Raw genomic sequence first — 229,078 nt, forward strand, 5'->3', positions numbered from 1 at the left:
CCCTGCGGGAGGTCCGCAGCCGCCTGGACACCCTGTGCACGCTCTGGTCCCGTAGGTCCACGCCGGACCGGTGCGCCCGCTGCCGCCGCCACCGCTGAGCGGCGGCGGACCCGAGGGAACGCCGCGGGGGCTGTGGACGAGTCGTCCACAGCCCCCGCGTCAGACGCGCGCAGGTCCGGATCAGCCGCCGCCGCCGGTGTTGCCCCCGAGGATCCCGCCGATGCCGCCGGGGTTGCCGCCGCCACCGCCGTTGTTGCCGCCCTGGTTGCTCGGCTGGACCGTCAGCACGATCTCCTGGTTCTTGGGGATCTGGGTGCCGACGGGGACGCTCTGGTTCGTCACGATGCCGTTGCGATCACCGGGACCGTCGACGTGGTAGTTCGTCAGCCCGGCCGCCTCCAGGGCCTGGATCGCCTGGCCCAGGGTGCCGTTGGTGACCGGGGGCATCGCCACCGTGGCCGGGGCCTTCGCCACGTCCAGGGTGACCACGGAGTTCTTGGGGACCGAGCCGGCGCCGGGGTTCTGGTTCAGCACCGTGCCCGCGGGCTTGTCCGCCGACTCGACGTCGTTGCGCTTGACCTGGACGCCCATCCCCTGCAGCGCCGCTGCGGCCTGGTCGAAGGGCTGGCCGATGACCGAGGGGATGGTCACCTGCTCCGGCGCCTTGCCGACGACGATGTCGACCTTGGAGTTCTTCTGAGCCTTCCTGCCCGGGCCCGGCTGCTGCTTGAGGACGGTGCCCTGCTCGCTCTGCTTGTCGGTCTCCTGCTGGTCCACGTTGCCGATCTGGAAGCCCTCGTCCTGGAGCTTCTGCTGCGCCTGCTCCTGGGTGAGGCCGCCGAGGTCCGGGACCTCGCCCTGCTCGGGCCCGGTGGAGACGTGGACGGTGATGCTGCCGTTCTTGGCGAGCGCGGTGCCGACCGCCTGGTCCTGCGTGCAGATCTTGCCCTTGGGGGCGATGTCCTCGGCGCAGGGCACCTTCTCGCCCTGGGTGATCGTGAACCCGTTGCCGTCGTTCCGCAGCGTGTTCTCGGCCTCGGCGACCGACTGGCCGATCAGGCTGGGCACCTTGGGGTCCGCCTTCTTCCCGCCGCTGTCGCCGAAGAGCGCCTGGGCGATGAAGAACGAGCCCACCAGGACGAGCACCGCCGCGATGGCGAGCACGATCCACGAGGTGTTGTTCTTCTGCTGCTGCCCGCGGCGGGCACCGGCCCGGCCGCCGTAGCCGCCGTCGTCCCCGGGGCCGCCCGGGCCGCCGACCGGCGGGAGCACCGTGGTGCCGGCCATGCTGCCGTTCTGCTGGGGGAGGGCCGCGGTGGCCTGGCCGCCGTACTGGTCGCCGCCGTAGCCGCCGTCGTACCCGCCCATGCCGAACGCGGCGACCTGCTGGGCCGCCGCGACGGGCAGGCCGTCGAGGAAGCGCTCGATGTCGTCGCGCATCTCGTCGGCGCTCTGGTAGCGGTAGTCGCGGTCCTTGGCGAGGGCCTTCAGCACGATGGCGTCGACCTCGGGCCGCACCTCCGGGTCGAAGGCCGAGGGGGGCTGCGGCTCCTCCCGCACGTGCTGGTACGCCACGGCGACCGGCGAGTCGCCCACGAAGGGCGGCCGCAGCGCCAGCAGCTCGTAGATCAGGCAGCCCGTGGAGTACAGGTCGGAGCGTGCGTCGACCTGCTCGCCCTTGGCCTGCTCGGGCGAGAGGTACTGGGCCGTGCCGATGACCGCCGCGGTCTGGGTCATGGTCATGCCCTGGTCGCCCATGGCGCGGGCGATGCCGAAGTCCATGACCTTGACGGTGCCGTTGCGCGTCAGCATGACGTTCGCCGGCTTGATGTCGCGGTGGACGATCCCGTTGCGGTGCGAGTACTCCAGCGCCTGGAGGATGCCGATGGTCATCTCCAGGGCGCGCTCCGGCAGCAGCCGGCGCCCGGAGTGCAGCAGCTCGCGCAGGGTCGAGCCGTCGACGTACTCCATGACGATGTACGGGATGGAGATCCCGTCGAGGTAGTCCTCGCCGGTGTCGTACACGGCGACGATCGACGGGTGGTTCAGGGACGCTGCCGACTGGGCCTCGCGGCGGAACCGGGCCTGGAACGACGGGTCACGGGCCATGTCGGCCCGCAGCGTCTTCACGGCGACGGTGCGGCCGAGCCGGATGTCGTGGCCGAGGTAGACCTCGGCCATGCCGCCGCGACCCAGCACGGCGCCCAGCTCGTACCGGCCGCCGAGGCGACGCGGCTCTTCCATAGCTCCCAGCCCTCTCCCTCACCGGTGCATGAGGATGTGACGTTGGGCCCCGCGGCCCGGCTCCCCGCGCCCGTAGGGCACGGAACCGGCCCGCAGACAGACCGCTGCTTGCGGATACGCTACCGGTCCCGGCAGCGCAAGCCCGCCTCCAGCACCACCCGATACCAGACCGGTATCAGCCGTCCACCGGGTGTCCCCATCCCCCGGGAACGGCGATCCCCGCAGGTCGGCCCGGGGACACTGCGGTCCGGCGGGGCGGCCTGCGGGGGCCGGGTGAGGAATGGGTCACTTGCCGAGGACGGCCTCCATGACGGCCTTCGCCACCGGCGCCGCGAGCTTGCCGCCGGCGATGCCGGCGCGGTTGTCGCCCTCGCTGCTCTCCACGACCACGGCGACGGCGACCTTGGGGGTGTCGCCGCTCTTGGCGTAGGAGATGAACCAGGCGTAGGGGAGGTCCTTGTTGTTCTCTCCGTGCTGGGCCGTACCGGTCTTGCCGCCGACCGTGACGCCGGGGATCTGCGCGGCCCTGCCGGTGCCGCCCGGGCTCTCCACCACGCCCTGCATCAGCGTCTGGAGCTTCTGGGCCGTCTCCGGGCTGAAGGCGCGGCTCATCTCCTTCGGCTTGGTCTGGGAGATGGTGGTCAGGTCGGGGGCCTGCTCCTTGTCGACCATGTACGGCTGCATGAGCGAGCCGTTGTTGGCGACGGCGGAGGCGACCATGGCCATCTGGAGCGGGGTGACGCGGGTGTTGTGCTGGCCGATGGCGTCCAGCGCGGTGCCGGGGCGGTCGGAGTCGCGGGGGAAGACGCTCTCGGCGGCGCGGACGGGGGTGTCGACCTTGGGGTTGTTGAAGCCCAGCTTCTCGGCCTGCGCGGCGAGCTTGTCCTTGCCCACCTCGTCGCCGATCTTGGCGAAGACGGTGTTGCAGGAGTACTCCATCGCGACCAGCACGGTCGCGTTGGTGCACGGCTCGAACTTGGACTCGTTCGGGAGCACCTGCTGCGTGTTGGGCAGGAGGTAGCGGGCCGGGGTGTTCGTCCGGTCGTCCGGGTTGTTGTAGACGTGGTTCTCGAACATCGCCGCGGCGGTCACGATCTTGAAGGTCGAGCCGGGCGGGTAGGTCTCCCGGAGCGCCCGGTTGAGCATGGGCTTGTCCGGGTCGTCCAGGTACTTGGTGTACGCCGAGGTGTCCTGGCCCGAGAACTTGCCCGGGTCGTAGGACGGCGTGCTCACCAGGGCCAGGACGGCGCCGGTGGTCGGGTCCAGGGCGACCGCGGCGCCCTTCTTCCCCTTGAGCGCCTCGTACGCCGCCTTCTGCGCCTTCTGGTCGATCGTGGTGACGACGCTGCCGCCCTGCTTGGGCTTGCCCGTCAGCATGTCCAGCGTGTTGCGGAAGAAGAGCCGGTCGTCGTTGCCGGAGAGGAAGTCGTCCTCCAGTGACTCGATCTGGCTGTTGCCGACCGTCTGCGAGGAGTAGCCGGTGACCGGCGCGTACATCTCGCCGTCCGTCCAGTCCTGCTTGTACTTGAAGCGCAGGCCGTTGACGAAGGTCGACTTGGTCATCGGCCGGCCGTTGGCCAGGAAGATGTTCCCCCGAGGGTGCGCGTATCGGTCGAACACCACGCGCTTGTTGTTCTTGTCGTTGGCGAGCGCCGTCGCCTTGACGCCCTGCAGCCAGTTGGCGCGGGCCATCAGGGCCAGGACGAGCAGCATGCAGAAGACGGACACCCGCCGGATGGGCTTGTTCATGCGATGGGTCCCCTCCTCGCAACGTGGGTCATGGTCTCAGGTCCGCACTATCTGGGTGGCTTCGGCGTCCGGGTTCGGTGCCGGCTCGGGGGCGGGCCGCCGGGCAGTGTCGCTGATCTTGAGCAGTACCGCCACCAGCGCCCAGTTCGCGACCACCGACGAGCCGCCCTGCGCCATGAACGGCATGGTCATGCCGGTGAGCGGGATCAGGCCGGTGACGCCGCCGGCGACCACGAAGACCTGGATCGCGAAGGCGGACGAGAGGCCCACCGCCAGCAGCTTGCCGAACGGGTCGCGGGCGGCGACCGCGGTGCGCAGACCGCGCTGCACCAGCAGCCCGTACAGCAGGAAGATCGCCATGATGCCCGCCAGGCCGAGCTCCTCACCGAACGAGCCGAGGATGAAGTCGCTCTTCGCGGCGAACTTGATCAGCCAGGAGCGGCCCTCCCCCAGGCCGGTGCCCATGACGCCGCCGGAGCCGAAGGCGAAGAGCGACTGGCCGATCTGCTCGGTGGCGCCGTCGGGAGGGTGGGGCGAGAAGGCCGCCATCGGGTCCAGCCACGCGTTGACGCGGGTCTGGACGTGGCTCTCGAAGCTCGCGACGAAGACCGCGCCGGCCGCCGACATCAGCAGGCCGAAGACGATCCAGCTGGTGCGCTCGGTGGCGACGTAGAGCATCACCACGAAGAGGCCGAAGAAGAGCAGCGAGCTGCCGAGGTCGGTCTCGAAGACGAGGATCAGGATGGAGATGACCCAGACCACGATGATCGGGCCGAGGTCGCGCCCGCGCGGCAGGTACAGGCCCATGAAGCGGCGGCTGGCCAGGGCCAGCGCGTCCCGCTTCACCATCAGGTAGCCGGCGAAGAAGACGGTCAGGATGATCTTCGCGAACTCGCCGGGCTGGAGGGAGAAGCTGCCGACGTGGATCCAGATCTTGGCGCCGAAGTCCTCCTTCCGCTCCGGGAAGAAGGCCGGGGCCGCGAGCAGGACCAGCGCCACCATCATCGAGATGTAGGTATAGCGCTGGAGGATGCGGTGGTCCTTGAGCAGCACCAGCACGCCGAGGAAGAGCCCGATGCCCAGGCCCGACCACATGAGCTGGTTGGCTGCGGCGGGGTAGTTGCTGTCCAGCAGCGGGCCGGCCTTGTCCAGCCGCCAGATCATCACCAGGCCCATGCCGTTGAGCAGGGTGGCGATGGGCAGCATCAGCGGGTCCGCGTACGGGGCGAAGCGCCGCATCGTGAGGTGCGCCACCAGGGCCAGGCCGCCCATGCCCAGGCCGTAGCCGAGCATGCCGCCCGGCAGGGAGCCGTCCATGGCGAGCCCGACGTTCGCGTACGCGAACATCGGGATCACCACCGCGAAGGCGAGCATGACCAGCTCGGTGTTGCGGCGGTTGGGGGCACCCTGCGGGGTGATCGTCGTCGTGTTGGTGGTCCTGTTGGTCAATCCGAAACTGCTCACGGCGCGGGCCGCTCCCCTACGACTACTGCGTGCACGACTTCGCCAGTTCCTGCTCCGACGCGGTCAGGACGGGCCTGCCGTTTCCGGCACCGCCTCCCGCCGACTGCCCCGGGACGGGCTGCGGACTCCTGCCCGCGGAGGGCGCACCGCTCGCGGTGCCCGGCTTCGGCGTCGCACTGGCGGCCGCCTTCTCCACATACGCGGCGCGGGCCGCGACGGTTCCGCTCGGCCCGGGGCTCGGGCGGTTGGCGGTGCGGTGGGACGGCGCGGGGGTCGGCGTCGGGGTGGCCGCGGCGGGCGGCACCGCGCCCTGGGCGACCTTCCGGCAGACGCTCGCCTGGTCGCCGAGCTTCTGCACCCGGCTCATGGCGGCGGAGACGTCGTCCACCGCGATCGTGTTCTGCACCTGGTCCTGCTGGAGCTGGGACAGGTACTTGAGTTCGATCGACGGGTAGTCCTTGTAGACCGAGGAGAGGCCGATGCCCGCGAGGTTCTGGTTGAGGCCGCGGAAGACCGCCACGTGGTCGCCCTCGGCGCCCACGTAGTACTGCTTCTGCGTCCAGCGCCACCCGTAGTAGGCGCCGCCGCCCACCAGGCCGAGCGCGACGGCCAGCACCAGGGAGCGCCGGAACCAGCGGGCGCCCCTGCCGCGCCGGCGGCGGTCCGGCTTCTCCAGGTCGTAGCCGCCGTCGTAGTCCTCGTAGCCCTCCGCCGGGCCGAACTCGCCGAAGTCCTGCCCGTCCCCGCCGCCCGGCTGCGGCGCGGGGCGGCCGAGGCCGGCCGCCCGGCTCGCCGGGGTGTTCAGGTGCGCGGTCATGGTCGGCGGCCCGTCGGCGACCGCGCCGACGACCACCGGGGTGTCGCTGACCTGCCCGGCCATGGTGTCGGTGTCGCCCACGTCCAGGACGTCGGCCACGATGCAGGTGATGTTGTCGGGGCCGCCGCCGCGCAGCGCGAGCTGGATCAGCTCCTGCACGGTCTGCTGCGGCGAGTAGAAGCTCCCGAGGGTCTCCTCCAGCGTCTGGTGGCTGACCACGCCGGAGAGGCCGTCGGAGCAGATCAGGTACCGGTCGCCCGCCCGCACCTCGCGGATCGACAGGTCGGGCTCGGCCTGGCCGCGGCCGTCGAGGGCGCGCATCAGCAGGGAGCGCTGCGGATGGGTGCCCGCCTCCTCCTCGGTGATCCGGCCCTCGTCGATGAGCCGCTGCACCCAGGTGTGGTCCTGGGTGATCTGGCTGAGGGAGCCGTCCCGCAGCAGGTAGGCGCGGGAGTCGCCGATGTGGACCATGCCCATCCGCTGGCCGGTCCAGAGCATGGCGGTGAGGGTGCAGCCCATCCCCTCCAGCTGGGGGTCCTCCTCGACCATCGTCCGCAGCCGGTCGTTGGCCTGCTGGACGGAGTCGCCGAGGAGGGAGAGCAGGTCGGCGCCGGGGATGTCGTCGTCGAGCGGGACGAGGGTGGCGAGAACCTCGGCGGAGGCGACCTCGCCGGCGGCCTGGCCGCCCATGCCGTCGGCCACGGCCAGCAGCCGGGGACCGGCGTACCCGGAGTCCTCGTTGTGCTCCCGGATCATCCCGGTGTGCGATCCGGCGGCGAAGCGCAGCACGAGGGTCATGCGGCGTGCGCCTCCCCTCGAGCTGCCTCGTCACTCGCGGTGGACGTGGTCCGATGCCTCATGCGCTACTACTTCCGCAGCTCGATGACGGTCCTGCCGATACGGATGGGCGTCCCCGGCTGCAGCGGCGTGGGTGCGGTGAGCCGCTGCCGGTCCAGGTAGGTGCCGTTGGTGGAGCCCAGGTCCTCGACGACCCACTGACCGCCCTGGTCGGGGTAGATCCTGGCATGCCGCGAGGACGCGTAGTCGTCGTCGAGCACGATGGTGGAGTCGTGGGCGCGGCCGAGGGTGATGGTCTGGCCCTGGAGGGCGACCGTCGTCCCGGCCAGCGAGCCCTGCACCACGACCAGCTGGGTGGGCGCGCCGCGCCGCTGGCGGTTCTCCCGGCGCGGCTGCTGCTGTTGCTGCGGCGGACGGGCGCCCTGCTGCTGCCGGGCTCCCTGGGCGGAGCCCGGGGCGGCGGCGGGACGGCGCGCGGCGCGCTGGGTCACCCTGGTGCCGAAGAGGTCGCTGCGGATCACCTGGACCGCGACGATCACGAACAGCCACAGTACGGCGAGGAAGCCCAGCCGCATGACCGTGAGGGTCAGCTCTGACATGTGTGCCCCGCTCTACCCTTCGGCTTGCCGGTAGACGATGGTGGTGCTGCCCACGACGATCCGCGAGCCGTCGCGGAGCGTAGCGCGCTGGGTGTGCTGTCCGTCCACCACGATGCCGTTGGTCGAGCCCAGGTCGAGGACCATCGAGGGCGAACCGGGACGGATCTCCGCGTGCTTGCGGGAGACCCCGGGATCGTCGATGCGGACGTCGGCCTCGGTCGAGCGGCCGAGGACCGTGGCGGCGCCGACGAGCTGGTGCCGCACGCCGTTCACCTCGATCCAGCGCCGGACGCCGGGCGCGCCGCCGGTGCCGGGCATCCGGCGGACGTTCCCGCCGCCGGCGCCGGGCGCCTGCGGCGGGGCGGCGGGCGGCGGGGGAGCGGCGGGGTAGCCGGACTGCGGCTGCTGCCATCCGGCGCCGGGCTGCGCCGCGGGGGCCTGCCCGTAGGCGCCCGCCCCGTAGCCGCCGGCCCCGGCCCCGTACCCGTCGGGCTGCTGCTGCTGCGACTCGCTGCCGGCCAGGGTGCGGCTGCGCACCCGGTACAGGCCGGTGTCGAGGTCGTCCGCCTTCTCCAGGTGGACCTGGAGCGGCCCCATGAAGCTGTAGCGCTGGGCCTCGGCGTACTCGCGGACCATGCCCGCGAGCTCGTGGCCGAGCTGCCCCGCGTACGGGCTGAGCCGCTCGTGGTCGTGCGGGCTCAGCTCCACGATGAAGTCGTTGGGCACCACGGTCCGGTCGCGGTTCCAGATGGTGGCGTTGTTGTCGCACTCCCGCTGGAGGGCGCCGGCGATCTCCACCGGCTGGACCTCGGACTTGAACACCTTGGCGAAGGTGCCGTTCACGAGACCCTCGAGTCGCTGCTCGAACTTCTTCAGGACTCCCACGGGGCACCCCCTTTCCTCAGGGTTCACTTCGTCCGTCTGTGCTGCCGTCCGTACTGCGTACTTGCCTACTGATCGTATCCACGTCGCGGGCATCCCCACGGTTCCCCGGCAGGGCTGCACCGGCAGGTGTGCTTGCGCACACCCCACCGGAAGGATGCCACCGCCGACGGGCCCGCCGGGGAAGCGGAGGACCGCGGCCCCGTCCGGCGCCCCGACGCCGCGCCGTCGGGCCGCGCGGGCGCCCCGTGCCCCGGACCCGGTGCGGATGCGGTCCGGCGCGCGGTGCCCGTGCAGCGATGGTAGAGCCGGTGAGGGGTGCTGTCTCCGCTCGCCCCGGCCCCCTACCCGCTCGGCGGATGCGGCACTCGGGGCTCCCCGGACCGGTGCGCGGGGGCCCCGGGACAACGGATTCGAAGGCCGGGCCCCTGACGTGCTAATGTCTTCCACGTCGGAAGGAGCGACCGAGAGGGAGCCCGGAACGGCGCCGAAGCGGAGAGATCCGGTTTGGAGCCCGGAAGGACCGTTCGGTAGCATCGAGGACAACACCCATGCGCGGGTGGCGGAATAGGCAGACGCGCTGGATTCAGGTTCCAGTGCCCGAAAGGGCGTGGGGGTTCAACTCCCCCCTCGCGCACAGCGGAAGGCCCCGCAGGTCGGAAGACCTGCGGGGCCTTCGGTGTTCTCCGCCCTCCCCGCGCCGCACCCTTCAGGCCCGCGCAGCCCCCGGCCCCGCCCCCGCGCCGCGCCGCGGCCGTCGCACGTGCCCGGACCGCGGGCCGGCCCCCGCGCGGCCCGCCCCCGGCCCCCGCACGGCCCGCCCGCCGGTGCCACCGGCTCACCGGCCCCGGTCGCGCGCCTCGGCCGACGGCCGGGCCGTCTCGGCCAGGACCGGCAGCGCCGCGCGGACCGCGAAGCCGCCGTCCGGCAGGGGCCCGGCCGACAGCACGCCCCCCAGCAGCTGCGCCCGCTCCCGGAGCCCCACCAGCCCGTGCCCGCCGCCGGGCAGCCGCAGCGGGTCGGCGGAGCCGTCCGGCGGCCCGTTGCGCACCTCCACCCGCAGCAGGTCCCCGTCGGCGCGCACCGCCACCGACACCTCCGCGCCCGGCGCGTGCTTGCGGATGTTGGTCAGGGCCTCCTGGACCGTCCGGTACGCGGCCCGCTCGACCGCCTCCGGCCAGGAGCGGCCGCCCCACTCCAGCTCGGCGGTGGTGTCGAGCCCGCTGTCGCCGATCAGCCGGGGCAGGTCGGAGAGGACGGGCTGAGGGGTGAGGTCCCGGGTGGTCCCGCCCGCCGCCCGCAGCACGCCCACCATGTGCCGCAGCTCGTCCAGGGTGCGGACCGACAGCTCCCGGATGGTGCGCGCGGAGTCCCGGGCCGCCGGCTCCGCCGAGCTGACCTGCAGCGCCCCGGCCTGGATGCTGATCAGGCTCACCTGGTGGGAGACCACGTCGTGCATCTCGCGGGCCAGCCGGGCCCGCTCGGTGGCCAGGACCCGGTCCGCCAGCAGCCGCTCCTCGCGCCGCCGGCCGAGGGTCAGCTCCTCCAGCCGCAGCGCCAGCTCCTCGCGGGTCCGCACCAGCAGGCCCAGGGCGGCCGGTCCGCCGGCCACCATCAGGCACTGGATCGCATACAGGACCGTGTCCCGGGTCAGGGTGAGCGGCCACCAGTCGGCGAAGGGCCAGTGGAAGAACTCCACCAGGGCGAAGAGGGCGGCGCCCAGCACGGTGGAGGCCGTGGAGCGGCGCCGGGCGGCGACCGTGTACACGGCGGCCATCGGCGCGATCCACACGAAGCTGATGAACGCCGCGGGCAGGGTGAGCAGCATCACGGTCAGCGGCAGCCGGTTGCGCACCGACAGCGCCAGGGCGGCCAGGACGCAGGCGGCGGTCTGCAGGGACCGCGAGAGGTCGTCGACCAGGGCCGCGTCCAGCAGCGACAGCAGGACCAGGGAGACGGTCGGCAGCCGGCGCACCCAGGGGCGGCGGGTCCAGGTGCGTCCGGACCACAGGCTGCCCGCCCGCGTCCGCCCGCCGCGCGTGCCGGGGAGCGTGCGGGTCCGCCCGGTCCGGGCGGCCGCCCGGCCCTGGTCCACCGTCACGACGACGCGCTCCCCTGGCCGCGCGCGAGGCCCGCCCGGTGCGCGACGACCGCGGCCTGCACCCGGTTGGTGGCCCCGAGCTTGCCGAGGATGGCGCTGATGTGGTCCTTGACCGTGCCGGTGCCCAGGAAGAGGCGGTCGGCTATCTCCGCGTTGGAGAGGCCCTCGCCCAGCAGGGCCAGCACGTCCAGCTCGCGTGAGGTCATGCAGCGCACCCGGGCGGCGGCCTCCGCGTCGGGCTCGCCGCCGCCGACGTAGCCGCCGATCACGGTGGCGGTGACCGCCGGGGAGAGGATGTTGCCGCCGCCGGCCAGCACCCGCACCGCGTGCACCAGCTGGTCGGGGGCGGTGTCCTTCAGCAGGAAGCCCGCGGCGCCGGCCCGCAGCGCGGTGCCGATGTACTCGTCGGTGTCGAAGGTGGTGAGCATCGACACGGCGGGCGGCTCGGGGAGCGCCCGCAGCCGCCGCAGCACCGTGATGCCGTCCACGTCGGGCATCCGGATGTCCAGCAGCACCACCCGGGGCCGGTGGATGCGCACCGACTCCTCCGCGGCCGCACCCGAGCAGGTGGCGACCACCTCGATGTCCGGCGCGGAGCCGACGATCAGTCCCAGGCCCGAGCGGACCAGGACCTCGTCGTCCACGATGACGACGGGGATCGGCACGGGTGCCTCCTTCGGTGAGCGGTCGCGCCGGGCGGCGCGCGCCGGGCGGGCGGCGCCCGGCGGCGGGTCCGGCCGGCCTGCGGGTCTGAGGGTCTGCGGCCTGCGGGTCTGAGGGTCTGCGGTCTGCGGTCCGTGGCTTCTGCGGGTCCTGCGGGTCCTGCGGGTCCGGGGGGCGGTACGCGCGGCGGGCGGCCGTCGGCCCGGTCCGCCCGGCACGGGGACGCGGGGCCCCCAAGAGCCTAGGAGGGCACGGGATCCCCCGTCCCTCCAGCCCCCGGTGGAGCCGCCCCCGCCGAACGGCGGGGGCGTGAATCGCCGCGGGGGGTCACATCCGCGGCGCCGCGCGACGGCAGCATGGAGGCGGCGCGTGTCGTACCCCTGACCCCGCAGCCCGGTTCGTACCGGGGCCTCTCCGCCGCGACCCGACGGAAGGGGACCCCGGCGGCCACGGGCCCGCACGGGAGGGGGCCCCGGGCGGCCGCGGGAGCGTGCCGGAGGGGGACACCGCAGGGCGCGGACGGCCCGACGCCGCGTCGCACCGGCCGACCCGCGCGAGGCACCGGGGCATCCGGGTGCCGCACCGACGTGTGGCGGCTCCTCCGCCGGGGGGCGGAGGGACCGTCACCCTTCAGGGTCGTGAAGGGGTTCTCCACCCTCAGGACGATCCGGGCCTGGGTACTCAGGACGGAGGCGGTCCGCCGCGGCGCGGTCCAGCATGGAAGCCCAGCAGCCTCGGACCTTTCGGGAAGGTGTCCGTGAACCTGAGAACCCGCACGGGGGGCGTGCGGTGCACCGGTCCGGAGGCGCTGGTGCGCCGGGCCGCCGCCGCCGAGTGGGGGAGGCTGGCGTCCCTGGTGCGCGGCCACCTCGCGCGCAGGAGGGCCGCGGCGCTGCCGCTGGCCGCCACGGCTGCGGGCCTCGTCCTCCTCTTCGACCTGCTCCAGCACCTGCCCGGCGGCGCCGCGCTGGTCGAGCGCGTCGGGGTCGTCCGCGGGGTGCAGCCGCTGGAGGTCTCCCTGCTGCGCACCCCGCTCTCCCTCTTCGTCCCCGCCCTCGACCTGCCCGTCTGGGGGGCGTTCGCCCAGGTCCTGGTCGTCTTCGGCCTCGCCGAGACCGTCCTCGGCCGGCGCGTCACCCTGCTGGTCGCGTACGCCGGGACGCTCGCCGGCACCCTCTACGCCCGCCTCGCCATGGACCTCGGCCCGGACACCCCGCTCGGACTGGCGCCCTCCGACGCCCTCGTCCGCGACTGCGGGCCCTCGGCCGCCGTCGTCGCCCTCGCGATCTGCACGGCGTGGCGGGCGCGCGCCTGGTGCACCGCTGGGGCGGTGGTGGTCCTGATGACGTCCGAGGCCGTGCTGCTGCCCAACCTGGCCGGGGCGGAGCACCTGGCGGCGGTCGCGGCGGCCCTGCTGGCCGCCGCGCTGGGCGAGGTGGTCGGCGGCTACGGGCCGCGGGTGCCGGCCCTGGCGGGCGCCGCCGGCGCCGCGGGCGGGCCGCGGGCCCGCGCGGTGATCCCCTGAACACCCCCTCCGGCGGACGCACCCCGGGTGCCGCCCGGCCGGGCGGGCGGTCCCGGGCCGGACGGTGCGGGGAGCGGGCGGTGCGGGGAGCGGCCGGTGCGGGGCGGGCGGCCGCCTAGGCCTGCGGGGCCGGCAGGTCCAGCTCGGCCCAGACCTGCTTGCCGCCGCCGGACAGCGGATCGCACCCCCACCGGTCGGCGAGGGCCGCCACCAGCAGCAGGCCCCGGCCGCTCTCCTCGTCGGACCCGGCGCGGCGCACCCGCGGACGGTCGGCCCCCGGGTCGTGCACCGACAGCCGCAGGACCGACAGGGCGTCCGGACCGTGCACGGGGCCCAGGGAGACCGACAGCGTGACCGAGGCGGCGTCCGCGCCCCCGGCGCCTCCCGTGCCCCCGCCCCCCTCGGTGCCGTGCAGGACGGCGTTGGTGACCAGCTCGCTCAGCACCACGGCGGCGCCGGCCGCGGCGTCGCACCCCGGGTCGGCGCGCCAGGCGGTGAGCAGCCGGACCAGGGCCGACCGGGCGAGCGGCACCGACCCCGGGCGGGCGGCGAGCGCCATCACCATGCGGCGCTGCCGCCCCGCCGACCGGGGCGCGGGAATGCCGTGGACGGGGCGGGGCGGTCCGGCGGACGTCGAGAGGGCTCGCCGGGCGGATGCCCGGGAGCCCGCCACGGGGGGATGCACGGCGAGTCCTCCTCCTGCTCCGGCCGCCGCCCGCCGGCGGGGGCGCGGGGGCGGGACCGGGCAGGCAGCTGCGGCGGGGCGGGGTGCCGCGCACGGCGCGGCAGTCCCGATCGTGACGGGTCCACGGGGTGCGGGGGAAGACGGCGGTCGGGGATTTCTGCGGCGGGCACCCCTCTCGGGCACCGGGCCGGCTCGGGCCGGGGCGGGCCGCAGGGCGCGGCCGGCCTGCGCCGCCGCCCCCGCCGGCCGCTCCCGTGCCGCCCCGGCCTGCGGCCGGTCCCGGGTGCGGGTGCTGCGGCGGCGCGGGCCCGCCGCCGGGCCGCCCGGCGGCTGGTCCGCCGGGGCGTCAGCCTGCGGCGTTGTAACGCCGGAGGTACTCCGCCAGCCGCTCCAGGTCGTCGTCGTCCCAGCCGGCGAGCCGCTCGGCGAACGAGGCGCGCCGCTGCTCGTGGGCGTCGGCGAGCACGCGCAGGCCGCGCTCGGACGGCCGCAGGAGCTGCCCCCGCTGGTCGTCCGGATCGGGCTCGCGGACGACCAGGCCGAGCCGCTCCAGCGCGGCGGTCTGGCGGCTGACCGTCGACTTGTCCAGCAGGAAGTGGGCGGCGAGGTCGGTGGCCCGGCAGCCTCCGCTCTCCTTCAGGTGGTCGAGCATGCTGTAGGTCACCAGGGACAGGTCGGGGTGCAGCCGGGCCGTCCTGGCCCGCGCGCGGCGGGCGAAGGCGGTGAGCTCGCGGTGGATGGCGTCGACCGCCTCGTCGCGTGCCGGTCCGGCGGCCGCCCGCCGGCCGCTGTCGCTGTCGCCTGTCACACCGCCCAGTATAAGTTGCACAGTGCAACCGAAGGGGCGGTGGGGCGGTCGCGGCGTGACGGCCCGGGACCCGGCCCGCCGCGGCGGGGATGCGGCCGGACCCCGCCGGTGAGGGGGCGTCAGGGGCGGTGCGGCAGCGGCAGTTCGAACCAGACGACCTTGCCCACCGCCTTGCGGGCCGTGCCCCAGCGGGACGACAGCTGGCTGACCAGGCTCAGGCCGCGCCCGTCCTCGTCCAGGTGGCCCGACGGCTCCAGCGACGGCAGGTTGTGGTCGTCGTCGCTGACCTCCACCAGCAGCTTGTCCACCTGGATCAGCTGCAGCTGGACGCTGTCCCGGGCCACCCGCAGCGCGTTGGTGACCAGTTCGCTGACCAGCAGCTGCGCGGTGTCGGCCAGGCCGTCGAGCCGCCACGCCGCCAGCTGGTCGCGGACCAGCGTGCGGGCCCGCGCCACCTCGGCGAGGTCCACCCGCAGCCGCCAGGTGACCACGTCCTGCGGCGCCACCCCGTCGAAGCGGGCCACCAGCAGCGCCACGTCGTCCTTGCGGTCGTCCGAGTGGAGCCGCGCCAGCACGGTGTCGCAGGCCTCCTCGGGGGTGCGCCGCGGGTCGATGAGGTTCCCGCAGAGCGCGGCCAGGCCGTCCCCTATGTCGCCGCCGCGCACCTCCACCAGGCCGTCGGTGCACAGGACGAGCATCGAGCCGTCCTCGACCTTGATCTCCTTGGCGACGAAGGGCACTCCGCCCACCCCGATCGGCGCGCCCTCCGGCAGCTCCAGCAGCTCGCTGCGGCCGTCCGGGTGCACCAGCACCGGCGGCACGTGCCCGGCGTTGGCCAGCGTGCAGGTGCGGTTGATGGGGTCGTACACCGCGTACAGGCAGGTCGCCAGGTGGTCGTCGCCCAGCCGGTGGGCCAGGTTGTCCAGGTGGCGCAGGAGCTGGCCGGGCGGCAGGTCCAGGGCGGCCAGGGTCTGCACGGCGGTGCGGAAGCGGCCCATCGCGGCCGCGGAGTGCAGGCCGTGGCCCATCACGTCGCCCACCACCAGCGCGACCCGGCTGCCCGGCAGCTGCACCGCGTCGAACCAGTCGCCGCCCACCTGCGCCCTGCGGTTGCCCGGCATGTACCGGTGGGCGACCAGCACGCCGGGGATGCGCGGCGGCCGGGTGGGGATCATGCTGCGCTGCAGGGTCGTGGCGACCTTGGACTCGGCGCGGTGCAGCCGGGCGTTGTCCAGCGACAGGGCGGCCCGGGCGGCCAGCTCCCGCAGGGTCGCGGCGTCGTTCTCGTCGAAGGCGGCCCGGTCGGGCAGCCGCAGCAGCTTGAGGATGCCGAGCACCGTGCCGCGCGCCGCCAGCGGCAGCACGAGCATGGACCGCCCGGAGACCAGCGGCACCAGGCCGGGGCTGCCCAGCGCCGCCGCGTACTCGGCGGCCAGGTCGGCGTCGAACACCGGCACCAGCACCGGCTGGTTCGACTGCAGGGCCAGGCCGGGCGGGATGCTGCGGGGCATCGCCAGCAGGCTGCCCTCCACCAGCACGTGGTCCCAGCGGCCGGCCTCCTCGTTGTGCACGACCGCGACCCGGCGCAGGGTCGTCCGGTCGTCGGGGAGCTCCTCGGGCAGCTCGCCGTCGGAGATCAGGCCGTCGAGCAGGTCCACACAGGCGAAGTCGGCGGTGCGGGGCACCAGCGCCTCGCACAGCTCGCGGGCCGTGGTGTCCAGGTCGAGGGTGGTCCCCACCTCGGCGCCGGCCTCGTTGAGCAGGGCGAACTGCTCGCCGCCCGGGCCGGTGTGCAGGAGCGGCAGCAGGTGCGCCGCCCCGCGGGCGGGCCCCGCGGCGCCCGGCGCCGCGCCGCCCGCCCCGGACGGCGGCGCGGTGTCCCGCGGCCCGGGCAACGCCGTGTGGCCCGTCGGCACCACCATCCGCACCCCGATGGGACCGCCCGCAGACGGCCTCGGGCCGGACGCGCCCGGGACGGGCACCCCCGGGGCGGCCGGCCCGCCGGACACGGCCGCCTGTTCCGGGAGGGCGCGGCCCGCGAGCGCCTGCCCCGCGCGCGCCTGGCTCCCGGCCGTCCGGACCGGGGAGCCCGCCACCGCCTGGCCGGGTGCGGCGGCCTGCCCGGCCGCCGCCTGCCCGGGCAGCGCCCGTTCGGAGGCCTGCTGGCCCGGCGTCACCACGGGTGAGGGCCTGCGGTCCTGCGGCAGCGCCCGCACGGCGCGGGCGGCGCGCTGCTGCGCCGTGGGGTAGCGCCGGCCCACCCCGGCGGCGATCCGCTGGCCGGCCGCCTCCGGAGGCTCGTACGGCAGGACCGGCAGCGGTGCGGAGCCGTCCACCCGCAGCGCGGGCGCACCGGCCGTGCCGATCTGCCGCAGCAGCCGCTCCCGGCGCTCCTCGCCGGTGCGCGGCAGCACGGACGCCAGCCTCGACCGCATCCCCGGGGCGCGGTGCACCTCCGGCGCGCACAGGTCGGCGGCGATCCGCAGCGGGCCGCCCTGGGGGGGCACGGCCGCGTACGGCAGCAGCCGCGAGCCCAGGGCGAGCCGCGGACCGCCGCGCAGCGGGCGGGCGTCGGCGGCGAACACCAGCAGGCCGGGGCCGGACGGCTCCGCGACCCGGTACGCCCACCAGAGCACGTCGCGCACCCGGTCCTCGCGGTCCGCGACCGGGAGGCCGCCCGCCCAGCAGCCGTCGGCGGAGACCCGCTCCTCCAGCAGGGCGAGCGCGTCGATGTCGCGGCCGGGGGAGAGGGCGCCGGGGCGGGTCTCGTGGACGGGCAGCAGGCCGGACGCGGAGCGGCCGAAGACGGTGTCCGAGCGGTGCCCGAAGAGCTCCTCGGCGGGCCGGTTCCAGTGCGCGATGACGCCGTCGGGGTCGACCACCAGGGCTGCCAGCCGTACCAGCGCGACGACCCCGGCAGGGGCAGGCGCGACCGGGGGCCCGGGCTCCGCGGTCGGTGCGGTCGGCCGTGGGTCCGGCACCGTGCCCTCTTCCACCATGGGGTCAGTCTGCTCCCGCCTGGCCGTCCGGCCCTCCCCGGGTCACCTCGGCCCGGCCGTGTCGCCTGGGGGACCCGTGCGGATTCCAGGCAAGCACGAACCAGGCCGGTGCTGCCCGCGATTCGGCACAATTGTCGCCGCACTGTTGCGTGTCGTCCGCCGCGCGCCGCGGTTCGCGCCCCGCGGGCCCCGGCGCGGGCCCTTCCCTGCGCCGTCCCGCGGCCGCTCCGCGGCTGCTCAGCCGCCCTTCCGCCGTCCTCCCGCCGCCCTTCCGCCGTTCTTCCGCCGCCCTCCCGCGGCCTTCCCGGGCGGGTGCCGGCCGGCCGCCGGGCGGGCCTCCACCCCCGGCACCGGCCCCGCCGCGGGCGGTCCCGGCCGCCCGGATACCCTGCACGCCGACAGACGGCACGGCCAGGGGAGCGGACGTGGGGGCACTGCAGCCCGGACGGCACGGGGCGGGGCGCGGGTTCGCGGTGGACGGCTTCGCACCGCGGCCCCCGGACGGGTCCGCCCGGGCCGAGGGCCGGGCGCTCCGCAAGCGGGTGCCCCGGCGCCGCCACGCCGACTTCGCCCCCGCCGCCGACCGGCCCGACGCCGTCCGCGCCGTCGAGGAGTCCAACGCCGGCCGGCTGGAGCACCTCGTCCCCATCCGCACCGGCCGGATGGCCGCCTCGCCCTTCGCCTTCCTGCGCGGCTCGGCGGGCCTCATGGCGGCGGACCTCGCCGCCACGCCCGTCACCGGGATCACCGCCCAGCTCTGCGGGGACGCCCACGCCGGCAACTTCGGCCTCTACGGCGACGCCCGCGGCGCGCTGGTCATCGACATCAACGACTTCGACGAGACCGTGCCCGGCCCCTGGGAGTGGGACCTCAAGCGCCTCGCCGCCAGCCTCGTCCTGGCCGGCCGCGAGTGCGGCGCCTCCGAGGACGCCTGCCGGACGGCCGCCCGCGACGCCGCCGGCGCCTACCGCCGCACCATGCGCCTGCTCGCGGGCCTGTCCGCCATGGACGCCTGGAACGCCATCGCCGACGAGAGCCTCGTCTCCCACGCCGACGCCCACGACCTCGCCGGCACCCTGGAGCGGGTGGCCGTCAAGGCGCAGCGCAACACCAGCGCCCGCTTCGCCGCCCGCTCCGCCCGGCGGACCGCCGACGGCCGGTGGCGCCTCACCGCCGCCCCGCCGGTGCTCAGCGAGGTCCCGGACGCGGAGGCCGCCGCCGTCGCCGGCTCCCTCGCCGCGTACGCGGCCGCCCTCGCCCCCGACCGGCACCCGCTGCTCGCCCGCCACACCGTGCAGGACGTCGCCTTCCGCGTGGTCGGCACCGGCAGCGTCGGCACCCGCTCCTACGTGGTGCTCCTCACCGACCACCGGGACGAGCCGCTGGTGCTCCAGGTCAAGGAGGCCCGGCCGTCCGTGCTGCTGCCCCACCTGGAGCGGGCCGGCCTGCCCGTCCCCGGGCCCGGGGAGCACGAGGGGCGGCGGGTGGTCCTCGGCCAGAAGCGGATGCAGGTCGTCAGCGACGTCCTGCTGGGCTGGACCACCGTGGAGGGGCGGCCCTACCAGGTGCGGCAGTTCCGCAACCGCAAGGGCAGCGTCGACCCCGGCGCACTGCCCGCCGACCAGCTCGACGACTACGGCCGGATGACCGGCGCCCTGCTGGCCCGCGCCCACGCCCACACCGCCGACCCGGGCGCGATCGCGGGCTACTGCGGCCGCGGCGAGGTGCTGGACGAGGCGGTCGCGGCCTTCGCCGTCGCCTACGCGGACCGCACGGAGGCCGACCACGCCGACCTGGTGGCGGCCGTCCGCACCGGCCGCCTCCCCGCGGAGACCGGTGTGTGACGACGGCCCCGGGGTCCCGCCGGTCCCCGGCCGCGGGCGGTCCGCCGCCGGTCCGCCGCCGGTCCGCTGGGTCCCGCCCGCCGTGACGGCGGCGGGCGGGCCGCGCCCCGCTGTGTAGGGTGAGGAGCCGCCCCGGCCGGACGAGTGGAGCAGCGAGGCGATCACGTGACCGCGGAGAGCCCGGTCCGCTGGACGGACCCCGACGAGCAGGCCCTCGAACTGAAGGTGGCCGCGGTGGAGGCGGCCCTCGTCGACCTGGAGATCGAGGTCGAGACCCTCCGGGTCGAGATCGACAACTTCGCCCTCCTGCACCACCAGCGCCTGGGGCCGATGTACGTCCACCTCGACGAGCTGGAGGCGCTGATCGCCGAGGCCGTCGCCGCCCGCACCGGGGACGCCGAGGACATCCGCCGCGCCTACGAGGCGCGCAGCGCCGTCACCCCGATGCCCGACCTCGGCGGGGCCGGCGGCCTCGGCGGGTTCGGCGGCCCGGCCGGGGCGGACGCCGCCGCCCTGCCGGAGGCCCCGCGCCGGGTGCGCCCGTCGCGGGAGGTCCAGCGGCTCTACCGCGACCTGGCCCGCCGCGCCCACCCCGACCTCAGCACGGACCCGGCGGAGCAGCAGCGGCGCAGCGCCTTCGTCGCCCGTGTCAACGAGGCCTACGCGCGCGGCGACGAGGCCGCGCTGCACGCCCTCGCCGCGGAGTGGGCGGCCGCCCCCGGGGCGGCGCCCGAGCCGGAGGCCCCCGACCGTACCGCCTGGCTGAACCAGCGCCTGGCGTGGCTGGTCCGCCGGATCGAGCAGCTGGCGGAGGAGCAGGTGAGGCTGGAGTCCGGCCCCATGGGCCGCCTGCTGAAGCTCGCCCCCGACGACCCGGACCGCCTGCTGGAGGAGATCGCGGAGGAGCTGCTGGCCCGCTCCGCCCGCCGGCAGGCCGAACTGGAGCGGCTGCTCGGCCCCGCGGGGTGAGCGGGCGGGCCGTGCGGCCCGTACGGCTGCTGCGGCCCGTGCCACTGTTCCGGTCCGCCCTGTCCGCCTGTCCCGTCCGGTGCGGGCGGGGCCGGGTGGCCCGCGTGGTCCGTCCGGTCGGGCGACAATGGGCGGACGCGACCCGTCGAACCCCAGGAGAACCGCCCATGTTCCGCTCCCAGGTCCCCTCCGTGGACGCCGCCGCCGTACCGGCCGGCGCCGCACTGCTCGACGTCCGCGAGCAGGACGAGTGGGACGCCGGCCACGTCGAGGGGGCCCTGCACGTCCCCATGGGCCACGTCCCCGCCCGGCTCGGCGAGCTGCCCGACGGCCGGCTGTACGTGCTGTGCCGGGTCGGCGGCCGCTCCGCCCAGGTCGTGCAGTACCTGGTCGCCCAGGGCCGCGACGCGGTCAACGTCGACGGCGGCATGCACGCCTGGGCGTCCGCCGGGCGCCCGATGGCCGCCACCGGCGGGGCCGAGCCCTACGTGCTCTGACCGGCGCACCGCGGACGGCCGCGGCCCCGCACGTCCCCGCCGTCCGCGGATCCGCCCCCGGGCCTCCCTGTCCGGGGGCATACTTGTCGATCATCCGGCGGCCGGGCCGTGCCCGGCCGCGGCGGATTTCGCACGCGTCACGGGGAGCGGACATGGCCGGCACGACGGAGACGGCGGACACGGCGGGCACGGCCGGGGCGGCGGTGGAGCTGCGGGCGATCGGCCCGGAGGAGGCCGCGGACCTGCACGCCGGAGGCACCGGAGGCATCCCCTGGGTGGCCGACGGCCCGTACGACGGCACCCGCGACGCCGCCGGCATGCTGGCGAAGGCCGCCGCGGCCGGGCTGTACCGGCCCGAGTGGGGGATGTGGGCGGTGGTCCGCCGCAGCGACGGCGCCGCCGTGGGCGGCATCGGCTTCCACGGCGTGCCGCAGGACGGCCGCGTCGAGATCGGCTACGACCTGGCCCCCTCCGCCCGCGGCAACGGGCACGCCACCGAGGCGGTCCGGCTGGTGACGGCCCTGGCGCTGGCCTCCGCCGAGGCGGTCGCCGTGGTCGAGGCGGCCGTCGAGTCCGGCAACACGCCCTCGCAGCGCGTGCTGGAGCGGGCCGGCTACCGGTACGTGGGCAGGGACGGCGAGGGGCTGCTCCGCTACGAGCACCGGGCCTGACAAAGCCGGACGGAACGGGCGGGGACTTCCCCGGCGCTGTCGCCCGGGCCGCCTCCTCGGTACCGTGCGGGGACGCAAGGCGAGCGGGTGAGGTGTCCGGGAGCGTGATGGAGCAGCCCAGCCGCGCGGTGCCCGGGCAGCCGGACGCCGCGCCCGACGGGCCGGTGGAGCACCCGGCCGCCCGACCCTCCGGGCCCGGCACCCCGGATCCGCCCGGCACGACCGGTGCGGCTGGTGCGCCTGACGCGCCCGACGCGTCGGAGGGCCCGGGGACACCGGTCGCGGGCCCGGTCGCGGGCCCGGCCGCCGAGGTCCCGGCGGCCCCCGCCGGCCGTACCTGGTCAGCCCCCGCCCTCGCCGTCCTCTGCCTCGTCGCCGTGCTGCTCCCGACCGCCGCCGCGTGGCACCTGGCCGCGGTCTTCCTGCACGTCGCCCCGTCCAACTCGGTCTCCCAGCGCTACCAGAAGGACGTCGACGCCTGGGTCTACCCCGAGTTCGAGCAGAACTGGAAGCTCTTCGCCCCCAACCCGCTCCAGCAGAACATCGCCGTCGAGGCCCGGGTGAAGACCCTCGGCCCCGACGGCAGCCACCACACCGGCGACTGGATCGGCCTCACCGCACAGGACGCCGCCGCGATCCGCCACAACCCGGCCCCCGGCCACGTCGAGCAGAACCTCCTGCGCCGCGCCTGGGACGTGTACAGCGACTCCCACGACGACAAGGGAGCGAGCACCCAGGGCCCGCGCGGGGACCTGCTGCAGGAGTACCTCAAGCGGGTCGTGCTGCAGCGCGTCGGCCGCGAGCGGCACGGCGAGCAGGTCATCGAGGTGCAGGTGCGCTCCGCCACCTCCAACGTCGCCCCGCCGCCGTGGTCCGCCGAGAAGTGGTCCACCGCGCCCTCCTACCGGGAGGCGCCGTGGTGGCCGGTGACCGACGAGGACTACACGGGACTCTGAGATGGACACGGAAACCGGATCCGCCGCGACGCCCCCCGCGACGCCCCCCGCGACGCCCTCCGCGACGCCCTCCGCAGGCCCGGCACCGGCCGCCGCCCCCGCCGTGCCGGCGGCCCGCCGGCCCGCCGCCGTGCCGCCGGCCGCCGCCGCACCGGAAGGCGCCGCCCCCGCGTCGGCCGTGCTGCCCGCGCCCCGGGCCGCCGGGGACGGCGGCACCGCCCGTCCCCCGGCGCGGCGCCCCCTCTCCCGGGCCGGCCGCAGCCTCGCCGCCGCCTTCGACGCCTTCACCGGGCGCGTCCTCGGCCCCTACCAGGCGGCCGTGGTCCGCATCGGCTTCGGCCTCACCTTCACCGCCTTCCTGCTGCGCGAGTGGCCCGACCGGCGCGTCCTCTACGGCGACCGCTCGCCGCTCGGCGCGGACATGCTCCGGCGGCTGCTCGCCGACAACCACGCCCTCACCCTCCTCTCCTGGTCCGCCGGGCGCTGGTGGTTCGAGCTCGTCTACCACGCGGCCCTGGCCGCCGCCGTCGCCGTGGTCCTCGGCTGGCGGACCCGGGCGATGACCGTGCTCTTCATGCTCGGCGTGCTCTCCGTCCAGAACCGCGACGTCTTCGTCGGCGACGGCGGCGACAACGTCATCCACCTCATGGCGGTCTACCTGGTCTTCACCCGCTGCGGCCGCGTCTGGTCGCTGGACTCCCGGCGCGAGCGGCTGCACGGCCCCGGCGCGGGGCGCGCCGGGGTGGTGCTCTGGTCGGTCCTGGGCGTGCTGCTCGCGGCGGCGCAGCTCTCCGGCTTCGACCGCGGCTCCCTGGCCATGACCTCCGGGACCTGGCCCCACCTGGGCTGGGGCTCGGTCCTGTGGGCGATGTGGGCCTGCCACGGCGCCTGGTACGCGGTCGGGCGCCGCCTGCCCGGGCACGAGCTGCGCGCCCTGCTCGACGCGGGCGCCACCGTGCTGCACAACTGCGCGATGCTGGTCATCGCCGCCCAGGTGTGCCTCATCTACTCCACGGCCGGCTGGTACAAGGTCCAGGGCTCCCGCTGGCAGGACGGCACCGCCCTGTACTACCCGCTCCACCTGGACTACTTCACGCCGTGGCCCTGGCTGGCCGGACTGCTGGCCGGGAACATGGTCGCGGTCTTCCTGATCTCGTACGGCACGGTGGCCGTCCAGGTCGCCTTCCCGTTCACACTGGCCAACCGGCGGGTGAAGAACGTCCTGCTGGCGCTGATGATGACCGAGCACGCCGCCATCGCGGTCACCCTCGGCCTGCCGGTCTTCTCCCTGGCGATGATCTCGGCGGACGCGGTCTTCCTCCCGACCGGCTTCCTGCTCTGGGCCGGGGGGCGGGCCGCCGGGCTCGTGCGCCGGGCATATGCAACCGGGCGCCCCGCCGAAAGCGCCACGCCATCCCCATGACCTCGTTGACCAGGGCGGACGTACGCTCCTGAGAAAGCGGGTGCCCTGATGGCCGACGACGACCGCCCTGTCCTGCTGCGCTCCACCTTCCCCGTCACCGGGCAGCCGGTCCGGGTGGTCATGATCGCGGGTGAGCCGTGGTTCGCCACGGCGGACGTCTGCAAGGTGCTGGACCGGGGCAGCCCCAGCCACATCCGCAAGCTGGTGCGGGAGGACGAGACCCGGGTGGTCGACCTGCGCTCGGCAACCCTGACCTCAAGTCAGGGTTGCGGAATCGATGCAGGTCACCATGCCTACGAGGGCGGGAATCCACTGATCAACGTGATCAGCGAGTCCGGCCTCTACACGGTGGTCATGCGCTCCCGGAAGCCCAACGCCGAGCCCTTCCGGGCCTGGGTCACCCGGGAGCTGCTGCCGTCCGTCCGCCGCGGCGACACCGGCACCGCCGCGCAGCAGGCGCGGATGGCCGAGACCCTGGCCGAGGCGATCGGCCCCCGGGTGGAGGTGGTGGCCCGGCTCGACGGGACCGTGGAGGACGGCATCCACCTCATGGCCGACGGCACCGTCCACTGCCGCCACGGCGCGATGGAGATCTGCCCGCCGCACGCCGAGGGGCCGGGCGGGCCGCCCTTCGGCCCGTACTACCGCTGCCCGGAGGCCCGGCGGGTCGGCATCTGCGGCAGCCGGGAGGTCCGCGGCTGCGCGCCGGTGAAGCTGGTGGACGTCGCCCGGCGGGTCAACGAGGGCGCCGCGGCCGGGCACCGCACCGCCGGTGACGCCTCCGGGACCGGCCCCGTCGACACCGGCCGGCTCTTCTACTCCGTCCCCGAGCAGCGCGTCTACGGCACCCCGCGCCAGCTCGCGGAGGTCCTGCGGGCCATGCGGTCCTGAGGGCGCCCGAGCGGCCCCGGCTACCCTCGTGGCGTGAGCAGCAGCACCCCCACCGGACAGGACGACGGAGCCCCGCACGAGGGCCGCCCCCACGACGGCGACCGGCACGACGCCGACCGGCACGACGCCGACCGGCACGAGGGCGACTGGCACGACGGCGAGCAGTACGACGACGGCTTCGGCCGGGAGGTCGGCGTCGGCCCGCACCCGCTGCCGTGGCCGGAGGGGGACCGGTACGACCCGGAGCTGCTGGCGAACGGCGACCGCCGCAACGTGGTCGACCGCTACCGGTACTGGACCCGGGAGGCGGTGGTCGCCGACCTCGACACCCGCCGCCACTCCTTCCACGTCGCCGTGGAGAACTGGTCGCACGACTTCAACATCGGCTCGGTGGTGCGGACGGCCAACGCGTTCCTCGCCGAGCAGGTCCACATCGTGGGCCGCCGCCGCTGGAACCGGCGCGGCGCCATGGTGACCGACCGGTACCAGCACGTCCGCCACCACCCGGACGTCGCCTCGCTGGCCGCCTTCGCCGCCGCCCGCGACCTGCCGATCGTCGGCATCGACAACCTGCCGGGGGCGGTCCCGCTGGAGTCGACCGAGCTGCCGCGCCGCTGCGTGCTGCTCTTCGGCCAGGAGGGGCCGGGCCTCACCGAGGAGGCGTGGGAGCACGCGTCGCTGGTGTGCTCCATCGCCCAGTTCGGCTCGACCCGGTCCATCAACGCGGGTGCGGCCGCCGCCGTCGCCATGCACGCCTGGGTCCGCGCCCACGCGGAGGTCCCGGGGGCCTGACCGCCGGTCAGTGCTCCACCGGCGGGTTGGCGGGGGAGTACTCCGGGTCGGACCAGCGCAGCGGGCTCGCCCCGGGGAGGTCCACCACGTCGGTGACCGCGAACTCGACGGCCGTGCCGCCGGAGGGCCCGCCGCGCACCGTGCGGGCGGTGCCGGAGAGCAGCAGGGCGGCGCCGCCCGCCCAGTCCGGGAGGAGCAGGCCGGCGGCCGGGTTGACCTCCAGGTTGCCCAGGGTCATGAACATGGTGTTGCCCGGGTACTCGGGCCAGCGCAGCCGGTCCGGGCCCAGGACCTCCAGGAAGCCGGGGTTGCCGCCGCGGTGGGAGGCGTCGGCGTCGCCCCGGTCGTCGGCCGTCGCCACGAAGAAGGTGTCGGCTGAGCCGAGCCGGGACTGCTGGTCGGCGGTGAGCGAGGTGCCGCGTACCGCCGGGCCGCGCGCGGGCACGGGTCCGGGGGCGGGCCCGGCGGGCTCGAGGGTGCGGCGCCGCTGGATGTACCTGGGGCAGTTGGCGTAGACCTGGTCGGCGTCGACCAGCAGCCCGCCGCCGTGCGGGCGGGAGCGGCCGTTGACCCGCATCCGGCGGCGCCCCGCGGGGTCCAGGGCGAGGGTGCCGACCTTCGCCGGTCCGGCGAGCGCCTCGGCGAGCGGGTCGCCCGGCCCGGGCGGGGCGGCCACCGCCAGGGTGTGCTCGTCCGGGGCGGTGACGAAGCCGGCGGGCCCGGTCAGCAGGGTGGCCCAGAGCCGGCCCGCGCCGTCGGCGGCGCCCAGGACCAGCATCCGGCGCTCGGCCAGGAAGGCGGCGGCGACCGGCGGGACGGTGGAGCGGATGGAGCGGCCGACGTGGTCGGCGCTGTCCAGGACGCCCGCCCGTGCCTGTACGGCGCGCTCGCCGAGGTGGAAAGGGGCGACGGTCACGGCAGATGCCCTCGGCCTAGAAGAAGCCGCAGGTGGGGGCGTCGGCGACCGGTGCCTCGGCGCCGGTGCCGTCGACCCCCGCGGCGGTGTACACCTCCAGCCGGACGCCGTCCGGATCGGTGAAGAAGACGCCGCCGGAGGCGCTGCCCTCGCGGTGCGGGACGACGCCCTCGTACCGGAGGCCGGCGCCCAGGTCGCGCAGGCGCCGCTCGGCGGCGCGGACCTCCTCCAGGGTGTCGACCTCGAAGGAGAGGTGGTGCAGGCCGGGGGAGCGGGTGGGGAAGACGCCCTCGCTCTGCTCCCACAGGGTGAGCACCAGCCGCCCCTCGCGGGAGAGGAAGGCGTGGCGGCGGCCGGGCTCCGTGCTCCCGCCGGCGTGCTCCAGGCCCAGGAGGTCCCGGTAGAAGGCGGTGGACCGGTCGAGGTCCGTGACGTTGAGGCCGACGTGGCCGGTCCGCAGGGACTTCATGGCTGCTCTCCTCGCGTCCAGGTGTAACCCTCGCCGTGGACTGTAAGGGTTAGTCGGATCGCCGGTCAACCGCTTCGGATCATATGAAGGGTTAGAACTACACTCTCCCCATGAGCAGCCCCGCCCCCGACCCGCGCGACCCCCGCCCGCTGACCGGCGGCCCGCTCTCCCTCGACCTGCTGAACACCCGCTGGGGCGTCGCCGAACCCCACGACCTGCTCAGGGACCGGGCCGGGTACGAGGTCTGGCTCTCCTCCGCCGGACTGGCCGGCCGCTGCCCCGCCGACGCGGTCTCCCTCGCCGCCACCCGCATCGCCCGCGAGGCGATCGCCGCGGCCGCCGCCGGGCCGGCGTCCCCCGCGCCCGAGGCGGTGGCGGCGCTCAACGAGGTGCTGGACCACGGCCGGATCCGCCGCGAGCTCACCGCCGCCGGCCCGGCCGAGGCCGTCGAGGTCGGGAACCCCGCCTGGCTGGCCGCCTGGCTGGCCGCCGACGACTACCTCGGGCTGCTGCGCCGCAACCCCGACCGGATCCGCAGCTGCGCGCACCCGGACTGCGTCCTCTTCTTCTACGACGACTCGCAGAACGGCCGCCGCCGCTGGCACTCCATGGCCACCTGCGGCAACCGTGCCAAGGCGTCCCGCCACTACGCCCGCACCCGGGGCGGCTCGTAGCGGCGGCTCGCCCGCACCCGGGCGGGCCGCCTGCCCGTCGTCCCCTGCCGGTGGTCCCCTCGCGGGCCGCCCCTGCGTCCCCTGTCCGCGGCCTCCGGCCGTCAGTCCTTCGCCGGTGCGCCGAGCCACGCGGTGAGGGCGGCCCGGACGTCCGCCGCGGACGGCCGCTCGGCGGCCCAGGCGGCGTAGCCGTCGGGCCGGACGAGCAGGGCGGCGCCCGGGTCCCCGGCCGGTGCGGCGGCCACGACCCGTCCGCCCCAGGGCGCCGCGGCCCCGGCCGGGCCGCCGACCAGGGCGAACCGGCCGCCGCGCAGGGCCTCGTACAGCCGCCCGGGCGCCCCCGCCCCGTCCGCCGTCAGGCGCAGGTCGGGGATGCGGCGCCCCGCGAGCCGGTGGGCGCCCCGCGGCGCCGGGTACGCGATGCCCAGCCCGGACACCGTGAGCGCGGCCCGGCGGGTCAGCGGGCCGAGGCCGCCGAGGCGCCCGGCGGCGGTCCGTGCGGCGCGGGTGAGGGGGCTCCGGCCGGTGGCGACCCGGACGAGCGCGCCGGAGGTGCGCAGCACGGCGGCGCCGACGGGGTGGCGCTCGGCCTGGTAGGTGTCGAGCAGCCCGTCGGGGGCGTGGCCGTGGACGGCGGCGGCGAGCTTCCAGCCGAGGTTGGCGGCGTCCTGGAGGCCGGTGTTCATGCCCTGGCCGCCCGCGGGGGAGTGGCAGTGGGCGGCGTCGCCGGCGAGCAGCACCCGCCCGCTGCGGTAGGCCGGGACCTGGCGCTCGTCGCTGTGGAAGCGGGAGGTCCAGCGGGGGTCGTGCATGCCGAAGTCGTCGCCGAGGGTGCGCCGCAGGAGGTCCCGGAGCCCGTCGGGGTCGACGGGTGCGTCGTCGGGCGGCTGCCGGGCCCGGTCCCAGGCGATGACCCGGTACCAGCCGTCGCCGAACGGGGCGAGGAAGCCGAAGCCGGCGCCGGTCGCGCCGACGGTGAGGACCTCGTCCGGGGTGCGGTCGAGACGCACGTCGGCCAGCATCACCGAGCGGACCGCCGAGACGCCGGGGTAGGGCAGGCCGAGCAGCCGCCGCACCGTGCTGTGCACGCCGTCGGTGCCGACCGCGTACCGGGCCCGGTGGACGGCCACTCGCCCGCTGTCGCCGCCGCCGTCGCCGTCGTCGCCGTCGTGCCGGACGTCCAGCTCGACGCCGTCGGCGTCCTGGCGCAGGCCGACGACCTCGGCGCCGCGCAGGATGCGGACCCCGGCGGCCTCGGCGCGGCGGCGGAGCACCTCCTCGGTGCGGTACTGGGGGGTGACCAGGACGAACGGGAAGCGGGTCCGCAGGCGGGAGAGGTCGATGCGGAGCCGGCCGAAGGCGCGCAGCGAGGGGAGCCGGGCGCCCTCGGCGAGGAGGTCGTCCGCGACGCCGCGGGCGTCGAGCTCCTCCAGGGTCCTCGCGTGCACGGCGAAGGCGCGGGTGAGGTTCGACTCCGCGGAGCGGCGCTCCAGCACGGTGGTGCGGACGCCCGCCTCGGCGAGGTCGCCCGCGAGCAGCAGGCCGGTCGGTCCCGCGCCGACCACGAGCACGTCGGCGGTGGTGCCGGTGGTGTCCGTGCTGCCGGTGGTCTCCGTGCTGCCCGTGGTTCCGGTGTGGTGCCGCATGACCGCCCCCTGGAGGCCGCGGACCGCCGGGCCCGCGTATTCAACGTCTGTTGAATTAACGGTAGGGCGCCGTCCGGGGTCCGTCAACCACCCGCCGGCCGGCGCGGCGCACCGGGCCGCCGTACTTCTCAGGAAGCTCTCAGACCCGTGTCATCCCGGCCCCATCCGCGCCCGCGAGCCTCGCTGCCATGAGCCAGACAGCGACCCGCGGCCAGGACCGGCCCCCCGCCCCCGGCGCGACCCCCGCCCCCGGCGCGACCCCCGCCCCCGACGCGCCCCCGCCCCCCGGGGCGGCTCCCCCCGGCGCGGTCCCCTCCGGCGCCGTCACGACCAGGCTGGTCGAGGTGGTCGTCCCCGTGCACAACGAGGAGCACGTGCTGGAGCGCAGCGTCCGCCGCCTGCACGCCTACCTCGCCGAGACCTTCCCGTACCGGTTCCGGATCACCGTCGCCGACAACGCCTCCACCGACGGCACCTGGCGGGCCGCCGCCGCCCTCGCCGCGGAGCTGCCCGGGGTGGAGGCCGTCCACCTGGACCTGAAGGGGCGCGGCCGGGCGCTGCGCCACGTGTGGGGCGCCAGCGACGCCGACGTCGTCGCGTACATGGACGTGGACCTCTCCACCGGCCTGGAGGCGTTCCTGCCGCTGGTCGCCCCGCTCCTCTCCGGCCACAGCGACCTGGCGATCGGCAGCCGGCTGCACCGGGGCTCGGCGGTGGTGCGCGGTCCCCGGCGGGAGTTCGTGTCGCGCACCTACAACGTGCTGCTGAGGGCGACCATGGCGGCGAAGTTCTCCGACGCCCAGTGCGGTTTCAAGGCGGGCCGGGCCGACGTCGTCCGGGCGCTGCTGGCCGAGGTGGAGGACGAGGCCTGGTTCTTCGACACCGAGCTGCTGCTGCTCGCGGAGCGGTCCGGGCTGCGCATCCACGAGGTGCCGGTGGACTGGGTGGACGACCCCGACAGCCGGGTGGACGTCGTCCGCACGGCGGTCGACGACCTGAAGGGGATGGCGCGGGTGGCCCGCCGCTCGCTGTCGGGCGCGGCCCGGCTGCCGGTGCCGCCGCGCGTGCGGGCGGCGAGGATGCCGCCGGGCCTTCCCTGGCAGCTGGCGAGCTTCGCCGTCGTGGGGGCGCTCTCCACCCTGGCGTACGCCCTGCTGTACCTGGCGCTGCGTCAGGCCGTTCCCGCGCTGGCCGCCAACGCGCTGGCGCTCGCCGCCACCGCCGTCGCCAACACCGCCGCCAACCGCCGCTTCACCTTCGGCGTCACCGGCACCCGGGACGCGCTGCGCCACCAGGTCGAGGGCGGCGTCGCCTTCCTGGTCGGCCTCGCGCTGAGCAGCGCCGCCGTCGCCGCGGTGGGCGCGGCCGCGCCCGGCGCCTCCCACGGGGTGGAGCTGGGCGCCCTGGTGGCGGCCAACGCGCTCGCCACCCTGCTGCGGTTCGTGCTGATGCGGGTGTGGGTCTTCCACCCGCGCCGCGACGCCCGGCGCCGTTCCTGACGTTGCGTCAGTGTGCGGCGCCGGGCGGCCGGGTCAGACGTGCCGGCGGACCTGCACCGTGCGGAACCGGTCGGCGACGAACGCGGCGTCGCAGTACGCCGCGTTCGCCGCCGGGTTGGCGCCAGTGCCGTGCAGGTCGGAGAAGGCCGCGGTCTGGTTCGCGTACACCCCGCCCGTCAGGTTGAGCGAGAGCGAGACCCCCGCGTCCAGGCAGGCGTCGACCAGCGCCGCCTCCACCTCCTCGGAGGTGGTCCACGCCGCGGCCGTCATGGCGCCCTTCTCCTTCACCGTGCGGCGCAGCAGCTCCACGGCGTCGGCGGCGGAGTCGACCGCGACCACGAAGGAGACCGGGCCGAAGCACTCGCCGAGGAACGCCGCGGCGTCGTCCGGCTTGGCGGCGTCGGCCCTGACCAGCGCCGGGGTGCGCACCACCGCGTCGGGGAAGTCGGGCACGGCCACCTCGCGCGGGGCGAGGGCCAGCTCGCCGTACGCGCCCTCGGCGGCCCGGCCGATGCGCTCGGCCACGCCCGGGTTGACCACCGCGCCGAGGATCGCGGCCGCGCGGGCGTCGTCGCCGAGCAGCTTCCCGACCGCGGCCGCCAGGTCGGCGACGACCTCGTCGAAGGACCGGTGGCCCTGGTCGGTGTCGATGCCGCCGCGCGGGACCAGCAGGTTCTGCGGGGTGGTGCACATCTGGCCGCTGTAGAGGGAGAGCGAGAAGGCGAGGTTGCCGAGCATCCCGGCGTAGTCGTCGGTGGACTCCAGGACGGCGGTGTTGACGCCGGCCTTCTCGGTGTAGACGCGGGCCTGGACGGCGTTGGCCTCCAGCCACTCGCCGAAGGCGCTGGAGCCGGTGTAGTCGACGATCCGCACCTCGGGGTGGACGGCCAGGGTCTTGGCCAGGCCCTCGCCCTCCCGCTCGGCGGCGAGGACGACCGTGTTCGGGTCGAAGCCGGCCTCGGCGAGCACCTCGCGGGCGATGCGGACGGTGAGCGCCAGCGGCAGCACGGCCCGCGGGTGCGGCTTGACGACCACCGGGTTGCCGGTGGCCAGCGAGGCGAACAGGCCGGGGTAGCCGTTCCAGGTGGGGAAGGTGTTGCAGCCCACCAGCAGGGCGACGCCGCGCGGCACGGCGGTGGAGGTCTTCTCCATCACCAGCGGGTCGCGCCTGCCCTGCGGCTTGGTCCAGCGGGCCTGCCGGGGCAGCCGGGTCTGCTCGGCGTACGCGTGGGCCACCGCCTCCAGGCCGCGGTCCTGGGCGTGCGGGCCGCCGGCCTGGAAGGCCATGCCGTAGGCCTGGCCGGTGGTGTGCATCACGGCCTGGGCGAACTCGTGGGACCGGGCGTTGATCCGGGCCAGGACCTCCAGGCAGACGGCCGCCCGGGCGAGCGGACCGGCGGCGGCCCAGCCGGGAAGGGCCGCGCGGGCGGCGGCGACCAGCGCCTCCGAGTCCGCGTGCGGGTAGGTGATGCCGAGCTGCGGCCCGTACGGGGACGTCTCGCCGCCCGCCTCGCCGTCGGTGCCGGGCTGGTCCAGCTCGAAGGGCCTGCCGAGGAGCGCGTCGAAGGCGGCCTTCCCGTCGGCGGCCGCGGTCTCGCCGTACGCCTTGGGGAACTCCGGGTAGGGCGACCAGTAGTCCCGGGCGGCGAGCGCGGCGGTCGCCTTGTCGAGGGTCTCCCGGTGCCGTTCGACCAGTCCGGCGAGGGCCGGGCCGGCCGGCTCGGGGCTGCGGTCCGCTGCTGCCATGGTGTGCGCTCCTCTGCTGGGAGGGTGGGGGCGGAGCTTGTCCGCGCCTCAGCGTAACCGAATGATCGGTCGGTACAAGAGGGGCCGCGGCGCGGATCCCGGCGGATCGCGGCGGATCCCGACGTCCGGGCGGAGGAGCCCGCGCCGCCGGTGGATACTCGTGTCCATGGTCGCCAACACGCCGCCCGCCGCCGCCCGCCGCGACAGCTACACCGTCGAGTCGCTGCTCGCGGTCACCGTCGAGGTCTTCAACACCCGCGGCTACGACGGCACGTCGATGGAGGACCTCTCCCGCGCGGCCGGCATCTCCAAGTCGTCGATCTACCACCACGTGCGCGGCAAGGAGGAGCTGCTGCGCCTCGCCGTCGGCCGGGCGCTGGACGGCCTCTTCGCGATCCTCGACGAGCCGGGGGCGCTGGAGGGGCGGCCCGTCGAGCGGCTGGAGCACGTGGTGCGCCGCACCGCCGAGGTGCTCCTCGCGGAACTGCCGTACGTGACGCTGCTGCTGCGGGTGCGCGGCAACACCGCCGCCGAGCAGTGGGCGCTGGGGCGGCGGCGCGAGTTCGACCACCGGGTCGCGGAGCTGGTGCGGGCCGCGGCGGACGACGGAGACCTGCGCGGCGACGTGGCGCCCCGGCTGGCGACCCGGCTCCTCTTCGGCATGATCAACTCGATCGTGGAGTGGTACCACCCGGTCGGCGGACCGCAGGCCGGGACCCCCGGGGACGGCGACGACGCCGCCGACCGCATCGTGGAGGCCGTGGTCCGGCTCGCCTTCGGCGGTCTACGCAGCAAGGGCTGAGGCCCGGGCCCGGGGCGCCGCCGCGCGACGGCCCGGGGCCCCGGCCCCCGGCCCCCGGCACGTCGCGCGGCCGCCCGCCCGGTGCGCCGGTCCGGACCGTCCGCCCGGTCTGCCGGTCCGGACCGCCGGTCCGGACCGCCCCCTCAGTCCGGCAGCTCCGGCGCCTGGTCGGTCTCGTCGAAGACCAGCAGCGTCTGGGTGCCCAGCACCGCGGGCAGGCTCTGGATGCGCCCCAGCACCAGCTCGCGCAGCGCCCGGTTGTCCACCGTGTGCACCAGCAGCAGCACGTCGAACTCCCCGCTCACCAGGGCGATGTGCTCCACGCCCGGCAGGGCCAGCAGCTGTTCGCGCACCGTGCGCCAGGAGTTCTGCACGATCTTCAGCGTGACGTAGGCGGAGGCGCCGTGCCCGGCCCGCTCGTGGTCGACCCGGGCGGTGAAGCCGCGGATCACCCCGTCCTCCACCATCCGCGCGATCCGGGCGTAGGCGTTCGCCCGGGACACGTGGACCCGTTCGGCGACCGACCGTATCGACGCCCGGCCGTCCCGCTGCAGCAGCCGCAGGATGGCGCGGTCGATCCGGTCCAGTCCCCTGCCGCCCGCCCCGGCGGCGCCGTTCCCGGCGGCCGCGGGCGGGCCGGGCGCCCCGCGCTCCGGCTGCGGGTCGTGGTGCGGGCCCCCCGGGGCCCCTCCCCTGCGCTCCGGAGCCGTACCGCCGGCTCCGGCCATCTGTTCAGCGGGCATGTCCCACTGCCCTCCCGATATGGACGTCCTGCCCCCAGTCGACCGCCTGCTCGGCCGTTTGTCCACCACTTGCGCAGCTCTGTGGCCAAAGTGAACACACGACCGAACAATCGGTAGGGAAGAAGGCGTGACCTGCGCCACTCGCGGCAGCCGCCGTCCCTCCGGCACCACAGATGCCCCCCGCGTGACCTCCCCACCCCCATGGAGGTGCTCGAAGATGACCGTCCTGGACCAGCAGCCGGACGCCGCCGGCCCCGGCCGGCCGCACCCCGCGCCGCCCCCGTGGCACCCCGGCGCGCAGGCCCCCCGCACCGACCCGGCGCCGCTCCTGCCCGACCCGGCGCCGGTGCGCGCCCTCGGCACCCCCGCCGCCTCCTCCCTCGACCCGGAGCTGCTGCGCGGCCTGTACCGGCGCCTGGTCGCGGGCCGCCGGTACAACCAGCAGGCCACCACCCTCACCAAGCAGGGCCGGCTCGCCGTCTACCCCGCCTCCACCGGCCAGGAGGCCTGCGAGGTCGCCGCCGCGGCCGTGCTCCGCGAGGACGACTGGCTCTTCCCCAGCTACCGCGACACCCTCGCCGTCGTCTCCCGCGGTGTGGACCCCCTGGAGGCGCTGACCCTCCTGCGCGGCGACGCCCACAGCGGCTGGGACCCGGTCCGGTGGCGCACCGCCCCCCTCTCCACCCCCCTCGCCACCCAGCTCCCGCACGCCGTCGGCCTCGCCCACGCCGCCCGGCTGCGCGGCGACGACGTGGTCGCCCTCGCCATGGTCGGCGACGGCGGCACCAGCGAGGGCGACTTCCACGAGGCGCTCAACTTCGCCGCGGTGCTGAACGCCCCCGTCGTCTTCCTCGTGCAGAACAACGGCTACGCCATCTCCGTGCCGCTCGCCAAGCAGTCCGCCGCGCCCAGCCTCGCCCACAAGGCCGTCGGCTACGGCGTCCCCGGCCGCCTGGTCGACGGCAACGACGCCGCCGCCGTCCACACCGTCCTCGCCGAGGCCGTCGAGCACGCCCGCTCCGGCCGCGGCCCCGTGCTGGTGGAGGCCGTCACCTACCGCCTCGACCCGCACACCAACGCCGACGACGCCGGCCGCTACCGCGGCGACGACGAGGTCGCCGCCTGGCGCGCGCACGACCCGGTCGCCCTGATGGAGCGCCACCTCCGCGACGCCGGGCTGCTCGACGACGAGGCGGTGCGGCAGGCCGCCGACGCCGCCGAGGAGCTGGCCGCCCGGATGCGCGAGGAGTTCCACGCGGAGCCGAAGCTCGACCCGATGTCCCTCTTCGCCCACGTCTACGCCGAACCCACCCCCCAGCTGCGCGAGCAGGCCGACCAGCTCGCCGCCGAACTCGACGCCGAGGCAGTGGCCCGATGACGACCGCCCCGACCGCCGCCGGAACCGCGCCCGCGCCCGCCGCCCCCGCGGCCACCATGGCGCAGGCCTTCAACACCGCGCTGCGGCACGCCCTGCGCGACGACCCCTCCGTCCACGTCCTCGGCGAGGACGTCGGCACCCTCGGCGGCGTCTTCCGCATCACCGACGGCCTGGCCGCCGAGTTCGGCGACGACCGCTGCACCGACACCCCCCTCGCCGAGGCCGGCATCCTCGGCACCGCCGTGGGCATGGCCATGTACGGGCTGCGGCCCGTCGTCGAGATGCAGTTCGACGCCTTCGCCTACCCGGCCTTCGAGCAGCTCGTCTCGCACGTCGCCAAGATGCGCAACCGCACCGCCGGGCGGATGCCGCTGCCGATCACGATCCGCATCCCCTACGGCGGCGGCATCGGCGGCGTCGAGCACCACAGCGACTCCTCCGAGGCGTACTACGTCCACACCCCCGGCCTGCACGTCGTCACCCCCGCCACGGTCGGGGACGCCTACGGGCTGCTGCGGGCCGCCATCGCCTCCGACGACCCGGTCGTGGTGCTGGAGCCCAAGCGCCTGTACTGGTCCAAGGCCGCCTGGAACCCCGAGGCCCCCGCCGCCGTGGAGCCCCTCGGCCGCGCGGTGCTGCGCCGGCCCGGGACCTCGGCCGTGCTGATCACCTACGGCCCCTCCCTCCCCGTGTGCCTGGAGGCCGCCGAGGCCGCCGCCGCCGAGGGCTGGGACGTCGGCGTCCTCGACCTGCGCAGCCTCGTCCCGTTCGACGACGCGACGGTCTGCGAGGTCGTCCGCGGCGTCGGCCGGGCCGTGGTCGTCCACGAGGCGTCCGGCTTCGCCGGGGTGGGCGCGGAGATCGCCGCCCGCGTCACCGAGCGCTGCTTCCACCACCTGGAGGCGCCGGTGCTGCGCGTCACCGGCTTCGACATCCCGTACCCGCCGCCGATGCTGGAGCGCCACCACCTGCCCGGGGTGGACCGCATCCTCGACGCGCTGGCCCGCCTGCAGTGGGAGGACTGAACCGATGCCCGTGGTGCGCGAGTTCACCCTGCCCGACCTGGGCGAGGGGCTGACCGGGGCCGAGATCATCCGGTGGATGGTGGAGGTCGGCGAGGTCGTCGCCGTCGACCAGCCGGTGGTCGAGGTCGAGACCGCCAAGGCCTCCGTCGAGGTGCCGTGCCCGTACGGGGGCGTGGTCACCGCCCGCTTCGGCGAGCCCGGCGAGGAGGTGCCCGTGGGGGCGCCGCTCGTCACCGTGGCGGTCGCCGCACCGGAGGGCGGCTCCTCCTCCCCCTCCGCGAACGGCTCGTCCGGCAGCGGGTCGTCGGGCAGCGGCTCCGGGGCGAACGGCTCCGGCAACGTCCTGGTCGGCTACGGCACCGCCGGGGGGCACGGCGGGCCCCGGCGCCGCCGGGTCCGCCCGGCCGCGCCCGCGGCGCCCGTACGGACGGCGGCGCTCCCGGCCCCGGCCCCGGCCGCGCCGCCCGCCGCGCCCGCGCGCAGCGGTCCGGTCCCGGTGATCTCGCCGCTGGTCCGCCGCACCGCCCGCGAGCACGGCATCGACCTCGCCACCCTCACCGGCAGCGGGCCCGACGGCCTCATCCTGCGCGCCGACGTGGCCCGTGCCGTGGCCGCCGCGCAGTCCCCGGCCGCCCCCGCCGCCTCCGGCCCCGCCTCCGCCTCCGGCGACGGCGACGAGGTCGTCCCGCTGCGCGGCCTGCGCCGCACGGTCGCCGAGAAGCTGTCCCGCAGCCGCCGGGAGATCCCCGACGCCACCTGCTGGGTCGACGCCGACGCCACGGAACTGCTGGCCCTCAAGGACCGGCTGGCCACCGGCGCCGGACCGCGGATCGGCCTGCTGCCGCTGCTCGCCCGCATCTGCACCGCCGCCCTCGCCCGCCATCCCGACCTCAACGCGAGCGTGGTCACCGACCCCGACGGCACCCCGACCGCGATCCGCCGCCACCGCGCCGTCCACCTGGGCTTCGCGGCGCAGACCGGGCGCGGCCTGGTCGTGCCGGTGGTCCGCGACGCCCACCGGATGACCACGGAGCAGCTCGCCGCCGAGATGGCCCGGCTGACCGCGGCCGCCCGCGAGGGCACCCTCACCCCGGCCGAGCTCACCGGCGGCACCTTCACCCTCAACAACTACGGCGTCTTCGGCGTCGACGGCTCCACCCCGATCGTCAACCACCCCGAGGCCGCCATGCTCGGTGTGGGCCGGGTCGCCGCCAAGCCGTGGGTGCACGGCGGGGAGCTGGCCGTCCGGCAGGTCACCCAGCTCTCCTTCACCTTCGACCACCGGGTCTGCGACGGCGGAACGGCCGGCGGCTTCCTGCGGTTCGTCGCCGACTGCGTCGAGCAGCCGGGGGAGCTGCTGCGCCACCTCTGAGGCCGCCTCCCGGGGCGTCCCCCGGGACCCGTCCCGGGCATCCCTCCTCTCCGGCTGGCGTTGACGCCGACGTCAAGGTCTACCGTCGGTGCGACGGCACAGCCGGAGAGGAGCGGCCGATGCGGATCGGGGAGCTCGCGGCGCGGGCGGGCACGTCCACCCGCACGCTGCGGTACTACGAGTCGCGCGGACTGATCGGCTCGCGGCGCGCCGTCAACGGGTACCGCGAGTACGACGAGGACGACCTGCGGCAGGTGCGGGAGATCCGCGCCCTGCTGGACTTCGGCTTCGGCCTGGAGGAGACCCGGCCGTTCGTGGAGTGCCTGCGGGCGGGCCACGACGCGGGCGACGCCTGCCCGGCGTCGCTGGAGGTCTACCGGCGCAAGCTGGCCGAGCTGGACGCCTGCATCGACCGCCTCCGGGACGTCCGGGAGCGGCTGCGCCGCCAGCTGGCCGTGGCCGACTCCGCCCACGCGGCACCCGAGCCCCGGTGCGGACTCGCTCCGCACCCGGGCGACTGAGGACGACGGGCCGACGACGGGAGCGGGACATGGTGCACGTGAAGGCAGGGCACGGGACAGCTGGGCACGGGACAGCTGGGCACGGGACGGTTGGGCACGGGGCGGCGGGGGCGGTGCAGGACGCCGTCCGGACGGTGGTGGACGCGGACTTCGCCGCCGAGGTGCTGGGGTCGGACCTTCCGGTGCTGGTGGAGTTCACGGCGGCCTGGTGCGCGCCGTGCCGGATGATGGCGCCGGTCCTGACGGAGATCGCCGGCGAGGAGGCGGGCCGGCTGCGGGTGGCGGTCCTGGACGTGGACGAGAACCCGGAGACCACGGCGGCGTACGGGGTGCTGTCGATGCCCACGCTCATGGTGTTCCGCGGCGGTGAGCCGGTGCGGTCGCTGGTGGGCGCCCGCCCGAAGCGGCGCCTGCTCCAGGAGCTCGCCGACGTGCTGTGAGCGGACGGCGCGGGGGCGGTCCGGCGCTCCGCCGGGCCGCCCCCGCGCGTGCGTGCGGCCGGGGGCGGCGGCCCGTCCGGGCGACGGTGTGCCGGGACGGCGGTGCACCGGGACGGCGGTGCGGACAGGCCGGGCGCTCCCCGGCCCGGCCGGTCGGCGGGGGCGTCCGCGGCGTGAGGGTAGCGCGCGGAACGTGTGTGCGCCGCAATCTTCCCGCTATTTGTCCGATCAGCTGCGCGGCATGTAAGGCTACGGCACCGGCTGGAATTCCCCCGGACCACTCAGGGGCGTTTTCTGAATTCCGCCGATCGGAACTGGTCAGAATCGAAGAATTGTTTCTGCATTTCGGAGTCGAGGCCGATCATGGAAGCTCTGACGACCGAGCCGCCGCAGCCGGGTCGAGGACAGCCGGACGAGGAGCGGGCAGCCGCGCGGCCCAGGGGGGCCGCCGCCCCGGTCCTGGTACGCGCGGGCGTGGGCTCCACGGCGCCGGCCGCCGTCCCGGGCCTCACCCCGGCCGCCCCCCGGGAGTCGCTGACCGTCATCGAGCTGGCGCCCCCGCCCCCGGCCGCGTCCCCGGCCCCCGCCGTCCCGCCCGCGCCCGCCGTGCCCCCGGCGCTCCCCGCCGCGTCCGCCGCCCAGGCCGCACCGCCCCTCCCCGCCGCCCCTCCGGCGGCCGGACCGCCGCCCCGGCCGCCCGTACCGCCGGCCCCGCCCGCCCCCGTCGTGCCGCCGCCCCCGGCCGTGCTCCCGTCCGCCGCCATCCCCGCGCCGGCCCTCCCGCAGCCCCCCACCCCCGTGCCGCCGACCCCCGTGCCGCCGCCTCCCGCGCCCACCGCCCCGGCCGCACCGGCCCTGGTCCACGCCCGGACCGCCGTCCGGCCCCCCATCGAGCCCTTCATCACCCGCGCCCCCGGCCTCAACTGGTCCGGCCCCGGCGACAACTGGAGCCGCGCCTGGGGCACCCCCGTCCTCCCCGCCGCCGCGGCGCCCCCCGCGCCCGGTGCGGCGCTGCCCGCCCTCCGCCCCGCGGCGGCCCGGCCCGCGGGCGCCCCCACCCCCCGCGACCTCGACCTCGTCCACGCCTCGCTCGCCGCCCTCGAACCCGTCGCCGAGCGCGCCACCGCCCACTTCTACGCCCTGCTCTTCCTCCACCGGCCCGAACTGCGGTCGCTCTTCCCCGCCGCCATGGACGTGCAGCGCGACCGCCTCTTCCGGGCCCTGCTCACCGCCGCCCGCTGCGCCGGCGACCCGGCGGCCCTGGCCCGGTACCTGCACCCCCTCGGCCGCAGCCACCGCCGGTACGGCGCCGCCGCCCAGCACTACGAACCGTTCGGCGCGTGCCTCCTCGCCGCCGTCTCCCGCTACTGCGGCAACCGGTGGGACGCCGAGACCGAGGAGGCCTGGCGCCGGGTGTACGCGCTGATCTCGCACACCATGGCCGAGGGCGCCCGGGAGGCCGCCGCCGCCCCCTCCTGGTGGCACGGCGAGATCGTCGCCCACGAGCAGCGCACCCCCGAGGTCGCGGTCCTCACCGTCCGCCCCGACCAGCCCTACCCCTACCGCGCCGGGCAGTACGCCGCCGTCGAGACGCCCTGGTGGCCCCGGGTGTGGCGCCCCTACTCCCTCGCCTGCGCACCCCGCCCCGACGGGCTGCTCTCCTTCCACGTCAAGGCCGTGCCGGCCGGCTGGGTCAGCAACGCCCTCGTCCACCGCGCCCGGCCCGGCGACGTGCTGCGCCTCGGACCGGCCGAGGGTGGCATGGTCCTCGACCACGGGGCCCCCGGCCGCCTGCTCTGCCTCGGCGGCGGCACCGGCATCGCCCCCGTCCGGGCCCTGGTGGAGGAGGTCGCCGAGCGCGGCTCCGGCGACCGGGAGGTCCAGGTCTTCTACGGCGCCCGCCGCAACGAGGAGCTGTACGAGCTGCAGCCGCTGCTCCGCCTCGCCCGGCAGCACCCGTGGCTCACCGTGCACCCGGTGGTCTCCGACCAGCGCACCCCGGGCACGGCGGGGTCGCTGCCCGACGTGGTGCAGAGCCGCGGACCGTGGGCCGGGTACGACGCCTACCTCAGCGGACCGCCCGCGATGGTCCGCCGCAGCGTCGACGTCCTGCTGCGCTCGGGGGTGCCCGGCGACCGCATCCGGCACGACCTGGGCGCCGCCGCGGGCGCCTGACCCCGGGCCCGCCGCCAGGGGAGGCGCCCGGGCCGGCCGGTCGCGTCCGGGCGTCAGCCCAGGTCGGGTGCGAGCAGCGCCCGCACGCCCTCGATGTTCGCCGCCAGGTAGGCCCGCAGCGACGGCGGCACCACGTTCACCGAGGTCACGCCCTCCCGCGTGAACGGCAGCCGGACCACCTCGTACGCGCCGGCCGGCCGCTCGACCTCGGGGCCGTGGCGGCGCGCCGGGTCCATCGACTCCAGCCGGCAGACGAAGAAGTGCTGGACCTTGACCCCGTCCCCGGCCTCGCCCCCGTCGCCGGCGGGCGCGCCGTCCGCCGCGGCCGCGCGCACGGGGTCGCAGCCGCAGTCCGCGCCGCCCGGGGGGACGCCGTGCGGGACGGTGTCGACGAAGGCGGGCACCACGTCGGAGACCTTGCCCCCGACCTCCTCGTCCACCTCCCGGTGCAGCGCGTCCACCACGCTGCGGTCGCCGGGCTCCACGCCTCCGCCCGGGGTGACCCAGTAGGGCGTGCACCCCGGCCGGGTGCGCTTGATCAGGACGATCTCCGCGGGCCCGCCCGGGTCCGCCGGGTCGAGGTCGAGCAGGATGGCGCGGGCGGTGCGCTTCACCACAGGGCGGTGGGCTGCGGAGCCCATGGTCACCTCCGGGCGGCCCCGGTGCGGCGGGGCGGGTCGGGCACGGGCGGGTTCTGCCGGCTGCCGGGGATTCTGCCGCGGACCGCGGACGGCGAAACCCGAACGGACGAGCGGGCTCCGCATGCGGGGACGGCCGCCGCGGGAGCGGCCGCCGGGCCTCACCAGCGGGCCGAGGCCGCGAGGAGCCGGGAGTGGGCCCGGGCGACGGCGGGCCGGTCGAGCGTGCCGGCGCGCACCACGAGGAAGAAGGTCCGCAGCGGCGCCATCGGCGGCTCCAGCAGCACCCGCAGCGTCCCGGCCGCCAGGTCGGGGCCGCACAGGTGCCGGGGCAGCACCGCGATGCCGGCGCCCTCCCGGGCCGCGTTGAGCACGGCCCGCAGGTCGGGCGCGACCAGGGCCGCCGGTACGCCCGGACCGGTGTCGAAGACCGTCGACCAGTACGGCGTGACGAACGGCAGCTCCTCCCCGCAGTCCAGCAGCGGGAGCCGCTCCAGCTCCGCCACCGCCGCCAGGGCCGCCGTCCCCTGCCACGCCGGTCCCCGCCACGCCGGTCCCCGCCCGGCCCATCCCTGGGCCGTCGCCCCCTGCCCGGCCGCTCCCTGCCCGGCCCATCCCTGGGCCGTCGCCCTCTGCCCGGCCGCCCCCTGCCCGGCCGCTCCCTGCACGGCCGGTCCCTGCACGGCCGCCGCCCGGGCCCACCGCTCCGCGCCCACCAGCACGTGCTCCTCGTCGTACAGCGGCACGGCGTGGAAGAGGCGGCCGCGCGGCAGCGAGGTGGTGACGGCCAGGTCGTGGGTCGCCGCGGCCAGCCCCGCCAGGGCCTCGTCCCCGTCGGCGGCGGCCAGGCGCACCGCCAGCCCGTCGGCGACCAGGCCGGCGAGGGCCGGGAGCACGTGGGTGGCGCAGAACTCGGCGGGGCCGGCGAGGTGCAGCGTGCGGGCGGCGGGCCCGTCCGCCCCCTGGCCGGTGATCTCGCCCAGCGCGTCCAGGTGGGGGGCGACCCGGTGGGCGAGCTCGTCGGCGACCCCGGTGGGCGCCACCCCGCGCGGCTGGCGGAGGAAGAGGGGGCGGCCGAGCTGGCGTTCGAGGGACCGGATCTGTCCGGTGACGGCGGGCTGGGAGAGCCCCAGCAGCTGGGCGGCGCGGGTGATCGACCCTGCCCGGTGGACCGTGAGGAAGGTCCGGAGCAGCGCCAGGTCCACTGCCGCCCACCTCCCCTCCCGGACGCGACGGCTGACCGATGCATCATCAGGGGCACCGCACGCCGGGAGAAGTGCGCGCGCGGCCGGGGCCGCAGAATGACCGAAACCGGGTGCCTGGCCGACCGGGGGCGTCCGCACCGCGAAACATAAATATGTCGATAGCTCCGCTGCCGGACGGTGATTGGACACCACCGGGCAGCCGACTACCTTTGTTCCCGTCGTTCCCCGTGCGCCGGACGGCGCTGGACAGGGGGTCGGGGAACGGCGCGCGGGCGGCTGGAGCCACGAGGGGGGAGGCTCCAACCGCCCGCTGCACCGCGTGCCCGGCGGGGCCGGGCCGCCGCGGCCCGGCCGTCGCGGATCAGTCGTCGCCGAAGGCCAGGTTCAGCCCCCAGGACACGATGCTGATGATCAGCGATCCGAGCAGCGCCGACCAGAAGCCCTCCACGTGGAAGTCGAGCTCCAGCTGGTCCGAGGCCCACGACGTCAGCCAGAGCATCAGCGCGTTGATCACGAAGGTGATCAGTCCGAGGGTGAGGACGAACAGCGGCAGCGACAGCAGCCGCACCAGCGGCTTGATCAGCCCGTTCACGAGGCCGAAGACCAGCGCCACCAGCACCGCGGTGAGGATCTTCTGCCCGGTCGAGCCGCCGGAGAGGACGATCCCGTCCACGATCCAGGCCGCGACCCAGATGGCGGCGGCGTTGATCAGCGTCTTGACGACGAAACTCTTCATGGCGGTGATCGTTGCAGCAGAGGCGCCCCACCGGAAGCTCCACGCGCCCGGCGCTGGTGTTGAATACCCCCTTGTGAAGCTCTTCCGGCTGGACGACCTGGACGCCGAACGCGCCGCCCACCAGGGCGCCTACCTGCGCTTCCTCCGGGAGCGCCACATGTCGGCCGGCCTCTACGCCCTCTCGCCGGGCGACACCGACACCCAGCGGCCGCACGAGCAGGACGAGGTCTACGTCGTCGTCAGCGGCCGGGCCTGCCTCACGGTCGGCGACGAGACCGCCGTCGTCGCCCGCGGCTGCGTCGTCCACGTGCCCGCCGGCGTCCCGCACCGCTTCCACCACATCACCGAGGAGCTGCGGGTCCTGGTGGTCTTCTCCCCGCCCGAGGACTGACCCGGCCCCTGTCGGCGCCCGCCTGCCCGCAGTCGGCCGGGCCGTTCCGGCCGACGACCGCACCGGCCCGGCCGCACGGTCCACGACCGCACCGGCCCTCGACCGCACAGTCCACGACCGAACAGTCCACGACCGCACCGGCCCGACCGCACGGTCCACGACCGAACAGGACCCCCATGGCAGCGCAGCACCCCGCCCCCGCCGACCGGAGGCAGTCCTTCACCGAGCAGCTCTGGGCGGCCGCCGAACCGGTCTACGCGGCCGTCCTCGACCACCCCTTCCTCGCCGGCCTCACCGACGGCACTCTGCCGCACGCCGCCTTCCGCCACTTCGTCGTGCAGGACTCCCACTACCTCCGCGACTACGCCCGCGCCCTGGCGGTGTGCGCGGCCAAGGCCCCCACCGAGGAGGACGTGCGGGCGCTCGCCGAGGACGCGGTCGGCGCCGTCGCCGCCGAGCAGTCGATGCACGCCGACTTCATGGCCGCCCTCGGCTCCGACGCCGCCCGGGCCGCCGCCGAACCCGTCCTGCCCACCACCCGCGCCTACACCAGCTACCTGCTCGCCACCGCGTACGGCGGCTCCTTCGCGGAGGCCCTCGCCGCCGTGCTGCCCTGCTACTGGATCTACGCCCGGGTCGGCGAGCGCCTCCTCGCCGCCTCCTCGCCGGACCCGCTCTACGCCCGCTGGATCGCCGTCTATGGCGACGAGGCGTTCCAGGGCGTCGTGCGCCGGGTGCTGGCCCTCGCCGACCGGGTGGGGGAGGGGCTCTCCGACGCCGAGCGGGAGCGCGCGGCCGCGCACTTCACCACGACCGCCCGGTACGAGTGGATGTTCTGGGACGCCGCCTGGCGCGGCGAGTCCTGGCCGGTCTGAGACCCGCCCCCCGGGCCGCCGGCGCCCCTCCCCGGGGTCGTCCCCGAGGCGCCGGGTCAGGGGTCCCTCCGGGTCTTCTCCGGGCTGCGGGCCCTCGTTCCGGCAGCTCGGCGCCCGTACGATCGAAGAGTCCAGGGAGGACGGGACACGGCGTCGCAGGGAGCCGGTCCGAGGGGAGAGAAGGTAACGGACATGGCCGAGTTCTGGAAGTCGCTGCCCGGCTGGGTGCGCAACGTCGTGGTCCCGATCATCGTCCTGGTCGTGGCCTGGAAGGTCCTGTGGGCCGTGCTCGGGGCGGTCCTCGGCCTGCTGTCGTTCCTGGTGTCGGCCCTGGTGCTGGTGGGCATCGCCGCCGCCGTGGTGATCCTGGTCAAGAAGGCCGTCAAGAGCTAGCGGGGGGGCGACGGCCCGGCGCCCGCACACCTGCGCGGTGTGCGGGCGCCGTCGTGTGCGCGGTGCGGTCCGCGGCGGGCGCCCGGCCCGCCGCGGACCGCGGACGGGTCAGTGCCTCCGCGGCTCCCCGCCGTCCACCGGAACCGCCTGCGCCGGCACCGGCCGGCCCTCCTCCGGCGCGCCCGTCGCGGCCGGGGAGCCGTTCAGGGAGCCCAGCAGCTGCCGGGCCAGTCCCAGCCCCGTGCCGCCCATGGTGAGCGCCTTGGCGAGCAGCTCCGACACCCCGTCGGCGCCGTTCAGCACCACCATGTGGTCGACGCTGCCGAACGCCCCCGCCGCGGCGGCGACGATCTCCGGCCAGTCCTCGGCGAGCTGCTGGGCGACCACGGCCTCCTGGTTCTCCGCCAGCGCCGCCGCCCGCGCCTTGATCGCCTCGGCCTCGGCGAGGCCCTTGGCCTGGGCCGCCTCCGCCTCGGCGAGGCCCTTGGCCCGGGACGACGCCGCCTCCGCCTCACCGGTGGCCCGGGTGGCCTCGGCCGCGGCCAGGCCGCGCGCCCGGGTGGCCTCCGCCTCGGCGGCCGCCGCGGTCTTGACGCGGGTGGCCTCGGCGGCCGCCCGCAGCTCCGTCTCCTGGGCCTGCGCCTGCGCGGCGGAGATCCGGGCGTCGCGCTCCGCCTCCGCCAGGGTGCGGGTCTGGTAGGCCTTGGCGTCGGCGGGCTTGCGCACGTCCGCCTGGAGCTGCTGCTCGCGCCGCTTCGCCTCCAGCTCCGCCACCCGGGTCTCCTGGACGACGACCTCCTGGCGGGCCGCGGCGTCCGCGAGCGGACCGGCCTGCCGGGACTCCGCCGAGGCCTTGTCCCGCTCGGCCTGGTAGCCGGCCTGCTGGATCTCGCTGTTGCGGACGGCCTCCGCCTTGCGGGCGGCGGCCTCCTGCTCGGCCTCGGTCGCCGCCCGGTCGGCGGCGGCCTGCGCGATCCGCGCGTCCCGCTGCACCGCGGCGGCGTGCGGTGCGGCGAGGTTCTTGATGTACCCGGTCGGGTCCAGGATCTCCTGGATCTGCAGCGAGTCGATGATCAGGCCGAGCTTCTCCATCTCGGTGCCCGACGCGGCCCGGGTCTCCCCGGTCAGCCGGTCCCGGTCGCGGATCATGTCCTCGACCGTCAGACCGCCCACGATGGACCGCAGGTGGCCGGCGAAGACGTTGTGCACCCGCTGGCTCATCTGCTTCTGCTGGTCCAGGAAGCGGCGGGCGGCGTTGGCGATCGACACCATGTCGTCGCCCACCTTGAAGATGACCACGCCGCGCACCCGCACCGGGATGCCCTGGCCGGTCACGCACTCCACGTCCAGGTCGGCCTCGTTGAGGTCGAGCGACAGCTTGCGCACCGCCTGCACGCCCGGCATCACCAGGGTGCCGCGCCCGGTGACGATCCGGAAACCCATGCCCTCGCCCAGGCCCTCGGTCTTGTGCTTCGAGCCCGAGATGACCAGTGCCTCGTTCGGCTCGGCCACCCGCCACATCAGCTTGAAGATCCCGACCACGAGCGCGAGAGCTGCGACGGCCACAGCCGCCACGACGCCGACGACCATCGGCGCATCCCCCCTTCGAACCGTCCGCGCCCGTGGCTGCACGGTCGGCAGGGACGCGCGGGACGCGGCGGCGAGAGCGAGTGTGCGCCTGCGGCGGAGCAGTTGGGAAGCGCTTCCGCGAAGTCCAGAGGATCTCTTGAGGAACGGTCAGCCGTAGGCGGGCGCCACGTACACCGTCCGCGGCGGCTGGTACTCGACGACCACCACCTGCGTGCCCACGGCGATCCGCTCCCCCGGGTCGGCGGGCAGGGCCAGGAACGCCTCCGCGCCGCCCCGGACGGCCACCATCACCTCGCCGACCAGCCCCGGACCCACCGTCCCCGTCACCCGGCCCTGCAGCCCCACCATCCGGACCACCCCCTGCGACGAGGGTAGGGCCTGCGGCCCCGTCCGGCGCCTGTGGTGCCCGGGCCGCAGCCCGCGCCGGGGGCGTTCGAGCCGGTCCCCCGGGGGCCCGGTCCCCGGCGGGGAGGAGGCGCGCGCCGGGCGTCGACCCTCCCCGCCGGGGGCGGTGTTCCACGTGGAACATCACCCCCGGCGGTGCGCTGCCCGACCGGCTGTCACAGAGGTCACAGCGGTCCCGGCGGTCCCGGCGGTCCCGGCGGTGCGCTCTCCGCTCAGGCGGCCGCCGCCTCCAGGACGTCCGCCACCGCGCAGGCGACGTTGTCCGGACCGCCGCGGCGCACGGCCAGGTCCACCAGCTCGTCGGCCGCCCGGTCCGCGTCGGGTGCGCCGGTCAGTACACGGCGCAGCTCGCCCTCGGCCACCACCGTGGACAGGCCGTCGGAGCAGAGCAGGTAGCGGTCCCCGGCGCGGGCCGCGTGGAGCGACAGGTCGGGCCGGGGGTCGCCGGTCCCCGTCAGCGCGCGGACCAGCAGCGCGCGCTGCGGGTGGGAGGCGGCCTCCTCCGGGGTGAGGCGCTCCTCGTCCACCAGCGACTGCACGTGGGTGTGGTCATGGGTGACCAGGAACAGTCCGCCGTCGCGCAGCAGGTAGGCGCGGGTGTCGCCGATGTGGACCAGCGCCAGTTCCGAACCGGACCAGAGCACGGCGGTGAGCGTGGTGCCCAGCCCCTCCAGGCCGGGGTCGGCGGCCGCCAGCGCGCGCAGCTCCGCGTCGGCGCGCCGGACGGCCTCCGCCAGTCCGCCCAGCAGGTCGCCCTCGGGCAGCCCGTCCTCGAACGGCCTGAGGGCCCCGACGGCGGCGGCGCTCGCCAGGCCGCCGCCCCGGGCGCCCATGCCGTCGGCGACGGCGGCCAGGCGGCGGCCGGCGTAGGCGGTGTCCTGGTTGCTCGCGCGGACCAGGCCCCGGTGGGAGCGGGCGGCGAGGCGGACGGTCAGCGGGGTGTGCGTGTCGGCCACGGTGGTGGTCCTTCCCGACAGGTGGTCGACGAGGAAGGCGGCGATCCCCTGCCGGGCCGCGGTGTCGGCGGCGACCTGCTCCCAGTACGCGGCCACCTCGCGGGCGGCCGCGGCGGGCTCCAGGTCGCACACGGTGCGGATGCGGGCCAGCGGCATGCCGAGCCGCCGCAGCCACGCCACCAGCCGGGCGCGCTCCAGCTGCTCCGGGCGGTAGAGCCGGTACCCGGAGGCGGGGTCGACGTGCGCGGGCGGCAGCAGGCCGAGTCCGTCGTACAGGCGCAGCGCCTTGGGTGACAGCCGCGCCGCCCTGGCGAACGCCCCGATCGTCATCAGCTCCATCACGCCCTCCTCGTGCCGGGCGGGCCGCCCGGTGCGCCCGATGCTCCGGCCTGCCCCAGGGGCAGGGTCAACACGGAGGCGGGGCCGTCCCGCGAGGTGTGGCCGTCCCGGGAGGCGGGGCCGTCCCGGGAGGCGGGGCCGCCGGGTCAGGCGCGGCCGCGGCCGGTCCCGCCGCCGTCGGTCCCGTCGTAGTCGGGGCTGGTGAAGTCCGGTGAGGTGAAGTCGGGGCCGGTGAAGTCCGGGCCGGCGAAGTCGGGGGAGGAGAACTCGGGGGAGGAGAAGCTGGGCCGGGAGTAGTCGGGCGAGGAGAAGGGCGCCCGGCCGGGCGCGTCCCCGCGGACCCGCCCCGGGGTGGGCTCCGGGCCGGGGCTGGTGAAGCCGGGGCTGGTGAAGCCGAGCCGGGGGCGCTCGCGGACCAGGCTGACGCCGCCGGGGGCCGCAGCCCCGGGACCGGACCCGGGACCGGCCGCGCGTTCGGCGGGCCCGTCGTACCCGGCGCTCCCCGGGGCCCCGGCGGGCGCCTCGGGCCCGCCGGGCGCGCCGTCCAGGACGGACAGCAGGTAGGGCACCACGCCGCGGTCCCGGAGCGCCGTCCGCCAGGCGTCCTTCGCGCCCGCCAGCTCGGCGTACAGCTCCGGGTCCTGGCCGTCCGGCGGGGTCGAGCCGTCCCGCAGGGCGGTGAGCAGCAGGCCGACGATCCCGGCGACCATGGCGACGGCGCCGACCGCGAGGGAGACCCAGCCGGCGGTGACCAGCGACCGGGCGAACGCCAGGCCCGGGTCGGCGGCGCGCAGGCCGTAGCCGAGCAGCAGGAAGATGAGGGCGGCGGCCCAGGCGAGGATCGGCGCGAGCACGCCCATCACCGGCACGGCCCCGGCCCCGGCCCCGTCCGCCCCCGCGCCGCGGCCGTCCGCCGGGCCCCCGGCCCCGCCGCGCGGCGCGGCGGCGGACTCGCGGACCCGGTCGCGCAGGGCGGTGTAGAGGCCGTACTCGCCGGCGGCCGCGTCGGCGACGCCGGCCGCGGCGGCGAGCGCCCGGGTGCGCAGCTGCTCGGCGTTGAGCGGCGCGCCGGGGGTCCGGAGCGCGTGGCGGACGGCGTCGGTGTGCAGCGCCTCGTCCAGGACCCGTTCGAAGTCGGGCCGGTCCTCGGGCCGCAGGTGCGGAGCGGTGTTCAATCTGGCCCCCGGTTGCTCCGTCGGTCCGTCAGGAGGGTGGGTGGTCCGCCCGTCGCGGTGTCCCGCCCGTCGCGGTGTCCCGGGGGACGCGGTGCGGGCGCGGTGCGCCGCGGACCGGTGTGCGGCGGTCGCCCCGGGGACGGGTGGTCCGCCGGGGTCTCGACGGGTGTCTCGATGGTAGGGCCGGGGACTGACGGGTTGACAGCCTGTTTCAGGAACTTCGGGCCCCGTCGGGCGGAATCATCCGCTCCGCTCCTCCGCCCGGTGCAGCGGGAGCCGGGCGACGAGCAGCCTGCCGTCCATGGTGACGCCGCCGTCCATGGCGACGGCGAGGTCGTCGGCGTAGACGTGCGGTCCGGTGATCCGGTCCGGCGCGCCGCCGTCCTCGGCGTGGGCGTCGCCGGTGAGGTAGGGGATGGGGCTGTGGCCGTGGACGACGCGCTCCCCGCCGTAGGCGCCGAGGAGCTCCTCCACCGCGAGGGGCCCGGCCTCGCCGCGGAAGGCGAACCGCTTGGTGAAGCGGCGGAAGCACTCCCACCACTCGTCGGCGTCGTCGGAGGCGAGCAGCTCGTGGACGGTGTCGTTGACCTCGTCGACGGAGGCGCCGTACTCCAGGTAGGCCGTGGTGTCGGAGTGCAGCAGCAGGTGGCCGTCCTCGACGGTGAGGGCGGGCAGCCGGGAGAGCCAGCTGACGTGGTGCGGCTCCAGGCGGTCCATGTCCTGCTGCTGGCCGCCGTTGAGGCGCCACGCGGCGAGGAAGGACGCGGTTCCGGCGCCGGACTGCACGGGGTCGGCCCCCCAGCGGTGGGCGCCGAGCAGCAGCAGTTCGTGGTTGCCCATCAGGGCGCGGCAGTAGCCGCCCGCGGCGGCGGCCTCGGCGGCGAGCTGCATCACCAGGTCGATGACGCCGATGCCGTCCGGGCCGCGGTCGGTGAAGTCGCCGAGGAACCAGACCCGGGCGCGGCCGGCCGTCCAGTGCCCCTCGTCGTCGACGAGGCCCTGCTCCCGCAGGGCGGCGAGGAGCTCGTCGAGGTAGCCGTGGACGTCGCCGACGACGTAGAGCGGGCCGGTGCCGGTGTCGGCGCCGTCCCGGTCGGGCCCGGCGGCCGCCGCGGGCCCGCCGCCGAGGGGGACGGCGCCGAGCGGGGCACCCAGGTCGAGGGTCGGCGGGTCGGCGGGGGGCGCCTCGCCGAGGACCGCCCCGGCCGGGCGCGCGCCCGCACCGGCGCCGGTCTCGAACCAGCCCCGGACGGACGGGGGCGCGGGGTCCTCCACGCGGAGGGAGGCGGCGACGGGACCGCCGTGCCCGGGACCGCCGTGCTCCGGACCGCCGTGCTCCGGACCGCCGTGCTCCGGACCGCCGGGCTCCGCCCACGGCCGCTGCGGACCGCCGTGGACGCCGCCCTCGTGCCCGTACGCCAGGGGGTCGAGGGCCATGCGGGCGCGGGGGCCTGTCTCGGGCAGCTCAGGCCCGGGGAAGCGGTCCTCGGGTGTCATCCGCCCATCATAGGAAGACGGGTATCCCGGCGTCCGCACCTGGGCCGCATCCGTGGGCCCCGGCTTGCGGTGCCGTCCGGAGCGGCGGACCGGTTCGTCCGGTACGGGCGTTTGGCCGGAATCCCTGCCGGACGTGGCTCAGCCCTCGTCCGGCGTGCGGGGCGGGCTGACGGTGGTGCGGGGGCTGCGGCGCTGCGAGGACGCCCGGACGATCAGTTCGGTGGGCATGAGCCGTCCGGGCGGCTGCCCGGCCGTTCCGTCCGCGCGGCGCCCTCCGGGCTGCTGTCCGCGCACCCCCTCGATGGCGTCGATCAGCAGGTTGACCACGGTGGTGCCGATGTTCCGCGGCTTGAGGGAGAGCGTGGTGATGGGCGGCTCGGTGGCGGCGTACACGTCGCTCTCGCTGCAGCAGACCAGCAGCAGGTCCTCGGGCACGCGCAGCCCGTACCGGCGTGCGGCGGCCAGCAGGTCGGTGCCGTTGGGGTCGAAGAGTCCGTACACGGCGTCGGGCCGGTCGGGGCGGGCCAGCAGCCGGTCCGCGGCGACGGCGCCCGCGGCGGGGTCGTGCGCCGGGTAGGTCTCGTGGACGGGCTCCTGGCCGATCTTGGCGCACCACGAGAGGTACGCCTCGGTGCTCAGCCGGGTGTAGGTGTCGGTGCTGGTGCCGGTGAGGAGGCCGATGCGGCGGGCGCCGGCCCCGGACAGGTGGTCGAGGATGCCGAGCACGGCGGCCTCGTGGTCGTTGTCCACCCACGCGGTGACGGGGCAGTTGCCGGGCTTGCCGTCGCTCACCACGGGCACGCCCTGGCGGTGCAGCTCGGCCACGAGCGGGTCGTGGTCGGAGGGGTCGATGACGACCGTGCCGTCGAGGGCGACGTTGCCCCAGACGTCGTGCCGGGAGGAGGCGGGGAGCACCACGAGGGCGTAGCCGCGGTTGAGCGCCGCCGAGGTGGCCGCGCGGGCCATCTCGGCGAAGTAGGCGAACTCGGTGAAGGTGAAGGGCTCCTCGCCGTAGGTGGTCACGGTGAGTCCGAGCAGGCCGGACCGGCCCGTCCGCAGGGTGCGGGCGGCGGCGGACGGGCGGTAGCCCAGCCGCTCGGCGACCTCGCGCACCCGGGTGCGGGTCTCCTCGGGCAGGCGGCCCTTGCCGTTCAGGGCGTCGGAGACGGTGGTGATCGACACGCCGGCCGCGGCGGCGACGTCCCGGATCCCGGCGCGTTCCAGCCGCCGGGGGCGGGGAGGCCGACGGCCGCTCTGGTTGGCTGCTGCTGTCATGGCGGACCGATCGTATGGCGCGCCACCACCGATGGTGAGCAGACCGTCACAAAGCGTTGGAGATAGGTTTCTCCATGAACGCAAACGTCACTCTTCCTTCGAAGAGTGATGCCTGCGCCCCGTCCCGCCTGCGACTTGTGCCGTCCCGGGTGCCGCGACCACCGGAGGGCCGTTTCCGCGCCACGACCGCATCCCACCCGCACGGGTGAATTCCGCGGGGGCGGCTCGTAAGGTGTTTCCCGACCGGACGGTCGGGCGCGACGCCCGGCGGCCGCGGTCGGGTGTGGACGAGCGAGCGGAGGACACGACGGTGAGCGGCACGGCTGCACAGGGCCCCCGGCTTCGGCCGGAGCTGGACGGCATTCCCACCTACAAGCCGGGACGCCCGGCCACCGGTGCGGACGGCGCGCCGGCCTACAAGCTCTCCTCCAACGAGAACCCCTACGACCCGCTGCCGGGCGTCCTGGAGGCGGTCACCGGCGCGGCCGCCCGCTTCCACCGCTACCCGGACATGGCCTGCGCGGAGCTGACCGCGGAGCTCGCCGAGCGGTTCGGCGTGCCCGCCGGGCACATCGCCACCGGCACCGGCTCGGTCGGCGTCGCCCAGTCGCTGCTGCAGTCGACGGCCGGCCCGGGCGACGAGGTGGTCTACGCCTGGCGCTCCTTCGAGGCGTACCCGATCATCACGCGGATCAGCGGCGCCACCGCCGTCCCCGTGCCGCTGACGCCGGGCGACGTCCACGACCTCGACGCCATGGCCGACGCGGTCACCGACCGCACCCGGCTCGTCTTCGTCTGCAACCCCAACAACCCGACCGGCACCGCCGTGCGCCGCGCCGAGCTGGAGCGCTTCCTCGACCGGGTGCCGGGCGACGTGCTGGTGGTCCTCGACGAGGCGTACCGGGAGTTCATCCGCGACCCCGAGGTGCCCGACGGCGTCGACCTCTACCGCGACCGGCCCAACGTCTGCGTGCTGCGCACCTTCTCCAAGGCCTACGGCCTGGCCGGGCTGCGGGTCGGCTTCGCGATCGCCCACGAGCCGGTGGCGGCGGCGCTGCGCAAGACCGCGGTGCCGTTCGGCGTCAGCCAGCTCGCCCAGGACGCCGCGGTGGCCTCGCTGCGCGCCGAGGACGCGCTGATGGCCCGGGTCGACGCGCTGGTGGCGGAGCGGGCCCGGGTCGCGGAGGCGCTGGCCTCCCAGGGCTGGACGGTGCCGGAGTCGCAGGCCAACTTCGTGTGGCTGCGGCTCGGCGACCGGACCCTCGACTTCGCCGCGGCGTGCGAGGCGGCCGGTGTCGTGGTGCGGCCGTTCGCCGGGGAGGGCGTGCGGGTCACCGTCGGCGAGACCGAGGCGAACGACCTCTTCCTCCAGGCCGCCGAGGCGTTCCGCAAGGAGCTCTGACCCGCGGCCGGGCCCGCACCCGCCGAGGGGCCCGGACGTGTAGCCGGGCCCGCACCCGCCGAGAGGCCCGGACGTGCAGCCGGGCCCGCACCCGCCGAGAGGCCCGGACGACGTCGAGGGGCCCGCACCGCGCCGGCCGCGCGGTGCGGGCCCCTCCGCATGCCCGTACGTCCGCATGCCCGCACGTCCGCACGTCTGCACGGCGCGTGTGTCCGCACCGCACGCGGGCCCGCACCGCACCCCCGGCGGGGTGCCCGTGCGCGTCCTGCCCCGTGCGCCTCCTGCCCCTGCCCCGGGGGAGGGCCGACCGGCCCGGCCGGGGCGCCCCGCCCGGGACCCTTCGGCCCCGTGCCCGGGCCCGGCGGCCTCTGCGCCGCGCCACCGCCGCCCCGCCATGCTCCGGGTGACCGATTTCACGCCCTGTGGGGCGGTACCGGGGTCGGTTCCCGTCACCCGGTCGGGTCATAATTCCCATGTGCTTGTGAACGTGTTCACGTTCACAAGCGGACAAGCCCCGCAGGCAGGAGCGACCCGTGGACCTAGCGCTGGCACCCGAGACCATCGCCCGGTGGCAGTTCGGCATCACCACCGTCTACCACTTCCTCTTCGTGCCCCTGACGATCAGCCTGTCGGCGGTCACCGCCGGCCTGGAGACCGCCTGGGTCCGCACCGGGAAGGAGAAGTACTTCCACGCCACCCGCTTCTGGGGGAAGCTCTTCCTGATCAACATCGCCATGGGCGTGGTCACCGGCATCGTGCAGGAGTTCCAGTTCGGCATGAACTGGTCGGACTACTCGCGCTTCGTCGGCGACGTCTTCGGCGCCCCCCTGGCGATGGAGGCGCTCATCGCCTTCTTCTTCGAGTCCACCTTCATCGGCCTGTGGATCTTCGGCTGGGACCGGCTGCCGAAGCGGCTGCACTGCGCCGCCATCTGGATGGTCTCGCTCGGCACGGTCCTCTCCGCGTACTTCATCCTGGCCGCCAACTCCTGGATGCAGCACCCCGTCGGGTACGCGCTGGACCCCGCCACCGGCCGAGCCCGCCTCACCGACATCGGCGCCGTGCTCTTCCAGAACACCGCCCTGGCGCAGTTCGCCCACACCCTCACCGCCGCCTTCCTCACCGGCGCCGCCTTCATGGTCGGCATCGCCTCCTACCACCTGTGGCGCACCCGGCGGCTCCAGGAGGCGGGAGAGGCGGCCGACCCGAAGCGCACCCTGGCCATGCGCACCTCGCTGCGCGTCGCCCTGGTGGTCGCCGTCGTCGCGGGCCTCGGCACCGCCGTCAGCGGGGACAGCCTCGGCAAGGTGATGTTCCGGCAGCAGCCGATGAAGATGGCCGCCGCCGAGGCGCTGTGGGACAAGGAGGCGCCCGCGCCGTTCTCCGTCTTCGCCGTCGGCGACGTCGCCAAGGGCCACAACACGGTCGCCGTGGAGATCCCCGGACTGCTCTCCTTCCTCGCCCACAGCGACTTCCGCTCCGAGGTGCCGGGCGTCAACGACGTCGCCGCCGCCGAGGCCGCGAGGTACGGCGGCGACCCGAAGGACTACCTGCCGAACGTGCCCGTCGCCTACTGGGGCTTCCGCTGGATGATCGGCTTCGGCATGACGTCCTTCGCCTGCGCCCTGGCGGGCCTCTGGCTCACCCGCAGCCGCCGCTGGGTCGCCCCGGGGAAGCGCACCGCGCCCGACGAGGTGCCCCGGCTGATGCTCACCCCCACCCGCGAGCTCGGCCCGGCGCTCACCCGGTGGGGCTGGCGCGTCGGCATCCTCACCATGGGCTTCCCGCTGCTCGCCAACTCCTGGGGCTGGATCTTCACCGAGACCGGCCGCCAGCCGTGGGTGGTCTTCGGCCTGATGCGCACCTCCGACGCGGTCTCGCCCGGCGTCTCCCTCGCCGAGCAGCTCACCACCCTCATCGGCTTCACCCTGCTCTACGCCGCGCTCGCCGTCGTCGAGGTGCGGCTGCTGGCGACGTACGCCAAGGCCGGACCGGTCACCTCCGAGCGGCCGCCGGAGAAGGACCCCGTCCTGCGCGGCCCCGGCGGCCCCGCCGGCGGCGACCCCGACGGCGAGGACGCCGACAGGCCCCTCGCCTTCGCCTACTGACGGCCCGTCGCAGGAATCAGGAGACAGCGGACCATGCACCTCCACGACGTCTGGTTCATCCTCATCGCCGTCCTGTGGACCGGCTACTTCTTCCTGGAGGGCTTCGACTTCGGCGTCGGCGTCCTCACCCGGCTCCTGGCGCGCGACGAGCGCGAGCGCCGGGTGCTGATCAACACCATCGGCCCGGTCTGGGACGGCAACGAGGTGTGGTTGCTCACCGCGGGCGGCGCCACCTTCGCGGCCTTCCCCGACTGGTACGCCACCCTCTTCTCCGGCTTCTACCTGCCGCTCTTCGCGATCCTGGTCTGCCTGATCGTGCGCGGCGTCGCCTTCGAGTACCGGGCCAAGCGCGACGGCGTGCGGTGGAAGCGGAACTGGGAGCAGGCGATCTTCTGGACCTCGCTGCTGCCCGCGTTCCTCTGGGGCGTGGCCTTCGCGGACATCGTCCGCGGCGTCCCGATCGACCGGCACAAGGAGTACGCCGGCGGCCTCCTCGACCTGCTCCACCCGTACGCGCTGCTGGGCGGCCTGGTGACGCTGACCCTGTTCACCTTCCACGGCGCCGTCTTCACCGCGCTGAAGACCCTCGGCCCGATCCGCGAGCGGGCCCGCGCCCTCGCCGGGCGGCTCGGCCTGCTCACCGCGGTCCTCGCCGCCGCCTTCCTGGTGTGGACGCAGGCCGGCACCGGCAACGCCCGCAGCCTCGCCGCCCTCGTCCTCGCCGTCGCGGCGCTGCTCGGCGCGCTCGCCCTCAACCGGGCGGGCCGCGAGGGCTGGGCGTTCACCTGCTCGGGCCTCACGGTCGCGGCGGCGGTGGGGATGCTCTTCCTGGCGCTGTACCCGGACGTGATGCCCTCCACCCTGGACCCGGCGTGGAGCCTCACCGTCGCCAACGCCGCCTCCTCCGCCTACACGCTCAGGATCATGACCTGGGTGGCGGTGGTCTTCACCCCGCTCGTGCTGCTCTACCAGGGCTGGACCTACTGGGTCTTCCGCCGCCGCATCGGCGTGCAGCACATCCCGGCCCCGGCCCACGCGGCGGCCGTGCCCGCCCCCGCCGGCCCCGCCGGGACGGCCGCCCCCGCCGAGCCCGCCGCCGACCGCCCGTGAAGCCCGTCGACCCGCGGCTGCTCCGGTACGCCCGCGCCACCCGGCCCTTCCTCGCCGCGTCCGTGCTCCTCGGCGCGGCGGGGGCCGGCCTGGTCGTCGCCCAGGCCGGGCTGGTCGTCCACGTCGTGGTGCGGGCCTTCCAGCACCACGACGGCGCCGCCGCGCTGCGCACCCCGCTGCTGCTCCTCGCCGCGACCGCGGCCGGGCGCGCCGCCGTCGCCTGGCTCACCGAGCTCGCCGCGCACCGCGCCTGCGCCGCCGCCAAGTCCGAGCTGCGCACGCAGCTGCTGGACCACGCCGTCCGCCTGGACCCGGCCGGCGCCGCCGGGGGCCGCCGCACCGGCGAGCTCACCGCCCTCGCCACCCGCGGCATGGACGCGCTCGACGACTACTTCGCCCGCTACCTCCCGCAGCTGGCGCTCGCCGTCGTCGTCCCCGGCCTGGTCCTGCTGCGGATCCTGGGCGCCGACTGGCCGTCCGCCGTCCTGATCGCCGCGACCCTCCCGCTCATCCCCCTCTTCATGGTGCTGATCGGCCTCGCCACCCGGAGTGTGACGGACCGTCAGTGGCGCACCCTGGCCCGGCTCTCCCACCACTTCCTCGACGTGGTGGCCGGCCTGCCCGACCTCAAGGTCTTCGGCCGCGCCAAGGCCCAGGCACGCGCCGTCGCCCGGGTCACCGACGACTACCGCCGCGCCACCCTGCGGACGCTGCGCATCGCCTTCCTCTCCTCCTTCGCCCTGGAGCTGCTCTCCACCCTCTCCGTCGCCCTGGTCGCCGTCTCCGTCGGCTTCCGCCTGGTCGACGGCACCCTCGGCCTGGAGACCGGCCTGCTGGTCCTCGTCCTGGCCCCGGAGGCGTACCTGCCGGTCCGCCAGGTCGGCGTCCACTACCACGCCAGCGTCGAGGGACTGGCGGCCGCCGACCGGGTCTTCGCCGTCCTGGAGACCCCGCCGCCCCCCGCCGGCACGGCCCCCGCCCCCGGCCTCGCCGGCGCCGCGGTCACCGCCGCCGGGATCACCGTCACCCACCCCGGCCGCACCGCCCCCGCCCTGCGGGGCGCCGGCCTCTCCCTCGCCCCGGGCGAGACCGTCGCCCTCACCGGGCCGAGCGGCGCCGGCAAGTCCACCCTGCTCTCCGTCCTGCTCGGCTTCACCCGGCCCGATGCCGGGACCGTGCGGATCACCGCCGCCGACGGCACCGTCCACGACCTCGCCGACCTCGACCCGGACAGCTGGCGGCGGCAGATCGCCTGGGTGCCGCAGCGGCCGCGCCTCTTCGCGGGCACCGTCGCCGACAACGTCCGCCTCGCCCGCCCCGACGCCTCCGACGCCGAGGTCCGCGCCGCGCTGCGCGCCGCCCACGCCCTCGACTTCACCGACCGGCTGCCCCGCGGCGCCGACACCCCGCTCGGCGAGGGCGGCACCGGCCTGTCCGCCGGGCAGCGGCAGCGGATCGCCCTCGCCCGCGCCCTCCTCGCCGACGACCGGCCGCTGGTCCTGCTGGACGAGCCCACCGCGGCCCTGGACGGGGAGAGCGAGGCCGCCGTCGTCGAGGCCGTCCGCGCCCTGGCCGCCGACCCGCGCCGCACCGTGCTGCTCGTCGCCCACCGCCCGGCGCTGCTCGCCGCCGCGGACCGGCGCGTCGCGCTGTCCGCCCCCGCGGCGCCGGGCGGCCCGGCCGCCGGGGCCGTACCGGCAGACGAGGTCCCGGCCGGTACGGGCCCGGCCGTGCCCGCCGCCGGTCCGGAGCCCGCCGCCGCAGCCGCCCGCGCGGCGGTGCCCGCCGCCGTCCCCGCGCCCGCCGCTCCCGGGCCCGCCCCGGCGCCGGACGCCCCCGCGCCCGCCGTCCCGGCCCCCGCCCCGGGCGGCTCCCCGCTGCGCCGCGTCACCGGGCTCGCCCGCGCCGCCGCCCCCCGCGGCCGCCTCGCCCTCTCCGCCCTCCTCGGCAGCCTCGCCCTCGGCAGCGCCACCGCCCTCATGGCCACCTCCGGCTGGCTGATCTCCCGGGCCTCCCAGCAGCCGCCGGTCCTCACCCTGATGGTCGCCGTCACCGCCGTCCGCGCCTTCGGCATCGGCCGCAGCGTCTTCCGCTACGCCGAGCGCCTGCTCTCCCACGACACCGTGCTGCGCGCCCTCGGCGGCCTGCGCGCCGCCGTCCTCGTCCGCCTGGAGCGCCTCGCCCCCGCCGGCCTGCACGCCGCCGGCGGGTTCCGCCGCGGCGACCTGCTCTCCCGCCTGGTCGCCGACGTGGACGCCGTCCAGGACTGGTTCCTGCGCTGGCGCCTGCCCGCCGCCGCGGCCGCCGCCGTCTCCGCCGCCGCCTCCCTCGGGCTCGCCGCCGTCCTGCCCGCCGCCGGCGCGGTGCTCGCCGCCGGACTGCTGCTGGCGGGCGCCGCCGTGCCCGCGCTCTCCGGCGCCCTCGACCGCCGCACCGAGCGGCGGACCGCGCCCGCCCGCGGCGCCCTCGCCACCGGCGTCGTCGACCTGCTCACCGGCACCGCCGAACTCGCCGCCGCCGGGGCCCTGCCCCGCCGCCTGGCCGCCGTCCGCGCCGCCGACGCCGACCTCACCCGGCTCGCCGCCCGCTCCGCCGCCACCGCCGGCCTGGGCTCCGGCCTCACCGCGCTCCTCACCGGCCTTACGGTCACCGCCGCCGCGGCGGCCGGCGTCCGGGCCACCGCCTCGGGCGCGCTCGACGGCGTTCTGCTCGCCGTGGTGGTGCTCACCCCGCTCGCCGCCTTCGAGGCCGTCGCCGGCATGCCGCCGGCCGCCCAGTCCCGCCAGCGCAGCCGCGCGGCGGCCGTGCGGCTCGCCGAGGTCCTGGACGCCCCCGACCCGGTCCGCGAGCCCGCGCACCCCGTGCCGCTGCCCGACCGCCCCCTGCCGGTCGCCGTCCGCGGCCTGCGCGCCCGCTGGCCCGGACAGGGCGAGGACGCCCTCGCCGGGATCGACCTCGACCTGTCCGCCGGCCGCCGCGTCGCCGTCGTCGGGCCCTCCGGCTCCGGCAAGACCACCCTGGCCGCCGTGCTGCTCCGCTTCCTCGACCCCGCCGCGGGGTCCGTCACCCTCGGGGAGTTTCCACAGGCTGTGGACAGCCGCGTGCTCGACGGCGACGACGTCCGGCGGACCGTCGGCCTCTGCGCCCAGGACGCCCACCTCTTCGACAGCTCGCTCCGCGAGAACCTGCGGCTCGCCCGCCCCGGCGCCGACGACGCCGACCTGCGCCGCGTCCTGGCCGCCGCCCGCCTGCTGACCTGGGTCGACTCCCTGCCCGAGGGCCTGGACACCATGGTCGGCGAGCACGGCGCCCGGCTGTCGGGCGGCCAGCGGCAGCGCCTCGCCCTCGCCCGCGCCCTGCTCGCGGACTTCCCCGTCCTCGTCCTCGACGAGCCTGCCGAGCACCTCGACCTGCCCACCGCCGACGCCCTCACCGCGGACCTGCTCGACGCCACCGCCGACCGCGCCACGCTGCTCGTCACCCACCGCCTGGCCGGCCTCGCCGCGGCAGGCGTCGACGAGGTGCTCGTCCTCGACCGCGGCCGGGTGGTGCAGCGCGGGACCTGGGACGACCTGGCCGGGCAGGACGGGCCGCTGCGCGCGATGTGGCGGCGCGAGCAGGAGGCCGACCTGGCGGGGGCCGCGATCTGACGCGGCGTCACCCCAACTGTCCGGTCAGGCGGTCACACGGTCACGGGGCCGCCCGGCCCCCGGGACCGCACCGGGGCCGACGTCCGCCCGCCGCCCGGCGGTCCGCCGGTGCGGACCGTCCGGGGCACGGCACGGCACGGCACGGTCCGCGCCCGCGCCCGCCGGGCCGGGTACCGGGGCCCGCCCGTCCTACCCCGCGTACCCGTCCGCGAGCTCCCGCAGCAGCTCCTCCACCACCAGTGCCACCCCGTCCTCGTCGTTGCGGGCGGTGTGGCGCCCGGTCGCGGCCAGCACCTCCGGGTGCGCGTTGGCCACCGCGTACGCCGTGCCCGCCCATGCCAGCATCGGCAGGTCGTTGGGCATGTCGCCGAACGCCACCACGTCCTCCGCCGCCGCGCCCCGCACCTCGCACCAGCGGGCCAGGGTGCTCGCCTTGGACACCCCCGACGCGCTGATCTCCAGCAGCGCGATCGAGCTGGACCGGGTGAACTCCGCCAGCTCGCCCGCCGCCTCCCGGCCCCGCAGCAGGAAGGCGTCCGGGTCCAGCTCCGGGTGGCGGGCCAGGATCTTGAAGACCGAGTGGGCGTCGCCCGCCGCCAGCAGCTCCTCCGCCGGGGCGATCCGGTGCACCGCGTCCGCGTCCCACAGCAGCGCCGGGTAGTCGGGCTCGTGCGAGAAGCCCGTCGGGTACTCGAACGCGAACGTCGTCCCCGGCAGCCGGTGCCGCAGCCGCTCCACCACCGCCAGCGCGTCCTCCGCCCGCAGCGGGTAGCTCTCCAGCAGCTCCTGGCGGCGCACGTCGTACACCGCGCCGCCGTTGGAGCAGATCGCCACCCCGTGGCCGCCGATGTGGCCGCTCACCGCCTCCATCCAGCGCGGCGGCCGGCCCGTCACGAAGACGATGCACAGGCCCGCCTGCTCGGCGGCCGCCAGGGCTGCCTGCGTCCGCGGGGAGAGCGTGCCGTCGCTGCGCAGCAGGGTGCCGTCCAGGTCGGTGGCGACGATCCGCGGCCGGCGCGCGCCGGACGGCCCGGCGGGGACGCCCTGCACGCCGGTCGCGCCCTGCACGCCGCCGGGGTGCCGGACGCCGTTCGCGCGGTGGACACCGGCGGCGTCCTGCCGGTCGGGGGTGGGGGAGGTCGTGGTCACCGGTCCATCCTCGCCCACGGGGCCCGCGTCCGGACCCCCGCCTGCACGGACGGCGTGCTCCGGGCCCGCCGCGGGGCCCGGAGCACGCCGGAACGGCGGGGGCGGAGGCGGGTCAGCCGAGCCGGGCCAGGCCCTCGGCGGCGATCTCCTCGAAGACGGCCGGGTCGGTGTCGAAGACCGAGCCGGGCACCGGCCAGTGCACGACGATCTCGGTGACGCCGATCTCCCGGTAGCGGCCCGCGTAGTCCACGAAGGCCTCCAGGGAGTCCAGCGGCCGCTCCTGCGTGGAGCCCTGCAGCAGCACCTTCTCCAGGTCCCCCGGGTCGCGCCCGGCCGCCGCGCAGGCGTCCGCGAGGCGGCCGACCTGCTCGGCGATCACCGCCGGGCAGCGGTCCGCGGGGACGTCGCCGGCGCCGCGCGGGTCGCCGTAGGAGATCCAGCCCTGGCCGTGCTCCGCGGCCAGCCGCAGCCCGCGCGGGCCGGTGGCGGCCACGTACAGCGGGACGCGGGGGCGCTGCACGCAGCCCGGGACCATCCGCGCCTCGTGCGCCGAGTAGAACCGGCCCTCGGCGGTGGTGACCTCGTCGGTCAGCAGCCGGTCCAGCAGCGGCACGAACTCGCCGAACCGGTCCGCCCGCTCGCGGGGCGTCCACGCCTCCTGGCCGAGCGCGGTCGCGTCGAACCCGGTCCCGCCGGCCCCGACGCCCACCGTGAGCCGCCCGTCGGAGACGTCGTCGACCGACATGAGGTCCTTGGCCAGGGTCACCGGGTGCCGGAAGTTGGGCGAGGTCACCATCGTGCCGATCCGGATCCGCTCCGTCACCGCCGCCGCGGCGGTCAGCGTCGGGACCGCCCCGAACCACGGCTCGTCCCGGAACGACCGCCACGACAGGTGGTCGTAGGTGTACGCGGCGTGGAAGCCCAGCTCCTCGGCCCGCCGCCAGATCTTCTGCCCCTCGCTCCACCGGTGGATGGGGAGGATCACCGTGCTCAGACGCATGACCCCGACCCTACGGGAACCGTGTCCGCCGGCTCCGGGCGTCGGGACGGGAGCGGCCCCCGGCCTCTCGCACACGGCTTACTGCACGTCTGCGATGGACGACCCTCGCCCCGGCGGGACCCGGGTCACCGGCGTCTCCCTGCGCGCCGAAATCCCGGACGCCGTCCGCGTGCGCCGGCAAGCGGAGGCCTCCCCCCATCGAGGAGGCGGTGCGGCGTCAGCTCCGGCGCGGATCCGTCGACGAGTGCATCGCAGCCTCCGAGGCCGCGCACGGCCCGGTCGGCCCGGCCGAGGTCGCAGCCAGGGCCGGGCGGGTCCGTGCCCACCACGCCGCCCGTCGCGGAGAGGCCACTCCGGCAGACGCCGCGTGAGCGGCGCCCTCGTTCTCGACAGCGAGGCGCTCTCCAGGCTGTCCCGGTGGCACCGTGACATGACCGTCCGGTTCCGGCGGCGCGTCGCCGCAGGTCAGGGCATGACGCAGGAACGAGGTCCGACCGAGGTCACCGTCGTGACGGCCCGAATCCGGACCGTCACCGCGGCCGCGGCGGCCGGGGCCGGGACCGCTCCGGACCGCGGCTCGTCCCGGAGCCACCGCCACTCTGCTGCATACCGCAGTATGCTCCTCTCATGTCAGCAACCACGCGCATCACCGTGACGCTTCCGACGGAGCAGGTGGCCGAGCTCAAGAAGCTCACCGACAACGTCTCCGGGTATGTCGCGGAGGCCGTCGCCCGGCAGATCCGGCACCAGTTGCTCGCGGACGACCTCCGCCGGTACCAGGAGGAACAGGGCCCGTTCACCGACGAGGAGCTGTCCGAGGCGCACACCAGGATCTTCGGTGCCACCGGACCGGCCGGTTCGGCGAGCGCCGCGTGACCGAGCGCCCCGTGACCGAGCGCCCCGTGACCGAGCGCTTCGAGACCGTCGTGCTGGACTCCCAGGGGGTGTCCGCATGGCTGGCCCAGGATCGTGGGGTCCTGGCCATGCTCCAGGTGTTCCACGCGATGGGGGCCGACCTCGTCGTCGGTGCGAACACCATTGCGGAGGTCGCGCATGCCCGCGTGAACACTCCTCGGCTGAACTGGACGCTCTCCCGCGTCAAGGTGGAAGCGGTCACCGAGCGGGCCGCGAGAGCCTCGGCCGAGTTGCTGAAGCAGGCCGGCCTGCACGGTCACAAGTACGCGATCGACGCGACGGTCGCAGAGATGGCCCTCCGTCAGCCGGGACCGGTGGCCCTGCTCACTTCCGACGTCGACGACATGGCGAAGCTCTGCCGCACCGGTGTCCGGCTCATCGCGATCTGAGTCGAGGCGGGGCGCGGGCGCCTTCCGGGGGTTGCGGGACGGACCGTGACGGGCGGACAGGACCTGACCGGCGTCACCGTCGTGCCGGTCCTGATTCCCTCCGTCACCGCGGCGGCCGGCGCCGGGACCCTCCCGGGCCGCGGCTCGTCCCGGAAGGGCCGCCGCGGCCCGGGGCTCGGCGCGCACCCGGAGACCTTCCTGCCGAAGCGGCCCGGCCCGGCCCGGCCCGCCGGGATGGTCCTCGTCGTGCTCCTCGGCCTGCTGTGCGGCGTCCTCCCCGGCCTCTGGTTCCTCCGGCTGACGGCGAAGGCCCCCGACGTCTCCCGCAGGCAGGCCGCCCGGCGCCTCCACTTCTTCGAGCAGGGCGCGGTGGCCGCGGACCGCACCGGCCCGACCGGCGTGTTCCGCCGGGACGCGGTGCGGCTGCTCCAGCAGATCACCGAGCGGTACGCCAACGGCGTCCACGTCGGGACCCGCCACGTGTGCACGCTGACCGGACCGGACGGGACCACCGCCGAGCTGACGGGCTTCTTCGCCGGACCGGAGCGCCGGGGCCCGGCATCCGGAGGGAGGTCGCCCGGGCCCGGCTGCCCGGGGTGCTGGCCGTGCCGGAGCGCGGGGGGACCGTCCGGTTCGGCGGCATCGCGGTCGCCACGGCCGGGGTCGCCACCCCCCCCCGCCCGGGGGCGGTGGCGTGGGGCCGGATCCGGAAGGTCGGCGTGGAGAACGGCCTCGTCGTCCTGTCGGAGGAGGGCCGGCGGACGGCCTGGTCGAGAACCCCGGTCGAGAGGATCCCCGACGCCACCTCTTCCTGACAGTGGCGGACCGGCTGCGCCGGGCGGCCTGAGGTACCGGGGCGGGGCCCGGCGCGGACGGCCCCCGCCCGGGGGCCCCCGCCGGCGGGCCCCGCCCCCCGGGCGCGGTCCGCCGACGGGGCGGCCGGGGTCAGGCGACGCCGTCCTCCCACCACCAGAACTGCGAGCCGTAGGGGTACTCGATGCGGCTGTCGACGTGCTGCCAGGAGACCGAGTACGTCTCCAGGCCGGAGAAGCCGCAGGTCTCGGCGATCCGGTACACGCTGAGAGTGGACAGGCCGGAGACGACCGTGTCGGCGGCGACGCCGTAGGTGTGCATGCTGTTCGACGCGCCGCCGACCTGCGCGTTGTAGGCGGTGCTGCGGAAGCCGGAGTTGATGGTGACCGCGCGGTCGCCCGCCTTCCTCCGCAGCGCCTCCAGCTTGTACATCAGCCGCCGCACGTTCTCCTTCACCTGGGCGGAGCCGACGTTCCCGCCGCCGAAGCCGGAGCCGTCGTGCGAGGTGAACTCGCTCCACTCGAAGTGCGCCGTCGAGCCGTCCGCACTCTCCAGGGAGTTGAGCACCTGCTGCGTCTGCGGCCCCGCCACGCCGTCGGCGCCCAGCCCGTACGCGGACTGGAACCGCTGGAGCGCGGCCGCGGTGCCCGGGCCGAAGGAGCCGTCCACGGCCACGCAGGTCTGCTGGGGCGAGGCGGCGGCCCAGCCGGCGATCCTGATCTGCAGCTCGGTGACGTCGGCGCCGCTCGCGCCCTGCTGGAGGGTGCGCGACCAGCCGTACGCCGCCGCGGGCCGGGCCAGGCCCAGGTCCAGGGCGCCCGCCGCGCCCACGGCGGCGGCGAGGCCCAGGGCGCCCCGGAGCAGGGTGCGGCGGGTCGTGCGGGCGCCGGGGGCCGCTGTCCCGGGGGCTGCCGTCTCGTCCGTCATCGGGTCCTCTCCTCGGGGTGCGCGGGTGCGGGTGGGGGTGGGGGTGCGGGGCGGTGCGTGCCGTGGTCCGGCCGTTCCGGTCTGGCCGGTCGGGCCGGTCATGCGACCAGGGCCTGCCAGGTGGCGGTGCCGACGACGCCGTCGACGGTGAGTCCGTGGGAGGACTGGAAGGAGCGGACGGCGGTGTCGGTGGCCGGGCCGAAGGAGCCGTCGACGGTCAGCGACGAGCCGTGGGCGTTCAGCTGGCTCTGGACGGCGGAGACCGCGGGCCCGCTGCTGCCCTGCTGCACGGTGGTGACGAGCGCCTGCCAGGTGGCGGTGCCGACGACGCCGTCGACGGTGAGTCCGTGGGAGGACTGGAAGGAGCGGACGGCGGTGTCGGTGGCCGGGCCGAAGGAGCCGTCGACGGTCAGCGACGAGCCGCGGGCGTTCAGCAGGTACTGCACGGTCCTCACCCGCTCCCCGGTCTGCCCCTGCTGCACCACGGGCCAGGTCGAGGACGGCGGCGGGGTGCCGCCGTCGCCGCGGGCGAACGCCTGGAGGGCGGCGTAGCTGCCGTTGAAGGCGTCCTGGTCGCCGGGGAAGGTGCCGGAGTCGGCGTACTGCCAGACCGTCTGGGCGGACCAGCCGGCGGGCAGGGTGCCGGGGGAGGAGGCGTACCGGGCGAGCCAGAGCGGGTTGGTGGAGCCGAAGGCCGCGCTGTTCCCGGTGCAGGTGGTCCACCAGTCGGTGGTGGTGTAGATGGCCGGGTAGCGGCCGGTGCGGGCGCGGACCTCGTCGCTGAAGGCGCGGATCCAGGAGACCATCGCGCTCTGGCTCAGCCCGTAGCAGGAGGCGCCGTAGGGGTTGTACTCGATGTCGAGGGCGGGCGGCAGGGTCCACCCGTCGGCGGTCCAGCCGCCGCCGTGGCCGGTGAACCAGTCGGCCTGGGCGGTGCCGCCGGAGTTGTTCGGCAGGGCGAAGTGGTAGGCGCCGCGGATGAGCCCGGCGTTGCGGGCGCCCGTGTACTGCGCGGAGTACGTGGGGCTGGTGTAGGTGGTCCCCTCGGTGGCCTTGACGTAGGCGAAGGAGGCCCCGGCGGCCTTCACCGACGCCCAGTCGACGGTGCCCTGGTAGGAGCTCACGTCGAGGCCGGCGGTGCCGCCTGCGGCGAGCGCGGGTGCGGGGGCCGCGGGGGAGGCGGCCGCGGTCCGCTGCCGCTGCAGTCCGGAGCCGGCGTGGTCGGCGTCCGGGTGGGTCACCGGGGTGGGCACGGGGGCCGACCGGGGTGCGGGGTCGTGGGCGGCCGCCGTGCCGGGCGCGGCGAGGAGGAGGGCGGCCGCGGCGGCGAGGGCGGCCGCCGCGGCGGCGGGGCGGCGGAGCGCGGCTCCCGCGCGGTCGCGGGGGGAGGCGCTGCGGGCGACGGGCATGGGTGTCCCCTGGTGGTCGATGGTGCAATGGTGTGACCATGACAGCCGGGATCGTACGCGCACGGAAAGGCGACCGGGAAGAGGTCCGGACCCGTTCGCTCCGCGGGCCGGCCGGGTGCGGCCGCCCGGCGGACCGGACCGGACCAACGGACCGGGCCGGCGGACCGGGCCGGACCGGTAACGAATCGGACGGCAGTATTCGAGCAGTTGCGGACACGTCAGGCATAAGCGCGTTGTCCGTGTCCGGATGGGTCGCCATAATCGCAGCTCAACCGTGCGCGGGCGCCCCCGCCGGGCGGTGCCGGACCGCCCTGTCCGGACCGCCCCGTCCGGACCGCGACGGACCCCGACGCCCTGGGAGTGAGCCGTGCACCCGCCCGAGCAGCCGGCGACGGCCGCGCCGCCGCCCGCAGGCCTGCCGGCCGCCCCGCCGACCCTCCCGCCGCCCGGCCCGGCCGCGGTGCCGCTCCCCGCCGCCGCACCCGCAGGCGGCCCCGCGGCCCGGCCCCGGCGGCTGCCCCGGGTCCTCGGCGCCGCCCTCGCCGCCACCGGCCTGCTCGCGGTCACCGCCACCGCCGCCGCGGTGACGGTCGCGGTCGGCCGCCCCGCCGGGCGGGCCCCGGCGGCGCAGGCCGCGCCCGCGGGCGGCGCGTCCGCGGCGGCGGGTCCGTCCGCCGCGCCGTCCCCCTCCCCGTCCGCCACCGGGCGGCCCGCCGCCGCAGCCACCGGCACGCCGAGCGCCTCCCCGACGCCCCGCTCCACCGTGACGGGCCGGGTGTCCGCTGCCGGCCACACCGGCGACCTGCGCTTCTTCCTGCTGGCCGTGCCCGGCGACGCCGAGGTGTACGGAGCCGCCGACGGCACGCGGCTCTCCCTCTCCGCCGTGGCGGCGAGCTTCGGGAACACCGCCTCGACCCGGCGCATCCTCGGCGACTACGGCTTCCGCTCCGCCGCCTACCGCACCTACCGGACCGCGGACGGGAAGGCCGAGGTGACGGTCCGTCTGATCAGGTTCGGCAGCACCGCCAAGGCCGACTGGTTCGTCCGGGGCATCTCGATGCGCGGCACCCCCCTCCCGGTGTCCGCGGGCGGCGGCTCCCGCGCCTTCCTCGTCAAGCCCCGGGAGGAGGGCGGCACCGGCTCCCTGGTCGGCCTGCTCCACCAGGGCGACGTCGAGGCCGAGATCACCGTCCAGGTCAAGGGCGACCCGGGCGGGGCGCCGAACCGCGCACTGCTCAACGGCCTGATGAAGCGCCAGTACCAGCGTCTGCGCACCGGCCGCTGAGCCCCCTCGGCGTCCCGCACCGCACCCGACCCCTCCCGTGGAGCACCCCTTGAGCACCGACGCCGCGGAGCAGCGCGCTCCCGATCCGGTACCGGAAACGGACCGCCGGCAGCCCTTCGGGCCCGGCGGGACCCCCGTCCCCTCCGACGCCCGGACCCCCGTCCCGGCCGACGCCCGTGCCGCCGACGCCCGTGCCGCCGACGCCCGGACCGCCGCCGCCCTGTCCGCCGCGGCCCGGGCCGCCGCAGCCCTGTCCGCCGCCGACCCCTCCCCGGCCGCCCCGGACGCCGCCGCGGGGGCGGACCCCGCCCCCGGAGGCCGCCGCCCCCGGCCCCGCACCGCGGTGCTGCTGGCGTCCGCCCTCCTGCTGGGCGTCCTCGGCGGCGCCGGGACCGGCTACGCCGTCCAGGCCGGCCGCCCGCCCACACCCCTGCCGCCCCTCGCCGCCCCCGCGCCGCACTACCCGGCGCGGCCGGCCACCGCCGCCGAGGCCGCCGCCGCGGCGCCCGCCCCGCTCGGCCTCGACGGCGACCTGCGCAAGCTCCTGCTCAAGAGGCCCGCGGGCACCCGGACGTGGGACTTCCTCCCGGGCGAGGACGGCTGGATGCCCGCCGACCGGATGGCCCTGCTGTGGCGCGACTCCGGGGAGGTCTTCTCCTCCCTGCTCGACGACGGCTTCCGCCGCGCCGCGACGGTCAGCTGGCTGGAGGGCCGGGCCGGCGTCCGGATCCGCCTGATCCAGTACCAGTCCGGCAGCAGCGACCACGTGACGGAGGCGGTCCAGGGCGCCGTCCACTGCAGCCGCTTCACGGACACCCCCTGCACCTCCCGGGCGATCCCCGGCACGGCCACCGGCGTCGCCTACGTCACCCGCCGCAGCCAGACGTACGCGGACTCCCGGGAGCGGTTCTACTACGGGCTCGCCGTGGCCCGGCGCGGCGACGTCGTGATGCGCATCGACGTGCACGCGCCGCGGCCGGTGGACCTCCGCCACCTCCTCGACCTCGCCCGGCGCCAGTGGGAGCGGCTGTGAACGACCTCGACCCCCCGGTCCACCCGGACCCCGCCGCCCACCCCGTCGCGCCCCCTGTCGCGCTCCCCGCGCCGCCTCCCGTGCCGCCTCCCGCGCCGCGCGCCGGGCAGCGGCCCGCCCGGCGCCGCACCGCCCTGCGCGCCCTCGCCGCCGTCGCGGCGGCCGCCGCCGCCGGTGCGGGGATCGGCGAGGTGCTGCTGCACACCGCCTACCGCGACGCCGGCGCTGCGGCCGCCGCTCCCGCCGCCGCGGCCCCCGCCGCCGCGCCCTCCCCCTCGCCCTCCTTCGGGGCGAGGTCCAACGGCAACCACTTCGGCCCGCTGCGCGGCCTGCTGCTCCCCGTCCCCGACGGCTACCGCCCCGGCCCCGACCACGGGGAGCTCGGCAACGACACCGAACTGGACGGCGGACAGCTCGCGGCCCGCATGCGGCAGGCCCTCCGGGAGGTGCCCCGGAAGAACCGCAGCCGGGTCGAGAGCGCGTGGCGCTCCCTGCACCTGCGTGCGAGCGGCCTGCGCACCTACCGGTCCGACGACGGCGCGTTCATGGTGGAGATGAGCCTCGACCAGTTCAACCAGCACGCCGTGAAGGCCGCGGGCGCCTTCGAGAGCGCGCTCGTCGACGTCTCCGGAGCGTTCCGGCGCGGACCCGCCGTCCCCGGCCACCCCGGGGCCCGCTGCGTCCTGCCGCCGGTCGAGCCGTCCGCACAGATCGACTACATGACCTGCTTCGCCGCCGAGGGGGACCTCCTGGTCACCATGGAGACCACCGGCGTCGCACCGCTGAACAAGGACCAGGCCGTGCAGCTGTTCAAGAGCCAGCTCGACCGCCTGGCGCCCCCGGGAGCAGCCGTATGACGGACCGCCGGCCCACCACCGCCATCCCGACCGCGGCCGTGACCGCAGCCGCTGCGGTCACCGCACCCGCCGACCGGGCCTCCGACCGGGCCTCCGGCCGGGCCGCCGATCCGGCCGCCGCCCCGGGGGAGGGCGGCGCGGCGCGGAGCCGCCCCCGGCTGCGGGCCGCCCTCCGGTGGGGCGCGGCCGTCCTGGTCCTCGGCCTGTCCGGCACGGCCGCCGCCCTCGCGGTCGCCGCACCCGACCGCACCGACCTCCCGGGCCTGCGCACCCCCTCCGACGGCCGCTACGCCTTCCCGCCCGCGTCCCTCCCCCCGCTGCCCGCCGGCCGGCCCGCCCCCTTCGCCTCCGCGGGCGACGGCAGGCACTGGGCGGACCTGCGCGGCCTGCTGCTGCCCGCCCCGCGGCAGGCGGTCGGCCCGGCCGTCCCCGCCTCCGCCGGCCCCGCCGGGAAGGAGTGCGCCGCCTTCGCAGCGCTCTTCGCCGACCCCGCGGCGATCGGCCGCTCGCTCCGGGAGGAGGCCTGCCGGCGCGGCACCGGCCGCAGCTGGACCACGGCCGCCGGCACCCGCACCGAGATCCGCCTGGTGGGCTTCGCCTCCGCCGACGAGGCGCAGGCCTTCCACGCCGTCGTCATCGAGGCGGAGCCCGCGCGGGTGCGCGGCGGCATCGTCGACACCACCGACGACTTCACCGTCCCGCCCGGCACCAACCTGAACGCCGAGAGCCGCCACGAGGGCCCCGCGGGGAGGCAGCGGACCACCGCCCGGGCCGCGTACCTGCGGTCCGGCGACACCGTCGGCGTCGTCCTCATGACGGACCCCCGGGGCGTGCCGGACACGGCGTTCCGCCAGGTGGTCTCCGACCAGGCCGGCCTGCTCGGCTGATCCGAGCCGCGCCCCGCGGTGCCGACCCCTAGGGGACGGCACCGCGGGGCGTACGCCGCGAGGACCAGGGACGATCACCTTCCCAGCCCATGCCGGCACAGGCCCGGCGGCGCTAGGTTTCCCCCGTGTCGTCAGTCATCGCAACGGACAGCCTCACCAAGCGGTTCCCGCGGGTCACCGCCCTCGACCGGCTCACCGTGGACGTGCAGCCCGGTGTCGTCGGCCTGGTCGGATCCAACGGCGCGGGCAAGTCCACGCTCATCAAGATCCTGCTCGGCCTGGCGCCCGCCACCTCCGGGACCGCGCGCGTCCTCGGCCTGGACGTGGCGGCCGACGGTCCCGCCATCCGCGAGCGGGTGGGCTACATGCCCGAGCACGACTGCCTGCCGCCGGACGTCTCGGCGACCGAGTTCGTGGTCCACATGGCCCGGATGTCCGGCCTGCCGGCCGCCGCCGCCCGCGAGCGCACCGCCGACACCCTGCGCCACGTCGGCCTCTACGAGGAGCGGTACCGGCCCGTCGGCGGCTACTCCACCGGCATGAAGCAGCGGGTGAAGCTGGCCCAGGCGCTGGTGCACGATCCGCAGCTGGTGCTGCTGGACGAGCCCACCAACGGCCTCGACCCGGTCGGCCGCGACGAGATGCTCGGCCTGATCCGCCGGATCCACACCGACTTCGGCATCTCCGTCCTGGTCACCTCGCACCTGCTGGGCGAGCTGGAGCGCACCTGCGACCACCTGGTCGTCATCGACGGCGGGCGGCTGCTGCGCTCCTCCTCCACGGCCTCCTTCACCGAGGCCACCCAGGTCCTGGCCGTCGAGGTCGCCGCCGACGACGGCTGGGCCGACCACGCCGGCCGTGCCGACCGGGCCGGCCGGACCGCCGACCCCGAAGCCGCCGTGCGCGAGCACCTCGCCGCCGCCGGGCTCACCGTGCGGGCCGAGGGCGCCCCCGGGGAGCCGGGGGGCCGGATCACGCTGGTGGAGATCGAGGGCGACGGCACCTACGACACCGTCCGCGACGCCGTCGCGGGCCTCGGCCTCGGCCTGGTCCGCATGGAGCAGCGCCGCCACCGCGTCGTCGAGGTCTTCCACGACGGCGACACGGACGGCGGCGGCGGGCACGCCGCGGCCGTCCCGTCCGCAAGGACCGCAGCACCCACGGAAGGGGAGTCCGCAGATGCCGGTGCCGCCTGAGGCCGCGACCGCACCCCCGGGGACCGGGGTCATCCACGACATCGGCTACCGCCCCTACACCGGGCCGCGGCTCGGCCGCGCCCACGCCGCCCGCGCCCTCTTCGTGCAGAGCCTGCGCGCCTCCTACGGTCTCGGCCGCTCGGCGCGGTCCAAGGTGCTGCCGATGCTGCTGCTCGGCGCGATGTGCGCCCCGGCGCTGATCGTCGTCGCCCTCGCGGTCATGACCCGCCAGGACGAGCTGCCGGTCGACTACCCGGGCTACCTCGCCAACACCAGCATCCTGACCGGCATCTTCCTCGCCGCGCAGGCCCCCGTGATGCTCTCCCGCGACCTGCGGTTCATGACGGTGCCGCTGTACTTCTCCCGGCCGCTCACCCGCACCGACTACGTCCGGGCCAAGACCGCGGCCATGACCGCCGCGCTGCTGGTCCTCACCGCGCTGCCGGTCGTGATCCTCTACGCGGGCGCGCTGCTGGCCGGCATGCCCGTCGGCCACAACACCGCCCACGCGCTGTACGGCCTCGGCACCGCGCTGCTCTACTCCGTGCTCTACGCCTCCGTCGGCCTGGTGGTCGCCGCCGCGACCCCGCGGCGCGGCTTCGGGGTGGCGGCGGTCATCGGCGTGCTGATCGTCTCCACCACGGTGGCCGGCATCACCTGGGCCCTGCTCGACGGGCCCGGCGGCTCCGGCGGTGCCGACTGGGCCTCGCTGCTCTCCCCGTCCACCCTGGTCGACGCGCTGTCCGGCTGGGTCTTCCGGCTGCCGCACCAGGACGGCCCGGGCTCGGTCTCCTCCGGGGCCGTGGGAGCCGCCGCCCTCCTCGAGTTCGCCGCCGTCGCCGCCGCCTGCCACCTGCTGCTGCTGCGCAGGTACCGGAAGTTCTGACAGGGAGTCAGCCACCTCATGGCCACCATCAGCATCGACGGCGTCTCCCGCTGGTTCGGCAACGTCGTCGCCGTCAACGACGTCTCGCTCACCGTGGGCCCCGGCATCACCGGGCTCCTCGGCCCCAACGGCGCGGGCAAGTCCACCCTCATCCACATGATGAGCGGCTTCCTGCCGCCCTCCGCCGGCTCCGTCACCCTCGACGGGCAGCCCGTCTGGCGCAACCGCGAGGTCTACCGGCAGATCGGCCTCGTCCCCGAGCGGGAGGCGATGTACGACTTCCTCACCGGGCGCCAGTTCGTCGTCGCCAACGCCGAGCTGCACGGCCTGCCCGACCCCGGCGCCGCCGCCGCCCGCGCCCTGGCCACCGTGGAGATGGAGCACGCGCAGGACCGGCGCACCGGCACCTACTCCAAGGGCATGAGGCAGCGGGTCAAGATGGCGTCCGCGCTGGTCCACGACCCCGCGGTGCTCCTCCTCGACGAGCCGTTCAACGGCATGGACCCCCGCCAGCGCCTCCACCTCATGGAGCTGCTGCGCCGCTTCGGTGCCGAGGGCCGCACCGTCCTCTTCTCCTCCCACATCCTGGAGGAGGTCGAGCAGCTCGCCCGCCACATCGAGGTCGTGGTCGCCGGCCGGCACGCCGCCTCCGGCGACTTCCGCCGCATCCGCCGCCTGATGACCGACCGCCCCCACCGCTACCTGGTCCGCTCCAGCGACGACCGCGCGCTCGCCGCGGCCCTGATCGCCGACGCCTCCACGGCCGGCGTCGAGGTCGACCTGCAGGAGGGGGCGCTGCGGGTCCAGGCCGTCGACTTCCACCGCTTCACCCGGCTGCTGCCGCGCGTCGCGGCGGAGGCCGGCATCCGGCTGTACACCGTCTCCCCGGCCGACGAGTCGCTGGAGAGCGTCTTCTCCTACCTCGTCTCCGCCTGAGGCCCGGACACCCCCGCCCCGGACCCCGGCCCCCGACCTCCGTCCGGGCACCGCCCGCCGGGCGCCGAACGCCGCACACAGAACGCCGCACACAGAACGCCGCACACGGGACGCCGCACACCGGCCGACCGCCACCGGACCAGGGAAAGGCCCACCACCGTGAACCCGACCGTCGCCAGGCTGACCGTACACGGCCTGCTCGGCCGCCGCCGCGGCCTGCTGCTGCTGGTCGTCCCCGCGCTGCTCCTGCTCCTCGCCGTGCTGGTGCGCGCCACCAAGGGGCAGGACCACGACATCGCCGTGCAGCTCCTCGGGGGCCTCGCCCTCGGCACCCTCGTCCCGCTGCTCGGCCTGATCTCCGGCACCGGCGCGATCTCCTCCGAGATCGACGACGGCTCCATCGTCTACCTGCTGGCCAAGCCGGAGCCGCGCTGGAGGATCACCGTCACCAAGCTGGCCGTCGCGGTCGGCTGCACCGCCGTCTTCGCCGCCCTGCCGACGCTCCTCGCCGGCCTCGTGCTGTACGGCACCGCCGACGGCCTGGCCGTCGCCTACGCCCTGGGCGCGCTGGCCGCCGGCACCGCCTACAGCGCCCTCTTCCTGCTCCTGGGCACCCTCACCCGGCACGCCGTGGTCGCGGGCCTGATGTACTGCCTGGTCTGGGAGAGCCTGGTGGGCAACTTCGTCCACGGCGCCCGCACCCTCTCCGTCCAGCAGTGGGGCCTGGCGCTGGCCCGGGCCGCCGCCGACCCGGGCGCCGTCACCGCCGACGTCCCCCTCTCCGCCGCCGTCCCGCTGCTGGTCCTCGTCACCCTGGCCGCCACCGCCGCCGCGGCGGTGCGCCTGGCGGGCCTCACCCTCGCGGGCGAGGAGTAGCCCCGGCGCCGGTACCGGCCGGGCCTATCCCAGCACCCGGTCGCGGCCCGCGCCGAAGCCGGCCGCGGCGGCCACCGCGCACAGCGCCAGCATCAGCCCCAGCGGGACCGTCCAGCCGCCCGTCGCCTGCCGCAGCGCGCCCGCCGCCACCGGCCCGGCCGCCGCCACCAGGTAGCCCACCGTCTGCGTCATCCCCGACAGCCGGGCCGCCACCGCGGCGCCCCGCGCCCGCAGCACGATGAAGGAGAGCCCCAGGCCCAGCGAGCCGCCCTGCGCCACGCCGATGAGCAGCGCCCACAGCCACGCCCCGGCCGCGGGGGCCGCGAGCAGGCCGGCGATCCCGGCCGCGTTGAGCGACGCCATGGCGACCGCCAGCCCGCGCTGGCTGCGCATCCGCCCCGCCGCCAGCGGCACCAGGAAGGCGCCCGCCACCTGCACCAGGTTGCTGGACGCGAAGACCAGGCCCGCCTCGCCGCGGTCCATGCCCCCGTCCGCCAGGATGGTCGGCATCCACGCCACCAGCGAGTACACCAGCAGCGACGAGATCCCCATGAAGACGCTGACCTGCCACGCGGTGCGGGACCGCCACACACCCGCCGACGGTGCGGCGGCGGGGACGGCGGAGGCACCAGCGGCGGGGACGGCGGCGGGGACGGCGGCCCGCGGTACGGATCCGCGCCCCTCCGGACCGGCGGACCGGCCCCGCGCCAGCTGCGGCAGCCACCCGGCCGCCGCCACCAGGGCCAGGACCGACCAGGAGCCCAGCGACGCCCGCCAGCCGCCGAGCGCGTGCTCCAGCGGCACCGACACCGCCGCCGCCAGCGTCGCACCCACCAGCATCGCGGTGGAGTACACCCCGGTCATCGCCGCGGCCCGCTCCGGGAACTCACGCTTGATCAGCCCCGGCATCGCCACGTTGAGCACCGAGATCGCCACCCCGATCACCACGCAGCCCGCGTAGAGGGCCGCCACCGCGGGCAGCACCCGCAGCAGCACCCCCGCCGCCAGCAGCAGGACGGCGCCCAGCACCACCCGCTCGGTGCCGTGCCGCCGCACCAGCCGGGGCGTCAGCGGGGCACCCGCCCCCTGGAACAGCACCGGGACGGCCGTGACCAGTCCGCTCGCCGCCGACGACAGGCCCAGACCGCGCTGCAGTTCGGCGGCCATCGGGGAGACGGCGGCCAGGCAGGCGCGCATGTTCAGCGCCACCAGCACGATGCCGGCGAGCAGCAGCCCGGTGCGGGCCGGGCCGCTCCGGGCGGCCCCGGCCAGGGCCGACCGGCCCGGCGCCCGCCGGGCGCGGTCGGCACCGGGCCGCCGCGCGTCCGGGCCGGTGCCGGGCCGCCGCGCGTCCGGGCCGGTGCCGGGCCGGAGCGCCGCTCGGGACGGCGGCTGGGGCCGGGGGGATTCGGTGGCGGGCATGGCGGGCTGCGCTCCTCTCGGTGCGTGCCGGGGCGGCCGGGCGCGCGGGGCGGCACGCCGGCAGGGGCACGGAAGGACGGACGGGGGGGGACGGACGGGGGGACGGCGGGACGACGGGGCAGGGCCGACGCCGCGTGGCGGAGGCCCCCGGCCCGGTCGGGGAGGGGAGGGGCGGCGCCGCTACTTGCGGGCGGCGTTCTCGGCGAGCAGCTGCTCGACCGCCGCCGTCGGCTCCGCCAGCAGGGCCCGGCAGGCCGCCTCGGCCCGCTCGGGGTCGCCGCTCTCGATCGCGTCCACCAGGGCGGCGTGGGTGTCCACGGCCACCTCGGGCATCTCGTGGTCGCCGAAGGCCGTCCGCATCGACTCCCGCACCGAGTCGCCGAAGTACCGGTAGACCTCGGCCAGCGCCGGGTTGTGCGCGGCCTCCACCACCGCGGTGTGGAACTCCAGGTCGTGCTCGACCGTCTCCCCGCGCCCCGTCCGGTCCGGGTGCGCCGCCAGGACCGCGGCCTCGGCGGCGAGGGCGGCCCGCATCCGGGAGACGTCCGCGGGGGTGTGCCGCAGGGCGGCGAGCCGGGCGGCCTCCACCTCCAGGGCGCGCCGCACCTCCAGCACGTCGCGGACCCCGGACCGCTGCACGCCGCGCAGCACCGACGCCGGGTCGCTGGTGGAGCGGACGAAGGTGCCCTCGCCCTGCCGGGAGACCAGCATCCCGGCGTGCACCAGGACCCGGACGGCCTCGCGCACCGTGTTGCGGCCGACCTGGAGCTGCTCGGCGAGCTCGTGCTCGGTGGGGATGCGGTCGCCGACCCGCCAGGCACCGGCGGCCAGCTGCCCGCGGAGCTGCTCGATGGCGGCGTCGACCAGCGAGCGGCGCCCGGCCGCCCGCAGGGTGCCTCCGGTCCCGGCCTCTCCCACGGCGCGTCCACCTCCTGTCGCTGCCCGGTCGTCCTGCTGCCCGGTCGTCCTGCTGCCCGGTCATCCTACAACCATCGCCGACCTGGGCCTTCCGCCACCCCGGGCCTCAGCCGGCCCGCGCCTCGGTCGGCCCGGGCTTCGGGCAGCCGCGGGCCCGTGGGAGGGGACCCGGGACCGCGGGGGACGGCGGGGCCCTGCCGGACGGTGCGCGCGGCCCCCGTGCGGCGCGGCGGCCGCACGGCCGCCGGGTCACCCGGCGGGGAAGAGCCGCTCCAGGACCAGCGCCACGCCGTCCTCGTCGTGGGAGGCGGTGACCTCGTCGGCGGCCGCACGCAGCTCCGGGTGCGCCCCCGCCACCGCCACGCCGCGGGCGGCCCAGCGGAGCACCGGCACGTCGGCGGGCGTGCCGCCGAAGGCGATCGTCCCGGCGGCGGTGCGGCCCAGGCGGCGGGCGGCGATGGACAGGCCGGTCGCCCTGGTGAGGCCGAGCGGCAGCAGCTCCACGACGCCCTCGCCCGCCGTCGCCACGCCCACCAGGCCGCCGACGACCGAGCGGGCCGCCTCCGCCAGGGCGTCGTCGTCCATGCGGGGGTGCTGGACGCACAGCCTGCCGAGCGGGGCGTCCCACAGGCCGTCGCGCCCGTCCAGCCGGGTCGTCGGCAGGCCGGCGACGCGCATCCCGTAGCCGGGGCCGGCCAGCACCACGCCGTCCGGGCCGTCCTGGTGGGCGGCCACGGCCAGCGGGCCGACCTCGGCCTCGAGCTCGGCCAGGGCGGCCGGCGCCAGCCGCCGGTCCAGGGTGACCGAGGTGAGCAGGCGGTGCGCGCCGGCGTCGTACACCTGCGCGCCCTGCCCGCACACCGCGAGCCCGGTGTGGCCGACGGCGTCCAGGACCGGCCGGGCCAGCGGGGCCGGGCGGCCGGTGACCACCACGTGCACCGCGCCGGCGGCGGCCGCCGCCGCCAGTGCGGCGGCGGTGCGCCCGGAGACCGTCCCGTCGCTCCTCAGCAGCGCCCCGTCGAGGTCGGTGGCGACCAGCCCGTAGGCGGGCGCCGCCGCCTCCCGCGCGGGGGCGGAGTCCTCCCGCGCGCCGGGCACGGCGGGCTCGCCGTGCAGGGTTCCGTCGGGGGCGGACGTCACCGGGCGACCGGCTCCAGCACCTCGCGGCCTCCCAGGAACGGCCGCAGCGCCTTGGGGACCACCACCGAGCCGTCGGCCTGCTGGTGGTTCTCCAGGATCGCCACGATGGTGCGCGGGACCGCGACCAGGGTGCCGTTGAGCGTCGCCAGCGGGCGGACGCCGCCCTCGCCGCGCATCCGGATGGAGAGGCGGCGCGACTGGTACTCGGTGGTGTTGGAGGTCGAGGTGACCTCGCGGTACTTGCCCTGGGTGGGGACCCACGCCTCGATGTCGAACTTGCGGGCCGCCGAGGCGCCCAGGTCGCCGGAGGCGACGTCGATCACCCGGTACGGGACCTCCAGCGCGTTGAGGAAGTCCTTCTCCCACTGCAGCAGGCGGCGGTGCTCGGCCTCCGCCTCCTCCGGCGTGGTGTAGACGAACATCTCCACCTTGTCGAACTGGTGGACCCGGATGATGCCGCGGGTGTCCTTGCCGTAGGTGCCGGCCTCGCGGCGGAAGCACGGCGAGAAGCCCGCGTACCGCAGCGGCAGCCGGTCCGCGTCGATGATCTCGTCCATGTGGTACCCGGCCAGCGGCACCTCGGACGTGCCGACCAGGTAGAAGTCGTCCTGCTCCAGGCGGAAGACGTTCTCGGCGGCCTGGCCGAGGAAGCCGGTGCCCTCCATGGCGCGCGGCTTGACCAGGGCGGGGGTGAGCATGGGGGTGAAGCCCGCCTCCACGGCCTGGGCGATCGCCATGTTCACCAGGGCCAGCTCCAGCAGGGCGCCGACGCCGGTCAGGTAGTAGAAGCGCGAGCCGGAGACCTTGGCGGCCCGCTCGGTGTCGATGGCGCCGAGGATCCGGCCCAGCTCCACGTGGTCGCGCGCCTCGAAGCCCTCGGCGGCGAAGTCGCGCGGGGTGCCGATCTCCTCCAGGGTGACGAAGTCCTCCTCGCCGCCGACCGGTGCGCCGGGGTCGATGAGGTTGGCGAGCGAGCCCAGCAGGCGCTCGGCCTCCTCGCGGGCCTCGCCCTGCTCGGCGTCGGCGGCCTTGACCTCGGCGGCCAGCGCGGAGGCGCGCCTCAGCAGCTCGGCCTTCTCCTCGCCCTGGGCCTTGCGGATCAGGTTGCCGATGCTCTTCTGCTCGCTGCGCAGCTCGTCGAAGCGGCTGCCGGAGGACCTGCGCCGCTCGTCGGCGGCGAGGAGGGCGTCGACGAGGCCGACGTCCTCGCCACGGGCGCGCTGCGAGGCGCGCACTCGGTCGGGGTCCTCACGGAGCAGGCGAAGGTCAATCACACGCGCAAGCCTACCGGGGCCGCGGGCCGCCGGGCGTCCGCCTTTTCGACGCGGCGGCCGCGGGGAGTGCGGGTGCCCCCGTGTACGGATGCGACCGTTCCGGTGACCCCGGGGAGATCCTTTGTCGCTTTCGGCCCTGTTTTCTTCATCCGGGTGCGCTGGGGATAACCTGGGATTCCCTGTGGACAACTCGCGCGGTGTCCCCCGTCCGGAGCGTTTCTCCACAGGTCGTGCCGGGCGGGGCGGGGCCCCCGGGCGCTGCGGCCGGGCGTGTCGCAGAAAGGTGCAAAGCACCTCATGGGCGAAGGATCGATCGCCCGATCGTGTGAAGTGCCGGCGCTGCCGTGGCGGGATTCCGACATGTCCGACTGGGGGCCGAACGGCCGTAAGCGACGCTTTGTCGATTCGTCCCCAGGGCTGTGGATAACTCTCGGCCTGTGGAATCCCGTCCTTGTGCCGGGACGGAGCCGAAAGAGCGGTCCCCCGCGCGGTGGAAAAGTCGACTGATTGACACCGATCGATCCCGATCGGTGCCGGTCTGCGGCGATCCGCAACGGTCCTCGGTGTTCAGGAGGACTCGTCCCGGGGCGTCCGGGGACGCCTCCCCACCCCTCCGTCGGGCCCCGGGCGCGTCCGCCGGGAGCCCGCTCCGGGCCCCCGGCGGACGCGCCCGCCGCCCGCCCGGGATCCCCGCGGCTACCGCTCGCCGCGCCCGTCCAGGCACCGCGCCAGCCAGTCCGCGGCGTCCGCGAAGTCCTCGTCCGAGGTGCCGGGCCGCACCGTCGGCCGCACCTCGTCCGCCCGCGGGTACGAGCCCAGGAAGCGCACCCGGGGGCAGATCCGGTGCAGCCCCATGAGCGCCTCGCCCACCCGCCGGTCCGTGACGTGGCCCTCGAAGTCCAGGGAGAAGCAGTACTTCCCCATGCCCTCGCCGGTCGGCCGCGACTCGATCCGCATCAGGTTCACCCCGCGCGCCGCGAACTCCTGCAGCAGCTCCAGCAGCGCACCCGGGTGGTCGTCGCCCAGCCACACCACCGCCGAGGTCTTGTCCGCCCCCGTCGGCGAGGACGTCCGCCCCGGCCGTCCCACCAGCACGAACCGGGTCGTCGCCGACCGCCCGCCGTGGATGTCGGTGGCCAGCGGCTCCAGCCCGTACAGCCGCGCCGCGAACTCGCCCGCGAACGCCCCGTCGAACCGGCCCTCCTGCACCTGCCGCGCCCCGTCCGCGTTGGACGCCGCCGACTCCCAGTGCGCGTCCGGCAGTTCGGCCTCCAGCCACCGCCGCACCTGCGGCTGCGCCACCGGGTGGCCGGTCACCGTCTTCACGTCCGCCAGCCGCGTGCCGGGCCGCACCAGCAGCGCGAAGGCGATCGGCATCAGCACCTCGCGGTAGATCATCAGCGGGGCGCCGGTGGCCAGCTCGTCCACCGTGGCGGTCACCCCGCCCTCGACCGAGTTCTCGATCGCGACCAGCGCGCCGGCGGCCTGTCCGCGCCGCACCGCGTCGAGCACGGCCGGCACCGAGACCATCGGCACCAGCTCGCGGGTCGCCGCCTCGGGGAGCGAGCGCAGCGCGGCCTCGGTGAAGGTGCCCTCGGGCCCCAGGTAGGTGTAGCGAGTGGCCGACATTCCGCCTCCGTGCGCCGTGCTTCCCGGGTGCCCGCCCGTGGGAGCCCGGGCTGCCACGATAACCAGTCCGGCCGCCCGGCCGCGGACCGTTCCGGCCCCTGGGACCGGGCCGCGCCGCCCCGGGACCGGCCCCCGGCCCGCCCCCGGGGGCCGCGCCGGTCCGGCCTCAGGGCTCCAGCAGCGCCTGCCCCACGTACCCGCCCGGCGCCGCCCCGCCCGGCACCGCGTACAGCCCGCTCGCCTCGTGCCGCAGGAACCGGGAGAGGCTGTCGGCCCGCGCCAGCTTCCGCTGCACCGGCACGAACCCGGTCAGCGGGTCGGACTGGAAGGCGACGAAGAGCAGTCCGGCGTCCGGGGAGCCGTCCGGCAGGAAGCCGTCGTGGTACGAGAACCCGCGGCGCAGCATCGCCGCCCCGCCGTTGGCCGACGGCGCCGCCACCCGGACGTGGGCGTCCGCCGGGACCGCCAGGGTGCCGTCCGGGTTCTGCCGCCCGAGGTCGACAGGTGTGGTCTCCGTGCCGCCGGAGAGCGGGGCGCCGTCGGACTTCCGCCGCCCGACCACCCGCTCCTGGCGGTCCACGGGGAGGTTCTCCCAGTTGTCCAGCAGCATCCGGATCCGGCGGAACACCGCGTAGGTGCCGCCCGCCATCCAGGCCGGACCGCCGCCCCGCCGCGGCACGAAGACCTTCTCCTCGAAGCCGGGGTCCGACGGCCTCGGGTTGTTGGTGCCGTCCACCTGGCCCATGAGGTTGCGGGTGGTCATCGGCCGGGCCGTGGCGCCCGGGGAGCGGCTGAAGCCGGACATCTGCCAGCGGACCCGGGCCGTGCCCGCCGCCTGCTGCTGGAGCATGCGCAGTGCGTGGAAGGCGACCAGGGCGTCGTCGGCGCCGATCTGCACCCACAGGTCGCCGCCGCCCCGGGACCGGTCGAGGGCGTCGCCGGGGAAGGGCGGCAGCGGGTCCAGCGCGGCCGGGCGGGCCCGGGCCAGTCCGACGCGGTCGAAGAAGGAGGCGCCGAAGCCGAAGGTCACCGTGAGCGCGCACGGGCCCGCGTCCAGGGCGACCTGGTTCTCGTGCTCCGCCGCCGGCCGGCCCTCCGCCATCCGCGCCGCCGACTCCGACCAGCGCCGCATCAGCGCCGCCGCCTGCGTCCGGCCCGCCCCGTCGGCGAGGTCGAAGGCGGCCAGGTGCACCCGTGCCTGCTGGACCTGCAGGATGCCCGCCTGGTGGACGCCGTGGAACGGCACCCGGGCCGCACCCGGCGCTGCGGCGGCGCCGGGGCCGGCGCCGGCCGGGCCCTCCTCCGCCGCCGCGCGGCCGAGGACCCCGCCGGCCGCCCCCACCGCCAGCCCGGCGGCCCCGGCCGCGCCGAGCAGCCGGCGCCGGCCGAGCGTGCGGGCCCGGCCGGCACCGGCCCCGGCGGCCCCGTCGGCCCTGGCGGTTCCGGGCCGGTCCGCCGCCGTGCCCGGACCGGGCCGGTCCGTCCCCGCGTCCTGCCGCCCGCTCACCGCGCCGCACCCCCGCCGGACGCCTCCGTGCCCGCCGCCACCGCCACTGCTCCCACCACTGCTTCCGTTCCTGTTCCCGTTCCCGCGGCGTCCGCTCCCCGCGCCCGCGCCCCGGTCCGCCTCATCCGACGTGCACCTGCGCGGTCTCCTCGACCTCGTCGATGTCCGAGGACCGCACCGTCAGCGTGAGCCTCCAGTCGCCCGCCACCGGCAGCTGCACCTGCGCCGTCCAGTGGCCCGCGTCGACCTTCTCCAGCACCGGCCGGAGCGGCCCGAGGTTCCTCGCGGGCAGGGTGAGGGCGGCCCGGACCTCCGGCACGTCCACCGGGCGACCGGCGGGGTCCGAGAGCGTCACGTGCACCGCGTTGCCCCCGGTGCGCCCCGGGTCCAGGGTGACGGCGGCGGTGCCCTTCGCCCCGGGGCCGTCGCCGCCGGTGTCGTACGGGACGGTGAGGCTCACCGGCCGCGCGGCGGCCGGGGCGGCCGCGGCGGCGGTGCGGCCGGGCGGGGAGTTCGTGAGCAGCGTGGTGACGGCCAGGACGGCGGCCGCGACCGCGACCTCCGCCAGGACCGACCGGCGCAGCCCGGAGCGGCCGCCCCCGGCCGCCCGCTCCCGGGCCAGCGACTCCGACCTGGTCCGGCGTTCGGCCGCCGCCGCGCGGGCGGCGCGCTGCCGGTCCAGCTGCGCCCGCCGCACGGGGTCCGGGACGTCCTCGCCGCCGGCCGGCTCTGCGGCGTCCCGCCGTCCGGCGGCTCCGGCGGGTACCGCCGCCTCCCCGGCCCCGGCGGCGTCCGCCGCCCCGGGCGCCGCCGTGCGCAGCCGCGCCGTCCAGGCCCGCGAGGACCAGGCGGCGCCCAGCAGCACCGCCACCAGGCCGATCTTGACCAGCAGCAGCCGCCCGTAGTCCGTCGAGGTGAAGGCGCCCCAGGTGCCCAGGCCGCGCCACGACTGGTACACGCCGGTGGCGACGAGCACCGCGACGCAGACGAACGCGGTCCGGGAGAACGCCTCCGCCGCGGCCGGTCCGGCGCCGCCCCGCTCCCGGGGGATCCGCAGGCCCGTCAGGAGGGCGGCGAGACCGCCCAGCCACACGGCCATGGCCAGCAGGTGCAGCACGTCCAGCGGCAGCGCCAGGCCCGCCTGCAGGCCGACCGAGGCGTGGTCGGCGGCGGCCCAGGTGGCGGCGAGGGCGGCGGCGAGCAGCAGTCCGGCGCCGGCCAGGCCGATCCGGGCCTCGCGCTCGGGCCGTGCGGCGGCCCGCTCCTCCAGCCGCCGCAGCTCGGCGGCCTCGGGGTCGTCCGGCTCCCCGGCGTCCCCGGCGTCCTCGTCGTCCCCGGTGTCCCCGGCGTCCGGCCTCCTGCCGGACGCCGCCGCGGGCTCCTGCCCCAGCTGCCCCACCAGCAGTGACAGGAAGACGCCGGCCGCCGCGAGCAGCAGCAGCCGCGCCGCGAGCGCGGTCCCGAGCCGCTCGTCCAGGGTGGCCCGCACCAGGGAGAGGTCGAGGGCGTCGCCGAGCCCGCTGCCCCGCTCGTACGGGCCCCGCAGCAGCAGCACCGCCACGGTGGAGACCAGCAGGCCGCCCCAGCCGGCCATCAGCAGCCGCTGCACCTGCCGGGTGGCCGCCCCCCGCGGCCAGCACAGCAGCACGAACGCGGCCGCACCCACCAGCAGGGCGAACGCGCCGAACGCCGCCGCGCGGGCGGTGCCGTAGAGGACGCCGACCGCGGTGCTCCCGCCGTCGCGGCGGGCGACCTCGGAGGGCACCGCGCTCTGCGTCCGCTTCCCCACGGAGAAGGTGAAGGCGCCGGAGACCGGGTGGGAGTCGTCCGAGACCGCCCGCCAGGAGACCGTGTAGGTGCCCTGCGGCAGGCCGCTCCCCAGGCCGACGGCGGCGGTGGCGGTCCGGCCGCCGTCGTGCGCCGCCGGACCCCGGTCGACCCGCCGCCCGGACGGGTCGAAGACCTGCACCGCGTCGGCGGCGAGGGTGACGCCCTCGCTGAACGTGAGCACGACCCGGGAGGGAGCGGTGGCGACCACCGCGTCCTGCGGGGGGTCGGTGGAGACCAGCGCGGCGTGCGCGGACGCGGGGCCCGCACCGCCGAGCAGCAGGGCGAGCACCGTGCCCAGCACGGTCAGCAGGGCGGCGGCCCGGTGCCGTCCGCGCCGCGGCGGCCCGGCGGCGGGGTGCGCCCGGTGGTCCTGGGGGGAGTTCATCGGTCCGGTCCTCCGGTCAGCCGCCCGCGCCGGCTGCGGCGCCGGGCGGCCGGTACGTGAGGGGTTCGACGGGCACCTGCACCGACACGGTCCCGGTGCGGGCGAAAATGAGGTCGAGTTCCACGCGGTCGCCGAGCGCGGGGCGGCGGTCGAGACCGGTGATCATCAGGTGGTCGCCGCCGCGGGAGAGCGCGGCGGTGCCGTGCGCGGGCACGTCCAGGCCGTCCAGCGGCAGCATCGAGCCGGCCGTCGACCGGTGCATCGTGACCGAGCGGGCGGCCGGGCTGGTGACGCCGAGCAGCCGGTCGGCGGTGCCGCCGGCGTTGTGCAGGACGAGGTAGCCGGCGGCCACCGACGGGGAGGGCGGCAGCGGGATGTAGGCGCCCGTGACGCTGATCCGGGCCGGGCCGCCGTCCATCCGGGCCGCCGCCCGCCCGCCGCCGTCCGCCGGCCCGCAGCCCGCGAGGACCGCCGCGGCCGCGGCCAGGGCGGCGGCCGCCGGTACGGCGCGGCGCGGACGCCGGGTCACGGCGTGACCCCCTTGGCGAGCAGCGGCAGGTCGTGGGCGAAGACGTCCACCGAGCTCTGGCTGAGGTAGAGGACGTGCGCCTTGTCGTCCGAGGGCAGGAAGGCGAGCACCTGGGCGCCGTGGCTGGAGGTGACGCTGCCGTCCTTGTTGACGACCGGGTCCTCGACCAGGATGCCGAGCGTCCTGGCGGCTGCCTTCACCTTCCCCAGGTCGCCGGTGAGGCCGACGAACCGGGTGTCGAAGGAGTCCAGCCAGGTGCGGAGCGTCTTCGGGGTGTCCCGCTGGGGGTCGGTGGAGACGAAGACGACCTCCACCCTGTCCCGCTGGGCGGGGGGCAGCTTCTTCATGGCGACGGCGATGTCGCCCATGGTGGTGGGGCAGACGTCGGGGCAGCTGGTGTAGCCGAAGAAGAGCAGCACCGGCTTGCCGGCGGTCCGCTCGCGCAGGGGGAAGGGCTTGCCGGAGGTGTCGTCGAGGACGAGGTCCGGCTTGGTGAAGGGCCTGCTGAGGGCGGTGCCGAGGTAGGGGGAGCCGTTCGGCTCCCGGGAGGCGGTGACCTCCTGCGCCGTGCTGCCGGAGGAGGGGCCGCCGCAGGCGCCGAGGGCGAGGGCGGCGGTGAGGGCGAGGACGGCCGCGGCGGCGGGGCGCCGGCTCCGGCCCTGCCGGGGGGTGCGGTTCATGCGTGGGGTCCGATCATCGGTGCGGTGCGGTGCGGTGCGGTGCGGTGCGGTGCCCGGGGCCTCGCGGCCCCGGGCCGTGCACGGGGGGTGGGGGCGGTACGGGTGGGACGGTGCGGGCGGGGCGGACGCGCCGGGCGGCCGCCCGCCCGCACCGCCGCCGTCAGGAGGCGGAGCCGGACCGGCGGCGCAGGCCGAGGACGCCGAGTCCGGCGCCGACCACGCCGACCACGATCCCCGCCACGCCCAGGGCGCGGGCGGTGGAGTCGTCGCCGGAGGCCGCCGGGGCCGCCTCGACCCCGTCCGCGTGGTCGCCGCCGGCCGCGCCCGCCGCCGGGGCCGCGCCGTGGTGGTCGCCGCCGACCGCGGCGGCCTTGGTGAGGGCCAGCGTCGGCGCCGGGTGCTCGGGCTCGGGCTTGCCCTCCTCCGCCACGTCGATCCAGCGGACGACCTGGCCGTCGGCGTAGGTCTGCAGGGCCTTGAAGACCATCGACGCGGTGTCGGCCGGCAGCGGGCCGAGCGACACGTCGAACTCCTGGAACTGCCCCGGGCCGATCCTCGCGCCCTTGTCGGCGGTCCAGGTGATCTTCGTGACGGCCTCGGTGATCTGGCCGTCGTCCGAGGTCAGCGGCTTGTCCAGCGTGCTCTTCTCCACGGCCGCGGTCCAGCCGGGCAGCGGCCGGACGGACACGGACGCCACCGGGTGGTCCTTCGGCAGGTCGACCTCGACCCTGGTGGTCGAGGAGTCGTCCCGCTCGTTGGGCACCCGGAAGGCGACCTTGGTGTAGCTGCCCTGCACGGCCTCGTCCGGGTTCACGCTCACGTGCGCGGAGGCCGCGCCGGCCGCGGCCAGCACGGCGGTGGCTGCGGCCGCGACGACGGTCGCGGAGCGGCGGGCGAGGGCGGTCCTGCGGTTCATGTCGGATCTCCGTCCGGCGGATGGGCACGCGCGGGCCGCGACGGGCGGCCCCGGGGGCGTGCCGGGAGTGGTCTGGTTCGGCATACGCACGGCGCGACCGACCGGACGGTTCCTCCCGCACCGGGACGCGCCGCAGCGCGGCGCCGCCCGGGGAGCCGGTCAGATCGCGTGCACCGCCGCCGGCGGGCCGCGCCGGACCACGGAGTGCCGCAGCGGAGCCGCCCCCGGCAGCCGCCATCCGCCCCGCTCCGGCCCGTACGGGCGCAGCGGACGGACCGGGGACGCCCCGGTCAGGCCGCGCAGCAGGGCCCCGGCCACCGCGAGGACGGCGCGCAGCGGCGCCGCGCACTCCCGTACCGCGTCCTGCACCGCGGAGCCCGCCAGCCGCACCAGCCGCCACAGCGCGGCCTCGCCGCGCCGCAGCCACCAGCCGGCCGCCAGCGCGGCCGCGAGGTGGCCGGCCAGCATCAGCGGGGAGAGGCCCAGGACCCCGGCGTGCCACCAGGGGACGGACGGCGCGGCGTACGCGGACGGGTCCAGGCCCGCCCGGGTCAGCAGCTGCTCCGGGGTCGTGCCCGGCGGGAGCAGCGGTGCGCCGTGCGCGAGGCCCTCGTGGCAGAGCAGCCGCTCCGCCACCGCGGCCGCCCCGGACCGGCCGCCCGTGCCGCCGCCCATGCCGGCCATGCCCGCGCGGGCGGCGGACCCGGCCATGCCCCGGGCCGAGTGGAAGAGCAGGTGGAGCGCCAGCTGCCCGGTGACCAGGCCGCCGGCTATCGCCGTCAGCGACCGCTCCCGGCCGCCGAGCAGGGCGGCCAGGACGCACACCGCGGCGAAGCCCGCCGCGAGCGTCCCCGCGGGCACCGGACCGCCGGAGGCGGCGGCGTGCCCGGCGGCGGCCGCCAGGGTGCAGACGGCCGCGAAGGGGACGGCCCGGAGCACGCGCAGGTCCCAGGCGGCGGCGGGCACCGGCTGCTGCGGTGCCGCGGCGGCCCGGTACGGGACGGCTGCGCGCTGGACGGACATGGTCCCGCCATCATCCCACCGGCCGCCCCCCGGCCGGTCCGGGGGTGGTCCGGGGGTGGGGAACCCCACTCCGGGCCCCGCCCGCGGGACCCGCCGGGCCCCGCCCGCGGGACCCGCCGGGCCCCGCCCGCGGGACCCGCCGGGCCCCGCCCGCGGGACCCGCCGGGAGCCGCGTCCGGGGGCCGCCGGGAGCCGCGTCCGGGGGCCGCCGGGAGCCGCGCCGTCCGCCCCGCCGCCTCCCCGGCCGCATACCCCCGCCCGTGCTCGCCCGCGCGCTGCTTCCTCCGAACGGGCGGTCCAGGCCGCCGGAGGAGATTGGCGGCACGGAGCGTCGGCAATACCTAGCTGTATGTGGACCCGCGGCCAGGGCCAGGAGGAACCCGTCGTGGACATCTGGTGGACGCTGCACCTCAAACGCGAGCCTGCCAGCGTCCCGCTGGCCCGCCGCATCCTGCTGGGCACGATGGAGACCGCGGGTGTGGACGCCCAGGTCGCCCACGAGATGGGGATCGCCCTCAGCGAGGCCTGCGCCAACGCCGTCGAGCACGCCGCGGTCGCCGAGCCCGACCAGGGCTTCCAGGTCACCGCGTCCATCGACGGCGACCGGCTGAGCATCGAGGTGGTGGACTGCGGACCGGCCCTGCCGCCGGGCGCCGGCCCCGCCCTGCCGCCGCCCCCGCCCGGCGTCCCGCTGCTGGCGCCGTCCGCGCCGCGCGTGCAGCGCCGGCCCCTGGCCGTGCCCGTGGCGCCGGCCCACAAGGCGCCGGCCCGCCCGGCGCCGCGCTGCCAGAGCAAGCGGGGGCGCACCACCGTCATCAGCCGGGCCGCGGTGATGGCCTCCCTCAGCCCGGCCGCCTCCGCCCGCCGCCTGCGCGGCACCGAGCGGCCCGCGCCGTACGACGCCCACGTCCTCACCGCAGGCCTGTCCGACGGCCCGGCCGACCCCCTGGCCGGCTCCCCGTCCGACGGGCTGCCCGCGCTGCCGCTCGACATCGGCACCGAGCTGCCCGACCCGGCGGCGGAGAGCGGCCGCGGCCTCTTCCTGATCCGGGCGCTGACCGACCACATGCAGCTCCGCAGCCACCCCCGCCAGGGCACCATCGTCAGCTTCGACAAGGTGCTCACCTGGCAGGAGAACGCGCTGCTGCGCGCCGTCTCCTGACCGCCGCCCGCGCACCGCCGCCCGACCCCGCCGCCGGGCCGCCGGACCGGCCGGCCTCACGCGCCGCCCAGCAGCACGGCCTCCTTCTCCGGCGGCAGGCCCACCGCCGGCCGGTCCGCCCGCTGCGGCGGCCCGCCGGGCAGGGAGCGCAGCCACGCCCAGGTGTCGGCGACCGTCTCCTCCACCGGCCGGCACCGCAGCCCCGCGGCCAGGGCCCGGGAGACGTCGGACCGGTGCATCGCGTCGTGGCCCTCGCCCGGCGGCAGCCACACCGGCAGCTCCAGCCAGGGCTCGACCCCGGCGGCGAGGATCCGCTCGGGCGCGGTCCAGCGCAGCTCCGCCCGGGAGCCGGTGGCCGCCGCGCAGGCCTCCAGCAGCCCGCCCGTGGTGGTGTGCCCGGAGGGGCTCACCAGGTTGTACGGGCCGCCGAGCCCGCGGGCGGCGGCGTCCAGCGTCCACTCCGCCAGGTCGCGGGCGTCGATGTACTGCAGTGGCAGGTCGCGCGGGCCCGGCGCCACGACGGGGCCGCCGCGGGCGGTCCGCAGCAGCCACCAGGGCAGCCGCCCGACGTTCTCGTACGGGCCGAGGACCAGGCCCGCCCGCACCAGCAGCGCCCGGTCGCCGAAGGCCGCCCCTGCGGCGAGCTCGCCGCCGCGCTTGGCCCGGGCGTAGTCGGCGTGGCCGTCGTCGTCGGGGGAGGCGTCGACGACGGGGCCGTCCTCCGTCAGTCCGGCGGGTGCGGGCCAGGTGTACACCGAGCGGCTGGACACGTAGGCATAGCACCCGGCCCGGTCGGCGAGCAGGCGCGCCGCGTCCCGCACCGCGCGGGGCGCCCAGGACCAGGTGTCCACCACCGCGTCCCACGTGCCCTCCGTGAGCGCGGCCAGGCCGTCCCGGGCGGTGCGGTCGCCCCGCAGGGGCCGGGTCCCGGCCGGGGCCTCGCCCCGGCCCCGGTTGAACACGTCGACGTGCCACCCGCGGGCGACGGCGGCCTCGGCGACGGCCCGCCCCACGAACTCCGTACCGCCCAGCACCAGAAGTCTCATGCCGGGCACCCTGCCCCGTCCGCGGCTGCGCCGGAACCCCGTCACGCCCTGGGCGGAATCGCCCTCGGCGAAAATGGCTGACGCAACATCAGGTCAGTTGTTCCCGGCGCCCCTCCGCCCCGCCTTCTTGCAGCCGCCCGTGGACCCTTCCACGGGCAGGGCCGGTGCGGGCAGGGCCGTCACGGGCGTGTCGCCGGGGCGGGGCCGGACGCGCGAAAGGCCCCTGTCCGCAGGTGGGGATCGTCCCGGGCACCGACCCCGTTCGAGTGCAGTACGGGTGAAAGCGGGGCGGAACCGGCGGCCGGTCCCCAGCATGGGGACGTGCTGACGCTCCACCGCCCTCCCGGCCCCGGCCCCGACCGCGATCCCGTCCCGCTCCGCGAGGCCGTGACCGCCTGCCTGCGGGAGCTGGAGCGCGCCCGGGCCGAGCGGCGCGGCCCCGAGGACCCCGGGCCGGCGGCCGCACGGCCTGCCGCCGGTGCGGCGCGGCCGCGGAGTGGCACCCCACCCTGCGCGGCCGGTGGCTGCTGCTCGAACCGGGGGAGCGGCCCGTCTCCGCGGTCCCGCCCGGCCGCCGGTGGCGGATCGCGGGCGACGGCACCGCCGTCGGCCTCGGCCGGGCCTTCCCCTCCGGCACCTGCCGGGTCAGCCACGTCGACGGCTGCGACGCGCCCCCGGTGTCACTCCCCGGCGCCGTCGCGGGCTGACCGGGGCGCACCGACCGGCCGACCCCCGTCCGCCGTCCGCCCGTCCGCCATGCGTCCGTCCGCCGTGCGTCCGTCCGTCGGCCAGCTCTCCAGGGGCGTGCACCAGGGCAGCCCGTCCACCGGCCGGTCGGTGCAGAAGCGGGCGATGACCTCGGTGAACTCCTCCATCCGCTCCAGGTGCACCAGGTGGTCCGCCTCCCGGACGGTGGTGAACCGCGCCCCCGGCAGCCGGGCCGCCACCTCCCGGCCCATCCGGGGCGTGGTGAGGATGTCGTGCTCCCCGGTGAGCACCAGGACCGGCAGCGGCGGCAGCGGCTCGGGCCGGTACCACTCGTGGTTCACCAGGCGGACGTTGTGCTCCAGCCACATCGCCAGCTCCCGCGGGCTCTGCGCCACGAACTGCCGGTACAGGAAGCGGGCCATCGCCGCCTGCTTGCGGACCTCCGCCGTGCCGGGCGGCGCCGTGAACCAGGCCGCCAGCTCCCGGGCGAGGTCGTCGACGCGGCCCTCGTCGAGCATCCGGGACCAGCGCGGCACGCTGTCGCCGTAGTGGTCGCGCGGCTCGACCGTGGTCATGCCCGCCAGCACCATCCGCCGCACCGTCCCCGGGTGGTGCTGGGCGAAGCGCAGCCCCACCGCCCCGCCGAAGCAGGCCCCGACCAGGTTGACCTCCGCCATCCCCAGCTCGGTGAGCATGTGCCGCACCGCGGCGGCGAGGAAGTCGATGCCGTACCGGGCGGGCAGGAAGTCCGCCGTGCCGTAGCCGGGCAGGTCCACGGTGACCACCGTGCACAGCGGGGTGAGCCAGCGCTCGTGGCGCACCCAGGACCTGCGGTCCTGGGCCGAGCCGCCCAGCAGGACGAGCGGCGCCGTCGCCGGGTCGTCCTGCCGGACCACCCGGCAGGTGTAGCGGAAGCCCCCGAAGGACAGGTCCCGTTCCTCGGCGCTGCGCACACCGGTGCTCGTGCCCGTGGCCCCGGGGCCGGCGGGACGGGCGGTGACGACGGACATGGCGGACTCCCCGGATCGCGGTCGGACGCCGAACCCGCCATCAGTAGCACCCGGCGCGCGCCGCCCGCGGGTCCGCCACCCGTTCGTGGGCGAGCCCCTCACCCGTCCGCCGCAGTACCGTGCGGAACGGGCTTGACCCTCACGCCGCGTGAGGCCCGAGGCTCGTGCCGGGAAGGAGGGAGGAGCCCGTGGACTACTCCGTGGGAGAGGTCGCACGCCTGGCCGGGGTGACCGTGCGCACGCTGCACCACTACGACGAGGTCGGCCTGCTGCGCCCCAGCGGCCGCACCCCGTCCGGCTACCGGCGGTACGACGACGCGGACCTGGACCGGCTGCAGCAGGTCCTCTTCTACCGGGAGCTGGGGTTCCCCCTCGACGACATCGCGGCCGTCCTCGACGACCCGGAGCGCACGCCGACCGAGCACCTGCGCCGGCACCACCGGATGCTCACGGAGCGCATCGGGCGCCTGACGGAGATGGCCGCGGCCGTGGAGAGGGCCATGGAGGCACGCAGGATGGGGATCAACCTGACACCCGAGGAGAAGTTCGAGCTCTTCGGGCCCGAGTACGAGGGCTGGGCGGACGAGGCCGAGCAGAACTGGGGCGGCACCGAGCAGTGGCGCCAGTCGCAGCGGCGGACCGCCGGCTACACCAAGGAGGACTGGGTCCGGATCAAGGAGGAGGGCGACGACCTCAACCGCCGTCTCGCCGAGGCGGTGGACGCCGGCACCGACCCCCGCAGCGGCCCGGCCATGGACCTGGCCGAGGAGCACCGGCAGCAGATCGTGCGGCACTTCTACGACTGCTCGTACGCGGTCCACCGGGGCATCGGGGACATGTACCTCGCCGACCCCCGGTTCACCGCCACCTACGAGCAGGTCCGCCCGGGCCTGGCGCAGTGGCTGCGCGACGCGGTCCACGCCAACGCCGACCGCGCCGAGAGCGGGGCCGCCGAGGGCGGGGCCGGGGAGGGCTGAGCCCGGACGCCGCGGGCCCGGCACCCCAGGGGGGTGCCGGGCCCGCGGCCGCGGTGCGTCAGCCGGCCAGGCCGCGCATCCACTCCTCGACCTCGGCGGAGCGGCGCGGCAGCCCCGCCGACAGGTTGCGGCTGCCGTCGGCGGTCACCAGGATGTCGTCCTCGATCCGCACGCCGATGCCGCGGTACTCCTCCGGCACCGTCAGGTCGTCGGCCTGGAAGTACAGGCCCGGCTCCACGGTGAGGACCATGCCCGGCTCCAGCACCGCGTCGACGTACGTCTCCGTCCGCGCGTGGGCGCAGTCGTGCACGTCCAGGCCCAGCATGTGGCCGGTGCCGTGCAGGGTCCAGCGGCGCTGCAGGCCGAGCTCCAGCACCTTGTCGACGTCCTGGTCGAGCAGGCCCCACTCCACCAGCCGCTCGGCGAGCACCCGCTGCGCGGCCTCGTGGAAGTCCCGGTACCGGGCGCCGGGGCGGACCGCCGCGATGCCCGCCTCCTGGGCGTCGTACACCGCGTCGTAGATGCGGCGCTGCAGCGGGGTGAAGGTGCCGTCGACCGGCAGGGTGCGGGTGACGTCCGCCGTGTACAGGGTGTGCGTCTCCACGCCCGCGTCCAGCAGGAGCAGGTCGCCGGGCCGCACCGGGCCGTCGTTGCGCACCCAGTGCAGGGTGGTGGCGTGCGGGCCGGACGCGCAGATGGAGCCGTAGCCGACGTCGTTGCCCTCGACGCGGGCACGCCGCCAGAAGGTGCCCTCGATCCACCGCTCCGAGGTGGCGACCGCCTGCGACAGCTCGCGCACCACGTCGGTGAAGCCGCGGACGGTGGAGTCGCAGGCGGCCTGGAGCTGCCCGACCTCCCAGTCGTCCTTCACCAACCGCAGCTCGCTCAGGAAGACCCGCAGCTCCTCGTCGCGCTCCTCGGCGGCGGTGGGGGTGTCGGCGTCGGTGCGCTGCTCGGCGCGGTCGGCCTCGGCGGCCGCGAGGGCGGCCTCCAGGCCGGCGTCGTGGCGGCGCACGATGCGGGTGGGGACCGGGTTCGCGGCGACCGCCGCGGCGATCTCCTCGGCGGCCTTCCGCACGTCGCGGCAGGGCAGGCCGAGCAGCCGCTCGGCCTCGGCCAGGCTGTGCCGGCGGCCGACCCACAGCTCGCCCTGGCCGTCGAGCCAGAACTCGCCGTTCTCCCGGTCGGAGCGCGGCAGCAGGTAGGCGGTGGCGTCGTGGCCGCCGCCGGCCCGCGGCTCCAGCACCAGCACCGCGTCCTGCGTCTGGTCGCCCGTGAGGTGGACGTACTCGCTGGAGGGCCGGAAGGAGTAGTCGTCGTCGTTGGAGCGGGTCTTGAGGTTGCCCGCGGGGACGACGAGCCGCTCGCCGGGGAACCGCGCGGAGAGCCGCGCCCGCCGCTCGGCGGCGTACGGGGACTGCTCCCGCGGCTGCAGGTCGCGCAGCTCGGTGTCGGCCCAGCCGCTCCTCATCAGCGCGGCCAGCTCGTCGGAGACCTCCGGGTAGAGGCCGTTCTTGCGTCCCTTGATCGGCTTCTCGCCCTCGTCGGGCACGGCCGACTCGGGGTTCTCCGCCGCCGCCGGGGTGCGGTCCTGGGTCACGTGCGTCGCCTCCTCGCGTCGTCGGACCGCCCGGGGCGCACTGCCGGGTCTCGGACGTGCGCTCGGGCGGTCCTCCCCATGGTAGGCGGGGGTCCCGGCGCGGCGTCCGGGGGCGTGCCCGGGGCGGCGGGCGCCGTCCGCCGGGCCCGGCGGTGCGGGAGCGGTCCGGACGCGGTCCCGGCCGGGGCGGCCGGTCCCGGCCGGGCGGTCCGGCCGGACGGAGGGATCAGCCCAGGCGGGCGGCCAGCAGCACAAGGTCGTCCGTCGTGCCGGCCGCGCCCCCGCCGGCCAGGCAGACCGCCTCCAGGTGGGCGCAGAGCCGCTCCGGGTCCTGCCGGACCTCGGGCGGTGCGTCCGCCGCGGCCGCCCGCAGCCGGGCCTGGCCCGCGTCCAGGCCGGGTCCGCACCGCCGGGCCGCGCCCTCGGTGTAGAGGACCAGCACGTCGCCCGGGTCGGCGCGCAGCTCCACCGCGGGCGCCTCCCAGCAGCCCAGCATGCCGAGCGGCGCGGAGAGGGAGGTCTCGACGAAGTCCGCGCCCCGCCCGCCGACCAGCAGCGGCGGGCAGCTCCCCGCCCCGGCCAGCGCGACCTGCCGCTCCGCCGGGTCCACCCACGCGTACAGCGCCGTGGCGGACCGGGCCGGCTCGGTCGTCCGCAGCAGCACCTCCAGGTCGCCGAGGACCGCCACCGGGTCCTCGCCCTCCAGGACCGCGTAGGCGCGCAGAGCGGTCCGCAGGCGGCCCATCGCGGCGGCCGCGCCCGTCCCGCCGCCGCAGACGCTGCCGACGCTGAGCGCGAGCATCCCCTCCGGCAGCGCGAGGGCGTCGTACCAGTCGCTGCCCGCGGAGCGGTCCAGTCCGGCGGCCGCGTGCCGGACCGCGAGCCGCACCCCCGGGACGCGGGGCAGCAGGTCGGGCAGCAGGCCGCGCCGCAGGGCGTCGCAGTCGCGCCGCAGCCGCTCCCGCTCCAGCTCCCCGGCGACCAGCGGCGCGGCGAACGCGCAGTAGAGGCGGGCGAGGTGCCGCTGCCGGCGGGAGGGCTCGGCCGGCCCGTCGTAGAACCAGACGGCCGCGCCGACCGGCCCGTCCTCGGGGGTGGCCAGCGGCAGCGCGCAGGAGGCGCCGATGCCGAGCTGGGCCGCGACGGCGCGGTAGCGGGGGTCGGTGCCGGGGCTACGGGCGAGGTCGGTGTGGAGGACCAGGGCGGGCCGGTCCTCGCGGGCGAGCAGCCCGGCGTAGGGGCCTGTGTCGCGGGGGACGGTCTCCAGGGCGCCCCGCTCCGGGCGGTCGAGGCCGAGACCCGCCGCGTCGCCGTGGCGGCCGCGGAGCACCAGCAGGCCGCGGCGGGCGCCGAGGAGGGCGGCCCCGGCCTCCAGGACGGTGTGCAGGACGGCGGCGGTGCCCCGGGCGGAGGCCAGGCGCCCGGTGTGCTCGTGCAGGCCGGCCAGGTCGGAGAGGTCGGAGAGCCGGGCCGCGAGCCCCTCCCGCTCGGCGTCCTGCCCCAGGGGGGCGCCGGGGAGCGGCAGGCCGAGGACGGTGTCCGGGGCGGACCGGGCCCGGTGGGCGGGGGCCTGCCCGTCGAGGTCCTGCTCGGCCCGGCGGGGCGACGCGTGCTCGTGGTCGGGGACGGCGGTCAGCCTGCCGGCGCCGGTGGGGGAGGGATGCGTTTCGGTCATGACATCCGCCCTTCGGGAGGCTGACCGGCATGGCCGGTACACCCCCATGTGATGCCATAAGGCAAGGAATGACCTCACTTCTACACAGGCCGATCGGGGCGTGTCCAGAACTGCGGCCCTGCCGGGTGACTGGTGTCATGGCCGGAGAACATGGCCGGAAAACATCCCGGACCGCCCCTCGGCGTGAGGCGGGCGGGGGGCGGGCGCGGATCCGCGCCGCCCGGGCGGCAGGCGCCCCGGGGTGAGCGCCGCGACCCCTGGTCCCGGCGGGACCAGGGGGGCCCGTGGTGGGTGAACCGGCCACCACGGGCGCCCCCGACCGGCCCCTCCTCCGAACCGCCTGCGTGCCGGGCGCGATATCGGAGAGACGAAGGTGCAGGCGCGGCCCGTACGGGGCCGCCGTCCGAGCGGGAGGGAGGGGGCGCGATGGCCGCGACCGGCGCCGCCGGGGGTCTGCTGCGCCCCCGGTCCCGGCCGTACGATGGACGTGCGCCCGGGCGGCCGGAATCCGCTCCCCCGTCCGGCGGAACCACCGCTCCTCGCGCCGCGTCACCCCGAACACCGGGGGGTGCTCCTCCGGGACCGGCACCACCGCAGCCCCGCACCGATCCGGGCGCCGCCGACGCACAACGGGCCCCGGGTCTCCCCACGGCCGCCCGCAGCGAAACCTCCGCGGAGGCCGCGGGGGGCAAACGCCACCATCCGCCACCCCTCGCCACATACCGGAAACGGCGCGGCCGTGGTGCGCTTGTCCAGGCGCCCGCTCACGCCGCCCCGTGTGTCACTGCCCGAGCCTCAACGGTCACGGAAAGGAACGAGCGCACATGCGCGAGATCCTCGGAAGGCGACGGAGGAAGAGGTCGGCGCTGCCGGCCGCGGCCCTGACCTGCGCGGAGCAGTGGAAATGGCCGGTGCTGCCGGGCGCCGGGACCCAGCCGCGCCCGCTCCGCGACCGCTTCGCCGAGCGCGCCGGCGGCATCGGGGCCGCCGACGGCGGCGGGGACGCCGCAGGGGGTCCCGGAGGCCGCCAGGGCCGCGGCGACCGCCGCCGGACGGTCCGCTGCTGCGCCTGCCCCCGGCCGGACTGCCCGGTCCCGGGCGCCCACCCCCACGACCCGCCGCTGCTCGCGGCCACCACCGACCCGGCGATGGTCCGGTGGTGGTGGACCCAGCGGCCCGACGCCCCGATCGTCGTCGCCACCGGAGGCGCCGTCGCGGCGGTGAGCCTCCCCGCCGCCGCCGGCGCCCGGGTCCTCGACTACTTCGACGCGCTGCACGTGCGGACCGGTCCGGTGGTGGCCACCCCGACCCGCCACGTGCTGCTCGTCGCGCCCTTCGGCTTCGACGAGCTGGGCGAACTGCTGGTCCGTCAGGAGAACGTGCCCACCTCGCTGCGCTACCACGGGCCCGGCGGCTACGTGGTGCTGCCGCCGTCCCGGACCGGCCGCGGCGCGGTGCGGTGGGAGCGCCCGCCGGCGGCCGCCGACGGCGCGCCGGGCGGGGCCCCCTGGCTGCCGCGGGTCGGCGACCTCCTGGACGCGCTGGTGGCGGCGAGCACCGCGACGCCCGACGGCAGCCGTCTGGCGTACTGAGGCCCGGCGGAACGGAGCCGTGCCGACGGGCCCTGCCCGGGCCGGGACGGTGCCTGACCGCGCCGGTGCCGGGCCGCCGGCCGTCCGGTGCGCGCCTCCGCCGGAGGGGCCGCGGGGCCCCGGTACGCCGACGGCCCGCCACCGGGCCGCAGGGGCCGGGGACGGGCCGGGAAGTCGAACGCCCGGCCGCTGGCGACGGGGGATGCACCAGCGACCGGGCTGTTTAAACGGTAACAAGGATCGGACGATCCGCAAATTCACACGACCGATCCCGACCTGGATGTTCGGTCGCGACGACGGAAATGTGACAGGTCTCACGCGATTCGTGACCGGTCCGGTGCGGAGCCCGTCCCGATCCCGACGGATCCGCCTCGCGGGCGGTCCGCCGCCGGCGGGGCGCCGTCTGCGGGGAAGCGGCTGCGGGGGCCGGCTGCGGGCCCCGCCGCGGGGGGCGGGGCCCGGAACGGTCAGCCGAGGGTGATCTGGCGGTTCACCAGACCCGCCCGCACCCGGCGCTCCTCCGCCGTGAGCGGCGCGGGCGCGGCCAGGACGTCGGCCAGCCGCTCCGCGAAGGCCGCCGCCGGCTTCTCGCAGTCCGCCGCCGACATCTCCCGGGGCAGGTCCCAGACCGGCACGGTCAGCCCGTGCGCCCGGAACGAGCCCACCAGCCGGGTGCCCTCGCCGAGCGAGGCCTCGCCGGCGGCGGAGAGCCGTGCCAGCGCGTCCAGCAGTTCCTCCTCCGGGTGGGTGGTCACCCACCGCAGGTGGTTCTTCTCCGGCGTGCCGCACCAGTACGCGGACTCCACGCCCTGCAGCCGCTCGGTGGGGATGACCGAGGCGTTCGCCCGCTCCAGGGACGCCGCCACCTCGCCGGAGGCGGTCTCCGCGTCCTCCAGCCAGAAGTCGAAACCGGTGTGGACGGTCGGCACCACCGGCGCGGACAGATCCAGCAGGTCCTGCAGGCGCGGACCGCCGGGCGCGGGGCGGCGCCCCGGCACGGGGCTGCCCGGCTCGGCCGCCAGCGCCTGCTCCAGGGCGTCCGCCAGGTCCCGGCTGACGTCGCCGGAGGACGCCTGGGTCTGCAGGCCCAGCAGCACCGAGCCGTCCGCGCGGCGCATCGCCGGCCAGGCCATCGGCAGCACCGTGGCCAGCGTCACCGACGGCTGCTCCCCCTCGCCGGCGACGCCCTGGCGGAGCGTCAGGGGCGCGGTGGCGGCGGGCACCAGCTCGCGCATCGCCACCCAGTCCGCCTCGCCGGGCAGCCCCTCGAACGGGCGCTGCACCAGCTGCTGCACGGCGTGCGCGGCCTCCCGGCCGTGGCAGGCCTTGTACCGGCGGCCGGACCCGCAGGGGCAGGGCTCGCGGGCGCCGACGACCGGGACCGATCCGGGATCGGCGGCGGTCTCCTGCGACGCGGCGGCGGACGGCTTGCGCTGGGACGCCTTCTTGGCGGCCTTCTTGGCCATGGTGCGGGTCTCCCCAATGCGGTGACGCGACCGGCGGTGCCGGGTGCGCGGTTCTCGGTGCGTGGTTCTCGGTACGCCGTTCCCGGCGGGTGGTTCTCTCCGCCGGGAAGCGTATCCGGGCGTGCCGGGGCCGAGGCCGCTTCGGCGCGCCCGCCCCGCGGCGGCGGCGCGTCGGACGGGCCGCCGTGCCGGGGCGGGGGAAGCCGGGGGCGGGGGAGGCGACGGGCCGGGGCGGGGGAGGGGGAGGGGCCGGGGCGCGGGGGCGGTCCGGTCGGCGTGCGTCGCGTGCGCGTGCCCGTCGGCCGTCGCCGAAAAGGGCTGACGGAATATCAGGAATTCCTCACCGCAGGGACTGCCGCACAGGCTCCGCCGCCGGCCTCCCGCCGCGGGGACCGACCGCCCGCCGCCCCGGCCGGCCGCCGTGCTGCCCGCCGTGCCGCGCGGCCCGGTGCGCCTGCGTTGCCACGCCCCGTCAGGCGGGTTCGCCGCCCGCCGCCGGGGGCCGCGCCGCGGACAGGCCGAGGTCGGACGCCGCGGGGACCTGCAGCGCGGCCGGCCGGCGGCCGTGCGCCGTGCGCCGCGCGTGGCGCGCCCGTACGGGGAGCACCGCCCAGACCGTCACCTCGCCGGGGGCGTCGCGCACCCCCCAGTCCGAGGCGAGCCGGCCGACGATGCTCAGGCCGCGGCCGCCGTGCGAGGTGAGCGAGGGCCGGGCGCTGCGCGGCCGGGTGGCCGCACCGCCGTCGGTGACCTCCAGGGTGAGCAGCCCGTCCTCGTGGACCTGCCAGCCCACCAGGACGCCGCCGACGTCCTCCGCGTCCCCGGACTCCCAGGGCCCCCGGTGCTCCCCGGGTCTCCCGTCGGCAGCCCTCCGGCCCGCCTCCCCGGAGGCGGCCCCGCCCGCCGGTCCGCCGGGGCCGTGGGCGGCCCGGTCGAGGTCGGGCAGCGGTGCGAGCGGCCGTGCGTGGCGGCACGCGTTGCTGAGCAGTTCGGACAGGATCAGGACCGCGTCGTCGACGACCGTCTCCGGTACCCGCCGGTCGCAGAGCTCCCGGCGCAGGCGTCGCCGCGCGGCTCCGACACTCGCTGGACCATGCGGCAGTGCCATGGTCGACGTAGTCGGCACCTCGTGCGCCATCACCAACGCCACCCCCGAGACCTCCTTCACCGCATGCCTACCGCATGCCGAGAGGTGAATGCCCAGGGTGAATGAACGGGAAACGGGTATTCCACGATCGCCCGAAGTCGGAATATGACACACAACACGATGGAGACAATCGGTAATGTGATGATTACCCGAGGTCGTGCCCGGGGATTGGTCCTGTCCGGGCGGAACCGGTCAGCTCCGGTCCCGTTCCCGGCCGGGAGCGCGGCCCGGCGTCCGGCCCGAGGCCGCGCCGGGGTCCGGAAGGAGCCCGCCGGCGCCCGTCCGCGGCCCCTCCGCGACAGGCCGCACGCCCGGCGACCCCCCGCCGCGGCCCAGCTGGCCGAGCACCTGCCGCGGCCGGTTGGTGATGATCGCGTCCACGCCGAGCCGCAGGCACAGCTCCACGTCCGCCGGCTCGTCCACCGTCCACACGTGCACCCGGTGCCCCGCCCGGTGCAGCCGCGCCACGAACCCCGGGTTGGCCCGCACCAGGTCGATGCCCGGCCCGGCGATCCCCGTGCCGCGCGGCAGCGACCCGTCCCGGAACCGCAGCGGGAGGCGCTCCATCAGGAAGACCGTGGGGATGCTCGGCGCCGCCTGCCGCACCCGGCGCAGCGACAGCTGCGAGAAGCTCATGATCCGCACCGGCGGCGGCTCCGCGCCCCCGCCCGCCCGCCCCCCGCCGTGCCCCGGCAGCCCGAAGCGGTGCAGCAGCCGCAGCAGCTCCGCCTCCACCCGGCCCGCGTACCGGGTCGGGTGCTTGGTCTCGATCGCCAGCTCCACGCGGCGTCCGGCGTCCGCGACCAGCTCCAGCAGCCGCTCCAGCGTCAGCACCGAGGACCGCTCCGGATCGGCCTCCCGGCCCGCCGCCGTCCCCGTACCGGCCGGGCCCGGCGCCGGCGGCACCCGGTCCGGCGCCTCCGGCTCCCCGGGCGGCCCGCCGTCCTTCCACGACCCGAAGTCCAGCTCCGCGAGCTGCGCCAGCTCCAGCGTCGACACCACCCCGCGGCCGTCGGAGGTGCGGTCCACCCGGCGGTCGTGCACGCACACCAGGTGGCCGTCGGCGGTCAGCCGCACGTCGCACTCCAGGGCGTCCGCGCCCTCCTCGATCGCCAGCCGGTAGGCGGCCAGGGTGTGCTCGGGCACGGCGTCCGACGAGCCGCGGTGGGCGACCACGCGGACGGCGGACCGGTTCGGCACGGCCAGCAGGGGCACGGGTGCGGGGGGTGTCGCTGTGCTCACGCGGCCCAGCGTACGGGCGACCCGCCCCCGGCCGTCCGCGACGCCGCGGACGGCCGGGTGAACACCGCGCTACGGGCGGGCGGCCGCCTCCGGGGCGTCCTGCGCGGGGGCCCCCGCGCCCCGGCCGCGCCGGCCCAGCGGCACCAGGGCCCAGGTCACCAGGGCGGGCACCAGGAAGGCGAGGAGCGACGCCGAGGTCCACTCCTGCGGGCCGAAGCCCGCCCAGCCGTGCACCCGCCCCCAGAAGTCCGTCCACCAGGCGCCGATGTCGGACGGGGCCAGGAACTGGTACGTCACGAAGCCCAGCAGCCACGGCAGCAGCATCAGCGGCCGCGACGGCGCCCCGTCGGACATGTCCCAGCCGCCGTGCCGCCCGCGGCCCAGGAAGAAGTCGACCGCCAGCACGGCCAGCAGCGGCACGAAGACCGAACCGATCAGCCCGAGGAAGCCGTAGTACCAGTCGGCGAACTCCTTCACCGGCAGCGCCAGCACCGTCACCAGCACGCCGGTCCCGACGGTCAGCACCCGCCGGTCCACCCGGGGGAAGAGGTTGTGGACGGACATCGCGGTCGAGTACACGTTGGCGAAGGACTGGTCCGTCTCGCGCAGCACCAGCACGGCGAAGAACAGCCAGCCGGCGGTGACCCCGAGGAAGGTGTCGAAGATCTTCGTGCTGTCCCCCTGGACCTGCAGCAGCGCCATCAGCCCCAGGACGAAGCACCACACCTGGGCGACCGTGTAGCCGGCGAAGGTGCCCCAGAACGCCGAGCCGGGGGTCCGCGAGTGCCGCGTGTAGTCGGCGGCCAGCGGGACGAAGGAGATCGACACCGCCAGCACGTAGTCGGTGGCGCCCAGGAAGCCGTGCCAGTTGCCCGCGCCCGGGTCCGGCACCCCCTGCCGCACCAGCTGCACCGTGAAGTACACCATCGACACGCCCACCGCCACGGCCACGTACCGGCGCAGCAGGGCGATCGCGCCCAGCGGCCGCACGGTCAGGGCCGTGGTCACGGCGCCCGCCAGCACCACGTACAGCCAGTGCCAGCCGCGGCCGTGGGTGAGCGCCTCGGCGCCCATCGCGATGACGGTCAGCTCGTACACGCCCCAGCCGACGCACTGCACGATGTTCAGCACGGTCGGCACGTAGGAGAGCCGGGTGCCGAACAGGCCGCGCAGCACCGCCATGGCGGGCGCCCCGGTGCGGGCGCCGATGACCGCCGCCACCGCCAGCATCGCGGTGCCGACCGCGGTGCCGACCGCGATCGCCGTCACCGAGGCGGCGAAGGACAGCTGGGCCTTCCCGGTGCCGAGCACGGTCACCGCGCTGCTGAAGCCGATGAGGCTCACGCCCAGGTTCAGCCAGAAGGCCGCCTGGTCGCGGAAGCCCAGCGGGCGGGGCGGGTCGGTGTCCAGGACCAGCGGGGCCTCGCCCGGGGGCTGCGACGCCCCCGCGGAGGCCGGTGCGGACAGGGACGTGGACGATGAAGCCGTCACGGCCAGTGCTCCCTACGCCGGCATTACCCGGTCAGGTTCCGGCGGTCGGCGCCCCCTCGGTCCGCTGCTGCGGCCGACCGGCGCCCTCTCAGCCTGGTCTGGGTCCAAGCTCCCGCGTGTCAGTTCGAGAAGACATGGTAGGCGTAAGGGCAGGCTCCGCCAAGGCCGGCGACCTGCACACATCAAACCGGCCTAAGGAACCCGTCGTCCGCACGGGTGTGCTGCTTACGGCGCCCAGACGGACGATGGGAAATGCTGGGGACCAAGGTCCTGTCATCCATGGAGGTCGTCCGTGAGCACCGAGCACGAGAGTGGGTTCACCGGGCCGCAGGGGGCACAGCCCGCCGGCGGCCACGACGCGGTGGGTCCGGCTCCCGACCGTACGGCGCCGCAGCCCGCCGTGCCGTCGGACGGTGCGGCGCCCGCAGCCCCGGCGGCGGACCGCCCGTACCCGGCAGCCCCTCCGCCGCCGCAGCAGCCCGCGGGGGCGTACCCGCCGCCCTCCGCCTACCCGCTTCCGCCCGCCCACGACGCGCCGTACGGCGTCCCCGCGGGCGCGCCCTACGGCCCCGGGCAGGGCGCCGGCCCGGCCGGCCCGGCCGGGAGCGCGGCCGACCGCGCCTCCTGGCCGCCGCCCAGCGGCCACCCCTTCGGCGCCGGGCACCCCGTCGGCGGCTGGGGCGCGCCCGGACAGCCCGGCGGTCCCGACCGTGACGGCGGCGCACCGCGCCGCGGGCGCGGCGGCATGGTCGCGCTGATCGCCGCCGTGGCCCTCGCGGCCGGCGGCATCGGCGGCGGCATCGGCGCCTGGGCCGCGGACGACTCCGCCTCCGGCTCCTCCACCACCAGCACCACCGTCTCCTCGACGGTCGACAAGGCCGCCCTCAACCGGGCCCCCACGTCGGTCGCCGGCATCGCCGCCAAGGCGCTGCCCAGCACCGTCACCATCAAGGCCGAGGGCTCCCAGGAGTCCGGCACGGGCACCGGCTTCGTCTACGACACCGAGGGCCACATCCTCACCAACAACCACGTGGTCGCCCCGGCGGCCGACGGCGGCAAGCTCACCGTGAAGTTCTCCGACGGCTCCAGCTACCGCGCCTCCGTGGTCGGCCGCGCCGAGGGCTACGACGTGGCCGTGGTCAAGCTCGACAACCCGCCCAAGGGCCGGCTGAGCCCGCTGCCGCTCGGCGACTCCGACAAGGTCGCGGTCGGCGACGCCACCGTCGCCATCGGCGCCCCCTTCGGCCTGGAGGGCACCGTCACCACGGGCATCGTCAGCGCCAAGGACCGGCCCGTCGCCTCCGGCGACTCCACCGGCGCCCAGGCGTCATACATGAACGCCCTCCAGACGGACGCCTCCATCAACCCCGGCAACTCCGGCGGCCCGCTGCTCAACGCCGGCGGGCAGGTCATCGGCATCAACTCGGCCATCCAGTCCACCGGCGGCGGTGGCGGCAGCAGCCCCTTCGGCGGGCAGACCGAGCAGGCCGGCAGCATCGGCCTCGGCTTCGCCATCCCGATCAACCAGGCCAAGTGGGTCGCCGACACGCTGATCCGCACCGGCCAGCCGGTGTACGCCATCCTCGGCGTGCTGCGGAACGACAACTACAACGGCGACGGCGCCCAGATCATGCCGTCCGACGTCCAGGGCACCCCGGCCGTCACCCCCGGCGGACCCGCCGACAAGGCCGGCCTCAAGCCGGGCGACGTCATCACCAGGCTCGACGGCGTGCCGATCGACAGCGGACCGACCCTGGTCAGCGAGATCTGGTCGCACCGGCCGGGCGAGAAGGTGGAGGTCGTCTACACCCACGACGGCCAGAGCCGCACCACCACCATCACCCTCGGCGAGCGCAAGGGCGACAGCCGGTAGCCCGCCCCGCGCGGCATGCCGATCTCCGCACCCCGGCCCGGCCGCGACCCGTTAGGCTGACCTCCGCCAGGAGGGCTGCCCGAGTGGCCTAAGGGAACAGTCTTGAAAACTGTCGCCAGGGGTGACCCTGGCCGAGGGTTCGAATCCCTCGCCCTCCGCGCGAGCCGTACAAACCGGCCCCTGACCAGTACCAACGGTCAGGGGCCGGTGGCGTGTCTGGTGACCCTTGCTTCCCGGGACTCCCCGTTGCTCCCCGCCCGTCATGGCACGCGAATGGCACGGCATGCTCCGCTGGATCCTCCGGCGACGGGCACGCGGCGCGCTCGGTCTGCTCGGCGGGCGTCTGCGGCTACGGCCGGGCTGTGTGATCCGGATGGCCGTGGGTACGCCGGTCCTCCTTCATCCACGCCTCGTACAGGTGCTCACGCCCCTGGACGAGCTCGCCGCGGATCTTCTCCTCGACCGCCGCGAACGGGCGGTAGTAGGTGGCGTTGTACGCCTCGATGATCTGGAAGGTCCAGTGCCCGGGGATGACGTTGCGGCCCACCACCTCGGTCTCCAGCAGCCCGGCAGCCTCCTCATGCCCTGCCTCCCTCAGGAGGCGCACAGCCTCCCCCAGAGCCAGGTCTGCGCCTCCTGTGAGCTGGTGGAAGGCGTACAGGTGGCCTCGGGCCCTCTCTGTGGTCTCCAGGGCCTCTGAGAGCTTTCCCACCGCCTCCACGGTCGTCTTGTCCACACTGGCCGGCCACCGGTGTGCCTCGTCTGGCTGCTCTTGCTTCGGTGCGGGACTCATGCGAGGACCCTTCCCCGCATGCCCAAGCGTGATCGGAGGGGCACCCAAACTGGTGATGCCCCGCAAAGCTGCTGTGCTTCCCGGCCGGGCACGGGTGCTGGCTTGTTCCGCCCGGCAGCCAGAGCAGGGTTCAGCCTCGTTGCCGTCGCTGTGGCTGATAGGAGACCGCTCTCTGGACATTGGCATGATCTCTCGTCGACAGACCTCCCGCGATTGGAATCATAAGACGGCTGGCGATGCAGTCGCCCGAATCAAAGGCGTGGCAGCGAAAGTCAGATTAGCCAAGAATTCTCAGTCTGCCGCATGAGCGGAGAAGGCGCTGAAGTAATACCGCTACACCTTCTCCGCCCTTATCTGCAAGGCGGCCGTAAATAGACTTACACTGGCTCTTCGTAAAGATCCTTAATGAACTCATCGACCCGCTCAACCAGGCTTGGGTTCTTTTGGATCTGACCCAAAAAGAACCTGACCGAACGCACCGCATTTTCCTGCTTTGGCACGTCCCATAGGCTGACAGTGTGAATCATTTCATTTCGAGTGAAGCAACGTACTTCCGCCTCGCACAGGACATCCTGGATGTAGGAGTCAAATGACCTTGCAAAGACAACAGCATCCAAGTCCGGGAATGCCGAAGACTCTGTGATAAAAGTCATCAGGTCGGCCTCGTCTGCCTTGGTTAGATGCTTGTCCTTAGCCTCAGCCGCAAGGACGACATGCTCCCCAAGGAAACCACTAACATCGCCGATTACCCCGGCCCGACGAGAACCCGTATTTACGCGCTGAGAAATTACAGTCAAGGTAGGCGAGTCGGCATAAAGGTAGCCATAGACGAGGGACTGGAAAACCGCCCCGCCAGTCGTGCCAGAACCAGTCTCAAGATCCTTCAGCATCTCGTAAAAGGGGCGCGGCTGACGCTCCCTGTGAGAAGTGCTAACGGTCATTTGCCTATCGAGTACGCCATGCTTCCATACCCACTGGGCAACTGCCAGGCGTCCACCCGGGCTAGCTGCTATAACGCTCTCGATGAAAGGCTTGTACATTTCCCACTTTGACGTTGCGTGCCCGGGGCTGGAAGGGTGATGCCTTCGCATTTGGACCATGATTACTTCAGCGGCAAAGTTATAGAAGCGCCTAACAGGGATTTCTGTTTCGCCTACCACCCAAGTCAGCTGATCAACCGCCCGAGCTGCCGAGGTCTCACGGCGTTTAATCGAGGTGAACGCGTTTGGGTGACTCTGCTCGGAAAGTTTTGCCAGCAGAATCTCTGCCTGCGCTACAAAGGCCAAGGTCAGCGCTGGCCAGAAGTTGTGGCGCTTCGGTCTCGAGTTCTCCAGCCACTTGATTGCGCGCGCGGCCTCCACCTCGTTCGGCTCTGGCGCGCGCGCAGTGAACCCATAAGGGAGTTCGAGCATGGCTTCGAAGCCGGCCAGCGGGCGATTGAACTGATCCGTCATGGGCGCATGCTAGCGATGTTGGTCAGGCCCAGTGGTCGGGATCGAGCAGAGCCTGCCCGAGCGCCTGAGCAAGCAGGGGAGGAACGGCGTTTGCAACCTGAAGCCGCTGACTTGTCGAAGGGCCAGTGAAGATGTACGTGTCCGGAAATGACTGCAGACGGGCGCCTTCGCGAGTTGTGAGGCCTCTATGCTGAAACGGGTGAATGCAACGTGTCCCGCTAGGCTTGCCCATATTTTGCGTGACCGCCACCGCGGGAAGCCACGAAGCGAGTCGGCTATAGGAATTGTGAAAACCAGACTTCGGTTGAAGATTCGGAGGAATCTCGGTCCGGTTTCCGCCATCGGAAATGTGCCTGATTGCCTCAATGAGATGCGGCGGGTGCTTCGATGCGGAATGCCCTTGGAGCGTCTTGCTTCCCGCGCGCATAAGCCGCTGGTAGTCGGACTCGGCAGGCTTGTTGTAGATCGTGGCAGTCTCACCCGGCTGAAGCTCGGGAAGGTCCCCAATTGCTGCCTTCACCGAAACATACTGATCTGCCTGAAGCGCAGCATCGATCCCCTTGAATTCTTTTTGCTTGTGCCCAATGAAGAGCACGCGTCGACGAAGCTGAGGGACTCCGTGATCAGCTGCACTTGCTACTTGAAAGTGCACACGATAGCCGCACTCTTCGAATGCGCTGGCGACTTCTCGTTCAAAGCTCATGTCCTTCAGGCCAAGAACGTTTTCGATCACAAATCCATCCGGCCCGACATGCTTGACCACGCGCAAGAAATGCTCAAAGAGTCGGTTACGTTGATCGTCACGATTCCGCTTTCCAACGGTGCTATACCCCTGGCACGGCGGGCCACCAACGATCCAACCGGGCTTCTCGGGCAAGACCTGGTTGAGGTGTGCTGCTGTCAAGTCGGCGATGTCACCACACTCGACGAGGTGGCCCGTAATGTTCGCTTTGTACGTGTCAACTGCGTCTGACCATTTATCTTGGGCGTAGATGGGAGTGAACCCGGCGCGCTTCAGGCCGAGAGTGAGGCCGCCGGCCCCAGCAAAGAGGTCAACGAAGGTGCGGTCAGACATGAGGGATACAGTAGTCTACCGGTCTGACAGCGGATGGCCCGCGTGGCGAATCATGCGCGGTGGGGCTACGCGGACGCCGTAGCACTCAGCATCCCATTGCAACAGGATGCCGCCGTGGACCGCCCGTCCAAGCGTTGCTGCACGCATCCTCGCTGCCATCCCGTCCGCCGTCGACCCACACGTCCGTGGAGCGGGCTTGCCCTCTGGGGTCCAGGTGGAGCGCGCCACTGTACGAACGACCTGGACCCCAGAGGGCAAGGCTGCTCGGCTCTGCCTGGGTCGATGGTGGGCGGGATGGCAGTCCTACCTCGCCCCCTATGGTCTGCACTCTAGGCACGGCCTCCGGTCATCCCGGTGCCGGCTGATCCCAGCCGTTTGGACGGTCAGTCCGATGCCTGCCCTTTCCCACTTGCGGTCCGTCCCGCCGGGCGGCGCGGGGCGAAGACAGGAGCGCGCCCGAGCGGGGGCGGGCCGCGCCGCGCTGTGCGCGGCGCCTTGAACCCGTAGAGAAGGTTTTTACGCACCACCACGCATCTTCTTCCTGGACTTTCCGGTGCCATGGGGACCGTTGCTGCTGGGCATGGCGCGTTCAGTCCCAGGAGTTGAAGATCACTTGGCCGATGCTGGTTGGTCGCCAGTGGCGAATCGCCTGCCGCTCACCGGCCGCCAGGGTGGAGGTGTCCGCCTTGGACAGCGGCGAGTTGAGCTGATGGAGGCTCAGCACTACGAAGGCCGCGTCGGTGAAGGCGCTCGACCACGTAGGTGCCTCCCGGAACTCGTCTGAGTAGGAGTATCGCTGATCGGCGACGAAGGCGATGAGGGGGAAGTGAGCGTGGCACAGGATGACGTGCGCTCCGTGGCCGTTGGTGATCGTGGCGGTGTGGAACGTCCGCGGGTACGTCTGCGGGATGAAGTTGCCGACTCGTCCACAGGCGATCCGGGCAGCGGTGTGCCAGCCGGCGCGGAAGGCGCTCACATCGACCATCGGCAGTGGTCCGGTCTTCGGGTCGTAGAACCCGGTGACACCCCGGTCCAGTCGGAACACCGGCTCCGGGCCGAGCTCAGACCGCATGGCCGGCAGGTTGGCCGTGTTCGAGGTAGACCGGGGCCTGTCCGGCGCGGGCGTGGGCTGCGGCGGTGATGCGGCGGGCAAGGCGCGGGATGGTGCGCTCGCCGATGGCGGCGATGGGCACGAACTGGACACCTCGCAGTTCGTCGGGCTGGAGGGTGACGGCTTCGAGGGCGGCGGGGGTGAGATGGCCTCCGTCGAAGAGATACAGGACCTTGTCGCCCTCGTGGTCGCTGGGTGCCCAGTCGACCGCAAGCAATTGGCCAATGAGCGGGGTGATGCCGAGTTCTTCGCGTACCTCGCGGATGCAGGCTTGCAGGGGGGATTCGCCGGTCTCGACGTACCCGCCGGGGATCTCCCAGTAGTCCTTGTAGGTCGGCTCCACCATGAGGACGCGGTCGGCGTCGTCGAAGAAGAGCGCACCCGCTGCCATTCGCGGGTGCGCCATCTTGGCTTCGTGCTCGTTGGGGGCCATGGGCTCCACAGTACCCAGGTCAGACGACGTGCAGTCGCTGGGCGAGGTCGGCGAGCGGGCGGCCGGGGCGGGTGCGCTGGTTGCGGACCCAGTTCAGGACGAGTTCGCGGGCGAGGTAGTGGTGCCGGACCTGCTCGGGCGCCCACTGCTCGGCTTCGAGGACCATGGACAGGGCATCGTCGGCCTGGTTGCGGGCGCTCATAGCGCGGGCTACTTCGAGGTTGTGGCGGGCGCGCCGTTCGGTGGGCAGGCCGGCGGTGTCGACCTGTGGACCGAGTTCGACGGCGACCTGCATGTCTCCGAGTTCTGCGGCCGTGGCCACCTGGTGGATGGCGACGTTGGTCGGGCCGAAGGCGGTCCACATGTGGTTGGCGTCGTGGCCCATGCGCTCGGCGGCGCGGCCGGCCTCGGTGAGGAAGTCCCGAGTGGTGTTGCGGTCATCGGCGCGGGCGGTGGCCATGGAGCCGGCGAGCAGGAGCGTCCCGAAGATCGACAGGTATTCGGGTGTGGCGTCGCGCAGTCCGGGCCGCAGGTAGCCGGCGGCGTCCTGGACAAGTTGGACGGCGGAGTCATAGCGACCGTTGGAGAGCAGGCAGTGTGCGACGGAGCGGAAGAGGGAGCCGACGATGATCGGGCTTCCGCCCTGCTGGGCGGCGGACAGTCCGCGGTCGGCTGCGATCCAGGCGAGGTCGGTCTCGCCGAGCTTGGTCAGCACCATGGCGGCGCCCTGGTAGCTCATGGCCAACAGCTCGTGGGCCTGCGTACCGTCCCGGCCGGTGTAGGACTGGGCGGCCAGGATGGCGTCCGCGAGGATCAGCGGGAGTCGGCGGGTGGCATAGCCGTACCGCGATGCCTGGTAGGCGTCCCAGACGTCGGCGACGTCCCGGCGGAGTTCGGCGAGGTCGGTCGGCTCGCCTTCGGTGGGAACCCCGAGGAGCGGGGTGAGCTGGCGGTAGTTCATCAGGGCTTCGCGCAGGACAGGAACGGTGCGCCGGCCGCTCTCAGGAGTCCACTCCATGAGGGAGGGTTCGGCGAGCAGGTCGCCCAGAGTCACGTCCAGGGCGTCGGCCAGGCTCTTGATGACCGACAGCCGGTCCAGCTCGATGCGGTTGTTCTCGGCCTTGCTGAGCCAGTCGGTGGTCCGGCCGACCAGCCCGGCGAGCACGTCCTGAGACATGCCACGCCGCCGCCGGTACCAGGCCACTCGTTCGCCGATGGTGAGGTTCGTCGTCATTCCTCGCATGGCTTCAGCGTCGCTCCCCTGTACACGGGGACCCCGGAAAAGGATTCCGGGGTCCTGGCGGCGGTTGCTTCTAGCGTTGCGGTCAACCTCGAACGTACGTCGGACCCACGAGCGGTGCAGGAGGGGAGTCGCAGTGCTGACTCCGGCGGAGCGCGATCACATCGCAGAGCTGATCAGGGAGTTGGGGGAAGAGCTGGTTCAGATGTCCCGGCGAACGGATCGAATCGTCACTGCGCTCGCAACTGGTGACGCACAAGATCTTCGAGCTGGTCCAGACGCTTGCCGAGCTGCCGAACGTCCTGGTGCATCGCGGCCAGACTCGCAGTGATCAGCTCGTACTCAGGGGTGTGCTTCGCAGCCGCACCGGTGGGTTCGGCCGCGAACCGGCCCTTCCCCTGGTGTGAGGTCGCGTAGCCATCCTCCACGAGCCGGTTCATTGCTTGGCGGGCAACGGTCCTGGAGACGTTGTGCTCCCGGACGATCTCCGCTTCGGACGGCAGTAGATCTCCTGGGTGCAGCTCGCCGACTCGGATCTGCCGCTTGATCTCGTCGGCGATCTGCAAGTACATCGCCCTGCCGCTGTGCTCTGCCATGGCCCCTCTCCCACTTGACGTACCAAGTGCAGCACAAGCGAGAGATGCAGTCGAGCACGAGCACTTGACACTCTTGGCATACCAAGTCACCCTCAAGCCATCGCCACTTGGAGTACTAAGAACTTCAAGTAAGTCGACAGGAGAGCAGTCATGCCGTCCTTCAAGATCGACACTTCTACCGCGATCGTGTTCGTGGCCGTTCCGGCCGCGCCGAAGGTGGTCAACAAGCAGACGGGCGAGATCGCCCTCGACCGGGAGACCGGCGCGCAGATGATGACCGTGGGCCTGACCGTCGCCGACGAGGGGGAGGCCAACCTCTACACCGTGTCCATCCCGGCGTCCGGCATCCCCGAGGGTCTGCAGGTGGGCATGCCGGTCTCGGTCGTGGGCCTGAAGGCGCGGGACTGGGAGAACGAGTTCAACGGGCAGAAGCGGCACGGCATCTCGTTCCGTGCGGTGGCGCTCGTGCCGGCCCAGTTCCCGGCTGCGGTGCAGGGCTGATCCGCCGTGGCTGACTGGACCCCTCTCCTGGAACTGGGTGGCCCGCTGGTCGCCGGCGGTGCCGGGGCCGCCTACGCCCGGGTCAAGGCGCCCCGCGCGTACTGGTCGGCGATCGGTCTGCCGGTGACCGCGGCCCGGATCGCCCACTCCTATGCGGAGGTGATGGAGGCGTGCGGGCTGGCGGTGGAGCCGTCGATGTGGCGCACGCTGGTCGCCCGGGGTGAGGAGCGGCAGGGGCTCAAGCCGACGCCGCCGCGGGTGCGGGGGGTGCGTCCGACCGCGACGGGGCTGCGGCTTCGGCTGCGGCTGGCCCGGGGGCAGGAGACCGCGGATGTGGTGGCCGCCGCCGAGCGGCTGCGGCACGCGTGGGGGGTGCACGCCGCCTACGTGAGCGAGATACGCCCCGGGGTGGTGGACCTGCGGCTGGTCGGCTTCGACGTGCTGCGGCGTGTGCGGATGCCGCGTGCGGTGCGGGCCGGCCACCCGGTGCGGGTGCCGGTGGCGCTGCGTGAGGACGGGACCGTGTTCGTGCGCGACTACCGGACCGAGCCGCACTCGCTGATCCTGGGGGCCGGGCAGGCGGGCAAGTCGACGTTCGTCCGCAATCTGGTCTGCGCGCTGGCTGTGCGGCCGGTGGCGCTGGTGGGGATCGACTGCAAGCGCGGGGTGGAGCACGCCCCGTTCGCCCCGCGGCTCTCCGCGCTGGCCACCGACCCGGATGCGGCGCTGGACGTGCTGCGGGCGCTGGTGGCGGAGATGGACGCCCGCTACGACCTGATCCGCGCCCAGCAGGGCATCCCCGGGTGGGTGCCGGACGAGCAGGTCACCGCCGACATCTGGGGCCTGCCGGCCACGGTGCGGCCGGTGCCGGTCGTGGTGGTGGTCGATGAGATCGCGGAGCTGTTCCTCGTGGCCACCAAGGCGGACGAGAAGCGGCGCAACGAGATCGTCACCGCCCTGGTCCGGCTGGCCCAGCTCGCCCGCGCGGCCGGGATCTTCCTCGACGTCGCCGGGCAGCGCTTCGGCGCCGACCTGGGCCGGGGGGCGACGCTGCTGCGCTCGCAGCTCACGGCCCGGGTCGTGCACCGGGTCAATGATGTGGAGACTGCCCGCATGGGGCTGGGGGACATCTCCGAGCAGGCCATGGCCGCGGCCACGCAGATCCCGCCCGGCACCCCGGGGCTGGCGGTGGCCGGGGACGCCTCGGGCGCCTGGTCCCGTATCCGCCCCGCGCACCTGTCCCTCGCGGACGCGGCCCGGATCTGCCGGAACAGCGCGCACCTGGTCCCGGACCTGCCCCGGCTGGATGCGTTCCGGCCGGTCGCGGCGGTGCCGGCGCCGCGGATCCCGCCCAAGCCCACCCGGGTCCCGGCCATCCCCTGACCCGCCCCGCCCTCCTCGGTCGGCGCGACCGCCTCGCGCCACGTCCCTACCCCCGCCATGCCCGAACCCGGAAGGAGCACCACCCATGCCCCGAGGACCCTCCGCCCGCGAGATCGCAGCCCTCCTCGCCGCCCTGGACGACGACGACCCGGCCGACGACCGGGCCGGCCTGCCGGAGCGCATCGCCGACACCCGCCCCGACGACAGGCAGACGGCTCGCGACGCCCGCACCGTTGCCGACCGTGCCCGTCGGGACCGGTGAGCGCGGTGGCCGCCCGCAAACGCCCCGCCCCTGCTCCGGCGCCGCCGGCCTGCGACGGCTGCCAGGGATCCGGCTGGGTGGAGGAGACCCACCGGGTCGGCCGCGGCAAGACCGCCCGCCCGGTCGGCCGGACCGCGGCCCTGTGCCCGACCTGCCTGGGCACCGGCACCAACCCCGACGAGTAGCACCCCGCGCCGCCGGGATCGGGCGGCAGGCCCACCGCGCCCCGCCCGGTCCCGGCCCCGACCCACCTGGAAGGAGGAACCGCCGATGTCCCGACTGCCCCGCCCGGACGCCGTCCTGGTGCAGGCCGTGATCGCCGGTGCCCTGTCCTTCGCCCATCTCCACGACATCGCGGCGGCGGCCGGCCAGGACGGCTGGAAGGCGTGGGCCTACCCCGTCTCCGTGGACCTGCTGCTGGTCGCCGCCTGGCGCCGGATGCGCACCCTGCGCGCGGTTGGGGCCCCGGCGCGCTCGGCCTGGACCTGGTTCGCCACCGCCCTGACCGCCTCGCTCGGCGCCAACGTCGCCACCGCCGGACTCCTCGACCTGGCCGCGGTTCCGGACTGGCTGCGGATCCTTGTCGCCGGATGGCCCGCCGTCGCCTTCTTCGGCGGCACCCTCCTCGCCCACACCCGGACCGGCACCGATGAGGCGGAGCCTGCCGAGACCCCGGACTCCGTCTACACCGCCCCGGCCCCCGCGGCCGAACCCGCCGAGACCCCCTCCCCGGAGCCGGAACTGGTCCCGGCCCCCGACCCGCGGCCGGCCCTGCTCCCAGCCGCATTGCAACCGCCGGCGCCCGCCCCGGCCGCGGCTGCCCCCGTCCCGGCCCCGGCGGCTGCTCCTGCGGTGCCGGCGGCGCTGGTCGACCACGCCCGCAAGGTCGCCGACGCGCACCGCGCCCGCACTGGGGCGCCGATCGACGCGGCCACGCTGCGCGCCCGGCTCGGGGTGGCCCCGCAGCTCGCCGACGCTCTCACCGCCCACCTCACCTGAGGAGACCTGTCGTGTCCGTCTCGCTCCCCCTCGTCCTGGTCCTCGGCGTCGTCGCCTGGCTGGTCGTGAAGTTCTTCCGGCTGCGCTGGTGGGCCGTGCTCGCCCTGGTCCTCTTCGGCTTCTACCTGGCCGGCACCATCTTCGCCCCGCTCATCGACGACACCACCCGCTCCGGGGTGGACGCCGTCAACCACACCACCAAGTAACCGCCCTCGGAAGGAGACCCCCCATGTTGCGGCCCAAGCTCCCCGCCCCCGTTCACGTGATCACCACCGCAGGGCAGCCCGCAGCAGCCCCGGCCTGCACCTGCTACCACGGCATCGCCCCGGCTGCCTACGCGCCGCCGACAGTCGTCCACGCCCCGCACCCGGCTCCCCGCCGACCGGTCGCCCCCTACGTCGCGGCCGGTGCCGCCGCGGTGGCGGGTGTCGTGGCCCTGGCCACCGTGCTGACCGCGCTGCTGCTCGCCGTCGCCGTGACTGCCGTCTCGGTCGCGGTCGCCGCCGTGGTGCTGCGCTCCCTGGTCGGCGGCCCCGGCTCCCCGCGCCGCTGACCGGTCCCCGGGACGGCCTCGATACCGCCAAGCATCCGCCGCCCCGCAGACCTCAACCCCCATCTCGCACTGCCGCCCGGAAAGGACCCGCCCGATGGACCTCGCCCCGCTCCTCGCCGCCGCCGGCGTCCCGCTCGCCGGATGGACCGCCCACGGCGCGGTGCTCACCCGCCGCCTGGCCGGCGCCCGCCGTGACCCGCTCACCGGCCTGCACACCCGCGACGGCTTCACCGCCCGCGCCGACCACCTGATCCGCACCCGTCCCGCCCGGGTCACGGTGCTGCTGGTCGACCTGGACGACTTCAAGCACACCAACGACACCCACGGCCACGCCGCCGGGGACGCCGTCCTGGCTGCTGCTGCCGACCGGCTCGCCGCCTGGACCGGCCGCATGGGCGTCGCCGCCCGCCTCGGGGGTGACGAGTTCGCCGCCGCCGTCCTGGACGGATCCGACCGGCTTCCCGCCCTGCGCTCCGCGCTGCGCCGGCCCGTCCCGCACGGCGGGGTGCTGCTGCCGCTGTCCGCCTCCGTCGGCGCCGCCCGCGTGGCGGACCTGCCGATGCCCGTGCTGAGTGACGCGCTCGCCGCCGCGGACGCCGCGATGTACGCGGCCAAGCCCTCGGGCCGCACCGCGCGCCGCCGCTGAAAGACCGGTCCCCGGGGCGGCCTCGATACCGCCAAGCATCCGCCGCCCCGGAGACCTCAACCCCATCCCGAACCCAAGAGCCCGGAAGGGACCTCCATGATGCCCCAGACCACCCCCGCCCCGGTCCGCGTCTGCCCCGACTGCGACGGCCACGCCACCGCCGCCGTCAGCCTCGGCCCCCGACGCGCGGACGGCACCCTGCCCACGGTCACGGTCGCCTGCCGCACCTGCCACGGCGCCGGAGCCGTCCCCGCCCGCCGCCTGGCCCTGGCCGCGGCCGGCCGGTGAGTGTCGTGGCCCTCCTCGACTGGCGCGACGCCCGCCACTGGGCCCCCAAGCCCGCCCCCTGCGGGGTGTGCGAGCAGCCCACCAACCTGCGCTCCGGCCGCGGCAAGCCGGTCCACAAGGTCTGCGCCGAGCAGTGGACCGACACCCACCCCGCCCCGGCCGAGAGCCGTCCCGCGTCCTGACCGCCCGGCCCCGGATCGCCCCGCACCTTCGGGCCGGTCCGGGGCCCCTCCTCCCTTCCGAAGGGGGTACTGCCATGCCCGCACCCGCCCGCATCCTTGACCTGTTCGCCGGCCCCGGCGGCTGGACCCAGGGCCTCGCCGCCCTCGGCCACCGGGACATCGGCCTGGAGACCGACCCCGCCGCCTGCGCCACCCGCGCCGCCGCCGGGCACACCACCGTCCGCGCCGACGTCGCCGCCCACCCCACCGCGCCCCTGGCCGGGAAGGTCGCGGGGCTGATCGCCTCCCCGCCGTGCCAGACCTGGTCCGCCGCCGGACGCCGGGCCGGAAGCGACGACCTGCCCCTGTGCCTGCAGGCCCTGGACGACCTCGCCGCCGGCCGCGACACCCGCACCGCCCTGCGCACCGCCTGCACCGACCCCCGCTCCCTGCTGGTCGCCGAACCCCTGCGCTACGCCCTCGACCTGCGCCCCGGCTGGATCGCCCTGGAGGAGGTCCCTGCCGCCGCCCCGGTGTTCGCCCACACCGCCCGCCACCTGGCCGCCGTCGGCTACGCCACCTGGACCGGCGTGCTGAACGCCGCCGACTACGGCGTCCCCCAGACCCGCCGCCGCGCCTTCCTCCTCGCCTCGACCCTCGCCCCCGTCGCACCGCCGCAGCCCACCCACGCCAAGAACCCCGGCCCTGAGACCCTCTTCGGTTCCGCCCCCGCCCCGTGGGTGAGCATGGCCGACGCCCTCGGCTGGGGCGCCACCGACCGCCCAGCTCCCACCGTCACCGCCGGCGGCGGCAGGAGCGGCGGACCCGAGCCCTTCCCCACCCAGGCCCGCAACGCCCTCAAGCAGGCCCAGCAGCGCGGCGCCTGGGCGCTCCGCAACGGCGGCAACCGCCCCGACGGCGCCGACTCCGTCCGCATCACTGTCGCCGAAGCCGCCGCCCTGCAGACCTTCCCGCCCGGCTACCCCTTCCAGGGCACCAAGACCAAGCAGTTCGAGCAGGCCGGCAACGCCGTCCCCCCGCGCCTGGCCGCCGCCGTCCTCCGCACCCTGGTCCCCGCCGCCGACCGCGTAGGGGTGGCTGCCTGATGCCCGCCGCCACCCCGCCCCCGGTCGCCGACCTGCAGCAGATCGCCCAGCTCGGCACCATGCCCGCCCTGATGCGGCAGCTCTCCGGCCTGGCCGGCTGCACCCGCCCCATCCGCCTCGACGGCTGGCGCACCGAGATCCACGCCCCGACCGGCGAAGTCCTGCACCACTTGGAATCCGCCAACCTGCCCGCCGGGAACCTGCTGCTGCGCTGCGGCAACCGCCGCGCCACCCGCTGCGCCCCCTGCGCGGAGACCTACCGCCGCGACACCTACCACCTGATCACCGCCGGCCTCACCGGCGGCAAGGGCGTCCCCGCCACCGTCGCCGCGCACCCGCGGGTCTTCGCCACCTTCACCGCCCCCTCCTTCGGCCCCGTCCACCACCGCCGCAAGGACGCCCGCCCCTGCCGCTGCGGCACCCTGCATGGCGAGGACGACCCGGCCCTCGGCACACCGATCGACCCCGGCACCTACGACTACCGGGCCGCGGTGCTGTGGAACGCCCACGCCGGCGCCCTGTGGGCACGCTTCACCATCCACCTGCGCCGCGAACTCGCCCGCGCCGCCGGGCTGACCCAGCGGGAGTTCAAGAACCACGCGCGGGTCTCCTTCGGCAAGGTCGCCGAGTACCAGCGCCGCGGCGCCGTGCACTTCCACGCCGTGATCCGCCTCGACGGCCCCGAGGGCGGCGACACCCCGCCCCCGCCCTGGGCCACCCCCGGGCTGCTCGCCGACGCCATCCGCGCCGCCGCCGCCCGCGCCTGCCCGCCCGCCCTGGACCACGGCGGCCGCTCCTACGAGTTCCGGTTCGGCCCCCAGCTCGACATCCGCACCATCCGCTCCGCCGACTTTGACGGCCCCACCCCCGTCACCGAACGCGCGGTCGCCGCCTACATCGCCAAGTACGCCACCAAGGGAGCCGAGACCGCCACCGGCGCCCTCGACCGCCCGGTGAGGTTCCTCGCCGAACTCGCCCACCTCGACATCTCCGAGCACGCCCGCCGCCTGGTCCGCACCTGCTGGGACCTCGGCGCGGACCCCGAGTTGGGCGATCTGCGGCTGCGGGCCTGGGCTCACATGCTCGGCTTCCGCGGCCACTTCTCCACCAAGACCCGCCGCTACTCCACCACCCTCGGCGCCCTGCGCGAGGCCCGCGCCGCCTGGCGCCGCGCCCAAGCCGCCGAACACCTCCACGGCCCCGACACCCCGCCCGCCGACGAGGAGACGGCCCTCGTCCTCGCCCACTGGGCCTTCGCCGGCACCGGCCTCACCCCCGGCGAGACCTGGCTCGCCCAAGCGATCGCCCCCGCACCCGGAACGGAAGGAGAACCCACCCGTGCCTGACGGCCTGCTCACCATCGCCCAGGTTGCCGAGATCCTCAGCACGACCGAGCGCTTCCCGCGCCGGCTCATCGAGGAGCGGCGGATCACGTTCGTCAAGGTCGGACGCCACGTCCGCATCCCGGCCGATGCCCTCGCCGCCTACATCGCGGCCAACACCGTGCACCCGGCTCCCCTGCGCCGGCCTCGGCTGGGGGTGGCTGCCTGATGGCCAGGAAGCGCGTCGGGCGCCGCCAGTTCGGCGCCATCCGCAAGCTCCCGTCCGGCCGCTACCAGGCACGCTACGTGGGCCCGGACGGCGTTCTGCGGCCTGCTGACCGGACCTTTGCCACGGTGACGGACGCTGACCTCTGGTTGGCCAAGAAGCGCATAGAGATCGAGGACGGGCGGTGGCTCGACCCTGACGCCGGGCGGATCACCGTGGAGACGTGGGCGTACCGCTGGCTGGCATCGGTGGAGCCGCAGCTCAAGCCGAAGACGCGGGCTCTCTACCGGGGGCTGATCAGGTCGCGGATCGCCCCGGCATTCGGTGATCGGGAGGTGGCCGCGGTCCGTCCGATCATGGTGGGGGAGTGGGTGGCTGCCATGGGGGCCGAAGGGCTCAGCGCGTCCCGCATTCGGCAGGCCTACCGGCTGATGTCCCAGGTGATGCGCTCGGCGGTGGCGAACGGTCTGCGGCGGGAGTCGCCCTGCGTGGACGTCCGACTGCCTCGGATGCCGGAGACTGAACCGCACATCCTCACGCCACTGGAGGCGGCCCGCCTCGTGCGCGAGACGCAGCAACCGTATGACGTCCTGGTGGCCCTGCTCGCCTTCGCCGGCCTCCGGATCGGGGAAGCATTCGCCCTACGGCGCTCGGACGTTGACCTGGCAGCCGGCCTCCTCTTGGTGGACGAGAACCTGTCCGACGCAGGGGGCGTGCTGACCTTCGACACGCCCAAGTCGCACCAGAAGCGCACGCTCGCGCTGTCGCCGTCGCTGGTGAAACGGCTGGCCGTCCACCTCGATGGACTGCCGGCGGCCCGGGACACGCTGCTGTTCACGACCCGAAGCGGCACGCCGCTGCGCTACAACCAGTGGCGCAAAGCCTGCTTCGACCCCGCGGTGACGGCCGCCGGCCTGGAGGACGTGACTCCTCACGACCTTCGCGCGTCGCATGCGTCCTGGGTCGCCGACCGGCACGGGGTCATGACGGCCGCCCGTCGGCTCGGTCACTCCAACGGCAGCGTCACCACCCGCCACTACGCCCGGCCCGTGCCCGGCCGTGACGCAGAGGTCGCCATGGCCATGGACGGATGGTTGGGCGACGAACGGCACGGCGGGCCCGAAGTGGCACGCGAATGGCACGCCGACGGGAGCGGCACCGAAGATGGGGCCTCGGAGGCTCCCTGACCAGCGCATTCACGCCGCCGGCTGCGGCTGGTGGTGCTGTCTTGAAAACTGTCGCCAGGGGTGACCCTGGCCGAGGGTTCGAATCCCTCGCCCTCCGCGGGAGCTGCACGAACCGGCCCCTGACCAGCACCATCGGTCAGGGGCCGGTCGCATGCCAGGGTGTTGTGCCCGGCTGCCCGTACCTGCCTTTCGCCGTGGAACCGGACAGGAGGAGGAGGCGGGCCGTACGCCCCGCTTGTCGGCGTCAGCCCTCGTAGCCGCCCTGTGCGGGCCGGAGCGGCCCATCGACGGCGACCCGGTCGAGGATTGTGCGGCAGAACCCGGCTCCGGGGTGGCGGTGGCCTTCCGGAACGCCGTCGACACACGAACGCCACTGTCATACATTTGTCATACGCGATGGCGTCCTCCGTCGTGCACCGTCGTGCCGCACCAGATGGGGAGAGGGCCGGACATGGCAGCCAGAGACGCGACCGCACCCTCGGAGAAGCCCGGGCGGACCCGGGGTGCCGCCCTGGACAAGCCCATGCGGGGAAGCCGCGCCTCCGGCCCCACGGGCAAGGGCGGCAGGTCCGCAAGGAAGCCCGTCCTCGCCCAGATGCGCCTCCAGCCCGGCGACGCGGACAGGCTGGAGGAGATCCGCGAGGTCTTCGGGCTGGACAGCACGTCCGACGTCCTGCGGGAGGCGGTGCGCCGTCTGGCGATCGAGGCCGACGAGATCCGTGCGGCGCAGAACATCGGCGACCACTACGGTGACGGGCCCGCCCCGCTTCCCGAAGGCGTGGCTCCGGCGACCGAGGAGGAGCTGGCGGCAGCCGACGCAGAGATCGAGCGGGGCATTGCCGAGGGCCGGTGGTAGGCCCCAGGACGCCCCTGCGCGGAGAGGTGTGGCTGGCGGCGGTCCCCGTCGCCGGTGTCCACCCGGTCGTCGTCCTGACCGCCAACCGCATCGCCCGGCCGCTGTCGGCGGTCACCGTCGTCCTGGTCACGGGCACGGAGGGCCCCGAGGAGACCAGAGTCGCCCTGGACGCGGGCAGCGGCCTGGTGAAGTACCACGAGTCCTACGCCGACTGCACCAGCATCCACACCCTCGACAAGCCCCGATTGCGCAGGTGCATGGGCCGGGTGCAGGCCGCCGAGATGGCCCGTATCGAGGACAGCGTGCGCATGGTCCTGGGGCTGCGCGCCTGATCCGGCCGACCGCGCCGGCCCTTTCGTGTGGTCTTCCGGAGGCTCGGCCCGGTCCTTCTCCTCCGGCGGCGGTGCGGACGGCCTCACCACTGCTGATCGGGCTCGTTCACTGTGGCAGGACCCGCAGGGAACGGGTCCTGCCACGGTGCCCGAGGAGCGGCCGGGGAACGCTGCCGCCCCGCGAGGGCGGCTCAGTAGTGCCAGTGCGGCCTTCCGGAGACCATGCCGCAGGTGATGCGGCGGCCGGCGGCGTCGGTGGTGGTCCTGCCCAGGTCGGCCTTCCGGCAGAACTGCCCCGCCTCGTAGCAGTTCCCCGCGTTGGAGCGGATGCTGCACCGTTCCGCTCCGCCGCCGGAGCCGCTCCCGCCGCCGCTCGTGCGGCTTCCCGAGCTGTGGGTCGCCGTGCCGCCGCCGGAGTGGGACGCGGGCCTGGAGCTCTTCGCGCTGCTGCCGGCGGTCCCGGCCCTCGCGGTCACGGTCGCCGTCACGGTGGCTTCGGCGGTGCGGGTGACGGTGACGGTGGGCGCCGGCGCCGCCTCGGCCGTGACCGTGACCGTGGCCGTGGTGGTGGCGGTGACGGTCGCGGCGGGCTTCGCCGTGGAGCCGCCGCTTCCGGCGGCGGCCCCGATGCCGCCGATGAGGAGGAGCAGCGCGAGGAGGCCGCCGCAGCCGATGGCCGCGATCTTCGGACCCCTGCGTCCGGGCGGACCGGCGGGCTGGGCGGGCGGCTGCTGGTACGGGTTGTGCATGGCGTCCCCGATGTTGTGGCGATCTTGTGGCGACAGCGTGTCAGCCGGGTGTCGCCCGACGGTATGGGGACGGGTGGTTCGTGGCCGAGCCGTTACTCCGGGGGTCCGGTAGGGGCCGATCTGTCCGCGGTGCGGCAGGCTCCGCCCGAACCGGCGGGGCCGCGTGCAGACGGGTGGCGGATCCCTCCGTCCCCGCGGGGCGAAGCCGCGTGGAGCCGCGGCGGATCCACGGCTGTGCAGGAATGAACGGGACTGCCGTGGAAGGGAGGTGTCGGTGCGACACCTGACTTGGCGGGAGGCCGCCTGAGCCCCGAGGTGCCAGGCTTCTGCGCCCGGCAGGAGCGTCCACTGGAGCAGGTGGTCCGTCAGGTGGCGAAGTGCGGAGCCGTGGGTGCTGTCGACCCGTCCCCGGTGGACCGTCCCGCCTCACGAGGCCCTCGGCACACGCCTCCCGCCCTGCGGGCAGCAGAGGGACCGCCGCGGCGGGACGGCCGCTCCGGACGGTGGGGACCCGCCGGCTACATCGCCACGAACTCCGTCAGGATCGCCTGCACCTCGTAGATGTCCACGCCCTTGGTGAAGGTCTTCTGAATCGGCAGCTGGGTGCCGGAGACCCAGATCTTCAGCTCGGCGTCGAGATCGAAGGTGCCGGCGGTCTCCACCGCGAAGTGGGTGATGCTCCGGTACGGGATCGAGTGGTACTCCGTCTTCTTGCCGGTGATCCCCTGCTTGTCGACCAGGACGAGCCGGCGGTCGGTGAAGAGGATCGTGTCGCGTATCAGCAGGTAGGCGGCGTGCACCTGCTCGTTCTTCCCCAGCAGGCGCGCGTACTCCTCCTGCGCCGCCCCCGGGTCGACGGCATGGGCGTTCCCGAACAGTGCCATGGCTGGCCTCCGCAGGTCGGTGACGGATGGTCATGGGACCGTACAGCGGTCGCCGCCGCGGCGTCCCTGCTCCGACGACATCCGTTCTGCTCCCCGCGGTGCGAAGCCGGGGGCGGCGGAGGGAGGCGGCGGCAGGGAAACGGCGGCTCCGGTGCTGCCGTGGCCGGCGGCGGTCCCGGTGCTCCTCGGCACCGGCAGGTCCGGGCGGACGGGCAGGGCCGCGTGCACGTCGCATCGCCGGCCGGTCCACGGGGCGTGCCGTGGTCTCGCGGCGGCGCTCTCCCCGGATCCCGGCTTCCTGCGGGGGACCGGGGGACGCTCCCGGCCCCGGGTCAGCGGGAGCGGAGCAGGCCCTTCTCCCGCATGGCGGCCGTGAAGGCGAGGGTCTGGTCCGCGTCCAGGGCGGCGGCGGGCAGGGCCATGCCCGCCCGGGGGGACATCCGGAGCACCCAGAAGTCCCCGACGCGCGAGACGCTGCGGAACGTCGTCCACGTCCGCGAGGTCGCGCGGTCCGGGCCCTGCGTGCGGTACTCGGTGTCCGTCAGGGTGACCGTGACCTCGCGGGTGCCCTTCAGGTACGGGGCGAGCCGGCGTCGTACCGCGCGCTCGCGCAGAGCGAAGAACACCACGCCCCATGCCGCGAGCACCGCCCCGGGCCAGGGCGGTGTCCGGGCGCCCGACAGGGACGCCGCGACGCCGGCCAGGCCGACCGCCACGCAGCCGGCGCTGACCAGCCACCGCTGCACGTACCCGCGGCGGCCGAGGGCCCGGTACGAGGCCATGACCGTGGCCGGGGTGGTGGTGAAGGTCGCCGTGATGTCCATGCGGTCCTCTGCGGAATGGCCGGGGCCGGTCGTCCGCCGTCCGCCGCTCCGTGCGGCCGGCCGGTGGGACCACCGTCGGAATCCAACCACCAGCCCCGGTCCCGGCGTACCGCGGCCCCGGCATCCTCCCGGTCCGGCTACGGTCCCGCCCCGGCATCGCCGTCCCCCGCGACCGTCTGACCGGCGCTTCCCGCGCTTCCGGCGCTTCTCGCGCTGCCCGCTCTGCCCGGTGTGTCCGCCGGTCCGGGCCGTACCCCGGGCCGCACCCCAGGCCGGGCACCGGGCCGGACACCGGAACAGCGTCACGGGGGAGGCGTCCGGGGCCGTCGGGGTGAAGAATGGGCGGGAGCCGGACCACAGGTGGTTCCCGACCATGCGCGCAGACCAGTCCGACACCGCCGACCAGCCCGACACCGGAGGCCAGTCCGAGATCGAAGGCCAGCCCCTCTCCTCCCGCAGCGCCGGCCGCCCTGGTGCCGCCGGCGGGCTCCCGCCTGCCGCGGGGCCGGTCCACGCCGCCGGGACCGCCCCCGCCGTCGACGGCCCGCCCGGACGGACCGGCCCGCCCGGCCCGGCGGCCCCCGGGGGCGCCCCGGCCCTCCCGGCGCCCGCGCCGCCGCGCCCCGAGCGGGCGGGCGGCCTGCTGGTGGTGCCCCTGGCCACGGCCCTGATCGGCGACGACGGCCGCATCCTGCACTGGAGCGACGGCGCCGAGTCCCTGCTGGGGTATCCGCCCGCCGAGGCGGTCGGCCGCTTCTCGCTGGACCTGCTGGTCCCCGAGGACCTGCGGAAACGCGGCATGGAGCTGTTCACCCGCATCCTGTCCGGCAGCAGCTGGTCCGGCGCCTTCCCGATGCGGCACCGCGACGGGCACCAGGTCGAGCTGGAGTTCCGCACCCACCCGGTGACCGGCCCGGGCCTCCGGCCGATGGTGCTGGCGGTGGCCACCGACGTGCGCTCGCTGCGCCGCGTCGAGGAGGACCTGGCGGTCCTCGACGCGTTCTTCGCGCAGGCCCCGATCGGACTGATGGTGTACGACACCGACCTGCGGTTCGTGCGGGTCAACGAGGCGCTGGCCCGGATGAACGGCGTGTCGCAGGAGGGGCACCTCGGGCGGCGGCTGAGCGAGGTGCTGCCGGGCATCAACGGCCTGGAGATCGAGGCCGTGATGCAGGAGGTCCTCGACACCGGGCGGCCGGTGGTCGACGCCCGGTCGCACGGCCGCACGCCGGGCGACCCGGACCGCGACCACGCCTGGTCGGCGTCGTACTTCCGGCTGCAGGACCCGGCCGGCCGGATCCTCGGCGTCTGCTCGTCGCTGATCGACGTCACCGAGCGGTTCGAGGCCGACGCGCGGGCGGCGCGGGCCCGCGACCGGCTGGCGATGCTGGTGGAGGCCACGGGCAGCGTCGGCACCACCCTGGACCTGCGGGAGACGGCCCGCGAGCTCGCCGCCGCCATGGTGCCGCAGCTCGCCGACGTCGGCACGGTGTTCGTCCTGGAGCACCGGGTCTCCGGGGCGGAGGCGGAGCCCGGCTGGGAGTCCGAGCCGGTCCGCCGCATCGCCGCCGCCGCGGCGGACCCCGCCCTCCCGCTGCAGGACCTGGAGCTCGACGAGGTCTGCCCGGTGCCGCCGGGCTCGCCGTACGCGCAGGCCCTGGCCACGGGCCGCACCGTGGAGGTGCCCTGGCCGACCCGGGACCCGCTGACGGAGATCCGCACCGCCCGGCTGCGCCGGTACGTCGACCGCACGTCCTGGTCGGTGCGGGCGACGCCGCTGGTGGCGCGCGGCCGTGTGCTGGGCCTGGTGGTGTACGCCCGGCACGGCGAGCGCGAGCCGTTCGAGGACGAGGACACCACCCTCGCCGACCAGTTGGCCGCCCGCGCCGCCGTCTCCATCGACAACGCGTGGCTGTACACCAGGGAGCACAGCACCGCGGAGGCCCGGCAGCGGGCGCTGCAGGAGGCCAACGCGGCCCGCGAGCGGCTGCTGCTCATCAACGAGGCCGGCACCCGGATCGGCACGACCCTGGACATGGGCCGCACCGCCCGCGAGCTGATGGACGTGGCGGTGCCCCGCCTGGCGGACGCCGCCGCGGTGGCCGTCCGCGAGTCGGTGGTCCACGGCGCCCCGCCCGCCGCGCCGGACCCCGACTGGCAGGTCCGGCTGCGCACCCTGGCCGTCGGCCCGGAGCAGGACCGGCCGATGACGGCGGAGGGCATCGACGCCGCGGGCACCGCCAAAGGGTGGGGCGCCGACACCTACCACGCCCGCTGCCTCGCCTCGGGCCGCCCGGTGCTCGTCCCCGAGGTGGGCCCCGCGGACCTGGAGCGCATCGCGAGCGTCCCCTCCCGGGTGGAGGTCTTCCGCCGGGAGGGCCTGCACTCGTACATGGCGGTGCCCATGCGGGCCCGCGGCCTGGTGCTGGGCGGGGCCGAGTTCGTCCGCCTGCGGGACACCCCCGAGCCGTTCACCGCCGAGGACCTGGCGCTGGCCGTGGAGATCACCGCCCGCGCCGCCATCTCCATCGACAACGCGCGGCTCTACACGAGCCAGCGCGAGTCCGCCCGGCAGCGGCAGCAGGCCCTGGAGGAGGCCCAGACCGCGCAGGCCCGCCTCGCGCTCATCAACGAGGCCGGCAGCCGCATCGGCACCACCCTGGACCTGCGGCGCACGGCCGAGGAGCTGGTGGAGCTGGCGGTGCCGCGCTTCGCCGACCTGGTCACCGTGGACCTGCTGGACCCGGTGCTGCGCGGGGAGGAGCCGTCCACCGTGCCGGAGGACGGCCCGGTGCTGCTGCGCGCCGTCGCGGTGGGCCGCGCCCGCGGGCCGGGCGCCTCGCCGGTGACCGACACCGTGGGGGAGACCTCCGAGTTCGGCTCCTCCAAGCTCTACGCCCGCAGCCTGCGCACCGGCCGCTCGGTGCTGGTCGCGGACGTCACCGAGGACGACGTGCGGAGCATCGTGGCCACCCCGGACCGGGTGGCGCCCGCGCTGGAGGCCGGGGTCCGCTCGTACCTGATGGTGCCGCTACTGGCCCGGGGGGCGGTGCTGGGCGGCGCGGAGTTCGTGCGGCTGCGGGGCTCGGAGCCCTTCGGGCCGGAGGACGTGGCCCTCGCCGAGGAGCTGGTGAGCCGCGCCGCGGTCTGCGTCGACAACGCCCGCCTGTACCGGCGCGAGCGCGCCACCGCGCTGACCCTGCAGCGCAGCCTGCTGCCGCAGGAGGTCCACCCGACGCTGGGCCTGGAGATCGCCCACCGGTACCTGCCGAGCAGCCTGGTCAGCGAGGTCGGCGGCGACTGGTTCGACGTGGTGCCGCTGTCCTGCGGGCGGGTCGCGCTGGTGGTGGGCGACGTGATGGGGCACGGCATCCGGGCCGCCGCCACCATGGGGCAGATCCGCACCGTCGCCCGCACCCTCGCCACGCTGGACATGCCGCCCGAGCAGCTGCTGACCCGGCTCGACGAGACGACCTCGGGCATGGGCGAGGGCCAGTTCGCGACCTGCGTCTGCGCCGTGTACGACCCGGTGGAGCGCAGCTGCACGGTGGCCAGCGCCGGGCACCTGCCGCCGGTGGTGTCCTGCCCCGACGGCAGCAGCCGGCCGGTGGACGTGCCGTCGGGGGTGCCGCTCGGCGTCGGCGGCGCGGTCTTCGAGAGCGTGGACCTCACCCTGCCCGAGGGCGCCGTGCTGGTGCTGTACACCGACGGCCTGGTCGAGCGCCGCGGCGAGGACATCGACCAGGGGATCGGCCTGCTCTGCCGGACCGTCGCCGAACGCCGCGGCACGCTGGAGGAGACCTGCGACGCCGTCGTCGAGACCCTGGTGCGGACCGGCACCGAGGACGACGTCGCGGTCATCATGGCCCGGGCCACGCCCGTCCCCGCCGACCGGGTCGCCACGCTGCCGCTGGACCGGGACCGCACGACGGCGAGCGAGGCCCGCCGCTTCACCCGGCAGGTCCTGCAGGACTGGCGGCTGAACGCCCTCTCGGACTTCGCCCAGCTGCTGGTCAGCGAGCTGGTCACCAACGCCCTGCTGCACGCCGGCGCGCCCAAGCAGCTGCGGCTGATCCGCGACCGGGTCCTCACCGTGGAGGTGGCGGACATCGGGCACCAGCCGCCCCGGCTGCGGCGTGCCTCCGCGGAGGACGAGGGCGGCCGCGGCATGCGGCTGGTCAACGAACTGGCGCACCGGTGGGGCAGCCGGACCACGCCGCTCGGCAAGGTGGTGTGGGCGGAGCTGGAGCTGCCGCCCGGGCACGGGTGAGCCGGTGCGGCGCCGCGTGCCGCACCGGGGCGCCGCACCCGGCGGCCGCGGGCCGCGCCGCGCCGCGTTCACCCGGCCTCCCGGCCCGACCGGCCCCGCGGGCCCGACCGGCCCGACCGGGTGAACGGGACCGCGCGGACTGGACGGGCCGCCGCCTCCTGCCGATAACGCCCCCATGACTGCGCACACGGAAGCGGCCGCCCGTCCGGTGCGGGCCTCCGCCGACCTCGCCGACCCGCGCTTCTGGCGGCTCCCCGCCGCCGAGCGGGACGCGGCCTTCGCCCGGCTGCGGGACCTGGACCACCCGGTCTTCTTCACCGAGCGGGAGGCGTCCGCGCTCTGCCCCCGCCGGGGCTTCCACGCCCTCGTGCGGCACGCCGACGTCGTCGCGGCCAGCCGCAGCCCGCGGACCTTCGTCAGCGGACCGGGCGTCACCACCCCCGAGCCCGCCCGCTGGGTGCGGGCCCTCTTCGGCGACTCCATGGTCAACCTGGACGACCCCCGCCACGCCCAGCTGCGCCGCGTCGTGTCGCGGGCCTTCAGCCCCCGCCTGGTCGCCCGGGTCGAGGAGGACATCCGCGCCACCGCCCGCCGGATCGTCGACGACGTGGCGGCCCGCGGCCCCGGGGACTTCGTCGCCGCCGTCGCCGGACCCATGCCCTACGAGGTCATCTGCACGATGATGGGCATCCCCGAGGAGCCGCGCCGCCGCATCCTGGACCTGGTCGACGACGCCACCGAGCACACGGGGGTGCGCCGCCGCCGGCTGCGGGTGCCGGGCCGGGGCCTGCGGGCGCTGGCCCGCATGCAGTGGCTGGTCGCCGAGGTCGGACGGGAGCGGCGCCGCCGCCCCGCCGACGACCTCATCTCCGCGCTGGTGACGGCCGACGTGGACGGGCGGGGACTGGACTCCCGCGAACTGGGCGCCTTCTTCTCCCTGCTGCTGGTGGCGGGCGTCGAGACCACCCGCAACGCGATGGCGCACGGCCTGCGGCTGCTCACCGGCCACCCGGAGCAGCGGGAGCTGCTCATGGCGGACGTCGAGGGGCGGATCGGGGGCGCGGTGGAGGAGATGGTCCGCCACTCCTCGCCGATCATCCAGTTCCGGCGGACGCTGGCGCACGACCACGAGATCGGCGGCCACGTCCTGCGCAGGGGGGAGAAGGCGGTGCTGTTCTTCGCCTCCGCCAACCGCGACGCCTCGGTCTTCGCCGACCCGGACGCCTTCGACATCACCCGCAGCCCCAACCCGCACCTGGGCTTCGGGGGCGGCGGCCCGCACTTCTGCCTGGGCGCCCACCTGGCCCGGCAGGAGATGCGGGCGCTCTTCACCGAGCTGCTGACCCGGCTGCCGCAGGTGCGGGCGGCGGGGGAGCCGGTGCTGGTGCCGTCGAGCTTCGACCACCGGGTGAGGTCGCTCCCGTTCACCTTCTGACCTGCGTTCCGCAGGGGCCGCGGCCCGTTCCCCGACAGGGGGTCAGCGGCTTTCCGGGAAAGCAGGCATGAAGGTGCCGGCCGGGGGCAAGCGCGGAGCCAGGAGGTGGGACACAATGATTCCTTTGCTGCTGGTTCTGCTGCTTGCTCTGGTCCTTTTCGGTGCCGGTTTCGCCCTCAAGGCGCTCTGGTGGATCGCCGTCATCGTCCTGATCGTCTGGGCGCTGGGCTTCGTCTTCCGGAGCGCGGGCTCCGGCGGCGGCCGCGGCCGCTGGTACCGCTGGTAACCGCGCACCGGACGACCGGCACGTGCAGGGGCCCCGCCGCACCGGCGGGGCCCCTCTGCTTCCCGGGGACATGACGCCGCGTCGGCCGACGCGGCGTCAGCCGCTCTCCAGGGAGAGGGCGTGCAGACGGTCCAGGCGGGCGCGGGTCGCGTCGTCCACCGGTGTGTAGGTGATCAGGCGGGTGCCCATCCGCGGCGAGAGCCACAGGTGGGTGAAGTCGAAGGCGAGCAGCCCGACGTGAGGGTTGAGGAAGCGCTTGGAGCCGCCGGCGTCCGGCTGCGCCACCTCGTGCCGCTCCCAGGCGGCGGCGAACTCCGGCGAGGCCGCACGCAGCCGCTTGACCAGCGCCTTCCAGGCGGGCTCGGCGACGTGGTTCGCCATCGTCGCCCGGTAGCGGGCCACCATCGACGCCAGCGCGGCGTCCCGGTCGACCATGGCCTGCCGCCACGCGGGGTGGGTGAACGCCAGCCACAGGCCGTTGCGGTCCTCTGCGGGCAGCGCGTCCAGGTCGTCCACGAGCCGGGCGTAGGTGCGGTTGTAGGCGAGGATGTCGTACCGGCCGTTGATCACGCAGGCGGGCAGCGGCTCCAGCCGGGCGATCATCTCCCGCAGCGCCGGGGTGAGGTAGGCGCACGTCCGGTCCGGGGAGGGGTCGACCGTGCCGGCCAGCAGGAAGAGGTGGGCCCGCTCGTTCGGGTCGAGCATCAGGGTGCGGGCGACCGCGTCCAGCACCTGCGCCGACACCTGGATGTCGCGCGCCTGCTCCAGCCACGTGTACCAGGTGACGCCGACGGCGGAGAGCTGGGCGACCTCCTCGCGCCGCAGGCCCGGGGTGCGGCGGCGGCCGCCCGAGGGCAGGCCCACCTGCTCCGGGGTGATCCGCTCCCGGCGGCTGCGGAGGAAGGAGGCCAGCTCCCGGCGCCGCACCCGGTCGCCGGGGGCGGCGGTCGGCGGGGAGGCCGGCGGGGCGGTGGCAGCGGTGGTCATGGTCCCAGCATGGCGCAGAGGCGATCCCTGTGCCAGGTACTGGTGATACCTGGATAACCACACTCTGGTACCCCTCTGAAGGGTGGCACAGAGTGGGTCCCGTGAACGAGACGACCGAACGGACCGCAGCCCGCGCGGCCACCGCCGCGCCCCCCTCCCGCGCCACCGTGCTGCCCCGGGTGATCCGCCCGGGCGGCGCCCCGCGCACCGTCGCCGCCCCCGTCGCCGCGGCCCCCGCTTCCCCCGCGGCCGCACTGGGCCCGCTGGGGCTGGCCACCGTGCTGCTGGGTGCCTTCCTCCCGATGCTCGACTTCTTCATCGTCAACGTCGCCCTGCCCACCATCGACCACGAGCTGTCCGCCGGACCGGCCGTGCTGGAGCTGGTGGTCGCCGGCTACGGCGTCGCCTACGCGGTCCTGCTGGTGCTCGGCGGCCGGCTGGGCGACACCTTCGGCCGGCGCCGCCTGTTCACCGCCGGGGCCGTCGCCTTCGCGGCGACCTCCCTCGCCTGCGGCCTCGCCCCCACCGCCGGCACGCTGGTCGCCGCCCGGATCGCCCAGGGCGCCGCGGCCGCGCTGATGCTGCCGCAGGTGCTGGCCACCATCCAGGCCACCACCACCGGGCACCACCGGGCCCGCGCCCTGAGCCGCTACGGCGCGGTCGGCGGGATCTCCGTGGTCGTCGGGCAGGTCCTGGGCGGGGTGCTCGTCTCCGCCGACCTGTTCGGCACCGGCTGGCGGGCGATCTTCCTGGTCAACGTCCCGGTCGCGCTGGCCGCCGCCGCGCTGGCGCTGCGCGCCGTCCCGGAGAGCCGCTCCCCGCACCCGGCCCGGGTGGACGTCGCGGGCACGGCGCTGCTGGCGGCCTCGCTGCTGGCGCTGCTGGTGCCGCTGACGGAGGGCCGGGCCCTGGGGTGGCCGCTGTGGACCTGGCTGCTGCTGGCCGCGTTCCCGTTCGCCGCTGCCGCGTTCGCCGCGGTGGAGCGGCGGGGCGAGCGGGCCGGCCGGGTGCCGCTGGTGCCGCCGTCGCTGCTCGCGGTGCCGGGGCTGCGGCGCGGGCTGGCGCTGGGGCTGCCGTTCTTCACGGGCTTCGGCGGGTTCATGTTCACGGTCGCGGTGGCGCTCCAGCAGGGACTGCGGCTCGGCCCGGTCGCGGCGGGGGCGGCCCTGGTGCCGATGGCGCTGGGCTTCTTCGCCGCCTCGCTGGCCGGCCCGCGGCTGGTCGGCCGGTACGGCAGCCGCACGATCACGGCCGGCGCGCTGCTGCAGGGCGCCGGACTGGTGGTGCTGGCCGCGACCTTCCTGCGCGGCTGGCCGGACCTCGGCCCGCTGGACCTGCTGCCGGGGACCGCGCTCGCCGGGGTGGGGCAGGGCCTGGTGATGACGCCGCTGTTCCGGGTGGTGCTGGCGGACGTGCCGGTGGAGCGGGCCGGGGTGGGCAGCGGCGTGCTCGTCACCACCCAGCAGTCGAGCCTCGCCCTGGGCGTGGCGACGCTGGGCACGCTCTTCCTCTCGCTCGCGCCGGCCTCCGCGCTGGGGATGCGGGACGCCGTCGTGCTGGTGCTCCTGCTGCAGCTGGCCGGTACGGCGGCGGTCGTGCTGCTCAGCACCCGGCTGCCGCGCACGGTGGGGTGAGGCCCCGGGGAGCGGCCCCGGCTGCGGTCCCTGGCCCGGCCGGGGCCGTGGTCCGGGCTGCGGCCCGGTCCGCGACCGGGTTCGGCCGGACGGGTGGCGGGGGCCCGGAGGGGGTTTGGCGGGGCGATGTCACACCTACGGGCTAAATGAACCGTTCGTGCTGGAACTTTGTCGATTTGTTGCGGAACGCTGGTCCCGGCGTCGCAGCCCGCACATCCGACTCCAGCCTCCCGGAGGACACCATGGCTCGTTTCCGGACCGCCCGCCCGACCGGCCTCCTCGCGGCCGCGCCCCTGGCGGCGGCCCTGCTCCTCGCCGGGGCGGCCGCCGCCCAGGCGGCCCCCGGCGTTCCGGCCGGCGACGGCTCCAGCGGCTCCGCCGTCTCCGCCACCGGCAGCGGGAACGTCTTCGGCCGGGTCGACGGCAACACGGACTGGGCGCAGCAGACCGCCACCGGCTCCGGCGCCTCCAACCAGGACAACACCCTGGGGGTGAGGGGCAACTCCGGCCAGCTCTACTCCACGCAGAACAACCTGAACATCCACTACGCGCAGCCCGCCGGCTGACGGGGGCCTCCGGCGGCGGAAAGGGTCACCGCACGCCGGTCCCGGGGGGGCGGCACCGCCACGGTGCCGCCCCCCGGGCCTCCGCGCGCCGGGCGGTCGCGCCGGGCCGCCGCACAGGGGCCCGGCCGAGCCCCGGGCGGCCCGCCCCGGAGGGCTCAGCCCGCTCCGCGTCCGGTCAGGGTCGCCCCGGCGCTGGCCGCCACCACGCAGGCGATGCCGAGCGCCTGCGGCAGCCCCACCAGCTGCCCCAGCACCACCGCGCCGACCCCGGCGCTCACCGCCGGCTCCAGGCTGACGACCACGCTGAACACCCGCTGCGGCAGGTGCCGCAGGGCGGTCATCTCCAGGGCGTAGGGGATGACCGGGAAGAGCATCGCCACCCCCGCGACCCGCAGCAGCAGGGCCCACGGGTGCGGGTCCGCCACCAGTCCGTGCCAGGCCGGGGCCAGTCCGACCGGGGCGAGCACGACGGCGCCGACCGCGATGGAGACGGCCAGGCCCTCGAAGCCGCGGAACGCCGCGCCCACCCGGTGGGTGAGCAGGATGTACCCGGCGTAGCAGGCGGCCGCGCCGAACGCGCAGGCCAGGCCGGCCGGGTCGAGGCCCGTGTGCCCGCCCCCGCCCCCGGCGCCGTGGCCACCGGCCGCGGTGAGCAGCACCACGCCGCCGCCGGCCAGGCACGCCCACAGCACGTGGCCGAGGCGGCGGGCGAGGGCGAGGGACACCGCGAGGGGGCCGAGGAACTCGATGGTGGCGGCGGTGCCCATCGGCAGCCGGTGCACCGCCCCGGCGAAGAGCAGGGTCATCCCCGCCGAGGCGACGCCGAGCAGGCCGGCCGAGGCGAGGTCGCGCGGGGACCGGCCGCGCAGCCGGGGCCGGGTGGCGGCGAGCAGCACCGCGGCGGCGACGACCAGCCGCAGGAAGGTGGTGCCGGTGACGCCGAGCGGTCCGAAGAGCGGGGTGGAGAGCGCGATGCCCGACTGCACGGTCCCCATGGCGAGGAGGCAGAAAAGCGGCGCCGGGACCGAGTCCAGGCGCCGCAGCAGGGTCGGGGTCCGCCGCCCCGGGGGGCGGGGGGCCGGTCCGGGCGCGGGGCCCGGGTCCCCGGTGCGGACGGCGCCTCGTCGCCACCCGCCGCGCTCGCCTGCGGGCTCGCCCTTGGGGGAGGGCGGCACGACGAGGGCCTCGGCGGGGACGCCGGGCAGGACGCGCTCGGGGGCGGGGGAGGACATGGGCCCAGTCTGTCGTAAGGACCGCAGAGGCCGCAAACTCGTTACCTCGGCGTGGCGATAAGTGGAAAATCATCTCAAAAGGAAACGATGGACCGTGCGCCTACCGCGACCCGCGGCCGTCCTGGCCGCCACCCTCGTCCTGCTCGCCCCGCCCGCCGCCGTGCTCGCCGACGCCCCGCCGGCCGCCGCGGCCGCCCGGGCCCGCTACTTCACCGGGCGGGCCTTCGACTCCTGCTCCGCCCCCTCCCTCGACGCCATGCGCCGCTGGTACCGCCACTCCCCGTACCGCGCGGCCGGCATCTACATCGGCGGCGTCAACCGGGCCTGCGCCCAGCCGCGCCTCACCGCCGGCTGGGTCCGCGCCGTCGACCGCATGGGCTGGCGGCTCCTGCCGGTGTACGTCGGCCTCCAGCCGCCCTGCCGCACCTCGCCCCACCACCGGCTCGCCCGCATCGACCCCCGCCGCGCCCGCTCCCAAGGCCGCGCCCAGGCCGCCGACGCCGTCCGCCGCGCCCGCGCCCTCGGCCTGCGGGCCGGCAGCCCGCTCTACCTCGACGTCGAGAGCTACCGGCGGAACGACGCCCGCTGCACCCGCGCCGTCGTCGACTACGCCGTCGGCTGGACCACGGGGCTCAGGGCCGCCCGCTACCGGTCGGGCTTCTACGGCAGCGCCGCCTCCGGCATCGCCGACCTTGCCGCCGCCCGCCGGGCCGGCCGCGGACCGCTGCCCGGCACCGTCTGGTTCGCGCACTGGAACGGCCACCGGGGCACCGGACGCACCTGGTGCCTCCCGCACCACGCCTGGCGGCACCACCGCATCCACCAGTACAGCGGCAACGTCCGGGAGAGCCACGGCGGCGCCGCCCTCACCATCGACCGCAACTCCGTGGACGCGGCGGTGGCGGTGGTCCGCCGGTGACGGGGCGCCGGCCGGACGGCGGCGGCATCCCGGCCGGGCGCTGACCGTACGCTGACCGGACACCGGCCGGGCACCGGCCGGGTGCTGACCCGGTGGCGGGCGGACGGCGACCGGCCGGTGGGCGGACGGGCCGGGCGCCCGGGGCGGCGGCGCGGCCGGCCCGGGCGCGCGGGCCGGGTTGCAGTACGGAATCGCCTGCTGACATCCGGCCGCCACGGGGACAGAATCGGGCCACGACCCCCGCTACCGGCGGGTAGGGAGCGGGGGTCGCAGCAGCCGCCCGGTCAAGGAGGACCCGAGTGCTCAGCACCATGCAGGACGTCCCGCTCACCGTCGCCCGGATCCTGGTCCACGGGTCGACCGTCCACGGAAGCTCCACCGTCTCCACCTGGAACGGCACCGGCGTCGACCGCCGCACCTACGCCGAGGTCGGCGCCCGCGCCGCCCGGCTCGCCCACGCGCTCCGCGACGAGCTGGGCGTCACCGGCGACCAGCGCGTCGCCACCCTGATGTGGAACAACGCCGGCCACCTGGAGGCGTACCTGGCCGTCCCCGCCATGGGCGCCGTCCTCCACACCCTCAACCTGAGGCTCCCCGCCCACCAGCTCGCGTACATCATCGACCACGCCGCCGACCACGCGGTCCTGGTCGACGCGAGCCTGCTGCCGCTGCTCGGACCCGTCCTGCCGCTGCTCGGACCCGCCCTGAAGCACATCGTGGTCGTGGGCGACGGCGACCGCGCCCCCCTGGAGGGGTTCGCCGGCACCGTCCACGACTACGAGGAGCTCATCGCCGGCCGCCCCGCCGACTACCCCTGGCCCGACCTCGACGAGCGCTCCGCCGCCGCCCTCTGCTACACCTCCGGCACCACCGGCGAACCCAAGGGCGTCGCCTACAGCCACCGCTCGGTCTACCTGCACTGCCTCCAGGTCATCGCCGGCGACTCCTTCGCCCTCACCGCCCGCGACACCGCGCTGCCGGTCGTGCCGATGTTCCACGTCAACGCCTGGGGCATCCCGCACGCGGCCTTCATGTCCGGCACGAACCTGCTGATGCCCGACCGCTTCCTCCAGCCGCAGCCGCTGGCCCGCATGATCGACGCCGAGCGGCCCACCGTCAGCGCCGCCGTCCCCACCATCTGGACCGGACTGCTCGACGAGCTCGACCACGGGTCGTACGACACCTCCTCGCTGCGGATGGTCGTCATCGGCGGCTCCGCCTGCCCGCCCTCGCTCATGCGGGCCTTCGAGGAGCGGCACGGCATCGACGTGGTGCACGCCTGGGGCATGACCGAGACCTCGCCGCTGGGCTCCTTCGCCACCGTCCCCGGCGGCCTGACGCCCGAGCAGGCGTGGCGCTACCGCACCACCCAGGGCCGCTTCCCCGCCTCCGTCGAGGCCCGGCTCACCGGCCCGGACGGCAGCCGGATGCCCCACGACGGCGTCTCGGCGGGCGAGCTGGAGGTCCGCGGCCCCTGGATCGCCGGCGCCTACTACGGCGGCGCCGGGCAGGAGCCGCTGCGGCCGGAGGACAAGTTCAGCGAGGACGGCTGGCTGCGGACCGGCGACGTCGGCACCATCACCCCCGACGGCTACCTCACCCTCACCGACCGGGCCAAGGACGTCATCAAGTCCGGCGGCGAGTGGATCTCCTCGGTGGAGCTGGAGAACCACCTGATGGCCCACCCCGACGTCGCCGAGGCCGCCGTCGTCGCCGTGCCCGACGAGAAGTGGGGGGAGCGGCCGCTGGCCACCGTCGTCCTGCGGGCCGGCGCCGCCGCCGACCTCGCGGTGCTGCGGGCCTTCCTCGCCGACCGGGTCGCCTCCTGGCAGCTGCCGGAGCGCTGGTCGGTGGTGGAGGCCGTGCCGAAGACGTCGGTCGGCAAGTTCGACAAGAAGGTGATCCGGCGGCAGTACGCCGCCGGCGAGATCGACGTCACCCTGCTGGGGAAGTGACCCGCCGGGCGGGCCGGGGCGCCGCCCCGGCCCGCCCGCGCGTGCCCGTTCCGGGGCCGCGCCCGTGCCCGTTCCGGGGTCAGTGGACCTCGCCGGCCGGGGACCCGATCTTGCCCAGCAGGTCGACGATCCGGCCCTGGACGTCCGGCGTGGTGGAGCGCTCCGCCAGGAACAGCACCGTCTCGCCGGTCCGCAGCCGCGGGAGCTCCTGCGGGTCCATGTCCACCGAGGTGTAGACGACCAGCGGCGTCCGGTACAGCCGGTCGTTGGACCGCAGCCAGTCCACGATCCCGACCCGGCGCCGCCGCACCAGCAGCAGGTCCATCACCACCAGGTTGGGCTGCACGCTGCTCGCCCGGGACACCGCGTCGCTCTCCGACGCCGCGTGCTCCACGTGCATGCCGCGCCGCTCCAGTCCGGAGGAGAGGGCCGTGGCGATGTCCGGGTCCGCCTCCACGAGCAGCACCCGCGGCGCGTGGCTCTCGCTGTCGCGCGGCGACAGCGCCCGCAGCAGCACCGCCGGGTCCGCGCCGTACGCGGCCTCCCGGGTGGCCTGCCCCAGACCCGCCGTCACCAGCACCGGCACCTGCGCGTTGACGGCGGCGGTGCGCAGCGACTGCAGGGCGGTGCGGGTGATCGGACCGGTCAGCGGGTCGACGAAGAGCGCCGCCGGGCGGGCCCCGGCCTGCGCGTCCACCTCCTCCCGGGAGCGGACGATCACCGGGCGGTAGCCGCGGTCCTTGAGCGCCTGCTTGGTGGACGGCTCCGGCTCCGGCCACACCAGCAGCCGGCGCGGGCCGTCGTCCGGCGACGGCGCGGCGCCCGGGGCCTGGGCCGGGTCGTCCGGCCCGGTCCCGACGGTGCCGGGGGCACCGTGCGCACCCGGGGCGCCGTGCGCACCGGCGCCGTCCGGCGAGGGCAGTCCGGCGCCGTCCGTGTCGTCGGTCCCGGTGAGCGGCGGCACCGCGATGGGCTGCGGCGGGGCGGGCGCGGCCGCCGGGGCCGCCGCCAGCGCCAGGGGGCCGTCGGCGGGCCGGTCCGCGGCGCGGGGCGCCAGTTCCCGTACGGGGCCGGCCGCGACGCCGTCGGTCCGGATCGCGGTCACCGGCAGCACCGCCGGACCGGCCGCGCCCGGGGCGAACGGCCCCGGGGGGAAGGGCGCCGGCAGGAAGCCGGAGCCGGTGACGAAGGGATCCCCGGGCGCCGGTCGGGCGGGCTCCAGCGCCGCCGGGCCGCCGACGGGCTGCGCGGGGGCGGGTGGGAGCGCCGGCTGGGGGAGGGGCGCCTGCGGCGCGGCGGGCGCCCCCTGGTCCGGTGCGGCCGGGCCGGCCTGCTCCCCGGGCCGGGCGTCGTCGCCCGGGGGCACCGCCAGCCGCCGGCGGCGGCCGGTGGGCGGGGGCGCGGAGGCCTGCGCCGGTACGGCCGGGGCGGCGGGCAGGGCGTTCTCCAGGCCGGGGTAGAGGGGGGCCGCGGGCAGGGGGAGCCCGTGCGGCGGGGTGGCCTGCGCCGGGAGGCCGTGGGGGCCGCCGTGCGGTGCGGCGCCGCCGTGCTCGGGGCCGTACGGTGCGCCGCCGTCCGCCGCGCCCGCGGGCCCGCCGCCGGCCTGCGGCGGCGCGGACGCGGTGTCCTGGGGCGGGGTGCCGCCCCGGGGGTCGGCCGCAGGGGTCCGGGCGCCCCGCGAGGGGTCGCCCGGGTAGGACTCGGCGCCCTCGGCGGCCGGGAGCGCGCGCCTGCGCCGCCCGTCGCCGGACCGGTCCGGCCGGGGCCCGTCCTCGGCGGTCCGCTGCCGGGGCGGCCGGGGGCCGTCGTGCTCCTCCGGCTCCCCGGCGGGGGAGCCGGGGCCGAGGGCTATCGGCCCCCGGGAGGCCTGCGGGCCGCCCGGGCCGCCGGTCGGGCCGTCGCCCGGGCCGCGGTCCGCCGCCCGTGCGGCCTCCGCGCCCCGTCCGCCGTCCGCTGCGCCGTCTCGGGGACCGTCCTGCGGCCCGCGCGCCGCGGGGATGCCCTCGGGCAGCTCCGGCAGGACGGCGGTGTCCGTCTCCTTGGGCGCGTCGCGGCGCCCGGCCGCCCCGGCCCGCTCCGCCGCGGCCCGCGCGGCGGCCGGGTCCAGGGGCAGCTCCACGACGTACGTGGTGCCCTTGCCGTCCGGCAGCCGGTGCGGCTGCAGCACGCCGCCGTGCCGCTCCACCATGCCGCGGGCTATCGGCAGGTGCACCGGGCTCCCGCCGTCGCCGGGGCCGCGCACCTCGATCCGGGCCACGTCCCCGCGCTGCGCGGCCGCCACGACCACCACGGGCGCGTCGCCGCCCACCGGCGGCAGCGCCGGCGCGCCCCCGTAGGGGACGGCCGCGGCGCGCGCCGCGTCCTCGGCGGCGTCCAGCGACAGGGTGACCCCGCTGACGTCGGCGACCAGGTGGGCCAGGGCCTGGGCGAGGCGGGCGGAGTCCGCGACCACCTCCACGGGCGCCGCGTGCACCGAGATCCGCACCCGGTCGGCCCCCACGAGCTCCCCGGCCGCGTCCACGGACCGCTGCACGACCTTCTCCAGGCTCACCGGCCTGCGGTCCAGGGCGTCCTTGCCGGCCTCCGCGGCGGCCTCGAAGCGCTGGTACGACAGCACGCCGTCGACCAGCCGGGAGAAGCGGGCGCACTCGTCGGCGAGGCGCCGCAGCGTCCAGTTGGCCTCCGGCCACAGCTGGCCCGCCGGGTCGCCGGCCAGGCCGTCGATGCGGCGGCGCAGCTGGTCCAGCGAGCCGCGCAGCTCCTCCTCCAGCACCGCCGTCAGGTGGCGGCCGCGGGCGGCCAGCGCCAGCTCCCTCGTCCGGTCGGTGAAGGTCATCACGGCGCCGACGAGCTGCTCGCCGTCGCGCACGGGCGCGGTGGTGAGGTCCACGGTCACCGGCCGGCCGTCCTTGCGCCACAGCACGGTGCCGCGCACCCGGTGCTTGCGGCCGGAGGCCAGGGTGTCGTTCAGCGGGGACTCGTCGGCGGCCACCGGGGTGCCGTCCGCCCTGGAGTGCTGGACGAGCGGCTGCAGTTCGCGGCCGCCCAGCTCGCTCGCCCGGAAGCCGAGGATGTGGGCGGCGGCGGGGTTCACCAGGACCACGCGGCCGTCGAGGTCGACGCCGACGATGCCCTCGGCGGCGGCGCGCAGGATCATCTCGGTCTGCTTGTGCTGGCGCCGCAGCTCCGCCTCGACGCCGAGCCGGTCCGTCAGGTCGCGGACCATGATCAGCAGCAGCTCGCGGGCGCCGCCGTCGGAGGTCCCGTACCCGGGGGCGGCCCAGCCGGAGGAGCCGCCGCGGAACGGGTCGTAGGGGACGAGGGGGGAGAGGGAGTACTGCGAGCCCTCGTCCTCGAAGTCGTTGGAGGAGACCTCGACCTGGAGGCTGGTGCCGTCGGTGCGGTGCGCGGTCATCCGGACGGGGCGGTCCAGCCCCTGCGGGCCGCCCTGGGAGGGGCGCATGGATCCGGGGATGCGGCTGGGGTCCAGGTCGGGGAGCAGCGCGAGCACGCCCATCCCGACCAGTGAGGTGCCCGGCGCCTGGAGGCTCTCCACGGCAGCGGTGTTCGCGTCCACGACCGTGCCGTTGCTGTTCACGAGGAGCAGCGCGTCCGGAAGGGCGTCGAGTATCGCTGCGAGGCGAGCAGCGCCTCGGGTCGGCCTGCTGCTCACGTCGAGGGGTCCTCCTCTGGCTGAACTCGTGCTGTGCCGCGGTGTCCCTTCCACCGCTCCCCCGCTCCCCCGGGCTGTGCCACCCAGCACTATCGCATTGTTTTTGCGGTTCCGACGACCCGCCTAGTAACGTTGGCGGCGGTTGGCCGCGGCCGGGTAGGCTGTGGCACCATCCAGGCACGTGGTGCGCGTCGCTCGTCGTGACGCGGACCCGCGCAGGGAGGCTTCGCCTAGTCTGGTCTATGGCGCCGCACTGCTAATGCGGTTTGGGCCTTAAAGCCCATCCGGGGTTCAAATCCCCGAGCCTCCGCACTCCGGGACAGCCCCGCCGACACGGTCGGCGGGGCTTCTCCGTCTCCCGGCCCGGCGGACCCCGCCGGCCGCCGCCGCCCCTGTTCGCCGTGAGCGAACGGAGGGCCGCCGGCGGCGCCCGGCCGGGCGCGGATATCCGATTTCGTCCCGGCGCGGAGGTCATGTAATGTTGTCCCCGCACCACCGCAGGAGGCCGCAGGCCGACTGAGGGCGCTCGTAGCTCAACGGATAGAGCATTTGACTACGGATCAAAAGGTTGCAGGTTCGAATCCTGCCGAGCGCACAGCACGCAGAGGGCCCCGGGCACCAGCCCGGGGCCCTCTGCGTCGTGGGGGTGCCCACGCGGGGTGCCCGCCCCCGGGCCCGGGCCCCGCGCGGCGTCCGGGGGCGCCGCACCGGGAGCCCGCCGGCCCCGTCCCGGGGTCCTCCGCACCGGAATCCGGGCGGCCCGCCCCGCGTGCCGGGCGTGCCTGGTCGGAACCGCCTCCCGGATCGGGTAGTGTTGTCCCCGCACCACCGCAGGAGGCCGCAGGCCGACTGAGGGCGCTCGTAGCTCAACGGATAGAGCATTTGACTACGGATCAAAAGGTTGCAGGTTCGAATCCTGCCGAGCGCACAGCACGCAGAGGGCCCCGGGCACCAGCCCGGGGCCCTCTGCGTCATGCGCCTCCCAGCTCGGTGCCGTTGATCCAGGGGACGTCCCGCTGCATGAGGAACCAGTCCGAGGGGGTCAGCGGCCGGCCCTCCTGCGGCGCGGGCACCGGGTCGTACCGGATCCGCTCCGGCTCGGCCCCGCAGGAGCGCAGCAGCGCCGCCAGCGAGTCCCCCATGCCGGGCGGCCCGCTCAGGTGCACGTCGTACCCCTCCCAGCCGCCGCGCTCCGCCAGCCCCGCGCGCAGCAGCCGCGCCGCGTCCTCCCGGCTGCCGCCGTCCTCCGGTGCGGCGAGGACGACCTCCAGCCACGGGTGGCGGCCGACCAGGGCCCGGATCCGTTCCAGGTCGTAGTGGTCGGCGTCGCTGCGGGCGCCGACGAAGGCCACCGCCGGGCGCGGGGCGGCCGCCGCCTGCTCCAGCAGCGCCCCGGTCTGCGCCCACCCCGTACCGCCGCAGACCGCCAGCAGCGGCCGGCGGGAGGCCGGGTCGAGGACGGCGCCGCCCATCGGCGGGCCCAGGCGCAGCCACTCCCCGGGGACCGCGAGGTCCACCAGCACCCCGCTGAGCAGCCCGCCGGGGATCCGGCGCACGTGGATGTCCAGGGTGCCGTCGGCGCGGGGCGCGTTCGCGACCGAGTACGGCCGCCAGACCCGGGACGCCCGGGCGCTGCACACGCTGAGGTACTGGCCCGCGGTGAACGGGTACGGCCGGTCGGGGGCGAGGGTGAGCACGGCGACGTCCGGGGCGGCCCTGCGCCGGCCGGTGATGCGGGCGTTCCACCAGGCGGGCTCGTCGGCCGGCACCGCGCGGGCGGCGTCGGTCATCGCCTGCGAGATCACCGCGTACGCCTCGCACCAGGCCTTCTCGACCTCGGCGGTCCAGGAGTGGCCGGAGAAGTGGCGCAGGGCGGCCACGAGGCTGGCGCCGACTGCCGGGTAGTGCTCCTCCAGCGCCTCGAACTTGCGGTGGTCGCGGCCGAGGGCGCCGAGGTAGGCGGTCAGCCGGCCGGGGTCCTCCAGCCGCAGCACCAGGTGGGTGAGCGCGCCGAAGAGCCGGTCGCGCTGCTCCCCCATGTCCTCGGGGAAGAGCGCGCGGACGCCCGGGTTGTGGGTGAACAGGTGGGCGTAGAAGTACTTGGCCACGTGGTCGGCACGGCGCTCCACGACGGCGAAGCTGTCGCGGAGGACCGCGGGGTCGAAGGCCACGGGCGGTCGCCTCAGGCGGCCGGGGTCGGTTCGCCCGCGGCGGCGCCGGTCATGGTGCTGCTGACCACCCCGTAGACGGCGGCCCAGGAGGCGGCGGTCTCGGGGGTCCAGGTGTCGCCCGCGAAGTGCTCCAGGGTGGCCAGCAGGCTGGCGCCGACGGCCGGGTAGTGCTCGGGGAGGGCGCCGTAGGAGGCGTGCCGGCGGCCGAGGTTCTCCAGGATCCGGGTCAGGGCCGCGGGGTCCTCCAGGTTCGCCACGAGCGCGCCGAGGGCCGCCCACAGCCGGTCCTGCTGCTGCCCCAGGTGCTCGGCGAAGAGCCCGCGGACCTCGGGGTGGCGGGCGAAGAGGTGGTCGTAGAACCAGGCGGTCACCTCCGTCCCGTGGGGCTGGACGGCCGAAAAGCTTCTCTTGATGAGATCGGGGTTCACTGTCACGGGGCCTGACTGTATCGATGCCGTGACTCTGCGAACAGATTGTGCAGATGAAGAGTCAGAAAGCGCTCTGTACGGTCAATTCCGGACAGTCGTTTACAGGTCACAGGTTGAAGGGCGGACGAAGCGGAGGGCGGCCCTCCGTCCGGCTTCGCCCCGGCGCCCGGATCCGCAAGGATGCCCCGGGGCCCGTGCCTGCCCGGGAGCGCTCCGGGCAGACGCACCCCGTCCTCCCACGACCCGTCCCCCCATGAATGGAGCAGCCACGTGAAGGGCTTCCGCAGCTTCCTGCTACGCGGCAACGTCGTCGACCTCGCGGTCGGCATCGTCATCGGCGCGGCCTTCACCGCCGTCGTCAACGGCTTCGTCACCGCGTTCCTCACCCCGCTGATGGGCCTGGCCACCGGCACGGTGGGCGACTACAGCAAGAAGTACTTCACGGTCGCCGGCACCCGGTTCCCCTTCGGCGCCTTCCTCAACGCGCTGATCAGCTTCGTGCTGATCGCGGCGGTGATCTACTTCCTGGTGGTGCTGCCGTTCGCCAAGCTCAGCGACCGCTTCCTGCCCCGCAAGGACATCGAGGCGCCCAAGGCCGAGTGCCCGAAGTGCCTGAGCTCCATCCCGGCCGCCGCCACCCGCTGCGCCTTCTGCACGGCCGAGCTCGGCCAGCGGCCGTTCCCCGAGCAGGCGCACACCAGGGTCTGACCCGGGCGGCGCGGGGCCCCGGGCCCGCGCCCGCACCTGCGCCCGTGCGCCCGCACGCGCGTGCCGTCCCGGCCCGCACCGGCCCCGCCGGTGCGGGCCGGTCCGCGTGCGGGGCCCGGCGGTGCGGACCGGCGCGGGTCAGCCCGGCCGCTCCACCAGCGCGGGGTGCCGCGGGTCGTCGGCGCGCACGACGACGTCGGCGGCCTCGGCCGGCCCGACCTCCTCCTCGTAGCGGGCGTACGCCGGGAGCGTCCAGCGGTCCTCCGGCGGCGTGCGCCGGGAGAGCGCGCCGGGGGTGAGCGCCAGGTGCACGGTCAGCTCGAACGGCAGCCACCGCCCCAGCAGCAGGTACCCGTCGAGCAGGAGCACCCCGCCGGGGGGCAGGTCCGCGTACGGGGCCCGGGTGGACCGGTCCGAGGCGGCGTCCCGCAGCGAGGGCAGCACCCGGCCGCTGCCGCCCGGGTCCAGCGGGGCGAGCACCTCGCGCAGCAGCCCGCCGGAGTCCAGCCAGCCGTCGTAGTAGGAGTCCGGGTCCTGGTGCCCGTACTCCAGCCGGAGCGAGGCGGGCCGCAGGAAGTCCCCGGCGGACACCCGCAGCACGGGCCGGCCGCGCAGGCGCAGCGGCGCGCAGAGGGCGTCGGCGAGGGCTCCGGGCCCTGCCGCGGGGGCGCCGTCCACGGCGACCCGCAGCCAGGGCGTGCCCGGCAGGGCGGTGATGCGGTCCGCCAGTTCGCCGGCGAGCCGCTCGGGGGTGATGGGGCGCACGGTGGAGGGCGTCACGCCCCCATCCTGCCCCGTCCGGCCGTGTGCGGCCGTGTCCGGCCGTGTCCGGCCTTATCCGGCGGGCCCGTGTGCGGCCCCGTCCGGTGCGGAGAGCGTCCCCGGGGAGGGCGGGTCTTCCCGCACCGGCCGTGCTCCGGCCGTGCCCGGCCGGGAGCCGACGGACGGGGCCGGTGGAGGGGTGCGGCCCGGAGTGCGGCAGGGCGTCCCGCCGGGCGCCGGGACCCGGCGGGACCGTGGTCCGCAGGATGCCGATTGCGACACGAGCGTTCCTCTATGCCGGAATTGATGGGTTATATGCCTACCCTGGCCGGGGAACCGGACCCACAGACCACGAGGACCGTGCATGGACGTGATCCCCCGCAGCCTCCAGCGCTCCGTCCCCCGGGCGCAGCATCCCGAGGAGGAGCCGCCCGTCGGCACGGCCGAACCCTTCGACGGCCCGCCCGGACGCTCCGCCCGCCCGGACGGCCCCGTCCGCGACCCCTACGGTGGTGCGGACCCGTACGGCGACCCGGCCCGGTACGGCGGCGAACCCCGCGGCGCCGCCCGGCAGTCCGGCGCCGCCGCCGGGGCGCCGGGCGCGCCCCCCGCGGCCCGGCCCGCACCCGTCAGGCCCCTCACGGTGGCCGCGTCCCTCGCCGGGACCGCACTCGCCGACGCGCCCCTCGCCGGCGCACCCGCCGCCGGTGCGCGCCCCGCCGCGGCACCTCCCGCGGCCGCCGCGCCGTCCGCCGCCACCGCCGCGTCGTCCGCCGTCCCGGCCGGGCCCGCCCCCTCCGCAGCCGCCCCCGTCGACACCGGCACCCCGGCCGCCGCCGCAGCCGCGGCCGCCGCCGTGCACGGCCGGCGCCCGCCGCGGGCCGACGCCGGCCTGAAGGAGCACCTGCCGCGGGTCGTGCTCCCCGGCTGGGCCGCCCTCCTCCTGCTGCTCGCCTGCGCCGCCGGCGCGGAGATGCTGCTGGGCCGGGCGGGCATGCTCCCGTGGTGGCTGCCCGGACCGGCGGAGGCGTTCCCCGCCGAGCGGGTCACCGCCGCCCGCCTCGCCGTGCTGCCCGCCTGCGTCGGCCTCTTCACGCTCGCCGGCCTGATGGCCAACGTCGGCGGCGAGGCCCGGGTGCTCGCCTGCTGGGGCCACTACCGGGGCACCGTGCGCAGGACCGGCCTGGTCTGGGTCAACCCGGTCCTGCGCCGCCGCCGCGTCGACGTCCGGATCCGGCACTGGCGCAGCGAGCCGGTGGAGGCGGTGGACCGCCAGGGCGTCCCGATCCGGGTCGGCCTGCTCGTCGTCTGGCGGGTCAGGGACACCGCCCGGGCCGTCCTCTCCGTGCTGGACCACGAGGACTACCTGCGCGAGCAGGTCCACGCCGTGCTGAGCCGCACCGCCGCCCTCCTGCCGTGCGACACCTTCGACGGGCCCGGCCCGTCGCTGCGCGACGGGCAGTGGTTCGGCGAGGAGCTCACCCGCGCCCTGGCCGCGGAGGCCCTCCCGGTCGGCCTGGAGGTGTACTCCGTCCAGCCGCTCTCCCTGGAGTACGGGCCGGACGTCGCCGACAGCATGCGCCGCCGCCGGGTGGCCGACCTCGACGCCGGCCTGCGGAACGTCATCGTCGACGACGCGGTGGAGGCCGCCGCGCTCGCGGTGCGCCGGCTGGAGCGCGCCACCTCCCAGGAGCTGGACCGCCAGGCCCGCAGCGCGCTGATGGAGCAGCTGCTGGTCGCCTTCGTCGCCCCGGCCGGCGTGCCCGGCGCGTCCGCGCGGCGGGACGGCCGGCGCAGGTGAGGCGGGGCGGCCGGGCGCCCGGGCCGGCCCCGGGGCACCCGCCGCCCGGCCCGCGCCGCCCGGCCCGCGCCCCGGCGTCCGCCCGGTTCCGGCCCGGGGCCGCCCCCGGGCCGGAACCGCCGCGGGCCCCCGCCCCGGGCCGGACCTGTCCGCTCAGGCGGACGCCGCGGTGAGCGCCGCCAGCTCGTCCGCCGTCAGCTCCAGCTCCGCCGCCGCCAGCAGTGCCGGCACCTGCTCCACCGTGCGGGCGCTGGCGATCGGTGCGGCCACCGTCGGCTGCGCCGCCAGCCAGGCCAGCGCCACCGTGGCGACCTCCGCGCCGCGGGCGGCGGCGACCGCGTCCAGTGCCTCCAGGACCCTCGGCCCGCGCGGGTCCTCCAGGTACTTCCCCGCGCCGGCCGCCCGCGCGCTCTCCACCGCGGCGCCCCCCGGCCGGTACTTGCCGGTGAGGAAGCCCGAGGCCAGCGCGAAGTACGGCACCGCGGAGAGGCCGTGCCGGGCGGCGGTCTCCGCGAGGGGGCCCTCGTAGGTCCCGCGGGAGACCAGGTTGTAGTGCGGCTGGACGGCCACGTACCTGGCCAGCCCCTCCCGCTCGGAGGCCGCCAGCGCCTCCTCCAGCCGCTCCGGGCTGATGTTGGAGGCCGCGATGTGGCGGACCTTGCCCGCGCGGACCAGTTCGTCCAGCGCGCCGAGGAACTCCTCGACCGGGGTCTCCGGGTCGTCGAAGTGGGTGTACAGCAGGTCGATGCGGTCGGTCTGCAGCCGGCGCAGGGAGTCCTCGGCCGCGGCGCGGACGTTCGCGGCCCGCAGGCCCTTGCGCTCGGGGTGCGCGCCCACCTTGGTGGCGACCACGACGGCGTCGCGGTTGCCCCGGGACCGCATCCACCTGCCGATGACCGTCTCGGACTCGCCGCCGGAGTTCCCCGGCGCCCAGGCCGAGTAGACGTCGGCGGTGTCGACGAAGTTGCCGCCGCCGGCCGCGTAGGCGTCGAGGACGGCGAAGGACTGCTGCTCGTCCGCGGTCCAGCCGAAGACGTTGCCGCCGAGGGAGAGGGGGAGGACGGCCAGGTCGGAGCCGCCGAGGGTCACCATGCGCTTGTCGGTCATGCAGGGGCCAACGTATCGGCGCCGCCCGTTGTTTCACCCCGCCGGACCCGGTCCCGGCCCCGGTCGCACCGTTCGCCGGAGCGCCGCCGGACCGCCGTCGGGCCGACCGCAACTCCTCCGGGGGACCGGGGTCCCGCGGGGGCCCCGGGTTCGTTAGAGTCCTCGCCATGGCCGACAACGACATCGACCCCGCCGCCTCCACCCAGATGTTCCGGGCTTTCGTCGACACCCCGGAACCCCGCACCCCCGCCGCCACCGGCACCGACGGCGGCAGCCGCACCGGCGTGATCGCCGCCGTGGTGATCGCCGCCGTGGTCGTCGTGGCCGCGGTCGCCTGGCTCGCCTTCTCCTGACCGTTCCGCCTCCCCGACCTGCGTCCCCGACCCGCCTCTCCGGTCCTCCGCCCCGGCCGACCGGCCGGGGCCGTCCGCCCTCCGGGCCGGCCGGCAGTCCGGCCGGCCGGCGCGCGGCCGGGGTCCCCGGGCCGCACGTCCGGTCACCTCACGTCCGGTCACCTCACGTCCGGTGGCCGCACGTCCGGCAGGGAGCCGCCGGTCGCTTCCGTGCGCCCGGCGGAGGGGCGCACGCCAGGCGGTGCGCGCCCCCGGCGCGAGCCCGGTCGACGTTCCACGTGGAACATCCACCGAACGCCAGTCCATCAGCCCCACCCCCCGGGAGGAAGCGATGACCGACCGCCAGCAGCCGCCCGCCGAGGCCGTCGCCACCGCCCCGTCCGGCGTGGAGGCGGCCTCCGGCGCCCCCGCCGTCGCCGACCGGCCCGCGGCCCGCAGCCTCGGCCTCGGGGGCGCCCTCAACGCCCGCGACCTCGGCGGCTACCGCACCGCCGACGGGCGCACCGTCCGCCACGGGGCGGCCCTGCGCAGCGACGCCCTGCACCGGCTCTCCGCCGAGGACCTCGAAGCCCTCAGCGTCCTCGGCCTGCGCCAGGTCGTCGACCTGCGGGGCCTCGCCGAGGTCCGGGAGAACGGGCCGGACCGGGTGCCCGGCCTGCCCGTCGCGGAGATCGACGCCGCCGAGCACTCCGCCACCCCGATGACCGTCGTCCCGGAGGACCCGGACGGCGTCACCCTGCACCACCTGCCGGTGTACTCCCACCACTTCGACATCTACGTGGCCCTGCGCGACGCCCTCGCCGGCCGCGACCCCGCCTCCCAGCGCGCCCTGCTCGGCGACGGGGGCGGCGAGGCGATCATGACCGGCCTCTACCGCTGGTTCGTCACCGACGAGGACGCCCGCGGCCGCTTCGCCCGCGTCCTGCGGCTGCTGGCGCAGCCGGGCGGCACGCCCCTGCTCTTCCACTGCACCGCGGGCAAGGACCGCACCGGCTGGACCGCCGCCGTGCTGCTCACCGCGCTCGGCGTCGACCGGGACACCGTCTTCGACGACTACCTGCTCACCAACGAGCGCCACGCCGTCCTCGTGGAGCGGATCATGGAGGCCTTCGGCACCCGCGGGGTCATGGAGGAGCCGGAGCTGCTGCTGCCCGTCTACCGCGCCGAGGCCGCCTACCTGGAGGCCGCCTTCGCCGAGGTCGAGGCGGGCTGGCCGGACTTCGACGGCTTCCTCGCGGACGGCCTCGGCCTCGGCGACGACGTGCTGCGGGGTCTGCGGGCCAACCTGCTGGAGGGCTGAGCCGGGCCCGGGCCACGGAGACGCGGGGCCGGGGCGCCCGGACCACGCGGACCATGCGGACCGCGCGGACCGCGCGGACCACCGTCCCGGGCCGGTGGCGGCCCGGGACGCGGCGTCCTACTCCTCCGAGGTCAGGCCGTGCCGGAGCTGCGCCAGCGTGCGGGTGAGCAGCCGGGAGACGTGCATCTGCGAGATCCCGATGTCCTCGCCGATCTGGGACTGCGTCATGTTGGCGAAGAAGCGCAGCATGATGATGCGCCGCTCGCGGGCCGGCAGCCGCGCCAGCAGCGGCTTGAGCGACTCCCGGTACTCCACGCCCTCCAGCGCGACGTCCTCGTACCCCAGCCGCTCGGCGAGCGGCCCGTCGCCGTCCTCCTCGGCCGGGGTGGAGTCCAGGGAGCTGGCGGTGTAGGCGTTGCCGACGGCGAGGCCCTCCACCACGTCCTCCTCGCTCACGCCCAGGCAGCGGGCGAGCTCGGCGACGGTGGGGGAGCGGTCCAGCTCCTGCGCGAGCTCGTCGCCGGCGCGGGTGAGGGCCAGCCGGAGCTCCTGCAGCCGCCGCGGCACCCGCACCGACCAGCTGGTGTCCCGGAAGAACCGTTTGATCTCGCCGACCACGGTCGGCATCGCGAAGGTGGGGAACTCCACCCCGCGCTCCGGGTCGAACCGGTCGATCGCCTTGATCAGGCCGATCGTGCCGACCTGGACGATGTCCTCCATCGGCTCGTTGCGGCTGCGGAACCGGGCCGCCGCGTACCGCACGAGCGGCAGGTTGAGCTCGATCAGCGTGTCCCGCACGTAGAGCCGCTCGGGGCAGTCGGGTGCGAGGTCCGCGAGCCGCAGGAAGAGCGAGCGCGACAGTGTGCGGGTGTCCAGTCCCTCCGCCGCCTCCGGGCCCGTCCCCGCGGGGACCGCCTCGACCGCCTCCGCACCGTGGATCTCAGAGCTGTCCAGGTCGACCGACATCAACCCACCCCCTCCTGACTGACCAACGGAGTCCGCCGCGCGGCGGTTCCCGGCTACGTCCAGTGGAATACCGGCCCACGCTCCCCGGCAAACCCCGGCGTCGCAAGATGTCACGCGCCGGTAACGCGCCGACGGTCGCGCGTCCGCCGCCCGGACCCGCCGGGGCCCGCCGTCCGGCGGGCGGGGGCGGCGCGTCAGGTCCTTCACGACTCCCAGGCGTTGCTGCTCCGCAGCCGGGCGAAGATCCGGGCGAGCAGCCGGGAGACGTGCATCTGCGACATCCCCAGCTCGCTGCTGATCTGGGACTGCGTCAGGTTCCCGAAGAAGCGCAGCATGATGATCCGCCGCTCCCGCTCGGGCAGCTGCACCAGCAGGTGCCGCACCATGTCGCGGTGCTCCACGTCCGTCAGCGCCGCGTCCTCGTAGCCGAGGCGGTCGAGCAGGGCCAGTCCGCCCTCGCTCTCCTGGGCGGCCTCCAGCGAGGCGGCGTTGTAGGCGCGGCCGGCGTCCAGGCAGTCCCGCACGTCCTCCTCGGGGATCCGCAGCCGGGCGGCGATCTCGGGGATGCGCGGCGTGCGGCCGTGCGCCACGGTGAGCTCCTCCATGGCGCCGCTGACCTGCACCCACAGCTCCTGGAGGCGCCGGGGCACGTGCATGGTGCGCACGTTGTCGCGGAAGTACCGCTTGATCTCGCCCAGGATGGTCGGCAGCGCGTACGTGGGGAACTGGACCCCGCGCCCCGGGTCGAAGCGGTCGATCGCGTTGATCAGCCCGATGGTGCCGACCTGCACGACGTCCTCCATGGGCTCGCTGCGGCCCCGGAAGCGGGCCGCCGCGTACCGGACCAGGGGGACGTTGACCTCGATCAGCGCGGCGCGGACGCGCTCGTGCTCGGGGGTGCCCGGTTCGAGCTCGGCCAGGCGTTCGAAGAGCACCCTGGTGAGGGTCCTGACGTCCAGGGGCGACCGCGCCCCGGGCGCAGGTGCCCCTGCCGTCAGGACCCGCTGCCCCGTGTCCTGCTCCGCGCCCGCGTCCGGCGCGCTGCCCTGTGCCCGCACGGACCCGCCACCCCTCCGTACCACCTGGTGCCGGGGTCGACTGGTGTCTCTCCCCTATCCGGCAAAACCGGTCATAGCATCACAAGACGACTGTAGTTCGGGCAAGCACCGCCCTTACGCGTGTTGGTGGACTGTGGGCGGCGGGACCCGGGCCCCCGGGGCCGCGGAGGCCGTGCGGGGGGGCGGGCCCGTACGGCGGCGGGCCCGCCCAGGGGAGGTGCTCAGACCTCGATGTCGGCGATCACCCAGGTGGCGAACTCCCGCCACTGCGCGGCGGCGGCCTGGTGGGCCGGGTGGTCGGCGTAGGCCTTCAGTGCCTCGCGGTCGTCGACCAGGCAGCTGATGGCGTAGTCGTACGCGATGTCGCGCTGCGTGGTGTTCCAGCCGCACTCCCACGCGCGCAGCTCGGGGACCAGCGCGCCGAGCTCCTCGAAGGCCTTGGCGCCGGCCGGGACGCGCTCGTCGCGCTCCCGGTCGACGCCGTCGTTGAGCTTGAACAGGACCAGGTGCCGGATCACGGTGGCGCTCCTCGCGTGAGGGGACGGGGGTTCCCCGCCACCGTAACCGCCGGGTGTTCCGGTCAGTTGATCAGACCCGTCATGAAGGTGCCCACGGACTTGGCCGCGCCGGAGATCCCCTCGAAGCCGACCTGCACCAGGTCGGCGGCGCGGGACGGCGAGGTGATGATCGTGTACAGCACGAAGATGAGCAGGAGATACATGCCGATCTTCTTCGCCTGAGCCATGAACCTGACCCGCCTCCCTGCCGCGGCCCCGCACACCGGGGCGTCCCGCTCCCTCGGCAGCTCCGGAGGCCCCGGGAAGGGCCGCCTCGGGGCGGCTGCCGTGCTCCCCCGGACGACTTGCAAGCCGCAGCCTATCCATCCGGCGGCGGGGGCGGCACCGGTCGGAGCCCCGCCCGCCCCGGCCCGGGGCGGGTCCGCGCCCCCGACTGCGGCCGAAAGGACCAAAGTCCCCGGTCCGGATGGCTTCGCCGGGGTGCCGCGCGCCCGCCCATGGCGCACGATGGAGGTGTACCGAGGGTCTGGCAGGAACCCGCCGGTACCGGATCCGGAGCCCCCGCTGTGGGACCGGGCGCCGCGGCTTCCCCCCGACGCGGCCCCGGTTGTGGGACTCCGTCCCGGGGGAGCGGCTTGTCCCCCCGAAGCCGCTCCCCCTCCTGCAGTCCGCTCCCCCCTGCGCTCCGCTCCCCCCTGCGCTCCGCTCCCCCCTGCGCTCCGCTCCCCCCTGCGCTCCGCGCCCCGGGCACCGGTCCACGTACCGGTCGTTCCCCGTGCCGCCCTCCGTCGCACCCCGTGCCCGGCCCCTGCCGGGGCGCGCCGGGTGCACCCGCCGGGGGCCGCGCCCCGGCCACGCGCCCGTGCGGGCCGCCCGCGCCCCCACCCCCGGGCCGCCCGCGCCCCCCGACCCCAGTGCGCCGGCGGCCCGCCGCCCCTCCCGGAGGACGCCGCAGGGGCCGCACCGCGGAGGCGGGAGCGCCGCCGCTCCGGAGAGACGGGAGCGGTGCCGCTCCGGGGTCTCATGCCGCCGGAAGGCCGAACGTCTCGGCGAGGAACCGGCTCGCGTCCGCGAACGAGCGTCCGTCGGCGCGCTCGTCGTAGGCCACTCCGGGTACGGCGCCGGGTCGGGCGTGCCGGTGGGTGAAGCCGTGCACGGCCCCGCCGTACATGACGAGCTGCCAGTCCGCGTGGGCGTCCTCCATCTCCCGGGCGAACGACGCGACGTCCGCCGCCGGGACGTGGGGGTCCGAGGCGCCGTGGCAGACCAGCACCTTGGCGCGGACGGCGTGCGGCCGTGCCGGTGCCGGTGTGGTGAGGCTGCCGTGGATGCTGACGGCGCCGGCGATCCCCTCCCCGGACCGGGCCAGCGACAGGGCGGCCATGCCGCCGAAGCAGAACCCGACCGCGGCGAAGCGCCCGTCGGTGTCCGGGCAGTCCCTGAGCGCGTCCAGTCCGGCCCTGGTGCGCCTGAGCAGCATGGCGGGGTCGTCGCGCAGGGCCGTCACGCAGTCCATGATCCGTTGACGGTCGCCGGCCACGCCGTCGCCGTACATGTCGCAGGCCAGGACGACGTAGCCGAGGGCGGCCCAGCGTTGCGCCTGCTCGCGTGCGTGGTCGTCCAGCCCCGCGCCGCCGTGGACGAGCAGGATGCCGGGCCGCGGCCCCCGCTGTGCTTCGTCGCGGTGGAGCACTCCCGTCAGGGGAGTCCTCCCGTCCCGGTAGGCCAAGGTGCGACCGGTGGATGGCATGTGCGCTCCCGACGTTGCCGTGAATGTCCACGGAAACGCTATCCGGTCGATCTGACATCATATCAGAAATATGTCTTTTTTGCCAGCACCCTGGGGTTTCGATCCTGCATCGACCGGGGCTACGCGGAACGGGGTGCCCGGTGCAGCCCCTCTGCCCGGCCGGGGCTGCGTGACGGCTCCTGCCGCGTCACCGGGCGGCGGCGGCCGCCGGGGCGTCGGCGCCGGCCGCGGCGTTGCGGGGAAGCCTGGGAGTCGGGGGGATGTGCGGGGGAGGGGCCGGGGTCCGCACGGCCCGACCCGGACCGGAGCGGAGGCCGGACAACGCGAAGGGCCGGACGGTTCACCCGTCCGGCCCTTCGTCGCTCCTGCTCAGAGCGGTAGCGATGGGATTCGAACCCACGGTGGAGTTGCCCCCGCATACGCTTTCGAGGTCTGCCTCCCGCTGTACGCGGGGCTCCGTGACCGTTCTCCCGCCAGGTCAGGGAGCCTGCGCGAGGCACCGGCGAACGCCCCCGGATGCCGACGAATGAGACCACAACTGGGACCACTCAGGGCGCGCGCTTCGGGGTGACGGGGCCACGCCGTCGGCCCTTCAACCGCAGCAGTTCCTGCAAGGCCGGCCCCTCCTCCGCCCAGCGCCGCAGCCCCTCACGGTCGAGCCGGTGCACGCTGTGCCTGTCGCCCCGGCGCTGGGCATCGAGGGTGAAGCCGCCGTGATCGAGTGGCGCGGCGGCCGCGCGCATCAGTGGAGCGCTGCGTCGACGACACGTCAGCGTGATCGGCCCGGGGGCCGCTGCCCGCACAGGCCTGGCCCGAGCGCGGTGGTCCGGTGTGTCGCCCCGCTGCCCTGGCGTGATCACAGGTAGGGGCCGTCATGGACCGGGTAGGGGTGCGGCCGGCGGCGCACCGGGCTTGTCCTTCTCGCCCGTGTGGTTCAACCCGAGCTCACCCTGTACCTGGGCGACAGCGACGTACCCGACCCGATGGTCAAGGACCAGGACGCGTTCAACGTGCGCCGTCCTCATCGAGGCAGGGACGGCTCTCCACGCCGGCCGGCCTCCAGGGTGACCGACTGACCCGCCGCGGCGGCCAGGATCTCGTCCACGATCCTGTCCGCCGCGTCCGGACGGCCAGACGCGCGGGACCGCTCCGCCATGCCCCACCTCGGCCGGGCATCGGCCAGGAGCGAGCCCGTCGCCGCCTGCAGCCGGGCCGCCGTCACCTCGCCGGTCAGCGCGACCGGTGCCCCCACCTCCTCCGGATGCCGCGTGTTGTGCACCTGCTTGTTTCCCGCCGCCGACGCCAACGGCACGGACACCGCCGGTTTGCCCAGCGTGGTCAGCTCCGCCAGCGTTCCCGCCCCACTGCGCGACACGACCACGTCCGCCAGGGCCAGGACGTCAGACGGCTCGCCGCCGATGAACCCGGCCGGGCAATAGCGGCCTGCCGGCTCGGCCGGGAGCCCGGTCGCCGCCGGATGCAACGCCTCCGGGGGGACTCCGCACGATGTACGGCGAGTCCCGCCTGTACTTGACGGTTGAACGAGCGTGCGGCAAGCTACACAAAGACGGCTTAACTTGTTCAGTAAGTTAAGTCGCACGGTGTCTCCCGTCAGGAGACACACAGCAATCTGGAGATCCCGCATGAGCAAAACAGTCCTGATCACCGGAGCCTCTTCGGGCATGGGAGAGGAGGCCGTCTTCCAGTACGTCGAGCGCGGGTGGAACGTCGTAGCCACCATGCGTGACACGTCGAAGGCGAACCCTCACTTCGCCGCACTCAACGAGGTCCTCGTCCTCCGCATGGACGTCACCGATGCGCCCAGCATCGAGCGAGCCGTCTCCACGGCGATCGACCACTTCGGGTCAGTGGACGCTGTGATGAACAACGCCGGCTACGGACAGCTCGGAGGCCTCGAGGAGGTCACCCCGCAGCAGATCCGCGCCCAGTACGAGACCAATGTCATCGGCCCGGTCCTCGTCATCCAAGCCGTCCTGCCGCACATGCGTGAACGCCGGTCCGGACAAATTCTCAACGTCGGCTCGATGGGAGGGCACGTCAGCTTGCCCACGATGGCTGTGTACACCTCTTCTAAGAGCGCTGTGCAAAATCTCACCGAAGGGCTCGCCAAGGAGGTGGGGCCGCTGGGTATCCACGTCACCCTCGTGGAACCTGCTGGATACACGACAAACTTCGGCAGCAACGCCCAGCCCGTGGCCAACCGACTGCCGGACTATGACCCCGCTTACAGCGCCATGGCTGAGTTCGCGGCAACGTCCGTGCGCGGCGACCTCGCCAAGTCCATGGCCGCCGTCGTGGAGATCACCGGCACCGACGCCCCTCCGCTGCACCTGGCCGTCGGCGCCTTCGGATTGGACCTGGTCAGGGGTCGATTCGAAGAACTGATGGCTGAATACGAGGAGTGGGAGCACGTTACTCGCACGACAGGCTGATCCTCGGCCGCAGGCGAGCGTGCTCAAAATCGCTGGCGGGATTACATCCCACCGCTCACCGCCACCGGGTCGCCCGGGCTTGGGTGCCGTCGGATGGGGTGGGATCCCTGCGGGCTGGCAGGTGATGCGGACCAGAGCGCGATGTCGGTGCTTCTCGCCGTGTCAGGGCCGGACCTCGAGGTGCCGGCCGCAAAGATCGGCTCCATACGGGGCAACGGGGCCTCTGAATCGGGACGTCGGCGAATCTGGCCATGGGGCGTGACGCCCGGGATCCCGGCGGCGTCAGAGTCCTGCATTCGTGACACCGGTGGCCCCGTCGGCAAGGAAAGCCGACCAGTCAAAACCGCACCACGGGCGTGGCCTTGCGAGATGACCGGTGACGTCGCGCCGTTCCACTCTCGACTCAGTGGATCTGCTGGTGACTGCTGGGCGGTTGTCCACCGACGGCAATTCGAGTTGCCGTATCCAGCTTGTTCTTGAACTCGTGACGCGAGCTTACGCGGTACTTCCAGCCCGTTGCAGCGGCGTGCAACATATCAGCCACGTCTGCAGGAGTTGCAGCATCGCTGCGCGGTCCGTCGTCAGCGATCGCCCTCGCCAAGGAGGCCAGGATGAGGGTTCGATACTCGTCATACAGATCGCCCAACTGTTGCGGCCCCTGCTCCATCAAGGCGTCCACGCCGCGGTTGAGGTGGGTGCCGACATAACGGCCGAGCCACGCGTCCAGCGCTGCCGACAGCCGTTCGGCGAGGCTCCCAGTCGGATCATCGAGGGCGGCGTGCACATCCGCCATCGTCCCGTCCATCGCATGCCGCATCGTTTCGCGGAACAGCACGTCCTTGCTCTCGAACAGGAAGTACAGGCCGGGTCTTGAGATGTCGGCGGCCTGCGCCACCGAATCCATGGATGTCTTACGGAACCCGAAAGTGGCGAACACGTCGAGCGCGGCAGTGAGAACGCGCTCGCGCCGCTGGGCACCGCCTCGCATCGTCGTCATGCAGTAACCATACTGGGAAGGCTGACTGTATCTGAACAGGCTAGCCTGTTTACTGATCGTCTCAGAATGAGATCGGTGTGTCGGCTGGCAGTGGGCGGTCTTCGCAGGCAGGGTCTGCCGGATGTCCGGTGATCTTGTCCCGGATGGCCTGTGGGAGCGCATGGCTCCGCTGCTGCCGCCGCCTCCCGAGCGCAGGCACCGCCACCCCGGACGGCTGCGCGTACCCGGCCGCGTCGCGCTCGCCGGGATCGTCTACGTCCTGCGCAAGGGTGTCGCCTGGCGGGACGTCCCCGCCCCCGTGGTCGGCTGCTCGGGGATGACCGCTTGGCGCCGACTGCGGGACTGGACCGAGGCCGGCGTCCGGCCCCGGCTGCATGCACTGCTCCTCGCCGAGCTCCGCGGTGCCGGCCTGCTGGAGATGGACGACTGCGCGGTCGACGGCTCCCGTGTCAGGGCTCTCAAAGGGGGGATCATGTCGGGCCGTCCCCGGTCGACCGCGGCCGCCCAGGATCCAAGCACCATGTGATCGTCGATCGCCGCGGCACCCCGCCGGCCCTCTCCGTCTGCCTCCGTCGCCTCCGCCCCTCATTCTGAAACGATCGGTTAGAAGGCCAACTGAGACCACAATTGAGACCAGCCAACGGCGAAGGGCCGGACGGGTACCCGTCCGGCCCTTCGCCGTTGCTGCTCAGAGCGGTAGCGGTGGGATTCGAACCCACGGTGGAGTTGCCCCCACACACGCTTTCGAGGCGTGCTCCTTTGGCCGCTCGGACACGCTACCGGGACAGACTCTACCGGACGGCCCGGGCGCCGGTGAAATCCATTGCCGGGGTGGCGGCCGATCAGCCCGGCTCGGCGCGGTGGGTGTCGAAGAAGGCGGTGAGGGCGGCGCCGCACTCCTCCGCGAGGACGCCCGGCACCACCTCGGGGCGGTGGTTCAGCCGCCGGTCCCGGACCACGTCCCACAGGGATCCCGCCGCGCCCGCCTTCTCGTCCACGGCGCCGTAGACGACCCGGTCCAGCCGGGACAGCACGACGGCGCCCGCGCACATCGTGCACGGCTCCAGGGTGACCACCAGGGTGCAGCCGGACAGCCGCCACTCCCCGACGGCCCGGGCCGCCTCCCGGATCGCGATCACCTCGGCGTGGGCGGTCGGGTCGCCGACCGCCTCGCGCTCGTTGCGGCCGCGCCCGACCACCGTCCCGTCCGGCCCCAGGACGACGGCGCCGACCGGCACGTCCCCGGTGGCCGGGGCCAGGGCGGCCTCGGCGAGCGCGAGCCGCATGGGGCCGGTCCAGCGGTCGCGCACCGGGTCGGGGCGTACGGGGGCCGGGAGGGGCGTGGTCTGCATGCCCTCCAGTGTCGGGCACCCGGCGGCCCGGCCGGGTCCCGGGGCGGCCCCGATCCGCGGGCCGTGCCGGGCACGCGGCCTGCGCCGGGCCCGCGGGCGGGTCGGTTCCCTCGTCCGGCGGCCCCGCCGGCCGTACGGGCCCCGCCCGGTCCGTCAGCGGACGGCCTCCAGGACCTCGGCGCAGCCCAGCGAGTCGGCGATCTCGGCGAGCGCGTCGCCGGGGACGGCGCCCTCGCCGCTCATGGCGAGCAGCTCCCGGGCCGTGATCCCGAACTCGGCGAGCACCTCGGTGTCGCCCAGCGGCCCGGCCGGCACGCCGTCCGGGTCCGCGGCCGTCCCGCTGTCGTCGTCGTCCTCGGAGGCGGAGCCCGCGGCGCCGTCCTCGTCGTCCAGTTCGGCCACCAGGGTGTCGAGGTCGTCCAGCCCGTCGCCCGGGCTGCGCCCCACGAGCTCGTCGGTGAGGACGATCTCCCCGTAGGCGCTGCGGGCGGCGGCGGCGCCGTCCGACACGAAGATCCGCGGATCCTCCTCGCCGTCCACGCGGACGACGGCGAACCACGCGTCCTCCTGCTCGATGAAGACCAGGACGGGCTCCTCGTCGTCCGAGGCCTGGCGTGCCAGGTCGGCCAGGTCGGCGAGGGTTTCCACGTTGTCGAGCTCGGTCTCGCCCACGCTCCACCCGTCCTCGGTGCGAGCGAGCACTGCAGCGAAGTACGCCACCAGGACACTCCCATGGTCTCGGCTGTCGGAGAGCCGGTGCGGGTCGGCGGCCCTGCGAGAACGCCCCCCGCTCCAGGGCTGCCCGCCTCTCGGGCACCCCAACCGGAATCGTGACAGAAACCCTGCCACTGCGGGGGGTGTTCCGCAGCGCGTCCCCGCAGGTCGTGTCGGAGCGGATCACGCCCCCGGCCCCGGCCGCCGACGCCGTCCGGACCGGACGTCAGATGCGGAAGGTGCGCATCCGCAGCGCCTCCCGCATCCTGCGCTCCTTGGTGCGGCGCGGCTGGACGCGGGCCCGCAGCTCGCGGGCCTCGGCCAGTTCGCGCAGGAAGAGGGCCCGGCGCCGGCGCCGCTCGGCGTCGGTCTCCTGGCGCCGTCCGGCGGCCCCGCGCGGCGCGCCCGCCCCCGGCTCCCCGCCCGCGGATATGACCCCGTCGGCCGCGCCCCTGCGGGGCGCCGGTCCGTCCGTACGGGTGTCGTCGCCCCCGGCCTCCGCCCCCGTCCCGGAGGCGGCCGCGCCCCCGGGGCGCCGCCGGACGCGGTCCCGTCCGGACCGGTTCTGCTCAGCCATGCGATCCCCTGCGATCCGCGCGCACTGCCTGCCCGCTGTCCCGTACGGGGCCGGACGGGACGCGCCTGTCGCGGCCCCCCGTCCTTTCATACGGTCAGCCTTTCCCCGTCCGGCGGCATCGACACCGCCGGACGGGTCCCCGCCGGGACCGCCCCAAGTCCCCGCCGGGGCCCCGCCGGGTCCGCGCCGGGGCGGTGCCGGGGCCGCGCCGGTGCTGCCGCCCGCCGCGTCCGGCGCCCCCGCCGGGGCGCCCGCAGGTCGTACGGGTGTCCGGGCTCGGTTACTGTCTCAGTCATGCGGATCCACGTCCTCGACCACCCGCTGGTCGCCCACAAGCTGTCGACGCTGCGCGACGAGCGCACCGACTCGCCCACCTTCCGCCGGCTCGCCGACGAGCTGGTCACCCTCCTCGCGTACGAGGCGACCCGGGACGTCCGCACCGACGAGGTGGAGATCACCACCCCGGTGGCCGTCACCACCGGCACGCGGCTGAGCTACCCCCGGCCGCTCGTGGTGCCGATCCTCCGGGCCGGCCTGGGCATGCTCGACGGCATGACCCGGCTGCTGCCGACCGCCGAGGTCGGCTTCCTCGGGATGATCCGCAACGAGGAGACCCTGGAGGCCTCCACGTACGCGACGCGGATGCCCGACGACCTCTCCGGCCGCCAGGTGTACGTGCTGGACCCGATGCTCGCCACCGGCGGCACCCTGGTCGCCGCGATCCGGATGCTGATCGACCGCGGCGCCGACGACGTGACCGCGATCTGCCTGCTGGCCGCCCCGGAGGGTGTGGCCGCGATGGAGAAGGACCTGGCCGGACTGCCGGTGACGGTGGTGACCGCCGCGGTCGACGACCACCTCAACGAGCAGGGCTACATCGTGCCGGGCCTCGGTGACGCGGGCGACCGCCTGTACGGCACCGCGGGCTGACCCCGCCCCACGGACGCGGCTGCGGCCGGCCACCCCGCACGGGGTGGCCGGCCGCAGCCGCGTCCGGGCGCCGGCGGGGCGGCCCGGAGGGGCCCCGCCGCGCCGGGTTCAGCAGTGGGAGGCGGAGGGCTTCGGCGCGGGCCTGGTGAGCACGGCCAGTGCCTGCGCGGCCTGGGCGGGGGTGCGCAGCGCCTTGAAGCCGTCGCCGATGACGAAGTCGACCGAGCCGTCCTTGCGGGCGTCCGCGGTGTTCCTCGCCCCGGTGACGTGGGCGCCGAGCAGGGCGGCCGCCCTGCTGCCGGCGCGGCCCTCGAGCAGGCGGACGGCCTCCTTGACCTTCTTGTCCAGCGAGGCCGGGGCGTTGCCGACCTTGCCGATCCTGAAGCCGCGCCTCTTCAGCTCGTCGGCCGTGTGCCCGGCCAGGCCGGACTTGGCGGTGGCGTTGTAGACGTTGACGGTGACGGCCTTCGGGCTGGGCACGGGGCCGGGCGCCGGGAAGGTCCCGGCCGCCGCGCGGGAGGCCGAGGGGGAGGGCGCGGGGCAGGCCGCGGCGGAGAGCTTCCTGCCCTTGCCGCCGAAGACGCCGGCCAGCTGCACCGTGCCCCAGCTGATCAGGGCCACCGCCAGCACCGTCGACACCAGGGCGGTGATCCGCCGCCGGCGCTTGTTGGGCGGAACCAGGCGGGGGTAGCTCGTACCGGTGACCCGGTACTGCTTCCCCTTCAGTCCGGGGGGCGTCAACATGCTCACCGTGGGTCGCCCCCTCGCGCGGGACAGGCAGGTGGATACGGCTGCGGGCATCGCAGAGGCCGTGGTCAACAGCGTAGTGCCGACCTTGCGCGAGCGTACTAAATGATCATCATTTGGAGTATGGGGGCACCCGAAAGCGTGCACAAAGCGATACCGGGCGGCGCGTCCCCGCCCGCCGCCGCGGCTCCCCCGGCCGCGCGTCGGCCGGTACGGGACCGTCCGGCGCCGTCCCGGCGCCGCCGGGGCGGGTCACTCCATGTCGAGGACCCGGGCGTGCAGGACCTGCCGCTGCTGCAGGGCCGCACGCACGGCGCGGTGCAGGCCGTCCTCCAGGTAGAGGTCGCCCTGCCACTTCACCACGTGGGCGAAGAGGTCGCCGTAGAAGGTGGAGTCCTCCGCGAGGAGGGTCTCCAGGTCGAGCTGGCCCTTGGTGGTCACCAACTGGTCCAGCCGCACCGGACGCGGGGCGACGTCCGCCCACTGGCGGGTGCTGTTCCGGCCGTGATCCGGGTACGGCCGCCCGTTGCCGATGCGCTTGAAGATCACACGGAAAGCCTACCGTTCCCGCGGGCGGCGGCGCAGCAAGGACGCCCCACCTCTCGCACCGGCCGCCTCCCACCAGCGCCGACGCGCGAAGGCGGCGACGGCTGCCCGGGCAGGTCGTACCGCCCCGGGCATGCCGTCCGTCATGTTTCGCCGCCTATGGGGGTTTTGGGGGCGCGCCGCCGGCGTACCCCTCCGGCCCCCGCGTGCCCGGCCGGTTGTCGGTGGCGGGCGGTAGCGTCCCGCCCCATCGCACATCCGACGGCAGGAGGGCACCTGATGAGGTTCCGGATCGAGCGCGGCGCACTGGCGGACGCGGTGGCCTGGGCCGGCCGCGCGCTGCCGGCCCGGACGCCGCTGCCCGTCCTCGGCGGCCTGCTGCTGGAGGCGTCCGACGGCCGGCTGTCGGTCTCCGGCCACGACCTCGAGGTCTCCGCCCGGACCGCCGCCGAGGCCGACACCGCCGAGCCCGGGCGGGTGCTGGTCGCCGGGCGCCGGCTGCTCGACGTCTGCCGGGTGCTGCCCGACGGCCCGGTGGAGTGCGTACGGGAGGGTGCGCGCCTGGCCGTGGCCTGCGGCGGCGTCCGCTTCGGGCTGGCCGCGCTGCCGATGGAGGACTACCCGGCGCTGCCCGCGGTGCCGGAGGTGTGCGGCGAGCTGGACGCCGCCGCCCTCGCCGCCGCGGTGGCGCAGACGGCGGTGGCCGCGGGCCGCGACGACACCCTCCCGGTCCTGACCGGCGTCCGGATCGACCTGCACGACGACACCCTGGTGCTGGCCGCCACCGACCGGTACCGCTTCGCCGTGCGGACCCTGGACTGGCGGCCCCTGCCCGGCCGGTCCGCCCCAAGCGGGTCCGGTACCGACAAGGCCGGCACCGGGGGGTCCGTGGTCGTGCCGGCGCGCCGCCTGCTGGACGCGGCGCGCGCCCTGGCGGGCGCCGGCACGGTCCGGCTCGCCCTGGACGACGGCGTCCTGGGCCTGGAGGGCGGCGGCGCGGTCGCGACGATGCGGCTGATCGACGGCGTCCTGCCCCGCCACGAGCGGCTGTTCGCGCTGGACGGCCCGGCCGTCGTCGTGGCCGAGCGGGCCCCGCTGGCCGAGGCGGTCCGGCGGGTGGCGGTGGTCGCCGACCGGCACGGCCCGGTGCGGCTGGACTTCTCCGCCGGCTCCCTGCTGCTGGAGGCCGGGGCGGGCGACGACGACACCGCCTCCCAGCGGCTGCCGGCCGCGCTGAGCGGCCCGGCGACCCACGCCTCCTTCAACCCCGCCTACCTCGCGGACGCGCTCGGCGCGCTGGAGGCGCCCTACGTCCAGTTCTCGCTGCTGGGCCCCGGGCAGCGCGTCCTGCTGGCCGGGCGGGGCACCCAGGACGGTCCGGAGGAGCCCGGCCACCACCACCTGCTGATGGCCCTCAAGAACGCCGGCTGACCGCCCGGGCCGGGCGCGCCCCCGCCTCCGGCTCAGCGGTCGCCTCCGCGATCGAGGCAGTGTAGACATGGGGTATGGCCCGACAGCCGGGCCGATCCAGGGCCCAGTCGGCCCCGACGACCCCCGGTCGGCGCCCGCGGACTCGGCCTGACCAGCGAACCGAGCGGCAGGCCGGGCGGTGGGCCGGGCGGTCCGGCGACGGCCGCGGCCCGGCATACCGCCCGCGGCGGCTGCTGGGCATGCGGAGCCTGGCGGGCCAGGTCTTCGTGCTCCAGGTGACGGTGGTGCTGCTGCTCGTCGTGGCGGCCGTCGCCGAACTCGTGCTGCAGGCCCGGTACGACAGCGTCAAGGAGGCCCGCAACCGTTCGGTCGCGGTGGCCCAGGCGTTCGCCAACGCGCCCGGCGTGCCGCAGGCGCTGGCGGGCCCCGACCCGACGGCGGTGCTCCAGCCGAAGGCCGAGGCGGCCCGCGCCCTGTCGGGCGTCGACTTCGTCGTGGTCACGGACACCCGCGGCATCCGCTACACCCATCCCCATCCGGACCGCATCGGCAAGAGGTTCGTCGGCACCATCGGACCGGCGCTCCGGGGCGGGGTCGTCACCGAGACCGTCAACGGCACCATCGGCCCGCTGGTGCAGGCGGTCGTGCCGGTCAGGGACGGCGGCCGCGTCGTCGGCCTGGTGTCGGCGGGCATCACCATCGCCAAGGTCTCCGGCGCCGTCGACCGCCAGCTGCCGCTCCTGCTGGGCGCGGCCGCCGTCGCGCTCGCCCTGGCCACCGCCGGCACGGCGCTGGTCAGCAGGCGGCTGCGGCGCCAGACCCGCGGGCTCGGACCCACCGAGATGACCCGCATGTACGAGCACCACGACGCCGTCCTGCACTCCGTCCGCGAGGGCGTGCTGATCGTCGGCGGCGACGGCCGGCTGCTGCTCGCCAACGACGAGGCGTCCCGCCTCCTGGACCTGCCGCCCGACGCCGAGGGAAGGCCCGTCGCCGACCTCGGCCTCGAACCCCGCGCCGCCGAGCTGCTGGCCTCGGGCCGGACCGCCACCGACGAGGTGGTCCTGGCCGGCGACCGGCTGCTGGCGGTCAGCAACCGGCCCACCGACCGCGACGGCGGCCCGCCCGGCAGCGTCGCCACGCTCCGCGACTCCACCGAGCTGCGGGCCCTGTCGGGGCGCGCCGAGGGCGCCCGGGAGCGCCTGCGGCTGCTGTACGACGCGAGCGTGGACGTGGGCACCACCCTCGACGTGGTGCGCACCGCCGAGGAGCTGACCCGGGTCGCGGTGCCGCGGTTCGCCGACTTCGCCACCGTGGACCTCGTGGAGTCGGTGCTGTCCGGCGAGGAGCCCCACGCGGGGGCCCGCGCCGAGATGCGCCGGGTGGCGGTGCGCGGGATCCGCGACGACCACCCCCTGTACCCCGTCGGGCAGCTGATCCGCTTCTCCCCCTCCTCCCCGCAGGGCTGGGGCTTCGGCCATGCCCGGGCCGTGGTGGAGCCCGACCTGCGCTCCTCGGTCGGCTGGCGGGCGCAGGACCCCGACCGCACCGACCGGGTCCTCGCCCACGGCATCCACTCGCTGGTCACCGCGCCCCTGCTGGCCCGCGGCGTCCTGCTGGGCATGGTCCACTTCTACCGGTCGGAGAAGCCCGAGCCGTTCGAGGACGACGACCTCTCCCTCGCCGAGGAGCTGACGGCCCGGGCGGCGGTCTGCATCGACAACGCCCGCCGGTACACCCGCGAGCACGCCGTCGCCGTCACCCTGCAGCACAGCCTGCTGCCCCGCAGGCTGCCCGAGCAGTCCGCGCTCGACGTCGCCTTCCGCTACCTGCCCGCGCAGGCGGGCGTGGGCGGCGACTGGTTCGACGTCATCCCGCTGCCCGGCGCCCGCGTCGCCCTGGTGGTCGGCGACGTCGTCGGGCACGGCCTGCACGCCGCCGCCACCATGGGCCGGCTGCGCACGGCCGTCCACAACTTCTCCGCCCTCGACCTGCCGCCCGACGAGCTCCTCGGCCACCTCGACGAACTGGTCGCCCGCATCGACCAGGACGAGGCCGCGGGCGGCGTGGGCGCCATCACCGGCGCCACCTGCCTGTACGCGATCCACGACCCGGTCTCCGGCCGCTGCGCCCTCGCCCGCGCCGGCCACCTGCTGCCCGCCGTGGTGACGCCCGGAGGGGACGTCGTCTTCCCCGACCTGCCCGCCGGGCCGCCCCTCGGGCTGGGCGGCATGCCGTTCGAGACCGCCGAGCTGGACCTCCCCGAGGGCACCCGGCTCGTCCTCTACACCGACGGGCTGGTGGAGGCCCGCGACCGGGACATCGACGTCGGGCTGGAGCTGCTGCGCAGCACCCTGGCCGCCGCCGCGGACCGCACGCCCGAGGAGGTCTGCACCGCGGTCCTGGACGCCATGCTCCCCGAGCGGCCCGGCGACGACATCGCCCTCCTCGTGGCGAGCGCCCGCACGCTCCCGGCGGACCGCGTCGCCGAGTGGGACGTGCCCTCCGACCCGGCGGCCGTCGCGGGCGTCCGCGCGGCGGTCTCGCGGCAGCTCGCCGCGTGGGACCTCGACGAGGCGGCCTTCACCACCGAGCTGATCCTCAGCGAGCTGATCACCAACGCCATCCGCCACGCCACCGGGCCCATCCGGGTGCGCCTGCTCCGCGACCGCGCCCTGGTCTGCGAGGTCTCCGACACCAGCAGCACCTCGCCCCACCTGCGGTACGCGGCGGACACCGACGAGGGCGGCCGGGGGCTGTTTCTGGTCGCCCGGTTCGCGGAGCGCTGGGGCACCCGCTACACCCGGGACGGCAAGGTGATCTGGGCCGAGCAGGCGGTCCCCGGGCCGGACGGCCCGTGAGCCCGCTGTCCCGGACGGCCCGTGAGCCCCCCGCCCCGGGCCCGGCCGCCCGTCGGCCGGACCGTCCGGTCCGCCCGTCGGCCGGGCGCCGCGCGGGTACGGACATAGGTGTGCACACCAGGGCATAGCATGCGTGAGGTGCGCAGACGTCCCCCCGAACCGGTCCAGGACCCCCGCGAGACCACCTGGTTCCTGCTGCTCCTCTCCCTGGTCGTCCTGGTCGTCGCCCTCGACCTGGCCACCGCGCGCCACTACTGGATCAGCGTGGTCCTCCTCGTCGTCCCCGGACTGGCCGCCAACGTCTGCTCCGTCGGCCGCACCGCCTCCCTCGGCGGGCTCACCGTCCTGGCGCTCGTCCTGCTGTACGGCGTCTCCCCGCGCTACGGCGGCACCCCCGGCGACTGGCTCACCATCGGGTCGGCCGTCGCCGTCTCCGCCGTCTGCACCGCCGTCTGCCGCTACCGCCTCCAGCGCGAGCGCGACCTGATGCGCGCCCGGGTCACCCTCCGGGCCCTCCAGCGCACCCTGCTCCAGGCCCTGCCCCTGCGCACCGCGGACGTGGAGGTGCACGGCTTCTACGCCCCCGCCCAGGCCGACGCCCTGGTCGGCGGCGACGTCTATGCCGTCGTGGAGTCCCCGTACGGCACCCGCGTGCTCATCGGGGACGTCCAGGGCAAGGGCCTGGACGCCATCCAGACCGGGGCCGCCGTGCTCGGCGCCTTCCGCGAGTCCGGCTACCACCTCGCGGCCCTCCCCGACGTGGCCGACCGGCTCGACCAGGCCGTGGTCCGCCACAACCGCCGGGCCGCGGAGGCCGGGCAGCCGGAGCGCTTCGTCACCGCGCTGCTCGCGGAGTTCGCCCCCGGGGGAGCCCTGTCGCTGCTCTCCTGCGGCCACCTCCCGCCGCTGCTCCTGCACGGCACGCGGGTGACCGAGGACGAGTGCCCGGACCCCGGCCTCCCGCTCGGCCTCACCGCGCTGGCCGGCCCGGGGCGCAGCCCCTGGTGCCCGGACCTGGCGGAGGGGGACCTGCTGCTGCTCTGCACCGACGGCGTGCCCGAGGCCCGCGACGCCGCCGGGGTCTTCTACCCGCTGGCGGACCGCGTCGCGGAGCGGCTGCCCGCCGGGCCCGCCGCCCTCGTCCGCGACCTGCGTGCCGACCTCGGCCGGTACGCGGACGGCCGCCTCGGGGACGACGCGGCGGTGCTCGTGGTCCGCCGCCTGGGCGCCCCCGCGGAGCGGGCGTCCGCACCCGAGCCCGCGGACGGTTCGCGACGGCGGTAGCGGAGCCGGATCCGGCCGTCGTGCCGGGGCCGGTCGTGCCGCCGGGGCGGGCTCGGGGAGGGGGGTGGGGTCGGGCTCGGGGCCGGGGCCGTGACCGGTCCGCCGGGCCGCGCCGCGGGGCGGGTGACGCGGGCGGGACCCCGTTCCGGAGGGTGCCCGTCCGCTCCCCGCCGGCCGGGTCCATGCTGGTGGGGGGGCGGAACCCGGCCCCGGACGGGGCGCCGCCGGGCTCCCCGCCCTCCGCCCGGAGGCTGCGCCCGCCCTGCCACCGCCCCCGCACCACCGCCCCCGCACCACCCGCACAGCGAAAGGCGGCCTCACCGGCGTGAAGGTCCTCGTCACCGGCGGAGCCGGCTTCGTCGGCTCCCACTTCGTCCGCGCGCTGCTGTCCGGCCCGGACGCGCCCGACGCCGTCACCGTCCTCGACGCCCTCACCTACGCGGGCAACCCCGCCAACCTGCGCGAACACGCCGGCGACCCGCGCTTCCGCCTCGTCCGCGGCGACGTCCGCGACGCCGCCCTGGCCGCGGCGCTGCTCCCCGGGCACGACGCCGTGGTCCACTTCGCCGCCGAGTCGCACGTCGACCGCTCCATCGCGGGCGGCGCCGACTGCACCGCCACCAACGTCCTGGGCACGCAGACGCTGCTGGAGGCCGCCGTCCGGGCCGGCACCCGCACCTTCGTCCAGGTCTCCACCGACGAGGTCTACGGCTCGATCCCCTCCGGCTCGTGGACCGAGGACGCGCCCCTCGACCCCAGTTCCCCCTACTCCGCCTCCAAGGCCGGCGCCGACCTCCTCGCGCTCGCCTACCACCGCACCCACGGCCTGGACGTCAGGATCACCCGCGCCTCCAACACCTACGGCCCCCGCCAGCACCCGGAGAAGCTGGTCCCGCGCTTCGTCCGCCGCCTGCTGGCCGGCCGCACCGTCCCCCTCTACGGCGACGGCCGGAACGTCCGCGACTGGCTGCACGTGGAGGACCACTGCCGCGCCGTCCGGCTCGTCCTGGACGGCGGCCGCCCCGGCCGGGTCTACCACGTCGGCGGCGGCACCGAGCTGTCGAACCTGGAGCTCACCGGCATGCTCCTGGAGGCGTGCGGGGCCGGCCCCGACCGCGTGGAGCACGTCGCCGACCGCAAGGGCCACGACGCGCGCTACAGCCTCGACTGGACCAGGATCCGCACCGAGCTCGGCTACCGCCCCCGCCGCCCCTTCGCCGAGGGCCTCGCCGGCACCGTCGCCTGGTACCGCGCCCACCCCGACTGGTGGGACACCGCCGCGCCCGCCGGCGGCTGACCGCCGCCGGGCCGCCGCGTCCCCCGGGTCCTCGCGCGCAGGGCCTTCCTGCAGGGCGCGACGGTGTCCCGCAGCAGAGGACATCTCCCACGGACGCAGCAAAATCTGTTGTGTCCGCAGTAGACATTGGGTGGCGCCCCGGCTAGGGTTTCTCCCGTAGCCAGAAGTCGTCGAAGCGCGGCAGAGACGGACCGCCGCGCGCGGTGCATCGGCACGGCAGTGGAGGCGCGGGGCCGGGAAGCACAGGAAGGTCCCGCGGCTGACTGCCGGGCCGGGCGGCCCGAGGGGCCGCCGGTCGGTACCGCAGTCCGAAGCAGTACCAGCCAGTACAGATGAGAAAGAGAGGAGCGGACGACGCCATCAGGATCGCCCGAGCCACGACCTGGTCCGCTCGGGTACCGCAGACCCCGGAATGGAAGGTGGTCCCCGGTCACGCATCCGCGATCCCCGCACTCCCGTCCTCCCGGACGGCCGTGCGGACACAGAGAGGCGCACAGCGCCGGTAGATGTAGATGGTGTTGAACCCCTCGGGGCCCCGGTGCCGCACGGCACCGGGGCCCCTCGACGCGTTCCAGTTCCAGAAGAGGTGCAAGTGACCCCAGAGGCCAAACCGCGTACCGCCGACCGGTTCGACGACGACGACTACCCCGCCTACACCATGGGCCGCGCCGCCGAGATGATCGGCACCACACCCGCCTTCCTCCGCGCCGTGGGCGAGGCGCGCCTGATCACCCCGCTGCGCTCCGAGGGCGGCCACCGCCGCTACTCCCGCTACCAGCTGCGCATCGCCGCCCGCGCCCGCGAACTCGTCGACCAGGGCACCCCGATCGACGCCGCCTGCCGCATCGTCATCCTGGAGGACCAGCTCGAGGAGGCCCTGCGCCTCAACGAGGAACTGCGCCAGGAGGCCGCCGGCCCCGGCACGGACACCGGTTCCTGAAGCCGCGGCCCGAAGCCGCGGCCCGAAGCCGCGGCCCGAGGAGGCGACGATCGGACGGCGGGCCGCTCCGACGGTCCCGGATGCACGCCGGCAGGACGGGAAGGGGCGGGGCCCGGCGCCGTGCGCACCGGGCCGACGCCGTCGGCCGGCCCCGGCGGACGCCCGTGCGGCGACCCCCGTCCCACCCGCACCCGTCCGCCCGGACCGGGCGGCCGCCGCCGCCCGTCCCGCCCGCGCGGCGCGCCCGCCCCGTGCGAATACCTGTCGCCGCAGGAAGAGAAATTCAGTGCAATGAAAGACGAGAATTCATGGACCGGCGGGCGGGGGGAGGAAACTCACCGCGCCCGTTGGCCTGCTCCGTGCTACGGTTAATCCCGGTTGCAGTTGTGGTTCCCAGAGACTTCAAGTGCCCCCGCCGGCCCTCTGTGCCGGCGGGAGCACTTCTTTATGTCCGGCGTTCTTTCCGGGCCGGGCACCATCGCGGCGACGCCGGCCCCGCACAGTGCGGGTTCCGGGTACTGCCCCGAAGGAGATCGACTATGGCATCTGGCACCGTGAAGTGGTTCAACGCGGAAAAGGGTTTCGGCTTCATCGAGCAGGACGGCGGCGGCGCTGACGTCTTCGCCCACTACTCGAACATCGCCGCCCAGGGCTTCCGTGAGCTTCAGGAGGGCCAGAAGGTGAACTTCGACGTCACGCAGGGCCAGAAGGGCCCGCAGGCCGAGAACATCGTTCCCGCCTGACGCGCACGACGTCGCCGGGGCCCGCACCTTGGGGTGCGGGCCCCGGCCCGTTGCTTTTCACGCCCGTGGACCGGCACGGTCCCACGGGCGACGGCGGGACGGCGTTCCGCCGTCGATCCGCCCGCGGCCGCGGCCCCGGCCGGACGGAGGACCGTCCCGCCCCCGTGGTCCGGCATCCGGGCCGTCCTTTCCCCTCGGCTGACGCCGATCCCCTCGAAGCTCCGGCGCGATTTCTCCGCCCGGCTTCGTCTTCGTTTTTTCCCCGGCTCGTTCCTGCGATCCTCCCGGCCGTCATCGGACGCCGGGAATTCCTCGAAACGCGCCGCATCGAGGAAGGTTCTCCATGAACCGCACCGCTCGCACGGACGACCGTTACTCCCGCACCCGGTCCGCCGGCTTCCCCGGCTCCGGCAGGGGGGACCGCTTCGGCTCCCCCGCCCCGGGCCGCCCGGGCTCCCCGGGCCGTCCCGGCGGCTCCGGGCGGCGTCCCGCAGCGCTCCGGGGGGAGTTCGCGCTCCCGGTCACCACCACCCCGGCGCTGCCCGCCGCCGCGTCCTTCGCCGACCTGGACATGCCGGCCGCGCTGCTGGCCTCCCTCACCGCCGAGGGCCTGTCCGTGCCGTTCCCGATCCAGGCGGCCACGCTCCCGAACTCGCTGGCGGGCCGGGACGTCCTGGGCCGCGGGCGCACCGGGTCGGGCAAGACCCTGGCCTTCGGCCTGTCCCTGCTCGCCCGCACCGCCGGACAGCGCGCCGAGCCGCGGCAGCCGCTGGCCCTGGTCCTGGTGCCGACCCGGGAGCTGGCCCAGCAGGTCAAGGACGCCCTCGCCCCCTACGCCCGATCGCTGAGGCTCCGTCTGACCACGGTCGTCGGCGGTATGCCGATCGGCCGTCAGGCCAACGCGCTGCGCGCCGGGACCGAGGTCGTCGTCGCGACCCCGGGCCGGCTCAGGGACCTCATCGAGCGCGGCGACTGCCGTCTCGACCGGGTCGCCACCACCGTGCTGGACGAGGCCGACCAGATGGCCGACATGGGATTCATGCCCCAGGTCACCGCCCTGCTCGACCAGGTCCGGCCCGGAGGCCAGCGGATGCTGTTCTCCGCCACCCTCGACCGCAACGTCGACCTCCTGGTGCGCCGCTACCTGACCGACCCGGTGGTGCACTCGGTCGATCCGTCCGCGGGCGCGGTGACGACGATGGAGCACCACGTCCTGCACGTGCACGGCGCCGACAAGTACGCCACCACCACCGAGATCGCCGCCCGCGACGGCCGGGTGATCATGTTCCTGGACACCAAGCACGCCGTCGACCGGCTCACCGAGCACCTGCTCAACAGCGGGGTGCGCGCCGCCGCCCTGCACGGCGGCAAGTCCCAGCCCCAGCGCACCCGGACCCTCGACCAGTTCAGGACCGGCCACGTCACGGTGCTGGTGGCGACCAACGTCGCGGCGCGCGGCATCCACGTCGACAACCTCGACCTCGTCGTCAACGTCGACCCGCCGACCGACCACAAGGACTACCTGCACCGCGGCGGACGCACCGCCCGCGCCGGCGAGTCCGGCAGCGTCGTCACCCTCGTCCTCCCCGACCAGCGCCGCGGCATGAACCGGGTGATGGCCGACGCCGGCATCACCCCGCAGACCACCCGGGTCCGCTCCGGCGAGGCCGAGCTGAGCCGCATCACGGGCGCCCAGGCCCCCTCGGGCGTCCCGGTGACCATCACCGCACCCGTCGTGGAGCGTCCCCGCCGCAGCGCCCCCTCGGCCCGCGGGCGGCGCGGCCGCACCGTCCGGGCCCGACGCGGCCCCTCGCTCGGCGGCACCGCATAGACGCCGCCCGGACGGCACGCACCCGACCCGTCGCCCCACTGACAAGGAGAAGCCCTGTGACACCGGTTCGGACGCAGCCTCGGCAGACCGACGGCACGGGCCTGACGGCCCTCGACGCCATGGCCCCGCCCGGACCGCAGGTCGGCGACGACATGGTCGTCGACATCGCGCTGTCCGTCCTCATCAGCGCCCGCGTCGAGCACCTGCTCGTCCAGGACGAGGACGGCCGGTGCTCCGGCCTGGTCACCCGGGACCAGCTCACCGCCCACCGCGGCGGCTCCTGGTACTGCGAGCAGACCCGGCTGCGGGACATCGTCCACGACCGGGGCCCCTTCACCTCCTCCGCGACCTCCCTGGGCAGCGCGGACGGCGCCCTGCGCGACCGGATGCTGGGGGCCTCCCCCGTGGTCGACGAGAACGGGTACGCCCTGGGCGTCCTCGCGCTCGCACGCTGACCCGCCCGGGCCGGCCCGCCCCGGGCCGGCCGTCCGAGGCAGGAGACGGCGGGGCAGGAGACGGCGGGGCGCCGGTGCCGGGCCCTCCACGCCTGCAGCGGCGCGGCGGTGGAAACGACGAGGGCCCGGACCGCTGGTGCGGTCCGGGCCCTCTGCCGGCGGAGGATACGAGATTCGAACTCGTGAGGGGTTGCCCCCAACACGCTTTCCAAGCGTGCGCCCTAGGCCTCTAGGCGAATCCTCCGTGGGAGAGCTTACTAGATGTTCGGGGGTGCTCGTGCACACCGGCCGGGAGGCGCGCGGCGGGCCCGAGCTGCGGTCATGAGCGGTCCCGGGATCCGCTACTCTGGTGCCAGCCCCTCGTGCGGCGTCATCTCGCTGAACCCCCCCAGGGCCGGAAGGCAGCAAGGGTAGGTGAGCTCTGGCGGGTGCACGGGGGGTCCTGTCGTTCCCGGGGCCCTCCGTCCGGGGCCTGCCGTGCGGGCCCCCGCGCACCGGCCCCGCCGGGACCCGCCGCGGTCCGCGGAGCACGCGGGGCGCCGGTTGTCGGTCCTCCCCTATATCGTCGGTGGCGTGTCCCTCGCCCTGTACCGCCGCTACCGCCCCGAGACCTTCGCGGAGGTCATCGGCCAGGAGCACGTGACCGCTCCGCTCCAGCAGGCCCTCCGCAACAACCGGGTCAACCACGCCTACCTGTTCAGCGGCCCCCGCGGCTGCGGCAAGACGACCAGCGCCCGCATCCTGGCCCGCTGCCTCAACTGCGAGCAGGGCCCCACGCCCACGCCCTGCGGGACGTGCCAGTCCTGCACGGACCTGGCGCGCGGCGGCCCGGGGTCGATCGACGTCATCGAGATCGACGCGGCGTCCCACGGCGGCGTCGACGACGCGCGCGAGCTGCGCGAGCGGGCGTTCTTCGCCCCGGTCCACAGCCGGTACAAGATCTTCATCCTGGACGAGGCCCACATGGTCACCCCGGCGGGCTTCAACGCCCTGCTGAAGGTGGTCGAGGAGCCCCCGGAGCACCTGAAGTTCATCTTCGCCACGACGGAGCCGGAGAAGGTCATCGGGACCATCCGGTCCCGCACCCACCACTACCCCTTCCGCCTGGTCCCGCCCGGCACCCTGCGCGACTACCTGGCCGAGGTCTGCGGCCGGGAGTCCATCCGGGTGGAGGAGAGCGTCTTCCCCCTGGTGGTGCGCGCGGGCGCCGGCTCGGTCCGCGACTCGATGTCGGTCATGGACCAGCTGCTGGCCGGCGCGGGGGAGGAGGGTGTGACGTACGCCATGGCGACCGCCCTGCTCGGCTACACCGACGCCACCCTGCTGGACGAGGTCGTCGACGCCTTCGCCGCGCACGACGGCGCCACGGTCTTCCGCGTGGTGGACCGCGTGGTCGAGGGCGGCCACGACCCGCGCCGCTTCGTCGCCGACCTGCTGGAGCGGCTCCGCGACCTGGTCGTCCTGGCCGCCGTGCCGGACGCGGGGGAGAAGGGCCTGATCGACGCCCCCGCCGACCGGGTGGAGGTCATGGCCCGGCAGGCGTCCGCCTTCGGACCGGCCGAGCTGAGCCGCGCCGCCGACATCGTCAACACCGGGCTGACGGAGATGCGCGGCAACGCCGCCCCCCGGCTCCAGCTGGAGCTGATCTGCGCCCGGGTGATGCTGCCGGGCGCGTACGACGACGAGCTGTCGCTGCAGGCCAGGGTCGACAAGCTGGAGCGGCGCGCCTCCCTGGGCGGTGCGGGCCTGCCCGCGGCCTCGGGTGCGCCGGCCCCGGGCTCCCTTCCGGCGCCGGGTGCGCCGCAGGCGTACCCCGCCGCAGCGCCCGCCGAGGCCCGGCCCGCCCCCGTGCAGCAGGCGGCCCCTCCGCAGGCCGCTCCCGCGCAGGTCCACGCCCAGGCCCAGCCGGCGGCGGTCGCGCCGCAGGCGGCCCCGGCGCCCTCCCGCACCCCGGCGGGGGCGCCCGCCCCGGCCTCCGCGCCGGGCGCGTGGCCGGTACCGCGGAGCTTCACGCCCGGCGGTGGCGCGGCGTCCCCGCCGCCCGCGGCCGCACCGCAGGTCCGGCCCCAGGCCCAGGACGCCCCGGCCCCGCAGGCCGCCGCCCCGCAGGCGCCCGCGCAGCAGCCCGCCTCCCCCCAGCCCCACCAGCCCCAGTCCGCGGCGGCGCAGCCGTCGGCCGCGGCCCAGCAGGGGGCGGCCCAGATCCGGCAGCTGTGGCCGCAGATCCTCGACGCGGTGAAGGGCCGCCGCCGCTACACGTGGATCCTGCTCAGCCAGCACGGGCAGGTGGCCGGCTTCGACGGCAACGTGCTGCAGGTCTCCTTCGGCAACCTCGGGGCCCGCGACAGCTTCGTCAACAGCAAGAGCGACGAGATCCTCCACCAGGCGGTCGCCGACACCCTCGGCGCGGACTGGCGCATCGAGGCCATCGTCGACCCGTCCGGCGGCTCGGCCCCGCCGGCCCCGCCCTCCGGGGGCGGCGGCTGGGGAGGCGGCGGCTTCGACGCCCCGCGGCCGGCCGCCCCCTTCCAGCCGCCCGCCGCCCAGGCGGCTCCGGCTGCCGCCCCCGCGGCCCCGGCGCCGACCGCCGGCCCGCAGCGGACCCCGGCACCCGCCGTGCCCGCGCCCGCACCGGCGGCGACCCCCGCGGCGCCGCCGCCGGTCGCACCCGAGGACGACATCCCGGAGGACGACGACCCCGACCTCAACGAGGAGGCGTTCTCCGGCCAGGAGCTCATCGTCCGCGAGCTGGGCGCCACCGTCCTGGAGGAGATCCGCCACGACTAGCGTCCGCCGCCCTCCGCCCGGGAGCTCCGTGCCCGGCCCGCCCGGCCCGCCCGGCCCGCCCGGCGCCCCCGGGGGCGGCGCGCCCCGGGCCCCCGCCGGTTCGGAGGCCGCCCCGCGCCCGTCCGGGCGAGCACGTAGGCTCGGAGGCGTCGTACGACGTCGTCCTCAGGCAGGAGTGAGCCGTGTTCCCCGGTGGCGGTCAGCCCAACATGCAGCAGCTGCTCAAGCAGGCGCAGAAGATGCAGGAGGACCTCGCCAAGGCCCAGCAGGAGCTGGCCGAGGCGAAGGTGAGCGGGACGGCGGGCGGGGGCCTGGTGGAGGCGACCGTGTCCGGCGCCGGCGAGCTGCTGGCGCTGACCATCGCCCCGGCCGCGGTGGACCCCGAGGACACGGAGACCCTGGCGGACCTCGTCCTGGCCGCGGTGCGGGACGCGTCCGCCGCCGCGCAGAAGATGCAGTCGGACCGGCTGGGCCCGCTCACCCAGGGCCTCGGCGGCCCCGGCGGGGGCATTCCCGGCCTGCCGTTCTGAGCGGATCCGGGGAAGAAACGGTTTCGGTGGGCGTCGGACGGTGTGTCCGGCGCCCCTCCCGTTGGATGATGGCCATGGACGTCCGCCGCCGGCGGCGGCTCACGGAGGGCATGACGTGTACGAAGGCGTTGTTCAGGACCTGATCGACGAACTGGGCAGGCTGCCCGGCGTCGGGCCCAAGAGCGCCCAGCGGATCGCCTTCCACATCCTGCAGGCGGACCCGGTGGACGTGCGGCGCCTGGCCCATGCGCTCCAGCAGGTCAAGGAGAAGGTGCGGTTCTGCGCGGTCTGCGGCAACGTGGCCGAGGCGGAGCTGTGCCGCGTCTGCCAGGACCCGCGCCGCGACCCCGCGCTGATCTGCGTGGTGGAGGAGCCGAAGGACGTCGTCGCGATCGAGCGGACCCGCGAGTTCCGCGGCCGGTACCACGTGCTCGGCGGGGCCATCAGCCCCATCGAGGGCGTGGGCCCGGACGACCTGCGGATCCGCGAGCTGCTGGGCCGGCTCGCCGACGGCACCGTCACCGAGCTGATCCTGGCCACCGACCCCAACCTGGAGGGGGAGGCGACCGCCACCTACCTGGCCCGGCTCTGCAAGCCGATGGGCCTGAAGGTGACCCGCCTGGCCAGCGGCCTGCCGGTGGGAGGAGACCTGGAGTACGCCGACGAGGTCACCCTCGGACGGGCCTTCGAAGGGAGACGACTGCTCGATGTCTGACGCCGTACACACCGCCGTACCCGCCCCCGTGCCCGCGGCCCCGCACATCGCCCCGCGCGCCGCCGCGCGCACCGCCCCGGACGCCCCCGGACACGCTCCCGGCGCCGGGCCCGACGAGTTCGCGGTGCAGATCGCCGACTCCGTCGACAGCTTCGTGCTGGCGGTGCACGAGATCGCCAAGGGCGACGAGCCCGGCAGCGCCGTCTCCCTCCTGCTGCTGGAGGTCTCCCAGGTGCTGCTGGCCGGCGGCCGCCTGGGCGCGGTCGAGGACGTCCTGCCCGACGACCGCTTCGAGCCGGACACCGGCCCGGAGCCGGACGGCGACGAGCTGCGGGAGCGGCTCGCCGCGCTGCTGGCGCCGATCGACGTGTACCACGAGGTCTTCGACCCGTACGGGCCGCCGGAGAAGCCCGCGACCTTCCGGATCTCCGACGACCTGGCGGGCGTGGTCGCCGACCTGTCCCACGGCCTGACCCACTACCGCGAGGGCCGGGTCAGCGAGGCCATGTGGTGGTGGCAGTTCTCCTACCTGTCCAACTGGGGCTCGACCTGCACCGGCGTGCTGCGCGCGCTGCAGTCGCTGGTGGCGCACGTGCGGCTGGACAGTCCGCTGGGCGCGGTGCCGGACGGCGCGGACACCGACGACGACGGCCTCACCGACGAGCAGCTGGAGGCGCAGGCGGGTGCGCTGATGGCGGCCGAGCTGGGCCGGCACGGCGGGAGCCGCTGAGGGCGGCGCGGCGGGCGCGGGGCGGCGCCCCGCGGCACCTCTGCGCCCACCCATCGGAACCGGTGTCCCACGATGTGGAACGAGGGCGTCGGTGCAGTCCTGCTCGTTAGACTGGACCGACCGCAGGACACACCGATCGAGGAGCGCACGTGGGCCTTGTCGTGCAGAAGTACGGCGGCTCCTCCGTGGCGGATGCCGAGGGCATCAAGCGCGTCGCCCGGCGGATCGCCGACACCAAGAAGGCCGGCCATGAGGTCGTCGTCGTGGTGTCCGCGATGGGCGACACCACGGACGAGCTCATCGACCTCGCGGAGCAGGTTTCCCCCATCCCTGCCGGACGCGAGCTCGACATGCTGCTGACCGCCGGAGAACGCATCTCCATGGCGCTCCTGGCGATGGCGATCAAATCCCTGGGCCACGAGGCCCAGTCGTTCACCGGCAGCCAGGCCGGAGTGATCACCGACTCCGTCCACAACAAGGCCCGCATCATCGACGTCACACCCGGCCGCATCCGCAACGCCCTCGACCAGGGCAACATCGCGATCGTGGCCGGCTTCCAGGGCGTCTCGCAGGACAGCAAGGACATCACCACGCTGGGCCGCGGCGGCTCCGACACCACCGCGGTGGCGCTCGCCGCCGCCCTGGACGCCGAGGTCTGCGAGATCTACACCGACGTCGACGGCGTCTTCACCGCCGACCCGCGCGTGGTGAGGAAGGCCCGCAAGATCGACTGGATCGCGTACGAGGACATGCTGGAGCTCGCCTCGTCCGGGTCCAAGGTGCTGCTGCACCGCTGCGTGGAGTACGCGCGGCGCTACAACATGCCCATCCACGTCCGGTCGTCGTTCTCCGGCCACGTGGGCACCTGGGTGAGCAACGAGAAGCCGACGAAGCCCGAAGGGGGCGAGATGGAGCAGGCGATCATCTCCGGAGTCGCCCACGACACGTCCGAGGCCAAGGTCACGGTCGTCGGCGTGCCGGACAAGCCGGGCGAGGCGGCCCGCATCTTCCGCGTGATCGCGGACTCCGACATCAACATCGACATGGTGGTGCAGAACGTCTCGGCGGCCTCCACCGGCCTCACCGACATCTCCTTCACCCTGCCGAAGACCGACGGCCACAAGGCCATCGAGTCGCTGGGGAAGATTCGCGCCGTCGTCGGCTTCGAGTCCCTCCGCTACGACGACCAGATCGCGAAGATCTCCCTGGTCGGCGCCGGCATGCGCTCCAACCCCGGCGTCACCGCCGCCTTCTTCGAGGCGCTCTCGGGTGCGGGCGTCAACATCGAGCTGATCTCGACCTCCGAGATCCGCATCTCGGTGGTCACCCGCGCCGAGGACGTCAACGAGGCCGTGCGCGCCGTCCACACCGCTTTCGGCCTGGACAGCGAGTCCGACGAGGCCGTCGTCTACGGAGGTACCGGCCGATGAGCCGCAAGCCCACCCTGGCCGTCGTCGGCGCCACCGGCGCCGTCGGCACCGTCATGCTCGACATCCTCTCCACCCGGGAGGACGTCTGGGGCGAGATCCGCCTCATCGCCTCCCCCCGCTCGGCCGGCAAGCGGCTGACCGTGCGCGGCGAGGAGGTCGAGGTCGTGGCGCTCTCCGAGGAGGCGTTCGACGGCGTCGACGTCGCGATGTTCGACGTCCCCGACGAGGTCTCCGCCCAGTGGGCGCCGGTCGCGGCGGCCAGGGGCGCGGTGGCGGTCGACAACTCCGGGGCCTTCCGCATGGACGCCGACGTGCCGCTGGTCGTCCCGGAGGTCAACGCCCCGGCGGCCCGCAACCGCCCGCGCGGCATCATCGCGAACCCCAACTGCACCACCCTCTCCATGATCGTGGCGATGGGTGCGCTGCACGCCGAGTTCGGCCTCCAGGAGCTGGTCGTCGCCTCCTACCAGGCGGCCTCCGGCGCCGGCCAGCCCGGCGTGGACACCCTGCGCGACCAGATCGCCAAGGTCGCCGGCACCGAACTGGGCACCGCCACCGGCGACCTGCGCGCCGCCGTCGGCGACACCGGCCCGTTCCCGGCCCCGCTGGCCCTCAACGCCGTGCCGTGGGCCGGCTCCCTCAAGGAGGACGGCTGGTCCTCCGAGGAGCTCAAGGTCCGCAACGAGTCCCGCAAGATCCTCGGCCTGCCCGGCCTGCGGGTCTCCGCCACCTGCGTGCGCATCCCGGTGATCACCACCCACTCGCTGGCCGTCCACGCGGTCTTCGAGAACGAGGTCACCGTCGAGCGGGCCCACGAGATCCTGCGCACCGCCCCCGGCGTGGTGCTCTACGACAACCCGGGCGCCGGGGAGTTCCCGACGCCGAACGACGTCGTGGGCACCGATCCGACCTGGGTGGGCCGCGTCCGCCGCGCCATCGACGACCCGCGCGCGCTGGACCTCTTCCTCTGCGGCGACAACCTCCGCAAGGGCGCGGCGCTGAACACCGCCCAGATCGCCGAGCTCGTGGCGGCCGAGCTGTCCTCCTGAGCCCCGGCCGGTTTCCCGGCCCCCGGCGCAACCGTTCGCACCTCCGGTGCGTGTCCCCCTCGGGAGAGTCCCCCGGACTCTCCCGAGGGGGTTCTGCTTTGTCCCGATAGGCCCCGGAACTGCACCGATACGTACGCGAAGCAGGAGGGGGGCGTCGCCATGACGGACCGGCACCCGACTACGGTGGGGCGACCACCGGCAGCCGGCGCCCGCCCGGCGCCGACCGCCCGGCACCCCCGGGCGGGGAGGGCGGCGGGCCCGGCCGGGACGTCCGCGGGTCCCGCAGGGGAATCCGGGGGACGGACCGGAAGGTCCGCGGGAGAGCACAACCGTGACGGGGGGTCGAGTGTCCAACAGGCGTGGTGGAGATGCGGAGCGTGCGGAGCACAGCCGTCGGGGCGGCAGCCGGCAGAGCCCTGGCGGGGGCCGGTGCGGCACGGCGGGCGCCCCTGCTCGCGGCTGCTCCCGACCGGGTCCCCGCGCCCCGCGGGGGCACCGCCGGGCGGACCGCCCGGCTCGCCCTCGCACCGGCCCCGCCGCCCGTCCCGGCGACGGCCGGCGGAGCGGTCGTGACCACGTCCTTCCCGGCCGTGCGCCGGCCCGCTGAGCGCGGCGAGGACGTGCGGACCGCCGAGGCGGCCTCCGAGGGCACCAGCGTCGACCTGCTGACCGAGACGTACCGCGCGCACTACCGCTCCCTTCTCGGCCTCGCGGCCCTGCTGCTCGACGACACCGCCTCCTGCGAGGACGTCGTGCAGGAGGCGTTCATCCGCGTGCACGCCGCCCGCCGCCGCGTCCGCGAGCCCGAGAAGACCCTCGCCTACCTGCGGCAGACCGTGGTCAACCTCTCCCGTTCGGCACTGCGCCGGCGCATCCTGGGCCTGCGGCTGCTGCCCAAGCCGATGCCCGACATGGCCAGCGCCGAGGAGGGCGCGTACGAGGCGCTGGAGCGCGACCAGCTCAAGGCGGCCATGCGCGGCCTGCAGCGGCGTCAGCGCGAGGTCCTGGTGCTGCGCTACTTCGCCGACATGACGGAGGCCCAGGTGGCGGAGACACTGGGGATCTCGGTGGGTTCGGTCAAGGCGTACGGTTCGCGGGGCCTGGCGGCCCTGCGCACCCGCATGGAGGCGCAGGCATGAGCGGCGACGAGCGCGGCGGCGGCACCGGGCGGCCGGAGGACGGCCCCGGTACCGCCGGTACCGCCGCCTTCCTCCGGCTGGTGCGCGGCTCGGGCGACTCCGGCGGCTCCGGTGGTTCCGGTGACGGGTCACCGGGGGCGGACCGGGGCGGCCGCGCCGCAGGTGCCGGGCCCGTCCACGCGGGCCCGGTGGGCGAGGGCCCGGTCCGCGCGAAGCCGCTCCGCGGGAGTGCGGTTCCCGACGGTCCGGTCCACGGCGGTCCGGACGGTGGCGGCCCGGGTGGCGACGGCCCCGACGGCGACGGCCTGTACGGCGACGAGCGCGAGGTCCGCGAGCTGTTCCACCGGGCGGTGGAGGGGCTCGCCCCGACCCCCGACGCCCTCCGGCGCATCCAGCAGGCCGTGCCGCGCCGCCGCGCCCGGCGCCGCCAGGCCTGGACCGGCGCCGCCGCGCTCCTGCTGCTCGCCGGAGCGAGCGTCCCCGCCCTGTGGACGGCGACCGGTGCGGACGGCGGCGACCGGGTGTCGGCCGCCCGCCGGGCCGACGGCACCGGCGCGCCCCTGCCCGCCGCGTCCGGCTCCCGGGTCGTGGACTCCACCCCCCGCGCCGGCCTGCCCCTCGACGGGTCCTCCCCGAGCCCCGGCGACGGTGCGGGCGGCACGGCCGGTACCGGCCCCGCCGGATCCAGCGCCCCCACCGCCGGACGGAGCGCCACCGGTGCGGCGGGAGGCCTTCCGCCCGGCGGCGCGCGGACCGGCGCGCCCAGTGCCGCCGCCGCTCCCGCCTGCCGGGCCGACCAGCTGTCCGCGGGGGCGAGCGGGGTCGATCCGGCCGACGCGGCCGGCCGCGTCTACGGCTTCTTCTCCGTGGTCAACTCCTCCTCCGAGTCCTGCACGGTCGAGGGGGCCGGCACGGTGCAGGTCCGTTCGGCGGTCGGCACCGACGCGTCGAAGATCACGATCCTCGTGCACACCGGCGGCGACCCCGCCTCCGGCCTGCCCGCGCCGTCGGCCGGGGCGGACCGGCTGGTCCTGCGCCCGGGGAGCGCCTACCGGATCCGGTTCGGCTGGGTGCCCGGGGAGGGCAACGCCACCGTGTGCTCCCCCACCCCCACCCCCGAGCCGAGCGGCAGCCCCGGCACGCCCTCCGCCACGCCGAGCACCCCGGAGACCGCCGTCAGCCCGGCCCCGGCCCAGGCGGGCACGGCGGGCGGACCGGGAGCACCGGGGAGCAGCATCAGCCTCGGCCACACCCCGGACGCCGGCGGGCCGCAGGTGGGCCCGGCCACCATCGAGGGCGCCTGCACGGGCACCGTCTACCACACGGGGCCGCTGCCCGCCGGATAGCCAGCCAGCCGGACAGCGGGGCAGCCGGACGGCGGCAGCAGTCGGACAGCGCGGCGGCCCGGGTGGCCGGGCGCCCGGGCAGCCGCCGACCCGCCCCCCCCGGGCGCGTCCCGCACGCCCGGGCTCCCGGCGCCGACCGCCCGGGCTCCCGGCGTCGACCGTCCGCCGGACCGGCCCCGCCGCCTCCGGACGCCGCGGTGGCCCCGCCGGGACCGACCCTGCCACCCCTGCGTCCGCCGCAGTCGTTACCGTGGGGGTGTGTACCGGTTCCTCCTCACCCCGCGCTGGATCGGCGCCACCCTCCTCGCGGTGACCGCCGTGACCGCGTGCCTGTGGCTGGGGACGTGGCAGCTCGGCCGGTTCGAGGCCCGCGTGGAGTCCCACCACGGCGGCCGTCCCGCCGCCGGCGCGGCCGCGGCCCCGCTTGCGCAGGTCCTCGGCACGCCGCCCGCCGTCCGCACCGACACCGTGGGCCGCGCCGTCACCGCGACCGGCAGCTACGACCCCGCCCACCAGCTCCTGGTGCCCCACCGGACCGTGGAGGGACGGGAGGGCTACTACGTCCTCACCCCGCTGCGCACCGGCGACGGCCGGGCCGTCGCCGTGGTACGCGGCTGGCACGCCGGGGACCCGCCCGCCGCCGGGCCCCCCGCGCCCGCCGGCCGGGTGACCGTCACCGGGCGCCTCCAGGCCGCCGAGGGCACCGGCACCTCCGGCGCCGTGGCGGGCGGGCTGCCCCCGGGCCAGCTCGGCACGATCAGTCCGGCGACGCTGGTCAACGTGCTTCCGTACGGCGTGTACGACGGCTGGGTCGCCGCCGACGCCGCGCCGGCCGGCCTCACCGCCGTGCCCACCGTGCAGCCCGAGGGCGGGGACGGCCTCACCCTGCGGGCCTTCCAGAACCTGGGCTACACCCTGGAGTGGTTCGTCTTCGCGGGCTTCGTGGTCTTCATGTGGTTCCGGCTGGTGCGGCGGGAGGGGGAGACGGAGCGCGACCGCGCCCTCGGCCTGCTGCCCGGGCCCGCCGCGGGCGCCGCCCTCCCGGCCGAGGCCCGCCCGACCGGCGGTACCGGCTGACCCGCCGCCCGCACGAACACCGCCCGCCTCCCGCGCGAACACCGCCCGCCTCCCGCGAGAACCCAGCCCGGCCACCGCCCGGCCGGCCCCTGCGGTCCGGCCACCGCACGGCCGCGGGCCCGCGGCCGCCGGGCGCCCCGCCCCCCGCCCCGCAATCCGCTCCACCCCGCTCCACCCCGCCCCGCTTCGCTTGATCCCGTCAGGAGGACACGATGGACCAGCGCGACTGGGACGCCCGCTACGCCGCCGCCGACCTGGTGTGGGGCGCCGAGCCCAACCGCTGGGTGGTGCGGGAGACCGCCGGGCTCCCGCCCGGCCGCGCGCTCGACCTCGCGGCCGGCGAGGGCCGCAACAGCATCGCCCTCGCCGCGGCGGGCTGGCAGGTCACCGCCGTCGACCTCTCCCCGGTCGCCCTCGACCGCGGCCGCCGCCTGGCCGCCGCGCAGCCCCCCGGTACGGCCGACCGCATCACGTGGGTGCACGCCGACGCGACCGCGTACACCCCCGAGCCGGCCGGGTACGACCTGGTGATCCTCTGCTTCCTGCACCTGCCCGCCGCCGACCGGCGGACCGTGCTGGACCACGCCGCCCGCGCGCTCGCCCCCGGCGGCACCCTGCTCGTCATCGGCCACGACACGTCCAACCTCACCGAGGGTGTCGGCGGCCCGCAGGACCCGGCCGTGCTGTTCACCCCCGACGACGTCCTCGCCGACCTCGCCGGCGCCGGACTGGAGGCCGTGCGCGCCGAACGCCTCCGCCGCCCCGTCGCCCCCGGGCACGCGCGGGGACAGGACCAGGGCGGCGGCCCCGCCGCCGAGGCCGTCGACGCGCTGGTGCGCCTGCGCCGCCCCTGAGCCCCCGCAGTCCGCCCCCGCCCCCGCACGCCCTGCCCCCGGGGGCGGGGGCGCCGGCCGGCCACCACCCGGCGCCGGCCCCGGCGGCACGGCTGTCCCCGCCCCGCGCTCGGGCCGCCCCGCGCTCGGGCCGCCCCGCGTTCAGCCCGCATCCGTCCGGACCGTCGTCCCGTCCTGGCGGGCACGCGCAAGTCCGCCGGGACGGTTCCCGACCAGGTCGCGGACGAGGGCGAAGAGCTCACGGCCGAGAGAGCGCCCGGCGGCGGCGAACAGACCGGGGTAGAGGCCGGGGAAGGTGTTCTCGTCCACGATGACGGGCCGCCCCTCGGACAGGATCAGGTCGAAGCCCACCAGCGGCAGGCCCAGGGCCTGCTGGGCACGCCGGGCGAGTCGGGCGTGCACCGGGGGGACCTCGCAGCCGTCGACGTCGCCGCCGGCCCCCTCGGGGTCGTACACCTTCCAGGCGTCGGCGGACAGGCGGGCGAAACGGTGGCTGCGCTTGCGGTAGCCGTACATCAGCGTGCCGCCGACGAGGGTCGTGCCGATCCAGTCCGCGGGGCTGTTCGGGTAGAAGCGCTCCAGGAGGAAGGTGCTCTCCGTGGTCGCCGCGAGAGTGCTGTCCAGGTAGTCCGCCAGGTCCCGCAGGGTGGCGGGGTCCTCGATCAGCAGGACCCCGTGCCCGAAGGAGCCGTGCCTGGGTTTCAGCAGGGCGCGGCCCCACTCCGCGACGACGGGCGCGGCGGCGGCCGCGTCGCGCCGGTCGAGCAGGACCGTGTCGGGCACGGGGAGGCCGGCCCGGGACAGCCGCAGGTGTGCCCGGTACTTGTCGAGGCCGGTGGAGAAGCGCACCGGGTCGGGGACGACCGGTACGTCCGCGCTGAGCGTGCGCAGGGCCTCCATGGCGTAGCTGCCGGGCTCCCGAGCCATCCAGGCGTGCCAGACGTAGAGGTCGAGGTCGTTGAGGCAGACCTCACCGCAGTGCACCCTGCCGTTGCGGATGCAGGACCGGCGGATGTCCAGGTCGTGGACGAACTCGACGTCGGTGAGACCGGCCAGCAGCTCCATGAGCAGCGCGTGGTCGTCGGGCGGGATCCTGCCGACGCCGGTGTGCGGACGCGGCGCCGCCGTCCCTCCGCGGGCGGCGGGCGGCAGGAAGGTCCCCACCCTCAGCATGGGCGGTGCCCTTCGGGAAGGCGGCCGGAGGACGCCCGCGACGGGTCCGCCCCGGGTCTCCCGCCCATGCGGGACACAGCCTGGCCGCTCATCACACCACCCCCGGCGTCCCCGACGTCCCAGTCCGGATCACGGGTGCCGAACGGCCTCGCCCGGGCCGGAGGTCCGCGCCCCGGTGAGAACCGTGCTTCCTCGCGATCGGGTACCGCACCGTCGGTGCTCTCTCCGTCCATGACGCCGCCGCACCGTCCCCGTGCAGGCACGGGCGGGAGGTGCGGCGCTCCCCGTAGTGCTGTCCCCAGCCCAGCACACTCCTCCGAAGGGCGCACCCCGGGGCTCCTCCCGCCCCGGCCCGACGTCGGCGGGCGGAGGGCGGAGGGCGGAGGGCGGAGGGCGGAGGGCGGGGACGGCGGCCCTGCCTGCGGTCGGGTCTCGGAGGGGGCGCCTCTCGCCGCGAGGTCGCCGGGAGGACGGGCTCGAGGTCTCCGGCCAGGGGCGGCCGGAAGTCGGGGGCGCGGACGGGGGCATGGACGGGGGCACGCTCCGCACGATCGGGGCGCCGGCCGCATGCCGGTGGGCCCGGCGCGAGGTGGAGCCGACACCGGCCATCGACCGGTCGAACCGCCCGGTGAGGTCGGCGTCGGCCTGGAGCGCCCGCAGGACCGGATCGGGCCGCGCATCCCGCTGACCGTCGGCCCGCCGCCGCCGGCCATGGCGATGCCCCTGATGCCGCGCGTCGGCGAGGGCGCCGGCCCTCTGACGGGGTGTCTGCCGGCCGTGCCGGTCACGGGCGCGGGCATGGTCACGCTGGTCGCCCCGCTGACCGCCACCGTGCCCGGGCCCGTCGACGTCTCACGGGCGGGTACGGCCGGCGGCGTCAACAACGCGGCCGCGCGGCCGGCGGGCCTGGCCGTGGTGGCCGCGCTGCCGGTGCCGACCGTCATGGGCGCGGACGCCCACCGGAACGCGGACGCCTCCGACGCGTCGTTCCGCAGGGCCGTCCTGATCCGCGCAGGGTGCTCGCCCTCGGTGCGGTGCCGGCGTTCTCGTTCGTTCGGCGGCCCGCTCCGGGCTTTCAGCGCCCGGCATGCCGTACCCGCGGTGCTCCGACGGCTCGGCCCCCGGAGGGCAGAGGGGGCCGGGGCGCCGGGCTGTGAGCCGTCCGCGTCCCAGGAGGCATGGCCGGAAGGCATGCCGAGCGGTCCGGTCGCTCCGGTTCCGCACGGCATGCCCCGCACCACCGGCGGCTGCCGGGCCCCGCGCCTACTTGGTGGCGTAGACGGCGGAGTAGCCCCCGGTGAGGTGGCGAGCCTCGACCTTGGCGAAGCCGACCGTCCGGAGCCACCCGGTGGCGTCCGCGACGGTGTACTCGGAGCCGCCCTCGGTGTCGATCAGCATGTTCAGCGACAGCATCAGGCCGTAGGTGTTGTGCCGGCGCTCGTCGTCGATCATGGCGTCGTACACGATGAGGGTGCCGCCCTCGGGCAGGGCGTCGTAGGCCTTCTGCAGCAGGACCAGGCGCTGCTCGAGGTTCCAGTCGTGGAGGATCTGGCCCATGACGTAGACGTCGGCCTCGGGCAGCGGGTCGGAGAAGAAGTCGCCGCCGTGGAAGGCGAGACGGCCGGTCAGGCCGTGCGCGGCGACGAACTCCTCGAACACCGGCTGCACAGGCGGCAGCTCGAAGACGGCGCCGGTGATGTCGGGGTTGGCGCGCAGCACCGCGGCCGGGACGGCGCCGAGAGCTCCGCCGAGGTCGATGACGTGGCGGCGGCCGGTCCAGTCGAAGTCGGCGGCGAGGGCGCCGGCCAGCGGGGTGCTGACACCGTTCATGCCGTTGAGGAAGTTGCGCCAGGCAACCGGGTCCTGGCTGAGGGTCACGAAGAACGGGGCGCCGCTCCGGGCGACCTCGTTCTGCTGCGCGCCGGTCCTGAGTGCGTCGGTGAGGTTGCTCCAGAAGCCGAAGAGACGGGCGTTGGCCATCTCCAGGATCCCGCCGACGTACGACGGCTTGGCGCGGTCGAGGAACAGGTCCGCGGCGGGGGTGTTGGCGTAGACGCCGTCCGCGTCGCGGGTCAGCACCCCGAGCGAGACCAGGGCGTCGAGGAAGTCGCCGGAGGACCGGGTGTGCAGGCCCACCTCGGCGGCGAGGGAGGCGCGGTCGCGGCCGCCGCCGGCCAGCACGGTGAACACTCCCAGCTCCACTGCGCTCAGCAGGGTCTTGGAGGCCATGAAGCCGAGGCCGAGCTGGAGGAGCGGCTCAGGGGTGATGGGGTCGTTGACGGACATGTCGGGTTCTCCATTCGAGCAAGAAGTTGAATTTTAAACTTATTTGAGATGCGCCCGCACAGGCGACTGCCGACAGGGCGCCGCCGCGGAGAGGCGGTTCGGGCGGGTGGGGCTCGACAGGAGTCGTGGTCGAGCGCTGCGCGTCCTATGACGGGGCGGTGGCGGGTGGGGCGTTCTTGCGCGATCGGCCCGCCGGGGGTGTGCGAAGGTGCCGTTCCGGGTGACCGGCGGACGGACGGGCCCTCGCGCGGTGAGCGGGGAGGGCGGGGTGTCGGGCGTCGCGGCCGGCCGGATCCGTACGGCGTCCCGGCGTCATGGCCGGGGGCCGTGAAGCCGCGACGTGAGCTGGCCCGACGGGGGCGTGTCACAAGGTCTTGACCTGGCCGCCGTCGATGATGATCTCGGCTCCGGTGATGTTGCCCGCCACCGGCGAGGCCAGGAAGAGGGTGAGGTCGGCGACCTCGTGCGCCTCGGTGATCCGGCCGGAGCTGATGCCCATGCTCTGCGGCAGGACCACGTCGAGCGCTTCCTGTGCGGTGACTCCGGCGGCTGCGGCGGTGGCGTCGGCGAAGGCGCCCGGAGCGGTCCAGAAGGGGGTGCGGACCGGCCCCGGGGAGACGGCGTTGACGCGGACGCCCTGCGGGGCGAACTCCTCGGACAGCGCCTTGTTGAGGTTGGTCAGCGCCGCCTTGGCCGCCGAGTAGTCCACGACCGTGGGGAAGGGCAGCCTCGCGTTGATCGAGCTGATGTTCACGATCGATCCGCCGCCGGCCTGGACCAGGTGGGGGAGGGCCGCGCGGCTCGTCCGTACGGCGCTGAAGAAGGTGAGGTCGAAAATCCGCCGCCAGTCCTCGTCGGTGACCTTGAGGAACGACTCGCGGGGCTCGGCGGCGCCGACGTTGTTGACGAGGACGTCGATGCGGCCGTATTTCTCCACGGCCTGCTGGACCAGCCGCTCGGCCCCTTCGGCGGTGGAGAGGTCGACCGACACGACCGTGACGTCGTGCTTGGCCGCCAGGGCGTCCAGTTCGGGGGTGGAGGTGCGGCTGCCCGCTACGACCTTGGCCCCCTCGCCGGCCAGCCTCTCGACCACGGCCAGGCCGATGCCCTTGCTGGCGCCGGTGACGACGGCGACCTTGTCCTTGAGGTGCAGTTCCATGGTGTTCTCTTTCTGGATTGATCGATATAAAACGATGGTACGCCGGAGACGGCGGGAAGGCGCGGTGCGGTGCCGGGGCTGCCGCTTCGCTCGGTCCGACAGGCGCATCGCGGCGGTCAGGGCGTCGTCGGCGAACCGCCGTCCCGTGCGGGACCGGCCGGCGATGCGGACGCCTTGGAGGAACGTGGTCAGGAACCGGGCGGGCTCCCGCGGGTTTTCCTCGGAGGAGGGTCCACCGCGCGCCTTCACTCGCTCGAGGGCTCCGGCGGTGAAGGGCTCCACCTGTCGGACCGCGGTGTCGGCGCGGTCGGCCACCGTCGACGACGGGTCGCCGCGCTGCGTGGAGGCGTTGGCTGCGAGACGCGCGTGTGCGGGGTCGGCCGGGTCCGCCTTGATCGGGGAGGATGGCATCCGGTGGACCGCGGGCCTGGGCCCGGCGGTCTCCTTGAAGATCTTCTCCGTGCCGCTGCCCGGGGAGCGGTGGGGCGCTCGAGAGAGCGCGGGTGCAGATCCTCCTTCGTGTCGAAGCCCGCGTGGAAACTGCCACTGCCTGCCGGCAGCTTCTTGAGCGGGTCCTGCAGGGACGTCCCGACGTGGCCGCGGCTCCGCCAGGGCAGATCCATGGCGCGGTCGATCGCCTGGTCCATGTCGAACTCCCTGGTTCGAGCCGTATCAACAGGCTAGCGCAATTTATGGATTAGTCAATCCACTATGTCTCGGGGCGGGGGGCGGGGGCGGGGGGCGGGGGGCGGCGGGTGGAGCGGGGCCCCGGCGGGGCCGCTTGCCCCGTCCGCGCCCCGCGGCGCGGACGCCGGTCAGGTGCCGAGGAAGCTCTCCTCCTCTCGGATGCAGTGCCCGGAGTTCGGGACGACGAGGCCCGACCGCTGCTCCACTGCCATGGCGTTCGTCTGCGCCCGGAGAAGCCGGTTGTCCAGGAGGGTGCCCGGACACCGCGCCGGGTCCAGGTGGAGATCGATCCCCGGTGAGCCGTCGGGCTTCGGGTGGGTGAGCGTCCGGACGGGCAGCGCCGGGACCGGCGTGGGATCCGGCCTGGACACCGGCCCGGCGGGACTCTCGCCCTTGTCCGGCGCGAACGCGGCGACGGTGGAGGCCGGCAGCACCGCCGCGGCGGACGTCGCGCCCACGACCAGGAACCGGGACCCGCCCGGCAGGCCGTGGAGGGCGAGCGCGACCGGGGCGCCGTGGAAGGCGTTCTGCGGTGACACGCCGGCGATCTCCGCGCAGGCCACCGACTCCGGCACGATCAGTGCCCACGCCGTCAACGCGCCCGGCAGGTCGCCGCGCAGCCATGCGCGCCGGTAGCCGGTCCACCAGCCGGCCGCGGTGCGCCGCGGCCGCGGTTGTCCGGATGTCACCGGGCGCCCCGGGCGCCCGGGTCCCGAGCCGCCCGCCGTCCGCGGGCGGCTCCCGACCGCAGGGCGCGGCTGCCCACCACGGCTTCCGCCGCTGCGGTGCGCCCGGCCCGGGCCGCCGTCAGCCGACGCGGGTGATCGGCGGGCAGTGCCACCGCGCGTCGACGACCTCGGGGTGCGGGAGGTACATGCGCAGCCCGACGTACCAGATGCCCTGCTTGGGTGTGGGCAGCCAGTTGGACTCCCGCTCGCGGCCCGGCGAGTCCGGCTGGAGGTACAGGGTCAGGCCCCCGTCGGTGTCCGTCACCAGCCCCTGGGTGCGGTCGCCGACGGAGTAGCGGTCGATCGGGTTGGGGATCAGGTTCCGGTCCTCGTCGTAGGCGGTCAGGGACCAGAACGCGTCGACCGGGGGCAGCTCACCCGCCCCGAAGCGGAGGCGGTAGCGGCCGGTGGTCAGCGTCCTGCCGTCCGAGTCGTCGAAGGCGGCCAGGTAGACGGCCTCCTCGGGGTCGTTGGCGGCGATGCCCACCAGGGACTGCTCCGCGGCCCGCCGCAGGAAGTCGTCGCCGAAGTGGCCCATCTGCGGGGGCGGGTAGCGCCACCCGTTGACGAGGGTGGCCCACTGGCCGCTGAGCAACTGCTGTTCGAGCATGGACAGGCCGGTGGCGGCAGCGCGGACCAGACCCTGCTTCACCGGTTCCGGCTGCGCCTCGACGTCCAGGCCCGGCCCGACGCCGATCTCCGCGAACTGCCGGAGCAGCAGGTCGTGGTGGGGCGGCGGGGGGTTCTCGGCCAGCATCGCGTTGAGCGTCTTCCACGGCCCCAGCGGGTCCCGGGCCGCGTCGACCGGTTCCGCCACGTCGCGCCGCTCCGGGAGCGTGACGCGCCTCCTGCCGTACAGGTGCAGCGGCGTCAACGTGTACTGCCGCTGGAGCGCGTGGACCCTCGGCAGGTCGTCCTCACCCTCGACGAGGGTGCGCCCGGCGATCAGGACCCAGGGGGTGGGGGCGGTCGCCGTGCGGCGCACCCCCTCGGGCAGCTCCCCCGTCCAACCCGGCCCGACGAGGGCGAAGGCGCCGGCTTCCGGCCCGGTCGCCCGCCGGCCCACGTAGTCGTAGTTGTCGGAGGTGAACGCGACCAGTTCGAACGTGAAGTAGCGGTCCCCCATGTCGGGGTGCGCGAGGACGACGGGTTCGGCGCCCAGGTCCACCCACGCCCACGAGTACAGCGTGTCGTTGTTGGGGGACAGGCCCTGCCGGTCGGAGGCGTCCCAGAGCTTGTCCGCGTGCCAGAAGACGTTCACGGGTGCGTGGGGCGACATCTCCGACTCGGGCTCCTGCGTCACCCAGCGGTGGCGGAGCCGGGCGTTGTAGATGTAGGGGAAGCCGTAGACGAAGGCCTCCTGCCCCAGCGCGTACGCGTACTCGTGCCGCCAGTCGTCCACGCGGCCGGTCAGCGAGGGCTTCGCCGCGCGCCACGCCGCGGGGACGGACCGCGTCACCTGCCTCGCGCGGCCCACCGCCGCGCCGGGGTGGCGGACCGCTGCCGCGGTGGCCCGGCCGGTGGCGGTGGCCGCCTGGACGATTCCTGACGCCACGTCGGCGAGGTCGTGACGCAGTCGCTGCGCGGGACGGTTGTCGGTGGCCGTGGATGCCATGTCCGCGTTCCTCTCCCTCAGGGACGGGCAGCACGGAGTGTCGCCACACCTCGGACCGGGGCGAGCCGGCGGGGGCGCCTCCTGGCTCCTCCCGGTGCGCCGCGGCAGTGCCGCGCGCCGTGCTCGGTCGGGGGCCTGGGCGGGATGGGCCGTCGGGCCCCCTCTTCCAGTAGAGGCCCGGCGGCACACCCCTGCAACCGTGCTCGGTGGGCCCGTCGGACGGTGCGGCGGGAACCGGAGGAGCGTGGCCGGGCCCGGGGCCGTGAGGGCGTCCGGTGCAGGTCCGCGGCAGGTCCGCGGCAGGTCGGCGGCAGGTCGGCGGCAGGCGCCCGGAGAGGCGCGTCGGTGCCCTGCGCGCAGCTCGACGAGGAGGTCCGGGAGGAACACCGGGGGCTCTCGGCTTCCCGACCGTCCCGGGAAACGGCTCAGGGCCGGCCCCCTGAGCGGAGGACCGGCCCTGAACTGCACTTTCCTGGGCTGGGGTGGCGGGATGTGAACCCACGGCCTCTTCGTCCCGAATGGCGTCCCGGTCTTCTCCCCGTCTGCAGCGAACCACGAAGGTGCTGGCCAGGGCTTCGGGATTCGTTGGAAAGGCTGGATCGGCCGGGGCGGTATCTCCGCTCCCCAGCCCCCACACAGCCCCCGCGAGGACCCGGGAAGGCTGCGGGCCACCGGTCCGTGCGGCGGGTGCCGCTCGGACCGGCGGCCCGTCCCGAGGGCTGTGTGGGGGTGCGGGTCAGAAGCGGGGGTTGGTGGTGGCGGTGCCGACCTTGAGGCCGCCGGCGAACGCCTTGGTCTTCAGGGTCGCGTCCAGGGCGCCGGCGGCCGTCTTGGTGAGGTTGAGGCCGACGTTGGAGGCGGTGGCGGAGTGCTTGCCGAGGTGGACCCGGGCCTTGGACAGGTCCAGGGTGAAGACGGGCACCCGGGTGCGGGTGCCGGCGACGCGGCCGGTGAGGTTCCCGTGCTTGAGGTCGATGACGAAGTCGCGGACCTCCAGGGACTTGCCGTTGTGGAGGTTGACGAAGCGCAGGCCGCCGCGGTGCTCGATGGTGCCGCCCAGCGGGGAGGGGGTCAGCCGTCCGCCGGTGACGGGGAAGGACGCGGTCAGGGTGGCCTGGCCGCCGCCGAAGGCGAGGCCGGCGTGGCCGGGGCGGGTGACGACCGGCAGGATGCCGGCCTTCAGCAGGGCGCGGGTCACGGCGGGGGCCAGGGTCACCTTGGTGGTGCCGGACTTCACCCGCACCGAGGCCGGTCCGTGCGCGGACGCCGGCGCGGCGCCGACGCCCGCGACCACCACGGCCGCCGCGGCGACCGCCACCGCGGAACGGACCCGCACTGCCGTCGTGATGCTCATGGGGACTCCCTGGAAGACTCGGTAGCGACGGTCCCGGTGACCGTCAGGCCCTGCTTCCGCCACCTCCCCACACCCGGATGCACCCCGCACCAGAAAAATTTGGCGGCAGGTCAGGGCATACCGCTTCGTGGCTACTCCTGGACGCCATGGCGCCTCAGGTGCGGGACGGGCTGACCGAGAGGTGGGAGGAGTCGCTGGAGGAGCACCGCCGGCTCTCACCGGGCTCGCCGGTCGCCGTGCTGGACGCGCTGCTGAGGGAGCGTCCCGGGGCCCCCGGGGGCGGCCGGATTTCATGATCAGCCCCCGGGCCGGCCCCCACCGGCCGTGAAATACGTCAGGGCCGGTGCTCTCTCGCGAGAGCACCGGCCCTGACTGCACTTTCCTGGGTCGGGGTGGCGGGATTTGAACCCACGGCCTCTTCGTCCCGATGGCATCCCGGCTTGTGCCCCACCTGTAGCGATCCGTGGATGTGCTGCTCAGGGCTTTGGGACTCGTTGGAACGGGTGGGGCGTCGGGGGTCGTGCCTTCGCGCCCCAGCCGCCGTACAGCCCCCGGACCTCGCTCCAGCGCGATCGTTCCTCTAGCTAGACGAGGGGGAGTTCCCCGCCGTCGACGGTCAGGCTCACTCCGGTGACCCACTGGGCCCGGTCCGATACGAGGTAGGCGACGGCCTCGGCGATGTCGCGCGGGTCTCCGGGACGACCCAGAGGGACGCCCGCCGTGGTGGCGGCAAGCGGGACGTCCATCGCATCGGCGAAGTTCTGGCGGATCGCGTCGGCGCCCGGGGTGAGCACGTTGCCAGGGACGATCGTGGTGACGCGGATTCCGGCAGGCGCGAGCTCGGAAGCGAGCGCCTTGCTGTAAGCGCTGAGGGCGGCCTTGGCGGCAGCGTAGTGAGCCAGCGGCGGCGGCGGCGTGAGGGCCGCTCCCGAGGAGATGTTGACGATCGCGCTGCCCGACCCGGCCTCGCGCAGCGCCGGCAGCAGCGCGTTGTTGACCCTCACGGCAGACAGGTAGTTGAGGTCGAGCGCGTCGATCCATTCCTCATCGGGGATGGACGAGAGGCCCCCGATGTGGGCGCGTGCCGCGGCCGCGTTGTTGACCACGATGTCGACGCCGCCGAGTTCGTCGAGCGCCGCCGCGGTGAATGCCTGCACGCCCGCGAGCGTGCTGATGTCGCCTCGGATGAAGGTGGCGGCCTTCGGCGTCTCGTCGGAGGCGTTGCGCGCCGTGGTGACGACGGTCGCGCCGCCGTCGAGCAGCCGCTGCACGATCGCCGCGCCGATCCCGCGAGTGCCTCCCGTGACGATCGCGCGCTTTCCTGCGAACTCAGTGGTGTCGGGTGAAGTGCTAGTTCTGAACATGCGGTCCACAATAACAGGTTCTGGACCGAACGTCCAGAATATCTGGACCGGTGGTTCAGAACGGCGTACCGTGGAGGCATGGGGCGACCACGGAAGTTCAGCGAGCAAGACGTCCTGGCCACTGTGCACCGGCAGTTCAATGAGACCGGCTACCACGGCACCTCGGTCGACGATCTCTCCCGCGCGACAGGGCTCAGCAAGGGAAGCCTCTACGGCGCGTTCGGCGACAAGCAGGCCCTGTTCCAGCGCATATTCGAGGAGTACTGCGCAAACTCCGACGAGGGTGCCGCCGCCCTGCTCGAAGGCCCGGAGGACCAGGCCCTCGACCGCCTCCGCAAATGGCTCACAGTGCCGGACAACCACACCGGTCGGCCTGGCTGTCTGCTGGCCAAGGCCACGGCCGAACTGGCGTCGGAGAACGACGCCATCGCGACCAGGTCACTCGCGGCGTACGAAGTGCTGCTCGACAGCTGCCGCCGACTTGTCGAGCAGGCGCAGCGCGCCGGGCACGTGGATCCGGCCACCGACGCCGAGGCGCTCGGCGGACTGATCCTCACCACGCAGCGCGGGCTCGAAGCGCTCGCCAAGGCAGGGGTCGACGCGAAGACCAGGAACCGAATCGCCGACGCCGCGATCGACAGCATCGCACTGCCGGTTTCTTGACCCTGGAGCCGGCAGTTCCCGTCTGCGGCCCGGCAGACCTTGGTGCTCGGTCCTCGGCGGGAGCGGCCGGTGGCACGGTCGTGGGGCTTGCCCGCCGGGCCCCTTTTCTACGTGCCCCTGCCACGGGCGGGCGTACGTGTTCAGCGGCTTCGGCACCGCCAACGGCGCGGGCCGCGGCCGGGGCGCGACGCTGCGGTAGGTGGCCGAGCGGGCGGATGTCTCCACCGGCACCGTCTCCAACGTGCTGAACCGTCCCGGGTCGCTCGCGCCGGCGACCTTGGCCCGGGTGGAGGCGGCGATCCGGGAGGCCGGCTACGTGCGGCACGGCTCCGCGGGGGCGGCCGGATTTCATGATCAGCCCCCGGGCCAGCCCCCACCGGCCGTGAAACGCGTCAGGGCCGGTGCTCTCTCGCGAGAGCACCGGCCCTGAACTGCACTTTCCTGGGTCGGGGTGGCGGGATTTGAACCCACGGCCTCTTCGTCCCGAACGAAGCGCGCTGCCAAGCTGCGCTACACCCCGGTGTCGCGCCGTCTCCGGCGCGACGAGTAGTACTCTACCGGACCGCTGGCGGGAGACGAAATCCGATTCCGGGACGGCGGGGCGCGGTGCTGCGCCGCAGGTCAGGGGCGGGGCAGCAGGGTGAGCAGGGTGGCCTCCGGCGGGCAGGCGAAGCGGACCGGCGTGTAGCGGTTGGTGCCGCAGCCGGCCGAGACGTGCAGGTAGGCGCTGCGGCCGGACGCGGCGTGGGTGGAGAGGCCCTTGACCCGCCCCGGGTCGATGTCGCAGTTGGTGACCAGCGCACCGTAGAAGGGGACGCAGACCTGGCCGCCGTGCGTGTGGCCGGCCAGCACCAGGGGGTAGCCGTCGGCCGTGAAGGCGTCCAGGACCCGCAGGTAGGGGGCGTGGACGACGGCCATCGAGAAGTCGGCGGAGGCGTCGGGGCCGCCCGCCACCTCCGCGTACCGGTCGCGCCGGATGTGCGGGTCGTCCAGGCCGGTGAAGGCGATGTCCAGGCCGCCGGCCTTGAGGCGGCCGCGGGTGTTGGTGAGGTTCAGCCATCCGGCGGCGTCGAAGCCGTCGCGCAGCTGCTCCCACGGGTTGTGGACGGCTCCGGTGATCCCGCGGCGGGCGCTGCCGTCGGCCGCGTTGAGCCCGTGGTCGCCGGAGAGGCGGGCGCCGATGTAGCGCAGCGGGTTCTTGGCGACCGGGCCGTAGTAGTCGTTGGAGCCGAAGACGTAGGCGCCGGGGAACTCCATCAGCGGGCCGAGCGCGTCCAGGACGTCCGGGACGGCCTCGGGGTCGGAGAGGTTGTCCCCGGTGTTGACCACCAGGTCGGGGCGGAGCGCCGCCAGCCCCTGCAGCCAGCGCTGCTTCTTCCGCTGGCCGGAGACCATGTGGATGTCGGAGACCTGGAGGACGCGCATCGGCCGGGCCCCGCGCGGCAGTACCGGGACCTCGATCCGGCGGAGGCGGAAGGCACGCACCTCGTAGCCCGCGGAGTAGGCGAGGCAGGCGGCGCCGGCGGCGGCGATTCCCAGGGGTACGGCGTACAGCGGTCGCATCGGTCCATGGTCGCAGACGGCACGTCAGTGCGTGCGGGCGAGGGCCGGGTGTGCGGGCGGGCCGGGACGGACCGCGGGGACGGGTGCGGGGACCGACCGCGGGGCCGGGGGCGGGGCGGCCGGGCGTACGGCGCCGGGGCCGGTCCCGCGCGGCTCGCGTGCGGGACCGGCCCCGGCGGGGTCCGTCGGACGGGGCGGTGCGTCAGTCGGTCGGGACGCCGGCCGGCAGGCGGCGCGGCACGAAGGTGGTGCCCGCCGACTGCGTCACGCCGTAGGTCCAGTTCAGGATCTTGGCGGCGTCCGTGAAGCGGTTGTTCGTGTCGTTGAGCAGGACGCCGACCACCGTGCGCCCGTTGCGGGTGGCGGAGAAGACGAGGCAGGGCCCGGACGGGGTGCTGGTGCCGGTCTTGACGCCGACCGCGCCCGAGTAGGCGCCGAGCAGCTTGTTGGTGTTGTACCAGGTGTAGGTGCGGCCGTTGGTGGCCTTCTGCACGGTCTTGGTGCTGCCGACGACCGTACGGATGGTCCTGGCGGTCATCGCATAGCGGGCGAGCAGGGCCAGGGAGCGGGGGGTGGTGTAGTTCCTCCCCGTGCTGGAGATGCCGTCGAACGAGTCGAAGTGGGTGCCCTTGAGGCCCAGCGAGACGGCCTTGGCGTTCATCCTGGCGATGAAGTTCTTGGTGCGGGCGGAGACGGTCGTCCCGGTGCCGAAGGTGTCGGCGAGCGCCATGGCGGCGTCGCAGCCGGAGGGCAGCATCATCGCGTAGAGCAGCTGGCGGACGGTGAGCCGGTCGCCCACGCGGAGGTCCGCCGAGGAGCCGCCCTTGGCGGCCACGTAGGCCGGGTACTCCTTCTTGATGGTGACCAGGCGGTCCAGGTTCAGGCCCTTGGAGGTCATCACCACGGTGGCTGTCATGATCTTGGTGGTGCTGGCCATCGGCCGGCTGGTGTCGGCGGATATGCCCCAGAGGGCCTTGCCGTCCGAGGAGTTGATGAGGACGGCGCCCTTGGCGCCGATGCCGGACGGCCCGCCGGCGGCCTGGGCGGGGGTGGCGGCCGGGACGGCGACCAGGGCGGTGGCCGCGGCCGTCGCCAGGGCGACGGCCAGGCGGCGGACTCCGGTGCGACCGGATCTCATGGGCTCTCCGTTTCGAGGAGGGGCGGTTCGAGGCGGGGCAATGCGGGCAGAATGGGTGAATATGGTCCGATGATCGGACCATTTCTCGAGGTAGGACGCCCCGTGCGCCCCGATGGTTGTGCGCCGCCGCGTTAATCGAGCGCAGTGCCGGTGCGGCGGGGGCACAATGTGGGGCATGACGCTCAAGAAGCAGCTGCAGGAGGACCTGACCGCTGCCATCAAGGCCCGCGACGAGCTGCGCTCGTCGACCCTCCGGCTCACCCTGACGGCGGTCACCAACGCCGAGGTGGCCGGTACGGAGGCCCGCGAGCTCTCGGACGACGAGGTGCTCAAGGTGATCACGCGCGAGGCCAAGAAGCGCCGGGAGGCCGCCGACGCCTTCGCCCAGGCCGGACGCGCCGACTCGGCCGCCCGCGAGCAGGCCGAGGGCGAGGTGCTGGCCGGCTACCTGCCGCAGCAGCTGGGCGACGACGAGCTGACGGCCCTCGTCGCCGAGGCGGTGCGGGAGGCTGCGGCGGCCGGCGCCGAGGGGCCGCGCGCCATGGGCGCGGTGATGAAGATCGTGAACCCGAAGGTCGCGGGCCGCGCCGAGGGCGGCCGTGTCGCCGCCGCCGTGAAGCGGGCCCTGGCCGGCTGACCCGGCCCCGGTCGGCCGGCCGGACCGGTCGCACTGCGGCACGGACGCGTACGGCACAGCGGCCTACCGCTCACCACCACCGCGCGCCGCTCGCCGTTCGCCGTTCGCCGCTCGCCGCTCGCCGCTCGCCGCTCGCCGCAACAAGGGTGCCGGGGCGCGGCGGAGGCGGGAAGCCGCAGGAAGCAGGGAGGGGGCACCCCGGGATTCCGGGGTGCCCCCTCCGTCGTGCGGGGCGGCGGCGGTCCGCCGCCGGACGCCGGGGCCTCAGGGGCCGGTCGCGCCGCCGCCCTTGCCGCCTCCGGCGCGGCCGTTGCCGCCGCCGATGAAGCCGGGCGGCAGGGTGACCCCGCCGTTGACGGTCCCCGCGACGGTCAGGCCGCCGCCCTTCGGGTCGCCAGGCTTGCCGGGCTTGCCGCCCTTGTCCTGCGGCGGCTGCGGCTTCGGGATGTCGACGGTGGTGAAGGAGCTCGCCGGGGTGCCGACCAGGGCCCCGCTGACGGCGAGCCGCCAGATCGGGCCGGGGCCGTCGGCGCCGAAGACGCTGGGGAAGTAGGTGCCGCCGATGGTGATGTTGCGCATGGACCGCTTCTGCAGCGGGTCGCCCAGCCACACCGAGGCGGCGATGTCCGGGGTGTAGCCGGTGAACCAGGCGTTGAGGCGGCCGTCGGTGGTGCCGGTCTTGCCCGCGCTCTGCCGGTCCTGCAGGCCGGCCTTGGTGCCGGTGCCGTCCTGGGTCACGCCGAGCAGCAGCGTGTTGAGGGTGTCGGCGGTCCTCTCGGACATGGCCTGGGTGCACTTCGTCCTCGGCACGTCCAGCCGCTTGCTGCCGTAGGTGATCGCGGTGATGGCGACCGGCGTGCAGTAGGTGCCGCGGGAGGCGAAGGCGGCGTAGGCGCTCGCCATCTGCAGCGGCGAGAAGTTGAACACGCCCAGGGTGGTCGAGCCGACCTGCGGCAGCTTGTTGCCGTTGGCCTGGACGCCGAGGTGCAGCTTGTCGGCCATCTTCTTCACCGGGCAGAGGCCGATCTTCTCCTCCAGCTGGACGAAGTAGGTGTTGACCGACTTGTTCATCGCCTCCTGCATCCCGTAGGGGCCCTTCTCGTCCTTGCTCTCGTTCGGGACGACCGAGCCGTCGGTGTTGACCCACTGGCCCGCGCAGGTGGACATGTTCGGGTACGGCATCTTGTTGGGCGAGGGGAGGACCTGGGTCGCCGGGATGCCGCCGTCGATGGCGGCCGCCGCCGTGATCGGCTTGAACGTGGAGCCGACCGGCTGGCCTCCGCCGGTGCCGAGGTCGTTGCCGACGCTGAAGTTGACCTGGGTCTGGTGCTTGTTCGCGTCGAGGCCGTACGGGCGGCTCTGCGCCATGGCGAGGATCCGGCCGGTGCCCGGCTTCACCATGGCGACGGCCGAGGCCACCGGGTCGCTCGCGTGCACCCGCTGGGTGACGGCCTTCTGGGCGGCGGCCTGGGCCTTGGGCTCGAGGGTGGTGTAGATCCTCAGGCCGCCGCGGGAGAGCAGCTTCGCCCGCGCGGCCTTGTCCTTGCCGAAGACCGGGTCGGTCTTGATCACGTTGCGCACGTAGTCGCAGAAGAAGCCCATGCCCTTCTGGGCGGTGATGCAGCCGTTCTGCGGCGGCGAGTACTTCAGCCGCAGCGGCGTGGCGACGGCCTTCTGCGCCTGGTCCTCGGTGATGTGCTTCAGCTCCGCCATCCTGCGGATCACCGTGTCGCGGCGGTCCTTGGCGGCCTGCGGGTGCTGCGTGGGGTCGTACGCCGCGGGGTTCTGGACCAGGCCGGCCAGCATGGCGGCCTCGGGGAGGGTGAGGTCCTTGGCGTGCTTGCTGAAGTAGCGGTTGGCGGCCGCCTCGATGCCGAAGGCCTGGTTCCCGAAGAAGGTGATGTTCAGGTAGTTGGTGAGGATCTGGTCCTTGGTGAGGTCCTCCTCGATCTTGATGGCGTACTTCAGCTCCTGGATCTTGCGACCCATGGTCTGGCGCGTCGCCTGGAGGAACTTCTCCTTGTCGTCGCCCGCCTGCTCGATCGAGACGTTCTTCACGTACTGCTGGGTCAGCGTCGAGGCGCCCTGGACGTTGCCCGACTCGGCGTTCTTGGTGAGGGCGCGGAGCACGCCCTTCAGGTCGATGGCGCCGTGCTGGTAGAAGCGGGCGTCCTCGATGTCGACCTGGGCCTGCCGCATCACGGGGGCGATGTCGTTCAGCCTGAGGATGGTCCGGTCGCGGTCGTAGACCTTGGCGATCAGACCGCCCTTGGCGTCGTAGATGTAGGACGCCTGCGAGAGCGTCGGCGTCTTGAAGTCCGCCGGGATGCTCTCGAAGCTCTCCGCGGTGTTCTTCGCGGTGATGCCCAGCGCGCCGGCCGCCGGGAGGGCGAGTCCTGCGGTGAGGACGCCTGCCAGGACGCTGGCGCCGGCGAAGGCCACGGCGAGCTTGGCCTTGTCCAGGGGGGAGCCCGAGCGCTTCTGTGCCATGGGGAGAAGACTACGTGCTGCGAATCCCGGACAGCTGGCCATATGTTCGCTTAGGCTTGTCACAAGGTTGCGACAAGTTCCGCGATGCCTGGGCTCTCACTCTTGTGGGTGATGAGATTTGACCGGATCGCGGTCATGTGCCAGGTCCGGCCGGCCGGTCGGAGGTCCCCGAAGCCTCCGTCGGCCCGGTGCCGCGCCCCCTGGCTGCTGTCACTCCGGCGAGTGACGTCCTCGGTACGCATAGTCCGTTCGGGCCATTCGAGATTGGGCCGCGAGGGGCTGTTGCAACCTGCCGTTCTTCCGTAACGTCCTCAACTGGCAGCGGTGAATATGCCGTTGCCGCCGTGGGGGAGCCTCGATTCGGGAGAGGACGGCGCCAGCATGAGCTGGGTTGACGACTGGAGTGCGCAGGCCGCCTGCCGCACGACTGATCCGGACGAACTGTTCGTTCAGGGGGCGGCGCAGAACCGCGCCAAGGCCGTGTGCAGCGGGTGCCCGGTGCGCACCGAGTGCCTGGCCGACGCCCTGGACAACCGGGTGGAGTTCGGCGTGTGGGGCGGGATGACGGAGCGCGAGCGCAGGGCGCTGCTGCGGCGGAGGCCCACGGTGACCTCGTGGCGCAGGCTGCTGGAGACCGCGCGGACCGAGTACGAGCAGTCGGTGGGCACCGGCGCTCCGGACTTCGCCCAGGCCGGCTGAGCCGCAGGGGCGCAGGGGGCCGGACCGGGCGGGGCCCGGCCGGAGGGGCCGGGCCCGGAGGGGCCGCCCCGGAGGAGCACGGACCGGGGGAGCCCGGACCGCGCACGTACGGGGCTGCAGTCCGCCCCCGGCCGCCAGGGCAGGCCCGGGAGGGGGACGCGGCCCCGTCGCCACACCGCCGGCCGGGCCGGGCGCCGTGCGCCGGACCCCGCCGGACGGCGGTACGCCCGACGGCGTGCGGCCCGGCGGCCCGAGCCTCCGGGCAGCCGAGCCGTCCGGGTCAGGCCGGGGTGCGCCCCAGCCGCGTCCCGATCTCCCGCAGCCCGTCCAGGTCGTGGACGTCGCCGGGCAGCGCGGCCACCTCGGTGATCGGCACGTCCGGGTAGACCGAGACGAAGCGGTCCCGGGTGCTCCGCTCGCGCGCCATCACCTGCATGCGCTCGGCGTGCAGCCGCAGCAGACCGGCCGCCACCGCCTCGGCGGCCGAGGCGGACGGGGCACCCGTGGAGCCGGAGGACCCGGGGGAGCCGTCGGCGCCGTCGGGGTCCTGCTCCGCGCCGTTCTCCTCCAGCGTCTCGGCGCCCGCCAGGGCCCGCTCCGCCGTGAGCTGCGGGGCGCCCGTGGTGTGCACCCGGTTGAGCACCAGGCCGGCGAGCGGCATGCGGTCGGCGGCGAGCCGGTCCACGAAGTAGGCCGCCTCCCGCAGGGCGTCCCGCTCCGGCGCCGCCACCACCAGGAACGCCGTGCCGGGCGCCTGCAGCAGCTTGTACGTGCGGTCGGCGCGCTCGCGGAAGCCGCCGAACATGGAGTCCAGCGCGGCGACGAAGGTCTGCACGTCCGTCAGGACGTGGGCGCCCAGGACCTTGGTGAGCACCCCGGTGACCAGGCCCATGCCCACGCCGAGGAACTTCATCGCGCCGCGCCCGCCGACCTTCGCCGGCGCCGTCAGCACCCGGATGAACCGCCCGTCCAGAAAGGACCCCAGCCGGTTGGGCGCGTCCAGGAAGTCCAGCGCCGAGCGGCTGGGCGGGGTGTCGACGACGATCAGGTCCCACTCGTCCCGGGCGCGGAGCTGCCCGAGCTTCTCCATCGCCATGTACTCCTGCGTGCCGGCGAAGCCGGCCGACAGGGACTGGTAGAAGGGGTTCTCCAGGATGGTCCGGGCCCGCTCCGGGTCGGAGTGGGCGAGGACGATCTCGTCGAACGTCCGCTTCATGTCCAGCATCATCGCGAACAGCTCGCCGCCGTTGTCGCCGGCGACGCCCTTGACCGGCCGCGGGGTGTTGTCCAGCTCGCTGAGGCCCATGGACTGGGCCAGCCGCCGGGCCGGGTCGATGGTCAGCACCACGACGCGGCGGCCCCGTTCGGCCGCGCGCACCCCCAGCGCCGCCGCGGTGGTGGTCTTGCCGACGCCGCCGGAGCCGCAGCACACGATGATCCGGGTGTCGGGGTCGTCGAGGAGGGCGTCGACGTCGAGGGAGGGGTCCGCGAGCCCGGCCGGGCTCTTCTCCGCCGTCCCGGTCCGGTCCGTCCCGGTCCGGTCCGGTCCGGTCGCGCCCGCCTTGGCCCGGCCCTTCGCCTGCGCGCTCACGCCGCCCCCTGCCGCTTCAGTTCGGCCGCCAGCCGGTAGAGGCCCCCCAGGTCCACGCCCCCGCCCAGCAGCGGCAGTTCGTACGAGGGGAGCTCGAGCTGCTCCAGGTCGGCGCGCTGCCCGCGCTCCAGCAGCACCCGCTCGGCGTGCTCGCGGGCCTGGTCCAGCAGCGGGTCCAGCAGCGGCTCCACGTGGGCGCGGACCCCCGTCGCGCTGCGGGACCGGCCGCCCAGCCCGGCGTCCACGAGGGCCCGGGCCACCTCCTCGCGGTGGTCGCCGTCGACCGCCCGCACCGCCGCCTCGTCCAGCACCGGCGGCCGGACCATGTTCACCACGACGCCGCCGACCGGCAGCCCGGCCTCCCGCAGCTCGCCGACGCCGTCCACCGTCTCCTGCACCGGCATCTCCTCCAGCAGGGTCACCAGGTGGACGGCGGTCTCGGGCGAGCGGATCACCCGCATCACCGCCTGGGCCTGGTTGTGTATGGGGCCGAACCGGGCCAGGCCCGCGACCTCCGTGTTGACGTTGAGGAAGCGGGTGATGCGGCCGGTCGGCGGGGCGTCCATGACCACCGCGTCGTAGGCGCGGCCGCCGGGGCCCTTGCGCCGGGCCGCCTCGCACGCCTTCCCGGTGAGCAGCACGTCCCGCAGGCCGGGCGCGATGGTGGTCGCGAAGTCGATGGCGCCCAGCTTGCGCAGGGCCTTGCCCGCCCGGCCGAGCTTGTAGAACATCTCCAGGTACTCCAGGAGGGCCTGCTCCGGGTCGATCGCCAGCGCGAACACCTCGCCGGTGCCGGCGCCCTCCAGGCCCAGCTGCGCCGGGGAGACGGAGGCGACCTTCCGCTCCTCGTAGGGGAGGGCCGCGATGCCGAACAGCTCGGCGATGCCCTGCCGCCCCTCGACCTCGATCAGCAGGGTGCGGCGCCCCTCGGCGGCCAGGGCGATGGCCAGGGCGGCGGCCACCGTGGTCTTGCCGGTGCCGCCCTTGCCGCTGACCACGTGCAGCCGGACGCCCTCCCAGTCCGGGCCCGCCTCCGGCGTGTCCGCCATGCTCGACCTCATCCCGCCGGCTCCGTCCGAATCGTCCGCGTGGTGCATCCCTGGCCGCCGGACCCCTGCCCGGCGGGGGAGTGCCCACGCTGCGAGGGTAGCCAGCGCACCCGGCGGATGCAGGGACAGCCCGGGGACGAGGAGGGATTTGCAGCCTTTTGTGTCTGACCTCACAGGCGTCCGGACGGGTGTCCGGACGGGTGTCCGGGCGGAGGCCGGGTCGGGGTCCGGACGGGTTCCCGCCCCCGCCCGCGCGGCGGGTGCGCCGCGAGGGAGGGGCGCGGCAGCCGTTAGAGTCGCCCCATGACCAAGTGGGAATACGTGACGGTGCCGCTGCTGGTGCACGCGACCAAGCAGATCCTGGACACCTGGGGCGAGGACGGCTGGGAGCTGGTGCAGGTCGTGCCGGGGCCGAACAACCCCGAGCAGCTGGTGGCCTACCTCAAGCGGGAGAAGCAGGCGTGAGCGCGGTGGAGCGGCGCCTCGCCGAGCTCGGCCTGACCGTGCCCGAGGTCGTCCCCCCGCTCGCGGCCTATGTCCCGGCCGTCCGGTCGGGGGACTTCGTGTTCACCTCCGGTCAGCTGCCGCTGGTCGCCGGGACGATGGAGCACACCGGCAAGGTCGGCGCCGAGGTCACCCCCGAGGAGGCCAAGGCCCAGGCCCGGATCTGCGCGCTCAACGCGCTGGCCGCCGTCAAGTCGGTCGTCGGCGACCTGGACCGGGTCGAGCAGGTCGTCAAGGTCGTCGGATTCGTCGCCTCCGCGCCCGACTTCACCGGCCAGCCCGGGGTCGTCAACGGCGCCAGCGAGCTGCTGGGCGAGGTCCTCGGCGACGCCGGGGTGCACGCCCGCAGCGCGGTCGGCGTGGCGGTGCTGCCGCTGGACGCGCCGGTCGAGGTCGAGATCCAGGTGCGGGTCTCCGCCGGCTGAACCCCCCACCGCAGTCCTCCCGGCCCCGCGTCCGGCGGGCGGCCCCGCAGTGCGGCCGTTCGCTTTTCGGGCGCGGGGCCGTAGCATCCGCCCATGGGTGATCAGCGCATGGGCGGCGGACGCACGGGCGGCGGGCGCGCGGACGGCCGGACGGCGGGCGGCCCGTCCGCAGCCGCCGCGATGCCGCCGTCGTGGCCGGACCGGATCAGGGCCCTCGCGGCCGGCGCGTACGAGCCGCCGGTCCCGCGCCGCGCCGCGACCGTGGTGCTGCTGCGGGACGCCGGCCCGGGCATGGAGGCGTACCTGCTGCGGCGCCGCGCCTCGATGGCCTTCGCCGCCGGGATGTACGCCTACCCCGGCGGCGCCGTGGACCCGCGCGACGCCGACCTCCACGTCGACTGGGCCGGTCCGCCGCCCGGGGAGTGGGCCCGCAGGCTGGGCACCGACCCGGCCGCGGCGCAGGCGGTGGTCTGCGCGGCCGTGCGGGAGACCTTCGAGGAGTCCGGGGTCCTGCTCGCGGGCCCGGACGCCGGCTCGGTGGTCGCCGACACCTCGGGGGAGGAGTGGCGGGCGGCCCGCGCGGCGCTGGAGGCCCACGAGACCTCCTTCGCCGCCTTCCTGCGGGAGCGCGGCCTGGTGCTGCGCAGCGACCTGCTGGGCGCCTGGGCGCGCTGGATCACGCCGGAGTTCGAGGAGCGCCGCTACGACACCTGGTTCTTCGTGGCGGTGCTGCCGGGCGGCCAGCATGCCGCGGACGCCACGGGGGAGGCGGACAGGGTGGTCTGGACGGCCCCCGCCGCGGCGGTCGCCGGCTTCGAGGAGGGACGGCTCGGCATGCTGCCGCCGACCGTCACCGTGCTCCGCGAACTGGCCCCGCTGGGCACCCCGGCGGCGGCGCTCGCGGCCTCCCGCGACCGCCGCCTGGACCCGGTCATGGCCGAGACCGCCGTCGACGGCGACCGGGTGACGGTGCGCTGGCCCGGCCACGAGCACCTCACGCTCGACGGCATCTTCCCGCCGGCCGGGGGCGGTGCGCGGTGACCGGCATACTCCCCGGCGCCCCGCTGCCGCGGATCGGCGGCCCGGCCACCGAGCGGGCCGTCTGCGTGCTCGCCCCCAACCCGTCCCCGATGACGCTGGACGGCACCAACACCTGGATCCTCTCCGAGCCCGGCTCCGACCTGGCGGTCGTCGTCGACCCAGGCCCCCTCCACGAGGACCACCTGCGGGCCGTGGTGCGGACCGCCGAGGAGCTCGGCAAGCGCGTCGCGCTGACCCTGCTGACCCACGGCCACGCCGACCACGCCGAGGGCGCCGCCCGCTTCGCCGAGCTCACCCGCACCCCCGTGCGCGCCCTGGACCCGGCGCACCGCCTGGGCGGTGAGGGGCTGCACCACGGCGACACCGTCACCACGGGCGGCCTGGAGCTGAGGGTCCTCGGCACCCCCGGCCACACCTCCGACTCGCTCTGCTTCCACCTGCCCACCGACGGCGCCGTCCTCACCGGCGACACCGTGCTGGGCCGGGGCACCACCATGGTCGCCCACCCGGACGGCACGCTCGGCGACTACCTCGACTCGCTGCGCCGGCTGCGCACCCTCGCCGCGGAGCAGGGGGTGGCGACGGTGCTGCCCGGCCACGGGCCGGTGCTGGCCGACGCCCTCGGCGCGGTGGACTACTACCTGGCGCACCGGGCGAGCCGGCTCGCGCAGGTGGAGACCGCGGTGGAGGCGGGCCACCGCACCGCGGCGGACGTGGTGGCGCACGTGTACGCGGACGTCGACCGGTCGCTGTGGCCGGCGGCCGAGCTCTCGGTGCGGGCGCAGCTGCGGTACCTGGAGGACCACGGCCTCATCTGAGCGCGGACGCGCCGCGGCCCGGACACCGCACGGTGTCCGGGCCGCGTGTGCTCCGCCGGGCATGCGCCCTGTCCGGCACGAGTCCTGTCCGGTGCGTGCGGTCGCCGCGCACCGGTTCCCGCCCGCACCGGTCGGGTGCGGGCGGCCCCGGGTCAGCGGGACCGGCGGGCGAGGCGCTCCACGTCGAGGAGGATGACCGCGCGGGCCTCCAGCCGCAGCCAGCCGCGGCCGGCGAAGTCGGCGAGGGCCTTGTTGACCGTCTCGCGGGAGGCGCCGACGAGCTGGGCCAGCTCCTCCTGGGTGAGGTCGTGCACCACGTGGATGCCCTCCTCCGACTGCACGCCGAAGCGCCGGGAGAGGTCCAGCAGCGCCTTGGCGACCCGGCCGGGCACGTCGGAGAAGACCAGGTCGGACATGCTGTCGTTGGTCCTGCGCAGCCGGCGGGCGATGGCCCGCAGCAGCGACATGGCCACCTCGGGGCGGGCGTGCAGCCACGGCTGCAGGTCGCCGTGGCCCAGGCCGAGCAGCTTCACCTCGGTGAGCGCGGTGGCGGTGGCCGTGCGCGGGCCCGGGTCGAAGAGGGAGAGCTCGCCGATCATCTCGCTGGGGCCCAGGACGGCCAGCATGTTCTCGCGGCCGTCGGGCGACGCGCGGTGCAGCTTGATCTTGCCCTCGACGACCACGTACAGACGGTCGCCGGGGTCGCCCTCGTGGAAGAGCGATTCGCCGCGCGCGAGGGTCACCTCGGTCATCGAGGCACGCAGCTCCGCCGACTGCTCGTCGTCGAGAGCCGCGAAGAGCGGCGCGCGCCGCAGAACGTCGTCCACGGGAGTCCTCCTGTTCCGCCGGGTACGTCCGGCTCCCCATCATGCACGACGGGAAAACAGTGCGATCAATCACAAGGATGACGCATTCAGTACCGATCATATGAGGAAGGGGGTCGTGCAGGGCGCCACCGGGGCGGATCGACGGCTTCGCCGCTCGCCGTCGGCGCCGGGCCGTAGGCTGGTCGGGTGCCGAAGACCCCCGCGCCGAAGACCCCCGCGGTCCCGAGGACCGCCGCCGCACCGGAGACCGCGCCGTCCGGGGCGGGGGCGCGGAGCGCGCCGGGACGCGGCCCAGAGAAGGCCGCGAAGGCGGCCCCGAAGGCCGCCCCGGGGAAGGAGACCAGGCTCGGCATGGTCCGGCGGGCCCGGCGCATCAACCGCGCCCTGGCCGAGGTGTACCCGTACGCGCACCCCGAGCTGGACTTCGAGAACCCCTTCCAGCTGCTCGTCGCCACGGTGCTCTCCGCCCAGACCACCGACCTGAGGGTGAACCAGACGACGCCCGCCCTCTTCGCGCGCTACCCGACGCCGGACGACATGGCGGCCGCGGACCCGGAGCAGCTGGAGGAGCTGATCCGGCCGACCGGCTTCTTCCGGGCCAAGGCCAGGTCGCTGCTGGGGCTGTCCGCTGAGCTGCGGGACCGCTTCGGCGGCGAGGTGCCCGGCCGGCTGGAGGACCTCGTCACCCTGCCCGGCGTCGGCCGCAAGACCGCCAACGTGGTGCTGGGCAACGTCTTCGGCGTCCCCGGCATCACGGTGGACACCCACTTCGGCCGCCTCGCGCGCCGCTTCGGGTGGACGGACGAGACCGACCCGGAGCGGGTCGAGGCGGTGGTCGCGGAGATCTTCCCGAAGAGCGAGTGGACGATGCTCTCGCACCGGGTCGTCTTCCACGGCCGCCGGATCTGCCACGCCCGCCGGCCCGCCTGCGGCGCCTGCCCGATCGCGCCGCTCTGCCCCTCCTACGGCGAGGGCGAGACCGACCCGGAGAAGGCGCGGAAGCTGCTGAAGTACGAGAAGGGCGGCCAGCCCGGCCAGCGGCTCAGGCCGCCCGCCGACTACCCGGGCGAGGCGGCGGCGATCGGCTCGGCAGCCGGGGGGGCCACCCCGGACACGGCCGCACCGGACGCGGCGGGGGAGTCGTGACGGCGCCGGTCGAGCGGGACGGCCTGCCCGGCTGGCTGCTGCCGGTCCGGGACGCCGCGGAGCGCGTGGAGCCGCACCAGCTGAGCCGCTTCCTGCCGCCGCCGGACGGGGGCCGCCGCTCCGCCGTGCTGGTGCTCTTCGGCGAGGACGCGCACGGCCCGGACCTGCTGCTCATCGAGCGGGCCAGGTCGCTGCGCTCGCACGCGGGCCAGCCCTCGTTCCCGGGCGGCGCGCTGGACCCGGAGGACGGCGACCCGCGGGGGGACGGCCCGGTCAACGCCGCGCTGCGCGAGGCCCGGGAGGAGACGGGTGTCGACCCGGACGGCATCCAGGTGTTCGGGGTGCTGCCGGACCTCTACATCCCGGTCAGCGACTTCGTGGTGACGCCGGTGCTGGGCTGGTGGCGGGAGCCGTCGCCGGTCGCGGCGGTCGACCCGGCGGAGGTGGCCTCGGTCTTCCGCGTCCCGGTCGCCGACCTCACCGACCCGGCCAACCGGGCCCGGCTGCGGCACCCCAGCGGCTACACGGGCCCGGCCTTCCTGGTCGCCGGGCGCGTGGTGTGGGGGTTCACCGCCGGGGTGATCGACCGGGTGCTGCACCACAGCGGCCTGGAGCGGCCCTGGGACACCTCCCGCGTCGTCCGGCTCTCCGAGGAGGCCTTCGGCCTGGCGGTCGGTGAGCACGAGCGGCTCCGCGGCGGCCCGCCGCGCGGCTGACCCGCCGCGCGGCCGGGCCCCGGGGCCGCCGGGTCCTGGTCGGGCCCGGCCTGGCCCCGGGCCGCCGACGCCGGAGGGCGGGCACGGAGACCCGTGCCCGCCCCCCGGGGGGACGCCGGTACCGGCCGGCCCGCTACTCCATGACCGGGACGGGGACCGCCTCGGCCTGGTCCGCGCCCGGCCCGCCGTGGCCGCGCAGCGGCACCTCGCGGACGAAGAGCGACAGCACGAAGGCGACCGCCACGAACGGGATGCCGACCAGGAACAGGTCGTCGAGCGCCTTGACGAAGCCGTTCAGGACCACGTCCTGGACCTGCGCGGGCAGCTGCTCGATCGCGGCCCGGCCGCCGGAGGTCAGCTTCTCCTGGCCGCCGGAGGCGAGGCCGCCGCCCTGCGTCCTGATCCCGGCCGCCGCCATGCCCTCGGCGATGTGGTGGTTGAGCCGGCTGGTGAGGACGGTGCCGAAGATCGCGGTGCCGAAGGCGCCGCCGATCGAGCGGAAGAACATCGACCCGGCGGTCGCCGCGCCCATGTCCTTCATCTCGACGGAGTTCTGCACGGCCAGGACCAGCACCTGCATCACGCAGCCCAGGCCGATGCCCATCAGCACCATGAACGCGCCCAGGAGCCACATCGAGGTGTCCAGCCGCAGGCGCGAGAGCAGCGCCAGCCCGACGACGGTGACGGCGGTGCCCACCAGCGGCCACGCCTTGTACTTCCCGGTCTTGCTGATCACCCGTCCGGAGATGATCGAGGCGCCGAGGATGCCGACCATCATGGGGATCATGCGCAGGCCGGAGCCGGTCGGCGAGTCGCCGCGCACGACCTGCAGGTAGATCGGCAGGTAGATGATGGCGCCGAACATCGCCAGGCCGACGACGAAGCCGATCCCGCTGGTGAGGGAGAAGGTGTGGTTGCGGAAGAGGTGCGGCGGCATGACCGGCTCCGCGGCGCGCCGCTCCACCAGGGCGAAGAGCACCAGCGCCACGACGCCGGCCGCGCCCAGCAGCAGGGTGGTGGCGGAGGTCCAGCCGTTGGCGGTGCCGCTCCAGGAGGTGACCAGCAGCAGGGCGGTGACGCCGCCGACCAGCAGCGCGGAGCCCGTCCAGTCGATGGCGTGCTTCTGCTTGCGCTGGTCGATCTTGAGCACGGTGGCGGCCACGAAGAGCGCCACGATGCCGACCGGCAGGTTGATGTAGAAGATCCACCGCCAGCTGAGGTGGTCGGTGAAGAACCCGCCGAGCAGCGGGCCGGCCACGCTCGACACGGCGAAGACCGCGCCGAACAGGCCCTGGTAGCGGCCCCGGTCGCGGGGCGGGATGACGTCGCCGATGATCGCGAGCGACAGCGACATCAGTCCGCCGCCGCCGAGGCCCTGGACGGCGCGGAAGCCGATCAGCTGCCCCATGTTCTGGGACATGCCGGCCAGCGCGGAGCCGACCAGGAAGATCACGATGGCGAAGAGGTAGACGGGGCGGCGGCCGATCTGGTCGGAGATCTTGCCGTACAGCGGGACGGAGGCGGTGGAGGTCAGCAGGTACGCCGTGACGGTCCAGGACATGTGGTCCAGGCCGTTGAACTGGCTGACGATCTTCGGCATGGCCGTGCCGACGATGCTCTGGTCGAGCGCGGCCAGGAACATGCCCAGCATGAGCCCCACCATGACCACGAGGATCTGGCGGTGGGTCATGGGGGCGGGGGAGGTCGAGTCTTCTCGCACCATTTTCGTTTTAGCACATTTAGTTGCTCGGAGCAACTTGTCTGCCCACCCCGGCGCGGCCCGCGCGCCTCCCTCGTGCGGGCCCGCGCACCTCCCCCGCGACGGCCCGCGGGTCCGGCCCCCGTGAACCGCGGACGTGGGCGTGACGTATGCCCGGGGCATGATGGGGACTGCGGCGGGGGAGTCAGTGCATGGGCCGAACGCCCACCGCGCGAGGAGAGCCGTGGGAGGGTGTCCGGGTGAACGTCCTGGATGTACTGCTGATCGTCGCCGCTGTCGGCTTCGCCTGGTCCGGCTACCGGCAGGGCTTCGTGGTCGGCGTCCTCTCGGTCGCGGGCTTCCTCGGCGGCGGGCTGGTCGCGGTGCAGCTGCTGCCCCTGGTGCTGCAGCACGTCTCCCCCGGCACGGCGTCGTCGGTGGTCGCCGTGGTGGTGGTCATCGTGCTCGCCTCCATCGGGCAGGCCGTCACCACCCACTACGGCTGGCAGCTGCGCAACCGCATCGGCCGGCGGCGCGGCCAGGTCGTCGACGCGGCGGGCGGCTCGGTCGTCAACGTCGCCGCGATGCTCCTGGTCGCCTGGCTCATCGGCTCCGCCCTGGCCGGCACCTCCCTGCCCACGGTCTCCAAGGAGGTCCGCACCTCCCGGGTGCTCGGGGGCGTGCAGGAGGCGCTGCCGCCCGGCGCGCCCACCTGGTTCTCGGACTTCAGCTCGGTGCTCGCCCGCAACGGCTTCCCCCAGGTGTTCAACCCCTTCGAGAACGAGCCGATCACCGAGGTCCAGCCCCCCGACCCGGCGCTCGCGGGCAGCGTCGCGGTGGCCACCGCCCGCCGGTCCATCGTCAAGGTGGTCGGCACCGCGCCCGGGTGCAGCAAGACCCTGGAGGGCACGGGCTTCGTCTTCGCCCCCCACCGGGTGATGACCAACGCCCACGTCGTCGGCGGCGTCCGCGAACCCACGGTCCAGCTCGGCGGCGCGGGGCGCCTCTACGACGCCACCGTGGTGCTGTACGACTGGCAGCGCGACATCGCCGTCCTGGACGTGCCCCGGCTCGACGCCCCCGCGCTGGGCTTCGCCGGGCAGGCGGGCACCAACGACAGCGCCGTCGTCGCGGGCTTCCCCGAGAACGGCTCCTTCAACGTCCAGCCCGCACGGCTGCGCGGCCGCATCCAGGCCAACGGCCCGGACATCTACCACCGGGGCCAGGTCGTGCGCGACGTCTACTCGGTGCGCTCGCTGGTCCGCCAGGGCAACTCGGGCGGGCCGCTGCTGACCCCCGACGGCCGGGTGTACGGCGTGGTCTTCGCCAAGTCGCTGGACAGCCCGGACACCGGCTACGCGCTCACCGCCGCCGAGGTGCTGCCGGACGCCCGGCAGGGCGCCGCCGCCACGGCCCGGGTGGACACGCAGGGCTGCGCCCTCTGAGTTCCGGGTCTGCGGCCCGCGGTCCCGGGCCTCCGGCCCGGGGGCGGCGCGGTGGGGACGGGGGTGCGGGACCGGTGCGGCCGTGCGCGGCCGGGGCCGCCGGTGTGCCTCCTGGGGCGGCGCTGGCGCCCGGGGTCAGTCGCGCCCGCCCGGCCGCAGCCGGGCGGTCATCCAGCGGGCGCGGCGCCCGATGATGTGCGGGATGCCCAGCCGGCCGTCCCCGCGGGGGTACAGCACCGCCGCACCCGTGTCGGCGGCGGGCTGGTCGAGGGCGGGCGTCGGCGCGGTGGTTCGGCGCCGGGTCCGGGACGCGTGGGCGCGCTCGTGCATCCAGGTCATACGGAACCCATGCCCGGCCTTCCAGGGGGGTAATCGCCCCCGGGGGCCTCCAATTGGCCTATGCATCCGTCCTATTAACTTATGGTCAGATCGTGAAGATGCCGACGCGGCGCCCACACGATCCGCACCACCCCGCGGTCCGCACCACCCCGCGGTCCGCACCACCCCGCGGTCCGCACCACCCCGCGGTCCGCACCACCCCGCGGTCCGCACCACCCCGCGGTCCGCGAGGCCTCCCGATCCGCGGCGCCCGCCTCAGCGGCCCGCCGCCTCCTCGCGCAGCCAGGCCACCAGCTCCCGCGTGAAGCCCTCGGGGTCCTCCTCGTGCGGGAAGTGCCCGACCCCGTCCTGCAGCAGCCACCGGTACGGCGCCTCGACGTACGCGCCCGAACCGGCCGCCGTGTCCGTCAGCAGCACCGGGTCCAGGGCGCCGTGCACGTGCAGGGTCGGCACCCGCACCGGCCGCTTCATCCGGCGCGAGAACTGGAAGCCGTCCGGCCGCGCCATCGACCGCATCAGCCAGCGGTACGGCTCGATCGAGCAGTGCGCCGTGCTGGGGATCCGCATCGCCTGCCGGTAGACGGCGGCCGCCTTCTCGTCCGGCCCGCCGCCCGCCGTCCAGGCTCGCAGGTACCGCTCGACCTGCTGCGCGTCGTCCGCGACCAGCTGCCGCTCCGGCACCCACGGCCGCTGGAAGCCCAGCACGTGCTCGTACGCCGCCAGCTGCCGCCGGTCGGTGAGCAGGGCCCGCCGCAGCCGGCGCGGGTGCGCGGCCGAGACGACCGCCAGGCCGCGGACCAGCGAGGGCCGCATCACGGCGGCCACCCACGCCAGGAACCCCCCGGTGTCGTGGCCGACCAGTGCGGCATCGCGCTCGCCCAGGGAACGGATCACGCCGGTGATGTCCAGCGCCAGGTTCGAGGGGTCGTAGCCGCGCGGCGTGCGGTCGCTGCCGCCGACACCCCGCAGGTCCACGGCGACGGCGCGGAAGCCGGCGTCGGCGAGCGCCGTCAGCTGGTGGCGCCAGGTCCACCAGAACTGCGGCCAGCCGTGGACCAGCAGCACCAGCGGGCCCTCGCCCAGCTCGGCGACGTGGAAGCGGGCACCGTTGGCGGCCACGTCCCGGTGCGTCCAGGGCCCGTCCAGACGGACGTTCCAGGAGCCCCCGGTGTGGGGCGTGGCGGGGGATTCGTCGAGCGGCATACCGAGAGAGTGTCACACCGGGCGCCCGACAGGGGCGCGGCGCCCGGCGCGGGGAGCCCGCGCCCGGCGCGGAGCCGGCCCGGGCCCCCGCGCGGGCGCTGTCGGAGAGCGCCGCCGGGGCGCCGGTGTCAGCGCTCCAGGACGGCGCGCTTCTCCTGCGCGGTCGCCGGGCGCGGCCGGGCCTTCCTCAGCACGTCCGCGGTGGCCTTGGCGCCCTCGATGGTGCGCTGCGGCTTCTCCACCTTCTTGAACGAGCGCATCGCCACCAGGCCGAGGATCGCCGCCAGCACCAGGTAGGCGCCGCCCACGATCAGGAACGACCAGCCCAGGGTGATCCCCAGGGCGTGGATGCCGTAGGCGGCGGCGAAGCTCAGCATCGGGATGGCGGCCAGCGCGACCACCCCGGCCACGGCCAGCGACGCGCCGCCCGCCACGCCGCGCTTCACGTCCTGCCGGATCTCCGCCTTCGCGAGGGCGATCTCGTCGTGGACCAGCGAGGAGAGGTCCGCCGTCGCGGCCGAGACCAGCCGGCCGAGCGAGCGCTCACCGTCGTGGAACGCGGTGCTCCCGCTCGTGGACAGGCCGTCGACTCCTGCGGACATCGCGTTCCTCCTCGTTGACAGGGCGTTGCGACACGCCCTCAGATCATGCCCTCACCGGCCCTGCGGCCACCACTCGACCCCTGCCCGCCCGGCGCGCCCCTCACTCGGGCGGCCTCCCCGCCGTCCCGGCGCCCCCTCGCCGGCCGTCCCTCAGCGGTCGTCCTTCGCCGGTCACCCCTCCCCGGCCGTCCCCGGTCGGCCGCCCCCGCCGCTCACCCCTCGCCCCGCACCGGCCGGGACTCGGGGACCTGGTACACGTCCGGGATGCCGTCGTGGTCCTCGTCGCGCTCCTCGTCCTCCCACAGCTGCCGGTAGTGGCGGTTGCGCAGCCGCAGCAGCACGCTCGCCAGCAGGGCGCAGAAGAGCGAGCCCACCAGGACCGCCGCCTTCGCCCGGGCCGCGAGTTCCGGGTCGCCGGGGAAGGCCAGCTCGCTGATCAGCAGCGAGACGGTGAAGCCGATGCCGGCGAGGGTGGCCAGCGCGTACAGGTCGGACCAGCGCAGCGAGGGGTTGAGCTCGGCCCGGGTGAACCGGGCGGCGAGCCAGGTGCCGCCGAAGACGCCGAGCACCTTGCCGACGGCGAGCCCCAGCACCACGCCCAGCGGGGCGGCCTCGGTGAAGACCTGCCCCAGCGCGGTCGGCGAGACGGCCACCCCGGCCGCGAACAACGCGAAGACGGGCACGCAGAACCCGGCGGAGAAGGGCCGCACCCGGTGCTCGATCCGCTCCGCGGGGGAGCGGTCCTCGCCCTCGTCCCGGGTGCAGCGCAGCAGCAGGCCCATGGCGACCCCGGCCACCGTGGCGTGCACCCCGCTCTCGTGCATGAGCGCCCAGACCGCCACCCCCAGCGGCACGTAGACGTACCAGCCGCGGACCCGCCGCCGGTGCAGCACGCCGAAGAGGACGAGCCCGGCGGCGGCGCCCAGCAGTGCCCAGAGCGTGATGGCGGAGGTGTAGAGGACGGCGATGACCAGGATGGCGCCGAGGTCGTCGACGACCGCGAGGGTGAGCAGGAAGGCGCGCAGCGCCGACGGCAGGTGGGTGCCGACGACCGCGAGCACCCCGAGGGCGAAGGCGATGTCGGTGGCGGTGGGGATCGCCCAGCCGTGCAGGTGTCCGCCGCCGAGGTTCACCCCCGCGTAGACCAGCGCGGGGACCGCCATGCCGCACACCGCCGCCACCACGGGCAGCGCCGCCGCCTTCGGGTCGCGCAGGTCCCCGGCGACCAGTTCGCGCTTGAGCTCGATGCCGGCGACGAAGAAGAAGACCGTCAGCAGCCCGTCCTCGGCCCACGCCTCCAGGGAGAGGTCGAGGTGCAGCGGGCCGGACGGCCCGACGGTGATGTCCCGGACGCTCTCGTAGGCGTGCGGCCAGACGTTCGCCCACAGCAGCGCCACCACGGCGGCGGCGAGCAGCAGGACGCCGCCCACGGTCTCGGTGCGCAGGGCGTCGACCACGAAGTTCCGCTCGGGCAGCGAGAGGAGGCCGAACAGCTGGCGGGGACCGGAGCGGCGGGGCGGGGCGGTGGCCACGCGGGGACCTCCTGGGCGGATCGGCGGGATGCGGACACACCTGTGGTGTGGTGCCGACCAGACTTCCCGGCGCGCCTCTTCGGGGCCGAGCCCCTGGTCACACCCTACCCGCGCACCCTCGGGGCAGTCCTGTGCGAGACCGCCGCGCGGACCTCCCGCCGGGGCCGCACCGCCGTCCGCCCGGCGCCGCCCACGCACCCCGCCGCACAGCACCCCGCCGCACAGCACCCCGCCCCACACGGACGCGGCCGCACACGGACGCGGCCGCCCCGGCGGGTGCCGGGGCGGCCGCGGGCCGACGGGCGGTCCGGGTCGGAGGCGTCCCGGGGCGCCCCCGCGGACGTCAGTCCTCGCCGGGGGCGCTCGGCAGCTTGGCCTGGATGAGGTCCATCACCGAGGAGTCCGTGAGGGTGGTGACGTCGCCCAGCGCGCGGTTCTCCGCGACGTCGCGCAGCAGCCGCCGCATGATCTTGCCGGAGCGCGTCTTCGGCAGCTCGCCCACGACGAGGATCCGCTTGGGCTTGGCGATCGGGCCCAGCGTGCGGCCGACGTGGTCGCGCAGCTCGGCGGCCAGGTCGGCGCTGTCGGCCGCCGTGCCGCGCAGGATCACGAAGGCCACGATGGCCTGGCCGGTCGTCGGGTCGGCGGCGCCGACCACGGCCGACTCGGCGACCTTCGGGTGGGAGACGAGGGCCGACTCCACCTCCGTGGTGGAGATGTTGTGGCCGGAGACCAGCATCACGTCGTCCACCCGGCCGAGCAGCCAGATGTCGCCGTCCTCGTCCTTCTTCGCGCCGTCGCCGGCGAAGTAGCGGCCCTCGAAGCGCGACCAGTAGGTGTCGACGTACCGCTGGTCGTCGCCCCAGACGGTGCGCAGCATGGACGGCCACGGCTCGGTCAGCACGAGGTAGCCGCCGGATCCGTTCGGCACCTCGCGGGCCTCGTCGTCCACGACCGTGGCGGCGATGCCGGGCAGCGGGCGCTGGGCGGAGCCCGGCTTGGTCTCGGTGACGCCCGGCAGCGGGCTGATCATCATGGCGCCGGTCTCGGTCTGCCACCAGGTGTCGACGACCGGGCAGCGGCCCCCGCCGATCTTCTCCCGGTACCAGACCCACGCCTCGGGGTTGATCGGCTCGCCGACGCTGCCGAGCACCCGCAGGCTGGACAGGTCGAACTTGGCGGGGATGTCGTCGCCCCACTTCATGAAGGTGCGGATCGCGGTCGGCGCCGTGTAGAGGATGCTGACGCCGTACTTCTGCACGATCTCCCAGAAGCGGCCCTGGTGCGGGTGGTCCGGGGTGCCCTCGTAGATCACCTGGGTGGCGCCGTTGGCCAGCGGCCCGTAGACGATGTACGAGTGCCCGGTGACCCAGCCGATGTCGGCCGTGCACCAGTAGACGTCGGTCTCCGGCTTGAGGTCGAAGACCGCGTGGTGCGTGTAGGCGGCCTGGGTCAGGTAGCCGCCGGAGGTGTGCAGGATGCCCTTGGGCTTCCCCGTGGTGCCCGAGGTGTACAGGATGAAGAGCGGGTGCTCGGCGTCGTGCGCCTCGGGGGTGTGCTCGGCGGACTGGCGGCCGACGGCGTCGTGCCACCACACGTCGCGGCCCTCGGTCCAGGCGGTCTCCTGGCCGGTCCGGCGGACCACCAGCACGTGCTCCACGCCGGGGCAGCGCTCCAGGGCCTGGTCGATGGCGGGCTTGAGGGCGCTCGGGGCGCCGCGCCGGTACCCGCCGTCGGCGGTGATCACCAGCCTGGCGTCGGCGTCCTGGATGCGGGAGGCGACCGCGTCGGCCGAGAACCCGCCGAAGACCACGGAGTGGGCGGCGCCGATCCGGGCGCAGGCCAGCATCGCCACCACGGCCTCGGGGATCATCGGCAGGTAGACCGCCACCCGGTCGCCCTTGCCGACGCCGAGCTCCAGCAGGGCGTTGGCGGCCCGGGAGACCTCGTCCTTGAGCTCGGCGTAGGTGATGCTGCGGCCGTCGCCGGGCTCGCCCTCGAAGTGGATGGCGACGCGGTCGCCGAGGCCGGCCTCGACGTGGCGGTCGACGCAGTTGTACGCGACGTTGAGCTTCCCGTCGGCGAACCACTTCGCGAACGGCGGGTTGGACCAGTCCAGGGTCTCGGTGGGCTCCACCGCCCAGCTGAGGCGGCGGGCCTGCTCCGCCCAGAAGCCGAGCCGGTCGGCCGAGGCCTGCCCGTACGCGGCGGCGGTGACGTTGGCGGCTGCGGCCAGCTCCGCGGGCGGGGCGAAGCGGCGCTCCTCCTTGAGCAGGTTGGCCAGGCTCTCGTTGCTCAACGCGCACTCCTCATCGAGATGATCGCGGGATGGTCCCATCGTCCCGTGACCTACCTCACCAGGAGGGGAGGCATGCTGACAAGGGTCCCCTGCAGAATTGGTCCAGACCTCTCGGGATGGTGGGCGCCGGGAGCGGACCGCCCCCGGCGGCGGTGGGCGGCCGGGGGCGGCGGTGCGGCGGCGCGGCGGGGGAGGGGCGCCGTGCGGGGACGTCAGGCGGCGCTGCCGGCCTCCTCCGCGCACACCGGGCGGAACACCCCCGACGCCGGGTCCAGCAGGTACGCCTGCGCCGCCGCGATGTCGAAGTACATCCCCACCAGCTCCAGGCCGTCCGGGCCGCCGTCCGCCGTGCGGGACCGCACGGCGGGATGGGCGGCCAGGTTCTCCAGCTGCTGCACCACGTTCGACAGGCAGAGGCGCTCCAGCTCGTCCGCGGGCCGGTCCGCGAAGCGGGCGGGCTCCCGCTGCGCCCGGGCCAGCGACGCGCCCCCGTTGCGCAGCCAGCGCCCGAGCGGGGTGGTCTCCCCGGACGGCCGGTGCGCGCCCCGGAGCAGCCCCTGCATGGCGCCGCAGCCGGAGTGCCCGCAGACCGTCACCGACCGGACGCGCAGCACCTCGACCGCGTACTCCACGGCCGCGCCCACCGAGTCGTCGCCCGGCTCCCCGGGCGTGCCGCACCCCTGCGGGGGCGGTACGAGGTTGCCGACGTTCCGGACGGTGAACAGGTCGCCCGGACCGCTGCTGGTGATCATGCTGGTCACCATCCGCGAGTCCGCGCAGCCCACGAAGAGCTGCGACGGGGCCTGGCCCTCCCGGGCCAGCCGGGCCAGCTCCTGGCGGACCAGGGGGGCGGTGTGCCGCTGGAAGCGCCGGACCCCGCCCACCAGGTGGTCGAGCGCGGCGCCGGCGCCGCCCGTGCGGGGGCTCCGGGTGCGGTGGCCGAGCCAGGAGGACCAGGGGCGGAAGCGGGCGTGGTCGGCCGCCGGGGTTGCGGGCCGGGGCGTGGCGGGTGAGGGGAGTGTGGGCCGGGCGTCGGGTGTCATGTCGTTCCTGTCGATCGCCGGGACGATAAAGAATCGGCAAGGAATGGCAAACGGAGAGTAATGGAATTCTCGCCCGGCGTGATCGTCGCCGCTGCAGCCCGGAGGGAAGTTCGCCCTGGCGGGTGACGGTCCGCCCACTGCGTCCGGCCCTGTGACCGGCCCTGTGCGCCGTCCGCCGGCCGGGGCGGCGGCTGTCGGGGCGTCCGTCCCGCCCGCCCGGGACGGGCCGGCCTCCCGGCCGCCGCGGGTGCACGGCGCGGCGCCCCCTCCGCCGGTGTGCGGAGGGGGCGCCCGGCCCGCAGGGGACGGCGGCGGGGTCGGGTGCGGTCAGACGGCCGCCGGGGCCTCGGCCCGCAGGTGCCGCCGGCCCAGTGTGAAGCCGGGGTCCACCTGGGTGGCGAGGTCCACGCCGGTCCTGGCGTTGCCCCAGCTCTCGGCGTTGCGCAGGTGGAAGTGGACCGCCTGGCGGGTGTAGCGCTCCCAGTCGCGCCCGGTGTGGGCCGCGTCCGCCTCCTCCTGGAGGGTGCGCAGGACCCGGCGGTTCTCCTCCTCCAGGTCGGCCAGGCACAGGTCCGCGCCCTGGTCGAGGCGGCGGACCCAGTCGGAGTGCCCGAAGGAGGCGATGAGGTCGTCACCGGCCTCGCGCCGCAGGTAGGCGAGGTCGTCCGGGCCCTGCACCTTGTTGCCGACCACCCGGAGCGCGACGCCGTAGTCGCGGGCGTACTCCTTGTACTGCCGGTAGACGGAGACCCCCTTGCGGGTCGGCTCGGCCACCAGGAAGGTCACGTCGAAGCGGGTGAACAGGCCGGAGGCGAAGGAGTCCGAGCCCGCGGTCATGTCGACCACGGCGTACTCGCCGGGACCGTCGACGAGGTGGTTCAGGTAGAGCTCCACGGCCCCGACCTTGGAGTGGTAGCAGGACACCCCGAGGTCGTCCTCGGCGAAGGCGCCGGTGGCCATCAGTCGCACCGTGCCGCCCTCCAGGGTGACCGGGCGGGCGCACCGGTCGTACAGGGGGTTGTCCTCGTCGATGCGCACCAGGCGGGAGCCGCGGCCGGGCGGGGTGGTCTTGATCATCTGCTCGGCGGAGGCGATCCGCGGGTTGTCCCCGCGCAGGTACTCCTTGATGTGGGGGAGTTCGCCGCCCATGGCGGGCAGTCCGGCGGCCTGCGCCTCGTCGAGCCCCAGGGCCGTGCCGAGGTGCTGGTTGATGTCGGCGTCCACGGCGACGACCGGGCGGCCGGCGGCGGCGAGGTGGCGGACGAGCAGCGACGACAGCGTGGTCTTGCCGCTGCCGCCCTTGCCGACGAAGGCGATCTTCATGGTGCGGGCTTCCGTTGGGGGCGTGGACTGAAGACGACAATAGTTATCGTCTTCGATAGCGCACATGGTAGCGGTGTGGAGGCTCCGGGTGATCACGGAAGCGCCCGATTGGTCCGAACGAGTGACGTCCCGGGCGGGTGCGGCCCGGGACCGCCCACCGCCCGGGGACCATGCAGCCGCGCGCAGCGGGCGGTCCGGCCCGGCGGCCCGCGCCCCGGCACGGCCCCCGATCCTGCGTCCCGACCCCGTGTCCCGGTGCGGTGTCCCGGTGCGGTGTCCCGCACGGCGTCCGGGTGCGGCATGGAGGCGACGCGGCGGAGTGCGGGACCCGGGGACGCCGTGTGCCCGACCGGTCCGTACGCTCGACCGCGTGAGCACTGCAGCTGATCCCCTCGCCCCGCTCGCCGACCTGCCCGGCGTGCCGGAGGCCGTCGCCGAGGTCCGGCGTGCCGTCGACCGGCTCTACGGACACCGGGTGATGCGCCGCCGCGCGGCCGAGGTCACCTCCGAGGCCGCCCTCCGGGGCGCCCGCGCCTCGGCCGCCCTGGACGGCGCCGACTGGCCGCTGGAGGAGGTCCGGCGGCGCACCGACTTCGGGACCGGCGCCGAGGCCCGGACCGTGGGCGGCGCGCTGCGGCTCGCCGCGGATGCCGGGCAGCTGCTGAGCGTCTGGCGCACCTCCCCGCTGCAGGTCCTGGCGCGCCTTCACCTGCTGGCCGCGGGGGACGACGCCCCGGACGTCGGGCGCCCGCGCCGGGCCGGCGAGCCGGCGGCCGAGCTGTTCCCCGCGGAGGTCGCCGCCTCCGAGACCCTCGGGGAGGCCGCCCCGGCGCCGTTCCCGGCCCCGGCCGGGCTGCCCGCCCCGCCCCCCGCCGCCGAGGCGGCGGCCCGGCTGGACCAGCTGGCGGTGCTCCTGGCGGCACGTGCCGACCGCGCGGGCGCCGGGCCCGGCGCCCGGACCGCGCCGGCGCTGGTGACCGCCGCCGTGGTGCACGGCGAGCTGATGGTGCTGCGGCCCTTCACCTCCGGCAACGGCCTCGTGGCGCGGGGCGCGCAGCGGATCGTGCTGATCGCGGAGGGCCTCGACCCCAAGGCGATCTGCCCGGCCGAGGTCGGTCTCGCCGAGCTCGGCACCGAGGCCTACCGCGCCGCGCTGGCCGGGTACGCCTCGGGCACCGCGGAGGGGATGGCGGCCTGGATCACCCACTGCGGGCGCGCCCTGCGCCTCGGGGTCAGGGAGAGCACCGCGGTCTGCGAGGCGATGCAGCGGGGCATGGTCTGACCCGTCCGTCCGGCCTCCGGGCCGCCCGGCCCCCGCCGGGCGGGGGCGGCGCCGTCCGTTCGCGGACGGCTCCCGCGCGCGGACGGCCCCCGACACGCAATGCGGCGGCACCTCTCGAAGAGGTGCCGCCACTGGCACGGTCGCCGGGTGACCATGCGTGCGCCTTGTCGTGCCCATCAGGCGGGGATCTCTGCCCTCTGCCTGGTGCGGCGGCCCGGTTGGCGGGTCGGCTGCACGTGGGTGCCCGGTTCTGTGCTCGGTCCGTGGGGCCAGGACTGCGTCTGCAACGGTTCCTGAGCGGTTCCGTCGGGTCTCGCGGGCCGTTGCTTCCTTTGTAGCGCTGTTTCCGGGCGAGCGAAACCCCGGGGCCGCCGTTCTTCGCCCTCCGTCCGCCCGGGGCGGTTCTGACGGCTTTCGGGCGTTTTGCCCATCGGTCGCGTTCCCGCAGCCGCTCCCGTGCGGCGGGGCGCGGCGAGCCGCCGCACGGGAGCCGTGGGTCAGACCGTCTGCGCGCGGCGCCGGGCGCTGTACCAGACGAGGCCGGCGGCCGTGGCGGCCGCGGCGACCGCCGCTCCGGCCAGGACCGGCCCGCTGGGCACCCGGAAGGAGGGGATCCGGCGGCGCAGCTGCACCGGTCTGCTGAACGTGAGCACCGGCCAGTCGCGGGCCAGCGCCTCGCGCCGCAGCCCCCGGTCCGGGTTGACCGCGGACGGGTGGCCCACGGCCTCCAGGAGCGGCAGGTCGGTGACCGAGTCGCTGTAGGCGTGGCAGCGGGACAGGTCGTAGTCCTCGGCCTCGGCCAGCTCCCTGATGGCGGCGGCCTTGTTCTCCCCGTAGGCGTAGTACTCGATCTCGCCCGTGTAGCGGCCGTCGCGCTCCTCCAGACGGGTGGCGATGACGTGGTCGGCGCCCAGCATCTCCCCGATCGGCCCGACGAGCTCCGAACCGGAGCTGCTGACGATGACCACGTCGCGGCCGGCCGCGTGGTGCCCCTCGATCAGCGAGGCCGCCTCGTCGTAGATCAGCGGGTCGATCAGGCCGTGCAGCGTCTCCGCCACGATCTCCCGCACCTGCTGCACGTCCCAGCCGCGGCAGAGCGCCGAGAGGTACTGGCGCATCCGCTCCATCTGGTCGTGGTCCGCGCCTCCCACCAGGAAGACGAACTGGGCGTACGAGCTCCGCAGCACGGCCCGCCGGTTGATCAGGCCGCCCCGGTAGAGGGGTCTGCTGAAGGCGAGTGCGCTCGACTTGGCGATGATGGTCTTGTCGAGGTCGAAGAAGGCTGCGGTACGGGTCGGGCGAGGCGTCCGGAAAGCGTGCTCCTCCGGGCCTGCTGGGGGTTCGGCCTGGTTCTCCACGGGGTCGAGGATAGGGGGCCGCCATTCGGCGTACTCCCGGGCACGCGGGTTTGTGTTTCGGGGCCCTCGGGTACACCATGGAAGTCACGGATCGTTCGCGACCGTGCTAACCCGGTCCGACTCCTCCCCCCCGAGTCGGCCGAGGATGACGACCCCCGCTCTCCCCCCCGGCGGGGGTCGTCGCATGTCCGGATGCGTTCGGTCCGCCCGCCTCCCCGCTCCGCGCCTGCAGGCCGCCGCCGCGCGCAGGCCCACCAGCCGTCACTTTGCGTAGCTGCCTGCCTGGTACTGGTGTGTGCGCCGTACCGGCCGGCCCGCCTTCCCGCCGCCCGCCGGGCACCCTCCGTCGTTCCGGGCCCGTCGGCCGTCCCCGCCGCCGTGCACCCCGCCCGCCCTCCTCCACTTCCGCACCCGTGCGTCCCGCCGCCCGCCGACCGGCCTGTTGACCACCGACCGGGCCGCGAACCGGCATCGACCGGTGGGACGAGCAGCACCCGGCAGGGGTTCCCCGCGGCCGGCCGGCGGCACGGAGATCACCCGGGAGGGTGAGCCCCGTTTTCCACAGCCCGGCGTTTTCCCCAGCCCGTGGACCGCTGCTGGCGGCGGTGTGCGGCCGGTCCCACCGTGGAGTCCCGCGGACCGGCCGGTCCGCGGGGAACCGCCACACGGGGAGACGACCATGGCCGAGCCGTCGACGCACCACGGACCCTCCGGGATCCCCCCGGTCACCGGACCACTGATCATCAGCGGGGACGAGGAGCTGGTCGAGCGCCTGCTCAGGATCTGCACCGCGGCGGGCGCCGAGCCGGTCGTGGTACGGGGTGCGCCGCCGACCCGGCGCCAGTGGGAGAGCGCGCCGCTCGCCCTGGTCGGCGACGACCTCGCCGGGTGCTGCTCCGACCTGCCGCGCCGCGAGGGGGTGCTGCTCATCGGCCGGGACCTCGACGACTGCGAGGTGTGGGTGCGGGCGGTCGGCGTGGGCGCCGACCACGTGCTCTTCCTGCCCGACGCGGAGACGTGGCTGCTGGACCGCATCGCGGACGCCGCCGAGGGGGTGGGAGCCCACGCGCTGACCGTCGCCGTGCTCGGCGGCCGGGGAGGTGCCGGCGCCTCCACGCTCGCCTGCGCGCTCGCCGTGACCGCCGCCCGCGAGGGGCACCGCACCATGCTCATCGACGGGGATCCGCTCGGCGGCGGCCTCGACGTGCTGCTCGGCGGCGAGGGAGCCTCCGGGCTCCGCTGGCCGGACCTCGCCGGCTCCCGGGGCCGGGTCAACGGCCACGAACTGGAGAAGGCGCTTCCCAGCCTGCACCGCCTCGCCGCCCTCTCGTGGGACCGCAGCGACATCCTCGCCATCCCGCCCGACGCCATGCGCTCCGTGCTGGCCGCCGCGCGCCGACGCGGCGGGCTGGTCGTCCTCGACCTCCCCCGCCACCTCGACCCCGCCGCCGCGGAGGCACTGGAGCAGGCCGACACCGGCCTGCTGGTCGTACCGGCGGAACTGCGGGCCGTGGCGGCGGCGGGCCGCGTCGCCGCCGCGGCCCGGATGCGGCTCTCCGACCTGCGGGCCGTGGTCCGGACGCCCGCCTGCCCCGGGCTCGACGCCGCAGAGGTCGCCCGCGGCCTTCGGATGGACCTGGCGGGCGAGCTGCCCGGCGAGCCGGGCCTGGCCGCGGACGTCGAGCGGGGGACCCCGCCGGGACTGCGCGAGAGAGGACCGCTCGCCCGGTTCTGCTCGGCGTTCCTTGCTCGGGCCGTGCCGCCGGCCGCCGGCCGGAGTGCGGTCGCATGACGCGCGGACACGCAGGCGGTCCGCTCGTGGGAGCGGAAGCCGGGCGGCGGCGGATCGGCCGCCGCATCCTCGGAGCAGGAGCAGGAGCAGGAGCAGGAGCAGAGGCAGGGGCAGGGGCAGGACCGGCCGGGGCGTGCGCCGGGGTGTCCGCCGCCGGGAGGCCGGGATCCGGCGGGCCCCCGACGCCCGGCCCTCCGCTGCGGGAGGCCGGAACGCATACCGGGGACGCGCCCCGACCGCTGCGGGGAAGGCCGAGGGAACCGGCAGCCCCTCCGCAGCCCGCCGCGCTGGTCGACGCGGTGCGGCTCCGCCTCGCGGAGGCGGGCGCGGAGCCCACCACCGCCTCCGTCGCCGCAGCGCTGCGGGCCGAGCATGCCCCGCTCGGCGGTGAGCAGCTCATGGCGGCCGTGCACGCGTTGCGGGCGGAGATCGTCGGAGCGGGACCTCTCGATCCCCTGCTCGCCGATCCCCAGGTGACCGACGTCCTGGTCAACGCACCCGACGAGGTCTGGGTCGACCGCGGGTGCGGCCTCACCAGGGCGGAGGGCGTGTCCTTCCCCGACGCCGCCGCCGTGCGCCGGCTGGCGCAGCGTCTGGCGACCGCGGCCGGGCGCAGACTGGACGACGCGCGCCCGTGGGCGGACGCCCGCCTGCCGGACGGCACACGCCTACACGCCGTTCTGCCGCCGACAGCCGTGGGGTGCACCCACATCTCGCTCCGCGTGTCCCGTGCCCGGGCCTTCACCCTGGAGGAGCTGACCGGGGCGGGATCCCTCTCCCCGCACGGCGCGCACCTGCTGCGCGCCCTCGTCGACGCCCGTCTCTCCTTCCTGGTCAGCGGCGGTACGGGAAGCGGCAAGACGACCCTTCTCTCGGCCCTCCTCGGCCTGGTGGACCCCGGTGAGCGGATCGTGCTCGCCGAGGACTCCGCGGAGCTGCGGCCGGCCCACCCGCACGTGGTCCGCCTGGAGGCCAGGCCGCCCAACCAGGAGGGGCTGGGCCGTGTCGACCTGCGTGACCTCGTGCGCCAGGCGCTGCGGATGAGGCCCGACCGGCTGGTGGTCGGCGAGGTCCGCGGCCCCGAGGTCCTGGACCTGCTCAGCGCCCTCAACACCGGCCACGAGGGCGGCTGCGGCACGGTCCATGCCAACACCGGGGCCGACGTCCCGGCGCGGCTGGAGGCCCTGGGGTCCATGGCGGGGCTCGACCGCGCCGCCCTGCACAGCCAGCTGTGCGCCGCCCTGGACGCGGTGGTCCACCTGGTGCGCCATCCCGGAAGCGGCCTGCGGCGGGTGGCCGGCGTGCATGTGCTGGTACGCGACCGGGCGGGGTTCGCGGTGACCGTGCCTGCCGCCGTGTTCCAGCCGGACGGGGGGTTCGGCCCCGGACCGGGCTGGAACCACCTGGTCTCGCGCTGCGCCGTCCGCGGCGTGGACCCGGCCGCAGGACTCCCGTGGTGACCGCCGGTGCCGGGCTGCCCTGGGCGGCGCTGCTGGGCCTGTCCGCCGTGGGGGCCCACCGTGCCGTGGTCCGTCGCGGGCGCATCCGGCGGCGCCTCCTCGGCGGCGGTGCCCCGGCGGGCGGCGGCCCGGGGGGCGGGGTGTCCGGTCCCGCGCCGGAGCGGTGGACCGCCGCTCTCGGCCGCGGCGTCCGGCACCTCCGGTGGACGGCGCCCGAACTCCTGCTCCTGCCCGTCGGCCTCCTCGTCGGCTGGGCGCTCCGCTCACCCGTCCCGCTGCTGGGGGGAGCGGCCGCCCTGCGGCCGGTGCGGCGGTGGCGGCTCGGCCTGCACGAACGCCGCCGCCGGGACCGGCGGGAGGCCGCCGTCGTGGAACTGTGCACCGCCCTCGCCGCCGGACTGCGCACCGGAGCGGTGCCCGACCGGGCCATGGCCTCCGTGACGGCGCCGGGCGGACCCTCCCACCGGGTGCTGTGCCGCGCCGGCCTCGACACCACCGTCCTGCTGGCGGCCGCACGCTTCGCCGGAGACGTGCCGGAGGCCCTGCGCCGGACGGCCCGGCTCCCCGGAGCGGGCGGTGCGGCGGCGATCGCGGCCTGCTGGCAGGTGGCGTCCGACAGCGGGGCCGGCCTGGCCGACGCCCTCGACCGGGTGGCGGAGGCGCTGCGCGCCGACCGTGCGCTGCGGGAGACCGTCCGGGGTGAGCTGGCCGGTCCGCGGACGACGGCGGCGCTGCTCGCCGTGCTCCCGGCGGTCGGCCTGCTGCTGGGCGGTGCCCTCGGCGCCGATCCGCTGCACATGCTGCTGCACACGCCCGCGGGGTTGGGCTGCCTCGTCGCGGGCGCGGCCCTGGAGGCGGCCGGACTCCTCTGGACGGCCCGGATCGTGCGTGCGGCGGAGGGCGTGGAGGCGTGCTGACCACCCGAGCCGAGCGGGATGTGCCCCGCTGCAAGGAGGGATTCCCTGATGAGTGCTCAGTTCGCTGCCGTCGCGGCAGCGCCGGCCGCCGTGTGGGTCCTGGTCCGT

201 protein-coding genes, 9 tRNA genes, 1 other RNA gene, 3 pseudogenes and 1 riboswitch (1 of these 215 running past the window's edge) are annotated in these 229,078 nt (G+C 75.6%); of the genes and pseudogenes, 112 read left to right on the top strand and 102 right to left on the bottom strand.

The window, feature by feature from the left end:
- Positions 1-98, top strand: partial view of a hypothetical protein gene (locus LO771_RS07335; RefSeq protein ID WP_230649159.1) — the 3' portion only. 559 nt of this gene lie to the left of the window's left edge; only the last 98 of its 657 coding nucleotides appear in the window; its start codon lies off the left edge, out of view; its stop codon occupies positions 96-98.
- Positions 99-180: 82 nt separating this feature from the next.
- Here LO771_RS07335 and pknB read toward each other — a convergent pair whose 3' ends face one another.
- The 6 genes from pknB to LO771_RS07365 form a co-directional block, all read right to left on the bottom strand.
- Positions 181-2,244 (bottom strand): Stk1 family PASTA domain-containing Ser/Thr kinase, encoded by a 2,064-nt coding sequence (pknB, locus tag LO771_RS07340; RefSeq protein ID WP_230649160.1) that lies wholly within the window; start codon positions 2,242-2,244, stop codon positions 181-183.
- 285 nt (positions 2,245-2,529) lie between these two features.
- Positions 2,530-3,993 (bottom strand): penicillin-binding protein 2, encoded by a 1,464-nt coding sequence (locus tag LO771_RS07345; RefSeq protein ID WP_230649161.1) that lies wholly within the window; start codon positions 3,991-3,993, stop codon positions 2,530-2,532.
- 36 nt (positions 3,994-4,029) lie between these two features.
- Positions 4,030-5,457: an FtsW/RodA/SpoVE family cell cycle protein gene (locus LO771_RS07350; RefSeq protein WP_230649162.1), complete on the bottom strand. Its 1,428-nt coding sequence runs from the start codon at positions 5,455-5,457 to the stop codon at positions 4,030-4,032.
- Positions 5,458-5,479: 22 nt separating this feature from the next.
- Positions 5,480-7,072, bottom strand: coding sequence for a PP2C family serine/threonine-protein phosphatase (locus LO771_RS07355; RefSeq protein ID WP_230649163.1), 1,593 nt, complete (start codon positions 7,070-7,072; stop codon positions 5,480-5,482).
- Positions 7,073-7,140: 68 nt separating this feature from the next.
- Complete coding sequence (locus tag LO771_RS07360; protein ID WP_230649164.1) at positions 7,141-7,671, bottom strand: FHA domain-containing protein; 531 nt, start codon at positions 7,669-7,671, stop codon at positions 7,141-7,143.
- A gap of 12 nt (positions 7,672-7,683) precedes the next feature.
- On the bottom strand, positions 7,684-8,556 hold the full coding sequence (locus LO771_RS07365) for a DUF3662 and FHA domain-containing protein (RefSeq protein ID WP_230649165.1): 873 nt from the start codon (positions 8,554-8,556) through the stop codon (positions 7,684-7,686).
- Between the two features lie 550 nt (positions 8,557-9,106).
- Here LO771_RS07365 and LO771_RS07370 point away from each other — a divergent pair.
- Positions 9,107-9,190, top strand: a tRNA-Leu gene (locus LO771_RS07370).
- Positions 9,191-9,391: 201 nt separating this feature from the next.
- Here LO771_RS07370 and LO771_RS07375 read toward each other — a convergent pair.
- Both LO771_RS07375 and LO771_RS07380 read right to left on the bottom strand, forming a co-directional pair.
- A complete protein-coding gene (locus LO771_RS07375) occupies positions 9,392-10,654 on the bottom strand; it encodes a histidine kinase (RefSeq protein ID WP_308188853.1) in 1,263 nt (420 codons plus the stop codon).
- On the bottom strand, positions 10,651-11,319 hold the full coding sequence (locus tag LO771_RS07380; protein ID WP_230649166.1) for a response regulator transcription factor: 669 nt from the start codon (positions 11,317-11,319) through the stop codon (positions 10,651-10,653). Before LO771_RS07380 ends, LO771_RS07375 begins: the two co-directional genes overlap by 4 nt.
- Positions 11,320-12,074: 755 nt before the next feature.
- Here LO771_RS07380 and LO771_RS07385 point away from each other — a divergent pair.
- Positions 12,075-12,842 (top strand): hypothetical protein, encoded by a 768-nt coding sequence (locus LO771_RS07385; RefSeq protein WP_230649167.1) that lies wholly within the window; start codon positions 12,075-12,077, stop codon positions 12,840-12,842.
- A gap of 115 nt (positions 12,843-12,957) precedes the next feature.
- On the opposite strand, the gene LO771_RS07390 is transcribed toward LO771_RS07385, so the two are convergent.
- The 3 genes from LO771_RS07390 to LO771_RS07400 form a co-directional block, all read right to left on the bottom strand.
- Positions 12,958-13,407: an ATP-binding protein gene (locus LO771_RS07390; RefSeq protein WP_230649168.1), complete on the bottom strand. Its 450-nt coding sequence runs from the start codon at positions 13,405-13,407 to the stop codon at positions 12,958-12,960.
- A 466-nt stretch (positions 13,408-13,873) separates the two neighbouring features.
- Positions 13,874-14,335 carry a MarR family winged helix-turn-helix transcriptional regulator gene (locus tag LO771_RS07395; protein WP_230649169.1) on the bottom strand — a complete coding sequence of 154 codons (462 nt, stop codon included), beginning with the start codon at positions 14,333-14,335 and terminating at the stop codon, positions 13,874-13,876.
- Positions 14,336-14,454: 119 nt separating this feature from the next.
- Positions 14,455-17,334 (bottom strand): SpoIIE family protein phosphatase, encoded by a 2,880-nt coding sequence (locus LO771_RS07400; RefSeq protein WP_304944770.1) that lies wholly within the window; start codon positions 17,332-17,334, stop codon positions 14,455-14,457.
- Between the two features lie 425 nt (positions 17,335-17,759).
- Here LO771_RS07400 and LO771_RS07410 point away from each other — a divergent pair, with 425 nt between their 5' ends.
- The 8 genes from LO771_RS07410 to LO771_RS07445 all read left to right on the top strand — a co-directional run bounded on the left by LO771_RS07410 (position 17,760) and on the right by LO771_RS07445 (position 25,377).
- Positions 17,760-19,178, top strand: a complete 1,419-nt coding sequence (locus tag LO771_RS07410; RefSeq protein ID WP_230649170.1) for a DUF2252 domain-containing protein — start codon at positions 17,760-17,762, stop codon at positions 19,176-19,178.
- 165 nt (positions 19,179-19,343) lie between these two features.
- On the top strand, positions 19,344-20,147 hold the full coding sequence (locus LO771_RS07415; protein ID WP_230649171.1) for a J domain-containing protein: 804 nt from the start codon (positions 19,344-19,346) through the stop codon (positions 20,145-20,147).
- A gap of 167 nt (positions 20,148-20,314) precedes the next feature.
- Positions 20,315-20,644 (top strand): rhodanese-like domain-containing protein, encoded by a 330-nt coding sequence (locus LO771_RS07420; protein WP_230649172.1) that lies wholly within the window; start codon positions 20,315-20,317, stop codon positions 20,642-20,644.
- A gap of 152 nt (positions 20,645-20,796) precedes the next feature.
- Complete coding sequence (locus tag LO771_RS07425; RefSeq protein WP_230649173.1) at positions 20,797-21,315, top strand: GNAT family N-acetyltransferase; 519 nt, start codon at positions 20,797-20,799, stop codon at positions 21,313-21,315.
- A 107-nt stretch (positions 21,316-21,422) separates the two neighbouring features.
- Positions 21,423-22,271 carry a DUF5819 family protein gene (locus LO771_RS07430; protein ID WP_230649174.1) on the top strand — a complete coding sequence of 283 codons (849 nt, stop codon included), beginning with the start codon at positions 21,423-21,425 and terminating at the stop codon, positions 22,269-22,271.
- A 1-nt stretch (position 22,272) separates the two neighbouring features.
- Positions 22,273-23,694, top strand: coding sequence for an HTTM domain-containing protein (locus tag LO771_RS07435; protein WP_230649175.1), 1,422 nt, complete (start codon positions 22,273-22,275; stop codon positions 23,692-23,694).
- A 48-nt stretch (positions 23,695-23,742) separates the two neighbouring features.
- Positions 23,743-24,585 (top strand): Bro-N domain-containing protein, encoded by an 843-nt coding sequence (locus LO771_RS07440; RefSeq protein WP_230649176.1) that lies wholly within the window; start codon positions 23,743-23,745, stop codon positions 24,583-24,585.
- 33 nt (positions 24,586-24,618) lie between these two features.
- The gene (locus tag LO771_RS07445) at positions 24,619-25,377 is read left to right on the top strand and encodes a TrmH family RNA methyltransferase (RefSeq protein ID WP_230649177.1); all 759 of its coding nucleotides are present in this window, start codon (positions 24,619-24,621) and stop codon (positions 25,375-25,377) included.
- Positions 25,378-25,384: 7 nt separating this feature from the next.
- Here the strand turns inward: LO771_RS07445 and LO771_RS07450 are convergent, their stop codons facing one another.
- Together LO771_RS07450 and LO771_RS07455 are read right to left on the bottom strand one after the other, a co-directional pair.
- Positions 25,385-26,293, bottom strand: coding sequence for a pyridoxamine 5'-phosphate oxidase family protein (locus LO771_RS07450; RefSeq protein WP_230649178.1), 909 nt, complete (start codon positions 26,291-26,293; stop codon positions 25,385-25,387).
- Between the two features lie 16 nt (positions 26,294-26,309).
- Entirely contained in the window at positions 26,310-26,762 is a 453-nt protein-coding gene (locus LO771_RS07455) for a VOC family protein (protein ID WP_230649179.1), read from the bottom strand.
- A 110-nt stretch (positions 26,763-26,872) separates the two neighbouring features.
- Between LO771_RS07455 and LO771_RS07460 the strand changes: the two genes are divergently transcribed.
- On the top strand, positions 26,873-27,436 hold the full coding sequence (locus LO771_RS07460; RefSeq protein ID WP_230649180.1) for a CGNR zinc finger domain-containing protein: 564 nt from the start codon (positions 26,873-26,875) through the stop codon (positions 27,434-27,436).
- A 101-nt stretch (positions 27,437-27,537) separates the two neighbouring features.
- Here LO771_RS07460 and LO771_RS07465 read toward each other — a convergent pair whose 3' ends face one another.
- Positions 27,538-29,082 carry an FAD-dependent monooxygenase gene (locus LO771_RS07465; RefSeq protein WP_230649181.1) on the bottom strand — a complete coding sequence of 515 codons (1,545 nt, stop codon included), beginning with the start codon at positions 29,080-29,082 and terminating at the stop codon, positions 27,538-27,540.
- A 188-nt stretch (positions 29,083-29,270) separates the two neighbouring features.
- Here LO771_RS07465 and LO771_RS07470 point away from each other — a divergent pair, with 188 nt between their 5' ends.
- Entirely contained in the window at positions 29,271-30,581 is a 1,311-nt protein-coding gene (locus LO771_RS07470) for a glycosyltransferase family 2 protein (RefSeq protein WP_308188854.1), read from the top strand.
- A 33-nt stretch (positions 30,582-30,614) separates the two neighbouring features.
- Here the strand turns inward: LO771_RS07470 and paaN are convergent, their stop codons facing one another.
- Positions 30,615-32,327 (bottom strand): phenylacetic acid degradation protein PaaN, encoded by a 1,713-nt coding sequence (gene paaN, locus LO771_RS07475; RefSeq protein WP_230649182.1) that lies wholly within the window; start codon positions 32,325-32,327, stop codon positions 30,615-30,617.
- Between the two features lie 166 nt (positions 32,328-32,493).
- On the opposite strand from paaN, the gene LO771_RS07480 reads away from it, so the two are divergent.
- Positions 32,494-33,129 carry a TetR/AcrR family transcriptional regulator gene (locus tag LO771_RS07480; protein WP_230649183.1) on the top strand — a complete coding sequence of 212 codons (636 nt, stop codon included), beginning with the start codon at positions 32,494-32,496 and terminating at the stop codon, positions 33,127-33,129.
- A 143-nt stretch (positions 33,130-33,272) separates the two neighbouring features.
- Here the strand turns inward: LO771_RS07480 and LO771_RS07485 are convergent, their stop codons facing one another.
- Positions 33,273-33,872, bottom strand: coding sequence for an Lrp/AsnC family transcriptional regulator (locus LO771_RS07485; RefSeq protein WP_230649184.1), 600 nt, complete (start codon positions 33,870-33,872; stop codon positions 33,273-33,275).
- 217 nt (positions 33,873-34,089) lie between these two features.
- On the opposite strand from LO771_RS07485, the gene pdhA reads away from it, so the two are divergent.
- The 6 genes from pdhA to LO771_RS07515 all read left to right on the top strand — a co-directional run bounded on the left by pdhA (position 34,090) and on the right by LO771_RS07515 (position 40,783).
- Positions 34,090-35,250 carry a pyruvate dehydrogenase (acetyl-transferring) E1 component subunit alpha gene (gene pdhA / locus LO771_RS07490; RefSeq protein WP_230649185.1) on the top strand — a complete coding sequence of 387 codons (1,161 nt, stop codon included), beginning with the start codon at positions 34,090-34,092 and terminating at the stop codon, positions 35,248-35,250.
- Positions 35,247-36,275, top strand: a complete 1,029-nt coding sequence (locus LO771_RS07495; RefSeq protein WP_230649186.1) for an alpha-ketoacid dehydrogenase subunit beta — start codon at positions 35,247-35,249, stop codon at positions 36,273-36,275. Before pdhA ends, LO771_RS07495 begins: the two co-directional genes overlap by 4 nt.
- Before the next feature lie 4 nt (positions 36,276-36,279).
- A complete protein-coding gene (locus LO771_RS07500; RefSeq protein WP_230649187.1) occupies positions 36,280-37,647 on the top strand; it encodes a dihydrolipoamide acetyltransferase family protein in 1,368 nt (455 codons plus the stop codon).
- A 119-nt stretch (positions 37,648-37,766) separates the two neighbouring features.
- Entirely contained in the window at positions 37,767-38,168 is a 402-nt protein-coding gene (locus LO771_RS07505) for a MerR family transcriptional regulator (RefSeq protein WP_230649188.1), read from the top strand.
- Positions 38,169-38,281: 113 nt separating this feature from the next.
- Positions 38,282-38,608 carry a thioredoxin gene (gene trxA, locus LO771_RS07510; RefSeq protein WP_230649189.1) on the top strand — a complete coding sequence of 109 codons (327 nt, stop codon included), beginning with the start codon at positions 38,282-38,284 and terminating at the stop codon, positions 38,606-38,608.
- Between the two features lie 363 nt (positions 38,609-38,971).
- On the top strand, positions 38,972-40,783 hold the full coding sequence (locus LO771_RS07515) for a globin domain-containing protein (RefSeq protein ID WP_255743917.1): 1,812 nt from the start codon (positions 38,972-38,974) through the stop codon (positions 40,781-40,783).
- Between the two features lie 53 nt (positions 40,784-40,836).
- Here LO771_RS07515 and LO771_RS07520 read toward each other — a convergent pair whose 3' ends face one another.
- The 3 genes from LO771_RS07520 to LO771_RS07530 all read right to left on the bottom strand — a co-directional run bounded on the left by LO771_RS07520 (position 40,837) and on the right by LO771_RS07530 (position 43,362).
- Positions 40,837-41,424 (bottom strand): NUDIX domain-containing protein, encoded by a 588-nt coding sequence (locus LO771_RS07520; RefSeq protein ID WP_230649190.1) that lies wholly within the window; start codon positions 41,422-41,424, stop codon positions 40,837-40,839.
- 158 nt (positions 41,425-41,582) lie between these two features.
- Entirely contained in the window at positions 41,583-42,626 is a 1,044-nt protein-coding gene (locus LO771_RS07525) for a LysR family transcriptional regulator (protein WP_230649191.1), read from the bottom strand.
- Positions 42,627-42,987: 361 nt separating this feature from the next.
- On the bottom strand, positions 42,988-43,362 hold the full coding sequence (locus tag LO771_RS07530) for a phage holin family protein (protein ID WP_230649192.1): 375 nt from the start codon (positions 43,360-43,362) through the stop codon (positions 42,988-42,990).
- Positions 43,363-43,435: 73 nt separating this feature from the next.
- Between LO771_RS07530 and LO771_RS07535 the strand changes: the two genes are divergently transcribed.
- The 3 genes from LO771_RS07535 (at position 43,436) to LO771_RS07545 (ending at position 45,021) form a co-directional block, all read left to right on the top strand.
- Positions 43,436-43,753, top strand: a complete 318-nt coding sequence (locus LO771_RS07535) for a cupin domain-containing protein (RefSeq protein WP_230649486.1) — start codon at positions 43,436-43,438, stop codon at positions 43,751-43,753.
- Positions 43,754-43,929: 176 nt separating this feature from the next.
- Complete coding sequence (tenA, locus tag LO771_RS07540; RefSeq protein ID WP_230649193.1) at positions 43,930-44,628, top strand: thiaminase II; 699 nt, start codon at positions 43,930-43,932, stop codon at positions 44,626-44,628.
- 192 nt (positions 44,629-44,820) lie between these two features.
- Positions 44,821-45,021, top strand: a complete 201-nt coding sequence (locus LO771_RS07545) for a DUF5326 family protein (RefSeq protein WP_230649194.1) — start codon at positions 44,821-44,823, stop codon at positions 45,019-45,021.
- A gap of 108 nt (positions 45,022-45,129) precedes the next feature.
- Here LO771_RS07545 and LO771_RS07550 read toward each other — a convergent pair whose 3' ends face one another.
- The 6 genes from LO771_RS07550 to LO771_RS07575 form a co-directional block, all read right to left on the bottom strand.
- On the bottom strand, positions 45,130-46,611 hold the full coding sequence (locus LO771_RS07550; protein ID WP_230649195.1) for a flotillin family protein: 1,482 nt from the start codon (positions 46,609-46,611) through the stop codon (positions 45,130-45,132).
- Between the two features lie 147 nt (positions 46,612-46,758).
- Complete coding sequence (locus LO771_RS07555; protein ID WP_230649196.1) at positions 46,759-46,959, bottom strand: hypothetical protein; 201 nt, start codon at positions 46,957-46,959, stop codon at positions 46,759-46,761.
- 269 nt (positions 46,960-47,228) lie between these two features.
- Positions 47,229-48,311 (bottom strand): MerR family transcriptional regulator, encoded by a 1,083-nt coding sequence (locus LO771_RS07560; protein ID WP_230649197.1) that lies wholly within the window; start codon positions 48,309-48,311, stop codon positions 47,229-47,231.
- 146 nt (positions 48,312-48,457) lie between these two features.
- Positions 48,458-49,486, bottom strand: coding sequence for a hypothetical protein (locus LO771_RS07565; RefSeq protein WP_230649198.1), 1,029 nt, complete (start codon positions 49,484-49,486; stop codon positions 48,458-48,460).
- A 240-nt stretch (positions 49,487-49,726) separates the two neighbouring features.
- Entirely contained in the window at positions 49,727-50,983 is a 1,257-nt protein-coding gene (locus LO771_RS07570) for a metallophosphoesterase (RefSeq protein WP_304944771.1), read from the bottom strand.
- A gap of 138 nt (positions 50,984-51,121) precedes the next feature.
- A complete protein-coding gene (locus LO771_RS07575; RefSeq protein ID WP_230649199.1) occupies positions 51,122-52,258 on the bottom strand; it encodes a LacI family DNA-binding transcriptional regulator in 1,137 nt (378 codons plus the stop codon).
- A gap of 310 nt (positions 52,259-52,568) precedes the next feature.
- Here LO771_RS07575 and hisC point away from each other — a divergent pair, with 310 nt between their 5' ends.
- The 4 genes from hisC (at position 52,569) to cydD (ending at position 60,528) form a co-directional block, all read left to right on the top strand.
- Complete coding sequence (gene hisC / locus LO771_RS07580; protein WP_230649200.1) at positions 52,569-53,660, top strand: histidinol-phosphate transaminase; 1,092 nt, start codon at positions 52,569-52,571, stop codon at positions 53,658-53,660.
- Positions 53,661-54,193: 533 nt separating this feature from the next.
- On the top strand, positions 54,194-55,768 hold the full coding sequence (locus LO771_RS07585) for a cytochrome ubiquinol oxidase subunit I (protein WP_230649201.1): 1,575 nt from the start codon (positions 54,194-54,196) through the stop codon (positions 55,766-55,768).
- 33 nt (positions 55,769-55,801) lie between these two features.
- Complete coding sequence (cydB, locus tag LO771_RS07590; protein ID WP_230649202.1) at positions 55,802-56,878, top strand: cytochrome d ubiquinol oxidase subunit II; 1,077 nt, start codon at positions 55,802-55,804, stop codon at positions 56,876-56,878.
- Complete coding sequence (cydD, locus tag LO771_RS07595; protein WP_230649203.1) at positions 56,875-60,528, top strand: thiol reductant ABC exporter subunit CydD; 3,654 nt, start codon at positions 56,875-56,877, stop codon at positions 60,526-60,528. Before cydB ends, cydD begins: the two co-directional genes overlap by 4 nt.
- A 189-nt stretch (positions 60,529-60,717) precedes the next feature.
- On the opposite strand, the gene LO771_RS07600 is transcribed toward cydD, so the two are convergent.
- Both LO771_RS07600 and LO771_RS07605 read right to left on the bottom strand, forming a co-directional pair.
- The gene (locus LO771_RS07600; RefSeq protein WP_374228107.1) at positions 60,718-61,596 is read right to left on the bottom strand and encodes an HAD-IIB family hydrolase; all 879 of its coding nucleotides are present in this window, start codon (positions 61,594-61,596) and stop codon (positions 60,718-60,720) included.
- 193 nt (positions 61,597-61,789) lie between these two features.
- Positions 61,790-62,677: an LLM class flavin-dependent oxidoreductase gene (locus tag LO771_RS07605; protein ID WP_230649204.1), complete on the bottom strand. Its 888-nt coding sequence runs from the start codon at positions 62,675-62,677 to the stop codon at positions 61,790-61,792.
- A 627-nt stretch (positions 62,678-63,304) separates the two neighbouring features.
- Here LO771_RS07605 and LO771_RS07610 point away from each other — a divergent pair.
- The 3 genes from LO771_RS07610 (at position 63,305) to LO771_RS07620 (ending at position 64,796) form a co-directional block, all read left to right on the top strand.
- Positions 63,305-63,553 (top strand): type II toxin-antitoxin system CcdA family antitoxin, encoded by a 249-nt coding sequence (locus LO771_RS07610; protein WP_230649205.1) that lies wholly within the window; start codon positions 63,305-63,307, stop codon positions 63,551-63,553.
- A gap of 26 nt (positions 63,554-63,579) precedes the next feature.
- A complete protein-coding gene (locus LO771_RS07615) occupies positions 63,580-63,981 on the top strand; it encodes a DNA-binding protein (RefSeq protein ID WP_230649492.1) in 402 nt (133 codons plus the stop codon).
- Between the two features lie 605 nt (positions 63,982-64,586).
- Positions 64,587-64,796, top strand: a complete 210-nt coding sequence (locus LO771_RS07620; protein ID WP_230649206.1) for a hypothetical protein — start codon at positions 64,587-64,589, stop codon at positions 64,794-64,796.
- Between the two features lie 130 nt (positions 64,797-64,926).
- Here LO771_RS07620 and LO771_RS07625 read toward each other — a convergent pair whose 3' ends face one another.
- On the bottom strand, positions 64,927-65,721 hold the full coding sequence (locus tag LO771_RS07625) for a D-Ala-D-Ala carboxypeptidase family metallohydrolase (RefSeq protein WP_230649207.1): 795 nt from the start codon (positions 65,719-65,721) through the stop codon (positions 64,927-64,929).
- A 98-nt stretch (positions 65,722-65,819) separates the two neighbouring features.
- Positions 65,820-67,130: a GH25 family lysozyme gene (locus tag LO771_RS07635; RefSeq protein WP_308188855.1), complete on the bottom strand. Its 1,311-nt coding sequence runs from the start codon at positions 67,128-67,130 to the stop codon at positions 65,820-65,822.
- Positions 67,131-67,497: 367 nt separating this feature from the next.
- On the opposite strand from LO771_RS07635, the gene LO771_RS07640 reads away from it, so the two are divergent.
- From LO771_RS07640 to LO771_RS07675, 8 genes are all read left to right on the top strand, one after another.
- Entirely contained in the window at positions 67,498-68,415 is a 918-nt protein-coding gene (locus tag LO771_RS07640; RefSeq protein WP_230649208.1) for a hypothetical protein, read from the top strand.
- A gap of 49 nt (positions 68,416-68,464) precedes the next feature.
- Positions 68,465-69,448 carry a hypothetical protein gene (locus tag LO771_RS07645; protein ID WP_230649209.1) on the top strand — a complete coding sequence of 328 codons (984 nt, stop codon included), beginning with the start codon at positions 68,465-68,467 and terminating at the stop codon, positions 69,446-69,448.
- Positions 69,445-70,305 (top strand): hypothetical protein, encoded by an 861-nt coding sequence (locus LO771_RS07650; protein WP_230649553.1) that lies wholly within the window; start codon positions 69,445-69,447, stop codon positions 70,303-70,305. The genes LO771_RS07645 and LO771_RS07650 overlap by 4 nt, the downstream gene beginning before the upstream one ends.
- Positions 70,302-71,192 carry a hypothetical protein gene (locus LO771_RS07655; RefSeq protein WP_230649555.1) on the top strand — a complete coding sequence of 297 codons (891 nt, stop codon included), beginning with the start codon at positions 70,302-70,304 and terminating at the stop codon, positions 71,190-71,192. Before LO771_RS07650 ends, LO771_RS07655 begins: the two co-directional genes overlap by 4 nt.
- A 125-nt stretch (positions 71,193-71,317) precedes the next feature.
- Positions 71,318-72,388, top strand: coding sequence for an ABC transporter ATP-binding protein (locus LO771_RS07660; RefSeq protein WP_230649210.1), 1,071 nt, complete (start codon positions 71,318-71,320; stop codon positions 72,386-72,388).
- A complete protein-coding gene (locus LO771_RS07665) occupies positions 72,372-73,274 on the top strand; it encodes an ABC transporter permease (protein WP_230649211.1) in 903 nt (300 codons plus the stop codon). Before LO771_RS07660 ends, LO771_RS07665 begins: the two co-directional genes overlap by 17 nt.
- 18 nt (positions 73,275-73,292) lie before the next feature.
- Positions 73,293-74,210, top strand: a complete 918-nt coding sequence (locus tag LO771_RS07670; RefSeq protein WP_230649212.1) for an ABC transporter ATP-binding protein — start codon at positions 73,293-73,295, stop codon at positions 74,208-74,210.
- Between the two features lie 159 nt (positions 74,211-74,369).
- The gene (locus tag LO771_RS07675; RefSeq protein WP_230649213.1) at positions 74,370-75,086 is read left to right on the top strand and encodes an ABC transporter permease; all 717 of its coding nucleotides are present in this window, start codon (positions 74,370-74,372) and stop codon (positions 75,084-75,086) included.
- Between the two features lie 24 nt (positions 75,087-75,110).
- Here the strand turns inward: LO771_RS07675 and LO771_RS07680 are convergent, their stop codons facing one another.
- From LO771_RS07680 to LO771_RS07730, 11 genes are all read right to left on the bottom strand, one after another.
- Positions 75,111-76,508 (bottom strand): MFS transporter, encoded by a 1,398-nt coding sequence (locus LO771_RS07680; RefSeq protein WP_230649214.1) that lies wholly within the window; start codon positions 76,506-76,508, stop codon positions 75,111-75,113.
- 180 nt (positions 76,509-76,688) lie between these two features.
- Positions 76,689-77,426: a FadR/GntR family transcriptional regulator gene (locus tag LO771_RS07685; RefSeq protein ID WP_230649215.1), complete on the bottom strand. Its 738-nt coding sequence runs from the start codon at positions 77,424-77,426 to the stop codon at positions 76,689-76,691.
- 249 nt (positions 77,427-77,675) lie between these two features.
- On the bottom strand, positions 77,676-78,524 hold the full coding sequence (locus LO771_RS07690) for an HAD family hydrolase (RefSeq protein WP_230649496.1): 849 nt from the start codon (positions 78,522-78,524) through the stop codon (positions 77,676-77,678).
- A gap of 38 nt (positions 78,525-78,562) precedes the next feature.
- Positions 78,563-79,840 (bottom strand): serine--tRNA ligase, encoded by a 1,278-nt coding sequence (serS, locus tag LO771_RS07695; RefSeq protein WP_230649216.1) that lies wholly within the window; start codon positions 79,838-79,840, stop codon positions 78,563-78,565.
- 696 nt (positions 79,841-80,536) lie between these two features.
- Positions 80,537-81,469: a prephenate dehydratase gene (gene pheA, locus LO771_RS07700; protein ID WP_230649217.1), complete on the bottom strand. Its 933-nt coding sequence runs from the start codon at positions 81,467-81,469 to the stop codon at positions 80,537-80,539.
- A gap of 166 nt (positions 81,470-81,635) precedes the next feature.
- Positions 81,636-82,976 (bottom strand): iron uptake transporter deferrochelatase/peroxidase subunit, encoded by a 1,341-nt coding sequence (efeB, locus tag LO771_RS07705; protein WP_374228093.1) that lies wholly within the window; start codon positions 82,974-82,976, stop codon positions 81,636-81,638.
- A 121-nt stretch (positions 82,977-83,097) separates the two neighbouring features.
- Positions 83,098-85,191: a FixH family protein gene (locus LO771_RS07710; RefSeq protein WP_230649218.1), complete on the bottom strand. Its 2,094-nt coding sequence runs from the start codon at positions 85,189-85,191 to the stop codon at positions 83,098-83,100.
- A 16-nt stretch (positions 85,192-85,207) separates the two neighbouring features.
- A complete protein-coding gene (locus tag LO771_RS07715) occupies positions 85,208-85,720 on the bottom strand; it encodes a copper chaperone PCu(A)C (RefSeq protein WP_230649219.1) in 513 nt (170 codons plus the stop codon).
- Positions 85,717-86,400: an SCO family protein gene (locus LO771_RS07720; protein ID WP_230649220.1), complete on the bottom strand. Its 684-nt coding sequence runs from the start codon at positions 86,398-86,400 to the stop codon at positions 85,717-85,719. The genes LO771_RS07715 and LO771_RS07720 overlap by 4 nt, the downstream gene beginning before the upstream one ends.
- 160 nt (positions 86,401-86,560) lie before the next feature.
- On the bottom strand, positions 86,561-87,316 hold the full coding sequence (locus LO771_RS07725) for a YcnI family protein (RefSeq protein WP_230649221.1): 756 nt from the start codon (positions 87,314-87,316) through the stop codon (positions 86,561-86,563).
- Positions 87,317-87,475: 159 nt separating this feature from the next.
- Positions 87,476-88,339, bottom strand: a complete 864-nt coding sequence (locus LO771_RS07730) for a hypothetical protein (protein ID WP_230649222.1) — start codon at positions 88,337-88,339, stop codon at positions 87,476-87,478.
- A gap of 385 nt (positions 88,340-88,724) precedes the next feature.
- Between LO771_RS07730 and LO771_RS07735 the strand changes: the two are divergent.
- Positions 88,725-89,021 (top strand): annotated as a pseudogene (locus LO771_RS07735) (ATP-binding protein); the annotation flags it as partial.
- Between the two features lie 536 nt (positions 89,022-89,557).
- Here LO771_RS07735 and LO771_RS07745 read toward each other — a convergent pair.
- Complete coding sequence (locus tag LO771_RS07745; protein ID WP_230649223.1) at positions 89,558-90,547, bottom strand: NAD-dependent epimerase/dehydratase family protein; 990 nt, start codon at positions 90,545-90,547, stop codon at positions 89,558-89,560.
- Between the two features lie 395 nt (positions 90,548-90,942).
- Here LO771_RS07745 and LO771_RS07750 point away from each other — a divergent pair, with 395 nt between their 5' ends.
- A complete protein-coding gene (locus LO771_RS07750; protein WP_230649500.1) occupies positions 90,943-91,254 on the top strand; it encodes a DUF6083 domain-containing protein in 312 nt (103 codons plus the stop codon).
- On the opposite strand, the gene LO771_RS07755 is transcribed toward LO771_RS07750, so the two are convergent.
- Positions 91,228-92,265, bottom strand: coding sequence for an alpha/beta fold hydrolase (locus LO771_RS07755; RefSeq protein WP_230649224.1), 1,038 nt, complete (start codon positions 92,263-92,265; stop codon positions 91,228-91,230). The genes LO771_RS07750 and LO771_RS07755 overlap by 27 nt on opposite strands.
- 188 nt (positions 92,266-92,453) lie before the next feature.
- Here LO771_RS07755 and LO771_RS07760 point away from each other — a divergent pair, with 188 nt between their 5' ends.
- Positions 92,454-93,242 (top strand): MerR family transcriptional regulator, encoded by a 789-nt coding sequence (locus tag LO771_RS07760; protein ID WP_230649225.1) that lies wholly within the window; start codon positions 92,454-92,456, stop codon positions 93,240-93,242.
- A 58-nt stretch (positions 93,243-93,300) separates the two neighbouring features.
- Here the strand turns inward: LO771_RS07760 and LO771_RS07765 are convergent, their stop codons facing one another.
- Positions 93,301-94,842, bottom strand: coding sequence for an aminopeptidase P family protein (locus LO771_RS07765; RefSeq protein WP_230649226.1), 1,542 nt, complete (start codon positions 94,840-94,842; stop codon positions 93,301-93,303).
- 226 nt (positions 94,843-95,068) lie between these two features.
- Entirely contained in the window at positions 95,069-96,517 is a 1,449-nt protein-coding gene (locus LO771_RS07770; RefSeq protein ID WP_230649227.1) for a PP2C family protein-serine/threonine phosphatase, read from the bottom strand.
- 824 nt (positions 96,518-97,341) lie between these two features.
- On the opposite strand from LO771_RS07770, the gene LO771_RS07775 reads away from it, so the two are divergent.
- Positions 97,342-98,109 (top strand): bifunctional DNA primase/polymerase, encoded by a 768-nt coding sequence (locus tag LO771_RS07775; protein ID WP_230649228.1) that lies wholly within the window; start codon positions 97,342-97,344, stop codon positions 98,107-98,109.
- 467 nt (positions 98,110-98,576) lie between these two features.
- Here the strand turns inward: LO771_RS07775 and LO771_RS07780 are convergent, their stop codons facing one another.
- The 4 genes from LO771_RS07780 to LO771_RS07795 form a co-directional block, all read right to left on the bottom strand.
- Positions 98,577-99,575 carry a DUF5926 family protein gene (locus tag LO771_RS07780; RefSeq protein ID WP_230649229.1) on the bottom strand — a complete coding sequence of 333 codons (999 nt, stop codon included), beginning with the start codon at positions 99,573-99,575 and terminating at the stop codon, positions 98,577-98,579.
- Positions 99,576-100,047: 472 nt separating this feature from the next.
- Positions 100,048-100,725 carry an ATP-binding protein gene (locus LO771_RS07785; RefSeq protein ID WP_230649230.1) on the bottom strand — a complete coding sequence of 226 codons (678 nt, stop codon included), beginning with the start codon at positions 100,723-100,725 and terminating at the stop codon, positions 100,048-100,050.
- 189 nt (positions 100,726-100,914) lie between these two features.
- Positions 100,915-101,964: a glycerophosphodiester phosphodiesterase gene (locus LO771_RS07790; protein ID WP_374228094.1), complete on the bottom strand. Its 1,050-nt coding sequence runs from the start codon at positions 101,962-101,964 to the stop codon at positions 100,915-100,917.
- A 69-nt stretch (positions 101,965-102,033) separates the two neighbouring features.
- Positions 102,034-103,455, bottom strand: a complete 1,422-nt coding sequence (locus LO771_RS07795; RefSeq protein WP_230649231.1) for a cytosine permease — start codon at positions 103,453-103,455, stop codon at positions 102,034-102,036.
- A riboswitch (TPP riboswitch) is annotated at positions 103,445-103,581 on the bottom strand. (Overlaps the previous gene by 11 nt.)
- A gap of 166 nt (positions 103,582-103,747) precedes the next feature.
- On the opposite strand from LO771_RS07795, the gene LO771_RS07800 reads away from it, so the two are divergent.
- Both LO771_RS07800 and LO771_RS07805 read left to right on the top strand, forming a co-directional pair.
- Entirely contained in the window at positions 103,748-105,328 is a 1,581-nt protein-coding gene (locus LO771_RS07800) for a S1C family serine protease (protein ID WP_230649232.1), read from the top strand.
- Between the two features lie 69 nt (positions 105,329-105,397).
- Positions 105,398-105,486, top strand: a tRNA-Ser gene (locus LO771_RS07805).
- Positions 105,487-105,677: 191 nt separating this feature from the next.
- Here LO771_RS07805 and LO771_RS07810 read toward each other — a convergent pair.
- The 7 genes from LO771_RS07810 to LO771_RS07840 all read right to left on the bottom strand — a co-directional run bounded on the left by LO771_RS07810 (position 105,678) and on the right by LO771_RS07840 (position 112,030).
- The gene (locus LO771_RS07810) at positions 105,678-106,121 is read right to left on the bottom strand and encodes a hypothetical protein (protein WP_230649233.1); all 444 of its coding nucleotides are present in this window, start codon (positions 106,119-106,121) and stop codon (positions 105,678-105,680) included.
- A 377-nt stretch (positions 106,122-106,498) separates the two neighbouring features.
- Positions 106,499-107,575, bottom strand: a complete 1,077-nt coding sequence (locus LO771_RS07815) for a hypothetical protein (RefSeq protein ID WP_230649234.1) — start codon at positions 107,573-107,575, stop codon at positions 106,499-106,501.
- Between the two features lie 22 nt (positions 107,576-107,597).
- The gene (locus LO771_RS07820; RefSeq protein ID WP_230649235.1) at positions 107,598-108,650 is read right to left on the bottom strand and encodes a DNA cytosine methyltransferase; all 1,053 of its coding nucleotides are present in this window, start codon (positions 108,648-108,650) and stop codon (positions 107,598-107,600) included.
- Between the two features lie 589 nt (positions 108,651-109,239).
- Entirely contained in the window at positions 109,240-109,722 is a 483-nt protein-coding gene (locus LO771_RS07825) for a hypothetical protein (protein WP_230649236.1), read from the bottom strand.
- Positions 109,712-110,194, bottom strand: a complete 483-nt coding sequence (locus LO771_RS07830) for an NUDIX hydrolase (protein WP_230649237.1) — start codon at positions 110,192-110,194, stop codon at positions 109,712-109,714. The genes LO771_RS07825 and LO771_RS07830 overlap by 11 nt, the downstream gene beginning before the upstream one ends.
- A 19-nt stretch (positions 110,195-110,213) precedes the next feature.
- Positions 110,214-111,437, bottom strand: a complete 1,224-nt coding sequence (locus LO771_RS07835) for a helix-turn-helix domain-containing protein (protein ID WP_230649238.1) — start codon at positions 111,435-111,437, stop codon at positions 110,214-110,216.
- A 227-nt stretch (positions 111,438-111,664) separates the two neighbouring features.
- Positions 111,665-112,030, bottom strand: coding sequence for a winged helix-turn-helix domain-containing protein (locus LO771_RS07840; protein ID WP_230649239.1), 366 nt, complete (start codon positions 112,028-112,030; stop codon positions 111,665-111,667).
- Between the two features lie 150 nt (positions 112,031-112,180).
- Here LO771_RS07840 and LO771_RS07845 point away from each other — a divergent pair, with 150 nt between their 5' ends.
- The 16 genes from LO771_RS07845 to LO771_RS07925 all read left to right on the top strand — a co-directional run bounded on the left by LO771_RS07845 (position 112,181) and on the right by LO771_RS07925 (position 121,852).
- On the top strand, positions 112,181-112,531 hold the full coding sequence (locus tag LO771_RS07845; protein WP_230649240.1) for a hypothetical protein: 351 nt from the start codon (positions 112,181-112,183) through the stop codon (positions 112,529-112,531).
- A 6-nt stretch (positions 112,532-112,537) separates the two neighbouring features.
- A complete protein-coding gene (locus LO771_RS07850; protein WP_230649241.1) occupies positions 112,538-113,914 on the top strand; it encodes an FtsK/SpoIIIE domain-containing protein in 1,377 nt (458 codons plus the stop codon).
- A gap of 85 nt (positions 113,915-113,999) precedes the next feature.
- Positions 114,000-114,176, top strand: coding sequence for a hypothetical protein (locus tag LO771_RS07855; RefSeq protein ID WP_230649242.1), 177 nt, complete (start codon positions 114,000-114,002; stop codon positions 114,174-114,176).
- Positions 114,177-114,446: 270 nt separating this feature from the next.
- A complete protein-coding gene (locus tag LO771_RS07865) occupies positions 114,447-115,175 on the top strand; it encodes a DUF2637 domain-containing protein (protein WP_230649243.1) in 729 nt (242 codons plus the stop codon).
- Positions 115,176-115,186: 11 nt separating this feature from the next.
- Positions 115,187-115,381, top strand: a complete 195-nt coding sequence (locus tag LO771_RS07870) for a hypothetical protein (protein ID WP_230649244.1) — start codon at positions 115,187-115,189, stop codon at positions 115,379-115,381.
- A gap of 23 nt (positions 115,382-115,404) precedes the next feature.
- The gene (locus LO771_RS07875) at positions 115,405-115,728 is read left to right on the top strand and encodes a SpdD protein (protein WP_230649245.1); all 324 of its coding nucleotides are present in this window, start codon (positions 115,405-115,407) and stop codon (positions 115,726-115,728) included.
- A gap of 94 nt (positions 115,729-115,822) precedes the next feature.
- Positions 115,823-116,374, top strand: a complete 552-nt coding sequence (locus tag LO771_RS07880; protein ID WP_230649246.1) for a GGDEF domain-containing protein — start codon at positions 115,823-115,825, stop codon at positions 116,372-116,374.
- 96 nt (positions 116,375-116,470) lie between these two features.
- Positions 116,471-116,662 carry a hypothetical protein gene (locus LO771_RS07885; protein WP_308188856.1) on the top strand — a complete coding sequence of 64 codons (192 nt, stop codon included), beginning with the start codon at positions 116,471-116,473 and terminating at the stop codon, positions 116,660-116,662.
- A gap of 5 nt (positions 116,663-116,667) precedes the next feature.
- Positions 116,668-116,844 (top strand): hypothetical protein, encoded by a 177-nt coding sequence (locus LO771_RS07890; protein WP_230649247.1) that lies wholly within the window; start codon positions 116,668-116,670, stop codon positions 116,842-116,844.
- A 74-nt stretch (positions 116,845-116,918) separates the two neighbouring features.
- The gene (locus LO771_RS07895; RefSeq protein ID WP_230649248.1) at positions 116,919-117,929 is read left to right on the top strand and encodes a DNA cytosine methyltransferase; all 1,011 of its coding nucleotides are present in this window, start codon (positions 116,919-116,921) and stop codon (positions 117,927-117,929) included.
- Positions 117,929-119,275 carry a replication initiator gene (locus LO771_RS07900; RefSeq protein ID WP_230649249.1) on the top strand — a complete coding sequence of 449 codons (1,347 nt, stop codon included), beginning with the start codon at positions 117,929-117,931 and terminating at the stop codon, positions 119,273-119,275. The genes LO771_RS07895 and LO771_RS07900 overlap by 1 nt, the downstream gene beginning before the upstream one ends.
- Positions 119,268-119,480 (top strand): excisionase family DNA-binding protein, encoded by a 213-nt coding sequence (locus tag LO771_RS07905; protein ID WP_230649250.1) that lies wholly within the window; start codon positions 119,268-119,270, stop codon positions 119,478-119,480. Before LO771_RS07900 ends, LO771_RS07905 begins: the two co-directional genes overlap by 8 nt.
- Complete coding sequence (locus LO771_RS07910; protein ID WP_230649251.1) at positions 119,480-120,664, top strand: tyrosine-type recombinase/integrase; 1,185 nt, start codon at positions 119,480-119,482, stop codon at positions 120,662-120,664. The genes LO771_RS07905 and LO771_RS07910 overlap by 1 nt, the downstream gene beginning before the upstream one ends.
- Positions 120,652-120,761 (top strand) — tRNA-Ser (locus tag LO771_RS07915). The genes LO771_RS07910 and LO771_RS07915 overlap by 13 nt, the downstream gene beginning before the upstream one ends.
- A gap of 354 nt (positions 120,762-121,115) precedes the next feature.
- Positions 121,116-121,520: a hypothetical protein gene (locus LO771_RS07920; RefSeq protein ID WP_230649252.1), complete on the top strand. Its 405-nt coding sequence runs from the start codon at positions 121,116-121,118 to the stop codon at positions 121,518-121,520.
- The gene (locus LO771_RS07925; protein ID WP_230649253.1) at positions 121,514-121,852 is read left to right on the top strand and encodes a type II toxin-antitoxin system PemK/MazF family toxin; all 339 of its coding nucleotides are present in this window, start codon (positions 121,514-121,516) and stop codon (positions 121,850-121,852) included. Before LO771_RS07920 ends, LO771_RS07925 begins: the two co-directional genes overlap by 7 nt.
- 191 nt (positions 121,853-122,043) lie before the next feature.
- Here LO771_RS07925 and LO771_RS07930 read toward each other — a convergent pair whose 3' ends face one another.
- From LO771_RS07930 to LO771_RS07940, 3 genes are all read right to left on the bottom strand, one after another.
- Positions 122,044-122,601 carry a hypothetical protein gene (locus tag LO771_RS07930; RefSeq protein WP_230649254.1) on the bottom strand — a complete coding sequence of 186 codons (558 nt, stop codon included), beginning with the start codon at positions 122,599-122,601 and terminating at the stop codon, positions 122,044-122,046.
- Between the two features lie 518 nt (positions 122,602-123,119).
- On the bottom strand, positions 123,120-123,485 hold the full coding sequence (locus tag LO771_RS07935; RefSeq protein ID WP_230649255.1) for a PH domain-containing protein: 366 nt from the start codon (positions 123,483-123,485) through the stop codon (positions 123,120-123,122).
- A 332-nt stretch (positions 123,486-123,817) separates the two neighbouring features.
- Positions 123,818-124,309 (bottom strand): hypothetical protein, encoded by a 492-nt coding sequence (locus LO771_RS07940; protein ID WP_230649256.1) that lies wholly within the window; start codon positions 124,307-124,309, stop codon positions 123,818-123,820.
- Between the two features lie 373 nt (positions 124,310-124,682).
- On the opposite strand from LO771_RS07940, the gene LO771_RS07945 reads away from it, so the two are divergent.
- The 3 genes from LO771_RS07945 (at position 124,683) to LO771_RS07955 (ending at position 130,300) form a co-directional block, all read left to right on the top strand.
- On the top strand, positions 124,683-128,579 hold the full coding sequence (locus LO771_RS07945) for a SpoIIE family protein phosphatase (protein WP_230649257.1): 3,897 nt from the start codon (positions 124,683-124,685) through the stop codon (positions 128,577-128,579).
- A 175-nt stretch (positions 128,580-128,754) separates the two neighbouring features.
- On the top strand, positions 128,755-130,014 hold the full coding sequence (locus LO771_RS07950) for a cytochrome P450 (RefSeq protein WP_230649258.1): 1,260 nt from the start codon (positions 128,755-128,757) through the stop codon (positions 130,012-130,014).
- A gap of 115 nt (positions 130,015-130,129) precedes the next feature.
- Positions 130,130-130,300, top strand: coding sequence for a DUF5670 family protein (locus tag LO771_RS07955; RefSeq protein ID WP_230649259.1), 171 nt, complete (start codon positions 130,130-130,132; stop codon positions 130,298-130,300).
- 96 nt (positions 130,301-130,396) lie between these two features.
- Here the strand turns inward: LO771_RS07955 and LO771_RS07960 are convergent, their stop codons facing one another.
- Complete coding sequence (locus LO771_RS07960; protein ID WP_230649260.1) at positions 130,397-131,287, bottom strand: helix-turn-helix transcriptional regulator; 891 nt, start codon at positions 131,285-131,287, stop codon at positions 130,397-130,399.
- A gap of 101 nt (positions 131,288-131,388) precedes the next feature.
- Here LO771_RS07960 and LO771_RS07965 point away from each other — a divergent pair, with 101 nt between their 5' ends.
- Both LO771_RS07965 and LO771_RS07970 read left to right on the top strand, forming a co-directional pair.
- Complete coding sequence (locus LO771_RS07965) at positions 131,389-132,921, top strand: MFS transporter (RefSeq protein ID WP_374228095.1); 1,533 nt, start codon at positions 131,389-131,391, stop codon at positions 132,919-132,921.
- Between the two features lie 242 nt (positions 132,922-133,163).
- Positions 133,164-133,487 (top strand): hypothetical protein, encoded by a 324-nt coding sequence (locus tag LO771_RS07970; protein ID WP_230649261.1) that lies wholly within the window; start codon positions 133,164-133,166, stop codon positions 133,485-133,487.
- A 155-nt stretch (positions 133,488-133,642) separates the two neighbouring features.
- Here the strand turns inward: LO771_RS07970 and LO771_RS07975 are convergent, their stop codons facing one another.
- Complete coding sequence (locus LO771_RS07975) at positions 133,643-134,719, bottom strand: DMT family transporter (RefSeq protein ID WP_230649262.1); 1,077 nt, start codon at positions 134,717-134,719, stop codon at positions 133,643-133,645.
- Positions 134,720-134,813: 94 nt separating this feature from the next.
- Between LO771_RS07975 and LO771_RS07980 the strand changes: the two genes are divergently transcribed.
- Positions 134,814-135,638 carry a DUF1906 domain-containing protein gene (locus tag LO771_RS07980; RefSeq protein WP_230649263.1) on the top strand — a complete coding sequence of 275 codons (825 nt, stop codon included), beginning with the start codon at positions 134,814-134,816 and terminating at the stop codon, positions 135,636-135,638.
- 299 nt (positions 135,639-135,937) lie between these two features.
- A complete protein-coding gene (locus LO771_RS07985) occupies positions 135,938-137,593 on the top strand; it encodes a long-chain fatty acid--CoA ligase (protein ID WP_230649264.1) in 1,656 nt (551 codons plus the stop codon).
- 79 nt (positions 137,594-137,672) lie between these two features.
- Here the strand turns inward: LO771_RS07985 and LO771_RS07990 are convergent, their stop codons facing one another.
- Entirely contained in the window at positions 137,673-141,266 is a 3,594-nt protein-coding gene (locus LO771_RS07990; protein ID WP_230649265.1) for a PAS domain-containing protein, read from the bottom strand.
- A 219-nt stretch (positions 141,267-141,485) separates the two neighbouring features.
- Here LO771_RS07990 and LO771_RS07995 point away from each other — a divergent pair.
- The 3 genes from LO771_RS07995 (at position 141,486) to LO771_RS08005 (ending at position 142,194) form a co-directional block, all read left to right on the top strand.
- A tRNA-Ser gene (locus LO771_RS07995) sits at positions 141,486-141,576 on the top strand.
- A gap of 212 nt (positions 141,577-141,788) precedes the next feature.
- Positions 141,789-141,861: transfer RNA gene (locus tag LO771_RS08000), tRNA-Arg, on the top strand.
- Positions 141,862-142,121: 260 nt separating this feature from the next.
- A tRNA-Arg gene (locus LO771_RS08005) sits at positions 142,122-142,194 on the top strand.
- 43 nt (positions 142,195-142,237) lie between these two features.
- On the opposite strand, the gene LO771_RS08010 is transcribed toward LO771_RS08005, so the two are convergent.
- The gene (locus LO771_RS08010; RefSeq protein ID WP_230649266.1) at positions 142,238-143,437 is read right to left on the bottom strand and encodes a globin domain-containing protein; all 1,200 of its coding nucleotides are present in this window, start codon (positions 143,435-143,437) and stop codon (positions 142,238-142,240) included.
- Between the two features lie 11 nt (positions 143,438-143,448).
- The gene (locus tag LO771_RS08015; protein ID WP_230649267.1) at positions 143,449-143,871 is read right to left on the bottom strand and encodes a globin domain-containing protein; all 423 of its coding nucleotides are present in this window, start codon (positions 143,869-143,871) and stop codon (positions 143,449-143,451) included.
- A 264-nt stretch (positions 143,872-144,135) separates the two neighbouring features.
- Between LO771_RS08015 and mscL the strand changes: the two genes are divergently transcribed.
- Positions 144,136-144,573, top strand: coding sequence for a large conductance mechanosensitive channel protein MscL (mscL, locus tag LO771_RS08020; protein WP_230649268.1), 438 nt, complete (start codon positions 144,136-144,138; stop codon positions 144,571-144,573).
- Positions 144,574-144,711: 138 nt separating this feature from the next.
- Here the strand turns inward: mscL and LO771_RS08025 are convergent, their stop codons facing one another.
- A complete protein-coding gene (locus LO771_RS08025; RefSeq protein ID WP_230649269.1) occupies positions 144,712-145,353 on the bottom strand; it encodes a uridine kinase in 642 nt (213 codons plus the stop codon).
- 346 nt (positions 145,354-145,699) lie between these two features.
- On the opposite strand from LO771_RS08025, the gene LO771_RS30585 reads away from it, so the two are divergent.
- The gene (locus LO771_RS30585) at positions 145,700-147,136 is read left to right on the top strand and encodes an SPFH domain-containing protein (protein ID WP_255743918.1); all 1,437 of its coding nucleotides are present in this window, start codon (positions 145,700-145,702) and stop codon (positions 147,134-147,136) included.
- A 153-nt stretch (positions 147,137-147,289) separates the two neighbouring features.
- On the opposite strand, the gene LO771_RS08035 is transcribed toward LO771_RS30585, so the two are convergent.
- Complete coding sequence (locus LO771_RS08035; protein ID WP_230649270.1) at positions 147,290-148,243, bottom strand: aldo/keto reductase; 954 nt, start codon at positions 148,241-148,243, stop codon at positions 147,290-147,292.
- Between the two features lie 167 nt (positions 148,244-148,410).
- On the opposite strand from LO771_RS08035, the gene LO771_RS08040 reads away from it, so the two are divergent.
- Positions 148,411-148,596 carry a hypothetical protein gene (locus tag LO771_RS08040; protein ID WP_230649271.1) on the top strand — a complete coding sequence of 62 codons (186 nt, stop codon included), beginning with the start codon at positions 148,411-148,413 and terminating at the stop codon, positions 148,594-148,596.
- Between the two features lie 331 nt (positions 148,597-148,927).
- Complete coding sequence (locus tag LO771_RS08045) at positions 148,928-149,896, top strand: tyrosine-protein phosphatase (RefSeq protein ID WP_230649272.1); 969 nt, start codon at positions 148,928-148,930, stop codon at positions 149,894-149,896.
- A 117-nt stretch (positions 149,897-150,013) separates the two neighbouring features.
- On the opposite strand, the gene LO771_RS08050 is transcribed toward LO771_RS08045, so the two are convergent.
- From LO771_RS08050 to LO771_RS08075, 6 genes and pseudogenes are all read right to left on the bottom strand, one after another.
- On the bottom strand, positions 150,014-150,862 hold the full coding sequence (locus LO771_RS08050; protein ID WP_230649273.1) for an RNA polymerase sigma factor SigF: 849 nt from the start codon (positions 150,860-150,862) through the stop codon (positions 150,014-150,016).
- A gap of 203 nt (positions 150,863-151,065) precedes the next feature.
- Positions 151,066-151,944, bottom strand: a complete 879-nt coding sequence (locus LO771_RS08055) for an RNA polymerase sigma factor SigF (protein ID WP_374228096.1) — start codon at positions 151,942-151,944, stop codon at positions 151,066-151,068.
- A 197-nt stretch (positions 151,945-152,141) separates the two neighbouring features.
- On the bottom strand, positions 152,142-152,438 hold the full coding sequence (locus LO771_RS08060; protein ID WP_230649274.1) for a Dabb family protein: 297 nt from the start codon (positions 152,436-152,438) through the stop codon (positions 152,142-152,144).
- A gap of 62 nt (positions 152,439-152,500) precedes the next feature.
- Positions 152,501-152,665, bottom strand: a complete 165-nt coding sequence (locus LO771_RS08065) for a hypothetical protein (RefSeq protein WP_230649275.1) — start codon at positions 152,663-152,665, stop codon at positions 152,501-152,503.
- 794 nt (positions 152,666-153,459) lie between these two features.
- Positions 153,460-154,188, bottom strand: a complete 729-nt coding sequence (locus tag LO771_RS08070) for a dienelactone hydrolase family protein (protein ID WP_230649276.1) — start codon at positions 154,186-154,188, stop codon at positions 153,460-153,462.
- 1,021 nt (positions 154,189-155,209) lie between these two features.
- Positions 155,210-155,677, bottom strand: a pseudogene (locus tag LO771_RS08075) (glycosyltransferase); the annotation flags it as partial.
- Between the two features lie 154 nt (positions 155,678-155,831).
- Here LO771_RS08075 and LO771_RS08080 point away from each other — a divergent pair.
- The gene (locus LO771_RS08080; protein ID WP_230649277.1) at positions 155,832-156,641 is read left to right on the top strand and encodes an SDR family NAD(P)-dependent oxidoreductase; all 810 of its coding nucleotides are present in this window, start codon (positions 155,832-155,834) and stop codon (positions 156,639-156,641) included.
- A gap of 403 nt (positions 156,642-157,044) precedes the next feature.
- Here LO771_RS08080 and LO771_RS08085 read toward each other — a convergent pair whose 3' ends face one another.
- On the bottom strand, positions 157,045-157,638 hold the full coding sequence (locus LO771_RS08085; RefSeq protein ID WP_230649278.1) for a TetR/AcrR family transcriptional regulator: 594 nt from the start codon (positions 157,636-157,638) through the stop codon (positions 157,045-157,047).
- A 121-nt stretch (positions 157,639-157,759) separates the two neighbouring features.
- On the opposite strand from LO771_RS08085, the pseudogene LO771_RS08090 reads away from it, so the two are divergent.
- Positions 157,760-158,202 (top strand): annotated as a pseudogene (locus tag LO771_RS08090) (transposase); the annotation flags it as partial.
- Between the two features lie 130 nt (positions 158,203-158,332).
- Here LO771_RS08090 and LO771_RS08095 read toward each other — a convergent pair.
- From LO771_RS08095 to LO771_RS31270, 4 genes are all read right to left on the bottom strand, one after another.
- A tRNA-Ser gene (locus LO771_RS08095) sits at positions 158,333-158,419 on the bottom strand.
- 61 nt (positions 158,420-158,480) lie between these two features.
- Entirely contained in the window at positions 158,481-158,990 is a 510-nt protein-coding gene (tadA, locus tag LO771_RS08100; RefSeq protein ID WP_230649279.1) for a tRNA adenosine(34) deaminase TadA, read from the bottom strand.
- Positions 158,991-159,143: 153 nt separating this feature from the next.
- On the bottom strand, positions 159,144-159,710 hold the full coding sequence (locus tag LO771_RS08105) for a hypothetical protein (RefSeq protein ID WP_230649280.1): 567 nt from the start codon (positions 159,708-159,710) through the stop codon (positions 159,144-159,146).
- A 220-nt stretch (positions 159,711-159,930) separates the two neighbouring features.
- Positions 159,931-160,137: a hypothetical protein gene (locus LO771_RS31270; protein ID WP_230649511.1), complete on the bottom strand. Its 207-nt coding sequence runs from the start codon at positions 160,135-160,137 to the stop codon at positions 159,931-159,933.
- Between the two features lie 438 nt (positions 160,138-160,575).
- Here LO771_RS31270 and upp point away from each other — a divergent pair, with 438 nt between their 5' ends.
- On the top strand, positions 160,576-161,211 hold the full coding sequence (upp, locus tag LO771_RS08115; RefSeq protein ID WP_230649281.1) for a uracil phosphoribosyltransferase: 636 nt from the start codon (positions 160,576-160,578) through the stop codon (positions 161,209-161,211).
- A 108-nt stretch (positions 161,212-161,319) separates the two neighbouring features.
- Here the strand turns inward: upp and LO771_RS08120 are convergent, their stop codons facing one another.
- Both LO771_RS08120 and LO771_RS08125 read right to left on the bottom strand, forming a co-directional pair.
- Positions 161,320-161,955 (bottom strand): LytR C-terminal domain-containing protein, encoded by a 636-nt coding sequence (locus LO771_RS08120; RefSeq protein WP_255743986.1) that lies wholly within the window; start codon positions 161,953-161,955, stop codon positions 161,320-161,322.
- 255 nt (positions 161,956-162,210) lie between these two features.
- Entirely contained in the window at positions 162,211-162,507 is a 297-nt protein-coding gene (locus tag LO771_RS08125; RefSeq protein WP_230649283.1) for a type II toxin-antitoxin system VapB family antitoxin, read from the bottom strand.
- 276 nt (positions 162,508-162,783) lie between these two features.
- On the opposite strand from LO771_RS08125, the gene dnaN reads away from it, so the two are divergent.
- From dnaN to LO771_RS08170, 8 genes are all read left to right on the top strand, one after another.
- A complete protein-coding gene (gene dnaN, locus LO771_RS08130) occupies positions 162,784-163,935 on the top strand; it encodes a DNA polymerase III subunit beta (protein WP_230649284.1) in 1,152 nt (383 codons plus the stop codon).
- 74 nt (positions 163,936-164,009) lie between these two features.
- A complete protein-coding gene (locus tag LO771_RS08135; protein ID WP_230649285.1) occupies positions 164,010-166,796 on the top strand; it encodes a SpoIIE family protein phosphatase/ATP-binding protein in 2,787 nt (928 codons plus the stop codon).
- 138 nt (positions 166,797-166,934) lie between these two features.
- Positions 166,935-168,080: a PP2C family protein-serine/threonine phosphatase gene (locus tag LO771_RS08140; protein WP_308188858.1), complete on the top strand. Its 1,146-nt coding sequence runs from the start codon at positions 166,935-166,937 to the stop codon at positions 168,078-168,080.
- A 325-nt stretch (positions 168,081-168,405) separates the two neighbouring features.
- Positions 168,406-169,377 (top strand): dTDP-glucose 4,6-dehydratase, encoded by a 972-nt coding sequence (gene rfbB, locus LO771_RS08150; RefSeq protein WP_230649286.1) that lies wholly within the window; start codon positions 168,406-168,408, stop codon positions 169,375-169,377.
- A 592-nt stretch (positions 169,378-169,969) separates the two neighbouring features.
- On the top strand, positions 169,970-170,317 hold the full coding sequence (locus LO771_RS08155) for a MerR family transcriptional regulator (RefSeq protein WP_230649287.1): 348 nt from the start codon (positions 169,970-169,972) through the stop codon (positions 170,315-170,317).
- Between the two features lie 539 nt (positions 170,318-170,856).
- Positions 170,857-171,060 carry a cold-shock protein gene (locus LO771_RS08160; RefSeq protein ID WP_014061102.1) on the top strand — a complete coding sequence of 68 codons (204 nt, stop codon included), beginning with the start codon at positions 170,857-170,859 and terminating at the stop codon, positions 171,058-171,060.
- A 343-nt stretch (positions 171,061-171,403) separates the two neighbouring features.
- A complete protein-coding gene (locus LO771_RS08165; RefSeq protein WP_230649288.1) occupies positions 171,404-172,891 on the top strand; it encodes a DEAD/DEAH box helicase in 1,488 nt (495 codons plus the stop codon).
- Between the two features lie 56 nt (positions 172,892-172,947).
- Complete coding sequence (locus LO771_RS08170) at positions 172,948-173,346, top strand: CBS domain-containing protein (protein WP_374228098.1); 399 nt, start codon at positions 172,948-172,950, stop codon at positions 173,344-173,346.
- A 159-nt stretch (positions 173,347-173,505) separates the two neighbouring features.
- Here LO771_RS08170 and LO771_RS08175 read toward each other — a convergent pair.
- A tRNA-Ser gene (locus LO771_RS08175) sits at positions 173,506-173,590 on the bottom strand.
- Positions 173,591-173,700: 110 nt separating this feature from the next.
- Here LO771_RS08175 and ffs point away from each other — a divergent pair.
- The 11 genes from ffs to LO771_RS08230 all read left to right on the top strand — a co-directional run bounded on the left by ffs (position 173,701) and on the right by LO771_RS08230 (position 185,003).
- Positions 173,701-173,791, top strand: an RNA gene (ffs, locus tag LO771_RS08180) — signal recognition particle sRNA small type.
- 128 nt (positions 173,792-173,919) lie between these two features.
- Positions 173,920-176,133, top strand: a complete 2,214-nt coding sequence (locus tag LO771_RS08185) for a DNA polymerase III subunit gamma and tau (RefSeq protein WP_230649289.1) — start codon at positions 173,920-173,922, stop codon at positions 176,131-176,133.
- 182 nt (positions 176,134-176,315) lie between these two features.
- Entirely contained in the window at positions 176,316-176,663 is a 348-nt protein-coding gene (locus LO771_RS08190; RefSeq protein WP_230649290.1) for a YbaB/EbfC family nucleoid-associated protein, read from the top strand.
- Between the two features lie 115 nt (positions 176,664-176,778).
- Positions 176,779-177,378, top strand: coding sequence for a recombination mediator RecR (gene recR / locus LO771_RS08195; protein ID WP_230649291.1), 600 nt, complete (start codon positions 176,779-176,781; stop codon positions 177,376-177,378).
- Positions 177,371-178,108: a DUF5063 domain-containing protein gene (locus LO771_RS08200; protein ID WP_230649292.1), complete on the top strand. Its 738-nt coding sequence runs from the start codon at positions 177,371-177,373 to the stop codon at positions 178,106-178,108. The genes recR and LO771_RS08200 overlap by 8 nt, the downstream gene beginning before the upstream one ends.
- Before the next feature lie 149 nt (positions 178,109-178,257).
- Complete coding sequence (locus tag LO771_RS08205) at positions 178,258-179,538, top strand: aspartate kinase (RefSeq protein ID WP_230649293.1); 1,281 nt, start codon at positions 178,258-178,260, stop codon at positions 179,536-179,538.
- A complete protein-coding gene (locus LO771_RS08210) occupies positions 179,535-180,587 on the top strand; it encodes an aspartate-semialdehyde dehydrogenase (protein ID WP_230649294.1) in 1,053 nt (350 codons plus the stop codon). The genes LO771_RS08205 and LO771_RS08210 overlap by 4 nt, the downstream gene beginning before the upstream one ends.
- Positions 180,588-180,955: 368 nt before the next feature.
- Entirely contained in the window at positions 180,956-181,726 is a 771-nt protein-coding gene (locus LO771_RS08215) for a SigE family RNA polymerase sigma factor (protein ID WP_374228108.1), read from the top strand.
- Positions 181,723-183,072 (top strand): DUF4232 domain-containing protein, encoded by a 1,350-nt coding sequence (locus tag LO771_RS08220; RefSeq protein ID WP_230649295.1) that lies wholly within the window; start codon positions 181,723-181,725, stop codon positions 183,070-183,072. Before LO771_RS08215 ends, LO771_RS08220 begins: the two co-directional genes overlap by 4 nt.
- Positions 183,073-183,330: 258 nt before the next feature.
- Entirely contained in the window at positions 183,331-184,149 is an 819-nt protein-coding gene (locus LO771_RS08225; RefSeq protein ID WP_230649296.1) for an SURF1 family protein, read from the top strand.
- A 212-nt stretch (positions 184,150-184,361) separates the two neighbouring features.
- Positions 184,362-185,003, top strand: a complete 642-nt coding sequence (locus LO771_RS08230) for a class I SAM-dependent methyltransferase (RefSeq protein ID WP_230649297.1) — start codon at positions 184,362-184,364, stop codon at positions 185,001-185,003.
- 141 nt (positions 185,004-185,144) lie between these two features.
- Here the strand turns inward: LO771_RS08230 and LO771_RS08235 are convergent, their stop codons facing one another.
- The 6 genes from LO771_RS08235 to LO771_RS08270 form a co-directional block, all read right to left on the bottom strand.
- Positions 185,145-186,176 carry a RimK family alpha-L-glutamate ligase gene (locus tag LO771_RS08235; RefSeq protein ID WP_230649298.1) on the bottom strand — a complete coding sequence of 344 codons (1,032 nt, stop codon included), beginning with the start codon at positions 186,174-186,176 and terminating at the stop codon, positions 185,145-185,147.
- A 1,263-nt stretch (positions 186,177-187,439) separates the two neighbouring features.
- The gene (locus LO771_RS08250) at positions 187,440-188,462 is read right to left on the bottom strand and encodes an acetylserotonin O-methyltransferase (RefSeq protein ID WP_230649299.1); all 1,023 of its coding nucleotides are present in this window, start codon (positions 188,460-188,462) and stop codon (positions 187,440-187,442) included.
- A 364-nt stretch (positions 188,463-188,826) separates the two neighbouring features.
- Positions 188,827-189,621, bottom strand: coding sequence for an SDR family NAD(P)-dependent oxidoreductase (locus tag LO771_RS08255; protein WP_230649300.1), 795 nt, complete (start codon positions 189,619-189,621; stop codon positions 188,827-188,829).
- A gap of 815 nt (positions 189,622-190,436) precedes the next feature.
- Positions 190,437-190,997, bottom strand: a complete 561-nt coding sequence (locus tag LO771_RS08260; RefSeq protein ID WP_230649301.1) for a SulP family inorganic anion transporter — start codon at positions 190,995-190,997, stop codon at positions 190,437-190,439.
- A gap of 118 nt (positions 190,998-191,115) precedes the next feature.
- On the bottom strand, positions 191,116-192,651 hold the full coding sequence (locus LO771_RS08265) for a DUF1254 domain-containing protein (protein WP_230649302.1): 1,536 nt from the start codon (positions 192,649-192,651) through the stop codon (positions 191,116-191,118).
- Between the two features lie 736 nt (positions 192,652-193,387).
- On the bottom strand, positions 193,388-194,005 hold the full coding sequence (locus LO771_RS08270) for a hypothetical protein (RefSeq protein ID WP_230649303.1): 618 nt from the start codon (positions 194,003-194,005) through the stop codon (positions 193,388-193,390).
- A gap of 146 nt (positions 194,006-194,151) precedes the next feature.
- Between LO771_RS08270 and LO771_RS08275 the strand changes: the two genes are divergently transcribed.
- On the top strand, positions 194,152-194,301 hold the full coding sequence (locus LO771_RS08275) for a hypothetical protein (RefSeq protein WP_230649304.1): 150 nt from the start codon (positions 194,152-194,154) through the stop codon (positions 194,299-194,301).
- Positions 194,302-194,589: 288 nt separating this feature from the next.
- Here the strand turns inward: LO771_RS08275 and LO771_RS08280 are convergent, their stop codons facing one another.
- A complete protein-coding gene (locus tag LO771_RS08280) occupies positions 194,590-195,369 on the bottom strand; it encodes an oxidoreductase (RefSeq protein WP_230649305.1) in 780 nt (259 codons plus the stop codon).
- 78 nt (positions 195,370-195,447) lie between these two features.
- Here LO771_RS08280 and LO771_RS08285 point away from each other — a divergent pair, with 78 nt between their 5' ends.
- On the top strand, positions 195,448-196,032 hold the full coding sequence (locus tag LO771_RS08285; protein ID WP_230649306.1) for a TetR/AcrR family transcriptional regulator: 585 nt from the start codon (positions 195,448-195,450) through the stop codon (positions 196,030-196,032).
- A 199-nt stretch (positions 196,033-196,231) separates the two neighbouring features.
- Positions 196,232-196,462, top strand: a complete 231-nt coding sequence (locus LO771_RS08290; RefSeq protein WP_308188859.1) for a LacI family DNA-binding transcriptional regulator — start codon at positions 196,232-196,234, stop codon at positions 196,460-196,462.
- Between the two features lie 16 nt (positions 196,463-196,478).
- Here LO771_RS08290 and LO771_RS08295 read toward each other — a convergent pair.
- From LO771_RS08295 to LO771_RS08305, 3 genes are all read right to left on the bottom strand, one after another.
- A tRNA-Pro gene (locus LO771_RS08295) sits at positions 196,479-196,552 on the bottom strand.
- A gap of 101 nt (positions 196,553-196,653) precedes the next feature.
- The gene (locus LO771_RS08300) at positions 196,654-197,595 is read right to left on the bottom strand and encodes a metallophosphoesterase (protein WP_230649307.1); all 942 of its coding nucleotides are present in this window, start codon (positions 197,593-197,595) and stop codon (positions 196,654-196,656) included.
- Positions 197,596-197,797: 202 nt separating this feature from the next.
- Positions 197,798-198,733, bottom strand: a complete 936-nt coding sequence (locus LO771_RS08305) for a D-alanyl-D-alanine carboxypeptidase family protein (RefSeq protein ID WP_230649308.1) — start codon at positions 198,731-198,733, stop codon at positions 197,798-197,800.
- A gap of 175 nt (positions 198,734-198,908) precedes the next feature.
- Here LO771_RS08305 and LO771_RS08310 point away from each other — a divergent pair, with 175 nt between their 5' ends.
- Positions 198,909-199,370 carry a GatB/YqeY domain-containing protein gene (locus tag LO771_RS08310; protein ID WP_230649309.1) on the top strand — a complete coding sequence of 154 codons (462 nt, stop codon included), beginning with the start codon at positions 198,909-198,911 and terminating at the stop codon, positions 199,368-199,370.
- 264 nt (positions 199,371-199,634) lie between these two features.
- Here LO771_RS08310 and LO771_RS08315 read toward each other — a convergent pair whose 3' ends face one another.
- Positions 199,635-201,860, bottom strand: a complete 2,226-nt coding sequence (locus LO771_RS08315) for a transglycosylase domain-containing protein (RefSeq protein WP_230649310.1) — start codon at positions 201,858-201,860, stop codon at positions 199,635-199,637.
- 381 nt (positions 201,861-202,241) lie between these two features.
- Between LO771_RS08315 and LO771_RS08320 the strand changes: the two genes are divergently transcribed.
- The gene (locus LO771_RS08320; protein WP_230649311.1) at positions 202,242-202,559 is read left to right on the top strand and encodes a WhiB family transcriptional regulator; all 318 of its coding nucleotides are present in this window, start codon (positions 202,242-202,244) and stop codon (positions 202,557-202,559) included.
- A 280-nt stretch (positions 202,560-202,839) separates the two neighbouring features.
- Here LO771_RS08320 and LO771_RS08325 read toward each other — a convergent pair whose 3' ends face one another.
- Entirely contained in the window at positions 202,840-204,150 is a 1,311-nt protein-coding gene (locus LO771_RS08325) for an ArsA family ATPase (protein ID WP_230649312.1), read from the bottom strand.
- A complete protein-coding gene (locus tag LO771_RS08330) occupies positions 204,147-205,199 on the bottom strand; it encodes an ArsA-related P-loop ATPase (RefSeq protein ID WP_230649313.1) in 1,053 nt (350 codons plus the stop codon). The genes LO771_RS08325 and LO771_RS08330 overlap by 4 nt, the downstream gene beginning before the upstream one ends.
- Before the next feature lie 303 nt (positions 205,200-205,502).
- On the opposite strand from LO771_RS08330, the gene LO771_RS08335 reads away from it, so the two are divergent.
- The 4 genes from LO771_RS08335 (at position 205,503) to LO771_RS08350 (ending at position 207,987) form a co-directional block, all read left to right on the top strand.
- The gene (locus LO771_RS08335; RefSeq protein WP_003981536.1) at positions 205,503-205,664 is read left to right on the top strand and encodes a DUF4177 domain-containing protein; all 162 of its coding nucleotides are present in this window, start codon (positions 205,503-205,505) and stop codon (positions 205,662-205,664) included.
- Complete coding sequence (locus LO771_RS08340) at positions 205,661-206,128, top strand: RidA family protein (protein WP_230649314.1); 468 nt, start codon at positions 205,661-205,663, stop codon at positions 206,126-206,128. The genes LO771_RS08335 and LO771_RS08340 overlap by 4 nt, the downstream gene beginning before the upstream one ends.
- Positions 206,129-206,221: 93 nt before the next feature.
- Positions 206,222-207,169, top strand: coding sequence for an NUDIX hydrolase (locus LO771_RS08345; RefSeq protein ID WP_374228099.1), 948 nt, complete (start codon positions 206,222-206,224; stop codon positions 207,167-207,169).
- Positions 207,166-207,987 (top strand): MBL fold metallo-hydrolase, encoded by an 822-nt coding sequence (locus LO771_RS08350; RefSeq protein ID WP_230649315.1) that lies wholly within the window; start codon positions 207,166-207,168, stop codon positions 207,985-207,987. The genes LO771_RS08345 and LO771_RS08350 overlap by 4 nt, the downstream gene beginning before the upstream one ends.
- Positions 207,988-208,139: 152 nt before the next feature.
- Here the strand turns inward: LO771_RS08350 and LO771_RS08355 are convergent, their stop codons facing one another.
- Positions 208,140-208,814, bottom strand: coding sequence for a Crp/Fnr family transcriptional regulator (locus LO771_RS08355; protein WP_230649316.1), 675 nt, complete (start codon positions 208,812-208,814; stop codon positions 208,140-208,142).
- Between the two features lie 186 nt (positions 208,815-209,000).
- On the opposite strand from LO771_RS08355, the gene nth reads away from it, so the two are divergent.
- Together nth and LO771_RS08365 are read left to right on the top strand one after the other, a co-directional pair.
- Positions 209,001-209,960 carry an endonuclease III gene (nth, locus tag LO771_RS08360; protein WP_230649317.1) on the top strand — a complete coding sequence of 320 codons (960 nt, stop codon included), beginning with the start codon at positions 209,001-209,003 and terminating at the stop codon, positions 209,958-209,960.
- Positions 209,957-210,676 (top strand): CoA pyrophosphatase, encoded by a 720-nt coding sequence (locus LO771_RS08365; protein WP_230649318.1) that lies wholly within the window; start codon positions 209,957-209,959, stop codon positions 210,674-210,676. Before nth ends, LO771_RS08365 begins: the two co-directional genes overlap by 4 nt.
- A gap of 133 nt (positions 210,677-210,809) precedes the next feature.
- Here the strand turns inward: LO771_RS08365 and LO771_RS08370 are convergent, their stop codons facing one another.
- On the bottom strand, positions 210,810-212,399 hold the full coding sequence (locus LO771_RS08370; RefSeq protein ID WP_304944772.1) for an MDR family MFS transporter: 1,590 nt from the start codon (positions 212,397-212,399) through the stop codon (positions 210,810-210,812).
- A 236-nt stretch (positions 212,400-212,635) separates the two neighbouring features.
- Between LO771_RS08370 and LO771_RS08375 the strand changes: the two genes are divergently transcribed.
- Positions 212,636-213,820, top strand: coding sequence for a MarP family serine protease (locus LO771_RS08375; protein WP_230649319.1), 1,185 nt, complete (start codon positions 212,636-212,638; stop codon positions 213,818-213,820).
- A gap of 135 nt (positions 213,821-213,955) precedes the next feature.
- Here LO771_RS08375 and LO771_RS08380 read toward each other — a convergent pair whose 3' ends face one another.
- From LO771_RS08380 to LO771_RS08410, 7 genes are all read right to left on the bottom strand, one after another.
- Positions 213,956-214,159, bottom strand: a complete 204-nt coding sequence (locus tag LO771_RS08380; RefSeq protein WP_230649320.1) for a hypothetical protein — start codon at positions 214,157-214,159, stop codon at positions 213,956-213,958.
- Positions 214,160-214,414: 255 nt separating this feature from the next.
- A complete protein-coding gene (locus LO771_RS08385) occupies positions 214,415-215,362 on the bottom strand; it encodes an alpha/beta fold hydrolase (RefSeq protein ID WP_230649321.1) in 948 nt (315 codons plus the stop codon).
- A 128-nt stretch (positions 215,363-215,490) separates the two neighbouring features.
- A complete protein-coding gene (locus tag LO771_RS08390; protein WP_230649322.1) occupies positions 215,491-215,964 on the bottom strand; it encodes a phage holin family protein in 474 nt (157 codons plus the stop codon).
- Positions 215,965-216,176: 212 nt separating this feature from the next.
- The gene (nhaA, locus tag LO771_RS08395; protein ID WP_230649323.1) at positions 216,177-217,496 is read right to left on the bottom strand and encodes a Na+/H+ antiporter NhaA; all 1,320 of its coding nucleotides are present in this window, start codon (positions 217,494-217,496) and stop codon (positions 216,177-216,179) included.
- Positions 217,497-217,839: 343 nt separating this feature from the next.
- Positions 217,840-219,795: an acetate--CoA ligase gene (gene acs, locus LO771_RS08400; RefSeq protein WP_230649324.1), complete on the bottom strand. Its 1,956-nt coding sequence runs from the start codon at positions 219,793-219,795 to the stop codon at positions 217,840-217,842.
- Positions 219,796-220,007: 212 nt separating this feature from the next.
- Entirely contained in the window at positions 220,008-220,838 is an 831-nt protein-coding gene (locus LO771_RS08405) for a carbonic anhydrase (RefSeq protein ID WP_374228100.1), read from the bottom strand.
- A 327-nt stretch (positions 220,839-221,165) separates the two neighbouring features.
- Complete coding sequence (locus LO771_RS08410; RefSeq protein ID WP_230649325.1) at positions 221,166-222,161, bottom strand: ATP-binding protein; 996 nt, start codon at positions 222,159-222,161, stop codon at positions 221,166-221,168.
- 370 nt (positions 222,162-222,531) lie between these two features.
- Here LO771_RS08410 and LO771_RS08415 point away from each other — a divergent pair, with 370 nt between their 5' ends.
- On the top strand, positions 222,532-223,443 hold the full coding sequence (locus LO771_RS08415) for an oxidoreductase (RefSeq protein WP_230649326.1): 912 nt from the start codon (positions 222,532-222,534) through the stop codon (positions 223,441-223,443).
- Positions 223,444-223,940: 497 nt separating this feature from the next.
- On the opposite strand, the gene LO771_RS08420 is transcribed toward LO771_RS08415, so the two are convergent.
- Positions 223,941-224,813 (bottom strand): HAD family hydrolase, encoded by an 873-nt coding sequence (locus tag LO771_RS08420; protein ID WP_374228110.1) that lies wholly within the window; start codon positions 224,811-224,813, stop codon positions 223,941-223,943.
- Between the two features lie 667 nt (positions 224,814-225,480).
- Here LO771_RS08420 and ssd point away from each other — a divergent pair.
- The 3 genes from ssd (at position 225,481) to LO771_RS08435 (ending at position 228,970) form a co-directional block, all read left to right on the top strand.
- A complete protein-coding gene (gene ssd / locus LO771_RS08425; protein ID WP_230649328.1) occupies positions 225,481-226,593 on the top strand; it encodes a septum site-determining protein Ssd in 1,113 nt (370 codons plus the stop codon).
- Positions 226,594-226,832: 239 nt separating this feature from the next.
- A complete protein-coding gene (locus tag LO771_RS08430) occupies positions 226,833-228,053 on the top strand; it encodes a TadA family conjugal transfer-associated ATPase (RefSeq protein WP_230649528.1) in 1,221 nt (406 codons plus the stop codon).
- Positions 228,050-228,970, top strand: coding sequence for a type II secretion system F family protein (locus LO771_RS08435; RefSeq protein WP_230649331.1), 921 nt, complete (start codon positions 228,050-228,052; stop codon positions 228,968-228,970). The genes LO771_RS08430 and LO771_RS08435 overlap by 4 nt, the downstream gene beginning before the upstream one ends.
- Positions 228,971-229,078 lie beyond the last annotated feature (108 nt).

The sequence above is a fragment of the Streptacidiphilus sp. ASG 303 genome (genome assembly GCF_020991365.1).
GTDB lineage: Bacteria > Actinomycetota > Actinomycetes > Streptomycetales > Streptomycetaceae > Peterkaempfera.

Coding starts and splice junctions, on each gene's coding strand:
- pknB (WP_230649160.1), bottom strand. CDS start 2,244: ATGGAAGAGCCGCGTCGCCTCGGCGGCCGGTACGAGCTGGGCGCCGTG.
- LO771_RS07345 (WP_230649161.1), bottom strand. CDS start 3,993: ATGAACAAGCCCATCCGGCGGGTGTCCGTCTTCTGCATGCTGCTCGTC.
- LO771_RS07355 (WP_230649163.1), bottom strand. CDS start 7,072: ATGACCCTCGTGCTGCGCTTCGCCGCCGGATCGCACACCGGGATGATC.
- LO771_RS07360 (WP_230649164.1), bottom strand. CDS start 7,671: ATGTCAGAGCTGACCCTCACGGTCATGCGGCTGGGCTTCCTCGCCGTA.
- LO771_RS07390 (WP_230649168.1), bottom strand. CDS start 13,407: ATGGTGATGGCGCTCGCCGCCCGCCCGGGGTCGGTGCCGCTCGCCCGG.
- LO771_RS07400 (WP_304944770.1), bottom strand. CDS start 17,334: ATGGTGGAAGAGGGCACGGTGCCGGACCCACGGCCGACCGCACCGACC.
- LO771_RS07420 (WP_230649172.1), top strand. CDS start 20,315: ATGTTCCGCTCCCAGGTCCCCTCCGTGGACGCCGCCGCCGTACCGGCC.
- LO771_RS07425 (WP_230649173.1), top strand. CDS start 20,797: ATGGCCGGCACGACGGAGACGGCGGACACGGCGGGCACGGCCGGGGCG.
- LO771_RS07430 (WP_230649174.1), top strand. CDS start 21,423: ATGGAGCAGCCCAGCCGCGCGGTGCCCGGGCAGCCGGACGCCGCGCCC.
- LO771_RS07435 (WP_230649175.1), top strand. CDS start 22,273: ATGGACACGGAAACCGGATCCGCCGCGACGCCCCCCGCGACGCCCCCC.
- LO771_RS07440 (WP_230649176.1), top strand. CDS start 23,743: ATGGCCGACGACGACCGCCCTGTCCTGCTGCGCTCCACCTTCCCCGTC.
- LO771_RS07455 (WP_230649179.1), bottom strand. CDS start 26,762: ATGAAGTCCCTGCGGACCGGCCACGTCGGCCTCAACGTCACGGACCTC.
- LO771_RS07460 (WP_230649180.1), top strand. CDS start 26,873: ATGAGCAGCCCCGCCCCCGACCCGCGCGACCCCCGCCCGCTGACCGGC.
- LO771_RS07465 (WP_230649181.1), bottom strand. CDS start 29,082: ATGCGGCACCACACCGGAACCACGGGCAGCACGGAGACCACCGGCAGC.
- LO771_RS07470 (WP_308188854.1), top strand. CDS start 29,271: ATGAGCCAGACAGCGACCCGCGGCCAGGACCGGCCCCCCGCCCCCGGC.
- paaN (WP_230649182.1), bottom strand. CDS start 32,327: ATGGCAGCAGCGGACCGCAGCCCCGAGCCGGCCGGCCCGGCCCTCGCC.
- LO771_RS07480 (WP_230649183.1), top strand. CDS start 32,494: ATGGTCGCCAACACGCCGCCCGCCGCCGCCCGCCGCGACAGCTACACC.
- LO771_RS07485 (WP_230649184.1), bottom strand. CDS start 33,872: ATGCCCGCTGAACAGATGGCCGGAGCCGGCGGTACGGCTCCGGAGCGC.
- pdhA (WP_230649185.1), top strand. CDS start 34,090: ATGACCGTCCTGGACCAGCAGCCGGACGCCGCCGGCCCCGGCCGGCCG.
- LO771_RS07495 (WP_230649186.1), top strand. CDS start 35,247: ATGACGACCGCCCCGACCGCCGCCGGAACCGCGCCCGCGCCCGCCGCC.
- LO771_RS07500 (WP_230649187.1), top strand. CDS start 36,280: ATGCCCGTGGTGCGCGAGTTCACCCTGCCCGACCTGGGCGAGGGGCTG.
- LO771_RS07505 (WP_230649188.1), top strand. CDS start 37,767: ATGCGGATCGGGGAGCTCGCGGCGCGGGCGGGCACGTCCACCCGCACG.
- LO771_RS07515 (WP_255743917.1), top strand. CDS start 38,972: ATGGAAGCTCTGACGACCGAGCCGCCGCAGCCGGGTCGAGGACAGCCG.
- LO771_RS07520 (WP_230649190.1), bottom strand. CDS start 41,424: ATGGGCTCCGCAGCCCACCGCCCTGTGGTGAAGCGCACCGCCCGCGCC.
- LO771_RS07530 (WP_230649192.1), bottom strand. CDS start 43,362: ATGAAGAGTTTCGTCGTCAAGACGCTGATCAACGCCGCCGCCATCTGG.
- tenA (WP_230649193.1), top strand. CDS start 43,930: ATGGCAGCGCAGCACCCCGCCCCCGCCGACCGGAGGCAGTCCTTCACC.
- LO771_RS07545 (WP_230649194.1), top strand. CDS start 44,821: ATGGCCGAGTTCTGGAAGTCGCTGCCCGGCTGGGTGCGCAACGTCGTG.
- LO771_RS07550 (WP_230649195.1), bottom strand. CDS start 46,611: ATGGTCGTCGGCGTCGTGGCGGCTGTGGCCGTCGCAGCTCTCGCGCTC.
- LO771_RS07555 (WP_230649196.1), bottom strand. CDS start 46,959: ATGGTGGGGCTGCAGGGCCGGGTGACGGGGACGGTGGGTCCGGGGCTG.
- LO771_RS07560 (WP_230649197.1), bottom strand. CDS start 48,311: ATGGAGCTGATGACGATCGGGGCGTTCGCCAGGGCGGCGCGGCTGTCA.
- LO771_RS07570 (WP_304944771.1), bottom strand. CDS start 50,983: ATGACACCCGAGGACCGCTTCCCCGGGCCTGAGCTGCCCGAGACAGGC.
- LO771_RS07575 (WP_230649199.1), bottom strand. CDS start 52,258: ATGACAGCAGCAGCCAACCAGAGCGGCCGTCGGCCTCCCCGCCCCCGG.
- cydB (WP_230649202.1), top strand. CDS start 55,802: ATGCACCTCCACGACGTCTGGTTCATCCTCATCGCCGTCCTGTGGACC.
- LO771_RS07605 (WP_230649204.1), bottom strand. CDS start 62,677: ATGCGTCTGAGCACGGTGATCCTCCCCATCCACCGGTGGAGCGAGGGG.
- LO771_RS07610 (WP_230649205.1), top strand. CDS start 63,305: ATGTCAGCAACCACGCGCATCACCGTGACGCTTCCGACGGAGCAGGTG.
- LO771_RS07625 (WP_230649207.1), bottom strand. CDS start 65,721: ATGACGGACGAGACGGCAGCCCCCGGGACAGCGGCCCCCGGCGCCCGC.
- LO771_RS07635 (WP_308188855.1), bottom strand. CDS start 67,130: ATGCCCGTCGCCCGCAGCGCCTCCCCCCGCGACCGCGCGGGAGCCGCG.
- LO771_RS07655 (WP_230649555.1), top strand. CDS start 70,302: ATGACGGACCGCCGGCCCACCACCGCCATCCCGACCGCGGCCGTGACC.
- LO771_RS07665 (WP_230649211.1), top strand. CDS start 72,372: ATGCCGGTGCCGCCTGAGGCCGCGACCGCACCCCCGGGGACCGGGGTC.
- LO771_RS07670 (WP_230649212.1), top strand. CDS start 73,293: ATGGCCACCATCAGCATCGACGGCGTCTCCCGCTGGTTCGGCAACGTC.
- LO771_RS07680 (WP_230649214.1), bottom strand. CDS start 76,508: ATGCCCGCCACCGAATCCCCCCGGCCCCAGCCGCCGTCCCGAGCGGCG.
- pheA (WP_230649217.1), bottom strand. CDS start 81,469: ATGTCGGCCACTCGCTACACCTACCTGGGGCCCGAGGGCACCTTCACC.
- LO771_RS07710 (WP_230649218.1), bottom strand. CDS start 85,191: ATGAACTCCCCCCAGGACCACCGGGCGCACCCCGCCGCCGGGCCGCCG.
- LO771_RS07720 (WP_230649220.1), bottom strand. CDS start 86,400: ATGAACCGCACCCCCCGGCAGGGCCGGAGCCGGCGCCCCGCCGCCGCG.
- LO771_RS07725 (WP_230649221.1), bottom strand. CDS start 87,316: ATGAACCGCAGGACCGCCCTCGCCCGCCGCTCCGCGACCGTCGTCGCG.
- LO771_RS07730 (WP_230649222.1), bottom strand. CDS start 88,339: ATGTCCGTCCAGCGCGCAGCCGTCCCGTACCGGGCCGCCGCGGCACCG.
- LO771_RS07745 (WP_230649223.1), bottom strand. CDS start 90,547: ATGAGACTTCTGGTGCTGGGCGGTACGGAGTTCGTGGGGCGGGCCGTC.
- LO771_RS07755 (WP_230649224.1), bottom strand. CDS start 92,265: ATGTCCGTCGTCACCGCCCGTCCCGCCGGCCCCGGGGCCACGGGCACG.
- LO771_RS07770 (WP_230649227.1), bottom strand. CDS start 96,517: ATGACCGAAACGCATCCCTCCCCCACCGGCGCCGGCAGGCTGACCGCC.
- LO771_RS07775 (WP_230649228.1), top strand. CDS start 97,342: ATGCGCGAGATCCTCGGAAGGCGACGGAGGAAGAGGTCGGCGCTGCCG.
- LO771_RS07780 (WP_230649229.1), bottom strand. CDS start 99,575: ATGGCCAAGAAGGCCGCCAAGAAGGCGTCCCAGCGCAAGCCGTCCGCC.
- LO771_RS07810 (WP_230649233.1), bottom strand. CDS start 106,121: ATGAGTCCCGCACCGAAGCAAGAGCAGCCAGACGAGGCACACCGGTGG.
- LO771_RS07815 (WP_230649234.1), bottom strand. CDS start 107,575: ATGACGGATCAGTTCAATCGCCCGCTGGCCGGCTTCGAAGCCATGCTC.
- LO771_RS07820 (WP_230649235.1), bottom strand. CDS start 108,650: ATGTCTGACCGCACCTTCGTTGACCTCTTTGCTGGGGCCGGCGGCCTC.
- LO771_RS07825 (WP_230649236.1), bottom strand. CDS start 109,722: ATGCGGTCTGAGCTCGGCCCGGAGCCGGTGTTCCGACTGGACCGGGGT.
- LO771_RS07830 (WP_230649237.1), bottom strand. CDS start 110,194: ATGGCCCCCAACGAGCACGAAGCCAAGATGGCGCACCCGCGAATGGCA.
- LO771_RS07835 (WP_230649238.1), bottom strand. CDS start 111,437: ATGCGAGGAATGACGACGAACCTCACCATCGGCGAACGAGTGGCCTGG.
- LO771_RS07840 (WP_230649239.1), bottom strand. CDS start 112,030: ATGGCAGAGCACAGCGGCAGGGCGATGTACTTGCAGATCGCCGACGAG.
- LO771_RS07845 (WP_230649240.1), top strand. CDS start 112,181: ATGCCGTCCTTCAAGATCGACACTTCTACCGCGATCGTGTTCGTGGCC.
- LO771_RS07855 (WP_230649242.1), top strand. CDS start 114,000: ATGCCCCGAGGACCCTCCGCCCGCGAGATCGCAGCCCTCCTCGCCGCC.
- LO771_RS07865 (WP_230649243.1), top strand. CDS start 114,447: ATGTCCCGACTGCCCCGCCCGGACGCCGTCCTGGTGCAGGCCGTGATC.
- LO771_RS07875 (WP_230649245.1), top strand. CDS start 115,405: ATGTTGCGGCCCAAGCTCCCCGCCCCCGTTCACGTGATCACCACCGCA.
- LO771_RS07880 (WP_230649246.1), top strand. CDS start 115,823: ATGGACCTCGCCCCGCTCCTCGCCGCCGCCGGCGTCCCGCTCGCCGGA.
- LO771_RS07885 (WP_308188856.1), top strand. CDS start 116,471: ATGATGCCCCAGACCACCCCCGCCCCGGTCCGCGTCTGCCCCGACTGC.
- LO771_RS07895 (WP_230649248.1), top strand. CDS start 116,919: ATGCCCGCACCCGCCCGCATCCTTGACCTGTTCGCCGGCCCCGGCGGC.
- LO771_RS07900 (WP_230649249.1), top strand. CDS start 117,929: ATGCCCGCCGCCACCCCGCCCCCGGTCGCCGACCTGCAGCAGATCGCC.
- LO771_RS07910 (WP_230649251.1), top strand. CDS start 119,480: ATGGCCAGGAAGCGCGTCGGGCGCCGCCAGTTCGGCGCCATCCGCAAG.
- LO771_RS07920 (WP_230649252.1), top strand. CDS start 121,116: ATGGCAGCCAGAGACGCGACCGCACCCTCGGAGAAGCCCGGGCGGACC.
- LO771_RS07930 (WP_230649254.1), bottom strand. CDS start 122,601: ATGCACAACCCGTACCAGCAGCCGCCCGCCCAGCCCGCCGGTCCGCCC.
- LO771_RS07935 (WP_230649255.1), bottom strand. CDS start 123,485: ATGGCACTGTTCGGGAACGCCCATGCCGTCGACCCGGGGGCGGCGCAG.
- LO771_RS07940 (WP_230649256.1), bottom strand. CDS start 124,309: ATGGACATCACGGCGACCTTCACCACCACCCCGGCCACGGTCATGGCC.
- LO771_RS07945 (WP_230649257.1), top strand. CDS start 124,683: ATGCGCGCAGACCAGTCCGACACCGCCGACCAGCCCGACACCGGAGGC.
- LO771_RS07950 (WP_230649258.1), top strand. CDS start 128,755: ATGACTGCGCACACGGAAGCGGCCGCCCGTCCGGTGCGGGCCTCCGCC.
- LO771_RS07955 (WP_230649259.1), top strand. CDS start 130,130: ATGATTCCTTTGCTGCTGGTTCTGCTGCTTGCTCTGGTCCTTTTCGGT.
- LO771_RS07960 (WP_230649260.1), bottom strand. CDS start 131,287: ATGACCACCGCTGCCACCGCCCCGCCGGCCTCCCCGCCGACCGCCGCC.
- LO771_RS07970 (WP_230649261.1), top strand. CDS start 133,164: ATGGCTCGTTTCCGGACCGCCCGCCCGACCGGCCTCCTCGCGGCCGCG.
- LO771_RS07975 (WP_230649262.1), bottom strand. CDS start 134,719: ATGTCCTCCCCCGCCCCCGAGCGCGTCCTGCCCGGCGTCCCCGCCGAG.
- LO771_RS30585 (WP_255743918.1), top strand. CDS start 145,700: ATGGACGTGATCCCCCGCAGCCTCCAGCGCTCCGTCCCCCGGGCGCAG.
- LO771_RS08035 (WP_230649270.1), bottom strand. CDS start 148,243: ATGACCGACAAGCGCATGGTGACCCTCGGCGGCTCCGACCTGGCCGTC.
- LO771_RS08040 (WP_230649271.1), top strand. CDS start 148,411: ATGGCCGACAACGACATCGACCCCGCCGCCTCCACCCAGATGTTCCGG.
- LO771_RS08045 (WP_230649272.1), top strand. CDS start 148,928: ATGACCGACCGCCAGCAGCCGCCCGCCGAGGCCGTCGCCACCGCCCCG.
- LO771_RS08050 (WP_230649273.1), bottom strand. CDS start 150,862: ATGTCGGTCGACCTGGACAGCTCTGAGATCCACGGTGCGGAGGCGGTC.
- LO771_RS08065 (WP_230649275.1), bottom strand. CDS start 152,665: ATGGCTCAGGCGAAGAAGATCGGCATGTATCTCCTGCTCATCTTCGTG.
- LO771_RS08070 (WP_230649276.1), bottom strand. CDS start 154,188: ATGCCATCCACCGGTCGCACCTTGGCCTACCGGGACGGGAGGACTCCC.
- LO771_RS08080 (WP_230649277.1), top strand. CDS start 155,832: ATGAGCAAAACAGTCCTGATCACCGGAGCCTCTTCGGGCATGGGAGAG.
- LO771_RS08085 (WP_230649278.1), bottom strand. CDS start 157,638: ATGACGACGATGCGAGGCGGTGCCCAGCGGCGCGAGCGCGTTCTCACT.
- tadA (WP_230649279.1), bottom strand. CDS start 158,990: ATGCAGACCACGCCCCTCCCGGCCCCCGTACGCCCCGACCCGGTGCGC.
- upp (WP_230649281.1), top strand. CDS start 160,576: ATGCGGATCCACGTCCTCGACCACCCGCTGGTCGCCCACAAGCTGTCG.
- LO771_RS08120 (WP_255743986.1), bottom strand. CDS start 161,955: ATGTTGACGCCCCCCGGACTGAAGGGGAAGCAGTACCGGGTCACCGGT.
- dnaN (WP_230649284.1), top strand. CDS start 162,784: ATGAGGTTCCGGATCGAGCGCGGCGCACTGGCGGACGCGGTGGCCTGG.
- LO771_RS08135 (WP_230649285.1), top strand. CDS start 164,010: ATGGCCCGACAGCCGGGCCGATCCAGGGCCCAGTCGGCCCCGACGACC.
- LO771_RS08160 (WP_014061102.1), top strand. CDS start 170,857: ATGGCATCTGGCACCGTGAAGTGGTTCAACGCGGAAAAGGGTTTCGGC.
- LO771_RS08165 (WP_230649288.1), top strand. CDS start 171,404: ATGAACCGCACCGCTCGCACGGACGACCGTTACTCCCGCACCCGGTCC.
- LO771_RS08200 (WP_230649292.1), top strand. CDS start 177,371: ATGTCTGACGCCGTACACACCGCCGTACCCGCCCCCGTGCCCGCGGCC.
- LO771_RS08210 (WP_230649294.1), top strand. CDS start 179,535: ATGAGCCGCAAGCCCACCCTGGCCGTCGTCGGCGCCACCGGCGCCGTC.
- LO771_RS08215 (WP_374228108.1), top strand. CDS start 180,956: ATGCGGAGCGTGCGGAGCACAGCCGTCGGGGCGGCAGCCGGCAGAGCC.
- LO771_RS08220 (WP_230649295.1), top strand. CDS start 181,723: ATGAGCGGCGACGAGCGCGGCGGCGGCACCGGGCGGCCGGAGGACGGC.
- LO771_RS08230 (WP_230649297.1), top strand. CDS start 184,362: ATGGACCAGCGCGACTGGGACGCCCGCTACGCCGCCGCCGACCTGGTG.
- LO771_RS08235 (WP_230649298.1), bottom strand. CDS start 186,176: ATGCTGAGGGTGGGGACCTTCCTGCCGCCCGCCGCCCGCGGAGGGACG.
- LO771_RS08250 (WP_230649299.1), bottom strand. CDS start 188,462: ATGTCCGTCAACGACCCCATCACCCCTGAGCCGCTCCTCCAGCTCGGC.
- LO771_RS08255 (WP_230649300.1), bottom strand. CDS start 189,621: ATGGAACTGCACCTCAAGGACAAGGTCGCCGTCGTCACCGGCGCCAGC.
- LO771_RS08265 (WP_230649302.1), bottom strand. CDS start 192,651: ATGGCATCCACGGCCACCGACAACCGTCCCGCGCAGCGACTGCGTCAC.
- LO771_RS08270 (WP_230649303.1), bottom strand. CDS start 194,005: ATGAGCATCACGACGGCAGTGCGGGTCCGTTCCGCGGTGGCGGTCGCC.
- LO771_RS08275 (WP_230649304.1), top strand. CDS start 194,152: ATGGCGCCTCAGGTGCGGGACGGGCTGACCGAGAGGTGGGAGGAGTCG.
- LO771_RS08280 (WP_230649305.1), bottom strand. CDS start 195,369: ATGTTCAGAACTAGCACTTCACCCGACACCACTGAGTTCGCAGGAAAG.
- LO771_RS08285 (WP_230649306.1), top strand. CDS start 195,448: ATGGGGCGACCACGGAAGTTCAGCGAGCAAGACGTCCTGGCCACTGTG.
- LO771_RS08300 (WP_230649307.1), bottom strand. CDS start 197,595: ATGCGACCGCTGTACGCCGTACCCCTGGGAATCGCCGCCGCCGGCGCC.
- LO771_RS08305 (WP_230649308.1), bottom strand. CDS start 198,733: ATGAGATCCGGTCGCACCGGAGTCCGCCGCCTGGCCGTCGCCCTGGCG.
- LO771_RS08310 (WP_230649309.1), top strand. CDS start 198,909: ATGACGCTCAAGAAGCAGCTGCAGGAGGACCTGACCGCTGCCATCAAG.
- LO771_RS08315 (WP_230649310.1), bottom strand. CDS start 201,860: ATGGCACAGAAGCGCTCGGGCTCCCCCCTGGACAAGGCCAAGCTCGCC.
- LO771_RS08320 (WP_230649311.1), top strand. CDS start 202,242: ATGAGCTGGGTTGACGACTGGAGTGCGCAGGCCGCCTGCCGCACGACT.
- LO771_RS08330 (WP_230649313.1), bottom strand. CDS start 205,199: ATGGCGGACACGCCGGAGGCGGGCCCGGACTGGGAGGGCGTCCGGCTG.
- LO771_RS08335 (WP_003981536.1), top strand. CDS start 205,503: ATGACCAAGTGGGAATACGTGACGGTGCCGCTGCTGGTGCACGCGACC.
- LO771_RS08345 (WP_374228099.1), top strand. CDS start 206,222: ATGGGTGATCAGCGCATGGGCGGCGGACGCACGGGCGGCGGGCGCGCG.
- LO771_RS08370 (WP_304944772.1), bottom strand. CDS start 212,399: ATGGTGCGAGAAGACTCGACCTCCCCCGCCCCCATGACCCACCGCCAG.
- LO771_RS08380 (WP_230649320.1), bottom strand. CDS start 214,159: ATGACCTGGATGCACGAGCGCGCCCACGCGTCCCGGACCCGGCGCCGA.
- LO771_RS08385 (WP_230649321.1), bottom strand. CDS start 215,362: ATGCCGCTCGACGAATCCCCCGCCACGCCCCACACCGGGGGCTCCTGG.
- LO771_RS08390 (WP_230649322.1), bottom strand. CDS start 215,964: ATGTCCGCAGGAGTCGACGGCCTGTCCACGAGCGGGAGCACCGCGTTC.
- LO771_RS08405 (WP_374228100.1), bottom strand. CDS start 220,838: ATGACACCCGACGCCCGGCCCACACTCCCCTCACCCGCCACGCCCCGG.
- LO771_RS08410 (WP_230649325.1), bottom strand. CDS start 222,161: ATGAAGATCGCCTTCGTCGGCAAGGGCGGCAGCGGCAAGACCACGCTG.
- ssd (WP_230649328.1), top strand. CDS start 225,481: ATGGCCGAGCCGTCGACGCACCACGGACCCTCCGGGATCCCCCCGGTC.